Origin of the sequence: Klebsiella sp. GG_Kp175 (genome assembly GCF_040062325.1) — a bacterium.
GTDB classification, from domain to species: domain Bacteria; phylum Pseudomonadota; class Gammaproteobacteria; order Enterobacterales; family Enterobacteriaceae; genus Klebsiella; species Klebsiella quasipneumoniae.
In genome coordinates, this window is sequence record NZ_JBEAFX010000001.1 from 279485 (window position 1) to 507411 (window position 227927).

Sequence of the window (227927 nt, forward strand, 5' to 3'; positions counted from 1 at the left end):
AACCTCTGACGCTTTCGCCGCTTTGATCAGGATTTGTTGCTGATCCGGCGTCAGCTTGTCCCAGGTTTTACTGGAGATAACGAGGAAATCAGGGATGGAGGCATGCTCATCTTCAGAGAATACTTTCGCGATTTCGATATGGCGCGTCTGCACCCAGGAGGGAACGTTATTCTCCGCGCCGTCCACCACCCCCTGCTGCATGGCGGTATAAACTTCACCAAAGGAGATGGGGGTTGGGGAACCGCCCATTAATTCGACCATTTTTAACGTTGTCGGACTGGCCTGAACGCGGATCTTCAGTCCTTTTAAATCTTCCGGCCTGGTGATGGGCTTTTTTGCATAAAAACTTCGCGTCCCGGCGACATAAGCGGAAAGGGCAAAAAATCCTTTCTCTTTCGTCGAGTTCATTATTTCTTTACCCACCTCGCCGAAGACCACGTTATTGAAGTGGTTCTGGTCGTTAAACAAGAATGGTAAATTATATATGGCGTAAATATTATCGAAAGATTCCAGATCGCTGGCGGAACCTTTGGTCATATCCAGCGCGCCATTTTGTAATAACTCCATGGTCTCGCGAGCGCTGCCCATCTGACTACTGGGGTAAATGCGAATCTTCATCTTACCGTCAGAAAGCTGGTTTACCTCTTTGGACATCTCCTCAAACGCCTGATGCACCACATGGCTGCGCTCAAGGTTATGCGCCAGTTTTAATGTTATTTTTTCAGCCGCGACGGCACCTGCAGAGAGTAGGGCCAGTAAAGCTATACCTACCAGAGAACGAGAAAAAGGATATTTTTTCATGAGTTGGCTCCATGCACTTGGGGTAATGGGTCAATATCTTAAGCATCATGCTTTATTTCTGTATGACATATTATCTTTGTTGTCGTACATCTTAAGCTGCCTGACTCACACTTTCTGGCAATGAGGTAATGAAATAACCGATCTTATTGAAGGATTGATATTTGGTTTGTATTAATTAATGCAAATTAATTTGAGAGTGGAATATTTAATAACAATGGAACGGATGTAATGAGGTATATATGGCGGAGGAATCGAGTGATTCCCATTCCCGCCATATTGCTGCCGGGAATGGGATAACGATATTTATTCGCTGAGGAATAGTTCGAGAAGAGAATTTAAAAACAGCTTTCCATGCTCGGTAATCTGCCAGTTCTGCGCGTCTTCCTGCAGATAGCCGTGGGCTATCGCCGCGTCCAGCTGCGGACGGATCGCCGCTTCATCAAGACCGGTATAACGGCGGAATTCCGCGCGCGGCGCGGCCTCCAGCAGGCGAAAACGGTTCATAAAGAACTCAAACGGTTTATCCGCCTCTTCCACATCATGCTGGCGTTCGAGGTAGCGGCCTTCCATATAGCCGCGCGGGTGGCGGGTTTTGGCGGTACGCAGGATGCGCCCGTCCGGGAAGGTTATCTTGCCGTGCGCGCCGCAGCCGATGCCGAGATAGTCGCCAAAGCGCCAGTAGTTGAGATTGTGCTGACACTGATAGCCCGCTTTGGCGTAAGCGGAAGTCTCGTACTGCTGGTAGCCGGCGGCGCTCAGCAGCTGATGTCCCTGCTCAAAAATATCCCATAGCGCGTCGTCATCCGGCAGCACCGGCGGCCGGGAACCGAACAAGGTGTTCGGCTCAATGGTCAGCTGGTACCACGAGAGATGCGGCGGGTTGAGAGCAATGGCCTGACGCAGATCGTCCAGCGCCTCCTCCAGCGACTGGTCCGGCAAACCGTGCATCAGGTCGAGATTGAAACTGCGCAAGCCCAGGCCGCTGGCGAGGCGTGCCGCGCGTTTGGCCTCTTCCGGGCCGTGGATCCGCCCCAGCCGCTGCAGCTTTGGTTCGCTAAAGCTTTGTACGCCGATAGAGATGCGATTCACCCCGGCGCGCTGGTAATCAACGAAGCGATCGGCCTCCACGGTGCCCGGGTTGGCTTCCATGGTGATTTCCGCCCCGGCGGCCAGCGGCAGGCAGGCGCGGACGCCATCGAGCAGGGTTTGCATGGCCGGGCCTGACAGCAGGCTCGGCGTACCGCCGCCGATAAAAATGGTGCCTATTTCCCGTCCCTGGGCATACTGCACATCGGCCCGCAGATCGTTCAGCAGATGCTGGACGTAGTCATCGTGCGGCACCTCGCCTTTCAGTGCATGCGAATTAAAGTCGCAGTACGGGCATTTCTGCACGCACCAGGGAATATGAATATAGAGACTCAGCGGTGGCAAATTAGCCATTACGTAATGCATCCAGTAACAGTTTAAGCGCCTGCCCGCGATGGGAAATGGCGCTCTTTTCTTCACGGCTCAGTTCGGCCGCGGTTTTTCCCTCTGACGGGACGAAGAAAATCGGATCGTAGCCGAAGCCGCCATGACCTGCGGCTTCCCGGGCGATCACCCCAGGCCAGCTGCCGTGGCACACCAGCGGCGTGGGATCTTCGGCATGGCGTAGATAGACCAGTACGCAGTGGAACTGCGCCTGGCGCTGGTCGTCCGGCACGTCCTGCAGGGCGTCGAGCAGTTTCTCAAGATTCTGCTGGTCGCTGGCGTCGACGCCGGCATAGCGGGCGGAGTAGATGCCCGGCGCGCCGCCAAGGGCATCGACGGCCAGACCGGAATCGTCGGCGATAGCCGGCAGGCCGGTGATTTGCGCCGCATGACGCGCTTTCAGAATCGCGTTTTCAATGAAGGTCAGGCCGGTCTCTTCCGCAGACTCGACGCCGAGCTCGGTCTGAGCGACGATATCGAGACCAAAATCTTCCAGCAGCGAGGCCAGTTCGCGCACTTTACCGGCGTTGCCGGTAGCGAGGACGACTTTTTGCATGATGAATCCTGTTTATTCAGTTAGCGCCGCGACCGCAGTCGGGATCTGTTGTGGGGCGATGATTTTAACTTGCTTATGGCGGCCCAGCTCGCCTTTTTCAATCAGTACCTGGCTTTTGGCGACGCGGAACTGTTTGGCGAGAAATTTCACCAGATGGGCATTGGCCTGGCCATCAACGGGCGGGGCGGTAATGGCGACTTTGAGCTCGTCGCCATGTACGCCCACGATGCTGTCGCGGCTGGCCTTCGGCTGAATATACAGCCTCAGCGCCAGCCCGTCAGCGCAGCGTTCAACGGCACTCATAGCGCCATCCACAGCCCCGGCAGCAGTACGTTACCGGTAGCCTGCAGCACCTCGGCGACCCCCATATTGATCACGTACAGCAGCAGCACCAGCACCATCGGCGAGAAATCGATACCGCCCATCGACGGCAGCAGGTTGCGGATTGGACGCAGCAGCGGGTCCGCCAGCTGCATCAGCACATACTCCACCGGGCTGCGTCCCTGGCTGACCCAGCTCATGATCGCCATCAGCAGCAGCACCCAGAAGATCAGCGAGCCGATGGTTTTCAGCAGAATAAGCAGGGCGGAGATCCAGATGATCGGCTGGAAGGTGATCACCATAAACAGGACGATCGCTTTGATGACGCAGAGGATGAATGCCACCAGCAGCGAGGCGCTGTCAATCGGCCCCATTGCCGGGATGATCCGGCGCAGCGGCCCGACAATCGGCTGCGTGGCCTTTACCACAAACTGCGAAAACGGGTTGTAAAAGTCGCAGCGCGCCCACTGCATCCAGACGCGTAACAACACGACCATTGTATAAAGCTCAATGACCGTTGAAAGCAGGAAAGTCAACGTCTTCATGGCGTTCCTCAGATTCCTTATTATTTGCTGTAGTCGCGCGCACCAAAAATGGCCGTGCCGATGCGCACCATCGTGCTTCCCGCCGCGATAGCGGCTTCCATATCGTCCGACATTCCCAGAGACAACGTATCGACCGTGGGGTACCGCGTTTTTAACCGCGCAAATGCTACCGCCATTTGCTGGGCGACGGCAAACTGCCTTACATATTCTGACTCAGGCGCGGGGATCGCCATCAGGCCGCGCAGCTCCAGATGAGGTAACTCAGCGATCTCCGCGGCTAAGGCATCGAGCGCTTCCAGCGGGATGCCGGATTTACTCTGCTCATCGCTGATGTTGATTTGAATCAGCACCTTCAGCGGCGGCAAATGCGCCGGGCGCTGCTCGTTCAGGCGGGTGGCGATTTTCAACCGATCGACGGTGTGGCACCAGTCAAAATGTTCGGCCACCAGCCGGCTTTTGTTGGACTGCAAGGGACCAATAAAGTGCCACTGCAGTCCACTGACGCCTGCCTGCTGGAAATGGTTAATCTTCTCCACGCCCTCCTGGACGTAGTTTTCACCAAATGCCCGCTGGCCTGCCGCGATGGCTTCTTCGATCGCGCTCGCAGGTTTCGTTTTACTCACTGCAAGCAATGTCACTTCTTCTGGCGCACGCCCGCAACGGGCGGCGGCACCGGAGATTTTGTCCCGGACCTGTGCCAGGTTATGCGCAATATCGTTCATATTCCGAGGATGAGTTATGAAGCTGGAAGAAATCGTAGCCCTTAGTGTAAAGCATAATGTCTCCGATCTACACCTGTGCAATTCCGCCGCACCGCGCTGGCGGCGGCAGGGTAAGCTGGAGCCCGCGCCCTTTCCCGCACCGGATATTGCGGATTTACTCAACGACTGGCTCGATGCCGCACAGTTACAGCACTGGCAGGAGCACGGCCAGATAGACTTTGCGCTGACTCTGGCCTGTGGTTCACGGTTACGCGCGAGCGCTTTCGCCCATACGCGCGGAATATCGCTGGTGCTGCGCCTGCTGCCCAGCCAGTGTCCGCGCCTGGAGGCGCTGGGCGCGCCGCCTGCGCTAAGCGAGCTACTGGCGGAAGAGAGTGGCTTGCTGCTGGTCACCGGGGCGACGGGCAGCGGCAAGTCGACCACCCTGGCGGCGATGGTCGGCCATCTCAACCAGCATCTTGATGGCCATATTCTGACGCTGGAGGATCCGGTGGAGTTTATTCATCACAGCGAGCGGTGCCTGATTCAGCAGCGGGAGATTGGCCGGCACTGTCCTTCGTTCTCCGCGGCGCTTCGCGTGGCGCTGCGTCAGGATCCGGATGTGATCCTGCTCGGCGAGCTACGCGACAGCGAAACCATTCGTCTGGCGTTAACTGCGGCGGAGACCGGGCATCTGGTGATGGCGACATTACACACCCGCGGCGCGGCGCCGGCGGTGGAGAGATTGATCGATGTCTTTCCGGCAGAGGAGAAAGATCAGGTTCGTAGTCAGCTGGCCGGAAGCCTGTGCGCGGTGCTGGCGCAAAAATTATTACCCGCACGTCATGGCGGCAGAGTTGCGCTATACGAGCTTCTGGTTAATACGCCGGCAGTGGCGAATTTGATCCGCGAAGGAAAAGTGCACCAGCTGCCCGGTGTAATGCAGACCGGGATGCAGGCCGGAATGTTGACATTTACCCAGAGTTTTCAGCAACGTGTGGCCGCAGGCGAGCTGTAAGGGGAGTGTGAAGCGAGTTGGGTGGTTGAAATGGTGTGTTAACTAAATGTTTAAAAGCTGTTTCTGGATATTATTTGATAATACAAATAATCTTTGTGAATAAATTCAAATAAGATATTCAGTTGAGATATGTCGGCAGTGAATACGCATTTCCAGGAAAAAAGTTTGATTACCTTTTGACAGCTTTGAGTCATTCAATTTATGCTGTTTACGGGAATAGGATGATTCTCATGGAATAACGTTTCAATTTGTAAATTGCCAATGCTATTTATAAATTCACGGCTGATTGTATATTTTTTTATTCATTTAACCACCATGACGGTGGATAGTTGCTAAGGAGAGTTTTAAGTGATTAATTTAAATGGAAATTCATCATCTTCTCGTCAGGTAACCTTTATTACCCACCCGTCTATTCAAAGCAAAGCCTTTGCCAGCTATCTGAGCGAAACCCTGATGGCACCGGTGGTTTTACAAAATATTAATAAACCGCTGGCGCAGCGTCTGGCAAAAGATTCTGTAATATTATTTGATATTGCAGTGTCAAATAAGAAATTAAACGGGGTGTGGCGGGATATTATTCGCTTGCAGGCAGATAATCCTCGTTTGTTGATTATTAATAGCGCACAAAAGTATGAGTTATACGAAATGGCGCAGTGGCCGGCTTTATATGGCGTGTTCCGCCATGACGATGATGAATCGCGCTTAATTGAGGGCGTCAAGGCCGTGCTGAACGGCGAACAGACGGCTGAATTGAGCGTGATGCACCCGGCGATGTACGCTGCGGACCATGCATCGGCGCCGGTTGAGAACTCGCCGCTGACCGAACGAGAATGCGAGATCCTCAACGAACTGCGCTGCGGCGCGACCAACCTCGATATTGCCCGCGCGCTGTTTATCAGTGAGAACACGGTGCGGACGCACCTGTATAACGTGTTCCGTAAGCTGAGCGTTAAGAATCGCACCCAGGCGGTGAGCTGGGCTAACGAACATCTGCGCCACTAGGCGGGGGGAGCTGCGCCGTCTGCTGTTCGCCGGCGGCGCAGAAGAGCAGGGCTTAAAAGCTCTGCTCGAAGTAGCTTTCCAGAATGACCACCGCAGAGGCCGAATCGACGCTGCCTTTATTCAGCGCCCGATAGCCGCCATGTTCGAACAGGCCCGCCCGGGCCTCAACCGTACTCAGACGTTCATCGTGGAGAAGGATCGCGACGCCAAAGCGGCCATGAATTTTATTGGCGAAATTACGCGCGCGCGCGGTCAGCGGTTGCTCAGTGCCGTCCATATTCAGCGGCAGGCCGACGATTACCGCCTCCGGCTGCCACTCCTTAAGCAATTTTTCGATGATATTCCAGTCCGGTTTACCGTCCTGCGCCTTCAGCGCCGGCAGTGGCCGGGCGGTTGCGGTGATCCGTTGCCCTACCGCCACACCGATGCTTTTGGTCCCGAAATCAAAGCCGAGAAAGGTACCGCTCATTATGCATGCCCCGCGACGCCTGGCATCGTCACGATGTCGATGCCAATCAGTTTAGCCGCCTCGCGCCAGCGATCGGCGATGGGCGTACGGAAGAGAATATTCTGGTCAGCCGGGGCGGTAAGCCAGGCATTATCTAGAATCTCCTGCTCCAGCTGCCCTTTCTCCCACGAAGAGTAGCCCAGGGCAACCAGCACGTTGCCCGGTTGCCGGTCGGTGCCTAAGGTTTCGAGGACATCCCGCGAGGTGGTGATCACCGTGTTATCCGAGATACGGATGCTTGAGGAAAAGTCAGAGGGCGGGGTATGTAAAATAAAGCCGCGGTCTTCCGCCAGCGGGCCGCCCAGCATCACCGGTTTATCCAGGCGGATCTCCGGATTACGCGGCTCCGGGACAATTTTGAGCTTATCAAGGATCCCTTCCACCTGCAGATTTTCCAGCGGCTTATTGATAATAATGCCCATGGCACCCTCGTCGTTATACTCGCAGATATAGACCACGGAGCGGCGGAAAATGGGGTCCTGAAGCGCAGGCATGGCAATCAGAAAGTGATGCTGTAAATTCATTGTCAGAGGTTCTGTTCCTGGTTCAAAAAGCAACACCCAGTATGCGGGCAAAGTAGAATGGTGTCGATGCACTTTATCTGGCAGGCGCCCGAGCGGCGCCTGGCTGGAAGGGTTTCGCCAGCGCGGCGATCCGCGCTCGCTGTGCCCTGAGCGGATGTTCGTCCGCCGTAGTGCTTATCGGGCGAGACGTCTTTCGATAGCGTCCATCAGCATGCCGGTGATCGAAATATCCGGGAAGGCGGCCTCGATCTCACGGACGCAGGTGGGGCTGGTGACGTTAATTTCCGTCAGACGGTCGCCAATGATATCCAGGCCAACGAAAATCAGGCCTTTAGCCTTCAGCGTCGGGCCGACGCGGCGGGCGATATCCCAGTCGCTTTCGGTTAGCGGGCGGGCTTCGCCGCGGCCGCCGGCAGCCAGATTGCCACGAGTCTCGCCGCCCTGCGGAATGCGCGCCAGGCAGTAAGGTACCGGCTCGCCATCCACCACCAGCACGCGCTTGTCGCCATCTTTAATGGCCGGCAGATAGTTCTGCGCCATGCAGTAGCGGCTGCCCAGCTCGGTCAGCGTCTCGGCGATCACGCCGAGGTTCGGATCGCCGGCTTTGACGCGGAAAATAGAGGCGCCGCCCATGCCGTCGAGCGGCTTCATGATGATATCGCCGTGTTTTTCCCAGAAGGCTTTAAGCTGGGCTTTATTACGGGTGACCAGCGTTTCCGGGGTCAGTTCGGAGAACCAGGCGGTGAACAGCTTCTCGTTACAGTCGCGCAGGCTCTGCGGCTTGTTGACGATAAGCGTGCCTTTCTCTTCCGCTCGCTCCAGAATATAGGTCGCATAAATAAATTCGGTATCGAACGGTGGATCCTTACGCATCAGAATGACGTCAAGATCCGCCAGCGGCAGATCCTGCTCGCCGGTAAAGTCATACCATTTGTCGTAGTTCTGTTCGACGCTCAGTGTGCGCGTCCGGGCGCGGGCCTCGCCGTTGATCAAATAAAGGTCGTTCATCTCCATGTAATGGAGTTCATAGCCGCGACGCTGCGCCTCCAGCAACATAGCGAAGCTGGTGTCTTTCTTGATGTTGATGGTTGCGATGGGATCCATCACGATGCCGAGCTTGATCATGGTTCTTCTCCGTTAACGCCTCAACCTAAGTCGCCAAAACGCACCTGCAGGGCAGTAATGGCGGTGAGCGCAGTAGTCTCTGTACGCAGAACGCGCGGTCCCAACAGGATATCAGTAAACTGGTATTTCGCGGTCATTGCTATCTCTTCAGCCGACAGCCCGCCTTCCGGGCCAATCAGCAGACGGACGCGTTCAACCGGCAGCGGCAGCGTGTTAATGCTGGCGCTGGCGCGCGGGTGCAGGTTGAGCTTCAGCCCGCTGTCCTGCTCGGCGCACCACTCCTCCAGCTGCATCGCCGGACGAATTTCCGGTACCACGTTACGACCGCTCTGTTCGCAGGCGGCAATAGCGATTTTCTGCCACTGCTGGATCTTTTTCTGCAAACGTTCGGCGTCCAGTTTAACGCCGCAGCGCTCGGAAAACAGTGGCGTTATGAGGCTTACCCCGAGTTCGATCGATTTCTGGATGGTGAATTCCATTTTTTCGCCGCGGGACATCACCTGGCCTAAATGGATATGCAGCGGCGATTCCCGATCGTCGGGTTCGCCACTGAGGACTTCAACCGTGACGCTTTTCTTACCGGCCTCGGTGATGACGGCGTCAAACACTTGGTTACTGCCGTCGAATAGCTGAAGGTGCTGACCGGCGGTCATGCGCAGAACGCGCCCGACGTGGTTGGCCGCGTCATCGCTCAGCGCGATCAGGCTGCCGACAATGAGGGGTTCTGGATGATGGATGCGAGGAATGCGCATGCTTGATATTCCGTTCTTTGCGCAGATGCCAGCTTCCCGCCATTAGACGGGAAGCACAGGGCTGCAAATTAACAATTGCCGCTAGTGTAGGTTAGCTCTTTTGCGCCTGGCAAGCCTGCTGGACATAAGGATTATGGTTGCCCTGCACTTTCGCGATGCGCTCATCACGTTCACACTCCCAGGCGGTGACCGGATACTGTTTGTTCCAGGCGGTAAACAGCTGAGTTTGCTGGCGGGAAAGATTTAACTGGTAGCGGTCGCGCATATAGAAGTAGGTGCGGGCGATGGCGCCGCGGGCGCGGGCAGGGGGCTCAGCGATTTTATCTTTAAAATCGACCTTCATGGTGCACTGGCCGTACTGGCCTTCACCGCCGTTCCACTGGCTGTACATAAAGTTGCCGCGATCGCCATTCACTTCTCCCACCGCCGGCTGCAGATTGTGCATGTCGCTTTCCATCTTGCGGTACTCCGGATCTTTGGCGCAGTTTTTACGACCACCCTCCTGCCAGCACTGGCGCTGATGGCCGAACTGCCACGCCGGCACCACGTGTTCCCATTCAACCCGGCTGGCGCGGTTCTCATTTTTACGCACTTTATAGCCACAAGATTCCAGATCGATAACGCCTTTTTTACCCTGCCAGGCAATTTTACAGCCGCAGTAAAAGTCGCCGGGAACGTCGGCGTTTACTTTGACGCCAGCGGCCTTGGCCTGGGAAAAACTGGTAATTTCTGCGGCCGCAAGCGGGCCACTCACTGCCGTGCTCAATACTGCAACGGCTAAAACATGCATACGGGACATCGTTCACTCCGTGTCAAAACGAGCCCGCAACGTAGCGAATGAGGGTGCCGGATGCAATCAGTCAGATCAGAAAGTTTCTAATTAATTCCAATGGTTATTCTTCAGCCACCAGCAGATCGCCGCAGCGCACGCAGCGGTAAGTGGCTTCGCCGCGCACCACCCGGTTATGGCGACGGACGGTGAGCTGATGCTGCTGGCAGCGGCAGCGGTAGGGGAAGGTATTCTGGCGGACCGAATCGAGTTCAAAGCGATGGGTGCGACGTGCGGGAACGCCCAGCACGCCCTCCATCATCCATTTCCACTCTTTACCGTGCGGGGCTACCCGGCCAAAGTGTTGCCACACCAGCAGGTGCGCCAGCTCATGGGGCACCACTTCATCGATAAACGCCTGCTGATTTTCCAGCAGCAGCACCGGATTTAAACGAATTTCGTTTTTCTCCAGCCATGCGGTGCCGGCGGAGGTACCGCGCTGCTGGTAGACCAACGTCGGCTCTGCGTAGCGGCGTTCCAGCTTGAGGTTCGCTTTGGCGAGATGCTCCCGCAGGCTGCGCATCACGGCCTGCTGAATAGCGATGGGAATACGGGGTGTTTTCATAGCGCCAGAGGATAGTGCGGCGGAGGGGGGAGAGCAAGCGGAAGCTTCCTCCCGGAAAGGGAGGAAGCTCAGACGGATTAATCGCGGGCGCCGATCTCGCGCAGCGGACGACCCTGCATCAGGTTGCGTTCGATATGTTCCAGCGAGACGTTTTTGGTTTCCGGGATCAGCCACAGCGTCAGCAGAATAAACAGCACGTTCAGACCGCCGTAGACCCAGAAGGTGTTGGCGCTGCCCAGCGAATTGAGCATGGTCAGGAAGGTAGCGCCGACAATCATGTTGGCAATCCAGTTGGTCGCCGTTGAGCAGGTGATACCGAAGTCGCGGCCTTTCAGCGGCTGGATTTCGGAACACAGTACCCAAATCAGCGGGCCGGCGCTCATGGCGAAACCGACGATAAACATCAGCAGCATCAGGACGGCGATGTACTGGGCGGTTGAGGAGTGAATACCGATGTGCATCATGCTGCCCAGGACGCCCATTCCCGCTGCCATGACGATAAAGCCAAGGATCAGCGTCGGTTTACGGCCCCAGCGGTCGACCAGACCGATGGCGATAAAGGTGGCCAGCACGTTAGTCAGACCGACAATGACCGTCCCCCACATCTGCTCGGTGGTGTTGGCGTAGCCTGCCAGCTCAAAGATCTTCGGCGCGTAGTACATGATGACGTTCATCCCGGTGAACTGCTGCATTACCTGCAGCAGAATGCCGAGGAACACCGCGCGGCGGAAGTTGCTGTTGTCTTTAAACAGCGACCAGCCGGACTGTTTTACCTTCAGGCTTTCGCGGATTTCGTCGAGCTCGCGTTTCGCTTCGGCGCTGGTATCGCGCAGGCGCAGCAGCACGCGCTCGGCATCGACAAAGCGGCGTTTGGCGGCGAACCAGCGCGGGCTGTCCGGCAGGAAGATAACGCCGATCAGCAGCAATACCGCCGGAATAATGATCACGCCGAGCATCCAGCGCCATGCGCCGCTGTAGCTAAAGGCGGTGTCGGAGAGGTAAGCGCCAAGGATCCCGATGGTGATCATCAGCTGGTACATGGAAATCATACTGCCGCGAATTTTCTCCGGAGCGATTTCCGATAGATACAGCGGCGCGGTGTATGAGGCGACGCCTACCGCCAGGCCCAGCAGCACGCGGGAAACCAGCAGGATCTCGACGTTTGGCGCGGCGGCGGAGAACAGAGAGCCGGCGACAAAGAGGATGGCGCCGATCATCAGGCTCTTTTTACGGCCCAGTTTGAAGGAGAGCCAGCCGCTGCCGACCGCACCGACGGCGGCGCCGAACATCATGGAGCTGACCACCCACTCCTGAGTGTGGGCGGAAATCTGGAACTCATTGGCAATAAAGGGTAAGGCACCCGCAATAACACCGATATCAAGGCCAAACAGCAGGCCAGCCAGCGCGGCGAGGAAACAGACGAAGAACGTCATGGTCTTGTTTGAACGCCCTTGTTTTTTGTTGTCAGGCATAACGCCCTCCAGTTGAGTTATTGATTCTGTCGATGGTTAGCGTAGGACACTCGTCGGTAAAAAAACGTGATTATAATCACGGCTGTGTAATCGTTTCCACAAAGGTAAAGAAACGTAATTCATTAAATGCTTTTTAAATCAGCAATATAAACAAGGATAGTCGACAATTTGAAAAACGGTAATCAGAGTTAACCGAAACAATATGTAACATTGTGAAAAATACGCCGATGAGATGACGCACGCAGGCAGCAATCGACCATTACCATAATGTAATCGCTTTCATTGAGATGTTGCGCTACGTTGAAGCAAGGTACGGCAGGGAAGGTCAGGGAATAAAAAGGCCAGCGCGAGGCTGGCCTTAAAGAGAGGAAGCGGAGAGATTATTTCAGACCGGCCGCTTCGCGCAGCAGGGCCGCTTTGTCGGTTTTTTCCCAAGGGAAATGTTCGCGACCAAAGTGACCGTAGGCAGCGGTTTCTTTGTAGATCGGGTGCAGCAGATCCAGCATCTGAATCAGGCCGTACGGACGCAGGTCGAAGAACTCGCGCACCAGCAGGGTCAGCTGTTCAGAAGGCACTTTTTCAGTACCAAAGGTTTCCACCATGATGGACGTCGGCTCTGCAACGCCGATGGCGTAGGAAACCTGAATTTCGCAACGGTCAGCCAGGCCTGCGGCAACGATGTTTTTCGCTACATAGCGAGCCGCATAGGCTGCAGAACGGTCAACTTTAGACGGATCCTTACCGGAGAACGCGCCGCCGCCGTGACGAGCCATGCCGCCGTAGGTATCGACGATGATCTTACGACCGGTCAGACCGCAATCGCCCATCGGGCCGCCGATGACGAAACGGCCGGTCGGGTTGATGAAGAATTTGGTGGACGCGCTCAGCCATTCGGTCGGCAGAATCGGTTTGATGATCTCTTCCATCACCGCTTCCTGCAGCGATTTCTGGTCGATATCTTCGGCGTGCTGCGTGGACAGCACCACCGCGTCGATGCCGACGATTTTGCCGTCGTCATACTGGAAGGTCACCTGGCTTTTCGCATCCGGACGCAGCCACGGCAGGGTGCCGTTTTTACGTACTTCAGCCTGGCGCTGCACCAGACGGTGAGCGTAGGTCACCGGCGCCGGCATCAGCACGTCGGTTTCGTTGGTGGCGTAGCCAAACATCAGCCCCTGGTCGCCTGCGCCCTGTTCCAGCGGATCGGCACGGTCAACGCCCTGGTTGATGTCCGGAGACTGTTTACCAATGGCGCTCAGTACGGCACACGAGTTGGCGTCAAAGCCCATATCGGAATGCACGTAGCCAATTTCGCGGACGGTGTTGCGGGTGATCTCTTCGATGTCAACCCATGCGCTGGTGGTGATTTCGCCGCCTACCAGCACCATGCCAGTTTTGACATAGGTTTCACATGCGACACGCGCTTTCGGATCCTGCTCGAGGATCGCATCCAGCACGGCATCGGAGATTTGGTCAGCAATTTTGTCAGGATGCCCTTCTGATACGGACTCAGACGTAAAAAGGTGTTTTGCCATATTTTATTTCACCTGTGGACGATTCGGATAGCTCATACTGTTGTGTAATGTGGCTTTGGTGGATAATCAGCGCAAAGCCGCGCAGGTAGCGACACGAGCAGTCTGAGTGTTAATCAGTATAGACGGATTAACTTCTGGACGGCCATTTTAGGTCAAATCTTGAGCCTATTTCCAGCCTTTTTTGATGGCGGTCGCATTTATCGAAAAACTCGCCTGGCAAAATTTCCTGACAACCGCGCAAACGGGCACATTTTTATTTTGCTTTTTACCCCGCTTCTCGGTATAAAACGCCGCGCGCGGCTCATTAAAAAAGCGCACGGGGCATGGCCCTGTGGTGCCACTTCCAGCCGGGTTAAGCAGTCTGTATTTACAGAATCTCGCAACGGCATAGCGCTTGTTGCCCGGTATGTATAGCTTTGGCTTGTCGCCGACCCTGTCGCAGGGCGGTGTGGAGGTGATACCAGATAATGAACCAACGTTTTTCGCTTGTTTCGTCGCGTCGTTCTGTCGCGCGTCAGCACTCCGCAACCTGCATCTCTCTCATGCAAACCAGCCGATGTTCACCCCATCTCGGCGCTTCTCAGGATTCCAGGGCCGGTCGGCCGTCAGAAAACTGAACAAGGGCGCTCTTGCCAGGCAAGAGTTTTCTCGTGGTTTCTCCGGACTGTCATACTCTGTTCGGCTACGTGTTTTACGATGATATGAATAAGAAACCGGTCGCGCAGTCGCAAAACCAGCAGATAGTGCTGGGCTTTAGGACTGTTCATGGGTTGTTATCGCATCTTTGGACTGCGATAGTAGTTAACTGTCTTACACTTATTATTAAAAATTGAGGTTCGCTATGTCTGACGACATGTCTATGGTTTCGCCTTCGTCAGCAGGCGAACACGGTGTACTACGTTCCATGCAGGAGGTAGCGATGAGCTCCCAGGAAGCCAGCAAGATGCTGCGTACTTATAATATTGCCTGGTGGGGCAATAACTATTATGACGTCAACGAACTGGGCCACATCAGCGTTTGCCCGGATCCGGACGTCCCGGAAGCGCGCGTTGATCTCGCTGAATTAGTCAAAGCGCGCGAAGCGCAAGGGCAGCGCTTGCCGGCGCTGTTCTGCTTCCCGCAGATCCTGCAGCACCGCCTGCGCTCAATCAACGCCGCGTTCAAGCGCGCGCGCGAATCCTACGGCTATAACGGCGATTACTTCCTGGTCTACCCGATCAAGGTGAACCAGCATCGTCGCGTCATCGAATCGCTGATCCATTCCGGCGAGCCGCTGGGTCTGGAAGCCGGTTCGAAAGCGGAACTGATGGCCGTGCTGGCGCACGCCGGGATGACCCGCAGCGTCATCGTCTGTAACGGTTATAAAGACCGCGAATACATCCGTCTGGCGCTGGTGGGCGAGAAGATGGGCCACAAGGTCTATCTGGTCATCGAGAAGATGTCGGAAATTGCCATCGTGCTGGAAGAAGCCGAGCGCCTGAACGTGGTGCCGCGCCTTGGCGTGCGTGCGCGTCTGGCCTCGCAGGGGTCCGGTAAATGGCAGTCCTCCGGCGGTGAGAAGTCTAAGTTCGGTCTCGCGGCCACCCAGGTTCTGCAGCTGGTGGAGATCCTGCGTGCCGCAGGGCACCTCGACAGTCTGCAACTGCTGCACTTCCACCTCGGCTCGCAGATGGCCAACATTCGCGATATCGCCACCGGCGTGCGTGAATCGGCGCGTTTCTACGTCGAGTTGCATAAGCTGGGCGTTAATATCCAGTGCTTCGACGTTGGCGGTGGCCTGGGTGTGGATTACGAAGGAACCCGCTCGCAGTCCGACTGCTCGGTGAACTACGGCCTGAACGAATACGCTAACAATATTATCTGGGCCATCGGCGACGCCTGCGAAGAGAACGGCCTGCCGCACCCGACGGTCATCACCGAGTCCGGCCGCGCGGTGACCGCGCACCACACCGTGCTGGTTTCCAATATCATCGGCGTGGAGCGCAACGAATACACCGAGGCGACCCCGCCGGCGGAAGACGCCGCGCGTCCGCTGCAGAGCATGTGGGAAACCTGGCTGGAGATGCACGAAACCGGCAATCGCCGCTCGCTGCGCGAATGGCTGCACGACAGCCAGATGGACCTGCACGATATCCATATCGGCTACTCCTCCGGCACTTTCAACCTGCAGGAGCGCGCCTGGGCAGAACAGCTGTATCTGAACATGTGTCATGAAGTGCAGAAGCAACTCGACCCGAGCAACCGCGCTCATCGTCCGATTATCGATGAGCTGCAGGAGCGCATGGCGGATAAAATCTACGTCAACTTCTCGCTGTTCCAGTCGATGCCGGATGCGTGGGGGATCGATCAGCTGTTCCCGGTGATGCCGCTGGAAGGGCTGAACAAGTCGCCGGAACGCCGCGCGGTGCTGCTGGACATCACTTGCGACTCTGACGGCGCCATCGATCACTACGTGGACGGCGACGGGATCGCCACCACCATGCCGATGCCGGAATATGACCCGGAGAACCCGCCGATGCTGGGCTTCTTTATGGTCGGCGCCTATCAGGAAATCCTTGGCAACATGCACAACCTGTTCGGCGATACCGAGGCGGTGGACGTGTTTGTCTTCCCTGACGGCAGCGTTGAGGTTGAGCTGTCCGACGAGGGCGATACCGTGGCGGATATGCTGCAGTACGTGCAGCTGGATCCAAACACGCTGCTGACCCAGTTCCGCGATCAGGTGAAAAACACCGGCCTGGACGACGCGCTGCAGCAGCAATTCCTCGAAGAGTTCGAGGCGGGTCTGTACGGGTACACTTATCTGGAAGACGAGTAGCCGCTGATGCCCGGTGGCGCTGCGCTGACCGGGCCTGCGTATGTCGGCCGCATAAGGCGAAGCCGTCATCCGGCAGACGGCGATACTCACTTGAACCCGTATGCATTACCGGCGATAATTCACGCCAATAAGCGATTTATCTATCAAACCCTTCCTCGTCGGGCCTAACGACGCGGAGGGGTTTTTTTATACTTATTTTTTACGTTCCACGACTGTGAAAAGAGGTCATATCCATGAGCACTTTAGGTCATCAATACGATAACTCCCTGGTATCCAATGCCTTTGGCTTCCTGCGTTTACCAATGAATTTCATGCCTTACGACAGCGATGCTGACTGGGTCATCACCGGCGTACCGTTCGATATGGCGACCTCTGGGCGCGCGGGCGGCCGTCATGGCCCGGCGGCGATCCGTCAGGTGTCCACCAATCTCGCCTGGGAGCACAACCGTTTTCCGTGGAACTTCGACATGCGCGAACGCCTGAACGTGGTTGACTGCGGGGATCTGGTGTATGCCTTCGGCGACGCGCGCGAAATGAGCGAGAAGCTGCAGGCCCACGCCGAGAAGCTGCTGGCGGCCGGCAAGCGCATGCTCTCCTTTGGCGGCGACCACTTTGTTACGCTGCCGCTGCTGCGCGCCCACGCCAAACACTTCGGTAAAATGGCGCTGGTGCACTTCGATGCCCACACCGATACCTACGCCAACGGCTGCGAGTTCGACCACGGCACCATGTTCTACACCGCGCCGAACGAAGGGCTTATCGATCCCAACCACTCCGTACAGATCGGTATTCGCACCGAATTCGATAAAGATAACGGTTTCACCGTGCTTGATGCGGGCCAGGTTAACGACCGCAGCGTCGATGAAGTGATTGCCCAGGTGAAGCAGATCGTTGGCGATATGCCGGTGTACCTGACCTTTGATATCGACTGCCTGGATCCGGCGTTTGCGCCAGGAACCGGTACCCCGGTGATCGGCGGGCTGACTTCCGACCGCGCGATCAAGCTGGTGCGCGGCCTGAAGGATCTGAACATCGTCGGGATGGACGTGGTGGAAGTCGCCCCGGCCTACGATCAGTCCGAAATCACCGCCCTGGCGGCGGCGACTCTGGCGCTGGAGATGCTGTACATCCAGGCGGCGAAGAAGGGCGAATAAATCTGTTCCCGTCATATTTCAAGTTGCATAGGCGTGGGCAATAACTCGGCCCATCCCTGGGCCTCGTCCTTACAGGGCCAGCGCAAGCGCTGTTCAAAACGGCTAGCCGTTTTGTCCTGCAACTTATTTAGGGTATAGACGCGTTTACTGCTGCTGCGCGACGCATGCGCAGCAGCAGTGCGCCGCCGGCGCACAGCGTAATCAGCTGCGATGCCACCAGTACGGAAAAACCTGAACTGACCGATCCCACTGATTTCATTACCACTCCCATCAGCAGCGGAATAAACGCCGCGCAGATGTTGCCAATGCCGTTAATGATGCCATAGGCGCTGCCCACCGCTTCGCGCGGGGCGTGATGCTGAACCACCGCGGGGATCGCTGCCCCCTGTAATCCCCAGAACACGTTCGCCGCCAGCATAAACAGCGCCAGCATCGCCGGCTGTTCGCTGAGGATTAGCGCCAGCACGGAACCGGCGGTGAGTAGACCGCCAATAATAAACAACAGCGGCGCCTGCTCCGGGCGCATTTTGTCGAGGATCACGCCGCCAAGGAACTTTGAGCCCAGGCTTAACAGAAAGGGGACAGCCGCCAGCAGGCCGGTGGCCTGTAGCGAGAAATGATGCTCATCGCGCAGCCAGGCTGGCAGCCAGGCGCTACTCCCCCACAGATAGCTGAGGGTGGCAATTTCTACCAGCAGGATCCAGCCAAGCAGCGGCGTACGCCAGGCGAGGGCAAAAGTTTGGCTAAAGCCAGGCTTCGCGCGCTGTGCAGTCACTTTTGGCGCGGGGAGAAACCGCCAGATTAATCCGCCGCCGAGCAGCAGGTTAAGCAGCGCCAGCACGTAGAAGGAACCGATCCAGCCAACGTGCGCCATCAGCCAGGTGACCAGCGGGAAGCCTACCGCTAGCCCCAACGATACGCCAAGGGCGGTTACCGCATTCGGTTTGCCGATTTCATCGGCGGCGAAGTTGTCGTTGATAAAGCGCGTTTTCAGTGAAAACAGCGGTCCCTCCGCCACGCCAAGCACGATGCGCGCGATTAACATTCCCACCAGTGAACCGAGTAATGGGGAAATGGCGCACACCAGCGCCCATATAACGATGCTGATTAACAGCCCCTGACGATAATGCCATCTACTTTCTATAACTGGTGTTAATAATAATGCCGAAAACCCATAACCCAGAAGAAAGCATGTCATTAGCATGCCTTGTAACATTCTGTTTTCATTTAACTGGAAGTGGGCAGCGAATTCCGGGTTAAGGATCATCACCGAGATATTTACCCGATCGACGTAGGAAATAATTATTAACAAAAGTAATGCTATTACCCCTTGCCATCTTGCCGCCATTCGTTGTCTCCACGCTTAATTTAATGATTGCCAGTTATTATTTTTTAACGCCAGAAATAGTTACATGAGTAAAATGGTTCACCTGTGAAACTCATTGTTTTTAAACTAATAAATAAATTTTGTTTCATGGGTGAAACACCATGGTTTCCGCTGTCGCCCATTTTTAATGATCGATTTGAAAAGAAGTCAATAGTCGTATGTGAAATTTAAATCGGAATTTTTATTTATAATGGATCACCGCTTTAAATATCATCATTTCATCTGAATGCAGTTTTTCGTGATCAATTGCACACTTAGCTAATTTAAAAGCCATTCATTAACAAGTTCGTCACATTAACGCTTGACGAAACATTCGCCGCTTTTATATTGGTCGTATTAAATAAGAAACACAGTTTCATATATGAAACAACGGCCTGGAGGATTGTGATGAGCTGGATAGGCGTATGTGACGCGGAGCAAGTACAAGAAGATTTTCCATATAGCGGCAATATCGACGGTAAGGAGATCGGCATTTATCTGATTGATGGTGAATATTACGCGCTGGAAGACGTTTGTCCTCACGCCTATGCGCTCCTGAGCCAGGGCTTTGTCGAAGATGGCAAAGTGGAATGCCCGCTGCATGAGGCGGTATTCGACGTGAAAACCGGCCAGTGCCTGCATGGCCCCGGCGGTCGCAACCTTAATCGTTACCCGGTGCGGGTATATGACAATCAGATCCAGATTACCTTTATCGAGGAGAACGTGGCATGAGCGAATCCCTGGATTTCAACCCGGCGCTACCGGAAAGCCGCCAGTTTACGCCACCGGCGGAAGGTGGAAACGGCAATATCCATAAGCCCGGCGACTATCCCAATCTGATCTGGCAAACCCGCAGCCGGATGCCGGAAAACTGGGAACTGCAGCTTATCGCCACTCTGGAAACGCTGTTCGAGCAGGGCGCGGAAAGCCTCGGTGAGCTGGTGAACGGCCTCAATGGCGTCAGGATGCATGACCAGCAGGGCGAACCATGGAGCGAAAGCAGTTTCCAGGCATTCTTACAGGTCAACGGTTACTGAGGATACAGCGATGACGACAACGGTACAAAACTATCTTGATAAAGGGTTGCGCGGTTTGTGGTATCCGGTGCTGGCGAGCTGGGAAGTGCAGTCTGCGCCGGTAGGCATTACCCGTCTCGGCGAGCAGATCGTGGTCTGGCGGAATAAAGACGGTCAGGTGCAGGCCCTGGAAGACCGCTGCCCGCATCGCGGCGCGCGCCTGTCGATGGGCTGGAACTTAGGCGATCGTATCGCCTGCTGGTACCACGGCGTGGAAGTCGCCGGCAACGGCGAAGTGAAAGACGTCCCGGCGGTGGACCGCTGCCCGCTGGTCGGCCAGCAGTGCGTGCGCAGCTACAACGTGCAGGAAGCGCACGGGGCAATCTTCCTGTGGTTCGGCGTCACCGCCGACCAGCAGCCTGATGAACTGAGCTTCCCGGAGGAGCTGGCCGACCACAAAAAATACAGTCACTTCCTGTGCACCGCGGCGTGGAAATGCAACTACCAGTACGCGCTGGAAAACGTGATGGACCCGATGCACGGTACCTATCTGCACTCGTCATCGCACTCGATGGCGGAAGGCGATCGCAAAGCCGATATGGTGCTGCAGCCGACGAAAACCGGCTTTATCTTCGAGAAAAAAGGGCAGAGCGGCGTCAACTTTGACTGGGTTGAACTGGGCAACAGCGGCGCCTACTGGATGCGCCTGTCTATTCCGTACAAAAAGCGTTTCGGGCCGGGCGGCCACTTCTGGATCGTCGGCATGGTGGTTCCGGAAGATAACGACAACTGCCGCGTTTTCTTCTGGCGCATCCGCGGCGTACAGGGCTGGCAGCGCGATCTGTGGCGCTTTATGTACCGCAACCGTCTGGAAAAACTGCACTGGGAAGTACTGGAGCAGGATCGCGTGGTGCTGGAGAGCCTGGCGCCGAACGCCCGCGATCATGAATACCTTTATCAACATGACGTCGGTTTGTCCCGCCTGCGCCGCATGATGCAGAAAGCGGCGAAAGAGCAGTTAGCGCTCCGCGAAGCGCAGCAGGGTGCCGCCTGATGAACGGCCTGCTAAACGGTAAACGTATTGTCGTCACCGGCGCGGCGCGCGGCCTGGGCTACCACTTTGCCGAAGCCTGCGCCGCGCAGGGCGCGACGGTGGTGATGTGCGACATCCTGCAGGGGGAGCTGGCGGAAAGCGCTCATCGCCTGCAGCAGAAGGGCTATCAGATCGAATCCCACGCCATCGATCTTGCCAGTCAAGCGTCGATCGAGCAGGTCTTCAGCGCCATCGGTGCGCAGGGGCCTGTCGATGGCTTAGTCAATAACGCGGCGATGGCCACCGGCGTCGGCGGTAAAAATATGATCGATTACGATCCGGACCTGTGGGATCGGGTGATGACGGTCAATGTCAAAGGCACCTGGCTGGTGACCCGCGAGGCGGTACCGCTGCTGCGCGAAGGGTCGGCGATCGTCAACGTCGCTTCGGATACCGCGCTGTGGGGCGCGCCGCGGCTGATGGCCTATGTCGCCAGTAAGGGCGCGGTGATTGCGATGACCCGTTCCATGGCCCGCGAACTGGGTGAAAAGCGGATCCGTATCAACGCCATCGCGCCGGGACTGACCCGCGTTGAGGCCACGGAATACGTTCCCGCCGAGCGTCATCAGCTGTATGAGAACGGCCGCGCGCTCAGCGGCGCGCAGCAGCCGGAAGATGTCACCGGCAGCGTGGTCTGGCTGCTGAGCGATCTTTCGCGCTTTATCACCGGCCAGCTGATCCCGGTCAACGGCGGTTTTGTCTTTAACTAACAAGTGAGGCGGTATGGCGAACGATCAGGAAGTGAAGTACCTGGTACCGGGTCTGGAGCGCGGTTTACAACTGCTGCTGGCGTTTGGCGAACAGCATCGCGATCTGACCTTTGCCGAGCTGCATCGGCTGGTGGATATGCCGAAAGCGACCGCCTATCGCGTGGTGCAGACGCTGGAATATATGGGCTTTCTCGAGCGTAACGCCCGCACCAATACCTTTTCGCTGGGCATGAACGTACTGCGTCTGGGCTTTGAATATATCGCCTCCCTGGATGTCGCTCAGGTGGGTCAGCCGGTCATCGAGCAACTGCGCGATATCAGCCAGTGCAGCAGCCATCTGGCGATCCGCGACGGCCGCGACATTATCTACATCGCCCGCGTCAGCGCCGCCGGTTCGCGTATCAACCAGGTCAGCGTCGGAACGCGGCTACCGGTGCACTGCACCTCGCTTGGTCGCATGCTGCTGACCGATGTTTCTCGCAGCGAGTTTGAACAATTGTTCCCGGATGAACGGCTGCCGGGCAATACGCCGGGCCAGTTGCATGACCGCGAAGCGCTGTGGCAGATGGTGCAGCAGGATAAAGCTCGCGGCTACGTGATTGGCGAATCGTTCTACCGCCACGGCATCTCATCGATTGTCTATCCGGTCTTTGACCGCAGCGGCCGGGTGGCGGCGGTCGTCAGCATTCTGGTGCCGTCGGACGAGATCCCGCAAAGCGATCGCGAGCGGTTGCAGAACGACGTCAGTATGGCGGCGGACAAAATTTCCGGCTTCCTCGGATATTTGTCACAGGCAAGTTAAATCAACAACTTAACAGCAGGCGCTTGATTGCGTCGGGCATGTCTTACGCCCAAATTCGGGCGACTGAACGGTAAAGAGGCGACGAATAATGAGTATTACCGGAATTGAAAAGCTGGAATTTGGCGTAGACGACCTGAACCACTGCGCCAAATTTATGCGCGATTTTGGCCTGACCGCCGACGCCAGCGGCCGCGCGTTTGCCACCCTTAGCGGCGCGCGCGTCGAACTTAACCCAACCGATGCCGCTGACTTACCGCCAGCTTTTGAGGCGGGCAACACCCTGCGTCGCATGACCTGGGGCGTGGCGGATCGGGCGACGCTGGATGCGCTGCGCCCGAAGCTGGAACGTCAGCCCGGTTTCCGTGAAATCGATGGCGCGCTGGAGTGTCGTGACCCTAACGGTATGACGCTGCGGGTGCAGGTTAGCCAGCAAACAGCGGTGGAACTGAACGTCGAGCCGATTAACCAGTGGGGCGATGTGCGTCGCATCGACACTCCGAGCCCGGTATACGACCGCGCGCAGCCCATTAATGTCGGCCACGTCGTATTCTTTGTTGAAGAGCTGGCGGCGGTGGAAAGTTTCTATCGCGAAGTACTCGGCTTCCAGGTGTCAGACCGTTACATCAATCGCGCGGTGTTCCTGCGCTGCGGCGTGCGCGGCGGCCACCATAACCTCTTCTTATTGCAGTTGCCCAACCGCAAGCGCGGGCTAAACCACGTCGCGTTTACCGTACGGGATATTCATGAAGTGATCGGCGGCGGCATTGCGATGAATAAAAACGCGTGGAGCACTTTTATCGGTCCAGGTCGCCATCCGGTCTCCTCGGCCTACTTCTGGTATGTCAACAGCCCGACCGGCGGCGCTTTTGAGTACTACACCAACGATGATTATCTGACGGAAAACTGGCAGCCGCGCGAGCTGGAGCATTCACTCGTGTCCTTTACCGAATGGGCGGTGGAAGGCGGTATCGATCACGATACCCGTCGCCAGCAGAAAAAACCGGAGGCGGTATGACGGCGCGGATTGTCATTATCGGCGGCGGCCAGGCTGGCGGCTGGGCGGCGAAAACGCTGCGTGATGAAGGGTTTAGCGGCGAGATTTGCGTGGTTGCCGAAGAGCAATGGGATTTTTACGAGCGCCCGCCGTTGTCGAAGGCGGCGTTGCTGGAGGCCGAACCGGCGCTGCCGCGGTTATTTAGCGCCGAGGCGCAGCAGGCGCTGAACCTACGCTGGTATCGCCCGCTGCGTGCGGAATCGATCGATCGGCAAAATAAAACCCTGGCGCTGAGCAACGGTGAAACGCTGGCATATGACCAACTGTTGATCGCCACCGGCGGCCGGGCGCGACTGCCGTCCGAGGGCTGGGCGCAGCATCCGCAGGTTTATACCCTGCGCCACTGGCAGGACGCGCAGCGTCTGAAGCAGCGGCTGGCATCGGCAACGCGGCTGGCGATCGTTGGCGGCGGCTGGATTGGCCTCGAAATCGCCGCCTCGGCGCGCAAAAGCGACGTGGCCGTAACCCTTTACGAGCAGCAGCCGGCGCTGTGCATGCGCTCGGTCAGTATGGAGGTCTCGCAGGCGCTGGCGCAACTACATCGCCAGCAGGGCGTTGAGATTCGCGGCGGCTGCGGCGCGCTGGAGCTGGAAGAGGATAACGGCCTGCCGACTCTGCACTGCGACGGCCAGCGGGAAACCTTCGATGCGGTAGTGGTGGGGATCGGCGTCGATCTGAATCTCGAACTGGCGCGCGATGCCGGGCTCACTGTCGATCGCGGGATTGTCGTTAATGCCCAGGGGCGCAGTAACGATCCGGCGATTTTCGCCGCTGGCGATGTCGCTCAGCACCATCAGTACGGCCTGTGCATTCAGTCGTGGGCCTTTGCGCAAAATCAGGCCATCGCAACGGCGAAAGCGATGCTCGATCCGCAGGCCAGCGGCTACGACGAGGCGCCCTGGCTGTGGTCGGATCAATACGATCGCAATATCCAGATCCTCGGGATCCCGCAGACGGGCAGCCGCACCATTGTGCGTGACGAGCCGCAGGGCGCGATCTACTTCTCCCTGAATGCCGATGGACGCTTAACTCAGTTGGTGGCCTTCAATAATGCACGTATCGTGAAGCTGGCGAAGCGCTGGATGGCGGCGGGAAGGGATCTCTCTAACGTCCCGCTCGCTGACCCGACTTTCTCGCTGATGTCATTGCGATAAGTAACGCGAACCCTTAAGGGGGAGAAATGACCACATTAGAGACCAACGCCGCGCCTGCAGAGGCGAGCGGCGAGGGCGTCCGCACGCCTGAAAAAGCAGTTCGTTGGGCCATTCCGCTGTCCCTGCTGGCCTGCGTGCTGCTGGCTTTTTTCGACAAAATCAGTATCGCCGCGCTGTTTTCCGATAGTCACTTCCAGCAGGCGATGGGCATCGATTTCGACACCACCCGGCTGGGCATTCTGATGAGCGCCTTTTTGCTGAGTTACGGCTTCTCGTCAGTGTTATTAAGCGGCCTTGGCGACCGGATTGCGCCGCTGCGTCTGCTGACTGGAATGATGGTGGTGTGGTGCATCCTGATGGTGATCATGGGTTTCACCCACAACTACGCGCTGATGGTGATGCTACGCGTCCTGTTGGGCATCGCCGAAGGGCCGCTGTTCCCGCTGGCGTTTGCCGTGGTGCGCCACACCTTCCCGCAGCGGCTACAGGCCCGCGCCACCATGCTGTGGCTGCTCGGCACGCCGGTTGGCGCAGCGTTGGGATTCCCGCTGTCAATTTGGCTACTTAATACTTTCGGCTGGCAGAGCACATTTTTCGTGATGGCGATGCTGACGGTACCGGTGCTGATTTTTGTGCGCATCGGGCTGCGCGGCGTGCAACTGGAGGCGAGAGCGAGCAGCGATAAAACCTCGCAGGAAGCGCGCCGCAGCGCGCGTCGCGAGCTCTTTGTGAGTCCGCATTTTTGGATGATCTGCATCTTCAACATCGCCTTTCTCGCCTATCTGTGGGGGATCAACGGCTGGCTACCGGGCTACCTGATTAAAGGTAAAGGCATTCATCTGGAACACGCCGGCTGGCTGTCGTCGATGCCGTTTATCGCCATGTTGCTAGGCGAAATTATCGGCGCCTGGCTGTCCGACCGCGTCGATAGGCGCGCCGCCGCCTGCTTTATTTCCCTGGCAGGCGCGGGTATTGGCCTGGCGGCAGTGATGCATTTCACCACGCCGCTGCCGGTAATCGCGGCGATGAGCTTTAGCACCTTTATGTGGGGCACCGGCGCGCCGAACATTTTCGCCCTACTGGCTAAAGCGACCCATCCACGGGTCAGCGCCACGGCGGGGGGGATTTTCAACGGGCTGGGAAACTTTGCCGGGGCGCTATCGCCGGCGGTGATGGGCGCGCTTATCGCCTTCACCCATAGCATGGATTCCGGGCTGATTTTTCTGGCAGTGATGGCGGCGGTGGGCTGCGCCCTGTTACTGCCGCTGCTGAGACGTTACTGAGGATAAAACGATGACTGATTCAACCGTAACTGCAAAACAGAGTTTGAAACCTGACCATTTGACGATGGAAGAGTGGGTGGAGTCGCGTATCGCGCGCTTCGAAGGCCGTAAATACGACTGGAATGCGCTGAAATTCCAGGCCGATTTCGACCCCAAATATCGCCGCGCGCAGATGCGCTACATCGGCACCGGCGCCACCGGCGTCGCCAGCGATACCAACACCGTTCCGGCGGAGCACTTCACCTTTTCCACCATGGTGTTGCCGTCCAAATGTGAAGGCCCGCTGCATCTGCATGATGACGTAGAAGAGGTGTTCTTCATGCTCAAAGGGCAGATCACCCTGATGATTCAGGATGGCGACAACTATACCGAAACGGTACTGCGCGAACGAGATCTGATCTCGGTGCCGCCTGGAATTTACCGCGGTTTGTTTAACCACGGCGAAGAGGAGGCGCTGATGTGCGTGATGCTGGGCACGCCGAAACCGCATGTTCCGACTTATCCGGAAGATCATCCGTTGTCAAAAGTGAAGCGTAACTAAGGAGCGATGATGACGGGTTTTCGTGAACAAGGATGCGGGGTACCGCTGACGCTGCTGCACGGCATCAGTTCCGGCGCAGCCTCCTGGCATAAACAAATGGCGCTGCCCGGCTACCGCGTCCTGGCCTGGGATATGCCCGGTTATGGCGAAAGCCCGATGCTGGCGGCGGCGCCGGCGGATGCTGGCGATTACGCTGACGCGCTGGCGTTGATGCTGGACCGTGCCGGGGTAGAACAAACCGTACTGGTCGGCCATTCGCTGGGCGCGTTGGTGGCGGCTGCCTTCGCCGCGAAATATCCGCAGCGGGTGCTTTATCTGGTGCTGGCCGACGTCGCGCAGGGCTACGGTCAGGCGGAGGTCGCACAGCGGGAAAACGTCTGGCTAGGGCGTCAGCAGCAGATAGCGCAAGGCGGCGAGGCGATGGCCCAGGGGCGAGCGGCAAAACTTCTGCGCCCTGGCGCGCGCGAAGCTGATGTGGCGACGGTGGCGGCGGGGATGCGCAGGCTACGCCGCGACGGTTATCTCGCCGCGGCCTGGATGCTGGCTCATGACGACATTCACCGTTGGCTCGCCGACTATCGCGGTCGTCTCTCCGTGTGGTGCGGCGAGCAGGATGCCATTACCCAACCGGAGTTAGTGCAGGGAGTGGCGCTGCGTTACGGCGCTCCTTACATCGCCATCCCGCAGGCTGGGCATGCCAGCTATCTCGATAACGAAATCTTTTTTAATCAACAGCTTTTACGCATAGGGGAAGAGGTGCGCGATGAATGCACAAATTGAAGGACGCGTCGCGGTAGTCACCGGCGGTTCGTCAGGAATCGGCTTTGAAACGCTGCGCCTGTTGCTGGGCGAAGGGGCGAAGGTCGCCTTTTGCGGCCGCAACCCGGATCGTCTGGCCAGCGCCTATGCAGCACTGCAAAACGAATATCCAGAAGGCGAGGTGTTCTCCTGGCGCTGTGACGTACTGAACGAAGCGGAAGTTGAGGCGTTCGCCGTCGCGGTCGCCGCGCGTTTCGGCGGCGTCGATATGCTGATTAATAACGCCGGCCAGGGCTATGTCGCCCACTTCGCCGATACGCCACGCGAGGCCTGGCTGCACGAAGCCGAACTGAAACTGTTCGGCGTGATTAACCCGGTAAAGGCCTTTCAGTCGCTGCTTGAGGCGTCGGATATCGCCTCGATTACCTGTGTGAACTCGCTGCTGGCGTTACAGCCGGAAGAGCACATGATCGCCACCTCTGCCGCCCGCGCCGCGCTGCTCAATATGACGCTGACTCTGTCGAAAGAGCTGGTGGATAAAGGCATTCGAGTGAATTCCATTCTGCTGGGGATGGTGGAGTCCGGGCAGTGGCAGCGCCGTTTTGAGAGCCGAAGCGATAAGAGCCAGAGTTGGCAGCAGTGGACCGCCGATATCGCCCGTAAGCGGGGGATCCCGATGGCGCGTCTCGGTAAGCCGCAGGAGCCAGCACAAGCGCTGCTATTCCTCGCTTCGCCGCTGGCCTCCTTTACCACCGGCGCGGCGCTGGACGTTTCCGGCGGTTTCTGTCGCCATCTGTAAGGAAAGATGATGAAAAAGGTCATGTTAATTGGCTATGGCGCGATGGCCCAGGCGGTGATTGAACGCCTGCCGCCGCAGGTGAGGGTGGAGTGGATCGTGGCGCGTGAATCGCATCACGCAGCGATCTGCCTGCAGTTTGGTCAAACGGTGACGCCGCTTACCGATCCGCTGCAATGCGGTGGGACGCCGGATCTGGTGCTGGAATGCGCCAGTCAGCAGGCGGTCGCGCAGTACGGCGAAGCGGTGCTGGCGCGCGGCTGGCATCTGGCGGTGATCTCGACCGGTGCGTTGGCGGACAGCGAACTGGAACAGCGTTTACGCCAGGCGGGTGGCAAGCTGACGCTGCTGGCTGGCGCGGTGGCCGGAATAGATGGCCTGGCGGCGGCGAAAGAGGGGGGGCTTGAACGAGTGACCTATCGGTCGCGTAAAAGCCCGGCCAGTTGGCGCGGTAGCTATGCTGAACAGCTTATCGACCTCAGCGCGGTCAATGAAGCGCAGATTTTCTTTGAGGGCAGCGCCCGCGAGGCGACCCGGTTATTCCCTGCGAATGCCAACGTGGCGGCAACCATCGCGCTGGGCGGTATCGGCCTTGACGCGACCCGGGTACAGCTGATGGTCGATCCGGCTACGCAACGCAACACCCATACGCTACACGCCGAAGGATTGTTCGGCGAGTTTCACCTGGAGCTGAGCGGCCTGCCGCTCGCCAGCAATCCGAAAACATCGACCCTCGCGGCACTGAGCGCGGTACGCGCCTGCCGTGAACTGGCATAACGCAGAGAGGCTGAGATGGACGAATTAGACATTTTTATCGGCGGCCAGTGGCGTCGCGGCGGCGGCAATTTGATGCACAGCCAGTTTCCGGCGGATGGCGCTATTAACGCGGCGCTGCATGCGGCAAGCCTCGATGATCTGCAGGAGGCGATCGACTGTGCCGACCGCGCCTGGCGGGAGCCAACGTGGCGGGCGATGCTGCCGCATCAGCGGGCGAAGATCCTGCATAAGGTCGCGGAACTGATAGAGGTGCAACTTGATGAGTTAAGCCAAAAGCAGAGCCGCGATAACGGTAAGCCGCTGGCTGAGGCGCGGGGACTGGTGATGAGCGCGGCGGGGACGGCGCGCTATTTTGCCGCCGCCTGTGAACTGCTGGAAGGCGAGCTGCCGACGCCGCGGCAGGCGGATCTATTGACCCTGAGCCGCTATGAGCCGCTGGGCGTGGTGGCGGCGATCACCCCGTGGAACTCGCCGATCGCCAGCGAAATGCAGAAGGTGGCCCCGGCGATCGCCGCCGGAAATGCGGTGATCCTCAAACCGGCGGAAGCCACGCCGCTGATGGCGCTGGAGCTGGCGAAGATCTTTGAGCAGGCCGGTTTACCCGCCGGACTGCTGAGCGTGCTGCCGGGTAAAGGATCGATTATCGGCGATGCGCTGGCCCGCCATCCTAAGGTGCGCAAAATTTCCTTTACCGGCGGCACCACCACCGGACGTCACCTGGCGCATGTGGCGGCGGAAAAACTGATCCCGGCGTCGCTGGAGCTGGGCGGCAAATCACCGACCATCGTGCTGGAAGATGCCGATATCGAACAGGCGGCGCGGGGCATCTGCTACGGCATTTTCAGCTCCGGCGGCCAGGCCTGTATTGCCGGCTCGCGGCTGTTTGTTCATGACAGAGTGTACCCGCAATTAATGGCCCGCCTGCTGGAGTTAACCCAAGGGCTGCGGGTTGGTCACCCGTTCAACGCTGGCACCCACGTCGGGCCGCTGATCAACGATAAACACCGCCAGAGCGTGCAGGAGTACGTCGAGCTGGCGAAACGCGAGGGCGGCAGGGTGCTATGCGGCGGCGAGATCCCGGCGGATCCGACGCTGGCGGCAGGCAGCTATTTCCTGCCGACCATCATTGAAGGGCTGAACAATCAGGCCCGCGTTTGCCAGGAAGAGATCTTCGGGCCGGTACTGGTGGCGATGCGTTTTCGCGATGAAGCGGCGTTAATCCGTGAGGCCAATGATTCGGTCTTTGGGCTGGCGGCGGGGATCTGGACGCGCGATACCGGCCGCGCGCTGCGTCTGAGCGAGCAGCTGGAAGCCGGTACGGTGTGGATCAACACCTACAAAGTTTTCTCCATTTCGACCCCGTTTGGGGGCTTTAAAGAGAGCGGTCTGGGCCGCGAAAAAGGGATCCAGGGGCTGAAGGCCTGGATGCAGCAAAAGAGCATTTATCTGGCGACGGGTAATAGCGTCAACCACTGGTGCGACTGAGAAAGGGTGAGCAATGAGCGAAATGATAACCGTCGGCGATGCCATCGCCAGAACGCTGGAGCAGTATCACGTTGAAGCCATTTATGGCGTCATTTCTATCCATAACCTGCCGATCGCCGATGCCGTCGGCCAGCGGGAAAAAATTCGCTTTATTCCGGCGCGAGGTGAAGCGGGCTCGGTGATCATGGCTGACGCCCACGGCCGTTTTTCCGGGCTCGGCGTGGCGCTGACCAGTACCGGCGCGGGGGCGGGCAATGCGGTCGGCGCGCTGGTTGAGGCGATGAACGCCGGTACGCCGCTGCTGCACCTGACCGGACAGGTCGAAAAAGCCTGGCTGGACGCCGACACCGGTTTTATTCACGAAACCCGCGATCAGTTGACCTTTCTGAAAGCCAGTTCGAAGCGCGCTTACCGCATTAGCAACGCCAACCAGGCGGTGGCTATCCTGCATAAGGCGATTCAGGAGGCGCAGACGCCGCCGTGCGGCCCGGTCTCGGTGGAGATCCCAATCGACATTCAGAGCGCCAAAATTCCGCCTTCACTGCTGACCGCGCCGCTGAAACGCGCTCCGGCGGTTGAGCCGGAACCGGCGATGGTCGATGCGCTGTGGGCACAGCTTAAGCAGGCGAAGCGGCCCTTGCTGTGGCTTGGCGGCGGCGCGTTAGAGAGCGGCGAGGCGGTGAAGACGCTGGCGGATGCCGGGGTGACGGTGATTTCCAGTACCCACGGCCGCGGCATTCTGTCGGACAGCCATCGCGCCAGCCTGCGCGCGTTTCATAATTCTCCCTCGGTAGAAGCGCTGATTTCACAATGTGATTTCACACTTGTGGCCGGTTCCCGGCTGCGCAGCAACGAAACGCGCTCGTGGACGCTGGAACTGCCCACGCCGAGGGTGCAGATTGATATCGACCCGGCGGCGGCCAGCCGTAACTACCTGATGGACAACACGCTGGTGGCGGACTGCCGCGCTTTATTAGACGCGCTGGCGAAGCGGGTGCAGGGCCGGATATGGGGCGATGCGCGTTGGGATAGCCAACTTAAAGAGGCGGTAGAGGCGGCGGAGCAGGGGCTGCGCGACCAGTGCGGCGCTTACGCTAAATTGAATGACGCGATTGCGCAGGCGCTGCCCGATGACGGCATTCTGGTGCGCGATATTACCGTTTCCGGCAGCCTGTGGGGCAGCCGTCTGTTCCGCGCTCACGGTCCGCTGATGAATATCCATTCTCTGGCCGGAGCCATCGGTATGGGGCTGCCGATGGCGGTGGGCACCGCGATTGCCAATCCGCAACGGAAAGTGGTCGGCCTGGTCGGCGACGGCGGCCTGAGCCTCAACCTTGGCGAACTGGCGACCCTGGCGCAGGAGAAGGCCAACGTGACGCTGTTGATTATGAACGATGGCGGCTACGGCGTGATGCGTGGTATTCAGGATAAGTACTTTGGCGGTCGCCAGTATTACAACGAGCTGCACACGCCAGACTTTACCCTGCTGGCGCAGGCGATGGGTCTGCAGGCGTGGAGCGTGGATCGGGCTGAGGATTTTCAGGCGGTGATGACCGAGGCGCTGGCGATGCCGGGGCCATCGGTGGTGGAAGTGAAGATGGGCCAGATTGGCGCGCTGCGCTTTGCCGGCCCGCCGCAGAAGACGCTGTATTAATGATAACCCAGTGACCCCAACCCTCTCCCTTCCGGGGAGAGGGTACCGTACGGCACAGGGGGTTAATCAAGGCGCCGGACGGTTGCTCCTGCGCGCCGGGAGAGGGCCGACCCGCAGGAGAGGGTTCATGACGTGCTTAAAACACGTTAAACGGATATTCGACGTAGAACCGCACTTCATTGCCGCTGACGTTATAGTCGCTGGCGTTGCTGGAAACCCGCAGTACCGAATACCGGAGTCTGAATTTCAAATCTTTCGCCGCCCCGTTTTGCACCTGGTATTGAACCTGATTGAACCATTCGTGTTCTTTGCCGTTGCTGGTCTCTGACGTTTTAATGTTATCCCCGCGCACGTAGGCGGTGGTCCAGGTCAGCCCCGGTAGCCCCAGCCCGGCAAAATCCAGTCCGTACGATGCCTGCCAGGAACGTTCATCTTCCCCGTTAAAATCAGACCAGTAGGAGTTGGCCAGCCAGATGGTGTTCCCGCCATCGCCGACGCCGCCCTGGTTCTGGTAGCCGCCATAGTGGTAGCCGGTGCTGCCGCTGCTTTGCTGGTAAGCGACTTTAAAGGTATGAATATCCCAGATATAGCTGGCGGCCAGACTCCAGATGTTGTTACTGCGTCCGGTGTCATTGGCATCGGCATATTCTTGATCCAGACGTGAGTGATAGCCGTTGAAATCGAGAATCAGCTGCTGGCTGGCGGCGAACGGCTGCTTAAAGTTGAGGCCAAGATACTGTTTGTTCAGCACATCTTCGACATGCGACGCGTACAGCGCGCCGCTGAGCTGGTCGTTGAACCGGTAGCTTGCCCCGCCGAAGGTGAGGCTTTTCAGACCGCTGTTGTGGCTGTCGTCGCTTTTACGCTGCTGATCGGTCAGGTAGCCGGCGTTAATGTCCAGACCGTCGATTTCGCGTGAGGTCAGCATGGTGCCGGTATAGCTCTCGTAGAGCAGGCGCGAGTCGTCGGCGTAGACGATGGGCAGCATTGGGCGCTGGCTGCCGTAGCTGAGCACGGTATTCGAAAAGCGCATTTTGCCGGTGGCGCCGAATTTCGCGAGGTCGGATTTTGCCCGGCCGTCGTCATCCTGGGCGAAAAAGTCGATGCCGCCCGCGCCGCTACGGCCGCGGCCGCCGTCGAGACGCACGGCGTACTGGGCGATGCCGTCCACGCCGAAGCCGACCGGCCCCTGGGTAAAGCCGGATGCGAAGGTGGCGATAATTCCCTGGCCCCATTCGGCTTTATCCGGCAGCCCATCGCGATAATCGCGTTTGATATAAGCGTTACGTAAAAAGAGATCCAGATGACTGTCGTCAATAAAGCCCTGGCTGGTCGATTGTTGGCTGGCGAAAGCCGGTGCGGCGGCAATAATGCCAAGTGCGATGAATGGTAATTCTTTTTTCACTGAGGGCACTTCTCTGTCTGTCGATATATTCAAGGGAATCACTGCAATCGCGATATTCTCCTGAAATAATGTCGAAAGCAATCATTGTGTGAGCAATGGTATCGGCAGGAAACAAGCGGTGTGGCGCGCGCTGGCTGCGTTTGGCGAAGAGGGGTGGACTATTTAATATTTGGTCGAACCCGGTTCTGAAAGGCGGATTGCGTACGCCGTTTTTCATTTGCCAAATAATATATTGCTGAGTAACAGCATATAAAATAATTGGCTGCGACGAGGTGCAATCATAATTAACGGTTTGTGCGCTTAAATTATCAATTGATGCGGCTAAATATTTTTACTGGTAGATAAAAAAGGGAGGCAGACATGCCTCCCGCTGGCGGTTATTTAATCCCGTCGGCCTTCATGCGATCGCGAATATGCTGCGCGCGGGCTTCCGATGCCGGGTGATCGTCAAACATGGAGCTCTGACGGCCGGCTTCCAGCTTGGCCAGTTTTTCGAAGCTGGTGGCCAGTCCCGATGGATTGATGCCGCGCTTACGCAGCAGATCGTAAGAGTAGTCGTCCGCTTCCGATTCCTGGCGCTGGGAGAACTGCGAGTTCACCAGTTTTTCACCCAGATCGCCGAGCTGCGACTGGGACAGGCTGCCGACGATGCCGCCCGCGGAGGCCGCCGCCGCGCGCACAGCGTTGGTGCCCAGGGCAACCTGCATCCCTTTCTTCACGTGGCCCAGCGCGACGTGGCCCATTTCGTGGCCGATCACCGCCTCGACTTCATTATCGTTCATCAGATCCATCAGCCCGCTGTAGACGCGGATGCAGCCGTTGGCCATGGCGAAGGCGTTGACATCCTTGGTCTCATAGACCTTGTAGTTCACGGGCTGACCATTGATGTTATCGCCCAGCGCAGCCGCGATTTTGTTCAGCCGCTGGCTGTATTCACTGCTGGCCGGGGCGATTTTCGCTTTGGCGTCCATCTCTTTACAGGCCTGGTCGCTTAAGGTTTTCACCTGCGCGTCGCTGAGGGAGTATGCCTGGAAGGCTTCGGCCCCTGAGCTGAGCAGACCGTTGGAGTCCATGTTCTGACATCCGGTGAGCGTTGCTGCGATCCCAAGAGCAAGTACGGTTGAGCGAATTTTCATTTTTTTATCTTCCACAATCTTATGGTTGTTTATCCGACAATACGGCGACGGCAGGGAACCGTATTCTGCGTAAATTATAAAGAGTATCGCAGGATACGGGCGAGCGGATTCCGGCGTAGCACAACCTGTTCCAGAGATTTCTTAAAGGGCAAAAGGATGCTCCATGTACATGACTTGTCGCTTGGGTTACATTGTTCACACTTTTTTCCGGCGTAGCCCAAAACGCGCTCTCGTCAAGTCGTTAAGGGCATGGCCTTCAACAGTCCGAACTGGAGTCAAAATGTCCTCACGTAAAGAGCTTGCTAACGCTATTCGTGCGCTGAGCATGGACGCTGTACAGAAAGCCAAATCCGGCCACCCGGGTGCCCCGATGGGTATGGCTGACATTGCCGAAGTGCTGTGGCGTGATTTCCTGAACCATAACCCGAACAATCCGGCCTGGGCTGACCGTGACCGTTTTGTACTGTCCAATGGCCATGGTTCGATGCTGATTTACAGCCTGCTGCACCTCACTGGCTACGATCTGCCGATTGAAGAGCTGAAAAACTTCCGCCAGCTGCACTCTAAAACGCCGGGCCACCCGGAAGTCGGCTACACCGCGGGCGTGGAAACCACTACCGGTCCGCTGGGCCAGGGTATCGCTAACGCGGTCGGGATGGCTATCGCCGAGAAAACTCTGGCGGCGCAGTTCAACCGTCCGGGGCACGACATCGTCGACCACTACACCTACGCTTTCATGGGCGATGGCTGCATGATGGAAGGCATTTCTCACGAAGTGTGCTCCCTGGCCGGTACCCTGAAGCTGGGCAAACTGGTGGCCTTCTATGATGACAACGGCATCTCCATCGACGGCCACGTTGAAGGCTGGTTCACCGACGATACCGCCAAACGCTTTGAAGCCTACGGCTGGCACGTGGTGCGCGGCGTTGACGGTCACGACGCTGACGCCATCAAACGCGCGGTAGAAGAAGCGCGCGCGGTTACCGACAAACCGTCCCTGCTGATGTGCAAAACCATCATCGGTTTCGGTTCGCCGAACAAAGCCGGTACCCACGACTCCCACGGCGCGCCGCTGGGCGACGCCGAAATCGCCCTGACCCGCGAAGCGCTGGGCTGGAAACACGCGCCGTTTGACATCCCGTCTGACATCTATGCGCAGTGGGATGCCAAAGAAGCTGGCCAGGCGAAAGAAGCGGCCTGGAATGAGAAGTTCGCTGCCTACGCCAAAGCTTTCCCGCAGGAAGCCGCCGAATTCACCCGTCGTATGAAAGGCGAGATGCCGTCTGACTTCGACGCGAAAGCCAACGAGTTCATCGCGAAGCTGCAGGCCAACCCGGCGAAAATCGCCAGCCGTAAAGCCTCTCAGAACGCCATCGAAGCGTTCGGTCCGCTGCTGCCGGAATTCCTCGGCGGCTCCGCTGACCTGGCGCCGTCCAACCTGACCCTGTGGTCTGGTTCTAAGCCGATCAACGAAGATACTGCCGGTAACTACATTCACTACGGCGTGCGTGAGTTCGGTATGACCGCTATCGCCAACGGTATCGCGCTGCACGGCGGTTTCCTGCCGTACACCTCCACCTTCCTGATGTTCGTGGAATATGCGCGTAACGCGGTACGTATGGCGGCGCTGATGAAGCAGCGTCAGGTGATGGTCTACACCCATGACTCCATCGGTCTGGGCGAAGATGGCCCGACTCACCAGCCGGTAGAGCAGGTGGCTTCCCTGCGTGTGACCCCGAACATGTCCACCTGGCGTCCGTGTGACCAGGTGGAATCCGCGATTGCGTGGAAATATGGCGTTGAGCGTCAGGACGGCCCGACCGCGCTGATCCTGTCCCGTCAGAACCTGGCGCAGCAGGAGCGTACCGCAGAGCAGCTGGCGAACGTGGCCCGCGGCGGTTACGTGCTGAAAGATTGCGCCGGCCAGCCGGAGCTGATCTTCATCGCCACCGGTTCTGAAGTTGAGCTGGCGGTTGCCGCGTGGGACAAACTGACCGCCGAAGGCGTGAAGGCGCGCGTGGTCTCCATGCCGTCCACCGACGCGTTCGACAAGCAGGATGCGGCTTATCGTGAATCCGTACTGCCGAAAGCCGTGACCGCGCGCGTTGCCGTGGAAGCGGGTATCGCTGACTACTGGTTCAAATATGTTGGCCTGAACGGCGCTATCGTTGGCATGACCACCTTCGGTGAGTCTGCGCCGGCTGAGCAGCTGTTCGAAGAGTTCGGCTTCACCGTCGACAATGTGGTCGCTAAAGCGAAAGCGCTGCTGTAATCGCTGGTACGGTGCGGGCTAATGCCCTCACCCCAACCCTCTCCCACAGGAGAGGGGGCAAGCACCAAAAACGGTAACCCAAGGGTTACCGTTTTTGCTTTTACCTCGTCACCCGGCTTTTTTGTATCTGCTATTCCTGAACCATGTAATACGGTTGTAAATTATTCCAGCAAAAATGTGATGTGAGTCATATAGCTGGTTTATTGCGCTGGACAAACATTCCTTTTATTCCTCGTTTGGCTTATTCTAGCTGAAGCGTTTCAGTCGTTTAAATGTTCGACAATTAATCAATCAGTCGCAGTTTGCAGCTGGTAAGGTTTCCCTCAGAGCGTAGCTGGATTACTCTGTCAGCCACCTCATCACAGGGACAGCCTTGCAGGAGATCTATGACCATTCGCATCGCGATTAATGGCTTCGGTCGTATTGGACGCAATGTGGTTCGTGCGCTATATGAATCCGGGCGCCGTGCGGAAATCACCGTGGTGGCAATCAATGAGCTGGCGGATGCTGCGGGCATCGCGCATTTGTTGAAATATGACACCAGCCATGGCCGTTTCGCCTGGGATGTTCGTCAGGAGCGCGAGCAGCTGTTTGTTGGCGATGATGCCATCCGTCTGCTGCACGAGCCGACCATTGCGGCGCTGCCCTGGCGCGAGCTGGCGGTAGACGTGGTGCTCGACTGCACCGGCGTTTACGGAAGCCGTGAGCACGGTGAGGCGCACCTGCAGGCGGGGGCGAAGAAAGTGCTCTTCTCCCATCCCGGCGGCAACGACCTCGACGCGACGGTGGTGTATGGCGTCAATCAGGATGAACTCCGCGCCGAGCACCGTATTGTCTCCAACGCCTCCTGTACCACCAACTGCATTATTCCGATCATTAAACTGTTAGATGATGCCTATGGCATCGAGTCCGGCACCGTCACCACCATTCACTCGGCGATGCATGACCAGCAGGTGATTGACGCCTATCATCCGGATCTCCGGCGTACCCGCGCGGCCAGCCAGTCGATCATTCCGGTGGATACCAAACTGGCGGCAGGGATAACCCGTATTTTCCCGCAGTTTAACGACCGTTTTGAAGCGATTGCCGTGCGGGTGCCGACGATAAACGTGACGGCAATTGACCTGAGCGTGACGGTTAAAAAACCGGTAAAAGCATGTGAAGTCAACCAGTTGCTGCAAAAAGCAGCACAAGGTGCATTTCATGGTATAGTTGACTATACGGAATTACCGTTGGTCTCGACAGATTTTAACCACGATCCGCACAGTGCTATTGTTGATGGCACGCAAACCCGGGTCAGTGGCGCGCATCTGATCAAAACGCTGGTCTGGTGCGATAACGAATGGGGCTTTGCTAACCGAATGCTCGACACGACGTTAGCGATGGCGGCTATTGGTTTCAGGTTCGACGCGTAAACGTCGACAAAACTTTATGAATCAACGAGAGGATTCACCATGTCTGTAATTAAGATGACCGATCTGGATCTGGCTGGTAAACGCGTTTTTATCCGTGCGGATCTGAACGTACCAGTTAAAGACGGGAAAGTAACCAGCGACGCGCGTATCCGTGCATCTCTGCCGACCATCGAACTGGCGCTGAAGCAGGGCGCGAAAGTGATGGTAACCTCCCACCTGGGTCGTCCGACCGAAGGCGAGTACAACGAAGAATTCTCTCTGCTGCCGGTTGTTAATTACCTGAAAGACAAACTGTCCAACCCGGTACGTCTGGTTAAAGACTACCTGGACGGCATTGAAGTGGCTGCCGGCGAGCTGGTGGTGCTGGAAAACGTTCGCTTTAACAAAGGCGAGAAAAAAGACGACGAAGCGCTGTCTAAAAAATACGCCGCGCTGTGCGACGTGTTCGTGATGGACGCCTTCGGTACCGCGCACCGCGCGCAGGCTTCCACCCACGGTATCGGCAAATTTGCTGACGTGGCGTGCGCAGGCCCGCTGCTGGCCGCTGAACTGGATGCGCTGGGTAAAGCGCTGAAAGAGCCGGCTCGTCCGATGGTCGCTATCGTCGGTGGTTCTAAAGTATCCACTAAGCTGACCGTGCTGGATTCCCTGTCTAAAATCGCTGACCAGCTGATCGTCGGCGGCGGTATCGCTAACACCTTCGTTGCCGCCCAGGGCCACAACGTCGGCAAATCCCTGTACGAAGCGGACCTGGTTGATGAAGCCAAGCGCCTGCTGAGCACCTGCGATATCCCGGTTCCGACTGACGTTCGCGTCGCGACCGAGTTCTCCGAAACCGCAACGGCGACTCTGAAATCTGTTAACGACATCAAAGATGATGAGCAGATTCTGGACCTTGGCGACGTTTCCGCACAGAAACTGGCTGAAATTCTGAAGAACGCCAAAACCATTCTGTGGAACGGCCCGGTTGGCGTATTCGAATTCCCGAACTTCCGTAAAGGGACTGAAATCGTGGCTAACGCTATCGCGGACAGCGAAGGTTTCTCCATCGCCGGCGGCGGTGACACCCTGGCAGCGATCGACCTGTTCGGTATCGCTGACAAAATTTCCTACATCTCCACTGGCGGCGGCGCGTTCCTTGAATTCGTCGAAGGCAAAGTCCTGCCGGCAGTAGCGATGCTCGAAGAGCGCGCTAAGCAGTAATTCAGTTCAGGCGGGGAAACCCGCCTGTTTTTCAGCGCGCTTAAGGGCTCGCGAACCTTCTTCAACGGTCGAAGATACAGATACAGGACTAAGTAACATGTCTAAAATTTTTGATTTCGTAAAACCGGGCGTCATCACTGGCGACGACGTTCAGAAAGTGTTCCAGGTAGCGAAAGAAAACAACTTTGCACTGCCGGCGGTAAACTGCGTAGGGACTGACTCCATCAACGCCGTTCTGGAAGCTGCTGCGAAAGTACGCTCTCCGGTTATCGTTCAGTTCTCTAACGGCGGCGCAGCGTTCATCGCAGGTAAAGGCGTGAAAACTGACGTTCCTCAGGGTGCTGCTATCCTCGGCGCTATCTCTGGCGCGCACCACGTGCACCAGATGGCTGAGCACTACGGCGTGCCGGTTATCCTGCACACTGACCACTGCGCGAAGAAACTGCTGCCGTGGATCGACGGCCTGCTGGAGGCGGGTGAAAAACACTTCGCCGCTACCGGCAAACCGCTGTTCTCTTCTCACATGATCGACCTGTCTGAAGAGTCCCTGCACGAAAACATCGAAATCTGCTCTAAATACCTGGCGCGCATGGCCAAAATGGACATGACCCTGGAAATCGAACTGGGTTGCACCGGTGGCGAAGAAGACGGCGTGGACAACAGCCACATGGACGCTTCCGCCCTGTACACCCAGCCGGAAGACGTGGATTACGCGTACACCGAGCTGAGCAAAATCAGCCCGCGCTTCACCATCGCCGCTTCCTTCGGTAACGTACACGGCGTGTACAAACCGGGTAACGTCGTTCTGACCCCGACTATCCTGCGCGATTCTCAGGAATATGTTTCCAAGAAACACAACCTGCCGCACAACAGCCTGAACTTCGTCTTCCACGGCGGTTCCGGTTCTTCCGCTCAGGAAATCAAAGACTCCGTCAGCTACGGCGTAGTGAAAATGAACATCGATACCGACACTCAGTGGGCAACCTGGGACGGTATCCTGCAGTACTACAAAGCGAACGAAGCTTACCTGCAGGGCCAGCTGGGCAACCCGAAAGGCGAAGACCAGCCGAACAAGAAATACTACGACCCGCGCGTATGGCTGCGTGCTGCACAGACTTCCATGGTGACTCGTCTGGAGCAGGCATTTAAAGAGCTGAACGCGATCGACGTTCTGTAAGAAAAATCTGTTTCTTACCCCGAAGCCCGCAGCAATGCGGGCTTTTTTATTATCTTAACAACAGGATAGCTCAGCAGAAAACTGTGATCCATTTGGCAAAACGTGCACTTATTGTTTACCCTATAACCTGACTGCCCTGTCGCAGGCTGAGTTATTTACTTCCCCCTGGGGGATTCATAAGGAATGTTAAATGGAAGATTTGAACGTTGTCGATAGCATCAACCACGCCGGGACGTGGCTGGCACGCAACCAGGAGCTGCTGCTGAGCTATGCCGTCAACATCGTCGCGGCTATCGCTATCCTGATCGTCGGGATGATCGTGGCGCGCGTCGTCTCTAATACCGTCAACCGCCTGATGCTGGCGCGTAAAATTGACGCCACCGTTGCCGATTTCCTCTCCGCGCTGGTGCGCTATGCGGTTATCGCCTTTACGCTGATTGCCGCCCTGGGACGCGTGGGCGTGCAGACCGCCTCGGTCATTGCGGTGCTGGGCGCCGCGGGTTTAGCCGTCGGTCTGGCGCTGCAGGGATCACTGTCTAACCTCGCGGCTGGCGTACTGCTGGTGATGTTCCGCCCTTTCCGCGCCGGCGAGTATGTCGACCTTGGTGGTGTAGCGGGTACGGTGCTTAACGTACAGATTTTCTCCACTACCCTGCGTACCGCCGACGGTAAAGTGGTGGTGGTGCCGAACGGCAAAATCATCGCCGGCAACATCATTAACTTCTCCCGTGAACCGGCGCGCCGCAATGAGTTTATTATCGGCGTCTCTTACGATGCCGATATCGACAAGGTGAAGCAGCTCCTGACCTCGATTATCGAATCTGACGATCGTATTCTGCGCGATCGGGAAATGACGGTTCGCCTGAACGAACTCGGCGCCTCGTCGGTGAACTTTGTGGTGCGCGTCTGGAGCAAAAGCAGCGATCTGCAAAACGTCTACTGGGATATCCTCGAGCGCATCAAGCGTGAATTTGACGCCAACGGCATCAGCTTCCCTTATCCGCAGATGGATGTTCATGTGGTGCGTCTGCCGGAAAAAGCCGAGTAAACCGCCACTCAGTGACTCAGGCCGGCGATGCCGGCCTTTTTAAATGGCTCATCATTAGCTTTGCTTATTAATGATTAATACTTTCAATTTCCGCTAATAATTTATTCGCGTTATAGTCAGCGCCACTCTCGAACACAGCGGAAAAATCCTCATGTTTACCTATTACTTTCAGGGCCTTGCCCTGGGAGCGGCAATGATTTTGCCGCTTGGCCCCCAAAATGCTTTCGTGATGAACCAGGGGATCCGTCGTCAGTATCACCTGATGATTGCCTTGCTGTGCGCCGTCAGCGACTTGCTGCTGATCTGCGCCGGCATTTTTGGCGGCAGCGCGCTGCTGATGCAGTCCCCTTGGCTACTGGCGCTCGTGACCTGGGGCGGCGTGGCCTTTTTACTGTGGTACGGCTTTGGCGCATTGAAAACAGCGTTCAGCCAGAATCTTGAGCTCGCCAGCGCCGAGGTGATGCAGCAGGGGCGCTGGAAAATCATTATCACTATGCTGGCGGTCACCTGGCTGAATCCGCACGTTTATCTGGATACCTTTGTGGTGTTGGGCAGCCTGGGAGGCCAGCTGGCGATGGAGCCGAAGCGCTGGTTTGCGCTGGGAACCATTAGCGCCTCTTTCCTGTGGTTCTTTGGTCTGGCGCTGTTGGCCGCATGGCTGGCGCCGCGGCTGCGTACCGCCAGAGCCCAGCGGATCATCAACATTGTGGTCGGCGCCGTCATGTGGTTTATTGCGTTTCAGCTGGCAAAAGAGGGCGTCGGCCATATCCAGGCGTTGCTCAACTAAGCGTTGTCCGATGGACTTTCCCGCTGTACGCGCTAAGCTTGCTGGCATGCGTCCCGTAAGGGCGATTTAAGTAACATGGAGAAACGACAGTGAAGTTAAAAGTCTTAGCCCTGGCGGCAACACTCGGATTTAGCACGATGGCGGCACAGGCCAGCGAATTGCCGGACGGTCCGCATATTGTGACTTCAGGCACAGCAAGCGTTGCTGCGGTTCCGGATATCGCCACCCTGGCGATCGAAGTGAACGTGGCGGCAAAAGATGCCGCATCGGCAAAAAAACAGGCTGACGATCGCGTTGCGCAATACCTCTCTTTCCTCGAAAAGAGCGGCATTGCGAAAAAAGACATCAACTCGGCGAATCTGCGCACCCAACCTGATTACGACTATCAGAACGGGAAAAGCATTCTGAAAGGCTACCGCGCGGTGCGCACTGTCGAAGTGACCTTGCGCCAGCTGGATAAACTCAACGGTCTGCTGGACGGCGCCCTGAAAGCCGGTCTGAACGAAATTCGCTCCGTCTCGCTGGGCGTTGCGCAACCGGACGCCTACAAAGATAAAGCGCGTAAAGCGGCGATCGACGACGCCGTGCATCAGGCGCAGGAGCTGGCCGCAGGTTTCCACAGCAAGCTGGGTCCGGTGTACAGCGTGCGCTACCACGTCTCTAATTATCAGCCGAGCCCGATGGTTCGCATGATGAAGGCCGCTGACGCTGCGCCGGTTTCCGCCCAGGAAACCTACGAGCAGGCCACCATCCAGTTTGACGACCAGGTCGACGTCGTGTTTGAACTGCAGCCGGCGCAGGCCGCGGCCCCGGCCACGCCGGCGAAACCGGCTGAAGCGCCGAAACCGGCCCAGTAAGCGATAGAAACAAAAAAGCCACTTCAGCGAAGTGGCTTTTTTTATGCCCGCGGCTTAATCCTGACGCAGCACCTTGTGGCCGTAATCGATGAGCGCATCGGTCACCCGGCGCATCATGCGGCTTTCCGGGGCAAAGCGGTGCCAGTAAAGCATACGGCGCTGAAACAGGCCGGGAGTGAGGTCGATAAGCTCGCCGCTGTTGAGCTCTTTTTCGATCTGCAGATGGGGGATCATGCAGCAGGTGGTGCCCTGGCGCGCCAGCTGGACGAAGGCTTCCGACGAGTTGACGATATGGCAGGGGACGCTACCCGGCGGCAGGTCGAAGTTTTGCTGCAGAAATGCCTGATGCATATCATCCAGATGATCGAAAGCGACGACCGGCGCTTTCAGCAGCGCCGAGCGCGTTACGCCGTTGGGGAAATAGCGTTGCGCAAACTCTTTTGAGGCGACAAACAGGTAATCGAGCGCGCCGAGCTGATCCACCAGGCAGCTTGGCAGCGCCTGCGGCTGGATACTTACCGCGCCGACCACTTCGCCACGGCGCAGGCGTTCCTGGGTGCGGGTTTCATCTTCCACCTGCAGGTTGAGACGAATAGGGGAGTCCGACAGCACATTAGCCAGCGCCGGCAGCAGCCAGGTCGCCAGACTGTCGGCGTTCACCGCCAGCGACAGCAGCAGCGGCGTGGAGCCAGTCTGCTCGTCGCCCAGCCACTCCTCTTCGAGCAGTTCAACCTGGCGCAATAGCGCCAGCAATTTTTGCCCTTGCTCGGTTGGGCGCGGCGGCACGGTACGTACCAGCAGCGGCTGGCCGAACATATTTTCCAGTTGCTTAATACGCTGTGAGACGGCGGACTGGGTAATACATAGCTTCTGCGCGGCGCGCTCAAATCCTCGTTCTCTAATCACCGCGTCCAGCGCTTGTAGTGTCCTGTAGTCCGGTCGTTTCATTATTCTGGCGTGCCCCCATAACTAATCGTTATCTCGCACTATGACATAAATTTTTATTTGATACAGACGAAATTGGTCTGCTCTGTTGTGTGATCTGCATCGCAGGGACATTTCCACTGTCGATGTTCTATAATGCGCCACAGGCATTCACATCTCGGACCATAATTATGACGCAGGATGAACTGAAAAAAGCGGTAGGTTGGGCGGCGCTGCAATACGTACAGCCAGGGACCATTGTGGGCGTAGGCACCGGCTCGACGGCGGCTCATTTTATTGACGCGCTGGGCACCATGAAGGGGCAAATCGAAGGGGCGGTTTCCAGCTCCGATGCCTCCACCGAGAAGCTGAAAAGCCTCGGGATCACCGTCTTCGATCTCAACAGCGTCGATCGCCTGGGGATCTACGTTGACGGCGCGGATGAGATCAACGGTCACATGCAGATGATCAAAGGCGGCGGCGCGGCGCTGACCCGTGAGAAGATCATCGCCTCGGTAGCGGATAAATTTATCTGCATCGCCGATGCCTCCAAGCAGGTCGATATTCTGGGTAAATTCCCGCTGCCGGTTGAGGTCATTCCGATGGCGCGCAGCGCCGTGGCGCGCCAGCTGGTCAAGTTGGGCGGCCGTCCGGAATACCGTCAGGGCGTGGTGACCGATAACGGCAACGTGATCCTTGACGTGCACGGCCTGGAAATTCTCGATGCTATCGCGCTGGAAAACGCGATTAACGGCATTCCTGGCGTCGTGACCGTGGGGCTGTTCGCCAACCGCGGCGCCGACGTGGCGCTGATCGGCACCGCTGACGGTGTGAAAACCATCGTAAAATAGTCTGTCCGCAGGGAGCCAACCGGCTCCCTCGCAAATATTTTTTCACCTGGCGCAATTTAGTGACTTCTGTCACATTTGTGCAACCATTCTGATTAACGCGCTACCGTTCATTATCTTTCTGGTGTTTTGTCCTGCCATTTCCTTCTGAATGACATTTCTTCAGGACAGCGACGCAAACGTTCATATTGCCGCGATAGTTTTTTTTGATATGTTGCTGAGACGAACTTTCGTTCAGCACGACATCAGTTAAGACAAAACAGGACGGGGAAATGGCTAAGGTATCACTGGAAAAAGACAAGATTAAATTTCTGCTGGTTGAAGGTGTGCATCAAAAGGCAATCGATAGCCTTCGCGCGGCAGGTTACACCAACATTGAATTTCATAAAGGCGCGCTGGATTCCGAACAGCTGAAAGCGTCGATCCGTGATGCCCATTTCATCGGCCTGCGTTCCCGTACCCACCTGACTGAAGAGATTTTCGCCGCGGCGGAAAAACTGGTTGCCGTCGGCTGCTTCTGCATCGGTACCAACCAGGTCGATCTGGACGCCGCCGCGAAACGCGGTATTCCGGTGTTTAACGCGCCATTCTCCAATACCCGTTCGGTGGCCGAGCTGGTGATCGGTGAGCTGCTGCTGCTGCTGCGCGGCGTGCCGGAAGCCAACGCCAAGGCGCATCGCGGCGTATGGAATAAGCTGGCGGTGGGGAGCTTTGAAGCGCGCGGCAAGAAACTGGGGATTATCGGTTACGGCCACATCGGCACCCAGCTCGGCATTCTGGCGGAATCGCTGGGGATGCATGTCTTCTTCTATGATATTGAAAACAAACTGCCGCTGGGCAACGCCACTCAGGTACAGCATCTCTCCGACCTGCTGAACATGAGTGATGTGGTTAGCCTGCACGTGCCGGAAAACGCCTCCACCAAAAATATGATGGGCGCGGAAGAGCTGGCGCTGATGAAGCCGGGCGCGCTGCTGATCAACGCCTCCCGTGGTACCGTGGTGGATATTCCGGCGCTATGCGATGCGCTGGCGAGTAAGCATCTGGCCGGGGCGGCGATCGACGTCTTTCCGACCGAACCCGCAACCAACAGCGACCCCTTCACTTCGCCGCTGTGCGAGTTTGATAACGTGATCCTGACGCCGCATATCGGTGGCTCCACTCAGGAAGCGCAGGAGAACATCGGTCTGGAAGTGGCCGGCAAGCTGGCGAAGTACTCTGACAATGGGTCTACCCTGTCGGCGGTCAACTTCCCGGAAGTTTCTCTGCCGCTGCACGGTGGACGCCGTCTGCTGCACATCCATGAGAACCGGCCGGGCGTCCTGACCGCCATCAACCAGATCTTCGCCGCGCAGAGCATCAATATTGCCGCCCAGTATCTGCAAACGTCGCCGCAGATGGGTTACGTGGTTATTGATATCGAAGCGGAAGAAGATGTTGCCCAGCAGGCGCTGCAGGCGATGAAAGCGATCCCGGGGACTATCCGCGCCCGTCTGCTGTTCTAACCATTTTTGCCTCTCGGGCAGGTCGCGTGCCTGCCCGTTTTTTTGTTAACACCTTCCAGGCAGAAATTCTTCTCCCCACGTACCTACCAACACCAGGTTTTGCCCGGGGTGATCACCGCCGGCAGCGGGATATCCCACTCTTCGCTCGGCAGGGTGTCCACCTGCTGGCAGTCGTGCGCGTAGCCCACCGGCTGCAGGCGATACTGCTGCCAGTTTTGCAGCGTCCGGTCGTAAAAACCGCCACCCATCCCCAGCCGTTGTCCGCCGGCATCGAAGGCCACCAGCGGGGTGACCAGCACATCGAGATCAGCGAGCGGCAGCACGTCGCGCACGTCGAGCTTCGGTTCACGGATCTTCAGGCGATTCACTATCAGTTCGCTCTGCGGATGGTAATGTAAAAACAACAGGTTACCGGGGCTAAACGGATGCAGCACCGGGAGATACACCCGCTTGCCGGCCCGCCAGAGCTGGTCAATCAGCGGTTGGGTGTCCAGCTCGCCGTCAAAGGAGAGAAACAGCGCCACGGTGTGGGCGAGAACCACCGGCGGCCAGGCCATCATTCGCTCTGCGGCCTGCAGGGCAAACTGCCGCTGTTGCTCAGGGCTGAGCGCGCGTCGACGCTCGCGGATCTGCTGGCGAATATGCTGGCGGGAAAGCAGGGTATCGGGCTGTAGGGTCATGCAGGTCTCATGGCGAGCAGGCGAAACAATAGAAAGCAGTGTAATACAGTGCGGCGTCAGCCGAAAACAGGTGTGGGGAAATAATGCGAAGTGAGGAAGGGAATCTCCGAGATGCCGCCGCAGGCTGTAACCCTTGAACCCTTGGTTCAAGGTGAATGTGTCGTCACGGTTTTAAGGCTTCTCGGACGGACCGAGCATGCTCACCAACCGTGGAGCGCCACATTCTTGTGGTATGAAATATCGGCTCAGGGGACTGGCCCGCTTGCAAACATCTCAGAGAAATTTTGTTCCTGGAGTTACTCTAACACAGTTAACTGCAAAGTGTTATTCAAACTTCGACCCTGGTCTTTCGCTTATGCGACCTTGCTCAAGCAATGCTTGCTCGATGGTCTGCTGAAGCATGCGAATGCGCTGCTCCATGCTGGAAGCGTAGTCGCGGGTCTTCGCTTTTTCCTGAGTCAACTCATAGCTGATGTTCAACGCGGCGATGAAGACCAGCTGCTCAGTATTTGTGACTCTAGTGCGTTCTTTTAAATCTTGCAACCGCTGATTAAGGTCTTCAGCTGCCTGATTCAGGGCATCCCTTTGTTCAGGCGGGCAATTCACTCGCAGTGAACGGCCGAAAATTTGGAGATCTACGGGTTGTGCAGACATGCCACCTTCCTGCTGATTGACTGCGCTGCCTTCACACCCTGACCCGGGTCTGCGAAGGGGCGACACTATAGCTACCCTGGTGCGAAGATACAAGCCCTATTCTGGTTCACCAGGGTCCAAAGTGGTAGCATACCATGAATATTCCTCCCAACGATGACGAATGCGCATGTCTATACAGAACGAAATGCCTGGTTACAACGATGTAGACCAGTTACTGAACCAACAAGGGGTAGGGCTTACCCCGGCCGAGATGCACGGTTTGATCAGCGGATTGCTGTGCGGCGGCAACACGGACAGCAGCTGGCAGCCGCTGGTGCACGACCTGACCAACGAAGGTCTCGCCTTCGGCCATGAGCTGGCCCAGGCGCTGCGTAACATGCATTCCGCCATCAGCGACTCACTGGATGACGACGGCTTCCTCTTTCAACTGTATCTGCCGGAAGGCGATGCGGTGAGCGTCTTTGATCGCGCCGACGCTCTCGCCGGCTGGGTCAACCACTTCCTTCTTGGCCTTGGCGTGAGCCAGCCGAAGCTGGATAAAGTGAAAGACGAAACCGGGGAAGCGATTGACGATCTGCGTAATATTGCCCAGCTAGGCTACGATGAAGACGAAGATCAGGAAGAGCTGGAGATGTCTCTGGAGGAGATTATCGAGTATGTCCGCGTTGCCGCACTGCTGTGCCACGACACCTTTGCGCGTCAGCAGCCAACCGCACCGGAAGTCCGCAAACCGACATTACACTAACTAAAATTCGTTCAGGGGGCGTCATGACTCAGCAGGAATTTCTCTCGCGTCGCCAGGCGCTGTTGGCGCAGATGCAGCCAGGCAGCGCGGCGCTGATTTTCGCCGCACCGGAAGCGGTGCGCAGTGCAGATTCGGAATATCCCTACCGGCAGAACAGCGATTTTTGGTACTTCACCGGCTTCAACGAACCGGAAGCGCTGCTGGTGTTGATTAAAAGCGATGAAACCCACAACCATAGCGTGCTGTTCAACCGGGTTCGCGATCTGACCGCTGAGATCTGGTTCGGTCGCCGTCTGGGCCAGGAGGCTGCGCCGGCGAAGCTTGGCGTTGACCGGGCGCTGGCGTTCAGCGAAATCAACCAGCAGCTGTATCAGCTGCTCAACGGTCTGGACGCTATCTATTTCGCCCAGGGCGAATATGCCTATGCCGATCAGATTGTGTTCAACGCCCTCGAAAAACTACGCAAAGGCTCGCGCCAGAACCTGCAGGCGCCGAACTCGGTCATCGACTGGCGGCCCATTGTGCATGAGATGCGCCTGTTCAAATCGGCGGAAGAGCTGGCCGTGATGCGCCGCGCCGGTGAAATTAGCGCTCTGGCCCATACCCGGGCGATGGAAAAATGCCGCCCAGGCATGTTCGAGTATCAGCTGGAGGGCGAAATTCTTCATGAATTCAATCGCCACGGCGCGCGTTTCCCCTCCTATAACACCATCGTTGGCGGCGGCGAAAACGGCTGCATTCTGCACTACACCGAAAATGAATCTGAACTGCGCGACGGCGATCTGGTGTTGATTGACGCCGGCTGCGAGTATCGCGGCTACGCCGGCGACATTACCCGCACCTTCCCGGTGAACGGCAAATTCAGCCAGCCGCAGCGCGAAATCTACGATATCGTGCTGGAATCGCTGGAGACCGCGCTGGAACTCTACCGCCCGGGCACCTCAATCTGCCAGGTGAATCAGGAAGTGGTGCGCATCATGATCACCGGCCTGGTGCGGCTCGGGATCCTCAAAGGCGAGGTTGACGAGCTGATCGCCAACAACGCCCACCGCCCGTACTTTATGCACGGTCTGAGCCACTGGCTGGGGCTGGATGTGCACGATGTCGGTAATTACGACACCGACCGTTCGCGCGTCCTGGAACCGGGAATGGTGCTGACCGTCGAGCCGGGGCTGTATATCGCCGCCGACGCCGACGTACCGGCGCAGTATCGCGGCATCGGCATTCGTATTGAAGATGACATCGTGATTACTGAAGACGGCAACGAAAATCTCACCGCCGGCGTGGTGAAGAAGGCAGATGAGATCGAGGCGCTGATGGCGGCGGCGCGCCAGTCATGAGCGTGCTGATTGTCGGCGGCGGGATGACCGGCGCGACGCTCGCCCTGGCCATCTCCCGTATGACCGGCGGCGCGCTGCCGGTCCATCTGATTGAGGCGCAGGATCCCCAGTCGGCTCGCCATCCCGGCTTCGACGACCGGGCGATCGCCCTGGCCGCCGGCACCTGCCAGCAACTGGCGCGCATCGGCGTCTGGCAACGTCTCGCCGAGCGGGCGACGCCTATCCAGCGGGTACACGTCAGCGACCGCGGCCATGCTGGTTTTGTGAATCTGGCGGCGGCGGATTATAGCCTGTCGGCGCTGGGTCAGGTGGTTGAACTCCACGATGTCGGCCAGCGACTGTTTAGCCTGCTGCGCGAGGCACCGGGCGTGACGCTACATTGCCCGGCGAAAGTGGAAGCGGTCAGCCGTCGCCAGGAGAGCGTCAGCCTTACCCTTGAGGGGGGCGAAACGATCAGCGGTAAGCTGCTGGTGGCGGCGGACGGTTCGCGTTCGTCGCTGAGCGCCCGCTGCGGCATCAGCTGGCAACAGCAGCCCTATGAGCAACTGGCGATTATCGCCAACGTGAGCACCGCGCTGCCCCACGAAGGCCGCGCGTTCGAACGTTTTACCGAGCATGGCCCGCTGGCGATGCTGCCGATGTCGCAAGGGCGCTGCTCGCTGGTGTGGTGTCATCCGCAGTCGCGCCGCGATGAGGTGCTGAGCTGGTCTGACGAACGTTTTTGTCAGGAGCTGCAGCAGGCGTTCGGCTGGCGGCTGGGGCGCATTACTCACGCCGGGAAGCGCGGCGTCTATCCGCTGGCTCTCACCACCGCCAGCCGCGCGGTGTCGCACCGCCTGGCGCTGGTCGGCAACGCGGCGCAGACGCTGCACCCGATTGCCGGGCAGGGCTTTAATCTCGGCCTGCGCGATGTGATGAGCCTGGCGGAGTTGCTCGCTGACGCCCATCTCAGCGGCGAAGATGTCGGCCATTATCCGCTGCTGTGTCGCTATCAGGCGCGCAGGGCAGGGGATAAAGCCGCCACCATCGGCGTGACCGATGGGCTGGTGCATCTGTTTGCCAACCGTTGGGCGCCGCTGGTGGCGGGGCGCAATGTCGGTCTGATGGCCATGGAATTATTTACCCCGGCGCGCGATGCGCTGGCGCAGCGTACCCTCGGTTGGGTTCCCCGTTAAGGAGTAGAACGTGCAAAGTGTTGATGTTGCCATTGTTGGCGGTGGAATGGTGGGGCTGGCGGTAGCCTGCGGTTTACAGGGCAGCGGCCTGCGCGTCGCGGTGCTGGAGAAAGCGGAGCCGCAGCCGCTGGCCGCCGATGCGCCGCCGGCGCTGCGCGTGTCGGCAATTAACGCCGCCAGCGAAAAGCTACTGACCCGCATCGGCGTCTGGTCAGAGATCGTCGCCCAGCGCGCCAGCTGCTATCACGGCATGGAAGTGTGGGACAAAGACAGCTTCGGCCGCATTAGCTTTGATGACCAGAGCATGGGCTTCAGCCATCTGGGCCACATTATTGAAAACGCTGTGGTGCATTATGCGCTGTGGCAGAAGGCGCAGCGTTGCGCTGACGTTACCCTGCTGGCGCCTGCGCAACTGCAGCAGGTGGCGTGGGGCGAGAATGAAGCCTTTCTCAGCCTGCAGGACGGCAGCATGCTCACCGCGCGGCTGGTGATCGGCGCCGATGGTGCCAATTCATGGCTGCGCAATAAAGCCGATATTCCGCTGACCTTCTGGGATTACCATCATCATGCGCTGGTAGCGACCATCCGTACCGCTGAGCCGCATCAGGCGGTGGCCCGCCAGGCGTTCCATGGCGATGGGATCCTCGCCTTCCTGCCGCTCTGCGATCCGCATCTGTGCTCGATCGTCTGGTCGCTGTCGCCGGCGGAGGCGCAGCGGATGCAGGAGGCTGATGAAGCCACTTTTAATCAGGCGTTGAATATCGCCTTCGATAATGGCCTTGGCCTCTGCCAGCTGGAAAGCGCACGTGAAGTCTTCCCGCTGACCGGCCGCTATGCCCGCCAGTTCGCCGCCCACCGCCTGGCGCTGGTCGGCGATGCCGCGCATACCATCCACCCGCTGGCCGGGCAGGGCGTCAATCTCGGCTTTATGGATGCCGCCGAGCTTATTGACGAACTGAAGCGCCTGCACGCCCAGGGCAAGGATATCGGCCAGCATCTTTATCTGCGCCGCTACGAGCGTAGCCGCAAGCACAGCGCCGCGCTGATGCTGGCGGGCATGCAGGGCTTCCGCGACATGTTTTCCGGTAGCCATCCGGCGAAGAAATTCCTCCGCGACATGGGGCTGAAACTGGCCGATACGCTGCCGGGCGTGAAACCGCAGCTGATTCGCCAGGCGATGGGCCTCAACGATCTGCCTGCCTGGTTACGTTAACCGCGTCACACTTCTTTCACCCGGCCTGCGCGCCGGGTTTTTCCCCTCATTTGAAATATTCTAATTTCACCTCTTTTTTCGCATTAGATTTATTAATGCGTCCTTTTTTTTGTTAAAGAAATTAGGACGATAAAATCGCACAAAACACCATCATTCCCTAATCAGTGCCGCCTTAATGTTAATTTTATGTGGCATAAATCGCTTTTTTCCAGTCAATAACTCTGTAGGCTTTTCGGCGGATTTTAGTCATAAGCTAATGTGATGCCCTGAATGAGCTTATGGTTTAGTGCCGGGTTCGGTGGTAAGTTCAGGCAAAAGAGAACGTTTGCGTCGGCGTTCGTCAGCGATGCCGACACCCGATTTCGTGGCGAAAAATCGCCGACAATCTTGTGGCTGGTTCCGTTTTTATTCGATGAGGAAAAGATGGCTCAACAGACTCCGTTGTATGAACAACACACGCTGTGCGGCGCGCGCATGGTGGATTTCCATGGCTGGATGATGCCGCTGCATTACGGATCCCAGATTGATGAGCACCATGCGGTGCGAGGCGACGCAGGCATGTTCGATGTGTCGCATATGACCATCGTTGATTTCCATGGCAGCCGGACCAGAGAGTTCTTGCGCTATTTGCTGGCCAACGACGTGGCGAAGCTCACCACCCCAGGCAAAGCGCTCTACACCGGCATGCTGACCGCCTCCGCCGGCGTCATCGACGACCTGATTGTCTATTTCCTCTCTGAAGATTATTTCCGCCTCGTTGTTAACTCCGCCACCCGCGAAAAAGACCTCGCCTGGATTTCCGAACAAGCTGAACCCTACGGCCTCGAAATCATCGTCCGCGACGATCTGTCGCTGATCGCGGTCCAGGGTCCGCAGGCGAAAGCGAAGGCGGCGACGCTGTTTACCGACGCGCAGCGTCAGGCCGTGGAAGGTATGAAGCCGTTCTTCGGCGTGCAGGCCGGCGAGCTGTTTATCGCCACCACAGGCTATACCGGCGAAGCGGGCTATGAAATCGCCATGCCGAACGAGCAGGCGGCGGATTTCTGGCGCGGTCTGCTGGACGCTGGCGTTAAGCCATGCGGTCTCGGCGCGCGCGATACCCTGCGCCTGGAGGCCGGAATGAACCTGTATGGCCAGGAGATGGACGAAGGCGTCTCTCCGCTGGCGGCGAATATGGGCTGGACTATCGCCTGGGAACCGGCGGATCGTAACTTTATCGGTCGCGAAGCGCTGGAGATGCAGCGTGAAAAGGGCACCGAACAGCTGGTTGGCCTGGTGATGACTGAGAAAGGCGTCCTGCGCGGCGGCCTGCCGGTGCGTTTTACCGATAGCGACGGTAACCAAAAAGAAGGCATTATCACCAGCGGCACCTTCTCGCCGACGCTGGGCTACAGCATCGCGCTGGCTCGCGTGCCGGCCGGGATTGGCGACACCGCGGTGGTGCAAATTCGTAACCGTGAAATGCCGGTAAAAGTGACTAAACCTGGTTTTGTACGCAATGGCAAAGCCATTGTGTGATTTCCCTTTTTTGGAGATGAATTGATGAGCAACGTACCAGCAGAACTGAAATACAGCAAAGAACACGAATGGCTGCGTAAAGAAGCGGACGGCACCTATACCGTCGGGATCACCGAGCATGCGCAGGAGCTGCTGGGCGATATGGTATTCGTTGATCTGCCGGAAGTGGGCGCCACCGTCGAAGCGGGTGCCGATTGCGCGGTTGCCGAATCCGTGAAAGCGGCTTCCGATATTTATGCCCCGATTAGCGGTGAAATCGTTGCCGTTAACGAAGAGCTGAACGACTCGCCGGAACTGGTCAACAGCGACCCGTACACCGACGGCTGGATCTTCAAGATCAAAGCCAGCGACGAAGCGCAGGTTGCCGCGCTGCTGGATGCCGCCGCGTATGAAGCTCTTTTAGAAGACGAATAAATACGCGTCATCCTTCACGCTGCAGGGGCGTTGGCTTCCTGCCGCGCGAATGATTTTGCGTATTCCGGCCCGGTAAGCATCAGCGCTTGCCGGGCAAACCAGTCAGACAATCACGATTCACCGCACGTTTCAGGAACCATCGCTCATGACTCAGACTTTAAGTCAGCTTGAAAACCGCGACGCCTTTATTGAACGTCACATTGGCCCGGACGCTCAGCAGCAGCAAGAGATGCTGAAGACCGTCGGCGCGGATTCGCTTAACGCCCTGATCGGCCAGATTGTGCCGCAGGATATCCAGCTGGCGACCCCACCGCAGGTGGGCGACGCGACAACCGAATTCGCCGCGCTGGCAGAGCTGAAGGCGATCGCCGGTCGCAACAAGCGCTTCAAGTCTTACATCGGCATGGGCTACACCGCCGTGCAGCTGCCGCCGGTTATTCAGCGCAACATGCTGGAAAATCCGGGCTGGTATACCGCCTATACCCCTTACCAGCCGGAAGTCTCCCAGGGCCGCCTGGAATCGCTACTCAACTTCCAGCAGGTCACTCTCGATCTCACCGGGCTGGATATCGCTTCCGCTTCGCTGCTCGATGAAGCGACCGCCGCCGCCGAAGCGATGGCGATGGCCAAACGCGTCAGCAAACTGAAAAACGCCAACCGCTTCTTCGTTGCCGCCGATGTCCATCCGCAAACCCTGGACGTGGTGCGCACCCGTGCGGAAACCTTCGGCTTCGACGTGATCGTCGATGACGCCGACAAAGTGCTCGATCACCAGGATGTCTTCGGTGTGCTGCTGCAGCAGGTGGGCACCACCGGCGAAATCCACGATTACAGCAAACTAATCGCCGAGCTGAAAGCGCGCAAAGTGATAGTCAGCGTCGCCGCCGACTTTATGGCGCTGGTGCTGCTGACGGCGCCGGGCAAGCAGGGCGCGGATATCGTCTTCGGCTCCGCCCAACGCTTCGGCGTGCCGATGGGCTACGGCGGCCCGCACGCGGCCTTCTTCGCAGCGAAAGATGAATTCAAACGCTCCATGCCGGGCCGGATTATCGGCGTATCGAAAGATGCGGCGGGTAACACCGCGCTGCGCATGGCGATGCAGACTCGCGAACAGCACATCCGCCGCGAGAAAGCGAACTCCAACATTTGTACCTCGCAGGTGCTGCTGGCCAACATCGCCAGCTTGTACGCGGTTTTCCACGGCCCGGCGGGTCTGAAACGTATCGCAGGCCGCATTCATCGCCTGACCGACATTCTGGCCGACGGCCTGCAGAAGAAAGGGCTGAAGCTGCGCCATGCGCACTACTTCGACACCCTGTGCGTGGAAGTGGCGGATAAAGCCGCGGTGCTGGCGCGTGCCGAAGCCCTGCAGATTAACCTGCGCAGCGATATTCACGGCGCGGTGGGCATAACGCTCGACGAAGCAACCACCCGCGAAGACGTGCTCAACCTGTTCCGCGCCATCGTCGGCGACGATCATGGTCTGGACATTGATACCCTGGATAAAGACGTGGCGCTGGACAGCCGTTCCATCCCGGCGGCGATGCTGCGCGACGATGCGATCCTCACCCATCCGGTGTTCAACCGCTACCACAGCGAGACCGAGATGATGCGCTACATGCACGCCCTGGAGCGTAAAGATCTGGCGCTGAACCAGGCGATGATCCCGCTGGGTTCCTGCACCATGAAGCTGAACGCCGCGGCGGAGATGATCCCGATCACCTGGCCGGAATTCGCTGAGCTGCACCCGTTCTGCCCGGTCGAGCAGGCGGAAGGGTATCACCAGATGATCGCCCAGCTCTCCGACTGGCTGGTGAAACTGACCGGCTATGACGCCGTCTGCATGCAGCCGAACTCCGGCGCGCAGGGCGAATATGCTGGCCTGCTGGCGATTCGCCACTATCACGAGAGCCGCAACGAAGGCCATCGCGATATCTGCCTGATCCCAAGCTCCGCGCACGGCACCAACCCGGCTTCCGCGCAGATGGCGGGTATGCAGGTGGTGGTGGTTGCGTGCGACAAAAACGGCAATATCGATCTCGCTGACCTGCGTGAAAAAGCAGAGCAGGCGGGGGCGAATCTCTCCTGCATCATGGTCACCTATCCGTCGACCCACGGCGTATATGAAGAGACCATTCGCGAAGTGTGCGAGATCGTGCACCAGTTCGGCGGCCAGGTTTACCTTGACGGCGCTAACATGAACGCCCAGGTCGGGATCACCTCTCCGGGCTATATCGGCGCCGACGTTTCGCACCTCAACCTGCATAAAACGTTCTGCATTCCGCACGGCGGCGGCGGCCCGGGTATGGGCCCAATCGGCGTGAAAGCGCACCTGGCGCCGTTCGTGCCGGGTCACAGCGTGGTGCAGATTGAAGGGATGCTGACCCGTCAGGGCGCGGTTTCCGCCGCGCCGTTCGGCAGCGCGTCCATCCTGCCGATCAGCTGGATGTATATTCGCATGATGGGCGCGGAAGGGCTGAAGCAGGCGAGCCAGAACGCGATCCTTAACGCCAACTACATCGCTACCCGTCTGAAAGACGCCTACCCGGTGCTCTACACCGGTCGCGATGGTCGCGTGGCGCACGAATGTATTCTCGATATTCGTCCGCTGAAAGAAGAGACCGGCATTAGCGAACTGGATATCGCCAAGCGTCTGATCGACTTTGGCTTCCATGCGCCAACCATGTCCTTCCCGGTAGCGGGTACGCTGATGGTTGAGCCGACGGAATCGGAAAGCAAAGTGGAGCTGGACCGCTTTATCGACGCGATGCTGGCGATCCGCGCTGAAATCGACCGCGTCAAAGCCGGTGAATGGCCGCTGGAAGACAACCCGCTGGTGAACGCACCGCACACCCAGTGCGAGCTGGTGGGCGAGTGGAACCATCCGTACAGCCGCGAGCTGGCGGTATTCCCGGCTGGGTTGCACAACAAGTACTGGCCGACGGTGAAACGTCTGGATGATGTCTACGGCGACCGCAACCTGTTCTGCTCCTGCGTACCGATGAGCGAATACCAGTAAGTTTGCGTTTTAGCTAAACTTTTAAAGGCGCTGCGGCGCCTTTATTTTTTTGGAGGGAAGGTATGGGAATAGCTCTTATTAGCGGCTCGAGCCGCGGCATAGGCCGGGCGACGGCGCTGCTGCTGGCGCAGGAAGGGTATACCGTGGCGGTCAATTACCATCACAACATTAACGCCGCCACCGAGGTGGTGAATACCATTGTGGCGTCTGGCGGCAAAGCCACGGCGCTGCGGGCGGACATCAGCGATGAAGCGCAGGTGATGGCGATGTTTGAGGCGATTGACCGCATGGGCGAGCCGCTGACGGCGCTGGTCAACAACGCCGGGATCCTCTTTACCCAGTGTACGGTGGAGAGCCTGAGCGCCGAGCGCATTAACCGCGTGCTGGCGACCAACGTCACCGGCTATTTCCTCTGCTGCCGCGAGGCGGTCAAGCGCATGGCGCATCGGCATGGCGGTAAGGGCGGGGCGATAGTTAACGTGTCGTCGGCGGCGTCGCGCCTTGGCGCGCCGGGGGAGTACGTTGACTATGCCGCGTCGAAAGGGGCGGTAGATACCCTGACCACCGGGCTGGCGCTGGAGGTGGCGGCGCAGGGGATCCGGGTCAACGGCGTCCGTCCGGGGCTGATTTATACCGAAATGCACGCCTCCGGCGGTGAACCGGGGCGCGTGGATCGAGTGAAAGGTTCGCTACCGATGCGGCGCGGCGGCCAGCCGGAAGAGGTCGCTCAGGCCATTGCCTGGCTGCTGAGCGACAAAGCGTCGTATGTAACGGGTAGCTTCCTTGAACTGGCGGGCGGGAAATAACCCGTAGATGTCTATTGCCCGGCGGCGCTGCGCTTGCCGGCCCTACGGGGTCAAAGCCGAATGGTAGGCCGGGTGGCGGATACGCCTTACCCGGCATAAAAACCGCTAAAGCCCGACGGTCTACCAGGGGGCCGGCCACAGCCTCAGTACCCGTAGCCCGGCTAAGCGCAGCGCGAGCCGGGTAACGCGGCGGCCTACCAGGAGGCCAGCCACAGCCGCAGGCGCATTCCCCAACTGCTGGTCCAGCCGGTGGTAACCGACTTTACCTCGCCTTGAGAAATGACCACCAGCGTTGGTGTTACCTGGATATCCCACTGCCGCGCCAGCTGGCCGCTTGGATCATTCACCGTCGGCAGCGCCAGTTTCTTCCTGGTCAGCCACTTCTCCAGCGTGACGTTATCTCCGGAACGCAGGGCTACCGTCAGCACATTGCCGCCGTCAGCGGCAAGCGATGCCACCGACGGCGTGGTGTAGTGACAAACTCCGCACCAGGTCGCCCAGACGTACAGCAGCAGCGGCTTTTGCTGGCTCATGGCATGCAGATCCAGCGTTTTACCGTCGAGGGTTTGCAGCGATGTGGCGCTGACGTTTTGCGGCAGCGCGGGCTGGCGAAAATAATCCACCGCCAGGCCCACCGCCGCGCCAATCAGCAGCCACACCGCCAGCTCGCGCAGCCAGCGCCTGATTTTACTGGCCACGGGCTTTCGCCAGCTGCTCTTTCACCAGCCCCTCCAGCTCATCAGCAGGGATCGCCCCGGCCACCATCTGATCGCCGATGATGGTCGCCGGGGTGCCCTGAATATTCAGCACCTGCGACAAAATCAGGTTCATCTTCAGCGAATCCATGGTCTTGTCATCGATATTTACACTATCGGTGGCGGTTTTCTTCTGCGCCGCGGCGATGCTGGCGTCATCGTGATAGCCTTTTTTCGCCATCAGCCGCTGATGCAGTGCCCAGAACTTATCGGGCTGCTGGCGCCAGGTCGATAGCGCCGCTTTGGCGGCATTGACCGAACTTTGCCCCTTGAACGGCAGCAGCTTAACGATCAGCTGAATGTCCGGGTTATCGTGGACGATTTTTTCCAGCAGCGGATCAAACTGTTTGCAGTAAGGGCAGTTGTAATCGGTAAACGAGACGATCGTCAGTTTTGGCGCTTTCGCGCCGGTGCGCGGGCTGTTCGGATCGTTAAACAGCAGCTGCGCCAGCTGGTCATTAGCGTTTGCTTGTGGTTCTTCCGCCGGGGCGGCGAAGCTGAAGGCGGATATGCACAGCAGCAATAAGGCGTTGATAGCTCTCATGTTATTTTCCTTGGGCGACGGACAGGGTGGCGAGAAGGTGTTCGCGATCTAACAGCGCAGGCAGGATCTCTCCCTGCGGCAATCCCGGTCCGTAAATCTGGTTAAACGGCACCGCGGCGCTGCCGCGAGTGGTTAAAAACTGACTAATCGTGGCGGAGGGTCGGCTCCAGTCGCCGCGCAGGGCGACCACGTCCGGCGCTAACAGCGCCTGCTGGACGTCATCGCGCAGCAGCACGTTGTATTTATTGGCTTTACAGGTCACGCACCAGTCGGCGGTGACATCAATAAACACCCGCTTATGTTCCGCCAGGGCGCTGGCGATAGCCTGCTCGCTGAGCGGCTGCCAGTTAACCCGGTCGCGGCGCGGGCCCTCGCCGTCAGATCGGGAGACTAAGGCGACGGCGCCCGCCACCACGATGGCCAGGGCGCCCGCGCGCAGCGCCGTCCGCCAGCGGTAGCGCCAGGCGGTGGCCAGCAGCAGGGCGATGGCCAGAATTACCAGCAGGGTAAGCACCGGCGTAAGGCCGATGTGGATCGTCAGCAGGCTGACCAGCCATAGCGCTGAACCAAGCATCATTAGCCCCAGCAGTACGCGCAGATGATTCATCCAGCGGCCGGGACGTGGCAGTCGTTGCGCCAGCCCCGGCCAGGCAACGATCAGCAGCCACGGCAGGCTCATGCCGATCCCCATGGCGAAGAAAATGCCCCACAGCAGCGGCAGAGGCGCCACCAGCGCCACCGACACGGCGGTGCCAAGGAACGACGCGGTGCAGGGGGTCGCCAGCAGGGTGGCGAAGGCGCCCTGCCAGAAATGGCCCATTAAGCCGTTGCCGCCGCGGGTGGCGAGGAAGGTACTGGCGCTGGAGGAGAGGCGGATTTCGAACAGCCCCAGCAGACTGGCGCTGAACAGGATCATCACCAGCGCCATGGCGCCGATAAACCACGGGCTCTGGAACTGGATCCCCCAGCCGAGCGCCTGATTACCCAGGCGTAGCGCGGTCATCATCAGCGCCAGCGCCAGGAACGAGACGACGATCCCGCACGCCCAGGCGAGGAACTGTCGGCGTACCGCGCCGCGTTCGCGATGTTCGGTTTGCACCAGCGAGCCGAGCTTCATGGCCAGCACTGGCAGCACGCAAGGCATCACATTGAGGATAAGCCCCCCGGCCAACGCCATCAGCAGCACCCAGCCTAACGTCAGCTCCGGCGCGGCGCTGCCGGCGCTGATGGCGATCTGGCTTTCCTGCGCCTGGCCGCTATCCGCCAGCACCAGCGACAAGGTTTTACCGCGCAGATCCGGCGCCGCTTCGCCCCAGCTATCGGTGACCGGTATGGTGGCGGTCAGCGTATCGCCGCGGCTGGTAAAGCTCGGCTTGCCGAAATCGACATCCTCCATGCTGTCGATAAACAGCGCTGGCTGCTGCCAGCCGGCATCGCGGCGAGCGGTCACCGTCAGTTTGCCGCTGACGTAGCTGGCGGTCAGCTGCGAAGTCAGACCATCGCCCAGCGGCAGCGTGCCCATCGCGCGGGTGAAATCGTAGCCAAAACCCTCCCCTGGCGGGGCCGTCATATCCAGCGAAAAGGGATAGTCAGTAAGAATGCAGACATTGCTGCAGGTGGATAACGTCAGTACGCCGCTGAGCGTCGGTGGTATCTTCCCGCGCAGCGTCATCGGGAAGCTGACGTCACCGTGATAGCCCTGAGTGGAAATGCCCGCGACGTCGAAGCGCTGCGGCGTCGGCCAGCGCCAGTCAACCTCCAGCGGCGTGTGCCAGGCGATAGCCGGCGCGATGCCGCCTTCCCCCGGCGAGCGCCAGTAGGTTTTCCAGCCCTTTTCCAGCGCCACGTCTAAAAGCAGGCGGGTATCGCCATTGCTCTCGGTTTGCGCCCGCAGGCGGACGCTGGCGTGTTGATTGTCGGCGGCGCGTAGCCAGCCGCTGTCGGCGGCCTGACTGACGGGCAGCCATAGCCAAAGCAGGCAGACCAGTAGTCGCCTGAATAACATAGACATAAATTTGCTCCATAAATGATGAATTAACCTGAACTGTCAGGAAAATCAGTCACTCACGGAAGACGCATAATCGCAGATGCACCCGCAATCGGGGCGGGGAGATAACGCGGGGAGGCCACTGGCGCTCGATACGCGGCGGGATCGCCGCCAGCACCGCCAGCAGCAGGGTGATAGCCAACAGCGCCCCTTCAAACAGCATCGGCGGGACGGCCATCAGCGACTTGGCGCTGAGTTCGCACGGCGTGACCGGCGCGTCGGCTTTATCCTGGGTTTGCTGTAGTGACGGGCTGTCGGCGGTGAGGTTCATGACCAGCGCGTGCATCCCGGCCATTCGCTGGGCGGTGCAGACCAGCACCACCAGACAGGCCAGGAGGACAAAAAGAATGGCTTTGCGTTGTCGCTTAATCATGAGCGCCTCAAATATTCACGAGGCCTATCTTATCGGGCGAACGCGTTTTGGCAATGGTAAAGCTGTAAAGAAGTGTCTGGCAGATAAGCGATTTGCCCTCTCCCGGCCGGGAGAGGGCGGTCAATTACAGATTCTCGCCGTTGCTGGCGATGACTTCTTTGTACCAGTTAAAGCTCTTCTTGCGCGAGCGGGACATGTCGCCGGTGCCGTCGTCGTGTTTGTTGACGTAGATGAAGCCGTAGCGTTTGCTGTACTGCCCGGTAGTGAAGGAGACGCAGTCGATGCAGCCCCATGGGGTATAGCCCATCAGATCGACGCCGTCATAAGTGACCGCTTTGATCATCTCTTCGATATGGGCGCGCAGATAGTCGATGCGGTAGTCATCGTTGATGCTGCCGTCGGCTTCGACTTTATCGTAGGCGCCAAAGCCGTTCTCGACGATAAACAGCGGCTTCTGGTAGCGCTCATACAGTTCACACAGGGAATAGCGCAGACCGACCGGGTCAATCTGCCAGCCCCAGTCGGAGGCTTTGACGTGCGGGTTCGGCACGCTGCCTTCGAAGCCGGAAATGGCGTCGCCGGTGCCGCCTTCGGCTTTCACCGCGTTGGTCATGTAGTAGCTGAAGCCGAGGTAAGCGCAAGTGCCTTCGCGCAGGATCTGCGCATCGCCATCTTCCATCTTGATGTTGAAGCCGCGGCGCTCCCACTCATTCAGCACATAGCTCGGGTAGTAACCGCGCAGTTGGACGTCGGTAAAGACGTAGCGCTCGCGCATCGACTCCTGGGCAAACATGACATCTTCCGGTTTGCAGGAGTAAGGGTAGAGGGCGACCATCGCCAGCATGCAGCCGACCTGCATGTCCGGGTTGATGCGCCGCGCCGCTTTCACCGCCAGCGCGCTGGCGACGAACTGATGGTGCAGCACCTGGTACATGGTCTCTTCCGGATTGTCATGCTCGGTATAGACCACCCCGGAGCAGCAGTAGCCGAACAGCGGCGCGCGCCAGTTGCGCTGGTTGTTGATCTCGTTGAAGGTCATCCAGTATTTCACTTTGTGCTTATAGCGCTCGAAAACCACTTCGGCAAAGCGCACAAAGAAATCGACCACTTTGCGGTTGGTCCAGCCGCCGTACTGCTGCACCAGGTGCAGGGGCATCTCGAAGTGGGAGAGGGTGATCACCGGCTCGATGTTGTATTTCAGCAGCTCGTCGAACATGTCGTCGTAGAACTTCAGTCCCTCTTCATTCGGCTGGGTTTCGTCACCCTGCGGGAAGATGCGGGTCCAGGCGATGGAGGTGCGGAAGCATTTGAAGCCCATCTCGGCGAACAGTTTGATGTCTTCTTTGTAGCGGCCGTAGAAATCGACCGCTTGGTGGTTGGGGTAATATTTGCCGGCTTCCACCTGGTGGGTGATTTCACGCGGCACGCCGTGCGCCCCGCCGGTCAGCACGTCGCAGATGCTGGGGCCTTTGCCGCCCTGATCCCAGCCGCCTTCAACCTGATGCGCGGCAACCGCGCCGCCCCATAAAAAATCTTTCGGAAGGGTTAATTTTTTCATCCTGGCTAATCTCTCTAATAACTATTGCGCTCGAGTCTAGCAAAGTGAAATTGAATGTCACGATATAACAAATTTCTCCAAAGGTAATATGTTACATCAAAAAAACAGGCTGTTATTTTTAGCTGATTTTGCGCGCTAATTTACGCCCGAGCGATTCGAGAATATAGATCACTGGAATTTGCGTGGTAATATCGTAGACGCCGCCAATGCGGGTCTGCGGGACGTGCCAGGAGAGATTGAAATCGGCCAGTTTGGCCAGCCGCGAATGCTCGTGACTGGTAATCGACATCACCTTGCAATGATGCAGGCTGAACTGGCTGGCGAAACGCAGGATCTCTTCTGTTTCGCCGGAGACGGAAAGCACGATCGCCAGCGCGTTGCGGGCCATATCGTTGGTCACCGGAAAATAGGGGTCGTCAATATGGTTGCTAAATTTCCCGACGTTGGAGAAGAAACGGGCGCCGTATTTCGCCAGCGCGCCCGAGGTGCCCGCGCCGACAAAAATAATACGTTCTGAGGCGAGAATAATATCGACGGCCTGGTCTAGTAACCCATCGAACTCGTCATTATTAACGCTTTTAAAAAAGCTCATGATTTCACTGGCGCCGATATTTGCCTGTTGAGGCTCGTTCTGCTCAAGATATAATTTAAAACGTACGCGAAATTCAGAGTAGCCCTCGCACTGCAGTTTGCGGCAGAAGCGCAACACGGTGGTGGTGGAGACGCCGGCGGCTTCGGCCAGTTCGCGGATGGTCATGTACATCACTTTGTCGCGATTCTTTATGACGTAGTGGTAGACCATCATCTCAAGATTATTGAGACTGGCGACAGCGGCGTGGGAGAACATACTCACAGGGCGAACTCACAATTCATAATGACCAGGACGGAATTATATCATGCAGGCCAATGACATTACCTTTTTTCAGCGTTTTCAGAACGACATCCTCGCCGGGCGCAAAACCATTACTATTCGCGATGCGGCGGAGTCGCACTTTAAGGTCGGCGATGTGCTGCGCGTTGGGCGCTATGAAGACGACGGCTATTTTTGCACCATCGCCGTGACCGCGACCTCGACAGTGACCCTCGATACGCTGACTGAACAGCATGCTCAACAGGAGAATATGACCCTGGGGCAGCTGCGGCAGGTCATCAGCGACATCTATCCTGGCGAGAGCCAGTTTTATGTCATTGAATTCAAAACGCTTTAAGGTAAGCAGGAACAGCTGTGAGTTGAAATAAAAATTTAACCTTTTGATTTTAATGTATTTACAAATATACATCTTTTTATTTTAGCTAACAGGTGTTCACTGGAATCATTCTCAGTTACCCTAAGTGAGCAATGAAAGCGTTCTTGTTTTCAGGAGTCCAATATGGTGCGCAAACCATTAATCACTCAGGGATATTCTCTGGCAGAGGAAGTTGCCAACAGCATCAGCCACGGGATCGGGCTGGTGTTCGGTATCGTCGGGCTCGTGCTATTGCTGGTGCAGGCGGTGGACACCAACGCCAGCGCGACGGCGATCACCAGCTACAGCCTGTACGGCGGCAGCATGATTATGCTGTTCCTCGCCTCCACGCTCTATCACGCGATCCCGCATCAGCGGGCGAAACAGTGGCTGAAGAAATTCGACCACTGCGCTATCTACTTGTTAATCGCCGGGACCTATACGCCGTTTTTGCTGGTGGGGCTGAACTCGCCGCTGGCGAAGGGGCTGATGATCGTCATCTGGAGCCTGGCGCTGCTGGGGATCCTGTTTAAGCTGACCATCGCGCACCGCTTTAAAATTCTGTCGCTGGTGACCTATCTGACCATGGGCTGGCTGTCGCTTATTGTGGTCTATCAGCTGGCGGTGAAGCTGGCGGTGGGTGGCGTAACGCTGCTGGCGGTTGGCGGGGTGGTGTACTCACTGGGGGTCATCTTCTACGTCTGCAAACGTATTCCCTATAACCACGCTATCTGGCACGGCTTCGTGCTCGGCGGCAGCGTGTGTCACTTCCTGGCGATTTATCTTTACATCGGCCAGTCCTGATAAACATCCCACGGTGGCGCTGCGCTTACCGTGGCTACGATACTCTGCGGCCGGGTAGCCCGGCTAAGGCGAAAGCGCCGCAAGCCGGGAGTCATAACGCTTAATTACACGTCTTCCAGCGAATAGGGCAGCGGTTCGATGCGTAGGCTTCCGGCATCGTCGCGCACGCGGAAGATGCTGTCCGGCTCCATATCGTTATTCATCACCACCTGCACCAGCAACTGGCCATCATCCAGCTGAACCGCCGCAAGCACCGTACCGGTGCGGCGCCAGTTGTCGCCCATCTTCAGCTCCAGGTCTTCCCCGGCTTCCGGCACCCGGCTGGCGGTACCTGACAGCGTCCACAGCGCGCGCTTATTGGCGCCGCGGAATTTCGCCCGCGCCACCATCTCCTGACCGGTGTAGCAGCCTTTTTTGAAGCTGATGCCGCCCAGCGCCTGCAGGTTGGTGGCCTGCGGAATGAACTGCCCGCTGTTGGCGCTGTCGATAACCGGCAGACCGGCTTCAATATTCAGCGCCAGCCACTGCTGGCTGTTGTTGAGCTGCGCTTCGCCGCGCAACGCGTCGGTGACGCGGTTGGCGGTGTCGACATCGGTCACCAGCAGGAAGCGCTCGCCCGGGTGTTCAAACCACAGCAGGCTGGTGGCGCCTTCGCTGACCGCCGGAGTGGCGGCGTCGGGCAGAGCGGCGAACAGCGGCGCCAGCGCGGCGCGCGCCTGGAAGCCGGCCACCCCCAGCAGAACCAGATCGTCGTTGGCGGCGATGGTGACTTTGGAGAAGACGGCATATTTTTTCAGCTCGGTCAGCTGCGCGTCGCGCAGGCTGCGGCGTTCAATCCACGCGAAGCCGCCGTCGCGACGGAATACGCGCAGGTTGCTCCACATCTTGCCTTTGGCGTCACAGTGGGCGGCAAGCAGATGCTGAGCATCGGTGAGACTGCTCACATCGGCGGTAATCTGCCCCTGCAGGTATTTTTCGCTGTCTGGCCCGCTAATCGTCGCCAGCGCCCAGTCATCCAGGGTCATCAGCGTTAACGGCAGACGAGCGGAAGAGGAAGGCTGACGCGGAGGAAAAGGTGTAAAAGCCATAGTCATATCCTGAATCGCTTAACGCAGTGTGTGTGACCAATGGTAAAAGAGCTATAGTGCATTGCAAGTGCTTTCAACAGGCCATTTGTGCGCTGACGTTTGGTGAAGGCCCGGCGTGGGAAAACAATAAGCCCATCATTATTTTATGGTTTTTATGGAAGGATGCTCGCATTCAGCGATATTCCTGTAAAGTTACGGCAGAAAACGGGTTAAACTAACCAATATTTTGCTGCTGGAAGGTCAACATGGACATTAACAATAAAGCACGTATCCACTGGGCATGCCGCCGCGGGATGCGCGAACTCGACATCTCCATCATGCCGTTCTTTGAGTATGAGTACGATACCCTCAGCGACGCTGACAAACAGCTGTTCATTCGCCTGCTGGAAAATGACGATCCGGATCTATTCAACTGGCTGATGAACCATGGCAAACCGGCCGATGCGGAGCTGCAGCGGATGGTAACCTTAATTCAGACACGGAATCGGGAACGTGGTCCTGTGGCAATCTGATCTCCGTATCTCCTGGCGCGCGCAGTGGTTTTCTCTGCTGCTCCACGGCGTTGTGGCGGCGCTGGTGCTGCTGGTTCCCTGGCCGTTAAGCTACACCCCGATCTGGCTGCTGCTGCTGTCGCTGGTGGTCTTTGACTGTGTGCGCAGCCAGCGACGGATCCATGCCCGTCGCGGGGAGATAAAACTGCTCACCGATTCCCGGCTGCGCTGGCAAAACGCCGACTGGGAGATCCTCGGGACGCCGTGGGTCATCAACAGCGGAATGCTGCTGCGTTTGCGCCATGTCGATACCCGACGCGGTCAGCATCTGTGGCTGGCGGCGGACAGCATGGATGCCGGAGAGTGGCGGGACCTGCGCCGGCTGGTGCTGCAAAAACCGGCGCAGGAGTAAGCGGCGTCAGGAGAAGTGTTCGGCCATTTCGCCGAGGATCTGCTCGCACCAGCTCTGGATGCGCTCGTCGCTCAGGTCGTACTGGTTGGTTTCATCCAGCGCCAGGCCAACGAACAGTTGGCCATCCGCGATCACCGGTTTCGGGCTGGTGAACTCATAGCCTTCGGTTGGCCAGTAGCCGACAAACTTCACGCCTTTGGTCGCCAGCTTGTCATGCAGCATGCCCAGCGCGTCAAGGAACCATTCGCCGTAGCCCAACTGATCGCCCATGCCGTAGAGCGCGACGATTTTGCCCTCCAGGTCCAGGGTGTCCAGCTGGTCCCAGACCGCTTCCCAGTCTTCCTGAATTTCGCCGAAATCCCAGGTCGGGATGCCGAGGATCAGTACGTCGTACTGGCTCATCAGCGCGGGGGAGTCATCTTTCAGATTGTGCAGCGTCACCAGCTCGGGGCCGATGATATCGCGGATTTTCTCCGCGGCCATTTCGGTATAGCAGGTACTGGAGCCGTAAAACAGACCTATATTCATCGCGTAAACATCTCGATTCTTGCCGTGAATGGCGGGCAGTGTACCAGAAAGGCGTCCTCTTAAGGCATAATGAGAGCGTTTAACGAACAAAGAGGCCGATGTGAAACAGGATCTGGCACTAATCGAACAGTTTCTCGATGCCCTTTGGCTGGAGCGCAACCTGGCGGAGAATACGCTCAGCGCCTATCGTCGTGATTTGACGATGCTCGTGGAGTGGCTGCACCATCGCGGTCTGTCGCTGGCAAGCGTCGGCAGCGACGACCTGCAGGCGCTGCTGGCCGAGCGGCAGTCCGGCGGCTATAAAGCCACCAGCACCGCGCGCCTGCTGAGCGCTGTGCGTCGCTTCTTCCAGCATCTGTACCGGGAAAAAATTCGCCCGGACGACCCCAGCGCGCTGCTGGCCTCGCCAAAGCTGCCGCAGCGGCTGCCGAAGGATCTCAGTGAGGCGCAGGTTGAGCGTCTGCTGCAGGCCCCGCTGGTGGAGCAGCCGCTGGAATTGCGCGATAAAGCGATGCTGGAGGTGCTGTATGCCACCGGCCTGCGCGTTTCGGAGCTGGTGGGGCTGACGATGAGCGACATCAGCCTGCGACAGGGCGTGCTGCGGGTGGTGGGGAAAGGCAACAAAGAGCGGCTGGTGCCGCTGGGGGAAGAGGCGGTACTGTGGGTGGAAAATTACCTCGAGTATGGTCGCCCCTGGCTGCTGAACGGCGTGGCGTCGGATGTCTTATTTCCCAGTCAGCGCGCCCAGCAGATGACGCGCCAGACCTTCTGGCACCGGATTAAACACTATGCCGTGCTGGCGGGGATCGACAGCGAAAAGCTCTCCCCGCACGTGTTGCGCCATGCGTTCGCCACGCATTTGCTCAATCATGGCGCCGACCTGCGTGTGGTGCAGATGCTGTTAGGACACAGCGATCTCTCCACCACGCAGATTTACACCCACGTGGCGACCGAGCGTCTGCGACAACTTCATCAACAGCACCACCCGCGGGCGTGAGTGCTGAATAAAAGGACTGAGTATGAAAAAAGGTTTATTGATGTTCACCCTGCTGGCGGCTTCCCTTTCCGGGGCGGCGCATGCCGATAGCGCGGCAATTAAACAGTCGCTGGCGAAGCTGGGTGTACAGAGCACCGATATTCAACCGTCGCCGGTTTCCGGGATGAGCACGGTGCTGACCGACAGCGGCGTGCTGTATGTCACCGACGATGGCAAGCACATCATCCAGGGGCCGATGTACGACGTGAGCGGCGCGCAGCCGGTCAACGTCACTAACCAGCTGCTGCTGGGGAAGCTGAACGCGCTGAGCAACGAAATGATTGTCTACAAAGCGCCGAAGGAGCAACACGTCATTACCGTCTTCACCGACATCACCTGCGGTTATTGCCACAAGCTGCATGAGCAGATGAGCGACTACAACGCGCTGGGGATCACCGTGCGCTACCTGGCCTTCCCGCGCCAGGGACTGCAGAGCCAGGCGGAGCAGGACATGAAGGCCATCTGGTGCGCGAAAGATCGCAACCAAGCGCTGGATGACGCCATGAACGGCAAGGGCGTGCAGCCGGCGAGCTGCAGCGTGGATATCGCCAAACATTACACCCTCGGCGTGCAAATGGGCGTCAACGGCACCCCGGCGATGGTCCTCAGCAACGGCATGGTGCTGCCGGGCTATCAGGGGCCGAAAGAGCTGAAGGCGTTCCTCGACGAGCATAAAAAACAGACAAGCGGTAACTGATTCGCGTGAAACAACAGATACAACTACGCCGCCGCGAGGCGGTTGACGGCGTCGATTTACCCGCCGATCTGCCGCCGCTGCTGCAGCGGCTGTATGCCAGCCGCGGGGTGCGCAGCGCCCAGGAGCTGGAGCGCAGCGTCAAAGGCATGCTCCCCTGGACACAGCTCACCGGCGTTGAAAAAGCGGTCGGGATGCTGCACGACGCATTCCAGAAAGGGCTGCACATTGTCGTGGTCGGCGATTTTGACGCCGACGGCGCCACCAGCACCGCGCTCAGCGTGCTGGCCCTGCGCGCGCTGGGCTACGGCAACGTCTCCTACCTGGTGCCGAACCGTTTTGAAGACGGCTACGGCTTAAGCCCGGAAGTGGTCGATCAGGCTCACGCCCGCGGCGCGCAGATGATCATGACCGTCGACAATGGGATCTCGTCCCATGCCGGCGTCGATCATGCCCATGCCCTGGGGATCCCGGTGCTGGTGACCGATCACCACCTGCCGGGGGAGACGCTGCCGGCGGCGGAGGCCATCGTTAACCCTAACCTGCGCGATTGCGACTTCCCATCGAAATCGCTAGCCGGGGTGGGGGTGGCGTTCTATCTGATGCTGGCGCTGCGCACCTTTCTGCGTGATAACGGCTGGTTCAACGCCCGCGGCATCGCCGCGCCGAACCTTGCCGAGCTGCTGGATTTGGTGGCGCTTGGCACCGTTGCCGACGTCGTGCCGCTGGATGCTAACAACCGTATTCTCACCTGGCAGGGGTTAAGCCGCATTCGCGCCGGCAAGTGCCGGCCCGGCATTAAGGCGCTGCTGGAGATTGCCAACCGCGATCCGCAAAAGCTGGCGGCCAGCGACCTCGGTTTCGCCCTCGGGCCGCGCCTGAACGCGGCGGGACGGCTGGACGACATGTCGGTCGGCGTCGCGCTGCTGCTGTGCGATAACATCGGCGAAGCGCGCGTGTTAGCCAACGAGCTTGACGCGCTCAACCAGACGCGCAAAGAGATCGAGCAGGGGATGCAGGCGGAAGCGTTAACCCTGTGTCAACAGCTGGAACGCAGTAGCGACACCCTGCCCGGCGGGCTGGCGATGTACCATCCGCAGTGGCACCAGGGGGTGGTCGGCATCCTCGCCTCGCGAATTAAGGAACGTTTCCACCGGCCGGTGATCGCCTTTGCGCCCACCGGCGACGGCACGCTGAAAGGCTCCGGCCGCTCCATTCAGGGGCTGCATATGCGCGATGCGCTGGAGCGCCTTGATACGCTCTATCCGGGGCTGATCCTGAAGTTCGGCGGCCACGCGATGGCGGCAGGATTATCGCTGGAAGAGGCGCGCTTTGAGGAGTTTCAGCAGCGCTTCGGCGAGCTGGTGACCGAGTGGCTGGATCCCGCGCTGTTGCAGGGCGAGGTGGTCTCCGACGGCCCGCTGACGGCGGCGGAGATGAGCATGGAAGTAGCGCAGATGCTGCGCGACGCCGGGCCGTGGGGACAGATGTTCCCGGAACCACTCTTTGACGGCCGTTTCCGTCTGCTGCAGCAGCGGCTGGTGGGCGAGCGTCACCTGAAGGTGATGGTCGAGCCAGTTGACGGCGGCCCCCTGCTGGACGGTATCGCCTTCAACGTGGATACTTCCATCTGGCCCGACAACGGCGTGCGCGAAGTCCAGTTAGCCTACAAGCTCGACATCAATGAGTTCCGCGGCAACCGCAGCCTGCAGCTGATCATCGATCACCTCTGGCCAAATTGACAACAGTGTATGAATAAGGGCGCGAATCCGGTAGAATTCCGCTCTTATCACCGCATTTTGACAAATCCATTAAAAGAAACCGACCATGTTTGAAATAAATCCGGTAAAAAACCGCATTCAGGACCTCACGGAGCGCTCCGACGTTCTTAGGGGGTATCTTTGACTACGATGCCAAGAAAGAGCGTCTCGAAGAAGTAAACGCCGAGCTGGAACAGCCGGACGTCTGGAACGAACCTGAACGCGCTCAGGCGCTGGGTAAAGAGCGTTCTTCCCTGGAAGCCATCGTAGATACCCTGGATCAGATGTCCCATGGGCTGGAAGACGTTGCCGGCCTGCTGGATCTGGCCGTGGAAGCGGACGACGAAGAGACCTTCAACGAAGCCGTCGCCGAGCTGGATACGCTGGAAGAGAAGCTGGCGCAGCTTGAGTTCCGCCGCATGTTCTCCGGCGAATACGACAGCGCCGATTGCTACCTTGATATTCAGGCCGGTTCCGGCGGCACCGAAGCCCAGGACTGGGCCAGCATGCTGATGCGCATGTACCTGCGCTGGGCGGAAGCGCGCGGCTTTAAGACCGAAATCATCGAAGAATCCGAAGGTGAAGTCGCAGGGATTAAATCCGTGACCATCAAGATCATTGGTGATTACGCCTACGGCTGGCTGCGTACCGAAACCGGCGTTCATCGTCTGGTGCGTAAGAGCCCGTTCGATTCCGGCGGCCGCCGTCATACCTCCTTCAGCTCCGCGTTCGTTTACCCGGAAGTCGAAGACGATATCGATATCGAAATTAACCCGGCTGACCTGCGCATTGACGTATACCGCGCCTCCGGCGCCGGTGGGCAGCACGTTAACCGTACAGAATCCGCGGTGCGTATTACCCACATCCCGACCGGGTTGGTAACGCAGTGCCAGAACGACCGTTCGCAGCACAAAAACAAAGACCAGGCCATGAAGCAGATGAAAGCGAAGCTTTATGAGCTGGAGATGCAGAAGAAAAATGCCGAGAAGCAGGCGATGGAAGACAACAAGTCCGATATCGGCTGGGGCAGCCAGATCCGCTCTTACGTGTTGGATGACTCGCGTATTAAAGATCTGCGTACCGGGGTGGAAACCCGCAACACTCAGGCGGTGCTCGACGGCAGCCTGGACCAATTTATCGAAGCAAGTTTGAAAGCAGGGTTATGAGGAACCAACATGTCTGAACAACAAGCACAGGGCGCTGACGCGGCAATTGACCTTAATAATGAACTGAAAACCCGTCGCGAGAAGCTGGCTGCGCTGCGTGAGCAGGGCGTCGCTTTCCCGAACGATTTCCGTCGTGACCATACCTCTGACCAACTGCACGCTGACTTCGATGGCAAAGAAAACGAAGAGCTGGAAGCGCTGAACGTTGAAGTGGCCGTGGCTGGCCGCATGATGACCCGTCGTATCATGGGTAAAGCGTCCTTCGTCACCCTGCAGGACGTTGGCGGCCGCATCCAGCTGTACGTGGCGCGTGACGATCTGGCGGAAGGCGTTTACAACGACCAGTTCAAAAAATGGGACCTCGGCGACATCATTGCCGCCCGCGGTAAGCTGTTCAAGACCAAAACCGGTGAGTTGTCTATCCACTGCACCGAGCTGCGTCTGCTGACCAAAGCCCTGCGCCCGTTACCGGACAAGTTCCATGGCCTGCAGGATCAGGAAGCGCGCTATCGTCAGCGTTACCTCGACCTGATCTCCAACGATGAATCGCGCAAGACCTTCAAAGTGCGTTCGCAGATCCTGGCGGGCATCCGTCAGTTCATGGTTGGCCGCGGCTTTATGGAAGTGGAAACCCCGATGATGCAGGTGATCCCGGGCGGCGCTTCCGCGCGTCCGTTCATCACCCATCATAACGCGCTGGATCTGGACATGTACCTGCGTATCGCGCCGGAACTGTACCTCAAGCGTCTGGTGGTGGGCGGCTTCGAACGCGTCTTCGAGATCAACCGTAACTTCCGTAACGAAGGGATCTCCGTTCGTCATAACCCAGAGTTCACCATGATGGAACTCTACATGGCTTATGCGGATTACAAAGATCTGATTGAGCTGACCGAATCCCTGTTCCGCACCCTGGCGCAGGACATCCTCGGCAACACTGAAGTGCCTTACGGCGACCAGGTGTTCGACTTCGGCAAGCCGTTTGAAAAACTGACCATGCGCGAAGCGATCAAGAAATACCGTCCGGAAACCGAGATGGCGGATCTGGATAACTTCGATTCCGCGAAAGCGATCGCTGAGTCTATCGGCATCAAAGTGGAGAAGAGCTGGGGTCTGGGCCGTATCGTGACCGAGATCTTCGAAGAAGTGGCGGAAGCGCACCTGATCCAGCCAACCTTCATCACCGAATACCCGGCGGAAGTTTCTCCGCTGGCGCGCCGTAACGACGTCAACCCGGAAATCACCGACCGCTTTGAATTCTTCATTGGCGGCCGTGAGATCGGTAACGGCTTTAGCGAACTGAACGACGCCGAAGACCAGGCGCAGCGCTTCCAGGATCAGGTTGATGCGAAAGCCGCAGGCGACGACGAAGCAATGTTCTACGATGAAGACTACGTGACCGCGCTGGAGCACGGCCTGCCGCCGACCGCCGGTCTGGGTATTGGTATCGACCGCATGGTGATGCTGTTCACTAACAGCCACACCATCCGCGACGTGATCCTCTTCCCGGCAATGCGTCCGCAGAAATAATCGCGTCTTGTGCATTGCAAAAAACCCGGCTTGCCGGGTTTTTTTATGTCTGACGTGAGGTCTGAAGGCTGGCGTAACCCGACTCAGCGCAGGCCGGGGGCTCCCGGATGGCGGCGTAAACGCCTTATCCGGGCTACGCAACAGCGCAGAACCGTAGGCCTGTGCCAGCGTAGCGCCGCCAGGCAACGATGACCGTTATGGCGCCGCTTTTTACGCCGGGTGGTGGCGGCAGCGAGACGAGTCAGCTTACCCGCGCAGACGCGCAACAAAGTCGGTCAGCGCCTGGCGGGCGTCCCGATTTTCCGCTTCCAGCACCATCCACGGGCTAAACGCCCAGGGCGTGGCGGCCAGCGCGCTTAACATCGTTGCCAGGTCAACCCACTGATAATCCATGACTTCATCGTCATTAGGCTGTACTTCGCTCACCACGCGCGCGGCATACACCGGACATACTTCGTTCTCAACGATACCGTTTGGGGCGACCGCCCGGTAGCGGAAGGCCGGGTGAACCGGCGCGATGTCGGCGATCTCCACGCCGAGTTCGAAGCGGCAGCGGCGCGTGACGGCCTGCTCGAAGGTCTCGCCCTGCTGGGGGTGTCCGCAGACCGAGTTGGTCCATACCCCGGGCCAGGCTTTTTTGCCCAACGAACGACGAGTGACCAGCAACTGACCCTGCTGGTTAAACAGCCAGCAGGAAAACGCGAGATGTAAAGGGGTATCAAGCGTATGGGCGGCATACTTCTCCAGCATACCGGCAGGCTGATCCTGCTCATCCAGTAAAATGACGTGTTCCCCGGCCATGACGACTCCTGAAAATAAATAAAGACCCGGCACAAACCCGCCGGGTCATGTACTCAGGCCACTAGGTTAGCCCATAAATGGCAGAAAGGCATTACCAAAACAAGCCCTGGAGGCGGCTCTGTGAGCGGCCACCCGCATGTTGGGGAAGACCACCATGACGTGCGGCACCAACAGCAATCACTGTTCGTCGCGGGCCGTACCCGATGGCCAGGGGATATTGGTTTCGCCATCAGGGATGACGCCCTGCGCCGCGGACTGGTATGATATTCGCCCTGATTGCGAGGTAAGTGGTTGTGTTAAGTGCAGGATGCCTGATGATGAAACGCGTTTATATGACACTGATGCTGGTGGTAAGCCTGGCGCTGGCTGGCTGCTCCAGCACCTCCGATTCCGGTACGACCTACACCGTTAAACGCGGCGATACCCTGTATGGCATCTCCCGCACCACCGGCACCAGCGTTCGCGATCTGGCCCGCCTGAATAACATCTCCCCGCCTTACACCATTGAGGTGGGGCAGAAGCTGAAGCTTAACGGCAGCAGTTCAACGAAGACAACGAAGAAAAAATCTTCCTCTACGCGCACCGCGGCGGTCACGCCTTCGTCCGCAGTACCTCAGTCCTCCTGGCCGCCGGTGGGACAGCGCTGCTGGCGCTGGCCGACCAGCGGCAAAGTGGTCCTGCCTTATTCCACCGCCGATGGCGGCAATAAAGGCATTGATATCGCCGGAACCCGCGGCCAGCCGGTGTATGCCGCCGGGGCGGGCAAGGTAGTCTACGTCGGCAATCAGCTGCGCGGCTATGGCAATCTGATCATGATTAAGCACAGCGAGGATTACATCACCGCCTATGCCCACAACGATAAACTAATGGTGAATAATGGCCAGAGCGTGAAGGCCGGCCAGCAAATTGCCACCATGGGCAGTACGGATGCCGACTCAGTGCGGCTGCATTTCCAGATCCGCTACCGGGCGACGGCCATCGATCCGCTGCGCTACCTGCCGCCGCAGGGAAGTAAACCTAAGTGCTAAAAGGTTATTTTATCGCCAGTCAGCATCCGGCAGGCTTGTCACAGGGTGCGTAAGGGCTATAATGCTTCTCGCACCTCTTCGCGGGCGTAGTTCAATGGTAGAACGAGAGCTTCCCAAGCTCTATACGAGGGTTCGATTCCCTTCGCCCGCTCCAAACTCAACTCTCCTGAAGTCTACCAAACTCAATTTTCCCTTGATAAATCAGCAGTTATAGCATTCTATTAGTCTATTGAACTCAATTGTACTCCCCCAGGGTCAAGCTCAATGTGGGGGTATGGATGGGGGTATAATTGTACCCCCTGCTGAGAGGTACCCCCAATGAAGCTGACTGCTCGTCAGGTTGAAACTGCGAAACCCAAAGAGAAGCCCTACAAACTGGCCGATGGTGGTGGGCTTTACCTGCTGGTTAATCCCAACGGTAAAAGATACTGGCGTCTCAAATACCGTTCGTTAGGTAAAGAGAAGCTGCTCGCTATTGGCGTTTACCCCGATGTTTCTTTAGCTGAAGCCAGAAGCAAGCGAGAGGATGCTAAAAGGACATTAGCGGCTGGCAACGATCCTTCTCTTGAACGGAAAATTGAAAAACTTAGTCGTCAACAAGACGCAGAAAACTCTTTTGAGGCTATCACGCGGGAGTGGTATCAGCGTCGCTATGACCGCTGGTCTGTCTCCTACCGCGAAGAGATGCTGAGAACCTTCGAAAAGGATGTGTTCCCTTATATCGGTCACCGGCCAATCAAAGATATCAAGCCGATGGAGTTGCTTGCAGTTCTTTCAAAGATAGAAGCAAGAGGGGCAACTGAGAAGGTCCGTAAGGTTCGCCAGCGCTGTGGAGAGGTTTGGAAGTATGCTGTTGTGACTGGCAGGGCCGAGTACAATCCAGCACCTGATCTAGCCAGCGCCGTGAGTCCTCATGAGAAAGAGCACTATGCTTTTTTAACCCAGGATGAATTGCCTGAGTTTCTTCGGACTCTGAACACCTATGCCGGTAGTGTGCTTGTAAAGATTGCGATGCAATTGCTCATTTTAACGGGAGTAAGGCCAGGGGAATTGAGGCAAGCGGAGTGGCAGGAGTTTGATTTTGAGCGGAAGGTTTGGAACGTGCCAGCAGAGCGCATGAAAATGCGCCGCCCTCATCTGGTTCCGTTATCAAGCCAGGCAATTGACCTGCTTAATCAGCTTAAACCCATAACGGGAACAGGAGCGTTGCTGTTCCCGGGACGTAATAACCCAAAGAAACCGATGAGTGATATGGCTTTGACTGTGTTGGTAAGGCGCATCGGCTATGCAGGTCGCGTTACAGGGCATGGATTCCGCCACACTATGAGTACTATTTTGCATGAGCAGGGATTTAATTCAGCTTGGATCGAGCTACAGTTGGCTCACGTCGATAAGAACTCAATTCGTGGGACCTATAACCATGCTCAGTATCTAGAAGGGAGGATGGAGATGATGCAGTGGTATGCAGATTATATTGGCAAGTAAAAATCAATCATAGCTTTTGAGACTATAGTTAAATTAGTTAGTTATTAGTAGGTAGCGCGAATTCTTTAGCTTAGCTCCTCCGTTTTGGAGGAGTTGAACACCAGTAATTTTTTTGTACTGATTTTCATTTCTGCTTACTTCTGAAACGTTACATTTGCGTTTAACTGTCTATATATTGCCGCTTACGCACATTCCCCTCTAATTACCAAGGTTATGTTTCAGGTGCCAATGCCCCCCATTCATCATAAATGGGGGCATCCGTAAACCATTCACCTTCCAGGAGCAGATCCGCCTTGCAGAAGAGTTGGTTGCAGCCCATCAGCGTGTCACCAGTATTGTCGTAACGAACAGCAATGCCCCCTCAATCATCGAGCTATACGAAAGCAAAGGCTTCAAGTTAAGTCCCTTCACGCTTTACGATCTATCTCCAGCGAAGGCAACGGTCGTGAGTTTATTTCTGACATCGTGGGAATTCGAGTTTGATGGATATAGGTTAAGAGACCATATAATTTGGCCTCTTAACAGAAGGTTATACTTTATTAAACCGTTGCATCTACCTCTAATACTCTTAAAGCCTTTAGGTAATTAACATCTACTGACTCCGGCCTTTTCACCATCTCAATAATTAAATGGTATGGAATTGGAAATCTCGGAATCTCTTTTCTATCCACTCTTTCAATATCCTTTAAGACCTTTGATAAATTAGTGTCTTCAACAGTTAATAGATATTTCTTAACAGATTCTATAATCGTGTCCGTCATAAACCTATTAGAATTTCTTTCATGCTTTAATATAGTAGCGTAAACATCATGTTTCTCGATAGGGAGTGTAACCACCTCGGGTATTTCATAATAATCGGAGTAATTTAAGTTAATTCTGTAGCGTTGAGCGACTTGAAGTTTAAAGTATTCATATATTACTCTATGAAGCTTGATTGGTTTTGCGACCCCCTCTTTAGCAAAAACTTCCAAATATTCTGCCAGAATAAAGCTGGAGTGAGTGAAAACTTTTTGATTATAGAACTTCAGATTATCCTGAACATAATTTTCATAGTAATCACCAGGGTAGGCTTCTAGCAAAAAAACAGTCCTTTCCTCGTCAGTAAAGTTAGTAGAATATGATTCACCTAAATTGTCTGAAAAATAATGTAAAAAATGTGAGTAGGTTACTGATTCATACTGCGGAGGGGTTAATATTAAACCAAAAAGATCAGCGATTTCTTCATAGGTCTCAATGGAATTATAGTTTTTTTTCTTATTGTGACTATCGTAGAAATATTCCGAATAGAACTCTCTGCGAGTTGGCGATGTTGAAAGGCAGTCAATATACTCCGCAGGAAAGTTTCTATCATGATACTCTAAATTAAGATTGGCAATTATGTAATGAATTCTCTTTTTAGCCCACATATCCATAAATGGAGATGTAAACATATTACTGATTAAATTTAAAACGGTATTGGCATATAGCTTTGATTTATTTTTTTGATCGTAAAAAAACAAAGCCATAATCCCTTCAGCTATATTCTGATTGAAACTTATTGCATTAAAAAAGCCAACTGATAATTTAATATTTGGTAAGAAATGGGAGTACGCATTCTGTGAAACTATGTCATGGTACTTAGATATCCCTTCATCGTTCACATAATTATATATCTCAAGTATTTCATCGAAGCTATAATTCTCCGCAAATGAATTTATTGAGTCAATTCGTTTGTCGTCCCACTCCTTAATGTCCTGGGTAACTGCACCCCGAGAGAGAAATAATTCAGGCGTCACATCTTGAATTTCCTCAAGGGTAGATAACTTCGAAAACAGTCCCACATCTGTAACGTCAATAATTTCCGATTCATTAACAAATGAAGACTCTGAAATAACATGCCCAATGTTATCAAAGAATGAGAAAGGTTTACCATTATTCCCAGTATTTGGTTGAGACCATGTAGGATAGAATGAATTAATTTCGCCGTTTCGATATAGAACAGCGATCCTCATGCAATTCAACGGTTCGTCTATTTTATAATAACAAATTAACTCACCATCACGGCTTTCATGTTTGCTGATGTTCAACAAAGCATCATTCAGTAAATCAAGAATCTCGCTCTCACCAACTGTCTTTGGAAATAGTGTTTTCCAGAGAAATCCTGATTTATAATTATTCTCAGGAAATAATGTCATCTTTGCTGCTTTAGAGGTGAAAACTGACTCTGGTAATTTTAACAAAATAGTTCCATTTTGAAGTTCTCGCTCGTAGTACCATTCGTCATTGGTTTTGTTATTATAGAGTAAAATATTTTTCAGACCGGGAGTTTTACTTAAATAAGACTGCCATCCTGAATAGGTGTGTAATCCTCCAGAGATTACTTTTTTAGCAATACGCCCATTATCAGTTTCAAACACCTTATCCGTGACTTCGCCGTGGAGGACATGTTCAAGAGCATTTTTGGACAGTGTAAGTTTAAGATTTTCGTTTATTTGATATGTGTGAAGTACCATTGTTTAAACTAATCCATTGTAAGAGAATTGAATAAAAGGATACTTTAACTTACCTCCTCCTCTAAAGCATTACAAAAAATGAGGAGTTGTCTTTAAGTGATCACAACAAAAAATCAAAATTCTCCGCATTTCAAATGTAACGATTCATAAACTGCCCACACGTACAACAACTGTAGGCATTTTTATGCCAAAAATCGCAGTCAAAACCTCAAGTTGCTCTGGGTACGGTAAGTTCCCTTCCTGCCCGCCAACTGAAGCCGTGGACTTTGTTACGGTCAACGGCTTCGGTGTATTCGCCCAGGGCAATGCCTACACCTCTCATTCTGACGGGAAAACCTCTTATGAAGGCACGGAGTTATCTACAGGCCCATGGATCACTATCAACGGTATGCCTGTTGTCTGTGAGGGAGATCCTGTGTCTTGTGATTCAACGGCTTCCAGTGGTGACCAACTGGTGATGTGATCAACTAAAACTGGCCACCACTTTAGAGTTTTTCCAGTATCGGCTTTCCGATTCGTTTGTGGGTAACCCTCCGTTATAGTCATGCGGCCTTAGTGCGCTGTAATACCCGACGATAATGCGGTGGCCGAATCGTTCTTCAGTTCTGTGAAAAAAGAGCGGATCAAAAAGCGCATCTATAAAACTCGGGATCTGGCCCGAGCCGATATCTTCGATTACTTTAAAGTGTTCTACAACGGGCCCAGCGCCACAATCATCTCGGCGGCGTCAGTCCGGAGGCCTTTGAACAGGCCTCGTCGTGAGGACAGGATATGTCTACAGCCATGGGGTCAGTCCATACTTACAGGAAGCCTTTGTGAAACCGAAATTGTGATTTTGACAATTGAAGTGTGCTGGAATTGCTTGTAAGTTACTTTATATAAAGAGGAAAAAGGGGCTTATTACTTCCACTATATAATAAATCTACCCACTTTTTCTGAATCGTTAGATTTACCCCTAGAGAAATTCCCCGGCGACACGGAGTAAATATGAACAAAAGTTGCGTAGTTTTTGTACATGGGTTCACAGGAGGCGCAGGTACTTGGAAGAATAGCAAGGGGGAGAGTTTTTCGGACTTGTTAAGGGCTGATCGTGAAATCGATCAGTCTTATGATTTTTATGAGTTTGATTACTATACAAAGATTGCCAGTTTAGTTGATTCTGCACTGGTAGTTAGGCTGCTCAGTTTGGTTGGTTTGGGCTCGGGGAAAGTCAAGAAAAACCAACCTATCAGACGAATTAGTGAACTGCTAAGTACCTATGTTAGGACCAACCTAAGTAGCTATGATAGTGTCATATTTATTGCTCACAGCATGGGGGGGTTGATTGTTAAAGACTATATCTTAAACCATGAAAAAGGAGACACACCGGAGCCAATTGGTTATCTATCTCTCGCAGTCCCTCACAAAGGATCCATTGGTGGCTATTTGCTGGGTTCATTCAATCTTAATGCCAAAGAGCTTCAGCCATTAAATGCTTATAGCGACACACTAAACAATGCGTGGATAGATGCAAAAGAGAGCCTCCCCAAAGCTCAGTACTATATTGCACTACATGACGAATGCGTCGACGAGGTTAGTGCTTTGCCGTTTACTGTAAAAAGATCAGATAAATTTGTGGTTGATCATGACCATATATCCATTTGTAAGCCATCTGACGTTAATGATATGGTTTGTGCTCAGGCAGCCAACTTCTTAAAAAGCCGAGCTTATGATTTTACAATGTCCGAGTTAGCGACAACAGTATACAAACCGGAGTCAAACTCATACGAGAAAGAGATATTTGTTATTAAAATGATCTTATCGGACGTAGGTGAAAAGGGGATTGATGATGCTAAAGGATCATTTTTTCACGCAGAGATAATAACTAAAGCAGCAGATAAAAATGACCGGATAACTCTCCAAGACCTACAGACGAAGGTTCTTTCTCTATATCAACAATCCTACAACGCGCATTCTAGCAAGCTCGAAGCAAATGAAGTCTTTGCTAAAGTCCATGACTTACTATTGGAGCAAGACTCTAAGGTTCTGGTTAGTGGCGTGAACTACATTAACTTTATGCACAAGAAGGGACTACTGCATCAGTTGGCAAACAAACTTAATACTCAAGTTACTTGGTCTGACAAAATTGGAATCCAAGATATCTTGGCAAAAATGTAGAGGTCATCATGTCTTCGATAATTGATTATCGCGAAGAGTTTTTTGTGCGTCTTTATCGGTGCTGGTTGATCGTTAGCATTTTAGGATTCAACCAAAAAGGTAAGAATATTCTATCTATCAAAAAAGCGGCTTTTTTCGATTTTTTGGTAAGAAATCCAAAATTATTTCATGAATTTCTCGTGAAATTTGACCGACTTTCAAATGAACCTCCTTGCTCAGAAATTCTGTACTCAAGCAATATTGACTATGGTGCATTCCAGGAATATCAAGAATTTTTGAAAAGCGTTTTAGTGTTAGAAAGCGAAGGCTATTTAGAAATTACACGCGCAGGAGATGATTTCTTTATCGCATCGACTAATAAAAAGTTTGCCGAAGCAATGACCCCTCCACCAACGTGGCAAATTAACATAGGTTTACTCAAGCCGCTGGTGAGTAAGTCTCTCAGTGTGCTTTATAAAGGAGTTCTTAGCAAATGAACACGGAAAATAGCCCTTACATTTTTGTGAAGAAAATTGTTATCCACGGAGTGGATACCTCGTATGAGGCAACATTTGAAAATGGTATAAATCTGATTTGGGGGGACATGGACTGTGGTAAATCCAGTATTCTGAATCTGATTGATTACTGCTTAGGAGGAAGTAATGATACCCTCACGTATGGTGAGATTTTGGCTAAAGGTAGAACTGCATACTTAGAGGTAGACCTTAACGGTAATGTAATTACCTTCGAGCGGCCTATTTTAGACTCATTAGCTCCAGTGAAGGCATATCGAGTTCCTTATTCATTGATCCTAACGACATATCCCATGCTCTTATCTGCCGATTCGCAAAAATCACTTCCCGACGGCTGGATTTCTGATTTTATTTTGGATGCTCTAGGGATTCCTAAAGTTAGCATCAAAGAGTCTCGTTACCGTGATGAGGCGAACTCTGATCGACTCAGTTTCCGTGACTTGATGAAATTAATGTACCTAAAACAAACAAAAGTTGGCGCTGATAGTTTATTGAATTACGGTAATCCTATAGTATTTAATAAAAACATTGAAGTTCAGAAGTTTGTTTACAATATTCACGACGACAAGTTGGCCTCCCTGAATAAAGAGTTGCAGATGGAGACACAAGCACTACACCTCCTGCAAGCTTCTGAAACTGCTATCTCAAAATTCTTATGTGATGTAAACATCACCACTAAAGCTCAGAACGATAGTGATGATCTTATCACTTCAAAAGAGCTTGCACTTAGCGAACTGGAAGAAAACGCGGAAAAATTAAAGGCAGACTATGAGTTCTCTAGCGCTGTTTCTCTTGAGATGGCGCGCGAAATCGTGCAAATGAGATCAAGCGTTTCTCATTTGAAGTCAGAGCGTCTAGAACTTGAGAAACAACATAATAATTTTTCTAAACTAAAGAATACATACCAGAGCGATCTAGAGTCTCTAAATATATCTAAACTTACAAGAGTCTCTATATCTAATCGCAACATTATAGATACAACGCTCCCTTGCCCACTGTGCTCTAGTGAAATTAGCTTAGCAGCCCCCCAACTCACTGATAGCGACTTAGAGGCAGAGATTAAATCTATTAAGAATAGACTCGCTGGAGTGCTCGTAGCACTAGAAAATATTTGGGCTAAAAAAATAAATCTTCTTGAACAAGAAACTGATATATCGAAGAAGCTAAGTTCGTTAACTGTTGATTTTGATAAATTTAATATAGAGAACATATCTGCTCTTTTATCCTCTATCGAAGCGCTTGAGCGTGCAAAGGTCGAGATTAAGGTCAGCATCGCTTCAGCTAAAAGAGACTTGGCTATCAATAACAAATATTCTGATATATCAAAGGGAATTCAAGATAAAAATTCAGTTATTTTTGCGCTAAAACGCAATATAAAATCGGTAGAGGACGGGCTTACGGGACTTGATGATGTAGTATCTAGCTTGAGCGGTATATTTAGAAAATACATTTCAAATAGTGGGCTTCAAAACGTCCATGACGTATATGTAAATAAAAAATTCATCCCTCACTTTCGCGATATAAGTTACTACAACACAACTTCTGGCGGCGTAAGAACCATCATGTCCATCGGAGGATTCGTATCTAGAATGGAGTATTTACTCTCTACCGCCGGAAATCTCCCTACTTTTCTTATGGTAGATACACCAGGTCAAAATATTGGACGAAGGGGAAGAAAGGATGATGACTCAGCCCTTTCAGATCCTGTCCTCTACAACAATATATTTAAACAATTCCTTGGGCTGGTGAACAAAGCTCGAGCAGAAAATAGACTATTTCAGATCATTGTTGTTGACAATGATTTGCCGCCGGTTCTAGAGGAAGGAGGGGATTATCACTTGGTGAAAAGATTCAGCAAGAATGGTGGAGAGTTTGAAAAGGGATTGATTAATGATTACGAGTAGTGGCGCAAAGTAATTCATGTTTAATCAATTTCTGGAGCTCTTTAGTAAGATAAATGCTACCTATTAGCATTACGGAATCAACGGTGTAACCAAACATGCACGCAACAACTTTGCTCCAGATTCCCGGTGTTGGGACGTTAATTCTGCTCTTCGCTCATAGCACACCTTGAGCCGTCCATAGTTGTCCGCTTCGTGCCAGAAGCAGAAGCGGACTATTTTTAGGTCGTCATTCAATCTTCTATTGAGGTCATTTCTTCAGAGAGTCATTGTCTTAGAATTAGTATTTTAAATGGATATAGGTTATCTGAACGGTATACTAAATCGTATCCCCGCTCAGCCTGAAGTTTGTACTGAGCAAACGTAACAATAAGGCTTCCTGCTGCTACATCATCTGCAATCAAAACACTGCGTCAGCTTGTTGACAATGGCCAATTGAATACCGCGAACAAGTGTAAGAACTCCCAGCAACTCTGCTTCATAGTCCTCTTTTGTTAGCCCCTTAAATCCCTGATATTTCATCCACTCAGCATCATTACGATACACCATAAAACTATCAATTTCGTGTGAATGAAATGTTCGAATGATGCATCTTGACGATATTATCTGCATAAAACTTCCTGTTAAATGATTCATCTGCGCCGGTCTCTGCGACCATAAGAGTTACCGCCTGACGCTACGCCCGACGGCTACTTCTGACTATGTCCGATGCGTTGCCGCTTTCATACACAACTCGAAAAATGTCAGTTTGATGTTAACCCCTCATTGGAATAGAACACAAACGCCAGCTTATTCCCGTCCGGATCGCGTACATAAGCACTGTGAAAACCTGCTCCGTAATGCGGCCTATGTCCCGGCGCGCCTTCATTTGTCCCGCCGAGGCTGAGAGCGAGCGCATGCAATTGCGCTATATGTTCAAATGAGTGGGCATTCAGCGCGACCATCGTGCCATTTCCTGTTCCAGCACGCTGCTGATCAAAAGGCATACCAATGCATAACCCGGTCGTATGGTTATCGCTGAACGTGCCCCAGGATGCCCCCTCTTCATTCCTGCCTGCCTTTGGATGTCCAAGCAATTCCATCAACGGATCGTAGAAACTAATAGCACGCTGTAGATCGTTAGTACCCAGCATCACGTAAGAAAACATAATACCCTCCTCGTCCAGATTATCTTTTACATGTTTGCGCCAGGCCTTGAGATTTGGTGCGTCACTGAAGCTGACGGAAACCTGGCTGATGACAGTGATACCAGCCCGGAGCATTACTGCTGTGGCTGGCTGTTCGTGTGAGGCTCTGGTCAATATCACGTCCTGTGTTATTAGTATCTGTTGATAAACTCAACCAACATTAAACGGATATTATTTAATCATTAGTTATGCATGGTTATTTCGGCTAGGTCACAAGCCGTTACCGGGAATTGTCGACGCTGAATAATTACTCTCAGGTTACTCATAAAATAAAGCTAATCTTTACATAGGGGGCACTGCGTTCTCCCTCGCCATGATAAACAGTATCAATGTTGTTACCGTCTGGATTGAGAACAAAAGCGTTGACCATTTCACGGTTGCAGGCTTGAAATGCGAGATGGTGCCGTCCCACCACTTTACTGATGTGCATGGCTGCATGTCGGAACTGATGTGATTCTTCGAAATGAACAGCCGATATTGGCATTGGAATATCGAGGTTTTTCAAAATAGTGAACGAAATACCAATGAAAAACTGAGCTTCAGGTTTGAATTATCAATCACCCATATCTGGATAGTCCACAAAGGAATGTAAGAGAAAAGAAGGCTAAACTTACTCGTCTACTCAGGTAACAAGAGCGCTTTGTTAGCAGTACGCTCAACGCTGTAAATTCCAGAATGGCATTTTTTACAATGCTTGTTACCGACGTAATCTTCACTACAAAGAACGCAGAACCAGCGAGTAGGCGGGCTGGTCGAGGTATCGATCGCATAAGTGATCTGCCGCAATTTTTTAATACGGGCAGCTTCCTTCTCCATTGGGTCCACCCAGGCGCACTTCATCAGTTTATGGTGAGATATCGAGTGCTGAATATGCTCAAACCAAGGGCCTTCTTTCTCATCCCCTTTATGTAATATTAGCCTGCAGCCACAGCTGGCGCATGTCCAGTGCTCGTTGGTATTGGAGGCTTCAGTGGCTTCCTTAGCAGTGACATACTTGTTGTATATGTTGTTTGCCAGAAAGCATTTCAGTATGCGCATCCCGTCACCTCCGCAGTCTGGTCTGCTGTACTGGAGTGCGCCCGGCTGTAATCACCGGTACGGCAATTCAGGCAGTACCGTTCGCCGTGGTAATCACTGTCGCACTCCGAACAGTGCCATTCGGCCTTACGTACTATCGGGAGGACATCCGGGACGTAACGGCGCAGCATGCGTATCCGCCGTGCTTCTTTCGGCTCAGGGCATACGTACGGGCAATGGTGACGACCGTTCTCGGTCAGGTCTTCCCGTGTATGCTCAAACCACGGGCGGTTAGTACCCCATTCAGGATGGAATAACAGAGCGCTGCCGCAGAGGTGGCAGGTGTAGCGGTCATAAGGGTGAAGCTGTGCAGTGGTTGCGCCCGTTAGACGCTGATTGCCGTCAAGGCCGATAAAAGATTTGGCGTAAATCGTCATAGTAATGGGTCCTTTGCCATACGACAGGCAGAGCTAAGCCGTCCCGGGGAGGGCAGCAGTGCAGGTCATACGACTGGTGGCGTTAAATCAGGTGGGAGATGTGATTGCGTTCGATAGATTACTGGCGGGACTGATCAATGCGTTCCTGTAGCCAGGCTTCCACTTCGCTTTCAAGCCAGCGGGAGCTTCTGCCCAGCTTAATTGGCTTTGGGAATTCACCGTCTTTAATCAGTTTGTAGAACCATTTGTCCGTTAAGCCGGTGAGTTGTGTGATAAACGCCATATCGACAAATTTGTCGGTAAGAAGGCTGGCAGGTGTGGTCATCGTTTTTCTCCTTGAGTGAATGGGAGAAGGAGCCTGGTACGGTGAACGCAGACTCCTTCAAACGATGTGGCACCGGCGTAATTTTTAACTGGCTTTTCGCCGCCTGCCTGCTGTCCGTGGCGCAGGAATATTACTCAACTGGCAGATAACCCCCAGGGTTTTCTGTGCCTGCTTGCTGAGGTAGCTCAGGATGTACTGCATACCTCTGCGGCCCCTGGCATCGTCATAAGAGGTCACCCATTCTCCTCTCACGCGATAATGCTCTTTAGGCTCACAACGATGTGTGTGTCCTTCTCCCCACGTCACATACTTCCAGGTGTCCCTGAGTGCTTCAAAGACGGTCCAGACCTGGCGATGCTTCTGACCGTTGAGGTAAAACGCGGCGTGGATGTGGTAACCATGCTGTTCAGTTTGTTCCAGTACCCATGCGTAACCCACCAACCCGTTGATATCCCCGCAGCGTTGAATCAGTAATGTGATATCCGCTACTGTCGAATGAATATCTCCCTCACTATGCGAATCGCTGTCCTGAAGGTAAGAGAAGTCCACCCGTAGCATCAACAGCTTGGAATAACGCTCAAATAACTGGTCCTGATGGCGTCGTAGCTTTCGGCTCAGGGCTGTGTGCTGAACGTAGCTAAGATTGATATCGGTCGTGTCGTGGTAGCTCATGTCTGATTCTCCATGTGAGTGTAATCGTCATGGGAATGGACACAGGCGTCAGTTTTGAAATGGGTGCAGGAGAGCGGTAAGTATCGCGGTACCATGCTGATTGCCGTGCTCGGGCATCGCTCATGGGGGGGGAGGGTTACGAAAGTGCTTCTCTATAAAATATCATTTTATTCCTTAATTAAATGATTTCGGCCTCGTGATTCATGCACTTCAAGGCAGGGGCATTTGCTCATCTCATGGCGTTAACCTTGTTGGCACCTTCGCCACTCTTGACCAGATGATTTTTAAAAATCTTACCATTTAAAGGCTCTCCCTCAGGACCTAACTCAGCGGCATAAAGGAGCCGTATTTAAGCCACTTTCCGCTATATTGCTGTAACAAATAGGCCAGAAAGAGACGGAGCAGGTGATTTGCAGAGAATTTAGGGCAACAAACCCAGTGATAATGGTATCTACAAGTGAGGTTAATAATTAAAAAACGACGATATACATCATAAAAGACGACGATTTATTGTATTAAAATCGAGTGGTTTCATACTAAAAAACAAACATGATAAACGTCAGAATTCGTACAGTTTAAGTGTGAGAATTGTGTGATCGGACGAGTGACAATTTCGATGTTGCAGCGAGTTGGGAGGAGCGAGGGATGGCAGGCCTGAAGGATGACTTTAGAGTGTTTGACTTACGCCGGGAAGACCTGGCCTATGAGAGTCCTAACCAAAGGTGGGGGGAAATCAGCCATCAATATTTCTTTGTTGGGTTTGAGCGCCTGGAGGAGGATGAAAGGCCTGGTAAGGATGAAAAGTTCAAAGCTCGCTTCAGGATGTTCGATATGCTGGACAAACTTTATCTGAACCAGGCGACCAGCGATGGGCAAGAGTTTAGAAGACCGAAGACGAAGTTTCGTGATTCTCAGCCAATCCACAGCGAACAGTTAGAGAAAAAGTGGAAGGATGCGCTTGTAAAAGCGATATCTGATAAAGAGAAGGCATTATCTTATCTCAGCGAGAACTATCGGAAGGTTGTAAGAAAGCATCCTCAGGTTGAAATGTTGACTCTGTGTTTTTATTTACCTCTTGATAAAGGTGAGAAGATGCTGAACATACGGAGGAAAAAAGATGACTCTCGTTTCAGACTACAACTCGCTGAACTTGAACGACGCTTTACCTTGATGAGGAAAAGGATAATTGCGGATCCGCTTTATAAAGCCGCCTGTGGTTATTCGCGAGTGATACTGATAAATGCTAGATTTGAGCCTTTCTATCTGGTGAATTTCTTTTTCAAAAAACATCCAGACAGTCGGATAGACAGCTTAGTCTCATTAGACATTTACAGGAAATGGGTACAATCGGGTAAGAAAGAAAACAAATCTGGTGAGCAGGTTGGATATTATTGCTTTAAGGATGCATCCCGACCACATGTTCCAGAAGACAGTGGGCTATTTATTCGCAGGCCAGACCGAGTAATCGATGTCGGCCAAATTTCAGACCCGATCTTGTTCGTTTTATCAGAAGAAAGAAAATTCGAAAACAACCGCAAAGATTATCTGGCTTTCTTTCGCCTTCAGGCCCAAATCTATAATGTTATTCCAGGTGCACGAACCCTGACATGTTCTGACGATTTTACCTACATCAATGCAGCCGAGAAGAAACGCAGAAAAGCCAAAAAAGAAGACCTGAAGAAGAAATCCAAAACAGCATTACCTATCACTGAAACTTCAGCTATACCCGGAAATGATATCCATGATAAAAAGGGCTCTCCCGAGTTGGCTTACCTGTTCGACGAAATAAATGATGAGTTGCCTTCAAACTTTGAAGAGCATATCTTCGGGATTTTAAAAGAGGATAAGCCGTAACAATCCTTTGAGTGGTAGCGGATCGACGTCAGAAAATGAGCCAGTGGCTATGGTTTCTCAGGCAAATGCGGCACATAGTTGAAAATTCAACCAGCCACCAGGTGTCATTTCAGTCATGTTACTGGATAGTTCAACGTCTGCTATGAGCGAGGAGCGGACGTTCGCTTTTGGCTAACTTAATCTACATGCCGGAGGACCTCTAAAGGAGAATGGTTCCTTTTGCAGGGATACTTATAAGTGCAGCACGAATTTCAATTAGAGCGAACATCTCATGAGCGGCCGATACCATACCAAATGCTTCCAGAGAAATTCGTCCTATTCTGAAATCATCACCTACTGACGAGCCTGAAGGGTAAACAGGATAATGTTGCTGATAAGGCTGTAATCACCTACGGGGAATTTTTTTACACAACATCAGAGGAATTCCATTTTGTATAATCAGATAACTCCCGTCATTCTGTTGGCGGAACTGATAGACATAATCCACATTTTCGCTGGTGACTGAAAAGGGGAGCAGATGACCGAATTTATCATTAATATTCCCCTCCCGGAAAGAGGCTTTATTGCCGGTGAAGCGGACATGATAGTCCTGACCATCCCTCTGGTAGATAATACCGGTAACTGATTTGACCGGCGTACGAACTCCGGTAGGAGAGAGATAGTCTCCGGTAATTTGCACACTGCCTTTTTCACGGTAAAGGTATAGCGTGACTGTTGCATGAAGGCTGTCCTTATCAACATAACTTTCAAATGCAGACACACAATGTATAACTTGACGGTCTGCTTTTTTTTTCATAATCACGGCTGAACCGGTCGAGACGACAAGTAAAACTAGTGCAGTAATAAATATGGTTATTTTAATATTCTGAGATATCCGGATCTGCATATCCTTTGTGCCTTATCTTGTGTGTTGCAGGAGAGATAAAATATTCCATGCTTATAGTTTGACGCAGTAATGTATCTCAGTGGGAATACTCTGCAGTCCGATGTGAGAGTTGGCCATGTATTTAGAATGCGTTCAGTTTCAGACGAGGTCAGGGCTCTTCTTTCATTAAGGTAAATATTACATTCTGAACGCGTCTGAAAATAAACGTAGTCATCTGAAAAGTCGTCATAAAAGGTATTGCCAAACTTGTCAAACCCCAATGCTAATATCGCTGCGGCCAGTATAAAGAAGATACATGCCGCGGGGATGAGGAGCCTGAATAGCAAATGACCTACAGGACGTCCGCCTGAGACGGAATCCTCTTTTTCCATACCTGTCGCCTGCCGACTTTCAACCAGAGGGTCGGACTCGCAATCAGTTACCGGTATGCTCTCATTAAATCTGAAACCTTTTCTGGGTACAGTAATAATAAATTCATCGGCACTTTCAGAGACAGTCCGCAGGGCCTTACGGGCCAGTAGTATATTCTGGTATAGCGTATTAGGCGAGACCTCTTTCCAGCCATCTCCCCAGCCTGCTTTATACAGTTCTGCCTGACTGATTATTTGACCTGGTGCGTTTAACAGCATCTCAAGACAGCGGGCGCACGGCACGTTCAGTGTTTCCTTGATGTCATGGCGGGTCTGACTGACTAGTTCGTTCCGTCCGCTGTGGAAAGCAAGCCTGCCATCTATGTCAAAAATTTTATTCACAACACCTGCCTGCTTTACATTTATCTCGCCTCCATCATAGTCCAACCCTGCCATAGCTGCCATAGCTGCCATAGCTGCCATAGCTGCCATAGATGCCATCAAGACCTCAATTAATCTCAACTTCAAATAAAAAATTCATTTTTTTTCGTTTAAATTCAAAGGGATGGTTTTTTTTATTCTTAAGTTAACACTTAACTGTCTTAATTGAACTGTTGATGTCTGTACGCGACAGCCACAGGTGGTAGCATCCAGTCAGACAGAAAATCCTGGCCGGGCAGAAAAACAAGTCTCGCGGCACAGTGGCACAGCAATAGTGAAGGGATGGAGGAAAATTCTGCAAATAAAGAATAATAAGAATTAAAAACTTCATTGATGTAGGCATCTATTGAAGTGGGTGGAGTGATTAAAAAAATGAATTTTATAGAGAAAAATCTCTCCAGTGTGTGTTTTTTTAGTATTTAAAACCAACATTATGATTGCGTGTGGTTGATTCAATTTATGATATTGATATGTTTGATATTAAATTTCACATGAAAGTAATATGTTGCAAAGGTTATTAAGTGCTTCTACTCCCGTTCTACGGGATGCGAGACTGGAATGAAGGAGATACTTATTTATGCGAAAATTTGGATATCTTCTGGGAGATGACAGTAATGGCGTGCTGGTTTTGCAGAAAAACAGGGTGCTGATTCCACTTGATTCCAGAAAGATGAATCAGAAAAATATTTATCTTCGTCAGACGATGTTTAGGTTACTTGAGTTTTTGCTTGAGAAAGGAAATTCAGGTTTGCTTCGCGATGAGGTTATTATGAGGGCTGTATGGGAAGGCTATGGCTTGAAATCCTCCGCCCCACGTTTATGGCAGGTAATGAGTGAATTGAGAAAAAAGCTAAACGTACTCGGTGCTGATAATGATTTTATTATGCGAGTGGAGGGAAGAGGCTATATGGTCAATGCCGCAGATTATGAACCCATATATATACGCGCATCGTATGAACGGTTTAATCATTTTTTTCTGGGTAGGTCAACGAACACTGAATTTATAAAGTCGGTGAAGTAACTCGTCTTACATTCAGAAATACAGAAATACAGAAATACAGAAATACAGAAATACAGAAATACAGAAATACAGTCGTCATGGACTGTGGCGGGATGCTTTTCGTCAAAAACATGAAATCATGAAAATCACTAATTAAGGATAATTGCTATGAAAAAAACACTGATGAGCACTTCACTCATTGCCGCTCTGGCTATCTCCGCGTTTTCTGTTAACGCGGCTTCAACCGGCACAATCACCTTTAATGGCGAGCTGACCGACTCCACTTGCGATGTTGACGTCAACGGTCAGGGTGCGGACGCCACTGTTGTACTGCCAACTGTGAGCGTTAACCAGCTGACTGCCAGCGGTGAAACCACCGGTCGCACGTCATTCAACATGAACCTGACCAACTGCGTCGTGGGCACTGATGGCGGACACACCAAAGTGGCTGCATTCTTCCAGCCGGGCACCACCGTTGACCTGAGCACTGGTCGTCTTCTCAACGTCAGCGGCACCGCAACTAACGTTGACCTCGAATTGCTGGACGCCACGGGCAACTACTCCGCTATCAACGTCGGTAATACCGACCAGATAAACAACACTGAGTACGTCAATATCCAGGCTGATGGCTCCGCGTTGTTGCCTTACGCCGTTCAGTATTACGCCAACGCGCAAACCACTCCGGGTACGGTGGTCAGCAGCGTTGTTTATAACCTGCAGTACAAATAATAGGCGGGTCAGGGGTGCGTCCCCTGACTTCCCGGAGAATTGAAGATGTCCCTGAACAGACAAACCTATTTTAAGGCGCTGCTGGTGTCACTCACTGTACTGTTTTCTGCACACGCCACTGCCAGCGTTACCGTCAGTGGTACGCGAATAATCTACAACAGTGCGGAAAAAGAAATCAGCGTCAAATTGAAGAACAACGGAAAAAAACCGGTTCTCGTTCAGAGCTGGATTGACAACGGGGATGAAAATGCCACCCCCGAACGTATTGATGTTCCGTTCACGCTGACTCCGCCAATTAACCGTGTCAACGGAGAAAAAGGCCAGACATTGCGTATCGGTTATACAGGAACCAGATCTCTTCCGAATGATCGGGAGTCCGTTTACTGGCTAAACGTAATGGAAATTCCGGCCGTAAACGAGAAGGAGGCTAACCGACTGCAGATTGCCCTGCGCACGCGTATCAAGTTCTTTTATCGTCCGGTTGCCTTGGCGAGTCGGGAAAAAGCGTCAGAGGCGGCGGAGAAGGTCGTATGGTCAGGCAGTAAAGGTACCCTGCAGGCCCGGAATGACTCTCCCTACTATGTGTCCCTCGCTTCGGTTACCGTCAGCGCACAGGGTAAAACCCACTCTGTCGACGGGAAGATGATCCCCCCAAAGGGCCAGATTTCGTTTTCCGACAGCAGGCTACCGGCTCTTACTCAGGGTGCAGTCATCCGCTATGAGTATATCAACGACTGGGGGGCAGTCAGACAGAAAGAAAGCCGTCATGGAAATTGAAACGGTTAGCCCATTAATAACAGGAAAGTGAAATATGAGCCGCATCTTTTGTTATTCTTTATTGTACATATCCGTCATGGCTACTCTTTCGAACTGTGCATTTGCCGGTGTCGTGGAGAACACTTCAGAAGACCGCGTGCGTCAGGAGTCGTTTCGTTTTGACCCCATTTTCCTGGATGCCAGCGGCGGTCAGCGGGTCGATCTATCTCGCTTCGAGCACGGCAGCACCATGCTGCCCGGCACATGGAGCACAGATATCGTGGTCAATGACGAACTGGTCGCCAGTGGAAAACTGACGTTTACCGAACAGCCTGACCACCAGGTGACCGTCTGTATCACCGGTGAAGTTCTGAAAAAGATCAATCTCAATTATAGCTCCCTGCCTGACAGCCTGAATCAGGCCTTGCGCAGGGGAGACCCCTGCTACGACCTGGTAACGCTCATACCCGGGACCACGCTGAACTATGATTCGGCAGACCAGAAGCTGGAGTACTCCATTCCTCAGGCCATGATGCGCAACACCCCGCGAGGATACGTCAGCCCGGCTCTCTGGGATGCTGGAATACCGGCGGCGCTGATGAGCTACAATGCCAGCACCTACACCACCCGCTCTCACGGGCGGGATTACAGTTCCTCATATGTCGGACTGAACGGGGGTGTCAATCTGGGGCCATGGCAGTACCGGCACAGCGGCAATTACAGTTGGCAGGAGAACGTCGGGAGCGACTACCAGTCACTGGAGAACTATGTCCAGCGGGACCTGACGTCAATCATGGGCCGCGTGCGCTTCGGGGAGACGACTACCGGCGGGCAGCTGTTTGACACCCTGTCATTTCGCGGCATTGAAGTGCTGAGCGACGACCGGATGCAGCCCCAGTCTCGGCGCGGTTATGCGCCTGATATTCGAGGAATCGCGCGGACCAACGCGAGGATCAGTGTCCATCAGAGTGGCCGACTTATCTATGAGACCACGGTTTCTCCGGGGGCCTTTGTTATCGATGATCTTTACCCCAGTGGTTACGGTGGCAACCTGGACGTTACAGTCACGGAGGCCGACGGCTCAGTTCAGCGTTTCCAGATGCCTTATGCATCGGTGACGCAACTGCTTCGACCAGGGGCGCACCGTTACGATGTACTGGTCGGAAAGCTTAATGACCCGTCAGTCTCTTTTGACCCGACAATTTATCAGGCCACCTACCAGCGCGGTCTGACTAATATATTCACCGGCTACGGTGGCGTTCAAGGCAGCGGTTCGGACTACTACGCGCTGATGCTGGGCACCGCAGTAAGCACCCCGCTGGGGGCTTTCGCTGCGGACGTGACCCAGGCGCGCGCACATCTGAAGCAAAGTTCGGTAGGGGCTTCCAGCGGGCAGAGCTACCAACTGAGCTACAGCAAATATATTCCAGACACTGACAGTAACCTGACCATCGCAGCCTACCGTTTCTCGACGGCGGGATATTACGATTATCGCACGGCGATGCAGGCGATTGATGAGGAAAGACAGCACCGGAGCATCAGAAACATCTGGCGTCCGAAGAACCGGTTCAATATCACTCTTAACCAGGGGCTAGGAGACAGTATGGGCCAGTTGTACCTGACGGGTTATACCCAGGACTATTGGAACAAGAGTCACTCGGATCTGCAGTACCAGGCTGGGTACAGCAACTATATCGGTCGAGTGAGCTTCAACCTCAGTGCCAGCCGCGTGCGTAGCATGAACGGGCACATGGAAACGAACATGCTGTTCAATATGTCAGTACCGTTGGGTAGCTACGACAGCGGTAACGTACCGACGCTCAATGCGGGGATGACGCGGAACAGTAACGGCATAGTAGGTCAACAGGCGGGCATATCCGGGACATATGGGGATGATCACCAGTTCAACTACGGTGTGACCGGGAGCTACTATAACAAAAATGTGGGCAGCAGTGTGGTGCTGAATAGCGGCTGGCGTTCGCCTTACAGCCACCTGTCTGGCAGTTATGGAACCGGAAAGGGCTACCAAAACCTGAGCCTGGGCGCGAGCGGGACGGTGATTGCCTGGCAGAACGGGGTAGTGGCTACCCCATACACGGGAGACACGTTTGCAGTTGTGGAAGCTCCGGGGGCAAAAGGGGCGAAGGTCGGCGGGTATCCGGGTATCCGGGTAGACGGCTTCGGCCATGCGGCCATCCCGTATCTGAACCCCTATGAGATGAATGAGATAAACCTAGATCCGAAGGGGACATCGCAGGGTCTGGAATTCAGCAATACTTCAGATCGGGTCGTGCCTCTATTTGGTGCGGTGAGTCGGATAAGTTTTAGTACGCGGGAAGGTATTCCGCTGCTCATCAACCTGCGCGATGTACAGGGTAACCCACTGCCGTTTGGCGCGGACCTGCTTGACTCGTCAGCTTCAGTGGTAGGGAGTGTAGGTCAGATGGGGCAGGCGTATGTACGGGTAGAGAACCGTGAGGATACGCTGACGGTGAAGTGGGGAGACGGTCCCGGACAGCAGTGCAAGTTCAGTTACCGGACCAGAGAAAGCGACACAACCTCGTTCAGCAAGCTGGACGCTACATGCAGATAAGCAGAGAGGAGAGAACGTTAATGAGAATCAAACCAATGAAAAGCCTTCTGGTCCTGTTCCTTTTCTGGGCGGGACACAGTCAGGCTGCAAGTATTACTTGTAGAGGAGATAATGCCGAGACACCAAAAGTCCAAGTATTTACTCTTAACGATGTTGTTTCTGTGGGGGAAGATCTTCCTGTCGGAACGACGGTCTATAAGGCAATCGTGAACTCAGGGCAGGCTGGTGTGGAGTGCATATCTTTTGATCAGAGTGCAGAAGGCATCGAATTTTCTATACCAAGCCGCCTTGAATTTATTAGCAACCCTACCAGTGTAATCCCAGGCATTACCGAACCGTATGGAGCAGAGATTTACGAGACCAATATTCCTGGTATTGGTGTATCATTAACGTATCTTGCTGCTGGTAGTAGATTACCTTTCGTAGGGGCTGAATTATCACACAAAATAGATGTTTTGAATGCGTGGTCGCGGAAGTCCAATGCTCCAGCATATCGCCTACAATTAGTAAAAACGGGGCCTATATCACCTGGCCTAGTTAATGCGATAAACTTTCCGCAGATAAAAAGAACTATTCTCCAACCCAATGCACCGACAGATTTTAATTTTCTTGGGTTTCCAATGTCTGAGTCAATAATGACATTTAACGGGTCAATCCAAATTGTAAAAAGTACCTGCCAGACAGAAGTGACCGATAAGGTTGTGGATCTAGGAAGCCATGATGTGAATGATTTAACAAGTGAACGTGGTCTCCTTACAACGCCATGGAGGGATGCCAGTCTACGTTTGATAGGTTGTCAGTTCTCTCCTGGATATTACTCGCATGATGGTTATGAAATTAGTACAGGCCCTGGTAATGTCCCACAGGGCTCGCCTGAATTTAGAAATACGGTCAGGTTATCTCTTAAAGCAATGACTTCTGTTTTTAGACCAACTCAGGGGATTATAGAGTTGACTCCGGGTTCAGACAGTGCAACAGGTGTAGGAATTCAAATTGGACTCAAAGACAGTACGTCTAGTACCGGGTATAGAGTATATAATTTTAATAGTATTGAAAAGGTCTTTAGGCCTTCATCAGATGCACAAAGCCTAGATATACCTCTGATTGCAAGATATGTATCTACGAGTGATGTAATAACCCCTGGGAAAGCAAATGGCGCTGTAGTTTACACTCTGAATTATTACTGATTATTTATTACGTAGGAGACGTATAGTGATTGTGTCCGGATGTTTCCAGGGGATGTATTAGAGCGTGGTAACGACAGGGTGGCTGAAATTGTTATCCTGTTACTGGTTGCTTATTCTAACGTGAAAAATACTGTGTGTAGGGAAGGGTTGCGATGAATCCTTTCATAACAAACGTTTTTCTTTTATTCATTGCCGCTTTTGATCTTTGGTGCGCTCTCTTATAAAAGTCAGGCTAAAATTATGCAGAGAATCTTATATCACAACAATATTAATTGATTGTAGTGAATATGCATTTCTCTATGTTCACGGGCATCTATATTTCATGCCTGCCAGTCTTCCCACTGGCACAACTGACTACGCCGTTACATGAACATGAGGGTATTTAAGGGGGTAATATGAATACTCAAGATTCAAAAGATGAGATTCTAAATGTGGTGAGTTGCACTGTTGTTATTCTAACTAGGAATTATTATCTTTTTCATGGCTTAAAATCGCTAATTGATGTGCTTGCGCCAGAATTTTTAAATAGATCATCAGTATTGTTTGATGTGATTAATGTAAAGGATCTGAGTACAGCGATGACGAAGGACTATCTTCCAGGAGGGAAATGTATTCTTATTTCAGATTATGATGTTCGTTTTTGTATTGACGAATATCACAATATCATGCTGGACGTTCTAAAAAAAATCTCAGGAATAATCATAATGTCTGAGGATATTACAGTTCATGGCGGGGGAGCATTTATTCTTGCGAGGAAAATAAAGCTAGAAGATATGAGGAGGGATTTGTTTGGTATTATTCAGTTAACCACGACTGGACGAGTCCGACCACCTGTAAACATCCTAGCTTATTTAAATGATCGAGAAGTGAAGATTTTTAATCTTATTATTAGGGGGGTCGAGCTTAAACATATAGCGTTAGAACTGAATATACACATAAAGACTTTATATGCTCACCGTAGGAAATTATATATTAAAGCGGGTGTAAATAGCCTGCAACAGCTGCATGCGCGTATTCCAGTATTTTCAGCAGGGGTATAAAGTATGTTTGTTGAGGAAAATTGATTTATTGACAGTACGGGGCTGAATATGAAGACGATTCCACAGAGATTTCATACCGATTGTAATGGTGTCCTGATTGAACAGCAGATGTATCGATCGCTGAAATCTAATGATTTTTATCTGGTAATGCAGCCAATTGTCAGACTCGATGCGTGGGACGAATGTCTGGAAGGTGAATGTCTGGTTCGTTGGCAGCATCCACTGCTGGGGGCCATTTCACCAGACATTTTTATCCCCATTGCAGAAAAAAACGGCCTTATTACAGACCTGGGCCACTGGATTATAGAGAACGCATGCCGTGAGTTGTCCAACTTCATTGCCCGTGGTGCAGACCGTGATTTCAGGATGCATGTAAATGTGTCATCACTGCAACTGCAGCAGGCCTGTTTTGCAGAGGATGTTCTTGGCGTGATGAAAAGATATGACCTGCGGGGGCATAACATGTGTATCGAATTAACCGAAGGGGTTTTACTGAAAGATACTCAGACTGCGCACAGACATGTGAGTATTCTGCAGGCTGAAGGGGTGATGATATCTCTGGACGATTTCGGGACGGGTTATTCTGGTCTCTCTTGTCTGCATTCCCTGCCATTCGACCAGATTAAACTCGACCGCCAGTTTATCCACAATCTTTTGGTTAACGAGCGCAATGAATCTATTGTTGCCTGCGTCATCACCTTAGCCCGAAGCCTGGATGTGACTCTTGTTGCAGAAGGTATTGAAGATCAGGCAACTGCAGAAAAATTACGAGAAATGGGCTGCGTACTGGCCCAGGGATATCATTATGGGCGTCCTCAACCTTTTAGCGACTGGAAAATAATGGCTGAGTCGTCAAAAACCGTATAAACCTGAGTTGCAGTATGATTTGGTTAATAGCATGCAACTGATTGGAAACTGCTGATGGGTGCTTGCCACAAAATACTGTTTTACCGAATTCCTGAGACAAACATTTACGGCGGTATTGTTAACGAGTCGCTGGAAATATCCCTCTGAGAGAGAACGGCTTAATTGAGTTGCGCTAATAACTGATATTGTGCTGTATCGTCAGGATGCTCGAGTTTCGTTTCCTTGGGTGGGGGGAATACTCTGCGCATAAACATAATTCAGTTACTAAAATAGGTCTGTCTATCCACGAGAGATTGCCGATCTGATAGCCAGTATACAGGCAATTGTGACGAAAACTGAATCATCAACAGCCGCAGGGCAGCAAGATAAGCAGGACACAACGAAAAAAACGCTACCAGCCTGCTTACCTTATAAATCCATTCAGCCCGCGTGACTTACTCCACGTTGATAAACATATTGTGATACCAGCAATGGCCGTTTTTGGCACAGGACTGCTGTTGCAGCCTTGGCAACCTTAGACTTCAATCGATTCAGAGATCTCTAACGCATCATCGACTTCAATGCCCAGATAACGGACTGTGCTTTCCAGTTTCTTATGGCCTAACAGAAGTTGGATCACCCTGAGATTCTTAGTTTTCTTGTAAATCAGGTAAGGTTTTGTTCTTCTCAAGGAATGTGTACTGTAAAGCGAATCTTCGAGACCAAGTTTTGCTACCCACCCATGAAAAATTCGGTTGTATTGCCGGGTTGATATGTGTTGGTTAGTACCGACCCGAGATCGGAACAAATAGTCTTTACTGCGTAAATTGCCAAGCTTTATCAATGCAGAAACAGCTTCTCTTGTCCCTTTGGTTATCTCAAATTGGACAGGGCTGCCGGTTTTCTGTTGTAGAACCGTAGCTCTGCTTGAAACAGAGCTACCATATGCAACATCAGATACTTTGAGTTTGACCAGATCACAGCCTCGAAGCTTACTGTCCAGGGCCATGTTGAACAGAGCTAAATCGCGCGTTTTACCTTCCAGTTCAAGTCGGATTCGGATACCCCAGATATGAGATATCTGAAGTGGTCTTTTTTGGCCTATGATACGGTCTTTGTTCCACGGTGACGTGTTCATACTCAAATCTCCTGCAATGTGGGGGTTTTGAGTATGGTTGTCCTTATGAGCGAGGAGCGGAAGCTCACTTTAGGGCAATCTAATTCACATGTCAGAGGATTTATAAAAAGAGAATAGTGCAGATTTTAGGGATACTTACACTTGCTATGGCATACTTTTTGGGACCCCATCAGTTTAGGGATCTGAATCGCCACAGCTTTGGTAGGCACCTGCTTTATGGTCACGTGCACCCGAAGATCCTGCGGGTACGCATGGGTCACGAAAAGTACGAGTCTACAGAAGTTAATTTACGGTTTTTTGCGCTCGATGTGGCTGCCAGCTACCAAGTCCAGTTTACACTGGATACAACTAACGCGCTGTAGCAACTGCGTGGTGGAAGCTGATTAAAGGAGATAATGATGTTCGATGTTGACGATACTGCACCCGATACTCCCGACCCCCGTGAACTCAGTCAGGATGTGCAGGCGCTGATCAACAATGGTCTGGATTTTCTGGATAAAGCCCGTGAAGAGTTGGAGGCCTCGAAGCCGAAGTTCTCCGTCGTCAGTTTCTGGACTGCGGTCGAGATTTTACTGAAAGTTCCGCTGGCGCACGAACACTGGTCGTTGGTCTGCAGCCCGAAAAAGCCAATAAAAAAGCAGGCTTACCTAGCCGGTGATTTTCAGTCGGTGACCTACGAAGAAACCCGTGAAAGGCTTAAGGACGTACTTGAAAGACCCCTAGACCGAGAAACGGACAGTGCTTTTGATAAGGTCAGAAAGCACCGCAACCGCGTAGTTCATTTCTACCACCCCACTTTCACCGAGGCTGAACAACGTCAAATACTCAAAGAACAAGCTGACGCCTGGTTTGCCCTGAACCGGTTATTAAGGGATGAATGGAAAGTTATCTTCGGTGTCAAACATAATTGGAAGCTGGCTTTCGGTGAAACTCGTCTGATTAGGGGAAACGAATTTTATGCCGAGGTGCGGTTTAAACAGGTTAAGCCTGAACTCGAGCAGCTCTCTGAAAAGAATATTCAAATCGGTAACTGCAATGAGTGCCATCAGCATGCGACGGTAACAGGGACTGAAACGACCGGTAATGAAAACCGTAAGCTTGAAGTTACGCGGTGTAAGGTTTGCACCAGTGCTGTAAGGCAAATTACCCTGGTTTGTCCAGACTGCGAAATACCTCAATTGCTACCTGAGGGAGATGGTGATTTTGAATGCGAACACTGCGACTACACTTCGGATAGGTATAAACTGCTGGATGAGAAGTTGTTCCACAGTGTGGATGAACAGCTACTCTCCGTATTTCCTGCTGGATGTACCAATTGCATGACTCCTGAAAGCGTATGTAAATTTGGAGACGGCTATCTTTGCACTCAGTGTTTCATCTATTACACCGAGCTTCATGTATGTGGTTGTTGCGGTCACCTGAGCGATAGCGTTCCTGAACTGAGCCATATCCGAGGATGTGAATTTTGTGATGGTGACCAACGTTATTTTGATGACTGAATTACCATACATAATCTAGGCTCTTCAGGGATGGGTTGGACTGTCCGCTCCTGGCACAAAGCAGACCCACATAGCTATTTCACTAGCCTTCATCCAGTGTTCGCTTAAACCGATTGTCAGAGCTGAGATCTAAAATTTAGTCAGTTATATATCATCTTACTGAATACCTTTACCTTTCTCTTCAACAGGCCATCTCCACCGGATGGCCTTTTTCATTCAGAGGCCAGCATGAAACATCTCTCGGGCTACGCCCTTATCCGCCGTCACCTGCGGCGCTATCCACGCTCACTACGACAGCATTTGCTGAAAGAACTCAATCAGCTCGTCACGTACGAACCAGTGATTGGCATTATGGGTAAAACCGGCGTCGGCAAATCCTCAATGTGCAACGCGCTGTTCCGTAGCGAAGTCTGTTCCGTTAATGCAGTGGAATCCTGTACCCGTCAGCCACAGCGTGTCCGGCTGCGTTTTGGTCAGCATTATCTGACGCTCGTTGATTTACCAGGCGTGGGTGAGAGTGTTACCCGCGATGGCGAATACCGCGAGCTGTACCGGGAACTGATGCCACAACTCGACATGGTGCTGTGGGTTCTCAAGGCCGATGATCGCGCATTTGCAGTGGAAGAGCAGTTCTATCAGGATGTTTTCGCAAGGTACTGCGGGGCGTTACCGCCTGTGCTGTGGGTGCTCAATCAGGTGGATAAAATTGAACCTGCCGAGCAGTGGAACTGGTCGTCGGCCCAGCCCTCGGCGTTACAGGCGGAGCGTATTGCACAGAAACAGCAGGCGGTGGCCCGGCTGTTAGGTATCGCTGAGCAGGATATTCTGCCGGTTTCGGTCCGGGGACGCTATCGTCTGTCGCGTCTGGTGGAGGCCATGATTACCCTGCTCCCAAAGCAGACCCGCAGCCCGCTGGTACCGCACCTTCAAACCGGCTATCGCACACAAGTCGTTATCAGCAGCTCCCGCACCGGCTTTGGCGAGGCGGTCGTGGAGGTGATTGACCGCATCATTGATTTGGCCCCGCTGCCGCAAGTTGCCCGCTCGGCCCTTCAGGCCGTGACGCATACCGTGGCCCGCGCCGCCCGCACGATCTGGTCCTACTTCTTCGGTTGACTTTCTCCGTACATCCCACATTTCGATAAGTTTTTTGGTTCATACACGATCGAAATTCTCGATCGACCCGATCGGATATCTTCATTATCCAGGCGAAAAAACCGCTTATAAAATCCCCTGGCAGACATTCACTGAGTAAGCGCGACAGCGCACCTGTCGCATCACAAGGAGCAAATATGAACATGTTCTCTGCTGCCGCCGCCGTAATCACATTACTGGCAGGCCTCGTCTCATCTGCGGTAAGCGCAGAAAATGACGCCATCAAAGTCGATATCCAGAAAAGTGGCTGGGAGTGCAATGACTGTGTCTACGTCACTGTGACTGCCCGCACGGAGCGGATTCAGATAAAAAATATCGATGTAAACCGGGGCAAATGCCCGCAGCTGAAGCAGGGCGTGACCACCATTCAGGGTCAGAAGATGGAGGGGTGGTGGCCCAATAAAGACCCGTTCACGCCCCGTACGATGCAGTTTGCTGACAGTCTGACCTGGCGATTTGGCAACACGCTCTGGCAGAAGGGTATTACCTGCAATGTTATTGAAGCCCGGATATTCACTGACCTGGGCGTATTCACTTACAGCTGAAACCATGATGAAAATAAAACAAACGACCCAAAAGATTGTCTCGTTGCTGATACTGGCCTGCCTCGCAATGAGCGCCGATGTGTCTGCGGCACCCGCCGGGAATGAGTCCCGACTGATTACAGATGAGGCCGGATATCTGGTCTGCCATCGGTGTGGCCCGGAACACAAGGACAGCTATCTAATGGCGGAGTATCCTGCGGGCTCGCGGGAGAAATCCGTGAATTATCACCTGGTCCGGGATATGAGTCGCTACACCTTTCTGATGTCTTCGGATGCCCCGGCGACTGCGGCGAATCAGACGCCGGATTTCTGGTACATCGATAAGCAATCATCCACCCCGGCGCTGAACAGCATTGTCTTTGACGACGATAATTCGGCACTGTCATCCGCAGAGCACATCACCGTGACAGAGGCTGACGGCCAGACCCGGCTCAACGTTATTTGGGCGAACGGGAAGCGGAACATCTTCATTCTCGATAATCCTTAAACCCCATCAGATCAGCATCACACCCGACGCCCTGCTCATTCGAGTGGGGCGTTTTCTTTTGTGCCTTCAGATAAGGAAACAACCATGAAATTAGCCAGCCGTTTTGGTGCGGTGAACCTCGTTCGCCGTGACCGCCCGCTCACCCACGAGGAGCTGGCGCACTATGTGCCGAGCGTGTTCAGTGAAGACAAGCATGAATCCCGCTCAGCACGTTATTCATATATTCCGACCATCACCCTGCTTGAAAACCTGCAGCGTGAAGGGTTCCAGCCCTTCTTTGCCTGTCAGACCCGCGTGCGGGACCCCAGCAAACGTGAACACACCAAACACATGCTGCGCCTGCGCCGTGAAGGGCAAATCACCGGTAAGCAGGTGCCGGAAATTATCCTGCTGAATAGTCATGATGGGTCCAGTTCCTATCAGATGCTGCCGGGACTGTTTCGTGCTGTTTGTCAGAATGGGCTGATATGCGGGGAGAGTTTTGGAGAAGTACGTGTGCCGCATAAAGGCAACGTGGTGGAGAAAGTCATTGAAGGGGCTTATGAAGTGCTGGAGATATTTGACCGGGTGGAGGAGAAGCGCGATGCCATGCATTCACTTCTGCTACCGCCACCTGCTCAGCAGGCGATGGCGAAAGCGGCACTGACTTACCGTTTTGGGGAAGAGCATCAGCCGGTCACGGAGTCACAAATTCTTGCGCCACGCCGCTTGCAGGATGAGAGCAATGACCTGTGGACCACGTATCAGCGCATTCAGGAAAACCTGATTAAAGGCGGTCTGTCCGGTAGAACGACCAAAGGCAAACGGGCCCATACCCGCGCAGTGAAAGGCATCGATGGGGATGTGAAGCTCAATCGTGCCCTTTGGGTCATGGCTGAAAACATGCTGGAGCTCGCATCATGACCGCGCAGAAACAAAAGGGCCAGAGCCTGCTTCCGGCCGGACCTTTTACCCGCCAGCAGGCGGAGTACGTCAACGCGGCATACCAAAACATCTTCATCGAGGATGACCAGGGAAGCCATTTTCGGCTGGTCCTGCGCGATGCGGATGGCCGGATGGTTTGGCGAGCCTGGAACTTTGAACCGAAGGCCGGGACCGGGCTTAATGCGTACATCCGGGACTACGGCATCCTGCAGGGCCCTCTCAGCCGCCTGCCTTATTAACCACATTGCCACGCTTTCATTTTTCCCCTGACCCGCCAGCCTGAACCGCTGGCTTTTTTATTACCGGAGAAACCCATGAATGACACCACAACTGAACTCACCATTTCCGTCGCTGTTGTTGCCGATGAGTTACGCATCGGCTTCTGGCCGCAGCACTTTGGCTCCATCCCGCAGTGGATAACCCTTGAACCTCGCATTTTCGCCTGGATGGACCGGCTGTGTGTCGATTATCACGGCGGTATCTGGCGCTTTTCGACGCTCAGTAATGGAGGTGCTTTTATGGCTCCAGAGTCAGAGAGCGATGAGAAGTGGTCATTGTTCAACAACATGAACGGCAATGGCGCAGAGCTTACCAGTGAAGCTGCAGGGATAGTCGCGTGCCTGATGGCATACAGCCACCATGCCTGTCGTACCGAATGTGACGCGATGACTGAGCATTATTATCGCTTACGTGACTACGCGCTGAACCATCCGGAATGCAGCGCCATTATGCATCTCATTGACTGAGGCATACCGAACATGAATACCGCAATATCCCCACCGTTATCGCAGCCTGAACTCTTTCCGGTGTCGGTCATGGCTCAGCATGGTTGCCTGCTCCCCGCGACATCCGGATTGACACCCTATGCCCAACGGACCATTCGCCGGGCTATCAACCTGCTGGATAAATATCTGCGCCAGCCCGGCATATCTTTTACCTCAAGTACTGCTGCCCGTGACTGGCTTCGGTTACAGCTGGCAGGACAAGAACGGGAAGTGTTTATGGTGCTCTATCTTGATAATCAGCATCGTTTACTGGAGAGCGAAACGCTGTTTGCCGGTTCAGTTAACCATGTCCAGGTCCATCCCCGCGAAGTAGTGAAGTCAGCGCTTCGCTTAAATGCTGCAGCTGCCGTGCTGGCGCATAACCATCCATCCGGTGATCCCGAGCCCAGCCAATGCGATCGCAATATTACGGGCAGGCTTAAAGATGCCCTGGCACTGGTTGATGTGAACACGCTCGATCATCTGGTCATCGGCTCAGAGGGCATTGTGTCGTTCGCGGAGCGAGGCTGGATATGAAAATCATCAGTAAACGCCAGGCAATGACCCTGTACCGGCAACATCCTGGCTCCCGGCTGTTTCGCTTCAGTACAGGAAAATATAAATGGTCAGGCAGTATCTGCCATTATGCTGGCCGCGAGGTGGAAGATATACGCGGCGTTCTGGCCGTATTTGCTGAACGCCGTCAGGACCGCAATGGTCCCTATGTCATTCTTCGAAGTGTCACTCTCAATTAATCTTTCCCTTTAATCAGGAACAATAATGAACAATCACTCAGAATCTGGTGACAAGCCGGAGAATCCAGCCTGCCAGCAGTGGGGGCTAAAGAGTACGATCACACCCTGTTTTGGAGCTCGTCTGGTGCAGGAAGGCAACCGGGTGTATTTTCTCGCTGACCGGGCCGGATTCAACGGTGCTTTCAGCGACGATGACGCGCTGCACCTGGATCAGGTCTTTCCGTTGATACTCAAACAACTGGAGCTGATGCTCACCAGCGGAGAACTCTCTTCCCGGCATCAGCACTGCGTCACGCTATATCACAACGGACTAACGTGCGAAGCCGATACTCTTGGTAGTTGCGGCTACATATATATCGCCATTTATCCCACTCAACGTTAATTACCTTCACGAGAGAAAACATGAAACCTCAACCTGCAACAACTTCGCGGGCGGTAAAGCCCTGTCTGTCGCCCGTGGCAGTGTGGCAAATGTTACTGACACGCCTGATTGGACAGCACTATGGCCTGACACTGAACGACACGCCGTTCAGTGATGAAACCGTAATTCAGGAACACATTGATGCCGGTATCACGCTGACTGATGCCGTGAATATTCTGGTGGAAAAGTACGAACTGGTTCGTATTGATCGCAGAGGGTTTAGCTGGCAAGAACAAACGTCATATCTCACGATTATTGATATCATGAGGGCCCGCTGCGTTCTGGGTTTATTAAATCATAATTAGTCTGATGCTAATGGTGTCGCTGCTTTCGCAGTATGCTTGCCATTTGCTATCATCTCGCTTCCTGCTGATTTATCGACAAAGGTAATTACTTGAATTCAAAGTCTCTGTGCTTTGGGGGTATCTTTGGGGGTGTAAGTTAAGATATAACTTGAAAATTCTATATTTTTCAGGTTCTTGTTGGGTTTGTTCTACTCCCTTCGCCCGCTCCAAACTCAACTCTCCTGAAGTCTATTAAACTCAATTTCCCCTTGATAAATAAGCGGTTATAGCTTTCTGTTAGTCTATTGAACTCCGACGGAGGACTCCACTTTGGTTGCCGGATCGGCGTTTTGCGCTGCTGGCGCTGGAGTCGTAGCGTTTAGTGATATTTTCGCACTTATCCTGTTTCCGCAGGATGAGTGATTTTACGCAACCGGCTCGCGCTGACGACGACCGATACCGCAGAGGCCGCGGCGGCGCTCCACAGCGCAACATGAGTTGCCCTTTCATCTGCTGCCAGCAGAACGGCTACGGCGGCGGCTCCCAGGCACTGCCCGAAAGTGCGCATAATGGATAAAACACCGGACGCATAACTCGCGTGCTCACGAATAACGTTTGAGAGCATTTCCCGGTTATTGGGACTCTGAAAGCAGCCAAAGCCTATTCCGCACACCAGACTTCGCAGGCAGATATCCCACATTGAAGGGCTGGCGGGTAACGTCGCCAGCAGGATCAAACCGACGACAAATATCACCAGCCCCAGAGTGGATATCGCCGGGGCTGATATCGTGTCCGCCCAACGGCCTGCATGCGGCGCAATCACCACGATCCCTAACGGCCACGGCGTAAACAGCAGGGCAGACACTACCGGACTGTAGCCGTATTCGCTCTGAAACAGGAAGGGTAGCGCAATAAAGGTGATCCCCTGGCTGACAAAAGCAATCATCGACGTGAAAGCCGCGAGGGTAAAACGTTCATTTTTAAACATGGTCGGCGGCAGTAAGGGATGACCCGTGCGGCGGATTTGCCAGATAAAAGCCATGCCGCTCAGCGCAGCGAGGGCCATCCAGCTAAGGCTGCCGAATTGATAAGTGGCGTTCTGTAGGCTGTTCGCCGCCATGATCGTCGAACCCAACAGCAGCGCCGACAATATGGCGCCCAGGGTGTCGAAGGGCGCCTGTATACGGATCGCATCCCGCGGCAGCGCTCTGACCGCCAGCAGTAAGGCGAGGGTGCCGGGAAGAACGTTTATCGCAAACAGCCATTGCCAGCTCAGGGTGTGAAGGATCGTACCACCCAATACCGGGCCGATAGCGGAGCTGGAGGCAATGAGCAGGGCATGGAACCCCAGAATGCGGCCAAGTAATCGTCCGGGAAATACGGACCTGAGTATTGCGGGGGCAATACTCAGCGTTGCCGCGCCGCCGATCCCCTGAAGCACGCGCATACCGATAAGCACTTCGGGCTTATTCGCCAGCGCGCAACCCAGTGATGTCAGGGTAAAGGTCGTCAGGCCCGCCAGAAATACGGGGCGATAACCCAGACGGGCCGCAAGCGCCGCGAATATCGCCAGCGTCATCGCAGCCGCCAGCAGATACCCGTTGGCGAACCAGACGGCAATACCGGCAGGTACTTGCATCTCCTGAGCCATTGAGGGCAGGGCAATGTTGATCATGGTGCCATCAAACACGCCCATTAAGGTGGTGGTCATTATTGCGGCCATCACCCGTGCGCGCGCCGGCCCAGGCAGTCCTTCGTCGCCGGGTTGGCTGGAAAAGAGCGTCATCATTTGTCCTCTGAGAAGAGTGTATGGATGACAAAACTATAAAGATGGCTTTTACTGGGCGGAAGGCGCACTATTTTCACTTTATTGTTGCATCAAACGCCTTATCTTAATGTGCTGGGAGAAAGGGTAATGTCTGATCCCGATTTTAATTTGCTGGTAGCTCTCGACATATTGCTGAGTGAAGCGAGTGTCGCAGGTGCGGCACGTCGTCTGAACCTCAGCACCTCGGCCATGAGCCGAACATTAAGCAGATTACGCGATGTCACAGGAGACCCGATTCTGGTGCGCGCCGGGCGTAACATGGTACTGACCCCGTGGGCCGAAGCGACCCGGGATAGCGCCAGGCGTGCAGTGCACGAGGCCAGGGCAGTATTGCAGCCCTCAACGGAAACGTTCTGCGCGCGAAGTCTGGCGCGTCTTTTTACCATCAGGGCAAACGATGGTTTTGTGGTGGCGTTTGGGCCTGCGCTCATCGCAGCGGTTGCCGACGCCGCGCCTGACGTCTGTATACGCTTCGCGCCTAAGCCGGAAAAAACGTCGCGCTATCTTCGGGAAGGGCTGGTTGATCTGGAGATTGGCGTTCAGAGTAATATGGGGCCAGAAATACGGCTGCAACGACTGTTTGAGGATCGGTTTGTTGGCGTCGTGCGTAAAGGGCACCCGCTGGCTAAGCAGGCAGAAATAGGCGTGGGTGATTATGTCGCCTGGGGCCATGTGGTAGCGTCACCCGAGGGCGCGTTGCACGGATCCGTTGACGATGCGCTGGCCGAACTGGGGACAAAACGTAAAATTGCGAGCGTCGTACCGGGATTTCCGACAGCACTGTCCGTGGCGCTGGAATCGGATCTTATCGCCATGATACCCGCACTCTATTTACTCAATCAGCAGGTAACGGACCAGGTACACGTTTTCGAGCTGCCGTTCAAAAGCCGTCGTATTACGGTATCGCAGATGTGGCACCCAAGGATGGAACGCGACCCCGGTCACCGCTGGCTGAGAAAGCAAATTCTTGCGATATGCGGTGGGGGGAGGTCAGTCATGGCCTGACCAAATAGACATGTCCGCGCTACAGTCTCGCCACAGCGATCGCTGCTTTCAAAGGATGAGACTCATGACGGCATACGGAACGGAAATTTTCTCAATGAGCGATCTGAACAGATTCACGATCGAAGTCTCCATACTTCGATAGACCGTTTATGTTCTTTCCGTGAGACCTAATCGAAAGCCCTCGTGGTACCTTTAAATTAACAATTAACGACGAATAAAGGACAGCTTCCCTGTCCTTTATTCTTTTTTATTCAGTTTTGCTCTCGCGCGATCGCAATACCTCACCGACCACAGGAGCAGCGGTAAACGCATTTGGCCATCCCGCGTAGAACGCCGCCTGGGCAACCACTTCTCCGGCCTCTTCAGCCGAAAGCCCATTATCCATGGCTCTGTTTAGGTGGTAGCCAATCTGCGCGCTCTGTCCGGCGGCGATTAACGCGCTGACCGTCACCAGGCTTCTGTCGCGGGGCGTTAGCGCGGGCCGTTGCCAGAGGTCGAGAAACAGCGGGTCGGCGGTAAATTTAACCAGGCCAGGTGAAATGGGGCCGACATTTTTTTCGACGGTGTCTGCACGCTGTTTCTCTACCTGTTCATTGAGGGGCAGCAGCGTCGGCGAGGCGGCGGGGAGGGACTCTGCCGTCACGCCCCTGGCTTCAAAGATGGCTTTAGCGACGCTGACGGCTGACATCGCATTGGGCCAGCCAGCGTAGAAGGCGAGGTGAGTAATGATCTCTGACACTTCCGCTGGCGTCACGCCGCTATCGAGCGCGACGGCAATATAGTGCTTCAGCTCTTCTGGCTGGTTGCGGGCAATCAGCATCGCCATGGTCACGATGCTACGGTCGCGGGCGGACAGGGCGTCACGTTGCCAGAGGTCGTTGCTGATGGCCTCGCGGCCGAAGCGCGCCAGCGCCGGCGACACCGCTTGAATATCAGCGTCCGTAAGGGTAGAAGGGGTAATTTTCATCATAGCTTCATCTCTTTGTTCGTTGGCATAAGCAAAATCAGACAGCACAAGCGACAAGGCTGCCGCGGCAATCACGTTTTTCATATTTGCTCCTTTCCGATCCACTGGGCGGATCGTTATCGCGTCCACACCTGAGGATGGTCTTTGGCTTGCGGTGTGTTTTGCGCCATCACGCCTGTGAGGAAGTGCGGCTGATAGGCTTCTTCCAGATAGCGGATTTCTTCCGGGCTCAGTTGAAGGGCTACAGCGTTGACCGCGCCGTCAACATGATGCTTTTGCGTGGCGCCGACCACCGGGGCGGTGACTTTAGTCAGCAGCCAGGCCAGCGAAATTTCGGTCATGGAGACCTGATGCCGTTCGGCAAGTTCGGCGACGCGGGCAATAATGCTCCGATCCTGCTCTACCGTGCGGTCGTATTTGCCCCGGGCATAATCATCTTCCACCGCTCGCCGCGTGTGGCCTTCTAAGCGGGCGAGACGGCCGCTGGCCAGCGCGCTATAGGGAGTCATAGCGATATTATCTTCCGCGCACAGCCCGAACAGCTCTCGTTCGTCTTCACGCATAATCAGGTTGTAGTGGCTCTGCACAGAAACAAAGGACGTGAGCCCTTCGCGTTCGGCAAGGGCGTTCGCCTTCGCCAACTGCCAGGCATAACAATTGGAAATGCCAATCGCGCGCACCTTGCCGGCGGCGACAGCGGCATGCAGCGCCTCCAGCACGTCGATAACCGGGGTGTTGTAATCCCAAATGTGGTAAATGTAGAGGTCGATGTAGTCCATCCCGAGGTTTCGCAGACTCTGGTCAAGCGAGCGGGTGATCGCCTGTTTTCCGCTGATCCCCCCGGCAATCTGGGCAGCGGTTCGTGGCAGAAACTTGGTGGCCAGCACCACATCCTCGCGTTTTGCCATCTCCCGCAGCGCCCGGCCAACGTACCGTTCGCTGGAGCCGTTCTGATAGGCGATGGCGGTATCGTAAAAATTGATGCCCTGTTCCAGCGCGTAGCGGATGATCTCCCTGCTGGCTGTTTCGTCCAGCGTCCAGCGATGCTGGCCCGTTGACGGATCGCCAAACCCCATACATCCCATGCAGATGCGGGAGACCAGTAAGTCACTCTTCCCGAGCCGGGTATACTGCATCTTTATTTTCTCCCTTTGGGTTATTCCACCAGAGTTTTAAGCCGTGCGATCAGTCTGGCCGCGTGTTCCCGGGCACGCGTTTTTTGCTGAGCGATTTTGTCGGCATCCCGGTCGGCGTAGCTAATGCCGCAGGTATAAACCGGCGCCAGCAGCTCAAGATTGCACAGCCTGGCCGTGGTCTCGAAGGGAAGGAGATACTCCTCAATGGCATGGCCAAAGAAACCGTCAGCGGTATAGAGCGTCTGTGGCGCTCCCGTGGTGAAGGAGAGGATCAGCTTTTTACCACCCAGTTTCGCCGTTGAGCCATGGGCGAAGCCGTGGACAAAGACCTCGTCCAGCCACTGTTTCATTAACCCGGGCAGCCCATACCAGCTAAAGGGAAACTGCCAGACAATCACATCCGCCTGCAGCAGGCTTTCCTGCTCTGCGGCGATGTTGAATTTGCCGTCCGGATAGAGCCAGTCCAGACGACGGATTTCCGCATCAGGCAGGGCGGTCGCCAGCTCATCGAGGATGGTGGCGTTGGCGATGGAATGGTTAAGATCCGGATGCCCGGAAACGATAAGGATATGAGGCTTTCTCATCGTTACTCCTGAGGTTTAAATTCGGCAGAGAAGAGGTTTTCCCAGTTAATAAACGAGCCGAGTGGAATACACTCGAAGGTTAATAAACCCGCCTTCGCCAGCGGAAATTCGGCCATGATGTTATTCGCCTCTTCCACGGTGTCGCACTCTAGGAAAATAGCGACGCCGGGTCGGTCCTGACGGAAATAGATGTCGCGGATAAAGCCAGATTTATACAGCCCCCAGGCATGGAGGGCTTCCGCGGTAAGGTGCGGCGCATAGTGTTCCAGCGTTGCGCCGGGCGCGGGGATATCCAGACATAAAATTCGCATCGTTGTCTCCGGAAAGTCGTTATCAGCGGGAAGAGACAAAAGTATACGAGCCACAGGGAGTGAAGATTAGGCGGTCATTGACTTAAGAATATTTAGCCTGTACTTAATAATCAGGCGAGACTGTCGCAAGGAGATGCTATGAATAACGCCCTTTATAATCAAATACGCATCTTTCAGAGCATTGCGCGCGAAGGCAATATCTCGGCCGCGGCGAGGAAATTAGAAATCACGCCGCCGTCTGTTAGCAATGCCCTCAAGTTGCTGGAGGAGCATATCGGTCATCCGCTTTTTGTGCGTACCACCCGGCGAATCGAGCTGACGGAAACTGGCCAACAGTTGCTGGAGCAAACCGCTGCGGCGGTCGAGGTTCTGGAAACATCGCTGGAGAGCCTCCGCGATCAGAATCGGGAACCCTCCGGGGCGGTGAGAATTACGCTCTCGCGCTTTGCCTACCTGCTTATTCTTAAACCGGCGATGGCGGCTTTCTGTCAGCAATACCCGGGGATCCAGCTGGAAATATCGGTCTATGACGGTACCGTCAATATCATTGAAGAACGATTCGACCTTGGGATCCGCTTTGGCGATATTCTCGAAGGCGGGGTGGTCGCCCGCCCGTTAATGAAACCGTTTCGCGAAGGGTTATATGCCTCCTCAGCCTATCTGGCCGAATATGGCGTGCCTGAGTCGCCCGCCGATCTCAGCCATCACCGGCTGATTGGCTATCGCTTTATTACCAACCACCGTATCCTGCCGCTGATCCTCAATGACCACGGCGAGCAACTCACCGTGGAGATGCCGGGGCAGTTAATCAGCAATGATATTGACGTCATGGCAGACGGTATCCGCCATGGACTGGGGATTGGCCGCTTGTTTGAACCTATCTGGCGGCTACAGCCCGATCGTGAACAGTTTCTACCGGTGATGGAGGACTACTGGAAAACCTATCCGCCGGTTTATCTCTATTACCCGAAAAACGCGGGTAAAACGAAAAGGGTGAAAGCCCTGATTGATTTTCTGATAGCGCATACTGCGGCATAAAGGCTATTTTGCGTGCGAAATGTCTGAAGACACCGGCCCTGTCTTTCCCTCTGCCTTAACCCTATACTCCCTGCGGATAAAGCAGTTTTTTATCGCGGTGTAACGGCTTATCCCATCGTCAACGCGATGGGCGGGGAATTTCAATAAGGGAGAGGCAGCAATGGGCAGACGCTTAATGGTCTGTGTGTTCGCGCTGGTGGCGTTTTCAGCCACTGCAGCGCATGGCCATCACGGCCAGTCGGTAATATCGAGCGCCGACGGCGGCAACGGTTCGGACGGCGGCAGTAGCGATAACTCCTCAGGCAGGGCAGGGTGCCCGGGCGGCACCGATCCCGATAAGCACGGCCATTTTTACCTGCCCGGCACCCGCGAACCCTGCAATCCTGGCCCTCAGGATGCAGAGAAAGTCGGGTCTTCCCGCTAGCGTTCAGCTCAGATCGTGCAGCGCTTTGTCCAGCGGCGGGGAAAGCTGAATATCCCGAAATGCAACCGCCAGTCCGCCGCGCTCCGGTGAGCAGCACATGACGCCGGCTTTTACCGGGCCTGGCGGAAAGTAGCCAAGACGCAGCAGCGGCCAGCGCTCGCCGTCGGTCGAATACTGCAGCCTTAACGCATCGCCTTTGCGGGTCAGCCGTAGCCAGAAAGTGCGCGGGTCGCCGGGGAAAAGCCCGGTGGCCCAGTCGGAGTGGGTTAACGTCAGCACGCTGCCGATGGCCGGGGCATCGTCATTAAACTCAATCCCCGCCTTCAGCCAGGTCTGCTCGTCCGCCATCATCATCAGCCCGGCCTGGTCGTAAAGCGTGGTGAAATCCGCACAGATTTTTGCCTGCAGGGTAAAATCGCCCTCCACCTCAGCGGCATAAAGATGGCCGGAGAAGCGTTCGAAGCCATACCAGGTATGGCGCCAGAAGTCGGTATGCTTATCGGTGACCACCGTCAGGCCGTCGGCATCGCGGTGCCACTCGGCAGGTTCATTAATCCAGTGAAAGGATGGCTGCATTTTTCCTCCGGAACAGGCTTATAACAGCGACTGCAGCGCGGGCGACGCCATGCTGGCCTCAAAGGGAATAATCTCCGTATGGGCGAGGCCCAGCTGCTGGAAGGGATCCTGGCCCAGACGCGATTCCAGAATTTCCCGGCTGTCGCATTTCGCCAGAATCACCCCGCCGGTACGAGGAATACGGCGGCCGGAGGCGAGAAAGAGGCCGTCAGCATAGCATTTTTTGAGCCATTCGACGTGGGCGGGGATCGCGTTGTCAATCTCTTCGAGCGGTTTTATATACGTTAAAACAACCACATAAATCGTACTCATCCTGAAAACCCTGTCAATCCGATGGGATCTTCAGCCTGACACATTTCAATGATGGATAAAAGAAAGCGCGGCATTTTTGCGTGCTATTGAGCAGGAGGCGCGTGCTGCAACTGCAGGGAGATTTATCGCAGCTGTGAAAAAAACATATATGTATTTTCGAATGTATATTGATCTTTAATCGTGGTCCCGTATGCTGTCCGTCACGCTTGAGGAGAAACCATGTCTTTATTACCCCTGCAACTGTTCAAAAACCTCGCCGATGAAACCCGGCTGGGGATCGTGCTGTTGCTCAAGGCGCGGGGAGAGCTGTGCGTGTGCGATCTCTGTACGGCGCTCGCCCAGTCCCAGCCCAAGATCTCCCGCCATCTGGCAATGCTGCGGGAGAGTGGGCTGCTGCGGGATCGAAAACAGGGTAAGTGGGTCCATTATCGCCTCTCTCCGCAGATGCCGGCCTGGGCGGCGCAGGTGATTGAGCAGGCCTGGCTAAGTCAGCAGGACGATGTGCGGCTGATGATCAGCAGACTGACCGACGGGCCAGGTTGTCGGTAAAAAAATTTATCTTATCATATATGATTTTTCGAATGTGATTGGTGGAGGAACGATGTTGCTGGCAGGTGCGATTTTTGTCCTGACCCTGGTGCTGGTGATCTGGCAGCCGCGGGGGGTAGGGATCGGCTGGAGCGCGGCCTTTGGCGCGGCGCTGGCGCTGGTCACCGGTGGCGTACAGATAGCCGATATCCCGGTGGTGTGGCATATCGTCTGGAATGCCACCGCCACGTTTATCGCCGTGATCATTATCAGCCTGCTGCTCGACGAGTCCGGCTTTTTTGAATGGGCCGCGCTACACGTTTCCCGCTGGGGAAGAGGGCGGGGTCGTCTGCTGTTTACCTGGATTATCCTGCTCGGCGCGGCGGTGGCGGCGCTGTTTGCCAACGACGGCGCGGCGCTGATCCTCACGCCCATCGTAATTGCCATGCTGCGGGCGCTGGGGTTCAGTAAGGGAACGATGCTGGCCTTTGTCATGGCAGCCGGGTTTATTGCCGATACCGCCAGCCTGCCGCTGGTGGTGTCGAATTTAGTGAATATCGTGTCGGCAGATTTCTTTGCCATTGGCTTCAGGGAGTACGCTTCGGTGATGGTGCCGGTCGATCTCGCGGCAATCCTCTCCACCCTGGCGATGCTGCACCTGTTCTTTCGCAAGGATATCCCACCCGCCTGGGATATGGCGTTACTGAAAGCGCCGGCCACGGCGATAAAAGATCCGGCGACGTTCCGTACCGGCTGGGGCGTGCTGCTGATGTTGCTGGTCGGCTTTTTCGTTCTTGACCCGCTGGGGATCCCGGTCAGCGCCATCGCGGCGCCGGGAGCGGGGATCCTGTTTGCTGTCGCGAAGCGCGGGCGAGTGATTAACACCGGCAAGGTGCTGCGCGGCGCCCCATGGCAGATTGTGATCTTCTCGCTGGGGATGTATCTGGTGGTGTATGGCCTGCGAAACGCCGGATTAACGGATTATCTGACCACGGTGCTAAACATGCTGGCGGAGCGCGGGCTGTGGGCCGCGACGCTGGGCACCGGTATCCTGTCGGCCTTCCTCTCTTCGATCATGAATAATATGCCCAGCGTGCTGGTCGGCGCCCTGTCGATTGATGGCAGCGCGGCAACAGGGACGATCAAAGAGGCCATGATATATGCCAACGTCATCGGCTGCGATCTGGGGCCGAAAATCACGCCGATTGGTAGCCTGGCCACGCTGCTCTGGCTGCATGTGCTGACGCAGAAGCACATCACCATCGGTTGGGGTTATTATTTCCGCTGCGGCATCACCATGACCCTACCGGTGCTGCTTGTGACGCTGGCCGCGCTGGCGCTGCGTCTCTCCTTCAATCAGCCATGAGAACGTGCTATGAGCATCACCATTTACCATAACCCTGAATGCGGCACCTCGCGTAATACCCTGGCGCTGATCCGCAACAGCGGCGCTGAGCCCACCATTATCTATTATCTGGAGACGCCGCCGTCGCGCGATGAGCTGCGTCAGCTGATCGCCGCGATGGCGATCCCGGTGCGGGCGCTGCTGCGGCAAAACGTCGAACCCTACGATGCGCTGGGCCTGGCGGAAGACCGGTTTACAGATGACCAGTTAATCGACTTTATGCTCCAGCATCCGATCCTGATTAACCGTCCGATCGTGGTGACGCCGCGGGGCACCCGACTCTGTCGCCCGTCAGAGGTGGTGCTGGAGATCCTGCCGGCGCCGCAAAAAGGCGCCTTCGTGAAGGAAGACGGTGAGCGGGTCATTGATCGGGCGGGGCAGCGTGTGAAATAGCGCGCAAAATGGCGCCGGCTATAGCAGCCGGCAAGCCTTGTAAATCCTGCCGCACGGTTGGCTCTCCGGGGGTAGCACCTGGATGGCTTAACAATATTCTCCCTTAGCGCTATTTCTGCCTCCTCCGGCCCGTTTCCCTTACTTTTCCTGTCGTTATATGCCCTGCCCGTACCGACGGTTTTTGTCCTTTGTTAATCAATCAACTTACTGTTTTTAATAAATAAAATTATGTATTCTGCACAATGGCATAATGTCAACGCCGTTTACGTTTTTGCGAACATTAAATCTATAAAACTAGATGTTTGTCGACTTTTCATCTAAAAAGGAACGGTAAGGGGCTGGACAAAACCACTGCATGGTTATCAAATGGTTAAAAATGCTCGTATCTGATGTTAAGACAAACAAATTATAAATCGTCAGCCCGCTTTATACGGTTAACTTGCGCTGCGGCGCACCTTTTCTGGAGAATTTATGCATTCCTCTGTTAATAAAAACGAAAGCCGTAACTTTTTCGGCCATCCTTATCCGCTGGGCTCCCTGTTCTTCACTGAAATGTGGGAGCGTTTCTCGTTTTACGGGATCCGTCCCTTACTGATCCTGTTTATGGCGGCGACGGTTTACGACGGCGGGATGGGGCTGGCGCGGGAGAACGCCTCGGCGATCGTCGGGATTTTTGCCGGCAGTATGTATCTGGCCGCGCTGCCGGGCGGCTGGCTGGCGGATAACTGGCTAGGCCAGCAGCGCGCCGTCTGGTACGGCTCGATTCTTATCGCCCTCGGGCACCTGTCGATCGCCCTGTCGGCATGGCTGGGCAACGACCTGTTCTTTATCGGCCTGATGTTTATCGTCCTCGGTTCCGGGTTGTTTAAAACCTGTATCTCGGTGATGGTCGGTACCCTGTATAAAAAAGGCGACGCGCGCCGCGACGGTGGTTTCTCGCTGTTCTACATGGGGATCAACATCGGCTCGTTTATCGCGCCGTTAATCTCCGGCTGGCTGATTAAATCCCATGGCTGGCACTGGGGCTTCGGCATCGGGGGGATCGGGATGCTGGTGGCGTTGATCATTTTCCGTGTCTTTGCCGTACCGTCGATGAAGCGCTATGACGCGGAGGTTGGCCTCGATTCCACCTGGAACAGCCCGGTGGCGAAAAAGAATGGCGTTGGGGCGTGGCTGCTGGCGCTGGCCCTGGGAGTGGCGGTGCTGGTCACGCTCATTAGCCTGGGCACGATCGTGATTAACCCGGTGGCGGTGGCCAGCGTGCTGGTCTATGTGATTGCCGCCTCCGTGGCGCTCTATTTCATCTGGCTGTTCGTCTTCGCCGGCCTGAGCCGTAAAGAGCGGGCGCGCCTGCTGGTATGCTTTATTTTGCTGGTCTCGGCGGCCTTTTTCTGGTCCGCGTTTGAACAGAAACCGACCTCCTTCAACCTGTTTGCTAACGACTACACTAACCGGATGATCGGCGATTTTGAGATCCCCGCGGTCTGGTTCCAGTCGATTAACGCCTTGTTTATCATTCTGCTTGCGCCGGTCTTCAGCTGGGCGTGGCCAGCGCTGGCGCGCAAAAACGTCCGTCCGGGCAGTATGACCAAATTCGTCATTGGCATCCTGTGCGCGGCGGCGGGCTTTGGCCTGATGATGCTGGCGGCGCAGAACGTCCTGAACAACGGCGGGGCCGGTGTGTCGCCGCTGTGGCTGGTGGGCAGCATCCTGATGCTGACGCTCGGCGAACTGTGCCTGAGCCCGATTGGTCTGGCGACCATGACCCTGCTGGCGCCGGAGAGAATGCGCGGCCAGATGATGGGGCTGTGGTTCTGCGCCAGCGCGCTGGGTAACCTGGCGGCGGGGCTGATTGGCGGTCATGTGAAGGCCGATCAGCTGTCGCTGCTGCCGGACCTCTTTGCCCGCTGCTCTATCGCGCTGCTGATCTGCGCCGCCGTACTGGCCGTGCTGATTGTCCCGGTCCGCCGGATGCTGGAGAACAGTCAGTCCAGCGCCGCGCAAAAATCCGTCAGCAACGCCTGACGCGATCCCCAGGCCGGTCCCCCGGGACCGGCTTGTTTTTTGTCCAATCCCCGCCTCAGCTGTGCAAAATCCCCTTTTCTGAATGCGCGATGTCCCATAACGTGAGCGTGTTCTTTGAAATCACGTCGCTTTCCGGTCCATAGTGTAGTCAGGTTTACTATGTGGTTAATATAAGGACACACCTATGCCAGCAGTCATTGATAAAGCATTGGATTTCATTGGTGGTATGAATACGTCTGAGCCAGTACCACAGTCTATGGATGAAAGTACCGCGAAGGGAATTCTCAAATATTTGAAAGAACTGGGCGTGCCAGTCAGCCCGGCTGATGTCGCTGAGCGCGGTCAGCAGCAGGGCTGGAGCGCCGGGTTTACCGACAAAGTGGCGGAGTGGGCTGAACGGGTCGCCGCCGGCGAACGGCTGGTGATTAAGCATCCGGAATTCTTTTCCACCTACATGCGCGAAGAGCTGCGCGCCCTGGTGTAATCGCCGCGCATCAATCCCGCGTCTTCTGTTTAATGCCTTCCCATCCGGGAAGGCATTCTTGCTGATGACAAACCTGTTTGGTTATTGTGCCCGCCTTTCTGCCGGGTGGCAGCTTCGCCTTACCCGGCCTACGAAAGGCAGCAATATCAAACCGTTATGCGGTTGGCTGTAGGCCCGCGCAAGCGCAGCGCCGCCGGGCAACCCCTGAAGATTGCCCTTTGGCTGCAGTTTGAATGCCTTCCCCTCCGGGAAGGCATTTTTGTTACTGGCCGCGGTAGCCGCCGCCCAGGGCTTTGATCAGGGTAATGTCGGTGCTCAGCCGCTGGGCCTCAATGTCCAGCAGCAACAACTGCTGGGCAAGAACCGCCCGTCGGGCCTCTTCGGCGGCGTAGCGGCTGAGCAGGCCGCGCTGATAATGGGCGCGAGCGCTGTCGGTGGTGGTCTGCGCCGCGGTGACCTTCAGCTGCTGCAGCGCACGCTGCTGATTCAGGTCGTTAAGCTGGCTGGAGCTGATGGCGACATCGCGAACCGCGTCCAGCACCGCCTGGTTGTACTGTTTGATCAGAATATTGCTGGCGGTGCGCACCGACTGCAGATTGGCGTTCAGACGACCGCCGTCGAAGATCGGCAGATAGAGCCCGGGCAGCAGGTTGATTTGCTGGAAAGAGGACTTAAACAGATCCCCGACGCTCAGGGCGTTATAGCCCCAGAACGCTTTGATATCAAAATGGGGATAGAAGGCCGCTTTCGCCGCGTCGACCTGGCTCAGGGAGGCGGTCACGTACCCGCGCAGCGCCTGCAGGTCCGGGCGGCGGGCCAGCAGCTCGAAAGAGAGCGACGGCGGCAGCGTCTCCTGGAGCGCAGGCAGCGCTACCGGATGGATCGCCGGCATGCTTTGCGCATCGGCGCCGATCAGCGCCCGCAGGGTTTCACGATACTGGGTCAGCATCCCCTCGGCGCTAATGATCTGCTGGCGGGCGGCGAGCTGTTCGGCCTGGGCGTTGGCCACATCCACGCTATCCTCCACACCGCGTTGGGTCCGGTGCTCGTGGGCCGCCACCGAGAACTGGGCAATGCCCTCCAGCTCCTGCAGCAGCGCGATTTTCTGGAATGTCGCCTGCATGGCGAAATAGAGCTGCGCCACGCTGCTGGCGATGTCGAGCTCAATGCCGGCGGTCTCCGCCAGCCGGGCGTTTTTCTCGCCAATGGCGGCGGCGACCCGGGCGCGATCGGCTCCCCAGAGATCGATATTCAGCTGCGCCCCGACGCCAACGGTGTTCAGCGTATACCACGGACCGTTCTTATCCACCGGCAGGGAGTAGGAGTAGGGCCAGCTAAAGGATTTGTCGGTGATCCGCAGGCGGTTTTGCGCCGCGACGGCGGTGGCCTGCAGGCCCATCGCCGACTGGGCGAGTTCCACCGTAGACTGCGACTGGGAGATGCGCAGCCGGGCGGCCTGCATGGTCGGCGAATTCTGCAGCGCCCGGTTGATCAGCATATTGAGCTGAGGGTCATCGTAGGCCTCCCACCAGCGGGCTGCCGGCCAGTTGCTGTTCGCCAGGTGGATCACCTGCGCCAGCTGGGCCTGCTGCGGATTGACGATGGCGACCTGGGCAGGCTCGTCCTGAATCAGCGCGCAGCCGCTGAGCAGCGTCAGCGTCAGGGTAAGGAGAGTGTCGCGCAGCCGCGCGGAGAAAGGAAGGATCATCATGACGTTTTAGCCTGTTGCTCAGTCGCTATCGGTGTCGGGCCCCAGTCGGGCAGGGTGGCCAGCGCGGCGGCCAGCGCCGGGCCAAAGGGGTTAGTCAGGTCGGTGGCCAGCGGTTCGGCAGGGGCCGTTGCCTCCTGTTCGATACGTTCGGCGTAGCGCCGCAGCTGTTCGGCGCAGCGGGCCAGGGTCGGGTCTCCCGGCGCGGCGTTGAGCCGGTACCCTTCGGTGAGGCGGGCGATCTCCTCGGCCCGGGCGAGGGTGGCGCGCATCGGCCAGTTTTTCGCCTGGGGCCAGGGGTGGGCATACGTGCCCAGCGGTTCGGCGCGAACCCGATGGATAAGCGCTTCGCTGTCGGTGAAGGCGACAAACAGAGGGGCCAGCGGCACCGCATCGTGCGGGGCGGCGAGGCAGTCCGCCAGCCGGCGATAGAGTCCGGCGAGGCGCGATTTCAGCTGCGGCGCTTCGCTGTCCGGCCAGAGATATAAATGGACAATGGAGGAGACCAGCACCCCGAGCAGGATACCCAGCACCCGGTCCCGTAGCTCGGTGAGGTTAGTCAGCGGACCAAACCAGCTGAGGAAGGCCAGCGCAAAGGTGAAGCCAATCTGGATCCCGGCGTAGGCGATACGCTCCGAACCGGCGGCAATCCAGGCCGCCAGCGCCAGCACTGGCAGGGACATCGCCAGCAGCCCCGACAGCGAGTCGGTCCAGGGCTGGACAAAAACGATTAACAGCAGCGCCAGCAGAGTGGCGAACAGCGCGCCGCCGATGCGCAGCCACGTCTTTTGCATCGTGGCGCCCAGCCCGGGCTGGGCGACGATCACGCAGCTCAGCATAATGGTATGCAGTCCCTGCCAGTCGGCAGCGGTATAGAAGACATAGCAGATTAGCGTCGCCAGCAGGGTCTTGAGCGCAAAATGGAGATACGCCGGGTTGCGCCAGGCGTCCGGCGCCAGTAGGGGCGGCTTCTCCACCTCGCCCTGTGGCAGAGCAACGGGCTCACCCAGGGCCAGCCGCTGCAGAAGGGCTGCCATCTCCTGCAGAACGGTGCGATTGACGCCGCGGCCGCTGAGCGCCAGGGGAGGAATAGCGCCGTCAAACGGCCCCTCGCTGAGGGCACTCTTCAGCTGCAGCACCGCCTGCGACAGCCGCAGGCGATCGTCGCTATCGGCCTCGTCCGCTTGCAGCAGCGCCGCCAGCTGGTAGCAGCGCAGGGTGGCGGCCAGCCGCGAGCGCCAGGCCTGGGGATCGGCGGCGATCTCCGGCGTCGCCCGGCTGGCCTGGGCGAACAGCGACTGCAGCTGGTTGAACTGCGCGGCGGTCTCGCCGAAGGTCGGTGGCGCTTCAGCGTCCGGGTCTGCCAGCCGGCTGGCGACCGCCTGCAGCATCTCCGCCAGACGCGCCTTAAACTGGTTGCCGGGAAAGGCCTGCTGAAAACAGGCGTTGACCAGCAGGGTGACGAGGATCGCGGTGTTAATCGCCACCCACAGCCAGAGCAGCAGCCGCACCAGGATTTCACTCTGGCTGGTCATCGACGGGAAGGTTTGGGCGTAAATCACCGCCAGCGCCACCACGAAAAAGGCCAGTCCCAGCTTGCCCAGCACCCGCATTAGATAGATGGCGCAGAAAAAGAGCGCCACGGAGGCCGCCAGGCGGATCAGCGGGTAGTCATAGGTCCACTTGATGATCAGCAGCACGCCGCCGAGCGCCACGCTGACGGTGACAAAAAAGACCACGCTGACTAACTTAATCATCAACACGTTAGGCTGGCTGACGTAGAACACGACGATCAGCGCGACGGCCAGAAAGGGGATCTGCAGGGTCATGAACAGGGTGATGAGCACCGCACAGCTCAGCGTCAGGCGCAGCGTGTAGCTGGCGCGTCCCGGTGCGTCGCGCAGTTCCTGGCGTAAAAAATGGGCGAGAGGAAACATCGCGTCGCCCGGCTACGGCTGCAGCACGGCGCTGGCCGAGGCGCCCATGCGGAACAGTTCCGGATCGGGATCGCTGACGGCGATTTTCACCGGGAAGCGCTGCGAGACGTGGACCCAGTTAATGCTTTTCTGGATCAGCGGCAGGCCTTCGATGACGCTCCCGCCTTCGGGCAGGACGCCGGAGCCGACCGAATCCACCACCCCGTTAAAGGTCCGGTTGTGGTTGGTCATCACGGTGATGCGCGCCGCCACCCCAGGGTGCACGTTGTTCAGGTCGGTTTCGCGGAAGTTAGCGATCACATACCAGCGGTCGTCATCCAGCAGGGTGAAGACTGGCTTCAGCGCCGAAGCGTACTGGCCGACGGTGGTTTTCAGCGCCACCACCACGCCGTTGAACGGCGCGCGCACTTCGGTGAATTCCAGATGCAGTTCGGCGAGGGCGATTTGCGCCAGGATCCCGGCGCGTTGCGCCACCATGGCATCCACGCCGGTCACAGCCGCCGAGGCCTGTCTGGCCTGCAGCAGCGTGGCCTCCAGCTCCGCCCGCGCCGCTTTCTCGGCGGTGCGCGCCTGATCGAGATCTTCCTGCGAGGCAAACCCCTGCGGCAACAGCGGCTCAAGGCGGATGCGCGTGGAGGTGGTCTGCTTGACCAGCGCTCTGGCGCGCTCGACGGCGGCCGCCACCGACTGGGCGTTATACTCCTGCGCTTTGATGGTGCGCTGGGTCAGCATAATCTGCGCGTCGAGGGTCGTCAGCCGCGCTTTCGCGTCATCGAGCATCGCCTGATAGGGGCGGGGGTCGATGCGGAACAGCAGATCGCCTTTTTTCACCCGCTGGTTATCGCGAATGGGCATCTCCACGATGCGCCCGCTGACCTCGGGCACCACATCGATGGTATCGGCGTAGACATAGGCGTCATTGGTCTCTGGCGACGTTTGCAACTGCCAGATAACCAGGATCAGTGCCAGGATGGCGGCCAGGACCAGCGCCAGCAGAGGCCATTTCTTGCGTAACAGGGGAGTGCGGGAAGTAGTCATAAGCGATCAGTGAACAAAAAACAGAAACCACAGCAGTGTGGCGAACAGGAACATCAGCGCGACATAGCTGAAGACCAGGGGAGAAAAGCGAGGCTGCCAGCCTTTACGGGTAATCAGGATATGGCAGGGGATCAGTAAAAATGCCCCGCCCAACAAGCAGAAAAACCAGCCGGGGAATGCGGCGCCCAGTACCGGGATCGCTGGTGAGAGTGAGCAGCCGGTCAGCGGCAAGACGAGCAGTAGCCGCGCTGGGCGGGCTATGGTGGCAATATGATTCAATGGAACATCCCTGAGTGCTCTTACCAGTGTGTCATGAGTGTAATCGCCTCGTTGCGGGAATGAAAGTCAACCGTTCGTTGACTGCGGGATCCTTGCTCGCCGGGAGAGGGGGAGGATGCGCCAAATCGCTCTCCTCACGCCCATTACCGACTTGCGCATAGTCAGCCGTCAAGCGGAGGACTATGCTTAGCCTGAAAGTCATAAAACAAGACCGAGGCAATGTCATGGATAAGGAATTACTGGAAGCCGGCTACCGGGCCTACACCGGGGAGAAAATCGACGTCTACTTTAATACGGCGATCTGTCAGCATTCCGGGAACTGCGTGCGCGGCAGCGCGAAGCTGTTCAATCTCAAGCGTAAGCCGTGGATCATCCCGGATGAAGTAGATGTCGCGACGGTGGTGAAGGTGATCGATACCTGCCCGAGCGGCGCGCTGCAATATCGTCATAAATAAGCGAGGAGAAGATGGAAATACTGGAAGGGCACAACAAATTTTATGTTAACGACGCGCAGGGTAACCAGGTCGCGGAGATTGTTTTTGTTCCCACCGGCGAACACCTCAGCATTATCGAACATACCGATGTCGATCCCAGCCTGAAAGGCCAGGGGGTGGGGAAACAGCTGGTGGCGAAGGTGGTGGAAAAAATGCGCCAGGAGCAGCGGAAGATTATTCCTCTCTGCCCGTTTGCCAAACATGAATTCGATAACACCCGTGAATACGACGATATTCGCGCCTGACGTACCGGCACCGGTGTAAACCGGTGCGCTTTTCTCTCGCCAGCGAATCCACGCCTTTAGTCACTCATCGCTTCCCCTCATGCCTGTACAAATGCCGACCGTGAGTTTGCTGATGAACGAGGCGGCTGCCTGTGCGGAAAGCGAGGGGCCAGATGCGGGTGATATTCCACCAGCTTTTTCACCCCCGCCAGCCGCTGAGCGTAGAGCGTTTTCTGGCTCAATCCGAGACGTTGCGACTGCTCGCCTATCGTCTGCCCTTGCAGCAGGGCGAGGAGCGCTTTGAGCTCGGCATGACTTAAACCGGCGGCCCGTTTTCGGTGGATCAGGGCGGCTTCACTGGCAAGGCGTTCAAGCCGCGGCGCGTTCTTCAGCCGATGGATCAGTTGCGCGCAGGGGAGGTCGGCAGGAGCGGCATGGACGTTGCGCAAACGATCCGGATGGCTCACCTGATAAAGCAGCGTTCGCCACAGCCAGATGGCCGGGCTGCGGCTAAGCATCAGCATCGGCAACGGGCGTGATGCCTGGTCGAGCAGCCTGGCCGCCTGGCGCAGTGTGGTGAGCATCCACAGGGGATCGTCAGGAAGAAAGACCACGATCCGCTTCACCGCGGCCAGCTCCCGCAGAGAGACGCCCTCCACCGGCAGCACGACGGGCCGCTTCCCCGCGTTGTGCATCAGCTGGCTCAACCCACGGGCGGCCAGCGAGCAGGGAGAGAGGATGTACTCGGTCATCATTGATAGACAAAGGTAATGCCGATGATCGACTGCACGTTACCGGCGGTGACCTGGCCTGTGGTCCGGGCGTAGGTCGCCGTCAGGCCGAGATTGACCGGCGAGGTTCCGACGGTGCCCAGTGAGACAGTGCTGTTCGCCGGCACGGCGCTGCCGTTGCGGGTAAGCTGGACGCCTATCCCTTGCGCCGGCGAGGCGGAGGCGGTGTTAGTGAAGATCGCGTTAGCGCTGTCCGCGGTGGCGCCGGAGAGGTAATACCCCAGCTGTTGGCTCTGCGCGCAGTGCACGGTGAGCGGCACGGCCATGGAGCCCGGGTAGTCGGGGAGGGTGACGGTGACATCGCGGGCGGAGACATCGCAGCCGCCGGTGGGGACCACCACGTCGTTATTGGCGTAGATATTCCAGATGAACTGGAAGGAGTCGCTATTGTAGTTGTTAGTCTGATGCAGGATCAGCACCGCGATTAACGATCCTGCGGTGATCGCCACCCCGCCGGCGGTGCTGACCGGCGTCAGATACAGGACGGCCGGCCAGGGCTTATCGGTCCGGGAATCGTAAATCACCCGCGCCGTTTCCGTGGTGGTCGGGAAGGGGTAAGAGGTGCCGTTATATTTCACGGTGCCAGAGAAACTTGACAGCACACCGCCATAGGCGGATCCGCGCTGCAGGGTCACGTAGTCAGTGATCGTTTCCGGATAGTCGTTATGGCAAAAAATCTGCGTGGAGAGGTCGACCACCAGGTTTTGCCCGACGTTGACCGCCGGGGTCAGGTTAACGTAGACGTTGGCTGAGCCGCCGCCGATGGGGATCGTCGCGCCGGTGGCTGTTTTGCAGGCGAAGGACCAGGCGTTCATCGACCAGCCCAACAGCAGCAGGGTGGTGAATAAAGGGATAATTTTTTTCATCATGATGCTCTCCTGGCTCAGGCGTAGGTATAGGTCACGTTAATCACCGCCTGAATGGTGCCTTGCGTGGCGCCGCCGTTGACCGACAGGGCCCTGACCTGCAACGGGAAGCGGGCGGACTGGCTGGCCTCATCCACCTGTACCGACTGGCTGCTGCCATTGTTCAGCGTGGTGCCATCCTCGCTCTGCAATTCGAGTTGAATATTGCCCGCCGTCCCCTGGTTTTTGTAGTAGCCGGTGCTGTCCGCGGTCCCGCTGAAGGTGGCCTTCACCCGTGAGGTACCGACGGGGCAGTTGCTGAGATCCAGCGCCACGCTGTGCCAGGCCGATGCCGAGCCTGCGCCAATCAGGCTGAAGGTGTAGAGATCGCCCAGCTCGACGGTGGCATTGACGGTGGAGACCGTGCAGGGTCTGGCCACCACCTTCCCGTTGACGGTAAGGGTGACGTCGGCCGACCGCAGGGAAGGGCTCGCGGTTAACAGGCCGGCCAGTAGCCAGCCCACGTGGGTCCATTTCATTTCAGCCTCCACTTACTGAAATTCCAGGGTGAATGTTGCTGTCGCATTGACATGCCCGGGGGTGACGGGCACCTGCGTGGCCATCAAACGGGCGTAAAAGTTCAGGATGTTGGTCTGGCCCGGCGTCAGCGTGGTCCAGGCGATGGCTGACGACGGGGCATTGACAGGCAGCCGGGACTGCTGCTGGTCGAGAATGTCCACCCCCATTCCCGCCGCCGCCGAGGCGCCGGCGTCGAGTTTTAACAGGCTGGTATTGACGCTGTCCGCCACGCCGGTGAAACCGACCTTCACCGCGGTGACGGAAGTGCCGCAGGGCGATAGCACGATACTGAACGGCGCCGGCGGGGTCGTCGCCCCGACGGCGTAAAACTGCTTCGCGGCGTTGTCCTGCAAATCGACGGTGAAATCCTTCGACTCTCCGGCCACCGCGCAGGCGTTGTCGCGCACATAGCCGCTGATGGCGATCGTGCTGTCGGCAGCGAAGGCCAGCGGCGCGAACAGAGCGAGCAGGGCGCTCAGCAGAAACTGCGGTGTTCTCATCATCATCTCCTTAGCGACACGCGACGGACAGCTGGCTGAGCGACTGCTGCTGGCTCTCTGGCGGCAGACGATAATCGGCCACGCACTGGGCGTCCGGGGCATCGCCCCATTTCACCCGCACCTTGCCCGCCAGCGGCATCCCGCTCAGGTAGACCTGGCCGTTATCCGCGACGATGCTGCCGCTCTGGTTGCTGTCGCTGGTGGCGAGGGCGCCAAACGGCACCGGTTTGCCGCGATGGGTCAGCGTCATCAGAATCTTCATTCCCACCTGGGCGTTAAAGCTGGCGCGGACGATCGCCCCATGGGTAGGCACCACGCTGACCACTGCATCGTCAAGATCGACATTGTCGGCCAGGGTATTGGTGTCCAGCGCGACCCGGTTTTCGCGATACTCGGTGGCATACGGCAGGACGGCATACCCGCGCCAGTCGGTGCGCACCCCGGTCTGGTTTTCTACCTTCACGCCGCCGGCGCCGGGGGCTTTCACCAGCACTACGGTATCGTTCAGCGGCTGGCTCAGGGTGATGCCGTTGGCGTGCGCCAGCACGCCGCCGCTGACCCCGTAGTAGAGCTGTTTGAAACCATCGCTGCGGCTGTAGCCGACGTTGGCGTTGCCGTAGCCGCCGCGGTAGTTGAGCGCGGTATAGCCGGTGCTCCCGCTGTCGCCGTTGCCGCCGCCCGCATAGCCGGTCTGCACGCTATAGCTGAGGTTATTGTCTTCCAGCAGGGTGCCGTACAGGCCCGCCAGATTGGTCATGCGGCCATTGAGATCGTGCGACAGGCTGTAGCTGGCGCTGGCGTGCCGCCAGACCGAACGGCTATCGGAACGCAGCCAGTGGCTGAAGGGGATATTGACGTTGACCGCCAGCATCTGATCGCGCCCCTGCTGCCAGGCATTTTTCGTCAGGCTGTAGCTTAGCGACCAGTTGATATCGTCTACGGCGGCGTTGAGGCCGGCCTGCAGTTGCTCATCGGCATCGTCGGTGCCCCAGTAGGTCTGGTGGCTGCCGCTCAGATAGAGGGTGGCGGTGCGCCCCAGCTGTTGGGTCACGCTCAGCTGCACCTTACCGCGCTTGCTGTAAGCCAGATTGTAGTAGTCGGTAAATTTGGGTTTCACCTGGATAACCCCGTCCTGGGTTTCCACGCTGTAGCCGCTCATCCGGCGGTAGGTGGTATCGGCAAAGTTATAGTAGCCGCGGGTGGAGTAGCGGTAGCCCACCAGCTGCAGGTTGGTGCCGGTCTCATCCAGTGACTTGTTATAGAGAAAACGCACCGACTGTCCCTGATGCTCGCTGTCGTCAGGCAGGGTGGCGTTGGCCTGGGTGATATCCAGCGATAAGGCGCCGAAATAGCCCATGTTTTTCCCCACCCCGAGGTTAAAGGCGCGATAGCGGTCCGCCAGCTGGGTGCCGCCGTACAGGGTCCAGCCGGCCGGCAGGCCATGCATGGCCGTGCTCTGGAAAAAATCGGGCGTTTCCTGTTGGTTGTTGCCGCTGCGGTACTCCCCGGCGGTGAGGGCGAAGCGGGTATGGCCTTCGCGCTGCAGCACCGGCACCGTTGACCAGGGCACGCTGAAGACCTGGCGGGTGCCATCCGCTTCTTTAATGGTGACCTGCAGATCGCCGCCGTTGCCCGCGGCGTAGAGATCGTCGATGGTAAACGGCCCCGGCGGCACCGTGCTCTGGTAGATTTCGTAGCCGTTTTGTTTGACTGACACCTGCGCGGTGCCGCGGGCGATCCCGTGGATCACCGGCGCGAAGCCTTTCTGGCTGTCCGGCAGCATATTGTCATCCGAGGCCAGCTGCGCGCCGCGGAAGTTGATCCCGTCGAAGACATCGCCGTTGGTGTAGCTATCCCCGAGGGTAAGCCGCGATCGCAGGGAAATGATGTCCCGCTCAAGCCAGCTGTTGACGTGCTGCCAGCGGTTCTCATTGGATGACGCGCTGCCGCCGCTGCTGTAACTCCAGGTGCTGTTATCGCGCAGGCGCCAGGCGCCGAAATTCAGGCCGCTTTGCAGATTCAGATAGGCGTAACGGCTGTTGCCCCCGGTGGTGTTATGGACGTTGTTGCCGGTGAAGTTATAGTTAACCAGCCCGGCGGTGATGCCGTTATCCCATAGCTCCGGCGGGATATACCCGCGGGCGTGGCTGCCCATAAACGCCTGGGGTACGGTGAGATACAGGCGCTGTTGGCCGACATCGAAGCGGGTGGTGGCTTCGCTGATGAGCGTCGTTAGCGGCACGCAGGCCGTACTGTCCAGGGCCGCCATGCCCGTCACCCGTCCGGTATCCACCCCCATGCTCGCCAGCTGGCCGCGGGTCAGGCAGGGCGACAGGCCATGGCCCTGCGCATCGGCCTGGAAAGTGACGTCCCGGGTGGTCATATAGCCGTTATTGAGATAAATATCGACGCGATAGGTGCCCGGCGGGACCTCCTGGCCTTTTTCAAATCCCGACAGGTCTGCCACCGCCGCCGGATCGTCAGCTAAAAAGCGGGGGTTAAAATAGAGGTCCGCCTGCGCGGCGAACGGCTGTGAGCAGAGCCACAGCGTCAGCGCCGGCGTAATCAGGCGCCGGGCGCTTCGGCGACCCCCATGGTCCAGTCCATATTTTCGATGTGACATAATCCCTCCGGTCCGACGTTGCCCGGCTGTCAGTGCTTCTGGTCATGCGCAGCGTGGCCCGCGCGGCGGGGCACACCAGATTTAACGCAGTACGCCATTCATTTTCGGCGTCAGCGCGCCGTAATCGTTAATGGTGCGATAGGTGATGGTGTTGCCGGCATCCGCAGGCAGCTTGACGCTGGTTTTACCCATCGGCGGCACCAGGGCGTTTTCCAGAATGCGCGTTCCGGCGTTCAGTTCGGTCACCGTCAGGTAATAAGGGGTAGGATTCGTCAGCGTTAGCGACGATCCATTGCGGCTAAAGGTCAGCTTGTCCGCCGCCTGATCCGGGGGCAGGGTCAGTTTTGCCGGTCGGTAGTAGAGCTTGATGCGGCTGATAATCGCCAACTGGAGGATGTTGTCGCTGAGCTTCGATTTATCCATTGAGGGAATAGCCTTCACGTTCATCCAGAACAGGCTTTCCCGATCCTGCGGCAGCTGGTTATTGGTCGCATCGATAATGCGCAGGGTATTCTCTTTTTTGCCCTGCATGGCAAACAGCGGGGGAGTGATAACAAACCGGCCGTCTCGCTGCCCATCGGCATTTTCCACCCATGACTGAATAAGCCAGGTGCTGTTGTCGTCGTTATTGGTCACCGCCAGCTGGACCTGTTTCTGACCCGCCGGGTAGATGACCCGAGTCGCGCCCAGCGCGACGCCCGCGTGCGCGCTGGCGCTCAACGCGCCGGCGGCGAAAAGCACACATCCCGTCAGTATGCCGCGTATCGTCGTTGCTGTTTTTCTCACATTATCTCCTTGTCTGCTCACGGTGTTGTCCTGCTGGTCTGCGGGTTGATTACTGATAGGTTAATGAGAACCAGGCCTGGGCGTTGGCCGCGCCGCCGGTGACCTGGCGTCCGGTCGCCCGATATTTGGCGACGAAATTTAGCGTCGTCGGTCCGCGGTAGAGCGGCACCCAGCGATCCGGCGGACGATTGAGAGGCAGCTGCTGGCCGTGACTGTCGAACAGCGCGATGCCGATCCCGCTGGCGATCCCCGGGCCTTCACCCACCGACAGCACGTCGGGGTTTTTGCCGTCAGCCACGCCGTGAAATGCCACCCCGACATGCTGGCTGACTGCCGTACTGCAATCCTGTAAATGAATCGTGAAAGGGATCGGGTTGCTGTCTTCGCCCACGTCGTGAAATCGGTTACTGCTGATCTGTCCCAGATTGACCGTCATCTGCCGATCGCCGGCTTCGACGCGGCAGGAACTGGCCATGATCAGGCCCTGAAAGCGCATGCTGCCCCCCGGCAGCGTGACGTTCCACTGATTACCGGCCAGCGCCAGCGGAGGCAGCAGCAGTAGCAGACCCGATTTCATTCCCTGCATCGTTTCACCCCGGTTGCAAAATTAAGCGCGGGCCCTCCTGGCCCGGATGGCTTCCTTGCCTGATGTTTGCCTTACTCGTACTGCACTTTGAAGGTGGCGTCAGCGTTCGCGATACCGGCGGTCGCGGCGCCAGTGGCGTAGTAACGTGCCTGGAACGGAATGATGTTGGTGCCGTCATTCAGCGTGGTGGCTGCGCTGAAGGTGGCGCCGTCCAGCGCCAGCGGCGTGCCGGTGTTGTCGAGGATCTGCACGCCGACGTTGGTCGCGCTGCCGGCGGCAGAGTTTTGCAGCGCCAGAACGGTGGTATTGCTGCTGTCGATGGCCGTACCGGCGAAGGCGACGGACGCTTTGGTTGCTACCGTGGTGTCGCAATCATCCAGCTGAATGTTGAAACCAACGGACGAACTGGTGCTCCCCGCCGTGGCCAGCTTCGCGGAACGCACCTGGCCCAACTGGACGGTTTGATCGATAGAGCCGGCATCCACCGCACAGGCCGCGTTAACGACTTCCCCTTTAAAATGGACGGTCCCGCCGTTAACCGTGGTGGTATCGGCCAGGGCCGCCGCGGAGCTCAGAGACAGGGCTGACACAACAATCATTGCCAGTGTTTTGATTTTCATACTGTTTTCCTTTGAACGATGTCGAAATAACGAACCGGATTGGCAGCCGTTGTGCCTTCCAGGCATTTCAGATTTCAGCCGAGTGGTCTGGCTGCCGGCTCTGCACAGTTTTCGCCCAACCGATGAGACAATTGGGGCCATTTTGACTCGTTGAGATAAACGATCTGTTCGTTGTTTAATCTTGCCTGTTTTTTGGTATTAAAATCTGTTTAATGTGGTTTTATTGGTTATTTAATCTGGTGATGTTGGCGAGAGTGCGAAAGGAAGAGAGATACCGCTGGCGAAGGCGCGCCAATGCAACGGGAGGGCAGGGTGGGGAAAAGTGCGTAATTGACGCTTTAAAAATATATTAAAAACATGTAGTTAATAATTTTTCTGCAGAAATATGGCGTGGTGAGTTGCAAAATATGTCAAAACATTTTTATGATATAAACAGTTTGGCCCCAATTGACCTGTTCACGGTTTATTTTTTTAATTAAATTCAATCAGTTGTATCAACTCCCGATTCTGCAATGCTTTCTCCAATAAGATTATTTCTTTCCCATATTCCAGCGAAACGCGCCGCATTGCTGGCGGTGTAGCGTACCGTGTGTCGAATATTACGATGACCGAGGTAATCCTGGATCAAACGGGTATCTGTACCTCTTTCCGCCAGTTCGTAGCCGCAGGCGTGACGCAGCATATGGGGGTGGGTCTGCGTCACGGTACCCGCCTTTTCCCCGGCGGAGCGAATAATACGATACGCCTGCTGGCGTGAGAGCGGGGTCCCGCGACGGGAGATAAAAAGCGCGTCGGTTTTGGCCGCCGCTTTCCAGCCGGCGCGGACCTGACTCCAGCGCTCAATGGCCTCACGTTCATCAAAGCGCAGCGGGTGAATAGTTGAAAAACCGTTCTTCAACCGCCGCACATTGACCCGGCCTTCCCGTAGATCCAGATCGTGATAGTGCAGATCCAGCAGTTCGCTGATGCGCATCCCGTGGCGAAAGGCGAGAAGGATGAGGCAGTAGTCCCGCTCGCCGGTGGCGCCCTGACGCGCGGCCTGCATCATAGCCTGAACTTCTTTGGCGGTAAGAAAACGACGTCGGTTCACAATAATTACTCCTGAAAAAGAGGTGAGGGGTCGTCATGGCGAAACCATACGCCATGACGGAAAAGATCCGTAATGTAAGAACGGTACAAGGTGAAGGCGATTAACCACGTATAGATAGCATATTATATTTACAGCCAGTCAAAATATCGCCTGGCGATAATTCTTAATTTTAGAGATTTTAAGCAAGGTCACAATAGATCTGCTCGGGTTTTATAGCATGTGCATAAAATAAAAGGGATTTTTCACTCGGTAGATTTTAAAAAATAGCGGGATGGATTTTTAGCCAACAATAAAGAATCACGGCAAAACCGGAATTAATACAGGGTCAATTTAACGATGAGACCGCAGGATTAAATAAGAACTTGCGGGAACAGTAATCATAATTAACTGAGGGTTAATTTATTGCTATTTAATTTCCCCGCAACGCGGTACAACGCCATCCGTGGCGTCAGGCTTACTGAAGCAGCGACAGGCGCTGTTTGTCGCGCGTATTGTCCCAGATACCATAGAAGCGTCCCGCGTTGCTGGCGGTATACCAGACGGTATGGCGAATATTGCGGTGTCCGAGATAGTCCTGGATCAGACGGGTATCGATACCCATATTGGCCAGCGCAAAGCCACAGGAGTGGCGCAGCATGTGCGGGTGGATCTCCAGCGGCAATCCCGCCTGGTCGCCAGAGGAGGCGATAATTTGATAAAACTGCTGGCGGGAAAGGGGATTGCCTTTGCGGGAGAGAAACAGCCACTCGCTGGCGGCCTGCGGCCAGGTGTTGCGAATGGCCAGCCAGCGCTTTAGGGCGTGGATCTCTTTATTCAGCAAAGGGTGGGTGGTCGAAAACCCCTTTTTTAGCCGATGGATATAAACGCAGCGGGAAGCAAGGTCGATATCGGATATTCTCAGGCGACAGATCTCGCTGGCGCGCAGACCATGGATGAAGCACAGCAGCGTCAGGCAATAATTACGTGCGGCATAGGGACCGCTATCGGCGGCTTTAAGTAGTGACTCGATTTCATTCTGAGTCAGGAAGTTCCTTTTTTTAATCTCGGCGTTATTCGTCATAGTGTTCCCTTTTATGGCAGGCAAATATTACGCTTTCCAGGCCTGCGTCAGGTCATTGTTAAATGCGACTGCCTTTTTATTTTTAAACAGCGTGCTGATAACGTTTTTATTTGCTACGGGAGCATGCGGTATCATGGGCTATCGCCATCCCCAGCGATAAGACGCCGTATGCTGAAGGGTAAAGAAAGGGTTAGCTGGTTGAACTGGCGAATCTTTCCTGGAGGTTTCCACGTCCTGTACATCCCTGATCCTCTTGATGATGCCCGCTTGATGATGGAGGCACTGGCTTCCGGCCACGGCAAGGCGGCCATCAATGCCGTCATGATTTATTTCCCGGCAGTTGGGGCGGCACGGCGTCAGCCAGCCGGCCTCCCGTATCTCAGCGACGGGAATGGCATGAGTAATTTCTCAGACAGAATACAACCTTGAACCGTCTGGATAGCATTCACTGCAAAACTACAACAGAGATTAAACCATACTGCAAAAAGCCTGGGGATAATAGCCATTGTCTCTGTGAGGGCACTTTACGTCTTATTTAACGGGTTGAGCTTAATCTTAATGGTGCTGTGGGAGCGCGGGCGGTAATCGGCGGAAGCGGTGATATCAGGCGGTGGGTATAAGAGAGGCATAGGCTGCAGACTGGTGTGGGTAATATTCTGCTGCGAGCTAAGAATAAAGAGCAGGTAGGGGACAGACGCGACGGTCCGGTGTCGCAGGCGGTGTTAAAGGCTCCGGTGGCAGAAGTCCGCGATCTGATATCCACCGGAGCAGGCTGACTTACCATTTTTCGTCGCGGGCTTCCTGACGACCTTCGCGGCGGTTTTCCCGCTTATCGTGACGGCAGCTGGCGTTGCTTTGATTATTATTTCTGACGCACTCTTGCTTGGTTTCACGGCCCTGCTCGCGGCTATCCTGGCGGATATCGCGAGCGTCCTGGCGCTGGTCGCTGCGCCAGGTCGCCTGCGCCGAAAGCGAGGGCGTCAGCAGCGCGACGCACGCCAGGGCGAGTAAGCATCTTTTCATGGGGGTGGTCCTGTTAATGAATATATTAAATTAATAGCAGTTAATAAATATTCGTGCCTGATGCGCAGGATGATAAAGTACAAAAAGTGCCAGGATAGCGATAACTGATTTATTTTTATCTTTTTTAGGTGTGTAACGATTGCTCTAATATGTTATGCAGGGCGTCAACAGCAAAAACAAACGTCTGTGGTATGCTGAAAATATGAAAATGCTTTGTGCAAAGGTAGGGCAGAGGGTAGGTGTAGGAGCCCGCTGATGCTGATAATGCGGAGCCTTGTGACCTTAAGCATTGACGAGAAAAATCCGACAAATTATCCAGGCACTATTGTTCGCCGGGCATGAGATTGTCGTCTGGCGGTTGATCTCTTTTCACCATGGCTTACCGATGATGATACCGACTTCGCAACGCGACTGGCGCCTGCTGGCCGCCGGGAGCGGCGGCCTTCTTCTGCTGGCCGCCGGCATCACCTTGCACAGCCACTGGAGCGACTTCCTCCAGTGGTGCCTCGCCACGCAAATTACCTTGCATCGCTATCTGGTGATGTACCTTCTGCTGCTGAACAACCATCAGTACAGCGGCGGCGTCTGGTTGCTGGTGGGCGCTTTTCTCTACGGCGTGCTCCACGCTATCGGACCGGGCCACGGCAAGTTTATCGTCACCACTTACCTGAGCACCAATCAGGAGAGCCTGACCGCGGCGCGGGTGGTGCCTTTTCTCGGCAGCCTGCTGCAGGGCGTCAGCGCCATCCTGTTTGTCTTTATTCTCGCGGTGGGGCTGAATCTGTCCGCTGGCGATCTCAGCGCCAGCCGCTGGTACGTCGAGAAGATCAGCGCCCTGACCATCGCCGCCTTTGGGGTTTACGTTATCTGTCGTGCGCTGCAGAGCCTGCTGCCGGGTAAAAGGAGAATACGCGCCCTGAGGCCGGCGCATCAGCATGATGCCTCGTGCGGCTGCGGGCACCACGGCGTGGGACACGACCTGCAGGGCGCCGACTGGAAGACACGCCTGGGCGTGGTGCTGGCCATCGGCGCCCGGCCCTGCAGCGGAGCGATTATGATCCTGCTGTTCGCCAACGCGCTGGGGATCGTCAGCTGGGGCATCGCCGCAGTGATGACCATGGCGCTGGGCACCGCACTGTCGATCCTTGGTCTGTCGCTGGCGGTGCACTATGCCCGTCACCGTACTGTCACCCGGCTGACGGCGACCAGCCGTCCGCGGCCCTGGCTGGTGCCGCTGGTGAAGATCCTCGGCGGGCTGGCGCTGATCCTCTTTGCCGCGGGATTGTTTTTCACCGTGGTGCCGATCAGCGCTAACGGCGACTTTATCGCCGCCGGCTGTTAACGGCTCTCCAGCAGGCGCATCAATACCCGCAGCGCCTGATCCAGCTGCTGGCGCTCGCCATCGCTGAGCCCCGCCAGCAGCTGCCGTTCATTATCGACATGGGTCTCCACCGTTTCATCGATGCGTTCACGTCCGGCGGGCGTCAGGGCGACCAGCATACTGCGGGCGTCTTCCGGATTGGGCAGGCGGGTAATAAATCCGCGTTTCTCCAGCGCCTTCAGGCGATGAGTCATGGTGCCGGAGGTGATCATCAGCGTGGAGAAGAGCTGGGTAGGCGAAAGAATGAACGGCGCCCCGGCGCGGCGCAGCGTCGCCAGCATGTCAAACTCCCAGCGCACCAGCTCATGGCGTGTAAAAGCCACTTCCACCTGCGGCTCCAGCAGCATGGCGCATCGTTTCAGACGGCCAATTGGCCCCATTGGGCTGCAGTCGAGGTCTGGCCGCTCCCGCTGCCACTGGGCAAGGATCCGATCAACGGCGTCGATCGGCGGTGATTTGTCCATAAGTGCTCACTTGTCTTGATATCAAGATAATTGCGTGTACATACTTGCGGCACCAATTTAACTTGAAGTGAAGATAAAATCATGGCTTTTCTCTCGCGTAGTCTGATGCTCGACCTGCTGCTCACGGCGCTGGCGCCCGCTATCTGGGGGACGACCTACATCGTCACCTCCCAGTTTCTTCCCCCCGACCGGCCGTTTATCGCCGCCCTGCTGAGGGTTTTGCCGGCAGGCATCGCCCTGCTGATCTGGAGCCGCCGCTTTCCACAGCGCGGCGAATGGCTAAAGCTTATCGTTACCGGCATCTTAAATATCGGCGCATTTCAGGCGCTGCTGTTTATCGCCGCCTATCGCTTACCCGGCGGTCTGGCGGCAGTGATTGGCGCGATCCAGCCGCTGCTGGTGATGCTTCTCGCCTGGTGCGTAGACCGGCAGCGCTCGCCCTGGCTGGCGGTATTCTCAGCCCTCGCCGGCATACTCGGTATGGCCATGCTGCTGCTGTCGCCGCGCACCGTCCTCGACCCGCTGGGCATCGGCGCGGCGTTTCTCGGGGCGATCAGTATGGCGCTGGGCACCTGGCTCTCCCGCCGCTGGGCGCTCTCCCTGCCGATCGTCGCGTTAACCGGCTGGCAGCTGGCGATCGGCGGGGTGGTGCTGGCGCCCGTGGCGCTGATCGTTGATCCCCCTTTACATCAGGTGACAGCGCTGCAGGTGGCCGGCTATCTGTGGCTGTGCGTGGCGGGCGCGATGCTGGCCTATGGCCTGTGGTTCCGGGGGATTGGCCGCCTCTCGCCGGTGGCGGTATCGGCAATGAGCCTGCTGAGCCCGGTGACCGCCGTGGTGTTGGGGTGGATTTTCCTTGGCCAAAAGATCCAGGGGATGGCGCTGGTCGGGCTGATCGTGGTGCTGGCGAGCGTGTTGTCTATTCAGCGCGCGCTGGCGCGTCAGGCGGCGGGGGCAAAAACGAAAAAAGCCCCATAACGGGGCTCGACATTGCTGTGTGCGGGGTGGGCGGCGGGAGCCAGACCAGCCGCCCGCAGGCGGCCTGTCCGGCAGCTCCCTCTGCAACCATTCGCTTATTTAGAGAGCTCGGCGGTCATATGGACCTGGTTGCCGGTGTACGCTTCAGTGATGTGGTAGGAAGCGCCTTGTTCTTTCGCAATGGTCGCGATTTTCGCTTCTGCGCTGTCCAGGGTGTCTGCTGTTACGCTCACCGGATGAGCGAAGCTAGCGAAAGAGACCAGGGAGAGCATACCGGCAGCGGCGAGTAATTTTACGTTTTTCATGGTGTTTGTCCTTTTAACTTTTATGGTGGAAAGCGTGTTTGCTTTCGATGGGCTTATAATAAGTCTGCTAACTATAACGCGCGTGGCAAAAAGTGCGATTTAGATCACATTTTTATGGCGGTTTGATGACGGAGATATGAATGTTTCTCTATTTTTTAATTTAAAAACAATGGATTAGTGATTATTTTTTGATGGGAGTATCACGCGGACTGCCTGCGATCAGAATGTAGTAGGCGCCTCATTTACGCGGTTACCATTCATTGTATGAATTAGTTGGGCGGTTTTTAGCCGCCGTTGGGGCGGATTCGGACGATTCGCAATAGCCCTCTGGAGGCCATTTCGGCATGCTGAGACGGCCATTTCTCTCATGCCCTGGCGTTAGGCTTTCCGCGCTGTAAACATCCATCACCCCGTTTTGATCTATCAATAAGCATTTATTAATAGTTATCGATTATCTGTTATATAACTTAATGAAACGTGAACAAATGTATATTTGTCGGCGAATAAATAGCATTCTTTGACGCCGATAGCACCAGCGAACTTATATTTTTAAGTTCGTTACCTGACGCCTTAAATATTGCGGCTCCCGGTCAGTCGAAGATTCTATTAGCAGTGGCATAAATCAGCATCGCCTGATGTTTCTGGTTCTATGCGAATTCACAGTGTGCTCATTGATTCGTAATTCACTCTGACAAGGAAATGGCAATGAAAAAGGTTCTTCTCTCTGCAGCAATGGCAACCGCGTTTTTTGGCATGACTGCTGCCCATGCAGCTGATACCAATGTTGGCGGCGGCCAGGTTAATTTCTTCGGTAAAGTTACCGATGTATCCTGTACTGTTTCTGTTAACGGCCAGGGCAGCGATGCGAACGTTTACCTGTCTCCGGTAACTCTGACTGAAGTTAAAGCGGCAGCAGCGGATACTTACCTGAAACCGAAATCTTTCACCATTGACGTCTCTAACTGCCAGGCTGCTGACGGCACCAAACAGGATGACGTAAGCAAACTGGGCGTAAACTGGACCGGCGGTAACCTGCTGGCTGGCGCTACCAGCAAACAACAGGGCTACCTGGCGAACACCGAAGCTTCCGGTGCTCAGAACATCCAGCTGGTACTGTCTACTGACAACGCTACCGCGCTGACCAACAAAATCATCCCGGGTGACAGCACTCAGCCGAAAGCGAAAGGCGACGCTTCCGCTGTCGCTGATGGCGCGCGTTTCACCTACTACGTAGGCTACGCCACCAGCGCGCCGACCACTGTGACCACTGGTGTGGTTAACAGCTACGCGACTTACGAAATTACTTACCAGTAATTCCGTCAGAAAATAAAACTGCCCCGCGATGGGGCAGTTAATAACAATAATAAAGCGGCGATGACCGCCGCTTGTATTTTTATTCTGAGGTCAGCATGAAGCGTATTGCCCTTTTTTTCTGTTTCATTTTTAGTTTTGCGGCCCACGCCAACAATATTATTGTTAACGGTACCCGCTTTATTTATCCAGGAAATGAAAAAGAAATAACGGTACAGCTTTCAAATAACGCCGACCGTCCGGCGCTGGCGCAGGCCTGGCTGGATAACGGCGATGCCGATGCCACACCGGATACCATTACCACCCCGTTTATTATCACCCCGCCGATTTCGCGCGTTGACGCCAAGAGCGGCCAGACGCTGCGTATTAAGCTCGGCAGCAGCGCCGGTCTGGCGAAAGATAAAGAGACGCTGTGGTGGCTGAATCTGTTGGAAATACCGCCGGTGGTGGCCAATCAGAAAAATGAAGGCCAGAACGTGCTGCAGCTGGCGATCCGTTCGCGCTTTAAATTTATTTATCGTCCTGCCGGACTGGGCAACCGCGATGCGGCGGCCGAGAAGCTGACCCTGACCGCCAGCGGCAGTAGTCTCGCCATCAACAACCCGACGCCGTTCTACATTACCGTCAGCCGTATTTCCCGCGACGGCGGTAAAGCCCTGAACAGCAAAGCCGTGATGCTGGCGCCGCAGTCCAGCCAGACGGTGGCGCTTTCCTCAGCCGTCAACCGCGGCGAAACCCTGACCGTTAACAACATTAATGACTATGGCGCCGATGTCGCAGTGAAAGTGGCCGTTAAATAAGGGAAAAGCTAATGAAGCAGAGGTCATTCTGCCCGGGAAGATTAAGCACCGCGATCGCCATCGCGCTGTGCTGCTTTCCGCCATTTTCCAGCGGACAGGAAAACCCGGGAACGGTATATCAATTTAACGACGGCTTTATTGTCGGCAGTCGCGAAAAGGTCGACCTGTCACGCTTCTCGACCAGCGCGATTACCGAAGGCACTTACTCCCTTGACGTCTACACCAACGACGAATGGAAAGGGCGCTACGATCTGCGCATCGCGCGCGACAAAGACGGTAACCTTGGGGTCTGCTACACCAAAGCGATGCTGACGCAGTACGGCATCGCGGCGGAAAAGCTCAATCCGCAGCTGAGCGAACAGGAAGGCTACTGCGGTAGCCTCAAATCCTGGCGCAACGAAGACAACGTCAAAGACAACCTGGTCCAGTCCTCCCTGCGGTTGAACATTTCGGTGCCGCAGATCTATGAAGATCAACGCCTGAAAAACTATGTCAGCCCGGAGTTCTGGGACAAAGGCATTACCGCGCTTAATCTTGGCTGGATGGCCAACGCCTGGAACAGCCACACCTCTTCGGTCGGCGGGTCGGATAACAGCAGCGCCTACCTTGGCGTCAATGCCGGCCTGTCGTGGGACGGCTGGCTGCTGAAGCATATCGGTAACCTGAACTGGCAGCAGCAGCAGGGTAAAGCGCACTGGAACAGCAACCAGACCTATCTCCAGCGGCCGATCCCGCAGATCAACTCCATCGTCAGCGGTGGGCAGATCTTTACCAATGGTGAATTTTTCGACACCATCGGTCTGCGTGGGGTTAATCTTTCCACCGATGACAATATGTTCCCGGACGGCATGCGCTCCTATGCCCCGGAAATTCGCGGCGTGGCGCAGAGCAACGCCCTCGTCACCGTGCGCCAGGGCAGCAACATTATCTATCAGACCACCGTTCCGCCGGGGCCGTTTACGCTGCAGGATGTCTATCCATCCGGCTATGGCAGCGATCTTGAGGTTTCGGTAAAAGAGGCGGATGGCTCGGTGGAAGTGTTCAGCGTGCCTTACGCCTCCGTTGCTCAGCTGCTGCGTCCGGGCATGACCCGCTACGCGCTCTCCGCCGGTAAAGTGGACGACAGCGGGCTGCGCAATAAGCCGATGCTCTATCAGGCGACCTGGCAGCACGGGATCAATAACCTGCTGACCGGCTACACCGGGGTCACCGGCTTTGACGACTATCAGGCCTTCCTGGTGGGCACCGGGATGAACACCGGGATCGGCGCCCTCTCTTTTGACGTCACCCATTCTCGGCTGAAAAGCGATAGCCATGATGACTCGGGGCAGAGCTATCGCGCCACCTTTAACCGCATGTTCACCGATACCCAGACCAGCATCGTGCTGGCGGCGTATCGCTACTCGACGAAAGGTTATTACAACCTCAACGACGCGCTGTACGCCGTCGATCAGGAAAAAAACAGCCGCAGCAACTACACCCTGTGGCGGCAAAAAAACGGCATGACCTTCACGGTAAACCAGAACCTGCCTGACGGCTGGGGCGGGTTTTATCTCAGCGGTCGTATTTCCGATTACTGGAACCGCTCCGGGACCGAGAAGCAGTATCAGGTCAGCTATAACAATTCGTTTGGTCGTCTCTCCTGGTCGGCAAGCGCCCAGCGCGTCTATACCCCGGACAGCTCCGGCCATCGCCGCGACGATCGCATTTCACTCAACTTCAGCTACCCGCTGTGGTTTGGCGACAACCGCACCGCCAACCTGACGTCGAACACCTCGTTCAACAACTCGCGCTTTGCCAGCTCGCAGATTGGTATCAACGGTTCGCTGGACAGTGAAAACAACCTTAACTACGGCGTGTCGACCACCACCGCCACCGGCGGTCAGCATGATGTGGCGCTCAACGGCAGCTACCGTACGCCATGGACCACCCTCAACGGCAGCTACAGCCAGGGCGAAGGCTATCGTCAGAGCGGCATTGGCGCCAGCGGGACGATGATCGCCCACAGCGGCGGCGTGGTGCTCTCACCGGAAAGCGGCTCGACGATGGCGCTGATTGAAGCCAAAGACGCGGCCGGCGCTATGCTCCCGGGATCGCCGGGCACCCGCGTGGACAGCAATGGTTACGCCATCCTGCCGTATCTGCGCCCGTACCGAATTAACGCCGTCGAGATCGACCCGAAAGGCAGCCATGACGACGTGGCCTTCGATCGCACCGTGGCGCAGGTTGTGCCGTGGGAAGGCAGCGTGGTTAAGGTGGCGTTTGGCACCACGGTGCAGAACAACCTCACCCTGCAGGCGCGCCAGGCGAACCATGAGCCGCTGCCGTTTGCGGCGAGTATATTCTCCCCCGACGGCAAGGAGATCGGCGTCGTCGGTCAGGGCAGCATGATGTTTATCAGCGATGCGAACGCCAAACGCGCGATTGTGAAGTGGAGCGGCGGGCAGTGTTCGGTGGATCTGGGACAGCAAACAACAAAGGATAGCGTATGTCGCTGAGGAAATTACTGACGCTTTTTATCGTCTTAATGGCGCTGGGCACCACCTCGTCCTGGGCCGTCTGTACGCGCCTTTCTTCGCCAACGGTGATGCTGGACATGGTGGTGGGCAGGGTGGTGGTGCCCCCGGATCTGCCGGTGGGTTCGGTGATCCTCACCCGCGACTGGACGATGAGCGCCCCCGGCGGGGCGAGCTATCGCTGTACCTCCGGCACCAACCGCTTCGCGGCGAAGATCGTGTCGCCAGGGGCCACGGACCTGGGGAATAAAATTTATTCCACCAACGTGCCGGGAATTGGTATGCGTTTCAGCCGCGGCGGCGCGACGGTGAATATCGTCTATCCCGACGTCTATTCGTCCCGAGTGTATAACACCACCAACTATTCCCTTGAAGGATCACGTTTTACGCTGGAGATTATCAAAACCGCGGCAACCACCGGCAGCGGTACCCTGGCGGCGGGAAAATACACCTCCTACGACTGGGAGAGCGGCGGCAACCCGATCCTCGAAACCTATCTGAGCGCCAACGCGATCACCGTGGTCTCGCCCTCCTGTTCGGTATTGAGTGGGAAAAATATGAATGTTGATGTGGGTGCCATTAGACGTACTGACCTGAAAGGGGTTGGCACCACCGCGGGCGGGAAGGATTTTAATATTGAGCTGCAGTGCAGCGGCGGCCTGAGTGAAACGGGATATGCCAACATCAGCACCTCTTTCTCCGGCACCCTGGCTACCAGCACCACCGCCACCATGGGCGCCTTGCTGAATGAAAAGGCCGGCAGCGGGATGGCGAAAGGCGTCGGCATCCAGGTGCTGAAGGATGGATCCCCGCTGCAGTTTAATAAGAAATATACCGTTGGCCGCTTGAATAATCAGGAGACCCGCTACATCACCATACCGCTGCACGCGCGCTTTTATCAGTATGGCCCGACGACCAGCACCGGCGAGGTGGAGTCGCATATGATCTTTAACCTGACGTACGATTAATACGGGAGGGGGAATGAAGGGATTGCCGAAACATACTATCGCGTGGCTGCTGCTCTGCGGCAGCCTCGCCGCCCCCTCGGCGTGGGGTTTCGAGACCAATTACGACCGCGGACGGGTCGATTTTGCCGGGCGGGTGACGGATATCTCCTGCAGCGTCGCGCTCAATGGCGGCCAGCATGCCGGTAGCGGCAACGTCTGGCTGGCGCCGGTCAGCCTGGCGGAAGTGCACGATCGCGGGGCCGGCGCGTTTATGAAGCCGCAGCCTTTTACCCTGGCGCTGTCAAACTGCCAGCTACGTCATGACGGCGGCGCCGCTTCGCAGGACGAGGTGCGACGGGTCAGCGTTCGCTGGATCGACGGTTTTTTACTGACGGCGGTTGGCAATGAGAACGCGGGCTATCTGGCCAATACCTTGCCAGACGGCGCGCAGAATATTTATCTGGCGCTGTCGACCAATGATAATAATACGCTGGATAAGAGTAATAAAATTGTCCCTGCGGATCCGCAGCAAAATCAGGTGCATTTACAGGAAAACGCGGTCAGCGGCGGCCTGTTCACCTATTATGTGGGCTACGTTTCGCCGACCCCGAAAAGCGCCACCAGCGGGCCAATTACCAGCTGGGCAACGTGGGAATTAGTTTATAATTAAGTGACGTTAAAAAGCCGGGAATTCCCGGCTTTTTTTACATGGCAATATCATCGGCGACCAGTTGCTCAATGCTGACTTCCTGCCAGTAATGCCCCTGAATAGCAAACCACTCCATACCCTGCAGCCATTTTTTATGGGCTTCGCTTTCCACGCCTTCAATAATCACGTTGTGATGATTGCGGGATAAAAAGGTGACCAGCGCATCCATCAGTTGACGGCCGGACTCTTTGCGCATCAGATGCCAGAAAAAATCTTTATCAATTTTGACATAGTCAAAATGATAACCGCTGATGGCGTTAATCCCCGCGTAGCCAGAGCCGAAGTCGTCGAGCCACAGCGAGGTATCCTGCGGGCTTTGCCAGGCGGCCAGGGAATTATTCAGAAGTTTCTCGGCGTTTTCCGTCACTTCAAAATGGACGCAGGTCAGGGCGGCGATTTTCTCTTTTATTTCCTTCTGGCGCAGCAGAGTCAGGATATGGTCATCAACGTTAATGGTAGCGGAAATATGGTTACGTAAAAACCAGGCTTTATGCTTTTCAATCAGTGCCAGTTGCTCGAGAAAAATACGTTCACGAACTGCCGCGGTGGCATGGCGGAAAAAATATTCTGGCGAAACGGGAAGATTATCGAAGCGGCTTAAGCATTCAACCGCGACTAAGGTACCTTGTGGGGAAAACATTTTCTGAAAGACGTAGCGTACAGCGATATCATTACGAGATAAAATGTTGTCTTCGAATATTTTAGTGTTCATTATCCCTCTTCACGAGGTTAGTCAGACAATAAGCAGAGGATAGGTTAATTATAGGCTACCTGATGATTAATGGGAATGGCAGGAAATGTAAATCAACAACGAATAAGTACGCTTTATCCGCTATTGATTTACCTCTGCGTAATTTAACATTGATGGAGGGCGGCAATACGCTGGTTCATCGTGCGGGAATTATCAATGCCCAGCTTTTGCATGATATGGATTCGATGGCTGTGGACCGTTTTATGGGCAATGCCGAGCAGGGCGGCAATCCGCTTATTATTATTGTTGGCAATCAGCAGCTCGAGGATCTGGCACTCCCGCGGCGACAGTTGTTTGCGCAATCGTCGCGGCGGTTGTTCGCTGGCGCCCTTCGCCCGCTGGATAATAGAAGCAAACATAGATAGCGGCGATTTTTCACTAATAATCATGGCATTATCGACGGTTATTAACTCTCTGCACAGTCCGGCAATGTCGCTTTTTATCATCAGCACCGGCTGCTGGCAGCGTTGCAGGGAAAGGCGGAGCGCATTCAATAGATCAACGATTCTGATGGCAGAAATATCCTTATTGATTAAATTGAAAATAACCGTTTGGGCCTCAGGCAGCTGTTTCCCATGGATGACTTCGTCATAGCCAAAACGGGTGGCGTTTTCATGACTATCAATAAGGTAGTGATAGATTGAGTGACCAATGAGATTATCATTGGTGTACAGCAATATACTTTCCAAGGGTATCAGATTCTCTTTTTTCGCTTGGCTTCTAAGATCAGGTCCAGCAGAATTTTCTCTATTCTGCGCTGGTCGTCGAGATGGCGGAACTTAAACTGGCAGGATATCTGATAGTAGCTTTCGCTCTCTTCATTAGGGTCATCAAGGGTGATAATAATGACATTCTTTACCACCAGGTCGATGGTGATCTCGCCATATTCCGCCAGCATCAGTACGGCGTTTTTCAGCAATGCGTTATGACTGAGGAATTTCAGATTCGGCGTTTTGGTCATCAGTGCGCAACCGCCGTCTGAAATGTCCTTGATGTCGAAAAGATAGTTTTCGCCATTTTTATGGCGACCGCGGCAATAAAAATCATGCTCGTGGCGTAAACGAAAGCGGGGATCGCGGCGACGCTGCACCACCTGCAGGCATTCAGGCAAGGAAAAGGCGTAGCGGATACCTTTATCGACACCGCTATTGTCATGTTTTGTCAGGGCCGCATTAAACTCTATTTTCCCTGAATCGCTATGCAGGAGAAAGCGAATTTTATGCCCGGGCGGGATTTTGCGATGGGTCTGAATATGGAACTCGGCAAAGTCCACGCGCGTCAGTTGGGTTATGATACTGGTATTGTTAAAAAATATTTCAATTTCAGTACGTTTGCGCAACTCCTCTCTGAAAATAGCAATAATTTCATACTTACTGGTCTTTATCGTTCCCTCTGTCATGTGCATCCCTTGTAAATAGTTGTCGTGAGGCGTTTGATTTTTCTTATAGCAATAGCAACATTCTGATTGGGTTAATCAGATGTTTTTATGAGCGTTTGATGTTATTGACTATCTTTGCAGCCAGATTGATATGTATAAACTTGGAATTCGATATTGTGTTTCCTGTAATCAAGCGTTTCAAATTTTGGTCATGACAAAAACGACAACGGCCTCCAAGCTGGAGACCGGTCGAAGGATAAAAAACTTAAGTTTAATTAACGGGGATAATGAGAGAACGATCGTCGATCACGCCCCATTTGTAGGATCTATAGTGCCAGCAGTGATGAGGTTTTTCCAGGCAAATATTGAGGAGGGAAGTCGTTCCCTCCTTTCGGCCTGACGGGTCAGGGATGCTTGCGGGTGGCGATATTATCCAGGGTGCGCAGCGCATCCGCCGGCAAAATTAGCCCGGCGGCGGCAATATTTTCCGCCAGGTGCGTCCGGGATGAGGTGCCTGGGATCAGCAGAATATTGGGCGCGCGCTGGAGTAGCCAGGCGAGGGCGACCTGCATCGGCGTCGCCTCAAGCGAGGCCGCGACCTCGTTCAGCTCCTGCGCCTGCAGGGGAGTAAAACCGCCCAACGGGAAGAAGGGAACCCAGGCGATGTGCTGGGCGGCCAGCGCATCCACCAGCGCGTCGTCGGCGCGATGGGCAATGTTATAGAGGTTTTGCACGCAGACGATAGGCGTCATTTTCTGTGCATCCGCCACCTGCTTTGCCGTCACGTTGCTGAGGCCAATATGGCGGATCAATCCTCGCTCCTTCAGCTCCAGCAGGGTGGCGAGCGGCGCCTCCAGCGACCCTTCTACCGGGCCGTGGGGGCTCAGCATACTGCGCAGGTTCACCACCTCCAGCACGTCGAGCCCCAGGTGACGCAAATTGTCCTCGACGGCCTGGGCCAGTTCAGCGGGCGACATGGCCGGCAGCCAGTTGCCTTTCTCGTCACGACGGGCGCTGACCTTGGTGACAATGCACAGATCGTCGGGGTAGGGGCGGAGCGCTTTGCGGATCAGCTGATTGGTCACATGGGGGCCATAGAAATCCGAGGTATCGATATGGTTTACCCCGGCTTCGACGGCGGCCTGCAGCACGCGCACCGCTTCTTCTGGATCTTTCGGCGGGCCGAAAACGCCGGGGCCGGCCAGCTGCATGGCGCCGTAACCCAACCGATAGACCTGGCGATCGCCGAGCGTGCCGCGACCGGATAAGGTGACACTGGACATAGGAACTCTCCTCACGGTGGCTAAGCCGTAAGTGTAATGCGCTAACAAGGAAGGGAAGGGTGAGAATATTGTCAGAATGTGCGACAGCGGCTCAGGCAAGCCGCTGTCGCCGGAGACGGATTAGCCGAAGAACATCACGGAGACGCAGAGCAGGCCGACCACCAGAGTGATGGCGTTACCCACCGAGCGATACGGCTTCAGCGCCGGGATAAGCCAGGTTGACAGCGTGGGCATGATAAACAGGATCATGGCGATAAGCGGTCCGCTGATGGCGTAGATCATCGAGATCGCATTCGGGTTGATAAAGCACACCGCAAAGGTGAAGGCAGAGACCAGCATGATCGACATCGCGCGGTTGAAGGCGCGGCTCTTGCGCACGCCCATCAGGCCCAGCGAGCTTTTGACGATTTCGCTGGCGCCTTCAATGACCCCGAAGTAGGTGCCGAGAAAGGATTTCGACATGGCGACCACGGCGACAATAATGCCGGTCACCGCCAGCCAGCCCGGCGCGCCCGGCACCATCGACAGGGCGGAGAGGATGGTCACCCCCTGATCGCGGGCGGTCTCAATATAGGTCGCCGGGATGGCCAGCAGGCAGCTGAAGACGAAAAACAGCACGCTGGCGCAGATGATGGTATAGGCCACCTTCATGATTTTTTTGCATTTACCCATGGCCAGGTCGCCGTACTTCTCCTGCTGGTCGATAGCAAAAGTCGAGATGATCGGCGTATGGCTAAAAGCGAAAACCATCACGGGTATGGAGATCCAGACCTGGTGGAGCGTCTGCGAGCTGAACTGCATCTGGCTGGTGAGATGTTCCGGATGCCAGTCGCGGATTAAATAGAGGGAGAGAAACAGGAAGCAGGCGATAAGCGGGAAGACCAGAAAGCCCATCACCTTGATGGTGATTTGCCGGCCCATGAGAAAGATCAGGTTAAGGACCAGCACGACCCCCAGGCTCAGCAGCGCGCGTAGCGCAGGCGTCATCGGCGTGCGATGTGCCACCTGCTCGGCCAGCGAGTTGGTGATGGCCACGGCGTAGATCAGCACGACCACAAAGAAGGCGAGGAAATAGAGCCCGGTGATCAGGTTGCCAATTTTCTTACCATAGTAGTGATTTACTGCGCCGGTGATCCCGGTTCCCGGCGCGATATTGGCCGAGAGAATAAACTGGCTCAGCGCTTTGTGAGGCCAGTAGGTGAGCGGCCAGGCGACCAGCGCGGTGATGAAAAGGACAATGGCGCCAGCCGAACCCAGCTGGATCGGTAGAAATAGCGTCCCAGCGCCTACTGCAGTGCCATATAAGGCAAAACTCCATAGAGTTTCTTCTTTAGACCAAATTTTAGACATTATGCGACTTTATCAACCGTCAAACCAAAAAAAAGGAGTGCAATTTACCATATTTATGGTTCGTCTGTTGCGATAGTTTTTGGTGATAAAGTGGCAGCGGATCGCGAAGGATCCGCCGCGAGGCTAGCCGCGCGCCGCCTGGTGCGGGCGGCGGTGACGGATAACGCGCTCGCGCAGGGTGTCCCAGACCCAGTTAAACGCCATGGTGTAGGGCAGGAAGAAGAGCATGAAGCCGATCTCCAGCATAAACGCCTGCAGCAGCGATACCCCCAGCACGATGGCTACCATGGTGACGCCGATGATAACAAAGCCGGTCTCGAAGCCGATCGCGTGCAGCGCCCGCACTTTCAGCCGGCGAGGGACGCGGGAGACTGGCCACAGGCGATCGAAAGCCGCGTTATAAATGATGTTCCATACCATCGCCAGGGTGGCGAGCAGAATGCTCAGTCCGCCCATCTCCACCACCGAACGCTGCATCAGCCAGGCGGCGGTGGGGGCGAGGATCAGCGTCGCCAGCCCTTCGAAGGTGATGGCGTGGATAACGCGCTCGGTGAGCGTCTTGCGCTGATGTGGGGTCTGTTGCATGGCGAGCTACCTCCAGTTTTAGCCTGAACAGGAAATTACCCGGCAGTTTATGGAAAAATGTGATAAACAAAAGATAGAAACCATCGATAAAGTAGATACATCATGCGTTATTCACCGGAAGCGTTAACCGCCTTTGTCGAGGCCGTTGACAGCGGGTCGTTCTCCGCCGCCGCCCGTCGCCTGCGCAAAAGCCAGTCGACGATCAGTACCGCTATCGCCAACCTGGAGGCTGACCTCGGGGTGACCCTCTTCGATCGGGCAACGCGGCAGCCGACGCTGACGCCGCAGGGAGAGCAGGTGCTGAGCTATGTCAAAGCGATCCTCGCCGCCAGCGAGCGGCTGGATGAGCTGGCGGTATCGCTGTCCGGCGAGACGGAGCCGCGGCTGACCTTTGTGCTCTCGGACACCCTGCACCCGGACGTGCTGGAAGATCTGCTTGTGCAGTTTGACCGCCGCTTCCCTCATACCGAATTTGAATGCTTGATTGGCGAAGATGAGGACGTGATCGATCTCCTGCAAAAATCCCGCGCCCAGGTGGGACTGATTGAGGCGAGAGAGCGCTACCCGACCGATATCGGCAGCACCCGCCTGCCGCTGCAGACGGCGATGGGCATTTACGTGGCGCCTGACCATCCGCTGGCGGGGCAGGGCAAGGTTGTCTGGGATGAGCTGCGCAGCTGGCGCGAGCTGCGTTTGAGCACCTTTCTGGCCAGCGCGACGGAGCCTGCCGCCGGGCAGGTCTGGTCGGCGCCAAACTACCTGCTGCTGCTCAGCATGGCGGTGCAGGGCTTCGGCTGGTGCATTCTGCCCTGTGCGCTGGTGGCGGAGTTTGCGCCGCAGGGCGGACTGGTGGCGCTCGATATCCCCGGCTGGCCGCGGGCGATTTCGGTGGATCTGCTGTGGAATAAGAAAGCGCCGCCCGGGGCGGCCGGCAGCTGGCTGCGTCAGCATCTGCAGCGGCGTGAGCGTTAACGAATAGCTATTTCTTTGTGATTAGCTTCACTTTTTTTAAACAATTACAAAGTTTTTTGATAACAATTATCTAGTATATCGCTGTTTCTTTGCGCAAAAGCACGGGCAGGGGTAGAGGATGAAGGATGTCGTGATCGTCGGGGCGCTACGTACGCCGATTGGCTGCTTTCAGGGCGCGTTATCGCGCCATTCAGCCGTTGAGCTGGGCAGCGTGGTGGTGAAGGCGCTGGTGGAGAAGACGGGAATCGATCCGCAGAGCGTGGATGAGGTGATCCTCGGCCAGGTGCTGACCGCGGGAACCGGGCAAAACCCGGCCCGTCAGTCTGCTATTCGCGGCGGGTTGCCCAACACCGTATCGGCGATCACCATTAACGACGTCTGCGGTTCCGGCCTGAAAGCCCTGCACCTCGCCACCCAGGCGATCCAGTGCGGGGAGGCGGACGTGGTGATCGCCGGCGGCCAGGAGAACATGAGCCGCGCTCCGCATGTCCTCACCGACAGCCGCACCGGCGCCCAGCTGGGCAACAGCCAGCTGATTGACAGCCTGGTCCATGACGGCCTGTGGGACGCCTTCAACGATTATCATATGGGCGTCACGGCGGAGAACCTCGCCCGGGAATATGGCATCAGCCGCGAACTGCAGGACGCCTGGGCGCTCAGCTCGCAGCAGAAGGCGCGCAAGGCGATTGATTCCGGACGCTTTCGCGATGAGATTGTCCCGGTCGTTACCGAGCATAACGGCGCGGCGCGCACCGTGGATACCGATGAACAACCGCGGGTGGATACCAGCGCGGAAGGGCTGGCCAGCCTGCAGCCTACCTTCGATCGTCTCGGATCGGTAACCGCCGGCAACGCCTCCAGCATCAATGACGGCGCGGCGGCGGTGATGATGATGAGTGAGGCGAAAGCCGAGGCGCTGGGGCTGCCGATCCTTGCGCGGATCCGCGCCTTCGCCAGCGTCGGCGTCGATCCGGCGCTGATGGGCATCGCGCCGGTGCACGCCACTCGTCGCTGTCTTGAGCGGGCCGGCTGGCGGCTGGACGACGTCGATCTGATCGAAGCCAATGAGGCCTTTGCCGCTCAGGCTATCTCCGTTGGCCGGGTACTGGAGTGGGATGAGCGACGGGTCAACGTTAACGGCGGCGCGATCGCCCTTGGCCACCCCATCGGCGCCTCCGGCTGTCGGATTCTGGTGTCGCTGGTGCATGAAATGATCAAGCGCGATGCGCGTAAAGGGCTGGCGACGCTGTGCATCGGCGGCGGTCAGGGCGTGGCGCTGGCGGTAGAACGCGCGTAGCGCTGCATGTCGATTTCCATGGCCTCCTGCGGGAGGCCTTTTTTATGCGCCGCGCTTTGCCGACCCCTCTTTTTTCTCCCGTATTTCCCTCACCCACCGCCAATTTATTGAGCTCCGTCACGTCTTGTTGTGCCACCTTTTTTGAAACAAATAACTACGATCCTGGTCACTAAAACTAAGGTGCTTAAAAAATAAAATAACGTTTCATAAAAACGAAATGACATTTTATTTATTATAAGGGGTACCCTATGTTGAAACGATCTCTGGTTCTGGCCGCCCTCTGCGGTATGTCTTTTGCGGCAACCGCGGTCACGATAGATTTACGTCATGAATTTATTGATGGCGGCAAGAGCGATAAAAGCAATGCTGACCGCGTCTCGGTGTCCCACCGCTTCGCCAACGGGCTAGGCTTTACCGTAGAGGCCAAATGGCGTTCAGGCGGCGACAACGGTTCGCAACCCTATTCGGACGTGGTGGGCAACGGCCATGAAGACACCATCAGCTGGCGCTGGAAAGCGACATCGAACCTGTTCCTCACCCCCGGGTTTACCATAGAGAGCAACGACAGCCGCTCCATCTACAAGCCGCACCTGCACGTACAATACAGTTTCGACAATGGCTTCTATGTCGCCGCTCGCTATCGCTATGAGTACACCCGCTATCCGAATGATGCCGGCAAAGATGATGACAAGGTGAATCGCGGCGACGCGTGGGCCGGGTTTGCTCTCGGCGACTGGCGCACCGAGCTGAACTATGTCTATGCCCGCAGTTCGGAAGGGGTGAATCGTAACGACAACAAACCCTACTCGCAGGAATATAACGTGAAGGTGGCCTATAAGCTGGATAACAACTGGTCGCCGTATGGTGAAATCGGCAACGTCGGCGTGAATGACCGCAGCGATCGCCAGACCCGTTTCCGCGTCGGGGTGGCTTACTCATTCTGATTTCCATCAGGCCCTCATCGTCTGTTTTCCCCGGCGCCGTCAGCCGGGGTTTTTTATGGGCCAAAGCGGGGGAACAAAAAAAAGCCCTCCGCGAAGGAGGGCAAGGCCAGTTACAGAAAAACGTTCGCCGGGGCTCAGGCGCTCAGCATCGGCGGATGGTCAGGTAATTTCGCGATATAGATGGCCGGCTTGCCGTCTTTATCAGAGCTGAACAGAATGGCGCTGTCGTCCGGCGTAAACGAGGGGTGCGGGTGCGTCACCTGGCGGCTGTTGGCCACCGTCGCCCACGAGGTATCATGGCGCGCGACGCGGAAGTAGCGCTTCTCCGCCACGTTAAAGACGTACAGATAAGGATCGTTATCAATGGAGTAGCCGCCGGTATCTTTGACATCCACCGGCGTGCCTGATCCATCGCCCACCAGCAGCGTACCGTCGAAATTGCTCATCAGATGCGAGCAGGCGGGCATCGTCATCAGGGCCTCGTTGACGCCGCTCTCCGGATCAAAGCGATAGATCGTCCGCCCCTGCTGGCCTTTCAGATAGGAGACGTAGATCAGCGCTGAACCGTCCGGGACCCAGAATTCATGGGTGCAGCTTTCCCCCGGGGCATGCGCTTTGACTTTACGCACGTTGCTGCCATCTTCATTGACCAGCCACATGCGGGCGTCAACCAGATCGTGCGGCCCTTCATGGCAGAAGGCGACGGTATGGTCGTCGAAGGGACGATAGATCGGGTGTCCCAGCCAGATTTTTTCCTCATGGATCACCTGGCTCTCACCGCTGCACAGGTCGACGCGCAGCAGGCGGCAATGCGGTCCTTTGTGGAAGAAGTCATGGAAAATCTGCCAGTCGTTGAGCGGCGTCCAGTCGCTTTTCGCAATCTCAATGCCTACCAGTTTGCTGCAATCGCTGTTTGCCACCCAGGTGCCATAGCCGACCCACGCCTCGCTGACGCGGTAAACTTCACGCTCGGCGAGGGTGGTGAGGTTCACCTCCAGCAGGGTACGGTCATTTTTCACGTAATAGAGTGACTTATCGTCCGGGGAGAGGAAGCCGCCGAAGGTGTTATCCCCGGCGCCTTCCGTCAGCTGGACGGCTTCGGCGCTGGCGATATTCAGCAGATAGTAGTTCCAGTGGCCGTCAAACTCGCCGGCGAACAGTAAATGGCTGCCATCGTTAAAAAAGCACTTCTGATAGAAGTAGTTGCGATGACAGGTGACCTCCGGGGGGGTTAAGCGGGTGACTTCCGCCCCGGTATCCGGATCGCTGCTGACGTGGTAATTCAGTTTGACCCGCATGCCTTTAGCCATGTAGTGCTCCTTTCTTTCCTGCGATGCCGCTGGACCAGAGGCGTGTCGCTGAGTGATGTGTTTTAAAAGATGGGTGTCAATTTATCAAAACAACGTTTCATTATTTGTGATGTCCCACGCAGTTCAGTGTAATTCCCGCATCTTCTGCGGCCTGCTGGCTTCACTTTGGCCGCCTCTCCGGACAACCGGCTGAATCATCATCCTTTTAAAACCGCTTCCTGTCCGGTGCGGGTTGCCGGATCCGTTCGCGTTTTCTTTTTTTGTAATCTCCGTCATAAAAAAATGAAACAACGTTTTAAATATTATTGAAAATGACAGAGTGCGGGGCTAAGATGGCACCCATCAGTAAAACGGAACTTTGTTTTATTTTTATGATGGGCTCTGCCCGTGAGTTCGCCCCACGCTCAGTCGCGCCGCCGGCACGAGCCGGGCCGAGAGAACCTTGCCTGCATACTGCAGGCTCTGAACGACTAAGGAACACATTATGATTCTTGATGCATTCTCCCTGCAGGGAAAAGTGGCCGTCGTGAGCGGATGCGATACCGGTTTAGGTCAGGGGATGGCCCTCGGGCTGGCGGAAGCGGGCTGCGATATTGTCGGTATCAATATTGTCGAGCCGGTGGAAACCATCGAGCGGGTGACGGCGCTGGGACGCCGCTTTCTCAGCCTGACCGCCGACCTGCGCCAGATCGACGGTATCCCTCACCTGCTGGAGCGGGCGGTGGCGGAGTTTGGCCATATTGATATTCTGGTCAACAATGCCGGCCTGATCCGCCGCGAGGACGCGCTGGCGTTCAGCGAAAAGGACTGGGACGACGTCATGAACCTCAACATCAAGAGCGTATTTTTTATGTCCCAGGCGGCGGCGAAGCACTTTATCGCCCAGGGCAGCGGCGGGAAGATCATTAACATCGCCTCGATGCTGTCGTTCCAGGGCGGGATCCGTGTGCCGTCGTATACCGCGTCCAAAAGCGCGGTAATGGGCGTCACCCGCCTGCTGGCCAACGAGTGGGCTAAACACAATATCAATGTCAACGCCATCGCCCCGGGGTATATGGCGACCAATAACACCCAGCAGCTGCGCGCTGACGAGCAGCGCAGTAGCGAAATCCTCGACCGCATTCCCGCCGGGCGCTGGGGCCTGCCGGCCGACCTGATGGGGCCGGTGGTCTTCCTCGCTTCCCCAGCCTCCGATTATATCAATGGCTACACGGTGGCGGTGGACGGCGGCTGGCTGGCGCGCTAACCGACGGCGACGGCCGGCGCGGCACTCACCGCTCCGGCCGTCTGAGCAATTATTGTCCATACCGTAAAATGAGGATCGTCCATATTCCAGAGTGAAGAATTAATGTTACCGCCCTGTATGAACAGGGTTATTAACGATGCGAAACGAATTTTTTGTTACTTTGAAAGTTTAATGTCCATCACAAAACCTATCTTGCCAGCAAAATCGTCCATATCTTTGGCGTATCCAGCCTGACAAACTCCTCCGCCAGTCACGTACTTTCGTCCTATGTCTTTCTCTGTGTGGCAGGAATAAAAATGACTTCAATCAGTAACGACTCTGCATTAACGCCGCGGGCGCAACGTGACACCCGGCGGATGAACTGGTTTGTTTCTATCGCCGCGGCGGTGGCGGGGTTGCTCTTTGGCCTGGATATCGGCGTGATATCCGGGGCGCTGCCCTTTATTACCGACCACTTCACCTTATCCAGCCAGCTTCAGGAGTGGGTGGTCAGCAGCATGATGCTGGGGGCGGCGATAGGCGCGCTGTTTAACGGCTGGCTGTCGTTCCGCCTTGGCCGCAAATACAGCCTGATGGCGGGGGCCGTGCTCTTTGTCGCCGGCTCTATCGGCTCCGCTTTTGCCGCCAGCGTCGAAGTGCTGCTGGTGGCCCGCGTGGTGTTGGGGGTGGCCGTTGGGATCGCCTCTTACACCGCGCCGCTGTACCTCTCCGAAATGGCCAGCGAGAACGTGCGCGGCAAAATGATCAGTATGTATCAGCTGATGGTGACCCTCGGCATTGTGCTGGCGTTTCTTTCCGATACCGCCTTTAGCTACAGCGGTAACTGGCGCGCCATGCTGGGCGTGCTGGCGCTGCCGGCGGTGATCCTGATCGTTCTGGTCGTCTTTCTGCCGAACAGCCCGCGCTGGCTGGCGGAGAAAGGGCGCCATATCGAAGCGGAAGAGGTGCTGCGGATGCTGCGCGATACTTCGGAGAAGGCGCGCGATGAGCTTAACGAGATCCGCGAAAGCCTGAAGCTGAAGCAGGGCGGCTGGGCGTTGTTCAAGGTCAATCGTAACGTGCGCCGGGCGGTGTTCCTTGGCATGCTGCTGCAGGCGATGCAGCAGTTCACCGGCATGAACATCATCATGTACTACGCCCCGCGTATTTTCAAAATGGCGGGCTTTACCACTACCGAACAACAGATGATCGCCACCCTGGTGGTGGGCCTGACCTTTATGTTTGCCACCTTTATCGCGGTGTTCACGGTGGATAAAGCGGGCCGCAAGCCGGCGCTGAAAATCGGCTTCAGCGTGATGGCGCTGGGCACCCTGGTGCTCGGCTACTGCCTGATGCAGTTCGACAATGGCACCGCCTCCAGCGGCCTCTCCTGGCTTTCCGTGGGCATGACTATGATGTGTATTGCCGGGTATGCGATGAGCGCGGCGCCGGTGGTGTGGATCCTCTGCTCTGAGATCCAGCCGCTGAAATGCCGCGACTTCGGCATCACCTGCTCCACCACCACCAACTGGGTGTCGAACATGATCATCGGCGCCACCTTCCTGACGCTGCTTGACGCGATCGGCGCCGCCGGGACCTTCTGGCTCTACACGGTGCTCAACGTGGCCTTTATCGGCGTCACCTTCTGGCTGATCCCGGAGACCAAAAATGTCAGCCTTGAACACATTGAGCGCAACCTGATGGCGGGCGAGAAGCTGCGCAATATCGGTAACCGTTAATGTGAGGCGCGCGGCAACCACGGGCTGGCGACCTTGCGCGTCTCCCGATGGTTGTCGCCGTGAATGATATGCAGGGCGCTCAGGCGCCCGATGTCGTAGTGCGGCAGCTGCACCGTGGAGAGCGGCGGCAGAAACAGATCGCCAATGCCCACCATATTGTCGTATCCCACCACCGCCACGTCCTGTGGAATGCGTAACCCCTGGCCCAGCAGCGTCTGATAGACCATAAAGGCGATGCGATCGTTGCCGCAGATCACCGAGTCGAATCCGGGTTTACCCTCGCGGATATGCGCCAGCACCACCGCGGGAATATCGTGGTAATGCTCATCGCCCTGGGCCATATACGAGTGGGTCAGGCTCTCCGGTTCGATGCCCGCCTCCCGGCAGGCGCGCTCCAGCCCCTGGCGGCGGCGGATTGTCGCCAGCTGGCTGGCGGGTAAGTGCAGGCACAGCGGACAACGATAGCCGGCGGCAAGCAGGGCTTTTACCGCGTCGTACTGGCCCTGTTCATCGTCCGGGATATAGCTGGCCACCGGTTGGCTGAGGCTTTCGCAGTTAGCCAGCACGCAGGGCAGGGTCAGCAGTTTGTCCGGCAGCGGCACCTGACGCAGGCCCATGGTGGTAAAGATGATGCCGTCCGGACGGTGGGAGAGGAGCAGGTCGACCACTGCTTCCGGCCGATCGTCAGAAAACATATTGACCACAAAGCTGTTCCAGCCGTGGGCGCGGGCCGTTTCTTCGATCGACAGGGTGATTTCCACGGAAAAGGGCGTGGTGACGGTATCCAGCGCCAGCACGCCGATGGTGCTGGGGGTGGCCCGCGCCCCGCGGATCTTTTTCGCCGAGAGGTCGGGGACGTAGTTGGTTTCGGCGATGGCGGCCTGCACGCGGGCCAGCGTCTCCGGCTTCAGCCGCTCCGGGGTGTTCAGCGCCCGTGAGACGGTCATCAGAGATACATTCGCCAGTTTTGCTACATCTTTCAGGGATGCCATTTTTTCCTCCGCCATTGCTGCAGAGTACAGGCTATACAACTAAGTCGCTGATGTAAAAGCGTGAAACGATTTTCTGCTAACGCCGTCGTGAGCGATGTTGCGGTTGATTTTTGATCGCGATCGCATCTTTATTATGTTAACGTTAACTTTTGTGATTAACATCATATATCGCAGCGAATCCCTCTGCGCTTTGTTTTTTGTTAACGTTACCATAATTGCATTCCTCTAACACGAGAATGTCATGATGAAAGCGCATCACTCACACAGCTACCCGTTGCTCAGTGCCTTACTGTTTTTCTTTTTCGTGACCTGGTCGTCATCCGGCTCCTTGCTTTCCATCTGGCTGCACCAGGAGGTGGGGCTGAAGGCCGGCGATACCGGTATCATCTACGCCGTGCTGTCGGTTTCCGCGCTGTTTGCGCAAGTTTGCTATGGCTTTATCCAGGATAAGCTGGGGCTGCGCAAACATCTGCTCTGGTATATCACCGCGCTGCTGATCCTCTCCGGTCCGGCGTATCTGCTGTTCGGGCATCTGCTGAAAATTAACGTCCTGCTGGGCAGCATCTTCGGCGGGATCTACATCGGCTTGACCTTTAACGGCGGCATTGGCGTGCTGGAATCCTATACCGAGCGCGTGGCGCGCCAGAGCCAGTTTGAATTCGGCAGGGCGCGGATGTGGGGCTCGCTGGGCTGGGCGGTGGCCACCTTCTTCGCCGGTCTGCTGTTTAACATCAACCCGCAGCTTAACTTCCTCGTCGCCAGTTGCTCCGGACTGGTGTTTTTTATTCTGCTGGCCCGGCTGCGCGTCTCCTCGGCACCGCATGCGATGCAGGAGGCGGTTTCGGGCGGCAAGGTGACCCTGGAAGATGCGCTGCGCCTGCTGACGCTGCCGCGCTTCTGGGCGCTGGTCTTCTTCGTCATCGGCACCTGCATCTACGGCGTCTATGACCAGCAGTTCCCGGTCTATTTCTCATCGCAGTTCGCGACCCTGCAGGAAGGCAATGAGATGTATGGCTACCTTAACTCCTTCCAGGTGTTCCTCGAGGCGGCCGGCATGTTCTGCGCGCCGTGGCTGGTGAACCGCATCGGCGCCAAAAACGGTCTGATTTTCGCCGGCATGGTGATGGCGATGCGCATGGTGGCCTCCGGCCTGGTGGAGGGGCCGCTGCTGATCTCCATCACCAAACTGCTGCACGCGGTGGAGCTGCCGATACTGCTGGTGGCTATCTTTAAGTACAACAGCATCAACTTCGATAAACGCCTCTCCTCTACCCTCTATCTGGTGGGCTTCGCCTGCACCAGCTCGATTATCGCCAGCGTATTGTCGCCGCTGGCGGGCTACAGCTATGAAAAATATGGCTTCGCTCAGTCCTATCTGATCATGGGCCTGCTGGTGTTCTGCACCACCTTTATTTCCATCTTCTTGTTGCGCTCCGGCAAATCCTCCGCCGATCCGCTGGTGTCGCAACCTACCGCTATCTGAATCAAAAAGAGTGAAAATGATGACTTACACAATCTCCAGGGCTGAACAGGTACTCCAGACACAACGCCAGGCGCTCAATCTGCGCTGGTATCCGCACTATCACCTGGCGGCCCGCGCCGGGTGGATCAACGACCCAAACGGTCTGGTGTGGTTCGACGGCTGGTACCATGCTTTTTATCAACATCACCCGTACTCCACCCAGTGGGGGCCGATGCACTGGGGGCATGCGCGGAGCAAGGATCTGGTGCACTGGGAGCATCTGCCGGTGGCCCTGGCGCCGGAGGGGCCGGAGGATAAAGACGGCTGCTTCTCCGGCTCGGCGGTGGTCGATGGCGATACCCTGGCGCTGATTTACACCGGGCATAAATTCCACGGCGACCCTGGCGACGAAGCCAATCTGTATCAGGTACAGTGCCTGGCCACCAGCCGGGACGGGATCCACTTCGAGCGCCAGGGGATGGTGGTCGACACTCCGCCGGGCATGCACCATTTCCGCGACCCGAAGGTCTGGCGGGAGGGAGACAGCTGGTACATGATCGTCGGCGCGCGCGAAGGCGACACCGGTCAGGTACGGCTGTACCGTTCAGCCGATCTGCGCCAGTGGCAGGACGCGGGGGTGCTGGATGAAGCGGAAAGCACCATGGGCTATATGTGGGAGTGCCCGGACTTCTTCACCCTCAACGGCAAACGCGTCCTGATGTTTTCCCCGCAGGGGATGCAGGCCGAGGGGTTCCGCAACCGCAACCTGTTCCAGAGCGGCTATCTGATCGGCGAGTGGCAGCCGGGGCAGCGATTCGTCCGCCACGGCGAGTTCACGGAGATGGATCACGGCCACGATTTCTATGCGCCGCAAAGCTTCGCCACCCCCGATGGCCGGCGGATCGTGATAGGCTGGCTGGATATGTGGGAATCGCCGCTGCCGGAGCAGCAGGACGGCTGGGCGGGCATGCTCTCCCTGCCGCGCGAGCTGAGCCTGAGCGCGGATAACCGCCTGCAGATGCGCCCGGCGAAAGAAGTGGAGAGCCTGCGCGGCGCCTGGTTCCCGTGGCCGGTAAGCACCCTGAACAATCAGCAGACCACGATGGTCGACAACTGCGAGGCGATGGAGGTCAACCTGCGCTGGAACTGCGCCAGCAGCAGCGCCGAGCAGTATGGTCTGCGCTTTGGCGATGGCCTGCGCCTCTACGTGGATGCCCAACAGCAGCGTCTGGTGCTGGAGCGGCATTATCCGCAGTATGGCCTGTGCGGGACGCGCAGCGTACCGTTGACCGCCGGGGCGGATCTCAATCTGCGGATATTTTTCGATAGCTCTTCGGTGGAGGTTTTTGTCAATGACGGCGAGGCCTGCCTGAGCAGCCGTATCTATCCGCAGGCTCCCCGCCGTGAATTAGCGTTATTTGCCTGGAGCGGTTCGGCGGCATTAACCGAAGCCGGAGCCTGGCAGCTCGAATAATAAAAAGGCTGTTGTCGTTAATAACCCGTCTTTGACGATGGGCGGGTTATTATTGCCTGTATCGTCGTGCATTACCCATTAATAAAAAATTCAGTTCATTCCATAATAAAAGGGTTTACCGATGAATAAAATCTGGGTCGGGTGTTTTCTCACGTCTCTGTATCTGCCACAGGCGATGGCGCAGGCGCCGTTATCGCTGGAAGAGCGGCTGGCGCAAATGGAGCAGCGGCTGAAGGCGACGGAGGCGCGCGCCGCCAGCGCAGAGGCGGAGATTAAGACGCTGAAAGGCCAGCAGCAGGCCACGACGGTCGCCCGCGCGGCGCCGGCTACGCCGCGCCTGCAGCTGAACGACAATGGCGAATTAAAATTTTATGGCGACGTCGAATTTAATCTTGATGGCGCCAGCCGCACCGGTAGCCTGACGTCGGTCAAAACCAGCGCGAATAAAAGTTGGGCGCCCGGCGAGAAAGAACGCTGGGATATTAATGGCCGTATTCTGCTGGGTTTTGATGGCAGACGTAATGGCGACGACGGGAAATATGCCGGATTCAGCGTGCAGCCGCTGGCGGATATGGATGGCAAAATGAATCTCGACGATGCGGTATTTTTCTTTGGTCAGCAGGATGACTGGAAAATAAAAATAGGCCGCTTTGAAGCCTGGGATATGTTCCCCCTGAATCAGGATACCTTTATTGAATATTCAGGAAATACCGCCAACGACCTTTATTCCGACGGCTATGGCTATATTTACATGATGAAAGAGGGGCGCGGCCGCAGCAGCAGCGGCGGCAACCTCCTGTTCAGCAAAACCGTAGATAACTGGTATTTCGAGGTCAATACCCTGGTGGAGGACGGCAGTTCGCTGTTTGTCGATCAGAACTATCACGGTAATGCGCTGGAAAACCGCAAAAACGTGGTGTACGTGCGGCCGGTGGCGGTGTGGCAGTCCGGCGCCTGGTCGGCGGCGGCAGCGATTGAGAGCAACCTCGTCAACAACGCCTACGGCTATCAGAATCAGAGCGGGCGCTGGGTCGACCAGTCAAACCGCACCGGCTACGGGATGACCATGAGCTGGAACACCCTGAAAAGCGATCCGCACGATGGGGCGGTGGTCAATCTGAGTACTGCCCTGCTGGACGCGGCGGATGAAACCGACTTCAGCGCCGGAATCAATGCCCTGTGGCATCGCGTGGAGCTGGGCTATATCTACGCGCATAACAAAATCGATCAGTTCAACATGGCCGGGGTGAATGGCGAGTGCGATGGCGACTGCGCAATCCTCGCGCCGGGGCGCTATGACATCCATACCGTGCATACATCCTGGCAGTTGCCGAATATTATGGCGATGCCGAACTTCAATATTTACCTTGGCGCCTACGCCTCGTGGCTCGATTCCACGGCGGCGAAGAGCGGGAATCCCGACGAACGCTATGGCGCCCGGGTGCGCTTTAAATATTTCTTCTGATATTTCTTCTGACAGGATACTCAGGCAGGCTCTCCCGCGGCGGACGCCGCGGGAGAGTTCAGGTGGGCAGGTTAACGCATCGCGCGGCGCAGAATGCGGTCGGTCTGGCGCTGGAAGTCCTCGGCCGCTTCTTCCACCGACTTTTTACCGTAGTCGATGTACTGCAGGGTGGTGCCGAACTGGGCGACGATCTGTGGGTCGTCGAAGTACGGCGAGACCGGCAGGGTGGTGGGCAGGGATTGCGCCAGCTTCAGGCCGGACACCGCCGGATCGTCGGCTTTGATGATCCCGTCCTCGGTCAGGTAGGTGACCGCCGCTTTGCTCAGCGGCACGCCACGCTCCAGACCCAGAATATCCACCCCTTCTTTACTGTTCAGCAGGAAGTTAATCAATTTCGCCGCCGCCTGCGGGTTTTTCGTCGATTTGCCAATGGACAGCATCTGCGCAGGCTTGAAGAACAGTCCGGCATCGGTGGCGCCGGGGAGCATCGGGTATTCCCCCAGCACCAGCTTCGCCGGCGGCTTCAGATTGTCGGAATATTTATTGATGGTGGAGTTCCACATGTAGGTCCCGCCCCATTCACCCTGGATCCACGGCTTCATCTCGTACATGTTGCTCTTGCCGAACGAGGCATAGTAGCGGGTGTCCGGCATCACATGGCTGTCGATAAGCTTCTTATACATGCCGAAGAAGTCCGCCCACTGCGCTTTGCTGTAGGAGAATTTGCGGCCCTTCTCATCGATGGCCGGCTGGTTGTATTTTTGCACCATGTAAGAGTTGAGCAGGGCCAGCACGTCCTGGTGCTCAAGCACCACCGGGTAGTACTGTTTCCCGAGTTTGCTTTCGAAAGTTTTCCCCGCCGCCAGCAGTTCATCCCAGGTTTTCGGGAAGGGGATGCCCGCCTTTTTCCACGCTTCGTCGTTAAAGTAGAAAACGCGGGCGGTGACCGACACCGGGATGCCGTTGAGCTTGCCGTTGACCGTGGTGGACTGCAGCTCTTTGGCGTCAAACTGGCTGAGATCGATCTCGTCTTTCAGAGTATTGAGATCGTAAAAGCCATCGCCATTTTTCGAAAAGATCGGCAGCCAGTTCCAGTTGGTCTGCATCACGTCAGGCTCGGTGCCGCCGGCTATCTGGGTGGTCAGGCGCGAAAGATGGCCGTCCCAGCCGGTATATTCCGCTTTGACATTGATATCAGGATATTGCTGGTGAAAAGCCTCCAGCGCCTTGAGGGTCACCTGATGGCGGCCATTGCCCCCCCACCAGGACATGCGCAGGTCGACATCCTGCGCCAGCGAGGAGAAGGCGCTAAGGCCCAGGGTGGCGGAGAGGGTGGCGCTTATCAGCACGTTTTTCATTGTTATGCTCCAGGGTTCACAGAGAGAGGTTCTGTTCGGTTTTGGCGTCAAAGATGTGACACTTGTTAAGATCAAAGGTGAAATAGACTTTTCGATTCAGTCCCTTAGCAATCATCGGCTTCGCATCGTCCGACGGCACGCGAGCGGTCAGCTCGTAGCCCGCGACCTGCAGATAGACAAAGAACTCATGACCCATGTTTTCCACCCGCACCATCTCGCCCATGCAGCCGCCTTCGGCGAACGGTGCGTCGGAGAGCGACACGAATTCCGGGCGGACCCCGTAGAACACCTCCTGATGCTGATAGGCGCCGACTTTCTCCGCCAGACGGTCGTTCAACGGCAGGCGCTGGTCGCCAAGGGTCAGGCACAGGCGGCCGTCGTGCTCAACCAGCTGGCTGGGGCGAATATTCATCTCCGGCGCGCCGATAAAGCCGGCGACAAACATATTTTTCGGCTGGTGGTAAAGGTTGTCCGGGGTATCGACCTGCATAATGTGGCCGAGCTTCATCACGCAGATGCGGTCGCCCATGGTCATCGCTTCCGTCTGATCGTGGGTAACGTAGACGGTGGTCGCCGGTTTACCGGATTTCTTCAACTGCTTATGCAGATCGGAAATGCGAATGCGCATCGAGGCGCGCAGCTTGGCGTCCAGGTTGGAGAGCGGCTCGTCGAACAGGAAGACGTCCGGTTTTTTGACGATCGCCCGGCCCACCGCCACGCGCTGCGCCTGGCCGCCGGAGAGCTGGCGCGGCAGACGTTCCAGCAGCTCCTCCAGTTCGAGGATTTTCGCCGCTTCCTCCACCTGCCGATCAATCTGCGCCTTGGGCAGCTTGCTCAGCTTCAGGCCGAAGGCGAGGTTTTCCCGCACCGTCATATGCGGATAGAGAGCGTAGTTCTGGAACACCATCGCAATACCACGGGATTTAGGCGCCAGGTTGTTGACGATCTTGTCGCCGATCCGCACCTCGCCGCCGCTGATGGTCTCCAGACCCGCCAGCATGCGCAGGGTGGTCGATTTGGCGCAGCCGGAAGGGCCGACGATCACCATAAATTCGCCATCGGCAATCTTCAGGTCGATACCATGCACCGCTTTAAACCCGTTGGAGTAAACTTTTTCCAGTTTGTTGAAAATCACTTCAGCCATGATATTTCCCTCTTAACCTTTGATTCCGCTGCTGGTCACGCCCTGCACGAAGTAGCGTTGAGCCAGGAAGAAGACGATGATGGACGGCAGAATGGAGATGCTCGCCATTGCCAGAATTTCGTTCCACGGCGCGCCTTCCGTGACGTCGATAGACATTTTTAGCGCCAGCGCGATGGGATACTTATCGACGCTGTAGACGTAGATCAGCGGACCGATAAAGTCATTCATCGACCACATGAACTGGAACAGCGCCACCGAGATAATGGCCGGCTTGAGGATCGGCACCACCACATACCACAGCACCTGGATGGAGTTGCAGCCGTCGATCTGCGCCGCCTCTTCCATATCGCGCGGCACGCCGCGCAGAAACTGGATCAGCATAAAGACGAAGAATCCCTGGGTGGCGAAGGCCAGCGGCAAGTACAGCGGCAGATAGCTGTTCAGCATTCCCATTTCGCGGAACATCAGGTACTGCGGGATCAGCAGGACGGTGCTCGGCAGCAGCATGGTGGTGATGAGCGTCGCGAACCAGAACTTCTTCCACGGGATCTCAAAGCGCGCAAAGCCGTACGCCACGATGGTGGAGGAGATGATGGTTAACACCACCTTCGGGATCACATACTTAAAGGTGTTCAGCATATAGTGGCCGAAATGGTATTCGGTGCCGGTCTTCCAGCCGTTGATAAACCCGTCCCAGGTGGCGTGGGTCGGCCACAGCCCGAGGGTGGTGAAGATCTCATGGTTCGGCTTGAACGAGGCGGAGAACATCCACGCCAGCGGGTAGAGCATCAGCAGGCCGACGAATATCAGCACGACGTAGCGCACCACCCGGCTCACTTTTTCCCGGCGCAGCGTACGGGCGACCTCACGATCGGCGTCGCTCATCACCGGCGCCATCTGTTGAATATCAGCCATTTTTGCCTCCCTTATCGGCGGAGTAGAAGACCCAGTATTTCGATGACTTAAAGGCGATCGACGCAAAGACCGCCACGACGAGGAACAGCACCCACGCCAGCGCGGCGCCATAGCCCATGTCGAAGTACTTAAAGGCGGTATCGTAGATGTAGAGCGAGAACAGGTAGGTGTAATAGGTCGGGCCGCCGCCGGTTATCACGTACGGGCCGGTAAACTCCTGGAACGCCTGGGTAGTCTGCATAATAAAGTTGAAGAAAATCACCGGGGTGATCAGCGGCACGGTGACCTTCATAAACATCTGCCACTTCGAGGCGCCGTCGATCATTGCCGCCTCATACTGCGACTGCGGGACGTTCTGCAGGGCGGCGAGAAAGATGACCATCGCGGAGCCAAACTGCCAGACGCGCAGCAGGGTGACCGACATTAAAGCCAGCGAGGGTTCCCCCAGCCAGTTGACGGCATCGATGCCAAAGACGGCGAGAAAGCTGTTCAGCAGGCCGTCAATGGCGAACAGGGCGCGCCACAGCACGGCAATCGCCACCGAGCTGCCGAGGATCGACGGGATGTAGTAGGCGGTTCGGAAAAAGCCGATGCCGCGAAGTTTGAAATTGAGCACAAAGGCAATGCCGAGGGCGAAAGCCAGTTTTAAGGGGATGGTTAAAAAGACGTAGGCAAAGGTCACCCCCATCGATTTCCAGAACAGGCTATCCTCGGTCAACATATAGCGATAGTTTTCAATGCCGTTAAATACCGGCGGACTCATCAAGTCGTACTCAGTAAAACTGAGAAAGAAAGATGAAACAAAAGGAAAAGCAGTAAAGACAATCAGCCCGATGATATAGGGCGATATCCATGCCAATCCCAGCAGCTTGTTTTCATTCATACATACCTACCTGGCTTACGAGTTGTAATACGGATCGGGTGACGCGGCGCTGTCGGCCTTTTGCCGCGACCAACGCAAAAAGTCTGAACGTTTCCTCTGGTTAACATATCCTTGTTAATGAATGGCTTAAGTTTTATCTGGCCCAGCGTGGAGGGGCCGTCAGGTTCTTTTTCATGCTGATCTTTTTTTATAAAACACCGTTTTAATTTCATTTTATTGCGATTTATTTCCGCGTCATGCAGATCTGGATGGAAATGTGATCAAAGTCGAAACGATGTTTCAAAAAGGTGAGGTGGTAAGCACTTTAAGGATCTGAGGGAGCTTGAAAGCAAGGAATAATCAGTCTGAACTGAGCGGGAAATATTATTACCAGGATAATGATTGGGGCGGCATCTTTTTTAGCGCGTGCTGTGAAACCTGGATCGGGGGCGGCGATCGCCCCCGTCTTTCATCAGCGTGCGAGAAAATCTTCGCGGATCGGGGTAAAGGTGTCGAGCAGCGTGCCGGGCTGCAGACAGACGCAGCCGTGCATGATCCCCGGCTGCTTATACAGCGTATCGCCAGCGCTGACGACGCGCGTCTCCTCGCCGATAGTGAACTCGAACTCGCCCGAGAGCACATAGGTGAGCTGTTCGTGAGGATGGTTATGCAGCGGGCCGACGGCGCCGGCGGCAAAATTCACCTCTACGGCCATCATTTTGCCGTCGTGCGCCAGAATGCGGCGGGTTACGCCATTGCCGAGGTCTTCAAGGGTGGTGTCTTTATGGAAAATAAACATCGGGCGATCCTGTTGTTAAAATGAAACATTGTTTCAATTAACTTATCCCACTCTTCATGAAAAAGAAATACGCGGCCAGAGAAGTGGAAAGTTGATCACAAGTTTGTTTCACTGGCAGAAACGACATAAGGAGCAGAAGATGAAAACCATTGGCCTGTTAGGCGGCATGAGCTGGGAGTCAACGATCCCTTACTATCGCCTGATTAATGAAGGCGTGAAGGCGCGACTGGGCGGGCTGCACTCCGCCAGCCTGGTGCTGCACAGCGTCGATTTTCACGACATCGAAGCCTGTCAGTCCGCCGGCGACTGGGATCGCGCCGGGGCGATCCTTGCCGAAGCCGCGGTCGGGCTCCAGCAGGCGGGCGCCGAGGGCATTGTCCTGTGCACCAACACCATGCACAAGGTAGCGGATGCCATCGCCGCCCGCTGCCAGGTTCCCTTTCTGCATATCGCCGATGCCACCGGGCGGGCGATTGCCGCCAAAGGCCAGCGGCGGGTCGCGCTGCTGGGCACTCGCTATACCATGGAGCAGACCTTTTATCGCGGTCGTCTGCAGGAGCAGTTTGCCATCGAGACGCTGATCCCCGAGGCCGACGATCGGGCGCGGATCAATCAGATCATCTTCGACGAGCTCTGTCTCGGCACCTTCAGCGAGGCGTCGCGGGACTATTATCTGCAGACGATCGCCGCCCTGGCGGAGCAGGGAGCGGAAGGGGTTATTTTCGGCTGTACGGAGATAGGCCTGCTGGTGCCTGCCGAGCTCAGCCCGCTGCCGGTCTTTGACACCGCGGCGATCCATGCGGAAGACGCGGTCAACTTTATGCTCTCTGCATGACCGACGCCAGCGGCGCGAGGATCTGCGGCAGACTCTGCTGCAGGTGCGTCACGAAGGCATCGACCAGCGCCGAGCGCGGGCGATGGAGCGGGCGGATCAGGCTGACGGTAAACGGTACCTCAACGCTGAAGCGGCGCACCACCACGCCGCTATCGGCATAGTCCAGGGCGGTCAGCGGGTTAACCACCGAGATCCCGGCGCCGGCGCGCACCATGGCGCAGATCGAGGCCGCACTGTGGGTTTCGACCACCATCCGCCGTTTAACCTGATGCTCAAGGAACAGGGCGTCGAGCAGCTGGCGATAGCTGTCGGTGCGCGACAGGCTGATGTAGTTTTCGCCCTGAAAATCGGCGGGGGTCAGCGTCGTCTGCGCCGCCAGCGGATGGCCGGCAGGCAGCACGCAGACTTCATTCAGCGTCAGCAGCGGGGTGCGTTCGGTGCCCGCCGGGGTATGCAGGGTCTCCGTCAGGCCAAGGTCATGGCGCTGGGCGGAGAGCCACTCCTCCAGCAGCGGCGACTCCTGAGGGACGATCTGCAGGCTGACCTCCGGGTAGCGGGCGAGAAACGGCGGCAACAGCAGCGGCAGAAAGGACTGGGAAAACACCGGCAGGCAGGCGATCGACAGCTCGCCCTGGCGAAACTCGCGCAGGCTCTCGGCGGCGCTGACGATGCGGTCCAGGCCGTACCAGGAACGCTGAACCTCCTCAAACAGGCGCAGGCCCTGTACGGTTGGCTGCAGGCGACCGCGGGTCCGCTCAAACAGCTGAAGGCCGAGCACCTTCTCAAAGCGCGCCAGCTCGCGGCTGACGGTGGGTTGCGAGGTGTGCAGCATCCTCGCGGCTTCGGTCAGGTTGCCGGTGGTCATCACCGCGTGAAAGATTTCGATATGGCGCAAATTGACGGCTGGCATGCGGTCTCCCTGAGGCTCGGCTGTAACCATATCATTTTTGCATAGAGTCGCGATAAAACGATATTTTTTATTGGTCAGGCACTGTGGCGTAATCAGAAAAAACAGCGACCAACACACGCACTGCACCGGAGTTTTTATGCCACATTCTCTTTACGCCACTGATACCGATCTAACCGCGGACAACCTGCTGCGCCTGCCGGCGGAATTTGGCTGCCCGGTCTGGGTCTATGATGCGCAGATTATTCGCCGCCAGATTGCCCAGCTCAGCCAGTTTGACGTGGTGCGTTTTGCGCAAAAAGCCTGCTCTAACATCCATATTCTGCGTCTGATGCGTGAGCAGGGGGTGAAGGTGGACTCGGTGTCGCTGGGGGAGATCGAGCGTGCGCTGGCGGCAGGCTACGATCCGCAGCAGCATCCAGAGGATATTGTCTTCACCGCCGATCTGATCGACGACGCCACCCTCGATCGCGTCAAGGCGTTACAGATCCCGGTGAACGCCGGTTCGATCGACATGCTAAGCCAGCTGGGGGAGGTGTCGCCGGGCCATCGCGTCTGGCTGCGCGTCAACCCGGGCTTTGGCCACGGCCACAGCCAGAAAACCAATACCGGCGGTGAGAACAGCAAGCATGGCATCTGGTACAGCCATCTGCCGGCGGCGCTGGAAGTGATGCGTCGTTATCAGCTGCAGCTGGTGGGGATCCATATGCATATCGGCTCTGGCGTCGACTACGGTCACCTGGAGCAGGTGTGCGGCGCGATGGTGCGCCAGGTTGTCGACTTTGGCCAGGATCTGCAGGCCATCTCCGCCGGCGGCGGCCTGTCTATTCCTTACCGCGAGGGTGAAGAGGCCATCGACACCGCCCACTATTACGGCCTGTGGAACCGCGCCCGGGAGCAGATCGCCACCCATCTGGGGCACCCGGTGAAACTGGAGATTGAACCCGGACGCTTCCTGGTGGCCGAGTCCGGCGTGCTGGTGTCGCAGGTGCGCAGCGTGAAAGAGATGGGCAGCCGCCACTTCGTGCTGATTGACGCCGGCTTTAACGACCTGATGCGCCCGGCGATGTACGGCAGCTATCACCATATCACCGCTCTGGCGGCGGATGGCCGCGATCTCAGCGCCGCGCCGCAGGTGGAGACCGTGGTGGCCGGGCCGCTGTGCGAGTCCGGAGACGTCTTTACCCAGCAGGAAGGGGGTAAAGTCGAGACCCGTCTGCTGCCGGCGGTGGCCCCAGGGGATTATCTGGTGCTCCATGACACGGGCGCCTACGGGGCCTCGATGTCATCCAACTATAACAGCCGTCCGCTGCTGCCGGAGGTGCTGTTTGATGGCGGCAAGGCGCGGCTGATCCGTCGTCGCCAGTCCATCCAGGAGCTGCTGGCCTTAGAGCTTATTTAAAAAAAGGTCCCGTCGTTACCGACTCGCGCAACACCAGCGTGCCGGTGAACGGCGGGATCGTTTCGATCGGCTGCTGATTAGCAAGCTTGATCGCCTGATCGATAGCCGTGGTGATCATGTTGTCGATGGGCAGATAGACCGTCGACAGCCCCGGCTCCAGCCATTTCGCGCTTGGCGCATCGTCGAAGCCAAACAGCGACACATCCTGCGGAATACGCAGCCCCGCCTGATGCAGCGCCTTTGAGGCCCCCAGCGCCATATCATCGTTACAGGAAAACAGCGCGCTGAAGCGGGCTTTCTCGTCCAGCAGTTCCCGGCACAGCTCGTAGCCGCGGGTCATCGTCGAGTCCCCGTATTTCACCCGGCTCGGATCCCATTCAATACCATGTTTTATCAGCGCGTTGCGATAGCCCTGCAGGCGCGCCTGGCCGGTGGGGGTGTGCATCGGGACGGTGATGCAGGCGATATCGCGGTGGCCCTGGGTAATCAGATACTCCACGGCCTGGAAGGCGGCTTCCTGCTGTTCGAAAAACACGCAGCGTTCGCGGGCCTGCGCCACATCACGGTTAATCACCACCAGCGGCATGGCGATCGAGTTAATCAGCGACATGATCGCCTTCTCGCTCATATGCCGGGTATAGAGGATGATCGCATCGCACTGCCGGTCGGCGAGCATCTGCACCGCTTCCTCTTCGCGCTCCGGCGTATCATGGCCGTCGGTGACGATAAGCTGTTTTCCCCAGGCTTCTGTCTGGCGTGACGCCTGCTGCAGCAGACGGCCAAAGTAGAAGCCGTCAAAGGTGGAGACAACCAGCCCGATACTGTTGCTGGTCTGATTGGCCAGCGAGCGGGCAAGGAAATTCGGCCGGTAGCCCAGCTCTTCCATCGCTTTAAAGACCTGTTGGCGGGTGCTCTCTTTCACCTGACCTGTGCCGTTCAACACGCGGGAAACCGTCGCTTTCGAGACGCCTGCGCGAATTGAGACATCCAGCATTGTAGCCATTCATCGATTCCTGATTTCACGTGGTAAGGCGCAGTTTATCACAGACCGAAAAGGGACATATCGACGGGGCGGGGCGGAAAAACCATCGCGATCACGCTTTTAGCAGGAACTGACCAACCGGCGCTATCTGGTATGCCAATGGTTGTTTTTATCGATATTTGGGATACCACGAAGCGGGTTGCGAGCGCTGTCACAGAACAATTTTTGCCTGGCGACTATGTTTTGGTATGCCAAAAGTCTCTGGCTGTCTACCTGGCCGCAATAAGCCCTTTACTCTGAGGTACTCTTTTATGGCATTACAGGACAAACTGATCGACGCGCTGGGGCGTTTCGCGACGACATTCAACAGCTATCGCTACATTATGGCGATCAAATCGGCGTTTATTACCCTGATGCCGGTGATCATCGTCGGGGCCTTTTCGGTGCTGATCTCCAATATGGTGCTGGATCCGAAGAATGGGCTCGCCAGCTTTTCCTCACTCTCCTTTCTCGCGGCGCTGAAGCCGATCACCAGCGCGCTGAACTACGCCACGCTCAACTTCCTCAATATCGGCGCCGTGTTTCTGATCGGCATTGAGCTGGGGCGGATCAACGGCATCAAAAGCCTGTTTCCCGGCCTGCTGGCGGTGATCTGCTTTATCTGCGTCACGCCGACCACGGTGGAGATGATGGTCGATGGCCAGATGCACGTGGTGAAAGATGTCCTGCTGCGTCAGTTCTCCGATACCCGTAGTCTGTTCCTCGGAATGTTCATCGCCATTCTGTCGGTCGAGATTTACTGCTGGCTGGAGGGGCGCAAGGGGCTGAAGATCAAGATGCCGGATACCGTGCCGCCGAACGTTTCTGCCTCTTTTTCCGCGCTGATCCCGGCGATCATCACCACCACCGCGATCGCCACCTTTGGTTTTCTCTTCCACCAGCTGACGGGAATGTATCTCTACGATGCGGTCTACCAGGTGGTGCAGCAGCCGCTGGAGCGGGTGGTGCAGAGCCTGCCGGGGATCCTACTGCTGATGTTCGTCGCCCAGCTGTTCTGGGTGATCGGTATTCACGGCAACCAGATGATCAAGCCGATCCGCGAGCCGCTGCTGCTGGGGGCGATCACCGTCAATATGAGCGCCTTTGAGCAGGGGAAAGAGGTACCGAACATCATCACGATGCCCTTCTGGGATGTTTACATGAGCATCGGCGGCTCGGGGCTGACCATCGGCCTGCTGATTGCGGTGATGATCGCCACCAGGCGCAAAGAGATGAAAGAGATCGCCAAGCTGTCGATAGGCCCGGGGCTGTTCAATATTAACGAGCCGGTGATCTTCGGGATGCCGATCATGCTCAACCCGATCCTCGCCATCCCGTTTATCATCACCCCGCTGGTGACCGGCAGCATCGGCTATTTCGCCACCCTGACCGGCTTCGCCGGCAAGGCGGTGGTGATGGTGCCCTGGACCACGCCGCCGCTGATCAACGCCTGGCTGTCCACCGCCGGCTCGATGGGAGCGGTGGTGACCCAGCTTATCTGCATCGTCGTCGCGGTGCTTATCTATCTGCCTTTCGTCAAAATTGCCTCCCGCCGTGCCGATGCCGCACAGCGTCAGGCCGACAATCAACAGACCGCCAACCCTGTCTGAGGAGCCTATGACTACCGTACGGATGACCATTCCCGATGATTTTATCCTTGGCGCGGCGGCTTCCGCCTGGCAGACCGAGGGCTGGAGCGGGAAAAAACCGGGGCAGGACTCCTGGCCCGATCTCTGGTACAAAAACGACCGCCACGTCTGGCATAACGGCTATGGCCCAGCGGTGGCTACCGATTTTATTAACCGCTTTCAGGAAGACGTGCAGCTGATGAAGCTGGCCGGGCTGACCCACTACCGCACCTCGATCAACTGGTCGCGCTTTCTGATCGACTATGAAAACGTCACGGTGGATGAGGAGTATGCGGCCTATTACGACCAGCTGTTCGATGCGCTACTGGCCAACGGCATTACGCCGATGATCTGCCTTGAGCATTACGAATTACCGGGCTATCTGCTGGAAAAGTATGGCGGCTGGGGGTCGAAAAAAGTGGTTGAGCTGTTTGTGCGCTACGCGGAGCAGGTCTTTGCCCGCTACCACCTGAAGGTAACCCGCTGGTTTACCTTTAATGAGCCGATCGTGGTGCAGACCCGGGTCTATCTGGATGCCCTGCGCTGGCCCTATGAGCAGAACACCAGCACCTGGATGCAGTGGAACTACCATAAGGTGCTGGCGACCGCCTGCGTGGTGAAGCGATTTCGCGAACTCGGCTATCCCGGGACCGTTGGCTGCATCCTCAATCCGGAGGTGACCTACCCACGCTCCCGCGCCCCGCATGACCTGCGCGCGGCGGAGATCTACGATCTGTTCTACAACCGTATGTTTCTCGACCCGCTGGTGCACGGGGTCTGGCCGCCGGCGCTTCTCGCGCTGCTTGAGCAGCATCAGGTGACGTGGGAGGCCAGCGCGGAGGAGCTGGCGATTATCCGCGAGCACACCGTCGATGAGCTGGGGATTAACCTTTACTATCCGCACCGGGTCAAAGCCCCGTCGCGGGCCTGGCATCCGCATACCCCGTTCCATCCAGCCTGGTATTATGAGCCGTTTGAGCTGCCCGGCCGGCGGATGAACGCCTCCCGCGGCTGGGAAATCTACCCGCAAATCATCTTTGATATGGCGATGCGGATCAAAAATGACTATCGCAACATCCCGTGGTTCGTGGCCGAGAGCGGGATGGGGGTGGAAAACGAAGGCCAGTTCCGTAACCGCGAAGGCGTCATCGATGACAGCTACCGCATTCGTTTTATCAGCGAACATCTCTGGCACACCCTGCGCGCCCGCGAGGCAGGGGCCAACTGCCAGGGCTATATGCTGTGGGCGTTTACCGACAACGTGTCGCCGATGAACGCCTTTAAAAACCGCTACGGGCTAATCGAAATCGATCTGCAAAACCATCGCGCCCGGCGGCCCAAAGCTTCGGCGCACTGGTTTCGTCAGCTCGGCGAACGGCGTGAGCTGGTGCTGGATATCGACGATGAATACCGCTAGCCGGGAGCAATCTTTGCTAAGATAGCGGCGTATTTGACTCGCAGGCATGTAACGCACAGGTGATTTTGTGGAAAAAGCGATAATTCCGCCGGAAAAGAAGCCCTATCAGGAGATTGGTGATGACCTGCGCGCCCAGATTGCGCAGGGGCGCTACCCGGTCGGGTCGCGTTTGCCGCCGGAACGCCATATTGCCGAAACCTATGGCGTCAGCCGGACCATTGTGCGCGAAGCGCTGCTGATGCTGGAGCTGCAGGGGACGGTGGATATCCGTCAGGGATCCGGGGTGTACGTCATGCGTATCCCGCATGAAAACGACAGCGAAGAAGAGCAGTTGCTCAGCAGCGACGTCGGTCCGTTTGAAATTCTCCAGGCGCGCCAGCTGCTGGAGAGCAATATCGCCGCCTTTGCCGCGAAAATGGCCACCCGCGCCGATATCGACAATCTGAAGCGGATTATCGAGCAGGAGCAGCGGGCTATCGCCCTCAACGACACCGCCCAGGATAACGCCCGCCTGTTCCATCTGGTGCTGGCCGGGGCGACGCAGAACCAGATGCTGTTGGCGACGGTGGAGCGGATCTGGCTGCAGATGGACAGCAGCCCGCTGTGGCAGCAGTTCAATGTGCATATTGCCAGCCGCGCCTGGCGGCTGAAGTGGCTCGGCGACCGGCAGACGCTGCTCGCCGCGCTGCGGCGTCGCGATGTGATGGGCGCCTGGCAGGCGATGTGGCAGCATCTGGAAAACGTCAAAAACAGTCTGCTGGAGCTGTCCGATGAAGACGCCCCGGACTTTGACGGCTATCTGTTCGATTCGGTGCCGATTTTTCAGGGGAAGCTGGTATGACGATCCTGCCGCTGTACGCCGCGCCGCAATTCGCCCGGCAGGTGACCGACTGGCTGTGGCAGGCCTTTGGCGGCGAGGCGCTGCCGCGGGAATTTTTCGCCAGCATTGTGCAGCATAGCCAGACGGCGGAGGCGCTACCGCTGACCTTTATTGCCGTGGAAGGGGAGCAACTGCTCGGAACGATTGGCCTCTGGCGCTGCGATTTGATAAGCCGCCAGGATCTGTTTCCCTGGCTGGCGGCGCTGTACGTCGCGCCCGCCGCTCGCGGTCAGGGGCTGGCCGGACAGCTGCAGCGGCATGTGATCGATTATGCCCGCCGCGCGGGCTATCAGGAGCTTTATCTCTACTCCGCTTGCCGCGATTTTTATGAACGCTTCGGCTGGCGCTACATCGGCGAGGGGCTGGATTACCCGGCCACCGCCGTGCATCTCTATCGCTACGACTTATCGCCTTCCTGCGGGGCCACCACCGAATGACGGCGCACCAGCGTCGGGCTGAACAGGTGGGTGATCTCCGGCGCCGGGCGCTGCTCCGCCAGGGCTAAGGCCAATTCGGCCGCCTGGGTCGCCATTGTGACGATCGGGTAACGGACAGTGGTCAGCCGCGGGCGGACATAGCGCGAAATCAGGACATCGTCGAAGCCGATCAGCGAAATTTCCCGCGGGACGTCGATACCGTTGTCGTTGAGCACCCCCATCGCGCCGGCGGCCATCGAGTCGTTATAGCAGGCGACGGCGCTAAAGTGGCGGCCGCGGCCAAGCAGTTCGGTCATCGCCTGTTCGCCGCCGCTTTCATCCGGCTCGGCAAACGTGACCAGCCGGTCGTTGCACGGCAGGCCGCTCTCCTCCAGCGCCGCGTAGTACCCCTGCAGGCGATCTTCCGCATCAGAGATATCGTGGTTTGAGCACAGATAGCCGATACGCGTGTGCCCCTGCTGGATCAGATGACGGGTCGCCAGCCAGGCGCCGTAGCGATCGTCCAGCGCCACGCAGCGGGTTTCATATCCGGGCAGGATGCGGTTGATCAGCACCATGCCGGGGATCTGTTTCATCAGCCCGGCGAGTTCCTCATCGGGGATCATTTTGGCGTGCACCACCAGCGCCGCGCAGCGGTGGCGGATCAGCTGCTCTATCGCCTGGCGCTCCTTTTGCACGTTGTGGTAGCCATTGCCAATCAGCAAAAAATTGCCGGTGCGGTAGGCCACCTGTTCGACGGCTTTGACCATCGCGCCGAAGAAGGGGTCGGAGACATCGCCCACCACCAGGCCGACGGTTTCCGTGGACTGCTGGGCCAGCGCCCGGGCGTTCGCGTTGGGGTGATAGTTGAGGGTTTCCATCGCCGCGCCCACGGACTGACGCGAGGCTTCGCTGGCTTTGGGAGAGTTGTTGATGACGCGGGAGACGGTAGCGACGGAGACTCCTGCGAGTCGGGCTACATCCTTAATTGTCGCCATACCATGCCTTTTATAGGGTAAGCGTTTACATACCGCTATGTTACGGGAAAGAGCGGCAGATTCAAGGCGCGGCGGCGAAGGAATGGCGCAAATGTGATTCAGAGCGGGCTTATCGGTGACCTGTTTACATTGACGCTATCAGTAATTGAAACCGGCTCGGGGAAATACAAACCTTTGCTTACACTTTGCGATGCGCTGTTGCGAATGTTCGCTGGTTTGTCCGCAGACCAGGTTGATATTCTGGCTCTCCCAGAGGTATTGATAGGTGGAGTCAACGTCAAGTTGACCACTTTACTTACACCAGCCTGCGCAGATGCGCAGGTTTTTTTTTGCCCGTCGCCGGCGTTGTTACAGATAGCGAAAATCGTAATAACTGGTTGCACTTAGGCTCACTCACTTGCGTTTTCCCGCTGGCCCGAAGCGGGCGAAAAACGCGACAATCGAGATCCCAGAGGTATTGATAGGTGAGTTTCTCAGGTACGCTCTTCGTACTGGACGTCTTACACCAGCCTGCGCGGATGCGCAGGTTTTTTTTATTCTGAAAATCCCCCCGCCGCACTGCTTTCCCACGCCTTCTCGTGTAACCTGCTTTGACTCATCACCGGTCACATGGAGTTGTTATGCTATTGGGATTTTTCAGACTGCTGTTCAAGGGGTTATACCGGGTCAGACTGACCGGCGACACGCAGGCTTTGTACCAGCAAAAAGTCTTAATTACCCCGAACCACGTCTCGTTCCTCGACGGCATTCTGCTGGCGTTGTTTTTGCCGGTCCGACCGGTTTTTGCCGTCTATACCTCAATCAGCCAGCGCTGGTTTATGCGCGCGCTGACGCCGATTATCGATTTTGTGCCGCTGGATCCGACCAAGCCGATGTCGATCAAACATCTGGTGCGCCTGATCGAACAGGGGCGGCCGGTGGTCATCTTCCCGGAAGGGCGCATCTCGGTCAGCGGCTCGCTGATGAAAATTTATGACGGCGCCGCCTTTGTCGCCGCCAAATCGCAGGCGACCATCGTGCCGCTGCGCATTGAAGGCGCTGAACTGACGCCCTTCAGCCGGCTGAAGGGGCTGGTAAAGCGTCGCCTGTTCCCGCGGATTCAGCTGCACCTGCTGCCGCCAACCCATCTGCCGATGCCCGAGGCGCTGCGCGCCCGCGACCGGCGCAAAATCGCCGGGGAAATGCTGCATCAGATCATGATGGAGGCCCGGATGGCGGTGCGCCCGCGGGAAACCCTGTATGAGTCGCTGCTGGCGGCGCAGGACCGCTTCGGCGCGCGCAAACCCTGCGTGGAGGATATCAACTTCCAGCCGGATACCTATCGCAAGCTGCTGACCAAAACCCTGTTTGTCGCTCGCATTCTGGAAAAATACAGCCAGCAGGGCGAGAAGATCGGCCTGATGCTGCCCAACGCCGGCATCAGCGCGGCGGTGATTTTCGGCGCGATCGCCCGCGGGCGCATTCCGGCGATGATGAACTATACCGCCGGGGTGAAAGGGCTCAGCAGCGCCATTGCCGCCGCGGAACTCAAGACCATTTTTACCTCGCGCACCTTCCTCGATAAAGGCAAGCTCTGGCACCTGCCGGAGCAGCTGACCCAGGTGCGTTGGGTGTTCCTGGAAGATCTCAAAGGCGATATCACCCCCGCAGACAAACTGTGGATTTTCGGCCATCTGCTGGCGCCGCGTCTGGCGCAGGTTAAGCAGCAGCCGGAAGACGCGGCGATGATCCTCTTCACCTCCGGCTCGGAGGGCAATCCGAAAGGGGTGGTGCACAGCCATAAAAGCCTGCTGGCCAACGTCGAGCAGATCAAAACCATCGCCGACTTTACCGCTAACGACCGCTTTATGTCGGCGCTGCCGCTGTTCCACTCTTTTGGCCTCACCGTCGGCCTGCTGACGCCGCTGCTTACCGGCGCGGAGGTGTTTCTCTATCCCAGCCCGCTGCACTATCGCGTGGTGCCGGAGCTGGTCTACGATCGCAACTGCACGGTGCTGTTCGGCACCTCAACCTTCCTCGCCAACTATGCTCGCTTCGCTAACCCCTATGATTTCTATCGTCTCCGCTACGTGGTCGCCGGGGCGGAGAAGCTGCAGGAGAGCACCAAACAGCTGTGGCAGGATAAATTCGGCCTGCGTATTCTCGAAGGCTACGGTGTGACCGAGTGCGCCCCGGTGGTCTCGATCAACGTGCCCATGGCGGCGAAGGTCGGCACCGTGGGGCGGATTCTGCCGGGGATGGACGCCCGCCTGCTGGCGATGCCTGGCATTGAGCAGGGGGGACGACTGCAGCTGAAAGGGCCGAACATTATGAAAGGCTACCTGCGGGTGGAAAATCCCGGGGTGCTGGAAGCGCCGATGGCGGAAAATCAGCACGGCGAAAAGGAAGCGGGTTGGTATGACACCGGCGATATCGTGACTTTCGATGAGCAGGGCTATGTCCGCATCCAGGGCCGTGCGAAGCGCTTCGCCAAAATCGCTGGCGAAATGATCTCTCTTGAGATGGTGGAGCAGGTGGCCCTCGGCGCGTCGCCGGACAAAATGCACGCCACGGCGATTAAACAGGACGCCAGCAAAGGCGAGGCGCTGGTGCTGTTTACCACCGATAATGAACTGACTCGCGAAGCCCTGCTGCGCTACGCTCGCCAGCACGGCGTACCGGAGCTGGCGGTGCCGCGCGATATACGCTGGCTGAAACAGCTGCCGGTGCTCGGCAGCGGCAAGCCAGACTATGTCACCCTGAAAAATATGGTCGACGAGGCGGAAACAACCCATGAGTGAGTCAGTGCATACTAACCCGTCGCTGTATTCGAAAGGGATGATGGCGGTGATCTGCGCCCAGTTCCTGTCGGCCTTCGGCGACAATGCGCTTCTCTTCGCCACCCTGGCGCTGATGAAGCAGCTCTATTATCCGGAGTGGAGCCAGCCGGTCCTGCAGATGTTGTTTGTGGGCGCTTACATCCTTTTTGCCCCCTTTGTCGGCCAGTTCGCCGACAGCTTTGCTAAAGGCCGGGTAATGATGGTGGCCAACGGCCTGAAGCTGCTTGGCGCCGGCTGTATCTGCTTCGGCGTGAATCCGTTTATCGGCTATACGCTGGTGGGGATTGGCGCCGCCGCCTATTCGCCGGCCAAGTATGGCATTCTCGGCGAACTGACCACCGGCGATAAGTTAGTGAAGGCTAACGGACTGATGGAGTCCTCGACCATCGCGGCGATCCTGCTGGGCTCCATGGCCGGCGGGATCCTCGCCGACTGGCACGTGCTGGCGGCGCTGATCGTCTGCGCGCTGGTCTACGGTGGGGCGGTGGTGGCTAACCTGTGGATACCCAGGCTGCCGGCGGCGCGTCCGGGGCAGTCATGGCGTTTCAAGCCGATGACGCACAGCTTCTTCAGCGCCTGCCGCACGCTGTGGCGCAATGGCGAAACCCGCTTTTCGCTGATGGGCACCAGCCTGTTCTGGGGCGCTGGCGTGACCCTGCGCTTCCTGCTGGTGATCTGGGTGCCGGTGGCGCTGGGCATTACCAGCAACGCCATGCCCACCTATCTTAATGCGATGGTGGCGGTGGGGATTGTGCTGGGTGCCGGGGCGGCGGCGAAGCTGGTGACCCTGGAGACGGTGTCGCGCTGTATGCCGGCCGGGATTTTGATCGGTATCGCGGTGATAGCCTTTGCCGTGCAGCAGTCGCTGCTGCCGGCGTTCGGTCTGTTGCTGCTGCTCGGGGTGTTCGGCGGCTTCTTTATCGTGCCGTTGAATGCGCTGCTGCAGGAGCGCGGGAAACATTCGGTCGGGGCGGGTAACGCCATTGCGGTACAGAACCTGGGCGAAAACGTGGCGATGCTGCTGATGCTGGGGCTCTATTCCCTGGCGGTGAGCGTGGGCGTGCCGCCGGTCGCTGTGGGAATAGGCTTTGGCGCGGTGTTTGCTGTAGCCATCGCCGCGCTGTGGGTCTGGGGGCGGCGTAAATAACTTCTCGTCGCGGTTGACTTGAAATCGTCGCCCCTGCCAGGCGCGCGGCAGAGAGAAACTCCCGGGTTGCGGCTTGCGCCTGATCCGGGCTACCGCGGCTACTGAGGCGGCTACCCGCCCTGGGTAGCGTAGGCCCGGTAAGGCGTAGCCGCCACCGGGCAATAACGCGACGCCAGAAGCTGGCGTCGACAGGTCGTGCTACGGTGCCGGGTAGGTATAAACCTGATGCACCGCTTCAATCTCCGCTAATACCTCTTCGCTCAGCTCAAGCTGCAAACTTTCCACGTTGGCCTGCAGCTGCGCCATGGTCGTCGCCCCCAGCAGGGTGCTGGCGACAAACCGCTGCCGACGCACAAAGGCCAGCGCCATTTGCGCCGGATCGAGGCCGTGACGTCGGGCGATATCCACATAGGCCGCCACCGCTTTCTGCGACTGCTCGCCGCTGTAGCGCGTAAAGCGGCTGAACAGCGTATTGCGCGCCCCCGCCGGCTTCGCGCCGTTGAGGTACTTCCCGGTCAGGGTGCCGAAAGCCAGGCAGGAGTAGGCCAGCAGCTCCACGCCTTCGAACTGACTCACTTCCGCGAGGCCGACTTCAAAGCTGCGGTTCAGCAGGCTGTAAGGATTCTGAATCGTCACGATCCGCGGCAGGTCGTGCTTATCCGCCAGGTGCAGATAACGCATCACGCCGAAGGCGGTTTCATTCGATACGCCGATGTAGCGGATCTTGCCGGCGCGCTGGAACTCGGTCAGCGCTTCGAGGGTATCCAGCAGCGTCACTGCAGGGGCGGCGTCGGCCCAGGTGTAGCCCAGTTTGCCAAAGCAGTTGGTGGGGCGCTGCGGCCAGTGTACCTGGTACAGGTCGAGATAATCGGTCTGCAGACGCTTCAGGCTGGCGTGCAGCGCCTCGCGGATATTTTTCCGGTCCAGGACGTGGTTTGGTCGAATACTGCTGTCGTTATTACGCGCGGGCCCGCTGACCTTCGAGGCGAGCACCAGCTTTTCGCGATTGCCGCGTTTCGCCAGCCAGTTGCCGACGTAGGTTTCGGTCAGCCCTTGGGTCTCCGGGCGCGGCGGGACAGGGTACATTTCGGCGACATCGATCAGATTGATGCCGTTGGCGACCGCGTAATCGAGCTGCTGATGGGCATCAGCTTCGCTGTTTTGCTCGCCAAAGGTCATAGTTCCCAGCCCGAGGGTGCTGATTTCAAGTGAACTGTGTGGGATACGGTGATACTGCATAGCCAGCTTCCTTTTTATTTATAAGGTCAGGCATTCCCCGACAAAGGAGTATCAACATGGCAGAGGGTGAGAAAAAGAGGAAGTAAAAAATCAAAAAAGCCGGGTGACGAGGAGGGGCGGTGGGTGGAACCCGCGGTGTCCTGGTGTGTCCCGACTCTTCTCAGAAGGCTGGTTGTCGGTAAGCGCAGCGTCAACAGAGGCTGGGGCCGACGGGGAAAAATTAACGCTTAATGATTTGCGAAACGTCGTCACGATTGATCTGCATTTTATTACCCTGCTGATCTTCGTAGCTGATAAGACCGGTATCGTCATCCACGGTAGGTTTACCGTCGGTCAGGATCATGCGCCCATCTTTGGTCGCCATGACGTAATCGCTGCTGCAACCGGAAACCAAGAACGCCAGTCCTACGGCGGAAATCAATACTGCCCATTTTTTCATCGTCATCACCTCTTGAGTCGCTGCACCCCATACCCATCTATTAATAGCCTGATTTGTGAGACATAAAAAGCAGTAAAGTCTGAAAAAGGGTTGCAGCCTGTGACCAGGCTGCAATTTTGTGGTTTACAGCGGGTTTTTCTTATTGCGCAGCAGGTTAAGACTCTCAACGGCAATAGAGAAGAACATGGCGAAGTAGATGTATCCCTTCGGCACATGGACGTCGAAACTTTCCAGCATTAGGGTAAAGCCAACGAGGATCAGGAACGACAGCGCCAGCATTTTCACCGACGGATGACGGTCAACGAAATCGCCGATAGGTCGTGCGGCGAACATCATTACCCCCACCGCAATCACGACCGCCGCCATCATAATAAACAGATGGTCCGACAGACCGACGGCGGTGATCACCGAGTCGAGGCTAAAGATGATGTCCAGCAGCATGATCTGCACGATGGCGCCGAGGAAGGAGTGAACGTTAGTTTTCAGCCCCTCCTCTTCACCTTCGATAGACTCATGGATCTCTTTACTGGCTTTCCAGATAAGGAACAGTCCGCCTAACAGCAAGATCAGATCGCGAAACGAAATCTCCTGACCGAGGACGGTGAAGAGCGGGTTGGTCAGCTTAACGACCCAGGCGATAGAGGCCAGCAGCGCCAGGCGCATGACCATCGCCCCCATTAAACCGATCCGTCGCGCGTGAGCGCGCTGGGCGGTGGGGAGCTTGGCCACGACCAGAGAGAGAAAAATAATATTATCGATCCCGAGCACGATCTCCAGCAGCGTCAAGGTGCCCAGCGCCAGCCAGGCGTTAGGATCGGTTATCCATGCAAATAACATTGTTCAAAGTCCTGCAAAATAGAAAGCAGCAATTATATGCACGCCCCAACGCAGAACAAAAAATTAATCGTGTTGTAACAAGAAATGGCGGGCGAGCAGGGCGGCGGTGAAATTCTTTTTCAGGTAGAAACCGCGCGGCAGGGTGAGGATCGTCTCCCCGCGGGCGCCGATGGCTTCGGTCAACGCCTTGCTGTTGGCCGCTTTCGGTCTTAACTGCAGCACCTCGCCGTGGCGGGCGGTAATGCGCTCCACCTCACCGAGGACAATAAGATCCATCAGCTCTTCCCAGTCCATGCGCAGCTGGCGCTCCTCTTCTTCGTTCGGACTCCACAGCAGCGGTGCGCCGACGCGCCGCGCCGCCAGAGGAATGGTGCGCTCTCCTTCCACCGGGATCCACAGGACGCGCTGCAGCTTATGCCGCACATGGCTGCTCTCCCAGGTGACGCCGCTATTGCCGGTTAACGGAGCGACGCAGACAAAGGTGGTCTCCAGCGGACGACCCCGGCTGTCGATAGGGATCGTTTTGAGCTCCACCCCCAGCGCGGCGAAATCCTGTTCGGGTTTACTGCCCGCGCTGGCCCCCAGCCACAGCTCCAGCAGGATGCCCGTCCAGCCTTTATCACGCTTCAGATCGCGGGGAATGGGGATCCCGGCCAGCGCCGCCAGCTCGCCCAGCGTATAGCCGGCCAGCTGTCGGGCCTGGGCCAACAGCTGTTCCTGACTTTGCGGCGGAGAGGAGAGAGGAGCGATAGCGGGCATAGGGCGACACCTTTGGCTAAAAAATGAGCGCTAATTTTGCGCGTTGTGGATAGAGTTTACCGTTTTCTGAGTAACTATACCAATCCCATGATTTATATGCCTTTTTAAGGTCATTGCGCTGCGGGTGAAAACCATGAAAACAGGTTTTCCAGAACTGGTCACTGACAATAAACAGGATCTTACACCATGTTATCCACAGAAAAGTGGGATAACTGGGGAAAAGCCCCACTACTGGTTCGATTTACAGCCTTGACGTGCGACGAAAATCGAATTTTTAGAGAAAATCTGCCCGCGACCTGCGCGTAATCTGTGGATAAAATCGACATTGTTCGATCTTTCATCAGTCGGCGGATCGTATGTGTGATGATCGTCACGTTATGCTGTAATAAGTGAAAGGAATATATTCTAACTTAATGAATATGCTATCATTATTATAAGGTGTTAGCGGTGCGATGTTCAGATTACTCCGGGTTTTCCCGGGTTAATTCCGTACTTCTTCACAACTCTATCCACAGAAAAAGTGAATAAAATCGGCCGTCGGGCGCTTTCGCTGTTTATAACTCTGGCAATTACTGTGAGTTATTCAAATGTTATCCGTTCTCAGTGTGCGAACAGAGTGGTTTACCGTTTCCGACGAGTGTGAAACAATCATTCACATTGAAGCTTATCTTGAGGTAGTCCGGTGATTGATGACGATGGCTACCGCCCAAATGTCGGTATTGTAATCTGTAATCGTCAGGGCCAGGTCATGTGGGCCCGACGCTATGGTCAGCACTCGTGGCAGTTCCCGCAAGGGGGCATAAATCCAGGAGAATCCGCAGAGCAGGCGATGTATCGGGAATTGTTTGAAGAGGTCGGGTTAAGCCGTAAAGATGTGCGGATCCTGGCCTCAACCCGTAACTGGCTGCGTTACAAGTTGCCTAAACGTTTGGTGCGTTGGGACACAAAGCCGGTTTGTATCGGCCAGAAACAAAAGTGGTTTCTTTTGCAGTTGATCGGTAACGACGCGGACATCAATATGCAAACCAGCAGCACGCCTGAATTTGATGGCTGGCGCTGGGTGAGTTACTGGTACCCGGTTCGTCAGGTGGTGTCGTTCAAACGCGACGTCTACCGCCGGGTGATGAAAGAGTTCGCCAGCGTAACCATGTCGCTGGCGGAGAGCGCCCCTAAGCCGCAAAGCGCGCCTGCTTATCGACGTAAAAGAGGTTAAGCCACGCACATTATGCTCACTCGGTTGCGAGAAATAGTCGAGAAGGTCGCGAGTGCGCCGCGTTTAAACGAGGCGCTGGATATTCTGGTGACAGATGTCTGCCAGGCGATGGAGACGGAAGTCTGCTCGGTTTACCTGGCTGACAATGACCGACGCTGCTATTACCTGATGGCCACCCGCGGGTTAAAAAAACCTCGCGGGCGCACCGTTGCGCTGGCGTTCGATGAAGGCCTGGTGGGGCTGGTTGGCCGCCTGGCGGAGCCCATCAACCTCGCCGATGCGCAAAAACACCCCAGCTTCAAGTATATCCCCGCCGTCAAAGAGGACCGCTTCCGCGCCTTCCTTGGCGTGCCGATCATCCAGCGCCGCCAGCTGTTGGGCGTGCTGGTGGTCCAGCAGCGTGAGCTGCGCCAGTTTGATGAAAGCGAAGAGTCTTTCCTCGTCACCCTCGCCACCCAGATGGCGGCGATCCTCTCCCAGTCCCAGCTGAACGCCCTGTTTGGCCAGTATCGTCAGACGCGCATTCGCGCTCTGCCGGCCTCTTCCGGGGTTGCGATCGCCGAGGGCTGGATGGACGTCAGCCTGCCGCTGATGGAACAGGTGTATGAAGCCTCGACGCTGGATACCGCCTCGGAACGTGAACGCCTGACCGGCGCGCTGGAAGAAGCGGCCAACGAGTTTCGTCGCTACAGCAAACGCTACGCCGCCGGCGCGCAAAAAGAGACGGCGGCGATCTTCGATCTCTACTCGCACCTGCTCTCCGACGCCCGCCTGCGTCGCGAGCTCTTTGCCGAAGTCGACAAAGGCGCCGTCGCCGAGTGGGCGGTCAAAAAGATCATTGAGAAGTTCGCCGAACAGTTTGCCGCGCTGAGCGACGGCTATCTGAAAGAGCGGGCCGGCGACCTGCGCACGCTGGGTCAGCGTCTGCTGTTCCATCTCGACGACAGTATTCAGGGCCCCAACACCTGGCCGGCGCGCATTATCCTCGTGGCGGACGAGCTGTCGGCCACCACCCTCGCCGAAGTGCCGCAGGATCGCCTGGCCGGCGTGGTAGTGCGCGATGGCGCCGCCAACTCCCATGCCGCCATTATGGTGCGGGCCCTTGGCATCCCAACGGTGATGGGCGCCGATATTCAGCCCTCGCTGTTGCATGGCCATACGCTGATTGTCGATGGCTATCGCGGTGAGCTGCTGGTGGATCCTGAACCTGTTCTGTTACAGGAATATCAGCGCCTTATCAGTGAAGAGAACGAGCTCAGCCGCCTGGCGGAGGACGATCTCCAGCGTGCGTCGGAGTTGAAAAGCGGCGAGCGGGTAAAAGTCATGCTCAACGCCGGCTTAAGCCCGGAGCACGAAGAGAAGCTCGGCAGTTTTGTGGACGGCATTGGTCTGTACCGTACCGAAATTCCCTTTATGCTGCAGAGCGGCTTCCCCTCTGAAGAGGAGCAAGTCGCCCAGTATCAGGGCATGCTGCAGATGTTTAACAGCAAACCGGTGACCCTGCGTACCCTGGACATCGGCGCGGATAAACAGCTGCCGTACATGCCGATCAGTGAAGAGAACCCATGCCTCGGCTGGCGCGGGATCCGCATCACCCTCGATCAGCCGGAGATCTTTTTGATCCAGGTGCGGGCGATGCTGCGCGCCAACGCCGCCACCGGCAACCTCAGCATTTTGCTGCCGATGGTGACCAGTCTGGAAGAGGTCGATGAGGCCCGCCGACTGATCGACCGCGCCAGTCGGGAAGTGGAAGAGATGATCGGCTACGCCATCCCGCGTCCGCGTCTGGGGGTGATGCTGGAGGTGCCGTCGATGGTCTTTATGCTGCCGCAGCTGGCCAGCCGGATCGATTTTATCTCGGTAGGAACGAACGACCTGACCCAGTACCTGCTGGCCGTCGACCGTAACAATACCCGGGTCGCCAGCATGTATGACAGCCTGCATCCTGCGGTATTGCGGGCGCTGGCGATGATCGCTCATGACGCGGAGCGCTTTGGCATCGATCTGCGACTGTGCGGCGAGATGGCAGGCGACCCGATGTGCGTGACGATCCTTGTCGGTCTCGGTTATCGCCACCTGTCGATGAACGGCCGCTCGGTGGCGAGGGTGAAATATCTGCTGCGCCGCATCGATATCGAAGAGGCGCAGGAGCTGTCTCGTCGCAGCCTCGAAGCCCAGATGACCGCCGAGGTGCGCCATCAGGTGGCGGCCTTTATGGAGCGTCGCGGTCTCGGCGGCCTGATCCGCGGCGGGCGGTAGCGATAGCCCGGGTGAGGCGTAAGCCGTAACCCGGGAATCCTCTGTTCACACCATCCGGCAAAATACAGCACAGCCGGTGAAACGGCTTCTGTTAGCATCCGTATACATATCTTTTACACGCCGGCGCGGATCGCACTCCTGGCTTATGCTATGATTCGCCTCCTTCGGCGTGCCCGTTTTAATCGGGCATGGATCATCACCGCTGTCCACTTTCGGCGGAATAACAAGTCTTTATGGTGACAGATGAATAGTGGCTACCTGCATTTTCCGGAGTTCGATCCGGTCATTTTTTCTCTAGGCCCGGTCTCCCTCCACTGGTACGGTTTGATGTACCTGGTGGGCTTTGTCTTTGCGATGTGGCTGGCCACCCGTCGGGCCAATCGTCCGGGCAGCGGCTGGACGAAAAATGAAGTGGAAAACCTGCTTTACGCGGGCTTCCTCGGCGTCTTTCTGGGCGGCCGTATCGGTTACGTGCTGTTCTACAACCTGCCGGTATTTCTTGCCGATCCGTTGTATCTGTTCCGCGTCTGGGACGGCGGCATGTCGTTCCACGGCGGCCTGATCGGCGTGATCCTGGTGATGATTATCTTCGCCAGACGCACCAAACGCACCTTCTTCCAGGTCTCCGATTTTATCGCGCCGCTGATCCCGTTTGGCCTTGGCGCCGGGCGTCTGGGCAACTTTATCAACGGCGAGCTGTGGGGCCGCGTGGACCCGAGCTTCCATTACACGATGATTTTCCCGGGCTCCCGTGCCGAAGATCTGGCGCTGCTGCCGACCCATCCGGAATGGCAATCGCTGTTTGATACCTACGGCGCGCTGCCGCGCCACGCGTCGCAGCTGTACGAACTGGCTCTGGAAGGCGTGGTGCTGTTTCTGATCCTGAACCTGTTTATCCGTAAACCGCGCCCGACCGGTTCCGTTTCCGGCCTGTTCCTGATTGGCTACGGCCTGTTCCGCATTATCGTGGAATTCTTCCGCCAGCCCGACGCCCAGTTCACCGGCGGCTGGGTGCAGTACATCAGCATGGGGCAGATTCTTTCGATCCCGATGGTGCTTGCGGGTATCATCATGATGGTTTGGGCTTACCGCCACCGTCCGCAGCAACTGAATTCTTGAGGAACCATGAAACAGTATCTTGATTTGATGCAGAAAGTGCTCGCCGAGGGCACGCCAAAAAATGACCGCACCGGCACTGGCACGATCTCTATTTTCGGCCATCAGATGCGTTTTAACCTGCAGGAAGGCTTCCCGCTGGTGACCACCAAGCGCTGTCATTTACGCTCCATCATCCATGAACTGCTGTGGTTCCTGCAGGGCGACACCAACATCGCCTATCTGCACGACAACAACGTCACCATCTGGGACGAGTGGGCAGATGAAAATGGCGACCTGGGACCGGTCTACGGCAAACAGTGGCGTTCCTGGCCTGCGCCGGACGGTCGTCATATCGACCAGATCAGCACAGTGATGGACCAGCTGAAAAACGACCCGGACTCCCGCCGGATCATCGTCTCGGCGTGGAACGTCGGCGAGCTGGATAAAATGGCCCTGGCGCCGTGCCACGCCTTCTTCCAGTTCTACGTCGCTGACGGCAAGCTCTCCTGCCAGCTGTATCAGCGCTCCTGCGACGTATTCCTCGGCCTGCCGTTCAACATCGCCAGCTACGCGCTGCTGGTGCATATGGTGGCGCAGCAGTGCGATCTGCAGGTCGGCGATTTCGTCTGGACCGGTGGCGACACTCATCTGTACAGCAACCATCTCGAGCAGACCAATCTGCAGCTGAGCCGCGAACCGCGTCCGCTGCCGAAGCTGGTCATCAAACGCAAGCCGGCGTCGATATTCGACTACCGCTTTGAAGACTTCGAGATTGAAGGTTACGATCCGCACCCGGGAATCAAAGCGCCGGTGGCGATTTAACCCCCTCTGCAGATATGACCAACCGGCGTCTGATGGCGCCGGTTTTTTTATGCCGTTTTCACCACCTGAATAGGGGGGCTACCCTCGTTGCCATTACGATAGGAACGCTTCATCCCGCCCGCTGGCCGCAGGCGTTGGTGGGCGGGAAAGCTGGAAAGAGGCTCGCAAAAAAATGTTCTGCTGTTGGTCATGCAAACCTTTTTTGCGTGTCTGGCCGGGAAAGCCATTTTCCGTCGTCGCGCCAGGGCTAACCGCAGCGGCATACTCTGCGCCATGAACAGAGAACATGGTTATACCCTGATGGAAACCCTGGTGACGCTGACGTTAATGATGATCCTCAGCGTCGGCGGCCTGTACGGCTGGCAGCGCTGGCAGCAGCAGCAACGACTGTGGCAAACCGCCGTCCAGGTGCGGGATTTCCTGGTTTTCCTGCGCGATGACGCCAACGCCTACAACCGGGACCGCGTGCTTCGCGTCGGCCAGGATGAAGAGGGATGGTGCCTGAGTGCCCAGGGGGAGGGGCCGGCGTGCGCCTCCGGGTCGCCCTTAACGCTGCGCCCGCGCTGGCCGGGGATCTCGCTGGCAGGCGTCACCCCTGGCCTGGGATTCTATGGCCTGCGCAGCACCGCCTGGGCGGGGAATCTGCGTCTGCAGAGCGAGGCCGGCAGCTGGAGCATTGTGATTTCACACTGGGGGCGGATTCGTTTATGCCGCAGTGACAGCGCAGGAGGATGTCAGTGAGCCGCCGCGGATTTTCCCTCGCGGAGGCGCTTATCGCCATGGCGATAGGCTCGCTGCTGCTGATCGGCGCCTGCCGCTTTCTACCCGCTCTGCAGCGCCATATTCTGCGTCAGGGCGAACAGCTGGCCCTGGAGAATGAACTGTGGCAGCGGGTGCATGCCGTGGGGAAGCATCTGCAGCGCGCCGGATACTGCCGGGGAGTGTGCGGCGGAGCCGGGCTGGAGCTTGCCGCCGACGGCGAGTGCCTGATTGTGCGCTGGGACGCGAACAGCAATGGGACATGGGAAACCTCCCCCGCGGCAGCGGCGGAGAGCACCGGCTTTCGCCTGCGCGACGGCGCGCTGGAGACTCTGCGCGGAGCCAGCGACTGCCGCGGCAGCGGATGGGAGAAAATCACCAATCCGGCCGCTATCGTGGTGACGCGCTTTGCGGTGCAGCGTCGGCTGACCGAGGGCTTCGCGCCGGAGCTGAGCGTGACGCTGACAGCGCGCTCTGCCCGGCAGATGGGTCTGGCGGCCGAGGTGGAGCAGCGGGTGACGGGGTATAACCTGTGATCCGCCAGCGTGGAATGTCGTCGCTGTTGATGGTGCTCCTGTTGCTGACTCTCGGCAGCCTGCTCCTGGAGGGGCTTAACCTGCAGCAGCGGGCGCTGCTGGCGCAAACCACCAGCGAAACGCAGGCGATCCGCGATACGGCGGTGGCCCATTCGGCGCTACAGTGGGGAAAACAGCAGGCCTGGTCGGCGCAGGCGCCGCTGACCTGCCGCGAGCAGGCGCAGCAGGGCTGGCGCGCCTGTCTGCGCATCTTCGACGACGGTTCGCTGCTGCTCAGCAGCGCCAGCGGCGAGGTGCAGGTCTGGCAGTCCGGCGAGGTGCGCGGCGGGCAAGTGCATTTCTCCGCCCATGGCTGGAGCGATTTTTGCCCGCTCAGGGAGGTGAGCCTATGTCAAATGCCATGAAGCGCCAGCGGGGTTTTAGCCTGCCGGAGACCGTTCTGGCGATGGCGCTGATGGTGCTAACGGTCACCGCGCTGGGCGGCTATCAGCGCGGAATGGCGCAAGGGGTCCACCAGCTCAACCAGACGCGTCAGCTATGGCGCGACGCCTGGCGCTATAGTCAGCTCTCTGCGCCGTCTCCGCCGGCAGGCGGACAGGTAAGCCGTATGCAGACATCGGCGCAAAGATGTGTCAGCATCACGGTAACGATCAGTATGCCCGTTGCAAAGCGGGCGCAGATGACCCGGCTGCATTGCCCGGTCAGCCAGTAGTCAGGAGCAATTATGTTAAGGGTTTACCACTCAAACCGGCTGGATGTTCTCGAGGCGTTGATGGAGTTTATCGTCGAGCGCCAGCGGCTGGATGACCCTTTTCAGGCTGAAATGGTGCTGGTGCAGAGTACCGGTATGGCGCAGTGGCTGCAGATGACCCTGGCCTCGCGCTTCGGCATTGCCGCCAACATCGAGTTCCCGCTGCCGGCGAGCTTTATCTGGGATATGTTCGTGCGCGTCCTGAAGGATATCCCTGGCGAAAGCGCCTTCAGCAAGCAGAGCATGAGCTGGAAGCTGATGACTCTCCTGCCGCAGCACCTGGAAGAGGACGATTTTATCCTGCTGCGCCAGTATCTGAGCGATGACGGCGACAAGCGCAAGCTGTTTCAGCTGGCCGCCCGGGTAGCGGACCTCTATGACCAGTATCTGGTTTATCGCCCGGAATGGCTGATGCGCTGGGAGGCCGACCAGCGGGTTGACGGCCTCGGCGACGCCCAGCAGTGGCAGGCGCCGCTGTGGAAAGCGCTGGTGCGCTATACCGCCGAGCTGGGGCAGCCGCAGTGGCACCGCGCCAATCTCTATCAGCGCTTTATCAGCGCCCTGGAAAAGGCGGATGAACCGCCCGCCGGGCTGCCGTCGCGCGTCTTTATCTGTGGAATTTCCGCGCTGCCGCCGGTCTACCTACAGGCGCTGCAGGCGCTGGGTAAGCATGTCGATGTCTATGTGCTGTTCACCAACCCCTGCCGCTATTACTGGGGTGATATTAAAGATCCGGCATTCCTGGCGAAGCTGCTATCGCGTCAGCGGCGCCATCACCGCGAGGCGCGCGCGCTACCCCTGTTTCGCGACACCGAGCAGGCGCCGGGGTTGTTTAATGACGCCGGGGAGCAGGATGTCGGCAACCCGTTGCTCGCCTCCTGGGGCAAACTGGGGCGCGATTATATCTACCTGCTGGCGGGGCTGGAGCGCTATGAGGAGCTGGACGCCTTTGTCGATATCGTTCCCGATAACCTGTTGCATAATCTGCAGTCGGATATCCTCGAACTGCGCAACGCGGCGGTGGCCGGGCAGAGCGCGGAGGCTTTCGCCCACAGTCGCGACAAACGTCCGCTGGCGCAGGATGACCGCAGCCTGAGCATTCATGTCTGCCACAGTCCGCAGCGTGAAGTGGAGGTTCTGCACGATCGGCTGCTGGCGATGCTGGAGGCGGATCCGACGCTCACGCCGCGGGATATCATCGTCATGGTGGCGGATATCGACAGCTACAGCCCCTATATACAGGCGGTGTTTGGCGCCGCCAGCGGCGACCGCTGGCTGCCGTGGGCGATCTCCGATCGCCGCGCCCGCGAGTCGCACCCGGTGCTGCAGGCGTTTATCACTTTGCTCTCGCTGCCCGACAGCCGCTTCGCCAGCGAAGATGTGCTGGCGCTGCTGGACGTGCCGGTGCTGGCGGCGCGCTTTAACATCAATGAAGAGGGGCTGCGCTACCTGCGCCAGTGGGTCAACGAGTCCGGGGTCCGCTGGGGAATGGATGACGACAACGTCCGTGAGCTGGACCTGCCGGCGACCGGCCAGCACACCTGGCGGTTCGGCCTTACCCGCATGCTGCTGGGCTACGCGATGGACAGCCGGGAGGGCGAATGGCAGTCGGTGCTGCCCTATGACGAATCCAGCGGTTTGATCGCCGAGCTGGTAGGTAACCTCGCATCGCTGCTGATGCAGCTTAACCTGTGGCGACGCGGTCTCGCCCAACAGCGGCCGCTGGCGGAGTGGCTGCCGGTCTGTCGCGATCTGCTGAATGACTTTTTCCTGCCGGACAGTGAGACCGAAGCGGCGCTGGCGCTGATTGAGCAGCAGTGGCTGGCGGTGATTGATAGCGGTCTGGAGGCGCAGTATGGCGACCAGGTGCCGTTGACGCTGCTGCGCGATGAGCTGGCCCAGCGCCTCGATCAGCAACGGATCAGCCAGCGCTTTCTCGCCGGCCCGGTCAATATCTGCACCCTGATGCCGATGCGCTCTATTCCTTTCAAAGTGGTTTGCCTGCTGGGGATGAACGATGGGGTTTATCCGCGAACGCTGCCGCCGCTGGGTTTTGATTTAATGAGCCAGAAGCCGCAGCGCGGCGACCGCAGCCGGCGCGATGATGACCGCTACCTGTTCCTGGAGGCGCTGATGTCCGCCGAACAGACGCTGTATATCAGCTACATCGGCCGTTCTATCCAGGACAACAGCGAGCGCTTTCCCTCGGTGCTGGTGCAGGAGCTGGTGGATTACGTCGGCCAGAGCCACTGTCTCGCCGGCGATGAGGAGCTTGATTGCGACGCCAGCGAGGCGCGGGTTAAAGCCCACATCACCCATCTGCATACCCGCATGCCGTTCGACGTCGCCAATTTCCAGGATAACGAGAATAAGAGCTACGCCCGGGAATGGCTGGCTGCCGCCGGCCAGCAGGGTGAGGCGCATAGCGACTTCATTCAACCGCTTACCCCGCCGCCGATAGACAGCCTGCCGTTCGAGCAGCTCCTGCGCTTCTGGCAGCACCCGGTTCGCGCGTTCTTTCAGCAGCGTCTGCGGGTCAATTTCCGTGCGGAAGAGGATGATATTCCCGATGACGAGCCCTTCACCCTGGAAGGGCTGAGCCGTTATCAACTGAACCAGCAATTGCTTAATACCCTTATCGAGGAGCAGGACGTCTCGGCCATGTTCCGCCGCTTCCGCGCCGCCGGCGAGCTGCCGTATGGCGCCTTTGGCGAACTGGTGTGGGAGACGCAGCGACTGGAGATGCAGGCCCTGGCCGAGCGGGTGATGGCCGAGCGCCAGCAGGCGCAGAGCATGGAGATCGATCTCCAGTGCGGCGGCGTAAATCTGACCGGCTGGCTGCAGCAGGTGCAGCCGGACGGGCTGCTGCGCTGGCGGCCTTCGCTGCTGAGCGTCTCCCAGGGGATGCAACTTTGGCTGGAACACCTTGTCTACTGTGCCAGCGGCGGTACCGGCGAGAGCCGGCTGTTTGTGCGTAAAGAGGGAGAGTGGCGTTTTCCGCCGCTGGCGCCCGCCGAGGCGCAGGCGTACCTGAATGAGCTGGTGGATGGCTATTTGCTGGGGATGTCGCAGCCGCTGCTGCTGCTGCCGGAAAGCGGTGGCGCCTGGCTGAAAGCCTGTTATGACGCCGAAAAGGATGTCATTTTAATGGACGAAGAGACGCAGCAGAAAGCGCGGAGCAAATTCCTGCAGACCTACGAAGGTAACATGGTGGTCAGCGGGGAGGGGGCCGATATCTGGTATCAACGCCTGTGGCGTTCGCTGGAGCCGGCGCATTACGAAGAAATCATTGCCCAGACGCAGCGTTATCTGTTACCGCTATATCGTTACCATCAGTCCACACAAATTTAAATAGTATAAAAATTGCGCAGTGAATGGCGGTTCATTTATTATGCGCAACGTATCACGGACTGATGGACATAAAAGGCTGCACGCTGTGCAGCGCAAGTTTGTTAATGATGAGGTTCGTGAATGCCCCGCAGTTTATGGTTCAAGATTTTTGTTGTGCTGGCCGCCCTCTGGGCGCCGTTTAGTCAGGCCGACACCGGATGGCAGCCTGTTCAGGAGACGATCCGCAAAAGCGAAAAAGATACACGTCAGTATCAGGCGATCCGTCTTGATAACGACATGGTCGTGCTGCTGGTTTCCGATCCGCAGGCGGTGAAATCGCTGTCGGCGCTGGTGGTACCGGTGGGATCCCTGCAGGATCCGGCCGATCATCAGGGTCTGGCGCATTTTCTGGAACATATGACGCTGATGGGGTCACAAAAATATCCCCAGCCTGACAGTCTGGCAGAGTTTCTTAAACTGCACGGCGGCAGCCATAACGCCAGCACCGCGCCCTACCGCACCGCGTTCTATCTCGAAGTGGAGAATAATGCGCTGGACGGGGCCGTAGACCGCCTGGCGGATGCCATTGCCGCGCCGCTGCTGGATAAAAAATATGCCGACCGCGAACGTAACGCGGTCAACGCCGAGCTAACCATGGCCCGGACGCGAGACGGGATGCGCATGGCCCAGGTCAGCGCAGAAACCATTAACCCGGCTCACCCGGCGGCCCACTTCTCTGGCGGCAACCTCGAGACGCTCAGCGATAAGCCCGGCAGCCCGGTACTTGATGCGCTGCATACCTTCCGCGATAGCTGGTACTCCGCCAATCTGATGAAGGCGGTGATCTACAGCAACAAGCCGTTGCCGGAGCTGGCGCGCATGGCCGCTGACACCTTTGGCCGCGTGCCGAATCGTCAAATCAGCAGGCCGGAAATAAGCGTGCCGGTGGTAACCGATGCGCAAAAAGGCATCATTATTCACTATGTGCCGGCGATGCCGCGTAAAGTGCTGCGCGTCGAGTTTCGCATCGACAACAACAGCGATCGCTTCCGCAGCAAAACCGATGAGCTGGTCACTTACCTGATCGGCAACCGTAGCCCGGGGACGCTTTCCGACTGGCTGCAAAAGCAGGGACTGGCGGAAGGCATCCGCGCGGATTCTGACCCGGTGGTGAACGGCAACAGCGGCGTGCTGGCGATCTCTGCCACCCTCACCGATAAAGGCCTGGCGCACCGCGACGAAGTGACGGCGGCCATATTCAGCTACCTCGACCTTCTGCGTACCCAGGGCGTCGACAAACGTTACTTTGACGAGCTGGCGCATGTGCTGGCGCTGGATTTCCGCTATCCGTCGATCAACCGTGATATGGATTACGTGGAATGGCTGGCGGATACCATGATCCGGGTGCCGGTCGAGCATGCGCTGGACGTGGTCAACATTGCCGATCGGTACGACCCGCAGGCGATTAAAGACCGGCTGGCGATGATGACCCCGCAGAACGCGCGCATCTGGTATATCAGCCCGCAGGAACCGCATAACAAGACCGCCTATTTTGTTGATGCGCCGTATCAGGTGGATAAGATTAGCGAGCAGACCTTCGCTGACTGGCAGCAAAAAGCGCAGGCCATCAAGCTGCAGCTGCCGGTGCTCAACCCCTATATTCCGGATGATTTCACCCTCATCAAAAGCGATAAAGCCTGGCCGCACCCGCAGCTGATCCTCGATGAACCGACGTTGCGGGTGGTTTATGCCCCGAGCCAGTATTTCGCCAGCGAACCGAAGGCGGATATCTCCCTGGTGCTGCGTAATCCCCAGGCGATGGACAGCGCTCGCCGGCAGGTGATGTTTGCCCTCAATGATTATCTCGCCGGCATCGCCCTCGATCAGCTTAGTAACCAGGCGGCGGTCGGCGGCATTTCGTTCTCCACCGGCGCCAATAATGGGTTAATGGTCAATGCCAACGGCTACACCCAGCACCTGCCGGCGCTGTTCAGCGACCTGCTGCAGGGATACTTCAGCTATACGCCGACCGAGGAGCAGCTGGAGCAGGCCAAATCGTGGTATGCGCAAATGATGGATTCCGCTGAGAAGGGCAAAGCCTACGATCAGGCGATAATGCCGATCCAGATGGTCTCCCAGGTACCGTATTTCCAGCGCGAAGTACGCCGGGCGTTGCTGCCTTCCATCACTTTGCAGGAGGTGCTCGACTACCGCGCCAACCTGAAAACCAAGGGGCGCCCTGAACTGATGGTGATCGGCAATATGTCCGCCGATGCCGCCACGACGCTGGCTCGCCAGATCCAGCAGCAGCTGGGCGCTGACGGCAACGAATGGTGTCGCAATAAAGATGTGGTGGTGAACCGGCAGCAGCTGGCGATCTTCAACAAAGCGGGCAACAGCACCGACTCTGCGCTGGCCGCGGTGTTCGCGCCGCCCAACGTGGATGAGTTCAGCAGCACCGCCGCCAGCACCCTGCTGGGACAGATTATTCAGCCGTGGTTCTATAACCAGCTGCGTACCGAAGAGCAGCTCGGCTACGCGGTCTTTGCCTTCCCGATGAACGTGGGACGTCAGTGGGGCATGGGCTTCCTGCTGCAAAGTAGCGATAAGCAGCCGGCTTTCCTCTGGCAGCGGTTCCAGGCCTTCTTCCCCACCGCGGAGGCGAAGCTGCGGGCGATGAAGCCGGAAGAGTTTGCCCAGATCCAGCAGGCGGTGATAAGCCAGATGCTGCAGGCGCCGCAGACGCTGGGCGAAGAGGCATCGAAACTGAGCAAAGATTTCGATCGCGGTAATATGCGTTTTGATTCACGTGATAAAGTAGTGGCTCAGATTAAACTGCTGACGCCGCAAAAACTTGCTGACTTCTTCCATCAGACGGTGGTGGAGCCGCAGGGCATGACGATATTGTCCCAGATTTCCGGTAGCCAGAATGGCAAAGCGGACTATGCCCAGCCGGCAGGCGGAAAAGTGTGGGAAAACGTCAGCGCATTGCAGCAATCCTTACCCCTGATGCGAGAGAATGAATGACCGACACCGCTGAGTCTTTGGATCCCCTGCGCTTGCCCTTGAGGGGCGAGCGCCTGATAGAAGCCTCTGCGGGCACCGGAAAAACCTTTACCATCGCCGCGCTGTATCTGCGGCTGCTGCTGGGGCTGGGCGGCGAGGCCGCCTATCCCCGCGCCATCAGCGTTGAAGAACTGCTGGTGGTGACCTTTACCGAGGCGGCGACCGAAGAGCTGCGCGGGCGTATCCGCAGCAACATCCACGAGCTGCGCATCGCCTGTATGCGCGGTGAATCCGATAACCCGCTCTACAGCGCGCTGCTGGCGGAGATCGTCGATAAAGACGACGCCGTAAAGACATTGCTGCTGGCTGAACGGCAGATGGACGAGGCGGCGGTGTTCACCATCCACGGTTTTTGCCAGCGGATGCTGAGCCTTAACGCCTTCGAATCGGGCATGCTGTTCGAGCAGCAGCTGATAGAGGATGAATCCCGCCTGCGCTATCAGGCCTGCGCCGACTTCTGGCGCCGTCACTGTTATCCGCTGACCCGCGATATCGCGGCGGTGATCCACGATGTCTGGAAAGGGCCGCGCGATCTGCTGAAGTCCCTTGACCGCTGGCTGCAGGGCGAAGCGCCGCAGCTTAAGTCGCCGCCAGCCGCCGACGAGACGCTGGCCGAACGCCATCAGCAAATCATCGACCGCATTGACTCGCTCAAGCAGCAGTGGCGCGAGCAGGTGGGCGAGATCGAAGGCGTGCTTGAAGATTCGGGTCTTGACCGGCGGAAGTTCAATCGCGGCAACCAGGGCAAATGGCTTGAGAAAGTGACCGCCTGGGCGCAGGAAGAGACGTTGAGCTATCAGTTACCCGACGCGCTGGAAAAATTTGCCCAGTCGTTTCTGCTTGAGCGTACCAAAGCCGGTGGCGAACAGCCCGTACATCCTCTGTTTAGCGCCGTAGAATCGCTGCTGGCCTCGTCGCTGACGCTCACCGATCTGGTGCTGGCGAGAGCGATGGTCGAGATCCGCGATGCGGTCGCGCGCGAAAAGCGCCGCCGCGGCGAGCTGGGGTTTGACGATATGCTCAGCCGGCTTGACGAGGCGCTGCGCGGCGACAGCGGCGAGGCGCTGGCTAGCGCCATTCGCCAGCGTTTTCCGGTGGCGATGATCGACGAATTTCAGGATACCGACCCCCAACAGTACCGGATTTTCCGCCGTATCTGGCGCCAGCAGCCGGAGACGGCGCTGCTGCTGATCGGCGATCCGAAGCAGGCCATCTACGCCTTTCGCGGCGCCGATATCTTTACCTATATGAAAGCGCGCGGCGACGTTGCCGCGCACTATACGCTAGACACCAACTGGCGCTCCTCGCCGGGCATGGTGGGCAGCGTCAACCGGCTGTTCAGCCTCAGCGATAACCCCTTCATGTTTCGCGAGATCCCGTTCCTGCCGGTGAAGGCGGCGGCGAAGAACCAGGGGCTGCGCTTTACCGTTGACGCGGCGGACGTACCGGCGATGAACGTCTGGTTGATGCCCGGCGACACCGTGGGCGCCGGCGATTATCAGACGTTTATGGCGCAGCTCTGCGCCACGCAGATCCGCGACTGGCTAAGCGCTGGTCAGCAGGGGCGCGCGCTGCTGTGGCGTGGGGAAACCTCGCGCCCGGTGCAGGCTTCGGATATTACCGTGCTGGTGCGCAACCGGCTGGAGGCGGCGCAGGTGCGTGAAGCGCTGCAGGCGCTGGGCATCCCTTCGGTCTACCTCTCCAACCGCGACAGCGTTTTTGAGACGCTGGAGGCCCAGGAGCTGCTCTGGCTGCTGCAGGCGGTGTTGTCCCCGGAGCGGGAAAATACCCTGCGCAGCGCGCTGGCGACCTCGATGTTTGGCCTGACCGCGCTGGATATTGAAAATCTCAATCAAGATGAGCAGGCGTGGGACGCGCTGGTGGAGGAGTTCAGTGAATACCGCCAGATCTGGCGTCAGCGCGGGGTGATGCCGATGCTGCGGGCGCTGATGACGGCCCGGCATATCGCCGAGAACCTGCTGGCGACCCGGGGCGGCGAGCGGCGCTTAACCGACATATTGCACATCAGCGAACTGCTGCAGGAGGCGGCCAGCCAGCTGGAAAGCGAGCATGCCCTGGTGCGCTGGCTGACGCAGCATATCGCCGAGCCGGACAGCAACGCTGCCAGCCAGCAGATGCGTCTGGAAAGCGATAAGCACCTGGTGCAAATCGTCACTATTCATAAGTCAAAAGGGCTGGAATATCCCCTGGTCTGGCTGCCGTTTATCGCCCGGTTTCGCAAACAGGACCAGGCGTTCTATCACGATCGCGAGACGTTCGCGGCGGTGCTGGATCTGGGCCAGGATGAGGCCAGCCTCGAACTGGCGGAGGCGGAACGGCTGGCGGAAGATCTGCGCCTGCTGTACGTCGCCTTGACCCGCGCGGTCTGGCACTGCAGCCTCGGCGTAGCGCCCCTCAGCAGCCGAAAGTCCGGCAACAGCGATTTTCATCTAAGCGCCCTGGGGCGGCTGCTGCAGGCGGGCGAAGCCATGGATGCCGCCGGGCTGGCCGCGCGCTTAGCGGACTTCTGCCATGGCGATATTGCATTGCAGAGGCCGGGCGAGCTGGATCTGACCCCGTGGCAGGCGCCGGCGGCGAGCATCCCCCCGCTATCGGCGCGCGAGCTGCAGCGCCGCATCGCCGATGACTGGCGGGTAACCAGCTATTCCGGTCTGCAGCAGCATGGCTTCAGCAGCGGGCAGGATCTGCTGCCACGTCTGGATATCGATGCCGTCGGCGTCGGCGAGGTGGTGGAAGAGCCGCAGCTGACCCCGCACCAGTTCCCGCGCGGCGCTGCGCCGGGGACCTTCCTGCACAGTCTGTTTGAGGAACTGGACTTTACCCAGCCGGTGCCGGACGGATGGATGGCGGAGAAACTGCAGCTGAGCGGATTTGACGCACAGTGGGCGCCGGTGCTGACCGACTGGCTGGGGGGCGTGCTGAAGACCCGCCTGCCGGGGCCGGATATCGCGCTCAATCAGCTTGCGGCGCGGGATAAACAGGTGGAAATGGCATTTTACCTGCCCATCGCGCAGCTGCTGACGGCGGAGCGCCTTGATGCGCTTATCCGCCAGTACGATCCCCTTTCCGCCGACACGCCGCCGCTGGATTTCCGCCAGGTGCGCGGCATGCTGAAGGGTTTTATCGATCTGGTCTTCCGCCACGAAGGCCGCTATTACCTGCTGGATTACAAATCCAACTGGCTGGGGGAAGATCGCGAGGCCTATACCCGGCCGGCGATGGAGCAGGCGATGCGGGCCCACCGCTACGATCTGCAGTATCAGCTGTACAGCCTGGCGCTGCACCGCTATCTGCGCCACCGGCTGGCCGATTACGACTATGACCGCCACTTCGGCGGCGTGATTTATCTCTTCCTGCGCGGCATGGACGGTCAGGAGGGGGGGCAGGGGATCTTCACTACCCGGCCGGTGCGACCGCTGATTGACGGTCTGGATCAGCTTTTTGCCGGAGAAACTCAGGAGGAGGCCTCATGACTTTTGATCAACTACTGCTGGCGGCGGTGGAGCAGCGTCTGCTGCGGCCGCTGGACGTCCAGTTTGCCCTGATGGTGGCGCAAAACGACCCGCCGGCGGTCAAGCTGGCGGCGGCCTTGCTGAGCCGTGATGCCGGAGAGGGGCACGTGTGCCTGCCGCTCTCGCGGCTGAGCGGCGACGAGGCGCTGAGCGGGAAAGCGGGGGAGATCCGCGATCGGCTGCTGGCCGACGCCGGCGCGCCGGAGGACTGGCCCGCGCTGCTGCTCGCTTCGTCGGCGGTGAGCTGCGGCGATGCCCCGGCGCCGATGATTTTATGCGGCGACCGGCTCTATCTGAACCGGATGTGGCGCAACGAACTGACCGTCGCCCGCTTCTTCAACGAAGCCAACCGGGTGCTGGAGATGGATGAGGCCCGGCTGGCGGCAACCCTCAATGCCCTGTTCCCTGCCACCGGCGAAACCGACTGGCAAAAAGTGGCCGCGGCGGTGGCGCTGACCCGCCGCATCTCGGTGATCTCCGGCGGTCCCGGGACCGGGAAGACCACCACCGTGGCCAAACTTCTGGCGGCGCTGATCCAGATTGAAGATAGTCCGCGCTGTCGTATTCGTCTGGCGGCGCCGACGGGGAAAGCGGCGGCGCGCCTGACCGAATCACTGGGCGCGGCGCTGAGAAAACTGCCGCTGACCGACGCGCAGAAAGCGTTGATTCCCACCGAGGCCAGCACGCTGCATCGTCTGCTGGGCGCCCAGCCAGGCAGCCAGCGCATGCGCTATCACGCCGGCAACCCGCTGCATCTCGACGTGCTGGTGGTGGATGAAGCCTCGATGATCGACCTGCCGATGATGTCGCGGCTCATCGACGCGCTGCCGGCTCACGGGCGGGTGATCTTCCTCGGCGATCGTGACCAGCTGGCCTCCGTAGAAGCGGGGGCGGTGCTGGGCGATATCTGCGCCTGGGCGAGCTCGGGCTACACCGCCGCGCGGGCGCAGGAGCTGACCCGGCTGACCGGTTCGCCGGTACCAGCGGGCGAGGGGGCTATCGCTGGCGCGCTGAGAGACAGCTTGTGCCTGCTGCAAAAGAGCTATCGCTTCGGCAGTCACTCCGGCATCGGGAGCCTGGCGCGGGCGGTGAACGCTGGCGCGCGCGCGGAGATGAAGGCCACGCTGCGCCAGCCGTTTGACGATATCGCGCTTCATCCCCTCAGTACGACCGAAGAGTACGAAGCCATGCTCGGCGCGGCCCAGCAGGGCTATGAGCGCTACCTGCAGCTGCGCCGCGAGCGGGCGGAACCGCAGGCCATGCTGGCCGCCTTCAGCGAGTTTCAGCTGCTGTGCGCGCTGCGGGAAGGGCCGTACGGCGTGAGCGGCGTCAATGAGCGGCTGGAGCAGCGGCTCAACCGCCAGCGGGCGATCGCCCTGCCGCGCCACTCCCGCTGGTATGACGGCCGGCCGATTATGATCGCGCGCAACGACAGCGCGCTGGGGCTGTTTAACGGCGATATCGGCATCGCCCTGGAGCGCAACGGCGAGCTGCGGGTATGGTTCCTGATGCCCGACGGCGCCATCAAGTCGGTGCAGCCGAGCCGCCTTCCGGAGCATGACACCGCCTGGGCGATGACCGTGCATAAATCGCAGGGCTCCGAGTTCGACCATGCGGCGCTGATCCTGCCGGCGCGCAGCGTTCCTCTGGTGACACGCGAACTGGTCTATACCGCGATCACCCGCGCAAAACGGCGATTGTCGCTCTATGCCGACGAGCAGGTGCTCTCCCAGGCCATTGTGACCCGCACCGAGCGGCGCAGCGGCCTGGCGGAGATTTTCGCCGGGTGTGAAGCCCCCTGAGACGCCGGGTCCGGGCGATGGAAAATGCTGCAGCCGTTGCCCGGGCTGGCGGAAAAATCAGTAACTGAAGAACAGAGGGATAAGCCAGAGCGCCGAGATCGAGTTCATGGCGAAAAAGCGGACTGCTGCGCCGCCGGCCAGCGGTGGGGTGGAACAGCGGGCACAAAAAATCACCAGCGAGGAGATGAGAAGATTCATGCCGGACGTCAGGGCCAGCAGAAATAATATCGCCACGGCGGCGCCAAGCGCGGCATAGCCATTCTGATGATGACGCTGGTTGTCCCAGAGCAACAAAATCAACAGCAACCACGGATAGAGGGCGACCGCGGCGGTAATGAGGTTGATATGTCTGATCAGCCAGTTCGGTTGGGTTTCCATTCGTTAAGCGATCCTTGCAGGGCGGGTGGTGGCCGTGGCGCCAGTCGATATCCTGTCGACAGCCAGTAGCATATCGGTGAGCCAGCGAGAAAGATATGGTCTGCGTGGAAACCAGGAATTTAGCCCGCGTGCCGCACGTCAGATCGGCGCGAAGAGGGGGATACCGGCCTCGGGGATAACGCGATGAGCGTCGCGCTATCCCGGGCCGTTAGAAAGGGGGGAGAAGGAGCTAAGCGAGGTCGGCCATCAGCACCTTCGACCGGCGCTGATAGTTATACATTTGCTTTTTACTCTCCGGCAGCAGGTCGATATCCACCGGCGTGAAGCCGCGCTCCTGGAACCAGTGGATGCTGCGGGTGGTTAACACGAACAGCTTGCTCAGGCCCATCTGTCTGGCCTGGGCGGCAATACGCTCCAGCAGCACCTCTCCCCGCGACGAGCTCCGGTAATCCGGATGCACCGCCACGCAGGCCATTTCGCCGATCTTCTCTTCCGGGAAAGGATAGAGGGCGGCGCAGGCGATGGTGGTGTTATCGCGCTGAATAATGGTGAACTTGTCGATCTCCATCTCCAGCTGTTCGCGGGAGCGGCGCACCAGGATGCCCTGCTGCTCCAGCGGGCTTATCAGCTCAAGAATACCGCCGATATCGTTGATGGTCGCCCGACGGATCTGCTCCGCGCTCTCCATGACGATCTGGGTGCCGATGCCGTCGCGTGAGAACAGCTCCTGCAGCAGCGCGCCATTTTCCTGATAGCTGATCAGGTGGCAGCGCCGCACGCCGCTGCGGCAGGCCTTCACCGCCCCGCGCAGGAAGCGTACGGTGCCAGAGTTATAATCTTCGTCCGCTTCCAGCTCTTCGACGCGGGCCTGCGCTTCATTGGGGAACAGTTCAGAGACAATTTCCCCGGCCTGGTTGTAAACCCCTTGCGACGAACAGAAGCCGATCATTTTCTCCGCCTTCAGCTTGATGGCCAGCTGGGTGGCGATCTCCTCCGAAGTCAGGTTAAAGCTCTCGCCGGTGACCGACACCGCGACCGGCCCCATCAGGACAATGGCGCCGCTGTCGAGCTGGCGATGAATCGCCTCTTCGTCAATGCGGCGAATGCGCCCGCTGTGGCAATAATCGACGCCGTCATCGACGCCCAGCGGCTGGGCGATGATAAAGTTGCCGCTGACGACATTGATATGGGCCCCCTGCAGCGGGGTGTTGTTGAGGCTCATCGACAGGCGGGCGGTGATCTCCAGCTGCAGCATCCCCGCCGCCTGCTTAACCAGCTCCAGCGTTTTGGCGTCAGTCACTCGCGTCTGCTTGTGATAGACCGGCTCGTGGTGGTGCTCGGCGAGATTAGCGTCAATCTGCGGGCGGGCGCCATAGACCACCACCAGGCGAATGCCCAGGCTATGCAGTAGTCCTATGTCATTGACAATATTTGAGAAATTTTCATGCTCAATGGCTTCACCGCCCAGCATGATGACAAACGTTTTTCCCCGATGGGCATTTATATAGGGAACAGAATGGCGGAATCCTTCTACCAGTTCAGTGCGACGTTCCTTCACCATGACAAACCCTCAATGCATGATTATTCGTAATTATTGTATTTTTATTCTGTTTTGCCGTTAAACGCAAGCCCCAATTTGAGGCTAAGCCACGAAAAACATGTGACCCGGCGCAGGGTGTCAATGAATGTTTACCCTTTTATAGATGACAGGTTATATGCCTTTCGTTAAAGTTTCTGGTCAATCTGTTTGTTTTGGGTATAAATGCGTTTTTATTGCTTGGGAGTGGCATGTCGGGAAACAACTCTGGATTAAGCCGTCGCCGTCTGCTGCAGGGCGCGGGCGCCATGTGGTTAATGAGCGTGAGCCCCGTTGGGCTGGCCGCCGCCGCGCGGGTGGTCGCTGTTCGCGTCTGGCCAGCATCGACCTACACGCGCGTCACGGTGGAATCGAATCATGTGCTGAAATACCGGCAGTTTGCCCTCAGTAATCCGGAACGGGTGGTGGTGGATCTGGAAGGGGTTAATCTCAACTCGGTGCTGAAAGGCATGGGGGGGCAGATCCGCGATGACGATCCCTTTATTAAGTCCGCCCGCGTGGGCCAGTTTGATCCGCAAACCGTGCGCATGGTCTTCGAGCTCAAGCAGAACGTTAAGCCGCAGCTGTTTGCCCTCGCGCCGGTAGCTGGCTTTAAAGAGCGTCTGGTGATGGATCTCTACCCCGCCAACGCCACCGATGTTCAGGATCCGCTACTGGCGCTGCTCGAGGATTACAACAAAGGCGATCTGGAGCGACAGGTGCCGCCGGCGCAAAGCGGGCCGCAGCCGGGCAAAGCCGGGCGCGACCGGCCGATTGTCATCATGCTCGATCCCGGCCACGGCGGCGAAGACTCCGGCGCCGTGGGCAAGTATCGCACCCGCGAGAAAGACGTGGTGCTGCAAATTGCCCGCCGCCTGCGGGCGCTAATCGACAAAGAAGGCAATATGAAGGCCTATATGACCCGCAACGAAGACGTGTTTATCCCGTTGAAGGTGCGTGTCGCCAAGGCGCAGAAGCAGCGCGCCGACCTGTTCGTTTCGATTCACGCCGACGCCTTTACCAGCCGCCAGCCCAGCGGCTCCTCGGTGTTTGCGCTCTCCACCAAGGGGGCCACCAGTACCGCGGCAAAATATCTCGCCCAGACGCAGAACGCCTCGGATCTGATCGGTGGGGTCAGCAAGAGCGGCGATCGCTATGTCGACCACACCATGTTCGATATGGTGCAGTCCCTCACCATCGCCGACAGCCTCAAATTTGGTAAGGCAGTGCTGGAGAAAATGGGCAATATCAATAACCTGCACAAGAACCGGGTAGAGCAGGCGGGCTTTGCGGTGCTGAAGGCGCCGGATATCCCCTCCATTCTGGTGGAGACGGCGTTTATCAGTAACGTGGAAGAGGAGCGGAAGCTGAAAACGGCCAAATTCCAGCAGCAGGTAGCCGAGTCGATCCTCGCCGGGATTAAAGCCTACTTCGCCGACGGCGCGACGCTGGCCCGCCGCGGATAACCACACAGGAAAGGGACATGGCCTTACTGAAAAGCGCCCATGGCGGCAATATCCGCGAGGCCGCCGCCCTGCTGGGCATTGCGCCCGGCGAACTGCTGGACTTTAGCGCCAACATCAATCCGCTGGGAATGCCCGCCTCGCTCAGGCAGGCGATCGTCGACAATCCCGGCTGCGCCGAGCGCTACCCTGACGTTGAGTATCAACAGCTGCATCAGGCGCTGGCGGCACACCATCGGCTGCCGGCGGCGCATATCCTCGCCGGCAACGGCGAAACTGAATCGATCTTCACCCTTGTCCACGGCCTTAAGCCGCGGCGGGCGATGATCGTCATTCCCGGATTCGCAGAGTACCGGCGCGCGCTGCAGACTGTGGACTGCGAGGTGGTGGAGTATGCCCTGCAGGAGCGCGATGGCTGGCAGCTGACCGACGGGATCCTCAATGCTCTCACGCCGGCGCTGGACTGCCTGTTTCTCTGCACCCCGAACAACCCCACTGGTCTGCTGCCGGAGCGTGGCCTGCTGGAAGCCATTGCGCAACGCTGTCGGGCGCTGAATATCAGCCTGATCCTCGATGAAGCCTTCCTCGACTTTATTCCCGATCAGCCGGGGTTTATTCCCCTGTTGGCGCAGTATCCGCACGTCTGGGTTCTGCGCTCGCTGACCAAATTTTATGCTATTCCGGGGCTGCGTCTAGGCTACCTGCTCAACGCTGACGCCCGGGCGGTGGCCCGGCTGCGCGAGCGACAAATGCCGTGGTCAATCAATGCCTATGCCGCTCTGGCAGGGGAGATCATTCTTCAGGACCGGGCGTATCAGCGGGCCACCTGGCAGTGGCTGCAGGAGGAGGGAGCGCGTTTCTACGCGCAGCTTCAGGAGATGGCCGGGCTGACCGTGTGGCCCGGGCGCGCGAACTACCTGTTCTTGCGCTGTGACAGACCCGATCTTGACCTGCAATACGCCCTGCTGCGCCAGCACGTGTTGATCCGCAGCTGCGCCAACTACCCGGGGCTGGATAGCCGCTATTTCCGGGTGGCGATCCGCAGCGCCGGCGAAAACGACCAGCTGCTGGCGGCGCTGCGCCGGGCGCTGGCCTGAGCCCTACTGCAGGGTGACGCCCCCCGGCACCATCGCCAGCAGATGCTGTTGCGGCCAGTGGGCGGCGATGCCGCGCTCTGCCAGCCGCCATTGCAAAAAATCCACGTCATGACGACGGCGGTCCAGCAGCAGGCCGACGACGCTGCCGCTGTGCGCCACGTTGAGGCCATACAATCCTGCGCTTTCCACCAGCTCCAGCAGCGCGTCAAACCCCGGCTTGGGCAACAGCCGCTGGCTGGCGATGGCGCTAATAGTGGCCGCTTCGCCCAGCAGCTGCGGGCTGCCATGCTGGCAGGCCTGCTGCACTTTCTCCCACGCCAGCTGCAGCCGGGAGGCGTTAGCCAGCAGACCCGCCTCGCGCGGCAGCTGATGGTAGTCGGTGGTACGCAGCGTCAGCGGGCTCTCCAGCACTAACAGGTCGAGCGCCGGTGGCGCAGGGCAGGCGATTTGGGTAGCGGCGGTATTATGATCGAACAGCGTCAGTTGGTGGAACAGGGTGCTGTCGGTGGGCTCCAGCGCGACGCACAGACGCGCCAGCGTCGGCTCATCCAGCGCGTGGCCCAGATGCTGGGCGGTGGCCACCGCGGTGGCGGCGATATCGGCGGTGCTGCTGGCCATCCCTTTGGCTACCGGGATCGTCGAGTGCAGGGTGATGCGGATCTGCTGACTCAGCGCCGCCGGGTAGCCCCAGTGGGCCAGCAGCTGGTCGACCATCGCCCGCGACAGCGGCCGCTCATCGTTGCGCGGTTTGCCGGTCTCGACCTCGACGGTGCTGTACCAGTCCACCGGGCAGGAGATCAGCTTCTCGCTGCCGAGGATCCAGCCCTGGATAAGTTCTCCGCACGAGGCGGGACATTGTGCAACGGCCACGTTTTCACCTTTCCGCTTACCTTCGCCAGGGCGCATAGTGGCACGGCGACCCGCCGGTTACCATGATTCTCCGCAAAGGGGAGAGGCGTCGTTTAGGCTGGTACCGCCAGCTCGCGCGCCTGCGGCAGCGCCAGGCGCATCACATCGCGGGCGATCATCAGCTCTTCATTGGTATTGATCACCGCCACTTTGACCATCGCATTTTCGGCCTGAATAAAGGTGGCGTTGTGCTGGTTTTTCTCTTCATCGACCGAGAGCCCGAGGAAATTCAGGTTATGGCAGATGGCGCTCCTGGCTCGGGCGGAGTTTTCGCCGATGCCGCCGGTAAAGATCAGCGCGTCCAGGCCGCCCATCTGCATAATATAGCTGCCGATAGTGGCGCGAATGCGCTCAGCAAACAGCGAGAGCGCCAGGGCTGCCTGACGATTACCGCTGTCCGCCGCCTGCTCGACATCGCGATAATCGTGCGAGACGCCGGAAACGCCCAACAGTCCGGACTCGTTATTCAGCAGCTGATTCAGCTGCTCCGGCGTTTTACCCTCATGCAGCGCCAGCCACGGTAGAATCGACGGATCGATATCGCCGCTGCGGGTGCCCATCATTACCCCGGACTGCGGCGTAAAGCCCATTGAAGTGTTAACCGAACGCCCGCCTTTGATTGCGCAAACGCTGCTGCCGTTGCCGAGATGACAGCACACTACGCGCAGAGCGCTCAATGGTACGCCCAGCTTTTCCGCCAGCGTCGCGCTGACGTACTTATGGCTGGTGCCGTGGAAGCCGTAACGGCGAATGCCCAGCTCGCTGTAGTAGCGCCACGGCAGCGGATAGATAAAGGCGCGCTCATCCAGCGTCTGGTGAAAAGCGGTATCAAACACCGCCACCGACGGCGCGTCGGGCAGCAGCTGGCGGAACACTTTGATGCCTAAGGCATTTACCGGGTTATGCAGCGGGGCCAGCTCTGCCAGGCGCTCGATTTCCGCTAAGGTTTCATCGGTGACCGGCGTCGAATCCTTAAAGCGCTCCCCGCCGTGCGCCACGCGGTGGCCGACGCCATCGATATCCTGCAAGCTCTGGATAATCCGATGGTTGAGGAGCTTTTCAAGCAGCAGGGTGACGGCTTCACGGTGATCGGCGATCGGCGCCGTCTCCTGCCATTTCTGCTCCGGCGTTTTGAGAGTCACCTGGGCGTTTGCCATGCCGATACGTTCGATTAATCCCTGGCAGAGCATGTCGCCCTGCGGCATCTCCAGCAGCTGGAATTTTAACGATGAACTGCCGGCGTTAATGGCCATGATTTTGTAAGACATCATAAAGGTTCCTTCGAATTCAGAAAATCCAGCACGGCATCAAGACCCAGGTTATTCAGCGCGCTGGTAACAAAAATCTGCCGGGCGCCAGCCTGCTTAAGCCACTCTCCGATAAGCGAGATACGCTGCGGGTCAGCGAGGTCAGCTTTGGTGACCAGGCCGATGGTCGGGCGATTCATCGGGACGGTAAACCCCGGAGAAAACGGCGACCACTGGGCATCGGCATTCAGCACCAGCGCGATAACGTCGGCCTCGCAGGCGCTGGTTAACAGGGCGCTATAAAGGCAGCGGTTCTCCAGATATTCGCCCGGCGTGTCGATGGCCATTGGCGACCACTCAATAGCCTGGGTTTTCTTGTAATGGAGCGCTTCACCTCGCAGACCCTGGGTGAGCGAGGTTTTCCCACACTGGCTGGGACCGATAAGCATCAGACGTTTCATCGCGTTACGTCCGGGTGATAGTGCAGGTTGTAAACTGCATCATTTCACCCAGCGTGCGCGTCACCTGCTTGAGGGCATACTCGACGGCGGAAACGTCGCCGGTCAGCACCACGGCGCCGGTAAAGCGGTCAAGAAAACCAATTTCTACTGCGCCGGATTTAGTGGCGATATCGCAGGCGATAATCGACGCCTCGCTGGGCGTAATGGTGAGGATGCCAATGGCGGATACCGCATCCTGCAGACCCAGCTTCTTAAAGAGATCTTTCCCCGGATTGGCAATCAGGTGCGCGAGGGTAACCTGTTTCCCGGGAACGTATTCCTGAATCATGCGATCCGTTGTTGGCTGTCTTTCCATCATCCCTCCACCATCTGTCGCCACATGGCTTCATGCGGGCGCGGGATCACCGAGCGGTAAACCAGCAGCCCTTTTTCGCCCGCGCTTTCGCTGGCAACCGTCACGGCGTTGTTGACGTCAGAAACGTCGCCCGCCACCACCATGTAGCATTTACCCCCGATGCCGAAGGCCATATGCACCCGCACCAGGGTGACGTTTGAGCCTTTTACCGCCCGGTCAGCGGCGCTGATGCAGGCCGCCACGCTCCAGGTTTCGACGATACCTATCGCCTGACGCTTATCGACGTTATTCAGGCCGCTGATGGCCGGAAGTACGCTGGGATGAATATTCGCCAGCACCAGGCTGTCGACGAGCATCTCACCGGCCTGCGACGTACCGGTTTCAATGGCCTGTTGGACAGCGCCGATATCGCCGCCAAGCATCAGTAAAAACTTCCCCGGACAGATGGTCTTGCTGACCAGCAGATTAACGTTGGCGCTTTTCAGCATCGCATCGCCGAGTTCCATCCCTTTGGCAATGCTGGTGAGTTCTAAAATTCCTATAGCCTGAGACATGGTTAACCTCTTACAACCGTGATGGCCTGTTCGCTGATGGCCGCAATAACGCCGTCAATACTGGCGTGAATCGGCGCGCCTAATGCGCCTGCCGGAACATCGGCAATGCATTGCCCGCGCGTAACGCGCTCCCCAACCGCAACGTTGGGCACCGCACCGGCGCCGATATGCTGGCGCAACTGCAATGTCACTTCTTCTACTGACGGTTCCTCTTCAACCAGCGGTGCTTCCTGGTACCAGGGGCTTAATCCCAGTTTGGCGATCAGTCGCTTCACCGGCACCAGGCGATATTTTGCCATTTCGTCAGCGGGATAGAGCGGCCCTTCGTAGCGCTGGTTTTGCGCGCGCAGCTCGCGTTTTAGCATGCGGTTGATGCGCATCGGCGAGATCCCGACCGGACAGGCCACGCTTTCGCAGACGTTGCATTCCGAGCAGGTAAGGGCGCTAAGCAGCAGCTGCGGCGTGGCGGCCTGATGAAAGTTCACCGCCCGCACCAGCAGGTGCGGAGAGAGTTCGTGGCCGATCAGGTGTCGTGGGCAGAGATCGGTGCATAGCCGGCACTGCTCGCAGACGGTGCGCGCCACGGAAAGCACCGTGCGCTCGTCCTGCATTCTCCGCTGAATAAGCGGATGGCTTTTCGGCAGCACCAGCAGGCCGCCGGTGGTTTTGGTCACCGGGTTATCGAGAGAGGTGATCAGGCCGCCCATCATCGGACCGCCGTTAATAAAACCGGGGTCGTCGACCGTCGCGCCGCCCGCCAGTGCCAACACTTCGCGCAGCGGCATGCCAATAGGGACGGTGATGGTGAGTGGCTTCGCGACCGCGCCGTTTACGGTCAGCGTACGGCGAGTGACCGGAAACTGCTGTTCAACCGCCCGGGCAATATTCAGTACCGTTTGTACGTTATTGACCACCACGCCGACGCTGGCAGGCAGCGCGGCGGGCGCGACCCGGCGACCGGTTGCCAGCCAGATGGTCAGCACTTCATCGCCCGCGGGATAGACATCCGGCAGAATATGCAGACGGATACCGGCAGGCAGCAGCGGGGTAAGGGCGTCGATAGCCCGGCGGTATTTTTCTTTCAGGGCAATGACCCCTTCGCGCGCGCCGGTTGCCGTCATCGCGTACTGCACGCCGCGCACAAGGCGCGCAGCCTGCTGCCACATCAGCTGTTGGTCGACCTTGAGCATCGGTTCGCACTCGGCGGCGTTGACCAGAAAAATCTCTACCTGCGCCTGTAGCTTAACGTGGGCGGGAAACCCCGCGCCGCCCGCGCCGACGACGCCTGCTGCGCGCACGCGCTCGCGGATTTCATCGGCGCTATGGGAGATTTCAACGCTGTTGATGGCGGCGCTCATAGCAGTTCCTCCAGCAGTTCCCTGATTTCTTCAGCGCAGGCTGGACGCGGGTTGGTGCGTAGCGTGACGTCCGCCAGCGCGGCCTGCACCATTGCCGGAATACGCGCGGAAAAGTCGGATCTTCCTTCTTTAAGCGCAACGGCCAGTGAAGGCAGCGCACAGCTCTGCTTGAGTCGTTCGATCTGCTGAATCAGCGCATTGATCGCTGTGACGTCGTTGGCCTCTGCCGGGCAAAAGCCGCAGGCTTTGGCCAGCCGCGCATAGCGTTTGCCAGCGCGGGGAACAGCGGCGTTAAAGCGGATAACCGTGGTTAACAGCAGCGCGTTTGCCAGGCCATGCGGCAGATGAAACTGCCCGCCAAGCTGGTGGGCAATAGCGTGATTAAGCCCCAGTCCCGCCTGGCTGAAGGCCATCCCGGCGAGGGTTGAGGCGTTATGCATTTTCCCGCGCGTCGCCACGCAGTCGCCTTTTTCTACCGCCGTGGGCAGATACTGGAACACCAGTTTGGCGGCTTTTTCCGCCAGCGCGTCGGTAAAGTCGCTGGCGTGCGGCGAAACCCACGCCTCCAGTGCATGGGTCAGCACGTCCATACCGGTGTTGGCCGTAATCTGCGGCGGTACGCTGACCACCAGCTCCGGGTCCAGGATCGCCATATCCGGATACAGCGCATTGTTGAACAGTGGATACTTAATGCCTTTATCCGGGTCGCTAATTACGCAGGCGCTGGTCACTTCCGAGCCGGTGCCGCTGGTGGTTGGTATGGCCACGCAGGTTTCGATGTTGATGCCGCTCTGCTGGCTGAACCAGACGATAGCTTTCGCCGCGTCCATTGCCGAACCGCCGCCGAAGCCGATGACCACCTGCGGACGCAGGGCCTGCATTTGCGCAATCCCCTGCACCACGGTATGGATAGTAGGGTCCGGCGTTATCTCGCTAAAGACGCTGATGCGGTTATCTGCGGGCAACGCGTTACGCAGGGTATCCAGCAGCGGCGAGCGCGCCAGAAAGCCATCGCAGATTATCCAGATGTGCTTATTGGTAAAGCGCTTGAGCACCGCCAGACTGCCATGACCGCTGTACAACCGCGTTTGTAGTGAGAAAGTATTCATCGCGACCTCGGTTAGCGGATGGAAAAGCCGTTGGTCAGCACGCAGCGCCGGGAGCGGGCAAAGGTGCGCGCCGAGGTTGTCCCTTCACCGGTTGGCGTGGCAATGGTAAAGGTGGTAAAACCTTCGCCGCCGACGCCGATCCCGGCATAAGAGGGGCCGTTCTTGACGAAAATCGAGGTTTGCAGGGTGCGGGCCGCAAGGTTCAGGCGCGATACGTTCTGCGAGTGCATAATCGCGGTATGATGCAGACCCTCTTCAACCTTCAGCGCCAGCGCCAGCGCGCTATCGAAATCGCGGACTTTCACTACCGGCAGCATCGGCATCAGCTGTTCGCTGGTGACCCACGGGTCATCGGCGTTGACGATAGCAATCAGCAGACGCGGCGCTTTCGCCGGCACGGCGATCCCGGCCGCTTCCAGCATGGCCGACGGGCTTTTGCCGACCAGTTTTTTGTTCGCCTGGCCTTCAGGCAGGCAGGCGGCGCGGAGCTTGTCGGTATCGGCTGGACTGAGCAGCAGTGCGCCGAAGGTTTGCATTTGCTGCACCAGGCGTTCCGCCACGCTCTCCACCACAATCAGGCTCTTCTCGGCGATGCAGGGCAGGTTGTAATCGAACGAAGCGCCGTTGATGATATCTTCCGCCGCTTTTACCAGATCCGCCGTTTCATCAACGATACAGGGCGGGTTGCCCGCGCCAGCGCCAATGACTTTCTTACCGCTCTTCATGCCCATCGCCACAATGCCCGGGCCGCCGGTAATGGCCAGAACCGCAATGCGCGGATGGGCCATCATCTGCTGGGTCGCTTCAAAGGTTGGTTCCGCTACGGTGACCACCAGATTGCGGATGCCGCAGCAGCGGAAAACAATCTCTTCAATCAGGCTGATGAGCTTGAGAGAGACCTTTTTCGCTCCCGGATGCGGGCTGAAGTAGACGCTGTTGCCCGCCGCCAGCATGCTGATGCTGTTGTTGATGATGGTTTCCGTCGGGTTGGTGCTCGGCGCGACGGAGCCGATAACGCCAAACGGCGAATATTCAAAGAGCACCATGCCGCCGTCGCCGGTCAGCGCGGTGGTGGTGAGGTCTTCTACGCCCGGGGTATTGTCGAGCGCGGCCTTGTTTTTCAGGAATTTATCTTCTTTGTTGCCCATCCCCGTTTCATTGGCGCTCTCTTCCGCCAGCGTCGCCAGCAGCGGCGTCAGCTCCTGACGTATTGCGCTGATAATGGCGCTGCGGGTTTTTAGCGGGCACTGCTGATAACGTAAGAACGCCTGGTGCGCGGCGTCGATAGCCTCGCTGACGGACTGAAAAATCCCTTTGCCCTGAGGCTGGACCGGCGTTTGCGCTGGCGTGGTTAATTGCTCGCTAAGAATGGTGCGAATCAGGGTTTCGAGTTCAGAAGTATTCATTGATGTGTTCCCACGTTAATAGCCGCGATGGCGGTCTGTGCTATGTCCATGTCCTGCTCAACGCTGCCGCCGCTGATGCCAAGACCCCCAATTAATAAGCCGTCGCGCCACAGGGCGTAACCGCCGCCAAAGGTGACCACTTTTCCCTGTAAATGCGTTTCCAGACCGTAAAGCGCCGCGCCCGGCTGAACGACATCGCTCAGCTCATGGGTCGCCGTTTTCATCGCCACCGCGGTCCAGGCCTTTTTCGGCGCCAGTTCGCTGCTGACCAGCAGGGCGTCCGGCATCCGCCAGGTGACGGTTTCCGTACCGTGGGCATCAACGATGCTAATCACCACCGGCACCTGAAGCTGCTGCGCGCGCTCAACCGCGGCGCGGGTGAGCTGGTGCAGATCGTGGAATGAGAGTGCCACGGGCGTCGTCTCCTTGCTGTGGCTCGGCTGGCTGGCGGCCAGATAGCGCCTGCTAACCTCACGAATAATATTGTTCTGGTGCGCATCGCTATCTTCCGCGCGGGCCAGGGCGTACAGGCAATCTGATAAGCGGTTGATGTAGCGCATCAGCACCTGGCGTACGTTGACTTCCGCCGCCAGCTCAACCAGACGGCGTTCGGCGCGGCGGGCCAGCGTGCGGGCAAAATGCAGGCGGCTCGCGGCTTCGCAGCGGCCGGGTAAAATAAAGCTATGCAGCGGTTCGACGCGGGCCATGGCCCGATCGATGGCGGCTTCCAGGGCGGAAATCTCTTCGCTGCTGATGTAGCGCTGTTTGGGCGACGGCTGCTCGCTGTCGCTGGCCAGCTCTGCGCTAAACCAGAATATTTGCTGCTGGATGGCTTCGAGCAGGGCGCGGTGATTTTCATCCGCGGCGGCGCAGGCGCACAGGCTCAGCGCGGCGTTCAGTTCGTCCAGCGTGCCGTAGGCTTCAACCCGCGGGTGCGTTTTGCTCACCCGCTGGCCGGTAAAGAGTGAGGTGGTGCCAGCGTCGCCCGTTCGGGTATAAATCGCCATATTCGCTCCTTAACGTGAAAGCGTATCGACAATGCCGACAACGGCGAGGTCGATGGCCTCGTTTGGCCCGGAAAAAACGTGCCTGGCGCTGGAGCCGCCGCTGAGCAAGACCAGCTCGCCGATCCCCGCGCCGACGGAATCGACGGCGACTTCATCGCCGGAGGTGGGGGAGGCGGGGAGTTCGCCATCGGCGCTGACCCGCCGCACCAGCAGCAGCTTTTTGCCGATCAGGGAAGGCGATTTTTGCGTGGAGACAACCGCGCCCGTGACTCGTGCCAGATGCATGATTTACTCCTGCTTAATGAATTGAATATGCCGCGCCTGTGCCGCTTCGCGCGCCAGCGCGGTCACGATGCATTTGCGGTGGATAACCAGACGCTCCTGGCCCAGCTGCGCGACGTCGCGATAGCTCAGCACTGAACCTGCATGCAGGATCAGCGGCCGTCCGCGCTCGTCGGTGAATATCACCGGCAGGCGCGCCAGTTTTTTGAGCGGGATAACCGGCAGCAGCTGGCTGTGCAGGGTGAGCTGCACGCGGATGCCGAAAGCCAGCGCCTCGTGAATTTTCCGCGCCGCGGCATCGTCGGTTTCCGCATCCGCAAGCTGAGCCAGCAGCGGCAGGTCAACGAGCAGGATGCGCAGCGAGGCGTGCTGACAGAACAGCGCTGGACAGTCGGCATCACGGAGCTGCGCAACGCTCAGCGTCGCCGTGCTATGGGCGCGACGCTGCAGCCTGGAGACGATTTCCTCCACAATGCGCTGCAAAACTGCGCCGTTCATCGCGGGCCTACCAGCCGGGCAAAGGCCTGCGGGTTATCTGCACCGGCGGCGTTGGCTTCATCGGTATCAATGTGCATTTCGAGGCGCATGTCCGGTGACACGCGAACCGCCACGTTGTCGAAAATCAGCCCGCGCTCGTCGCCTTCAATGGCCACGGAGACCCTGTCGCCATGGGAAACCCGCAGGATAAGCGCATCGAGCGGCGACATATGGATATGCCGCTGCGCGACGATAACCCCGGAAGGTAGCTCCAGTTCGCCAAAAGGGCTGACCAGGCGAATGCCCGGCGTCCCCTTCAGATTGCCGGACATTCTCAGCGGCGCCGCAATTCCCAGGGTTCTGGCATCGGTACGCGAGATTTCCACCTGGCTTACCGAGCGCAGCGGGCCGAGCAGGCGCACATTTTTAAGCTGCCCCTTCGGCCCTACCAGGGTGACGGTTTGCTCCGCAGCGTACTGTCCCGGCTGCAGCAGCGCTTTTTTCTCGCTGATGGGATGACCGGGAAACAGGCGTTCATAATCCGACGCCGACAGGTGGATATGACGATTTGAAACCCCCAGCGGAATGGGCCGCAGACGCATCTCGTCGAGGACTTTACTGACCGTTGATTCGAGAAGCTGTTTATCCATTACGCTTCACCTCGCTTGCCGGGATGAATGCAAAGGGTGCGCGGCTCGCCCTTCTGGCGTGGACATTTTGGATCCAGGCACAGGTTGCAGCTCACCACGCCTTGTTGCTGGAGGGGCTCTTCTGCTGGCGCTTCAGAAACGACATTAGCCGTCTCTGACTCTTCAGGCTCAGGTTCCATGACGGAGGGTGGGGGAGCCTCTGCTGGCAGGATCCCATCTCCGGGTCTGGCGATGACTTTATGAGCCACCAGACCGTCTCGCTGTTCGGCAAACTGTACACCGGTGGTGATGGCCGCCTGTACTGAGGCCACATCACCGGTAATTTTAATGGCCATCCAGCCTGAACCATTGGTCTTTTCGAGGGCGACCAGCGTGATAGAAGCGGATTTCGCCATGATATCGGCGCAGCTAATAGCCAGTGCCAGACCACAAACTTCAAGTAATCCCAGTGATTGCTTCACGCGGTGCTCCTTATTCGCCAACAATCAGGCTGATTTCGGTAAAATGGCCTCAACGTCGCTGTGCGGACGCGGGATCACGTGGCAGGATTTCACTTCACCCACCACGCTTGCCGCCGCGCTGCCCGCATCCACCGCCGCTTTGACCGCGCCGACATCGCCGCGAACCATGACGGTCACCAGACCCGAGCCAATTTTTTCGTAGCCGACCAGCTGCACGTTGGCCGATTTCACCATGGCGTCGGCAGCTTCAATGGCGCCTACTAACCCTTTTGTTTCAACCAGTCCCAGTGCGTTATTCATACTGCAGTTCTCCTGTTGCTTAGCTATTCAGATCCCGGAAAGGGATCCCTTTGACCAGCCGTGCCGCGTTATTACCGGTATTGCGATGGGCCTGACTGTCCTGATGATGCATCAGCGTAAAAAGCGGCGCCGATGCGGGTAAATTCTTGTAGTGCACGACCAGCGTATGGCGATCGCAGGCGATGCCCACCAGCAGCGGCGAGCTGCGCGCCGCCTGCCAGGCGCTGTCCACGACATCCCCGGCCGGGTGATGCTGGAGCATGAAAGGAATGCCTTCCTCTTCAATGCCCAGCAGCACTTCGCGCCACAAGCCGTCGCAGCCGTCGATGGCGGTAATGACGATGGCCGGGGCGGTGTGATTACTGTCCATGTGCAAACTCCTTATGCCAGGAGAGAATCAGCCCGGTAGCTACCGCGTTTCTTGGGCCTTCGCTGCCGCGAATATTTCCTCGCCCGGCCACCAGCCGGTAGTGCGCCAGCGCATCGGTGACCAGCTGAGGGATCTCAAAATCGAGGGACGAGCCGCCCACCAGCACCACGAAGGGGATATCGCGAATGTTGCCGGTCGGGCTGACCTGGCGCAGCGCGCGCAGGGCGTTGGTGACAAAGACGCGCTCTTTGGCGCTGCGGCGAATGGCGCGCACTTTTTCCAGCGCTAAGTCGCCGGGAAGCGGCACCAGTTCGTCCGGTTTCACCACGCAGACGCGGGCGAATACGGCGGGGGGCAGCGGCGTGGAGAAGAACTGCACGCTGCCGTCTTCGTGGCGCAAATGGAACAGGCTTTCGACCTTAGCCAGCGGGTATTTCTTGATCTCTTCCGCCAGGTAGCGATCCTCCAGCCCCAGCTCGCGGGCAATGATCATGGTGACCATATCGCCAGCTCCGGCGAGGTGAGCGGCGATGATTTCGCCTTTGGGGTTGATGATGGAGGCATCGGTGGAGCCTGCGCCGAGGTCGAGGATCGCCAGCGGACGCGTGGTGCCGGGGGTGGTCAGCGCGCCGAGAATGGCGGCTTCGGCCTCTGCGCCGCCGATCTGCACGTCGATATTGAGCTTCTGCTCGATCTCGCGGGCAATCATCGCCATCTGCAAACGGTCAGATTTCACCATGGAGGCGATGCCCACGGCCTGCTCCAGCGAGAACTCCCCGGCAAGACCGCCGGTGACGCTCACCGGAACCGAGGTGTCAACGGCCAGCAGATCCTGAATAAAAATCTCGCTGCTGGGCTTGTTGGTCAGCTCGGCCATGGTCTGGCGCACGTGTTCCAGCATGCCGCCGATATTGGTCCCCGACTCGCCGGTGACGTTATCGAGTTTGCCGCAGCCGTCGACCGCTTTCATGATGGCTTCGGCGCCGGCGGCGACATCCACGCGCACGCTCCGGCCCTGGGCCAGCAGCTCAATGTTACCGGCGGGTATCGCGCGCGCTTTGACGTCACCGGATGGCGTTTTGACCACCACGGCGGAACGGTTGCCAATCAGCGCTCGCGCCATCGGGACGATGTTTTTCGTCTCCTCGGCGTTGAGGTGGAATACGGTGGCGATGCCGTAGGGGTTAGAGAGCGTTTCGATGACCTTCCCCGGGACGGCGACCTCAATTGCCGCCAGCATCCCCAGCGGAATGCGGTCGATGTACAGCACTTCGTCAACGATCGGCAGCGGTTTTTCCAGCCGGTTGCTGACCAGCACGCCATCGTCACGTTGCAAAATGACGCCGGTAATCTGATATCCGGCGCGCAGGGAAGCGTTAATCACGCTGGCGATATCGGCAAAGTCAAACGCCGACGACACCACCAGGATATAGGGCGCGTCCGCCGGGCGGGTTAACAGCTCCTGCGGCGTAATGGTGATGCCCACGCCAAGCCCCGCGCCGCCGGGCGTTTTCGGGTTATGGCCGATCATGGTTGATTCGGTGATGATGGTTTCGGTAATGGTTTCCATCGCCACATCGCCAATCACCGGCGTCGCTTCGTTAATGCGGATGAGCGAAATATCGCTGACACTGATCCCCGCGCGCTTTGCGACCAGCGCGAGGGCCTCCTGAATGCCGAACACGTTACGCAACGTGCCTTTGATCCCGGTGGTTTCCGCCAGCGCGCTGTGCGTAATCGTCAGCGCGCCAGCCTCATTCAGGGTCGCCAGGGCGACTTCCGTCGATGAGTTGCCGATATCAATGCCAGCTATATATCGCATCACATGCCCCTGTAATTAATCGTCGCCCTTGAGTTTTTTACGCTCGACGTACAGCGTTGCCGCTTCGCGAACGAAAGCGGCGCAGATCTTCGCCTGGTAGCGGCTTTCGAGATCGTCGGCGATCGTCAGCAGCTCCTCTTTCGTCGAGCGATAGGGGCGGAGGGCGTTGTAGATTTCAAGAATGCGATCGTCCGGTACCGCGGTCAGTTCGGCGGCGCGTTCGAAGTTCATCGCCAACCGGTCGCGGCCCGCGTCCCTGGCGATAGAAGCCTGTAAGCGCAGCGTTTCCGGGGTAATACGCATATCCTGAGCGGTAACGTTGTTGCTCAGCACGTTTTCCAGCGTAAAGTCGTCCAGCGTTTTATTGGTGGCGGTTTTCACCCATTCCGGGTGCTTATTCGCCAGCGGGTAGTCGCTGACCTTTGCGCTACGGGGCGCGCCGCCAGCCGCCGGAGCCGCCGCTGGCGCCTCGCCCTGCAGGCTGTTCATACGGCTTAATACGTCGCGCACCATCGATTCAATTGCGTCGGTATTCATGGAGTTATCCTTTATCAAAGCGCCACGCGCAGTTCCTGCGGTTTTTTGCCCGTCACCACGTACTTGGTCTCTTTAATGTGCAAAATGGCCGATTTCGCCTGGTATTTTGGCCGCGCCATCTGGTCGTTCAGCGTCGGGACCGGCTGCGGCGATTCGCGTTTCGCATAGCGGGCGGCGTTTTTACCAATCTGGCGGTAGGTTTCCAGGGTCAGCAGCGGCGCCTGGGGGAACAGCTCCAGGTTAGAGAGCGGCGGCAGCCCCTGCTGGTGAATCACCGTGGTGCCTTTTGACTGGATGCCGATAGAGATGCCGGAACCGCTCAGGCGGTTGCCTTCAACGGCGACGAAGGCCACGTCGGAGGATTTAAAGCAGCGAATCACGCGCGCCTTAATGCCTTCTTCTTCAATACCGGCAATCACTTCGCGCAAAATGCTCTTATGCGGTATGCCGACGATATTGACGGTCTGCGCCAGGCCGAAAGCCGGGCCGACGGCGATAATCACTTCGTCCTGCTGCGTGCCCTGACGCGCTTCGCCCACTTCCGTCAGGAAGCCGTCGGCAGCAGGCGCGGTTGCCTGCGGCGCAGTCGAGGCCGCCGGCGCATGAAACGAGACCGGTTTATCGCTGCCCTTCATTTCGCTAAGCACTTCTTCAATTATCTGGCGCAGCAATTTTTCATTAATTTCCATTTCTCACCCCTTAATCAATCTCGTTGGGATCAAGAGCGCCAGGGATGTTTTTAATCTCTTCCCAGCGTTCGCCCTGCAGGCGATAGCCCGTTGCCGGACCGGCATAATCGTTAACGTCGTTGACGGCTGATAGCACCTGTCCGTCGCCGACGATAATGGCGGAGGTATGCAGATAGTCCCCGGTCAGCTTGGCTTTCTGGATGTTGAGCATGTCCTGGGCCACGTCGGTGAACCCGCCCTGCGCCAGCGCTTTCACCACTTCCAGTCCGTTGCGGTTTTTATTGATGATCTCCTGGGCGAACTTGATGTCTTCGACGATGTTGCGCTCCGGCATATCTTTCGAACCGTGGGCGTAGGTCGCGGCTTCCACTTCTTCATCGGTAATCGGCGGCAGCCCCATTCCGGCAAACACGGCCTGCAGCGCGCGGGCGGCTTTGTTACGGATGGCGATAACATCTTCTTCGCGAACCGGACGCAGACCGCCGTCGACCTTCAGGTCGCGCTGGATAACGTTGTAGTCGTCAAAGTCTTCGGCATCTTCGTTGGAACCGGCGAACATGTTGTCGTAGTTCGGCACCGCGGAATAACCGGAGGAGATGAAGTCGGTTCCCGGCAGGAACTGCATCAGCAGGCGCGCGGTACGACGCATATCGGAGTGGGTGAAGGTCTGGTCGTTACTGGAGGCGCACTCCAGATCCAGCGACGAACAGATCAGGTTTTCCGCCAGCACAGCGCGAATGCCTGACGGCACCGCAGACGGTACGCCGATGCAGCTTACCGAGCCGTTTTGCAACCCCTGAACGCCGGCGGCTTTGGTGATGTAGATGCAGCGCGCTTCCAGATAAAGCATGGATTTGCCTTCGGCGTAGCCCATCTGCACTTCGGAGCCGGAGCCGGAGGTGAAGCGCATTTTCAGGCCGCGAGAGGCGTAGGAGGAGGCGAGGAAGCCCTTCGACCACGGGGTGTCGTCGCCGTCGGTAAAGACCGGTTCGGTACCGTAGACGGAGATGGTTTCGGCGTAGCAGGTGTGGCCCAGCATGCCGAGCTTGAGCTCGGTGGCTTCTTCCAGCGAGCACTGAGTCAGTACGCCCGGGCGGCCTACCTGCGAGCCGACCAGCAGCGCGATGGCGTTAAACGGCGCATAGCGCGCGACTGCAACGGTGGTTTCCTGTTCGTCAAATCCGCGCCATGCGCCTTCGGCGGCGTCGGCGGCAATCTGTACCGGGTTATCTTTGACGTTGGTGACGTGCGCCTGCTGAGACGGGGTACGGCGTGCGCGCATTTTCTGCATCGCCATCATCATCTCAACCACGTTCATATGCGAAACCACTTCGACAATTTTCGCCGGCGTCATCGCGGTGGTCAGCGGGACGATTTCGCTACGCTTGACGTTCGGATCGCAGAGCATATTGGCCAGTTTGACCGAATCCATCGCCATCACTTCTTCGGCGCGATTCAGGTTGATACCGTAGCGGGCGATAAAGTGGTCGATCAGGTCAAAATCGCTCACCGGTTTCCCGTCCAGCTCGGTCACCGCGCCGTTAACGATTTTTATCGACGGTTTCGGATCGTTCGGGCTTTCCATCGCGATAAAGCCTTCTTCGATCCACTCCTTAACGAAGCCGTCCTGATTCACAGGGCGTTTCGCCAGCGCTTCAAATCTTTTCGATCTCATGAATCAGCCTCGCGGGTATCAGATGTAGGAGGGGCGATCGTTTTTCGGTTCAGCACCGAGGGTCGCAAGGACGGTTTTACCGATTTCGCGCGCGGAGGTGACTGCCTGGCGGACCGCGCCGGAGTCGCCGGAAATCACCAGGATGGCTTCGTTACTGAAGCTGGTGCCGTGCGCCGGAGAGCTATACGCCACGACTTCTACGTTGGCTGACTTCAGGGCGGTATCGGCCATCAGCACGCCAACGGAGGCCGGTGCGCCGACGATAATGCCGCAGGCGCGGCCAATCGGCGCGCCGAAGGCTTTTTCCAGGGCGTAGCTGGCGCGGGCGGTGTACTGCAGCTCGATATGTCCGGCTTCATTGCCGTAAACATCGCCAAAGGTGCGGTCGAGCTCTTTCAGGGCGACTTCGATACCGCGCTTAACGTCGGAAACGTCGTTGCCGCCTAAAATAATCAGCGAACCGTGGCCCGCGCCGCCTTTGGTATCACGCGGAAGCTCAATGCTGACCACTTCGGTGTTGGTGGCTTTCACCGCTTCGTCCGCCGCCATAATGTGCGGACCTGCGCCGGTGCGGGCGCCGAGAATGCCGATGGAGCGATAGCGCTTCTCAAGCTTCATCGCATCCAGCAGGGCGGTATCGACGTTCGCGATAACCAGGCCCAGGGTGTCGCCAATGGCGGTCCCGACAAATTCCGTTAAACTGCAGCTTTTTTCTGCCATAGCTGTCTCTCGTATTGGATGGTTTTCAGTAGGGATGGCCTGCTGTTCCGGCGTTGCCACACGGGCAATCACCTGAGCCATGATCTGTTCAACCAGCTCATTGCTGCTCATTGGCTAATTCCCTTCGGTAAGATTTTTTCTACATCGGTGTGAGGGCGTGGGATGACGTGTACGGCTTTCACTTCTCCCACGTTACGTGCGGCGGCGGCACCGGCATCGGTGGCCGCTTTCACCGCGCCAACGTCGCCGCGCACGATGACGGTGACCAGCCCGGAGCCAATCTTTTCATAGCCCACTAACATCACATTGGCTGACTTAACCATTGCATCAGCGGCCTCTATGGCTGCGGTTAAGCCTTTGGTTTCTACCATTCCTAGTGCTTCTTGTTGCATAAAGACCTCGCATGGAGTGTTCCGATAGTGGGGACTATAAGAAGATGCGAGGAAAAAGAATGGCTGACTTCAATGTGATGGTGAAAAAATAGTGGGTATTGGATAATATAAAATTGTCTTTTATTTATTTAAGTGTTTGATGTTAATTAATATTTTTATTTGTGTTGATGTGATTATCTTGTTTTGTATATTCCATATTTACAAATTTGTTCATGACGATTTCAATTTTATCTGCTATGCGCGAGAAACTGATTTGTGATGTTTGTTGGAAAACGATGAGCTGGTTTTAGCAATATTTTTGCATGCCATGGTGGTGGCATAATGGCGAAAGCCGCGCGTGAGCAATGCAATTCTGCGTTATTTAATGACAATAATTTGTTATTGATGCCCGAATTTTCCGGAGGCTGCCGTCAGCAGGTTGCCAACAATTTGCGGACGGGAGTTCATATAGTGGTGCCCGTTGTACTCTACTGCCAGCAGGATGTTGGCTGGTCAGGACACGAACTCTGCTAAGAAGGTGTCATAATGAATGATTCGTTAAAAGCGCAATGTACCGCCGAGTTTTTGGGCACCGGGCTATTTTTGTTTTTCGGCATCGGCTGCCTGAGCGCGTTAAAGGTGGCGGGAGCCAGCCTCGGACTGTGGGAGATATGCATTATCTGGGGGCTGGGGATCTCGCTTGCCGTGTATCTGACTTCGGGGATCTCCGGCGGCCATCTCAACCCGGCGGTGACCGTCGCGTTATGGCTGTTTGCCTGCTTTCCCGGACGCAAAGTTTTCCCCTATATCGTTTCACAGGT

At 56.9% G+C, this 227927-nt stretch carries 223 protein-coding genes, 1 tRNA gene, 1 other RNA gene and 5 pseudogenes (2 of these 230 running past the window's edge); 122 read left to right on the forward strand and 108 right to left on the reverse strand.

Going from position 1 to position 227927, the window contains the following annotated elements:
- The 6 genes from ABLU73_RS01440 to ABLU73_RS01465 all read right to left on the reverse strand — a co-directional run.
- On the reverse strand, nt 1-801 hold the 5' portion of the coding sequence (locus ABLU73_RS01440; RefSeq protein ID WP_004205187.1) for a TRAP transporter substrate-binding protein. 186 nt of this gene lie to the left of the window's left edge; only the first 801 of its 987 coding nucleotides appear in the window; the start codon lies at nt 799-801; its stop codon lies beyond the left edge, outside the window.
- A gap of 303 nt (nt 802-1104) precedes the next feature.
- Nucleotides 1105-2241: a radical SAM family heme chaperone HemW gene (gene hemW / locus ABLU73_RS01445; RefSeq protein ID WP_062914444.1), complete on the reverse strand. Its 1137-nt coding sequence runs from the start codon at nt 2239-2241 to the stop codon at nt 1105-1107.
- Entirely contained in the window at nt 2234-2827 is a 594-nt protein-coding gene (locus ABLU73_RS01450) for an XTP/dITP diphosphatase (protein ID WP_004205185.1), read from the reverse strand. Before ABLU73_RS01450 ends, hemW begins: the two co-directional genes overlap by 8 nt.
- A gap of 12 nt (nt 2828-2839) precedes the next feature.
- On the reverse strand, nt 2840-3130 hold the full coding sequence (gene yggU / locus ABLU73_RS01455; protein WP_264923589.1) for a DUF167 family protein YggU: 291 nt from the start codon (nt 3128-3130) through the stop codon (nt 2840-2842).
- A complete protein-coding gene (locus ABLU73_RS01460; protein ID WP_004205182.1) occupies nt 3127-3693 on the reverse strand; it encodes a YggT family protein in 567 nt (188 codons plus the stop codon). The genes yggU and ABLU73_RS01460 overlap by 4 nt, the downstream gene beginning before the upstream one ends.
- A 20-nt stretch (nt 3694-3713) precedes the next feature.
- A complete protein-coding gene (locus ABLU73_RS01465) occupies nt 3714-4415 on the reverse strand; it encodes a YggS family pyridoxal phosphate-dependent enzyme (RefSeq protein WP_004205181.1) in 702 nt (233 codons plus the stop codon).
- A 16-nt stretch (nt 4416-4431) separates the two neighbouring features.
- Between ABLU73_RS01465 and ABLU73_RS01470 the strand changes: the two genes are divergently transcribed.
- Together ABLU73_RS01470 and ABLU73_RS01475 are read left to right on the forward strand one after the other, a co-directional pair.
- The gene (locus ABLU73_RS01470) at nt 4432-5412 is read left to right on the forward strand and encodes a type IV pilus twitching motility protein PilT (protein ID WP_032456617.1); all 981 of its coding nucleotides are present in this window, start codon (nt 4432-4434) and stop codon (nt 5410-5412) included.
- Nucleotides 5413-5760: 348 nt separating this feature from the next.
- The gene (locus ABLU73_RS01475) at nt 5761-6414 is read left to right on the forward strand and encodes a LuxR family transcriptional regulator (protein WP_004205179.1); all 654 of its coding nucleotides are present in this window, start codon (nt 5761-5763) and stop codon (nt 6412-6414) included.
- Nucleotides 6415-6466: 52 nt separating this feature from the next.
- Here ABLU73_RS01475 and ruvX read toward each other — a convergent pair whose 3' ends face one another.
- The 8 genes from ruvX to metK form a co-directional block, all read right to left on the reverse strand.
- Nucleotides 6467-6883, reverse strand: coding sequence for a Holliday junction resolvase RuvX (ruvX, locus tag ABLU73_RS01480; RefSeq protein ID WP_004205178.1), 417 nt, complete (start codon nt 6881-6883; stop codon nt 6467-6469).
- Nucleotides 6883-7446 (reverse strand): YqgE/AlgH family protein, encoded by a 564-nt coding sequence (locus tag ABLU73_RS01485; protein WP_101993844.1) that lies wholly within the window; start codon nt 7444-7446, stop codon nt 6883-6885. Before ABLU73_RS01485 ends, ruvX begins: the two co-directional genes overlap by 1 nt.
- A gap of 174 nt (nt 7447-7620) precedes the next feature.
- Nucleotides 7621-8571 (reverse strand): glutathione synthase, encoded by a 951-nt coding sequence (gene gshB / locus ABLU73_RS01490; RefSeq protein WP_004205176.1) that lies wholly within the window; start codon nt 8569-8571, stop codon nt 7621-7623.
- A 20-nt stretch (nt 8572-8591) separates the two neighbouring features.
- Entirely contained in the window at nt 8592-9323 is a 732-nt protein-coding gene (gene rsmE / locus ABLU73_RS01495) for a 16S rRNA (uracil(1498)-N(3))-methyltransferase (RefSeq protein WP_032456614.1), read from the reverse strand.
- A 91-nt stretch (nt 9324-9414) separates the two neighbouring features.
- Nucleotides 9415-10122: a deoxyribonuclease I gene (gene endA / locus ABLU73_RS01500; protein ID WP_004205174.1), complete on the reverse strand. Its 708-nt coding sequence runs from the start codon at nt 10120-10122 to the stop codon at nt 9415-9417.
- A gap of 94 nt (nt 10123-10216) precedes the next feature.
- Nucleotides 10217-10717: a SprT family zinc-dependent metalloprotease gene (locus tag ABLU73_RS01505; RefSeq protein ID WP_004205173.1), complete on the reverse strand. Its 501-nt coding sequence runs from the start codon at nt 10715-10717 to the stop codon at nt 10217-10219.
- 77 nt (nt 10718-10794) lie between these two features.
- Entirely contained in the window at nt 10795-12189 is a 1395-nt protein-coding gene (locus ABLU73_RS01510; RefSeq protein ID WP_004205171.1) for a sugar porter family MFS transporter, read from the reverse strand.
- A 380-nt stretch (nt 12190-12569) separates the two neighbouring features.
- Nucleotides 12570-13724, reverse strand: a complete 1155-nt coding sequence (gene metK, locus ABLU73_RS01515; RefSeq protein WP_004205170.1) for a methionine adenosyltransferase — start codon at nt 13722-13724, stop codon at nt 12570-12572.
- Between the two features lie 701 nt (nt 13725-14425).
- Here metK and yqgB point away from each other — a divergent pair.
- The 3 genes from yqgB (at nt 14426) to speB (ending at nt 17696) form a co-directional block, all read left to right on the forward strand.
- Nucleotides 14426-14557 (forward strand): acid stress response protein YqgB, encoded by a 132-nt coding sequence (gene yqgB, locus ABLU73_RS01520; protein ID WP_002916578.1) that lies wholly within the window; start codon nt 14426-14428, stop codon nt 14555-14557.
- Between the two features lie 8 nt (nt 14558-14565).
- Nucleotides 14566-16542, forward strand: coding sequence for a biosynthetic arginine decarboxylase (speA, locus tag ABLU73_RS01525; RefSeq protein WP_004205167.1), 1977 nt, complete (start codon nt 14566-14568; stop codon nt 16540-16542).
- A gap of 233 nt (nt 16543-16775) precedes the next feature.
- Nucleotides 16776-17696 (forward strand): agmatinase, encoded by a 921-nt coding sequence (speB, locus tag ABLU73_RS01530; RefSeq protein ID WP_049116095.1) that lies wholly within the window; start codon nt 16776-16778, stop codon nt 17694-17696.
- A 127-nt stretch (nt 17697-17823) separates the two neighbouring features.
- On the opposite strand, the gene ABLU73_RS01535 is transcribed toward speB, so the two are convergent.
- Nucleotides 17824-19044 (reverse strand): MFS transporter, encoded by a 1221-nt coding sequence (locus tag ABLU73_RS01535; protein WP_048295587.1) that lies wholly within the window; start codon nt 19042-19044, stop codon nt 17824-17826.
- A gap of 426 nt (nt 19045-19470) precedes the next feature.
- Between ABLU73_RS01535 and ABLU73_RS01540 the strand changes: the two genes are divergently transcribed.
- The 14 genes from ABLU73_RS01540 to ABLU73_RS01605 all read left to right on the forward strand — a co-directional run bounded on the left by ABLU73_RS01540 (nt 19471) and on the right by ABLU73_RS01605 (nt 32186).
- Nucleotides 19471-19794 (forward strand): non-heme iron oxygenase ferredoxin subunit, encoded by a 324-nt coding sequence (locus tag ABLU73_RS01540; RefSeq protein WP_004151769.1) that lies wholly within the window; start codon nt 19471-19473, stop codon nt 19792-19794.
- Nucleotides 19791-20099, forward strand: a complete 309-nt coding sequence (locus ABLU73_RS01545; RefSeq protein WP_348850022.1) for a recombinase-like helix-turn-helix domain-containing protein — start codon at nt 19791-19793, stop codon at nt 20097-20099. The genes ABLU73_RS01540 and ABLU73_RS01545 overlap by 4 nt, the downstream gene beginning before the upstream one ends.
- Nucleotides 20100-20109: 10 nt before the next feature.
- Entirely contained in the window at nt 20110-21132 is a 1023-nt protein-coding gene (locus ABLU73_RS01550; protein ID WP_004205160.1) for an aromatic ring-hydroxylating dioxygenase subunit alpha, read from the forward strand.
- Nucleotides 21132-21881, forward strand: coding sequence for an SDR family oxidoreductase (locus ABLU73_RS01555; protein ID WP_057212961.1), 750 nt, complete (start codon nt 21132-21134; stop codon nt 21879-21881). The genes ABLU73_RS01550 and ABLU73_RS01555 overlap by 1 nt, the downstream gene beginning before the upstream one ends.
- A gap of 13 nt (nt 21882-21894) precedes the next feature.
- Nucleotides 21895-22683 (forward strand): IclR family transcriptional regulator, encoded by a 789-nt coding sequence (locus tag ABLU73_RS01560; protein ID WP_004205158.1) that lies wholly within the window; start codon nt 21895-21897, stop codon nt 22681-22683.
- A gap of 88 nt (nt 22684-22771) precedes the next feature.
- A complete protein-coding gene (locus ABLU73_RS01565; RefSeq protein WP_064178210.1) occupies nt 22772-23698 on the forward strand; it encodes a VOC family protein in 927 nt (308 codons plus the stop codon).
- Complete coding sequence (locus ABLU73_RS01570) at nt 23695-24891, forward strand: FAD-dependent oxidoreductase (RefSeq protein ID WP_348850023.1); 1197 nt, start codon at nt 23695-23697, stop codon at nt 24889-24891. The genes ABLU73_RS01565 and ABLU73_RS01570 overlap by 4 nt, the downstream gene beginning before the upstream one ends.
- Before the next feature lie 26 nt (nt 24892-24917).
- Nucleotides 24918-26174: an MFS transporter gene (locus ABLU73_RS01575; protein WP_004205154.1), complete on the forward strand. Its 1257-nt coding sequence runs from the start codon at nt 24918-24920 to the stop codon at nt 26172-26174.
- A 10-nt stretch (nt 26175-26184) separates the two neighbouring features.
- The gene (locus ABLU73_RS01580; RefSeq protein ID WP_025999198.1) at nt 26185-26715 is read left to right on the forward strand and encodes a cupin domain-containing protein; all 531 of its coding nucleotides are present in this window, start codon (nt 26185-26187) and stop codon (nt 26713-26715) included.
- Between the two features lie 9 nt (nt 26716-26724).
- Complete coding sequence (locus tag ABLU73_RS01585) at nt 26725-27495, forward strand: alpha/beta hydrolase (RefSeq protein WP_017899776.1); 771 nt, start codon at nt 26725-26727, stop codon at nt 27493-27495.
- Nucleotides 27479-28273, forward strand: coding sequence for an SDR family oxidoreductase (locus ABLU73_RS01590; protein ID WP_004205151.1), 795 nt, complete (start codon nt 27479-27481; stop codon nt 28271-28273). Before ABLU73_RS01585 ends, ABLU73_RS01590 begins: the two co-directional genes overlap by 17 nt.
- A gap of 9 nt (nt 28274-28282) precedes the next feature.
- Nucleotides 28283-29047, forward strand: a complete 765-nt coding sequence (locus ABLU73_RS01595; RefSeq protein WP_264923608.1) for an aspartate dehydrogenase — start codon at nt 28283-28285, stop codon at nt 29045-29047.
- 15 nt (nt 29048-29062) lie between these two features.
- The gene (locus tag ABLU73_RS01600; RefSeq protein WP_053809962.1) at nt 29063-30532 is read left to right on the forward strand and encodes an aldehyde dehydrogenase; all 1470 of its coding nucleotides are present in this window, start codon (nt 29063-29065) and stop codon (nt 30530-30532) included.
- A gap of 13 nt (nt 30533-30545) precedes the next feature.
- Entirely contained in the window at nt 30546-32186 is a 1641-nt protein-coding gene (locus tag ABLU73_RS01605; RefSeq protein WP_348850024.1) for a thiamine pyrophosphate-binding protein, read from the forward strand.
- A 136-nt stretch (nt 32187-32322) separates the two neighbouring features.
- Here the strand turns inward: ABLU73_RS01605 and ABLU73_RS01610 are convergent, their stop codons facing one another.
- Together ABLU73_RS01610 and ABLU73_RS01615 are read right to left on the reverse strand one after the other, a co-directional pair.
- The gene (locus ABLU73_RS01610) at nt 32323-33591 is read right to left on the reverse strand and encodes an OprD family outer membrane porin (RefSeq protein ID WP_004205146.1); all 1269 of its coding nucleotides are present in this window, start codon (nt 33589-33591) and stop codon (nt 32323-32325) included.
- A 377-nt stretch (nt 33592-33968) separates the two neighbouring features.
- The gene (locus ABLU73_RS01615; RefSeq protein ID WP_017899781.1) at nt 33969-34727 is read right to left on the reverse strand and encodes a M48 family metallopeptidase; all 759 of its coding nucleotides are present in this window, start codon (nt 34725-34727) and stop codon (nt 33969-33971) included.
- Between the two features lie 280 nt (nt 34728-35007).
- On the opposite strand from ABLU73_RS01615, the gene tkt reads away from it, so the two are divergent.
- The 7 genes from tkt to ABLU73_RS01650 all read left to right on the forward strand — a co-directional run bounded on the left by tkt (nt 35008) and on the right by ABLU73_RS01650 (nt 43486).
- Nucleotides 35008-36999 carry a transketolase gene (tkt, locus tag ABLU73_RS01620; protein WP_017899782.1) on the forward strand — a complete coding sequence of 664 codons (1992 nt, stop codon included), beginning with the start codon at nt 35008-35010 and terminating at the stop codon, nt 36997-36999.
- A gap of 386 nt (nt 37000-37385) precedes the next feature.
- Nucleotides 37386-38414, forward strand: coding sequence for an erythrose-4-phosphate dehydrogenase (gene epd / locus ABLU73_RS01625; protein ID WP_004205289.1), 1029 nt, complete (start codon nt 37386-37388; stop codon nt 38412-38414).
- A 39-nt stretch (nt 38415-38453) separates the two neighbouring features.
- Nucleotides 38454-39617 carry a phosphoglycerate kinase gene (pgk, locus tag ABLU73_RS01630; protein WP_264923595.1) on the forward strand — a complete coding sequence of 388 codons (1164 nt, stop codon included), beginning with the start codon at nt 38454-38456 and terminating at the stop codon, nt 39615-39617.
- A gap of 97 nt (nt 39618-39714) precedes the next feature.
- Nucleotides 39715-40794 (forward strand): class II fructose-bisphosphate aldolase, encoded by a 1080-nt coding sequence (gene fbaA / locus ABLU73_RS01635; protein ID WP_264923596.1) that lies wholly within the window; start codon nt 39715-39717, stop codon nt 40792-40794.
- Between the two features lie 190 nt (nt 40795-40984).
- Nucleotides 40985-41842, forward strand: a complete 858-nt coding sequence (locus ABLU73_RS01640) for a small-conductance mechanosensitive channel MscS (RefSeq protein WP_017899785.1) — start codon at nt 40985-40987, stop codon at nt 41840-41842.
- A gap of 151 nt (nt 41843-41993) precedes the next feature.
- Complete coding sequence (argO, locus tag ABLU73_RS01645) at nt 41994-42629, forward strand: arginine exporter ArgO (RefSeq protein WP_004205294.1); 636 nt, start codon at nt 41994-41996, stop codon at nt 42627-42629.
- A gap of 89 nt (nt 42630-42718) precedes the next feature.
- Entirely contained in the window at nt 42719-43486 is a 768-nt protein-coding gene (locus ABLU73_RS01650) for an oxidative stress defense protein (RefSeq protein ID WP_004205295.1), read from the forward strand.
- A 54-nt stretch (nt 43487-43540) separates the two neighbouring features.
- On the opposite strand, the gene argP is transcribed toward ABLU73_RS01650, so the two are convergent.
- On the reverse strand, nt 43541-44434 hold the full coding sequence (gene argP / locus ABLU73_RS01655) for a DNA-binding transcriptional regulator ArgP (RefSeq protein WP_002916497.1): 894 nt from the start codon (nt 44432-44434) through the stop codon (nt 43541-43543).
- Nucleotides 44435-44601: 167 nt separating this feature from the next.
- On the opposite strand from argP, the gene rpiA reads away from it, so the two are divergent.
- Both rpiA and serA read left to right on the forward strand, forming a co-directional pair.
- Nucleotides 44602-45261 (forward strand): ribose-5-phosphate isomerase RpiA, encoded by a 660-nt coding sequence (rpiA, locus tag ABLU73_RS01660; protein WP_002916495.1) that lies wholly within the window; start codon nt 44602-44604, stop codon nt 45259-45261.
- A 269-nt stretch (nt 45262-45530) separates the two neighbouring features.
- On the forward strand, nt 45531-46763 hold the full coding sequence (gene serA / locus ABLU73_RS01665; RefSeq protein ID WP_043520934.1) for a phosphoglycerate dehydrogenase: 1233 nt from the start codon (nt 45531-45533) through the stop codon (nt 46761-46763).
- Nucleotides 46764-46846: 83 nt separating this feature from the next.
- Here the strand turns inward: serA and ABLU73_RS01670 are convergent, their stop codons facing one another.
- The 3 genes from ABLU73_RS01670 to zapA form a co-directional block, all read right to left on the reverse strand.
- The gene (locus ABLU73_RS01670; protein WP_004205297.1) at nt 46847-47443 is read right to left on the reverse strand and encodes a 5-formyltetrahydrofolate cyclo-ligase; all 597 of its coding nucleotides are present in this window, start codon (nt 47441-47443) and stop codon (nt 46847-46849) included.
- Between the two features lie 99 nt (nt 47444-47542).
- Nucleotides 47543-47726, reverse strand: a non-coding RNA gene (gene ssrS / locus ABLU73_RS01675) — 6S RNA.
- Between the two features lie 41 nt (nt 47727-47767).
- On the reverse strand, nt 47768-48097 hold the full coding sequence (gene zapA, locus ABLU73_RS01680) for a cell division protein ZapA (RefSeq protein WP_004205298.1): 330 nt from the start codon (nt 48095-48097) through the stop codon (nt 47768-47770).
- Nucleotides 48098-48263: 166 nt separating this feature from the next.
- On the opposite strand from zapA, the gene ABLU73_RS01685 reads away from it, so the two are divergent.
- The 8 genes from ABLU73_RS01685 (at nt 48264) to ABLU73_RS01720 (ending at nt 58327) form a co-directional block, all read left to right on the forward strand.
- A complete protein-coding gene (locus tag ABLU73_RS01685) occupies nt 48264-48842 on the forward strand; it encodes a YecA family protein (RefSeq protein ID WP_002916486.1) in 579 nt (192 codons plus the stop codon).
- Between the two features lie 23 nt (nt 48843-48865).
- Nucleotides 48866-50182: a Xaa-Pro aminopeptidase gene (pepP, locus tag ABLU73_RS01690; protein WP_049116103.1), complete on the forward strand. Its 1317-nt coding sequence runs from the start codon at nt 48866-48868 to the stop codon at nt 50180-50182.
- Nucleotides 50179-51357: a 2-octaprenyl-6-methoxyphenyl hydroxylase gene (gene ubiH / locus ABLU73_RS01695; RefSeq protein WP_264923597.1), complete on the forward strand. Its 1179-nt coding sequence runs from the start codon at nt 50179-50181 to the stop codon at nt 51355-51357. Before pepP ends, ubiH begins: the two co-directional genes overlap by 4 nt.
- Before the next feature lie 10 nt (nt 51358-51367).
- Nucleotides 51368-52570: an FAD-dependent 2-octaprenylphenol hydroxylase gene (gene ubiI / locus ABLU73_RS01700; RefSeq protein ID WP_004205302.1), complete on the forward strand. Its 1203-nt coding sequence runs from the start codon at nt 51368-51370 to the stop codon at nt 52568-52570.
- A 423-nt stretch (nt 52571-52993) separates the two neighbouring features.
- A complete protein-coding gene (gene gcvT, locus ABLU73_RS01705; RefSeq protein ID WP_004205303.1) occupies nt 52994-54088 on the forward strand; it encodes a glycine cleavage system aminomethyltransferase GcvT in 1095 nt (364 codons plus the stop codon).
- A 24-nt stretch (nt 54089-54112) separates the two neighbouring features.
- Complete coding sequence (gene gcvH, locus ABLU73_RS01710) at nt 54113-54502, forward strand: glycine cleavage system protein GcvH (protein WP_002916479.1); 390 nt, start codon at nt 54113-54115, stop codon at nt 54500-54502.
- 145 nt (nt 54503-54647) lie between these two features.
- The gene (gcvP, locus tag ABLU73_RS01715; RefSeq protein WP_264923598.1) at nt 54648-57521 is read left to right on the forward strand and encodes an aminomethyl-transferring glycine dehydrogenase; all 2874 of its coding nucleotides are present in this window, start codon (nt 54648-54650) and stop codon (nt 57519-57521) included.
- Between the two features lie 62 nt (nt 57522-57583).
- Nucleotides 57584-58327, forward strand: a complete 744-nt coding sequence (locus ABLU73_RS01720) for an SDR family oxidoreductase (RefSeq protein ID WP_048325677.1) — start codon at nt 57584-57586, stop codon at nt 58325-58327.
- Nucleotides 58328-58521: 194 nt separating this feature from the next.
- Here the strand turns inward: ABLU73_RS01720 and ABLU73_RS01725 are convergent, their stop codons facing one another.
- From ABLU73_RS01725 to ABLU73_RS01750, 6 genes are all read right to left on the reverse strand, one after another.
- Nucleotides 58522-59025: a protein disulfide oxidoreductase gene (locus ABLU73_RS01725; RefSeq protein WP_080847483.1), complete on the reverse strand. Its 504-nt coding sequence runs from the start codon at nt 59023-59025 to the stop codon at nt 58522-58524.
- Nucleotides 59015-59626 carry a DsbA family protein gene (locus tag ABLU73_RS01730; RefSeq protein ID WP_080838257.1) on the reverse strand — a complete coding sequence of 204 codons (612 nt, stop codon included), beginning with the start codon at nt 59624-59626 and terminating at the stop codon, nt 59015-59017. Before ABLU73_RS01730 ends, ABLU73_RS01725 begins: the two co-directional genes overlap by 11 nt.
- A 1-nt stretch (nt 59627) precedes the next feature.
- Nucleotides 59628-61637: a protein-disulfide reductase DsbD domain-containing protein gene (locus ABLU73_RS01735; protein WP_348850027.1), complete on the reverse strand. Its 2010-nt coding sequence runs from the start codon at nt 61635-61637 to the stop codon at nt 59628-59630.
- Nucleotides 61638-61686: 49 nt separating this feature from the next.
- Nucleotides 61687-62046: a hypothetical protein gene (locus tag ABLU73_RS01740; protein ID WP_017899797.1), complete on the reverse strand. Its 360-nt coding sequence runs from the start codon at nt 62044-62046 to the stop codon at nt 61687-61689.
- A 124-nt stretch (nt 62047-62170) separates the two neighbouring features.
- On the reverse strand, nt 62171-63604 hold the full coding sequence (gene bglA / locus ABLU73_RS01745; protein ID WP_004205314.1) for a 6-phospho-beta-glucosidase BglA: 1434 nt from the start codon (nt 63602-63604) through the stop codon (nt 62171-62173).
- A gap of 118 nt (nt 63605-63722) precedes the next feature.
- Entirely contained in the window at nt 63723-64451 is a 729-nt protein-coding gene (locus ABLU73_RS01750) for a MurR/RpiR family transcriptional regulator (protein WP_004205316.1), read from the reverse strand.
- Between the two features lie 49 nt (nt 64452-64500).
- Here ABLU73_RS01750 and yqfB point away from each other — a divergent pair, with 49 nt between their 5' ends.
- Together yqfB and ABLU73_RS01760 are read left to right on the forward strand one after the other, a co-directional pair.
- Nucleotides 64501-64812 (forward strand): N(4)-acetylcytidine aminohydrolase, encoded by a 312-nt coding sequence (yqfB, locus tag ABLU73_RS01755; RefSeq protein WP_004205318.1) that lies wholly within the window; start codon nt 64501-64503, stop codon nt 64810-64812.
- A gap of 162 nt (nt 64813-64974) precedes the next feature.
- Entirely contained in the window at nt 64975-65634 is a 660-nt protein-coding gene (locus tag ABLU73_RS01760) for a hemolysin III family protein (protein WP_004205319.1), read from the forward strand.
- 104 nt (nt 65635-65738) lie between these two features.
- On the opposite strand, the gene ygfZ is transcribed toward ABLU73_RS01760, so the two are convergent.
- Nucleotides 65739-66722, reverse strand: coding sequence for a tRNA-modifying protein YgfZ (ygfZ, locus tag ABLU73_RS01765; RefSeq protein WP_049116109.1), 984 nt, complete (start codon nt 66720-66722; stop codon nt 65739-65741).
- A gap of 245 nt (nt 66723-66967) precedes the next feature.
- Here ygfZ and sdhE point away from each other — a divergent pair, with 245 nt between their 5' ends.
- Together sdhE and ABLU73_RS01775 are read left to right on the forward strand one after the other, a co-directional pair.
- Entirely contained in the window at nt 66968-67234 is a 267-nt protein-coding gene (sdhE, locus tag ABLU73_RS01770) for an FAD assembly factor SdhE (RefSeq protein ID WP_002916312.1), read from the forward strand.
- Nucleotides 67215-67625, forward strand: a complete 411-nt coding sequence (locus ABLU73_RS01775) for a protein YgfX (RefSeq protein WP_004205323.1) — start codon at nt 67215-67217, stop codon at nt 67623-67625. Before sdhE ends, ABLU73_RS01775 begins: the two co-directional genes overlap by 20 nt.
- A gap of 6 nt (nt 67626-67631) precedes the next feature.
- Here ABLU73_RS01775 and fldB read toward each other — a convergent pair whose 3' ends face one another.
- A complete protein-coding gene (gene fldB, locus ABLU73_RS01780; RefSeq protein ID WP_004205324.1) occupies nt 67632-68153 on the reverse strand; it encodes a flavodoxin FldB in 522 nt (173 codons plus the stop codon).
- A gap of 100 nt (nt 68154-68253) precedes the next feature.
- On the opposite strand from fldB, the gene xerD reads away from it, so the two are divergent.
- The 5 genes from xerD (at nt 68254) to lysS (ending at nt 74336) form a co-directional block, all read left to right on the forward strand.
- Nucleotides 68254-69150 (forward strand): site-specific tyrosine recombinase XerD, encoded by an 897-nt coding sequence (gene xerD / locus ABLU73_RS01785; protein ID WP_004144729.1) that lies wholly within the window; start codon nt 68254-68256, stop codon nt 69148-69150.
- Between the two features lie 22 nt (nt 69151-69172).
- A complete protein-coding gene (dsbC, locus tag ABLU73_RS01790; RefSeq protein ID WP_004205326.1) occupies nt 69173-69886 on the forward strand; it encodes a bifunctional protein-disulfide isomerase/oxidoreductase DsbC in 714 nt (237 codons plus the stop codon).
- Between the two features lie 5 nt (nt 69887-69891).
- Nucleotides 69892-71625 (forward strand): single-stranded-DNA-specific exonuclease RecJ, encoded by a 1734-nt coding sequence (recJ, locus tag ABLU73_RS01795; RefSeq protein WP_017899799.1) that lies wholly within the window; start codon nt 69892-69894, stop codon nt 71623-71625.
- Nucleotides 71626-71710: 85 nt separating this feature from the next.
- Nucleotides 71711-72809, forward strand: a protein-coding gene (gene prfB / locus ABLU73_RS01800; protein WP_264923600.1) for a peptide chain release factor 2 whose coding sequence is annotated in 2 segments (ribosomal slippage) — nt 71711-71785 and nt 71787-72809 — 1098 coding nt in all. Because the reading frame shifts where the segments join, the coding sequence is not laid out codon by codon here.
- Between the two features lie 9 nt (nt 72810-72818).
- Nucleotides 72819-74336, forward strand: coding sequence for a lysine--tRNA ligase (lysS, locus tag ABLU73_RS01805; protein WP_002916299.1), 1518 nt, complete (start codon nt 72819-72821; stop codon nt 74334-74336).
- Between the two features lie 246 nt (nt 74337-74582).
- Here lysS and idi read toward each other — a convergent pair whose 3' ends face one another.
- Complete coding sequence (gene idi / locus ABLU73_RS01810; protein WP_004205328.1) at nt 74583-75137, reverse strand: isopentenyl-diphosphate Delta-isomerase; 555 nt, start codon at nt 75135-75137, stop codon at nt 74583-74585.
- 314 nt (nt 75138-75451) lie between these two features.
- Between idi and actS the strand changes: the two genes are divergently transcribed.
- From actS to ABLU73_RS01825, 3 genes are all read left to right on the forward strand, one after another.
- The gene (gene actS, locus ABLU73_RS01815) at nt 75452-76165 is read left to right on the forward strand and encodes an amidase activator ActS (protein ID WP_017899801.1); all 714 of its coding nucleotides are present in this window, start codon (nt 75452-75454) and stop codon (nt 76163-76165) included.
- A gap of 80 nt (nt 76166-76245) precedes the next feature.
- Nucleotides 76246-76319: transfer RNA gene (locus tag ABLU73_RS01820), tRNA-Gly, on the forward strand.
- 164 nt (nt 76320-76483) lie between these two features.
- Nucleotides 76484-77650, forward strand: a complete 1167-nt coding sequence (locus ABLU73_RS01825; protein ID WP_001546991.1) for an integrase arm-type DNA-binding domain-containing protein — start codon at nt 76484-76486, stop codon at nt 77648-77650.
- A gap of 539 nt (nt 77651-78189) precedes the next feature.
- Here the strand turns inward: ABLU73_RS01825 and ABLU73_RS01830 are convergent.
- Nucleotides 78190-80142, reverse strand: a complete 1953-nt coding sequence (locus tag ABLU73_RS01830; RefSeq protein WP_094917375.1) for a hypothetical protein — start codon at nt 80140-80142, stop codon at nt 78190-78192.
- 574 nt (nt 80143-80716) lie between these two features.
- Here ABLU73_RS01830 and ABLU73_RS01835 point away from each other — a divergent pair.
- The 4 genes and pseudogenes from ABLU73_RS01835 to ABLU73_RS01850 all read left to right on the forward strand — a co-directional run.
- Nucleotides 80717-80904 (forward strand): annotated as a pseudogene (locus ABLU73_RS01835) (IS3 family transposase); the annotation flags it as partial.
- A gap of 225 nt (nt 80905-81129) precedes the next feature.
- Nucleotides 81130-82299, forward strand: a complete 1170-nt coding sequence (locus tag ABLU73_RS01840; protein ID WP_348850028.1) for an ABC-three component system protein — start codon at nt 81130-81132, stop codon at nt 82297-82299.
- An 8-nt stretch (nt 82300-82307) separates the two neighbouring features.
- A complete protein-coding gene (locus ABLU73_RS01845; protein WP_001546987.1) occupies nt 82308-82775 on the forward strand; it encodes a hypothetical protein in 468 nt (155 codons plus the stop codon).
- Nucleotides 82772-84715, forward strand: a complete 1944-nt coding sequence (locus ABLU73_RS01850) for an AAA family ATPase (RefSeq protein ID WP_001546986.1) — start codon at nt 82772-82774, stop codon at nt 84713-84715. Before ABLU73_RS01845 ends, ABLU73_RS01850 begins: the two co-directional genes overlap by 4 nt.
- A gap of 740 nt (nt 84716-85455) precedes the next feature.
- Here ABLU73_RS01850 and ABLU73_RS01855 read toward each other — a convergent pair.
- The 6 genes and pseudogenes from ABLU73_RS01855 to ABLU73_RS01880 form a co-directional block, all read right to left on the reverse strand.
- The gene (locus ABLU73_RS01855) at nt 85456-85860 is read right to left on the reverse strand and encodes a VOC family protein (RefSeq protein WP_059312528.1); all 405 of its coding nucleotides are present in this window, start codon (nt 85858-85860) and stop codon (nt 85456-85458) included.
- Between the two features lie 301 nt (nt 85861-86161).
- Nucleotides 86162-86317, reverse strand: a pseudogene (locus ABLU73_RS01860) (VOC family protein); the annotation flags it as partial.
- A gap of 200 nt (nt 86318-86517) precedes the next feature.
- Nucleotides 86518-86937, reverse strand: coding sequence for a putative zinc ribbon protein (locus ABLU73_RS01865; RefSeq protein WP_348850029.1), 420 nt, complete (start codon nt 86935-86937; stop codon nt 86518-86520).
- Nucleotides 86925-87353 carry a putative zinc ribbon protein gene (locus ABLU73_RS01870; RefSeq protein ID WP_100051019.1) on the reverse strand — a complete coding sequence of 143 codons (429 nt, stop codon included), beginning with the start codon at nt 87351-87353 and terminating at the stop codon, nt 86925-86927. Before ABLU73_RS01870 ends, ABLU73_RS01865 begins: the two co-directional genes overlap by 13 nt.
- 118 nt (nt 87354-87471) lie before the next feature.
- On the reverse strand, nt 87472-87678 hold the full coding sequence (locus ABLU73_RS01875; RefSeq protein ID WP_348850030.1) for an AlpA family transcriptional regulator: 207 nt from the start codon (nt 87676-87678) through the stop codon (nt 87472-87474).
- An 84-nt stretch (nt 87679-87762) separates the two neighbouring features.
- The gene (locus tag ABLU73_RS01880; protein ID WP_348850031.1) at nt 87763-88350 is read right to left on the reverse strand and encodes a hypothetical protein; all 588 of its coding nucleotides are present in this window, start codon (nt 88348-88350) and stop codon (nt 87763-87765) included.
- Nucleotides 88351-88995: 645 nt separating this feature from the next.
- Here ABLU73_RS01880 and ABLU73_RS01885 point away from each other — a divergent pair.
- Nucleotides 88996-90204, forward strand: coding sequence for a hypothetical protein (locus ABLU73_RS01885; RefSeq protein WP_348850032.1), 1209 nt, complete (start codon nt 88996-88998; stop codon nt 90202-90204).
- 385 nt (nt 90205-90589) lie between these two features.
- On the opposite strand, the gene ABLU73_RS01890 is transcribed toward ABLU73_RS01885, so the two are convergent.
- Nucleotides 90590-91000 (reverse strand): hypothetical protein, encoded by a 411-nt coding sequence (locus tag ABLU73_RS01890; RefSeq protein ID WP_348850033.1) that lies wholly within the window; start codon nt 90998-91000, stop codon nt 90590-90592.
- Between the two features lie 56 nt (nt 91001-91056).
- Complete coding sequence (locus ABLU73_RS01895) at nt 91057-91941, reverse strand: winged helix-turn-helix domain-containing protein (protein ID WP_348850034.1); 885 nt, start codon at nt 91939-91941, stop codon at nt 91057-91059.
- A 517-nt stretch (nt 91942-92458) separates the two neighbouring features.
- Here ABLU73_RS01895 and ABLU73_RS01900 point away from each other — a divergent pair.
- The 7 genes from ABLU73_RS01900 to ABLU73_RS01930 all read left to right on the forward strand — a co-directional run bounded on the left by ABLU73_RS01900 (nt 92459) and on the right by ABLU73_RS01930 (nt 100053).
- A complete protein-coding gene (locus ABLU73_RS01900; RefSeq protein WP_348850035.1) occupies nt 92459-92902 on the forward strand; it encodes a helix-turn-helix domain-containing protein in 444 nt (147 codons plus the stop codon).
- Between the two features lie 147 nt (nt 92903-93049).
- Nucleotides 93050-93610: a fimbrial protein gene (locus ABLU73_RS01905; RefSeq protein ID WP_348850036.1), complete on the forward strand. Its 561-nt coding sequence runs from the start codon at nt 93050-93052 to the stop codon at nt 93608-93610.
- Nucleotides 93611-93655: 45 nt separating this feature from the next.
- On the forward strand, nt 93656-94387 hold the full coding sequence (locus ABLU73_RS01910) for a fimbria/pilus periplasmic chaperone (protein ID WP_348850038.1): 732 nt from the start codon (nt 93656-93658) through the stop codon (nt 94385-94387).
- Nucleotides 94388-94421: 34 nt separating this feature from the next.
- Nucleotides 94422-96959, forward strand: coding sequence for a fimbria/pilus outer membrane usher protein (locus ABLU73_RS01915; RefSeq protein WP_348850040.1), 2538 nt, complete (start codon nt 94422-94424; stop codon nt 96957-96959).
- Nucleotides 96960-96979: 20 nt separating this feature from the next.
- On the forward strand, nt 96980-98146 hold the full coding sequence (locus ABLU73_RS01920; protein ID WP_348850041.1) for a fimbrial protein: 1167 nt from the start codon (nt 96980-96982) through the stop codon (nt 98144-98146).
- A gap of 395 nt (nt 98147-98541) precedes the next feature.
- On the forward strand, nt 98542-99186 hold the full coding sequence (locus tag ABLU73_RS01925; protein ID WP_348850042.1) for a LuxR C-terminal-related transcriptional regulator: 645 nt from the start codon (nt 98542-98544) through the stop codon (nt 99184-99186).
- A gap of 48 nt (nt 99187-99234) precedes the next feature.
- The gene (locus ABLU73_RS01930; RefSeq protein ID WP_348850044.1) at nt 99235-100053 is read left to right on the forward strand and encodes an EAL domain-containing protein; all 819 of its coding nucleotides are present in this window, start codon (nt 99235-99237) and stop codon (nt 100051-100053) included.
- A gap of 514 nt (nt 100054-100567) precedes the next feature.
- Here the strand turns inward: ABLU73_RS01930 and ABLU73_RS01935 are convergent.
- On the reverse strand, nt 100568-101170 hold the full coding sequence (locus ABLU73_RS01935) for a site-specific integrase (RefSeq protein WP_001305361.1): 603 nt from the start codon (nt 101168-101170) through the stop codon (nt 100568-100570).
- 398 nt (nt 101171-101568) lie between these two features.
- On the opposite strand from ABLU73_RS01935, the gene ABLU73_RS01940 reads away from it, so the two are divergent.
- The 11 genes from ABLU73_RS01940 to ABLU73_RS01990 all read left to right on the forward strand — a co-directional run bounded on the left by ABLU73_RS01940 (nt 101569) and on the right by ABLU73_RS01990 (nt 108025).
- The gene (locus ABLU73_RS01940) at nt 101569-102669 is read left to right on the forward strand and encodes a hsdR (protein WP_348850060.1); all 1101 of its coding nucleotides are present in this window, start codon (nt 101569-101571) and stop codon (nt 102667-102669) included.
- A gap of 228 nt (nt 102670-102897) precedes the next feature.
- A complete protein-coding gene (locus tag ABLU73_RS01945) occupies nt 102898-103785 on the forward strand; it encodes a GTPase (RefSeq protein ID WP_348850045.1) in 888 nt (295 codons plus the stop codon).
- A 176-nt stretch (nt 103786-103961) separates the two neighbouring features.
- On the forward strand, nt 103962-104369 hold the full coding sequence (locus ABLU73_RS01950) for a hypothetical protein (protein ID WP_048294088.1): 408 nt from the start codon (nt 103962-103964) through the stop codon (nt 104367-104369).
- 4 nt (nt 104370-104373) lie between these two features.
- Complete coding sequence (locus ABLU73_RS01955) at nt 104374-104856, forward strand: hypothetical protein (protein ID WP_228136721.1); 483 nt, start codon at nt 104374-104376, stop codon at nt 104854-104856.
- Between the two features lie 84 nt (nt 104857-104940).
- A complete protein-coding gene (locus tag ABLU73_RS01960) occupies nt 104941-105759 on the forward strand; it encodes a DUF932 domain-containing protein (protein ID WP_348850046.1) in 819 nt (272 codons plus the stop codon).
- Nucleotides 105756-106019 (forward strand): DUF905 domain-containing protein, encoded by a 264-nt coding sequence (locus tag ABLU73_RS01965; protein ID WP_048294091.1) that lies wholly within the window; start codon nt 105756-105758, stop codon nt 106017-106019. Before ABLU73_RS01960 ends, ABLU73_RS01965 begins: the two co-directional genes overlap by 4 nt.
- A 75-nt stretch (nt 106020-106094) precedes the next feature.
- Nucleotides 106095-106526: an antirestriction protein gene (locus tag ABLU73_RS01970; RefSeq protein WP_048294092.1), complete on the forward strand. Its 432-nt coding sequence runs from the start codon at nt 106095-106097 to the stop codon at nt 106524-106526.
- Nucleotides 106527-106538: 12 nt separating this feature from the next.
- Nucleotides 106539-107081 (forward strand): DNA repair protein RadC, encoded by a 543-nt coding sequence (radC, locus tag ABLU73_RS01975; RefSeq protein ID WP_048294093.1) that lies wholly within the window; start codon nt 106539-106541, stop codon nt 107079-107081.
- Nucleotides 107078-107299 carry a DUF987 domain-containing protein gene (locus tag ABLU73_RS01980; protein ID WP_012543032.1) on the forward strand — a complete coding sequence of 74 codons (222 nt, stop codon included), beginning with the start codon at nt 107078-107080 and terminating at the stop codon, nt 107297-107299. Before radC ends, ABLU73_RS01980 begins: the two co-directional genes overlap by 4 nt.
- Nucleotides 107300-107324: 25 nt before the next feature.
- Entirely contained in the window at nt 107325-107681 is a 357-nt protein-coding gene (locus ABLU73_RS01985) for a type IV toxin-antitoxin system YeeU family antitoxin (RefSeq protein ID WP_094917351.1), read from the forward strand.
- A 20-nt stretch (nt 107682-107701) separates the two neighbouring features.
- Entirely contained in the window at nt 107702-108025 is a 324-nt protein-coding gene (locus ABLU73_RS01990) for a TA system toxin CbtA family protein (protein WP_348850047.1), read from the forward strand.
- Between the two features lie 376 nt (nt 108026-108401).
- Here the strand turns inward: ABLU73_RS01990 and ABLU73_RS01995 are convergent, their stop codons facing one another.
- On the reverse strand, nt 108402-109790 hold the full coding sequence (locus tag ABLU73_RS01995) for an MFS transporter (RefSeq protein ID WP_264923609.1): 1389 nt from the start codon (nt 109788-109790) through the stop codon (nt 108402-108404).
- Nucleotides 109791-109919: 129 nt separating this feature from the next.
- Between ABLU73_RS01995 and ABLU73_RS02000 the strand changes: the two genes are divergently transcribed.
- On the forward strand, nt 109920-110837 hold the full coding sequence (locus ABLU73_RS02000) for a LysR family transcriptional regulator (RefSeq protein WP_264923605.1): 918 nt from the start codon (nt 109920-109922) through the stop codon (nt 110835-110837).
- 247 nt (nt 110838-111084) lie between these two features.
- Here the strand turns inward: ABLU73_RS02000 and ABLU73_RS02005 are convergent, their stop codons facing one another.
- Genes ABLU73_RS02005 through ABLU73_RS02020 form a run of 4 tightly spaced genes read right to left on the reverse strand, consistent with a single transcriptional unit; the run spans nt 111085 to nt 113835 of the window.
- Nucleotides 111085-111888, reverse strand: coding sequence for a carboxymuconolactone decarboxylase family protein (locus ABLU73_RS02005; RefSeq protein WP_048295568.1), 804 nt, complete (start codon nt 111886-111888; stop codon nt 111085-111087).
- Between the two features lie 32 nt (nt 111889-111920).
- Nucleotides 111921-112940, reverse strand: coding sequence for an aldo/keto reductase (locus ABLU73_RS02010; RefSeq protein ID WP_348850048.1), 1020 nt, complete (start codon nt 112938-112940; stop codon nt 111921-111923).
- A gap of 20 nt (nt 112941-112960) precedes the next feature.
- Entirely contained in the window at nt 112961-113524 is a 564-nt protein-coding gene (locus ABLU73_RS02015; protein ID WP_048295566.1) for an NAD(P)H-dependent oxidoreductase, read from the reverse strand.
- 2 nt (nt 113525-113526) lie between these two features.
- Nucleotides 113527-113835 carry a hypothetical protein gene (locus ABLU73_RS02020; RefSeq protein ID WP_017899806.1) on the reverse strand — a complete coding sequence of 103 codons (309 nt, stop codon included), beginning with the start codon at nt 113833-113835 and terminating at the stop codon, nt 113527-113529.
- Between the two features lie 138 nt (nt 113836-113973).
- Here ABLU73_RS02020 and ABLU73_RS02025 point away from each other — a divergent pair, with 138 nt between their 5' ends.
- Nucleotides 113974-114873 carry a LysR family transcriptional regulator gene (locus ABLU73_RS02025; RefSeq protein ID WP_004205338.1) on the forward strand — a complete coding sequence of 300 codons (900 nt, stop codon included), beginning with the start codon at nt 113974-113976 and terminating at the stop codon, nt 114871-114873.
- 160 nt (nt 114874-115033) lie between these two features.
- Nucleotides 115034-115297: a hypothetical protein gene (locus ABLU73_RS02030; protein ID WP_004205339.1), complete on the forward strand. Its 264-nt coding sequence runs from the start codon at nt 115034-115036 to the stop codon at nt 115295-115297.
- Nucleotides 115298-115300: 3 nt separating this feature from the next.
- Here the strand turns inward: ABLU73_RS02030 and ABLU73_RS02035 are convergent, their stop codons facing one another.
- Nucleotides 115301-115873 (reverse strand): DUF1349 domain-containing protein, encoded by a 573-nt coding sequence (locus ABLU73_RS02035; RefSeq protein WP_004205340.1) that lies wholly within the window; start codon nt 115871-115873, stop codon nt 115301-115303.
- 18 nt (nt 115874-115891) lie between these two features.
- Nucleotides 115892-116185: a YciI family protein gene (locus tag ABLU73_RS02040; protein ID WP_004205341.1), complete on the reverse strand. Its 294-nt coding sequence runs from the start codon at nt 116183-116185 to the stop codon at nt 115892-115894.
- Between the two features lie 219 nt (nt 116186-116404).
- Between ABLU73_RS02040 and ABLU73_RS02045 the strand changes: the two genes are divergently transcribed.
- From ABLU73_RS02045 to ABLU73_RS02065, 5 genes are all read left to right on the forward strand, one after another.
- The gene (locus ABLU73_RS02045) at nt 116405-116734 is read left to right on the forward strand and encodes a metalloregulator ArsR/SmtB family transcription factor (RefSeq protein WP_004205342.1); all 330 of its coding nucleotides are present in this window, start codon (nt 116405-116407) and stop codon (nt 116732-116734) included.
- A gap of 52 nt (nt 116735-116786) precedes the next feature.
- Nucleotides 116787-118079, forward strand: a complete 1293-nt coding sequence (locus ABLU73_RS02050) for an arsenic transporter (RefSeq protein WP_264923607.1) — start codon at nt 116787-116789, stop codon at nt 118077-118079.
- A gap of 9 nt (nt 118080-118088) precedes the next feature.
- Entirely contained in the window at nt 118089-118511 is a 423-nt protein-coding gene (gene arsC / locus ABLU73_RS02055) for a glutaredoxin-dependent arsenate reductase (protein WP_043520910.1), read from the forward strand.
- Nucleotides 118512-118982: 471 nt separating this feature from the next.
- The gene (locus ABLU73_RS02060) at nt 118983-120536 is read left to right on the forward strand and encodes a peptide MFS transporter (RefSeq protein ID WP_264924804.1); all 1554 of its coding nucleotides are present in this window, start codon (nt 118983-118985) and stop codon (nt 120534-120536) included.
- Nucleotides 120537-120720: 184 nt separating this feature from the next.
- Nucleotides 120721-121020 carry a DUF1889 family protein gene (locus ABLU73_RS02065; protein ID WP_094311413.1) on the forward strand — a complete coding sequence of 100 codons (300 nt, stop codon included), beginning with the start codon at nt 120721-120723 and terminating at the stop codon, nt 121018-121020.
- Nucleotides 121021-121282: 262 nt separating this feature from the next.
- Here ABLU73_RS02065 and ABLU73_RS02070 read toward each other — a convergent pair whose 3' ends face one another.
- From ABLU73_RS02070 to ABLU73_RS02085, 4 genes are read right to left on the reverse strand one after another with little or no spacing between them, the layout of a single operon-like run.
- Entirely contained in the window at nt 121283-122731 is a 1449-nt protein-coding gene (locus ABLU73_RS02070) for an MdtP family multidrug efflux transporter outer membrane subunit (protein ID WP_048325651.1), read from the reverse strand.
- Nucleotides 122728-124665, reverse strand: coding sequence for a multidrug efflux transporter permease subunit MdtO (mdtO, locus tag ABLU73_RS02075; RefSeq protein ID WP_264924803.1), 1938 nt, complete (start codon nt 124663-124665; stop codon nt 122728-122730). Before mdtO ends, ABLU73_RS02070 begins: the two co-directional genes overlap by 4 nt.
- Nucleotides 124666-124677: 12 nt before the next feature.
- Complete coding sequence (mdtN, locus tag ABLU73_RS02080; RefSeq protein ID WP_264924802.1) at nt 124678-125703, reverse strand: multidrug transporter subunit MdtN; 1026 nt, start codon at nt 125701-125703, stop codon at nt 124678-124680.
- Nucleotides 125704-125709: 6 nt separating this feature from the next.
- Nucleotides 125710-125982: a YtcA family lipoprotein gene (locus ABLU73_RS02085; protein WP_004205353.1), complete on the reverse strand. Its 273-nt coding sequence runs from the start codon at nt 125980-125982 to the stop codon at nt 125710-125712.
- 224 nt (nt 125983-126206) lie between these two features.
- Here ABLU73_RS02085 and yjdI point away from each other — a divergent pair, with 224 nt between their 5' ends.
- The gene (gene yjdI / locus ABLU73_RS02090; protein WP_004205354.1) at nt 126207-126437 is read left to right on the forward strand and encodes a 4Fe-4S mono-cluster protein YjdI; all 231 of its coding nucleotides are present in this window, start codon (nt 126207-126209) and stop codon (nt 126435-126437) included.
- Nucleotides 126438-126448: 11 nt separating this feature from the next.
- Complete coding sequence (locus ABLU73_RS02095) at nt 126449-126721, forward strand: GNAT family N-acetyltransferase (RefSeq protein WP_002916201.1); 273 nt, start codon at nt 126449-126451, stop codon at nt 126719-126721.
- Nucleotides 126722-126801: 80 nt separating this feature from the next.
- On the opposite strand, the pseudogene ABLU73_RS02100 reads toward ABLU73_RS02095, so the two are convergent.
- From ABLU73_RS02100 to fimB, 10 genes and pseudogenes are all read right to left on the reverse strand, one after another.
- A pseudogene (locus tag ABLU73_RS02100) lies at nt 126802-127455 on the reverse strand (fimbrial protein); the annotation flags it as partial.
- Nucleotides 127452-128357: a fimbrial protein gene (locus ABLU73_RS02105; protein ID WP_004205356.1), complete on the reverse strand. Its 906-nt coding sequence runs from the start codon at nt 128355-128357 to the stop codon at nt 127452-127454. The gene ABLU73_RS02105 and the pseudogene ABLU73_RS02100, both read right to left, overlap by 4 nt.
- A gap of 17 nt (nt 128358-128374) precedes the next feature.
- Nucleotides 128375-128860 carry a fimbrial protein gene (locus ABLU73_RS02110; protein ID WP_072500825.1) on the reverse strand — a complete coding sequence of 162 codons (486 nt, stop codon included), beginning with the start codon at nt 128858-128860 and terminating at the stop codon, nt 128375-128377.
- A 27-nt stretch (nt 128861-128887) separates the two neighbouring features.
- Nucleotides 128888-129415: a fimbrial protein gene (locus tag ABLU73_RS02115; RefSeq protein ID WP_348850061.1), complete on the reverse strand. Its 528-nt coding sequence runs from the start codon at nt 129413-129415 to the stop codon at nt 128888-128890.
- A gap of 10 nt (nt 129416-129425) precedes the next feature.
- Nucleotides 129426-132038, reverse strand: a complete 2613-nt coding sequence (locus tag ABLU73_RS02120; RefSeq protein WP_004205359.1) for a fimbrial biogenesis usher protein — start codon at nt 132036-132038, stop codon at nt 129426-129428.
- An 81-nt stretch (nt 132039-132119) separates the two neighbouring features.
- On the reverse strand, nt 132120-132824 hold the full coding sequence (locus ABLU73_RS02125) for a fimbria/pilus periplasmic chaperone (RefSeq protein WP_264924801.1): 705 nt from the start codon (nt 132822-132824) through the stop codon (nt 132120-132122).
- Nucleotides 132825-132873: 49 nt separating this feature from the next.
- Complete coding sequence (locus ABLU73_RS02130) at nt 132874-133410, reverse strand: fimbrial protein (RefSeq protein ID WP_004205362.1); 537 nt, start codon at nt 133408-133410, stop codon at nt 132874-132876.
- Between the two features lie 71 nt (nt 133411-133481).
- Nucleotides 133482-134030, reverse strand: coding sequence for a type 1 fimbrial major subunit FimA (fimA, locus tag ABLU73_RS02135; RefSeq protein WP_004205364.1), 549 nt, complete (start codon nt 134028-134030; stop codon nt 133482-133484).
- Between the two features lie 481 nt (nt 134031-134511).
- Nucleotides 134512-135120 (reverse strand): type 1 fimbria switch DNA invertase FimE, encoded by a 609-nt coding sequence (fimE, locus tag ABLU73_RS02140; protein WP_004205365.1) that lies wholly within the window; start codon nt 135118-135120, stop codon nt 134512-134514.
- Nucleotides 135121-135574: 454 nt separating this feature from the next.
- Nucleotides 135575-136180 (reverse strand): type 1 fimbria switch DNA invertase FimB, encoded by a 606-nt coding sequence (gene fimB / locus ABLU73_RS02145; protein WP_004205366.1) that lies wholly within the window; start codon nt 136178-136180, stop codon nt 135575-135577.
- 168 nt (nt 136181-136348) lie between these two features.
- On the opposite strand from fimB, the gene ABLU73_RS02150 reads away from it, so the two are divergent.
- On the forward strand, nt 136349-136609 hold the full coding sequence (locus ABLU73_RS02150; RefSeq protein ID WP_017899261.1) for a hypothetical protein: 261 nt from the start codon (nt 136349-136351) through the stop codon (nt 136607-136609).
- 348 nt (nt 136610-136957) lie between these two features.
- Here the strand turns inward: ABLU73_RS02150 and ABLU73_RS02155 are convergent, their stop codons facing one another.
- Nucleotides 136958-137203 (reverse strand): hypothetical protein, encoded by a 246-nt coding sequence (locus tag ABLU73_RS02155; RefSeq protein WP_043520897.1) that lies wholly within the window; start codon nt 137201-137203, stop codon nt 136958-136960.
- Between the two features lie 385 nt (nt 137204-137588).
- Between ABLU73_RS02155 and ABLU73_RS02160 the strand changes: the two genes are divergently transcribed.
- Complete coding sequence (locus tag ABLU73_RS02160; protein WP_194417972.1) at nt 137589-138545, forward strand: nickel/cobalt transporter; 957 nt, start codon at nt 137589-137591, stop codon at nt 138543-138545.
- Here the strand turns inward: ABLU73_RS02160 and ABLU73_RS02165 are convergent.
- Entirely contained in the window at nt 138542-139048 is a 507-nt protein-coding gene (locus tag ABLU73_RS02165) for a MarR family transcriptional regulator (protein ID WP_108450863.1), read from the reverse strand. The genes ABLU73_RS02160 and ABLU73_RS02165 overlap by 4 nt on opposite strands.
- Nucleotides 139049-139129: 81 nt before the next feature.
- Here ABLU73_RS02165 and ABLU73_RS02170 point away from each other — a divergent pair, with 81 nt between their 5' ends.
- Nucleotides 139130-140026 carry an EamA family transporter gene (locus ABLU73_RS02170; RefSeq protein ID WP_004205382.1) on the forward strand — a complete coding sequence of 299 codons (897 nt, stop codon included), beginning with the start codon at nt 139130-139132 and terminating at the stop codon, nt 140024-140026.
- A gap of 95 nt (nt 140027-140121) precedes the next feature.
- Here the strand turns inward: ABLU73_RS02170 and ABLU73_RS02175 are convergent, their stop codons facing one another.
- Nucleotides 140122-140331 (reverse strand): DUF1471 domain-containing protein, encoded by a 210-nt coding sequence (locus tag ABLU73_RS02175; protein WP_002916131.1) that lies wholly within the window; start codon nt 140329-140331, stop codon nt 140122-140124.
- A 705-nt stretch (nt 140332-141036) separates the two neighbouring features.
- Between ABLU73_RS02175 and mrkA the strand changes: the two genes are divergently transcribed.
- The 5 genes from mrkA to mrkF all read left to right on the forward strand — a co-directional run bounded on the left by mrkA (nt 141037) and on the right by mrkF (nt 146575).
- Nucleotides 141037-141645 carry a type 3 fimbria major subunit MrkA gene (gene mrkA, locus ABLU73_RS02180; protein WP_000756959.1) on the forward strand — a complete coding sequence of 203 codons (609 nt, stop codon included), beginning with the start codon at nt 141037-141039 and terminating at the stop codon, nt 141643-141645.
- Between the two features lie 95 nt (nt 141646-141740).
- Entirely contained in the window at nt 141741-142442 is a 702-nt protein-coding gene (gene mrkB, locus ABLU73_RS02185) for a type 3 fimbria chaperone MrkB (RefSeq protein ID WP_223107181.1), read from the forward strand.
- A gap of 11 nt (nt 142443-142453) precedes the next feature.
- Nucleotides 142454-144940 carry a type 3 fimbria usher protein MrkC gene (gene mrkC / locus ABLU73_RS02190; RefSeq protein ID WP_004205384.1) on the forward strand — a complete coding sequence of 829 codons (2487 nt, stop codon included), beginning with the start codon at nt 142454-142456 and terminating at the stop codon, nt 144938-144940.
- The gene (gene mrkD, locus ABLU73_RS02195; RefSeq protein WP_004205385.1) at nt 144931-145926 is read left to right on the forward strand and encodes a type 3 fimbria adhesin subunit MrkD; all 996 of its coding nucleotides are present in this window, start codon (nt 144931-144933) and stop codon (nt 145924-145926) included. Before mrkC ends, mrkD begins: the two co-directional genes overlap by 10 nt.
- Before the next feature lie 13 nt (nt 145927-145939).
- Nucleotides 145940-146575: a type 3 fimbria minor subunit MrkF gene (gene mrkF / locus ABLU73_RS02200; RefSeq protein WP_023319092.1), complete on the forward strand. Its 636-nt coding sequence runs from the start codon at nt 145940-145942 to the stop codon at nt 146573-146575.
- A gap of 34 nt (nt 146576-146609) precedes the next feature.
- Here mrkF and mkrJ read toward each other — a convergent pair whose 3' ends face one another.
- The 6 genes from mkrJ to ABLU73_RS02230 form a co-directional block, all read right to left on the reverse strand.
- The gene (gene mkrJ / locus ABLU73_RS02205; protein ID WP_264923765.1) at nt 146610-147326 is read right to left on the reverse strand and encodes a phosphodiesterase MrkJ; all 717 of its coding nucleotides are present in this window, start codon (nt 147324-147326) and stop codon (nt 146610-146612) included.
- A 143-nt stretch (nt 147327-147469) separates the two neighbouring features.
- Nucleotides 147470-148042 carry a LuxR C-terminal-related transcriptional regulator gene (locus ABLU73_RS02210; RefSeq protein WP_004205389.1) on the reverse strand — a complete coding sequence of 191 codons (573 nt, stop codon included), beginning with the start codon at nt 148040-148042 and terminating at the stop codon, nt 147470-147472.
- Nucleotides 148043-148059: 17 nt separating this feature from the next.
- On the reverse strand, nt 148060-148764 hold the full coding sequence (gene mrkH, locus ABLU73_RS02215) for a transcriptional activator MrkH (RefSeq protein ID WP_004205390.1): 705 nt from the start codon (nt 148762-148764) through the stop codon (nt 148060-148062).
- 383 nt (nt 148765-149147) lie between these two features.
- Nucleotides 149148-150026, reverse strand: coding sequence for an aldo/keto reductase family oxidoreductase (locus ABLU73_RS02220; RefSeq protein WP_264923761.1), 879 nt, complete (start codon nt 150024-150026; stop codon nt 149148-149150).
- A gap of 120 nt (nt 150027-150146) precedes the next feature.
- Nucleotides 150147-151376, reverse strand: coding sequence for an amino acid permease (locus ABLU73_RS02225; protein WP_264923759.1), 1230 nt, complete (start codon nt 151374-151376; stop codon nt 150147-150149).
- Nucleotides 151377-151499: 123 nt separating this feature from the next.
- Nucleotides 151500-151961: a multidrug/biocide efflux PACE transporter gene (locus ABLU73_RS02230; protein ID WP_348850049.1), complete on the reverse strand. Its 462-nt coding sequence runs from the start codon at nt 151959-151961 to the stop codon at nt 151500-151502.
- Between the two features lie 102 nt (nt 151962-152063).
- Between ABLU73_RS02230 and ABLU73_RS02235 the strand changes: the two genes are divergently transcribed.
- From ABLU73_RS02235 to ompK26, 3 genes are all read left to right on the forward strand, one after another.
- Nucleotides 152064-152933, forward strand: a complete 870-nt coding sequence (locus ABLU73_RS02235) for a LysR family transcriptional regulator (protein WP_004205395.1) — start codon at nt 152064-152066, stop codon at nt 152931-152933.
- A gap of 118 nt (nt 152934-153051) precedes the next feature.
- Nucleotides 153052-154230, forward strand: a complete 1179-nt coding sequence (locus ABLU73_RS02240) for an acetyl-CoA C-acetyltransferase (protein WP_165707946.1) — start codon at nt 153052-153054, stop codon at nt 154228-154230.
- A 248-nt stretch (nt 154231-154478) separates the two neighbouring features.
- Nucleotides 154479-155174, forward strand: a complete 696-nt coding sequence (gene ompK26, locus ABLU73_RS02245; protein ID WP_004205398.1) for a KdgM family porin OmpK26 — start codon at nt 154479-154481, stop codon at nt 155172-155174.
- 134 nt (nt 155175-155308) lie between these two features.
- Here ompK26 and ABLU73_RS02250 read toward each other — a convergent pair whose 3' ends face one another.
- Nucleotides 155309-156484, reverse strand: a complete 1176-nt coding sequence (locus ABLU73_RS02250; RefSeq protein WP_135715957.1) for an oligogalacturonate lyase family protein — start codon at nt 156482-156484, stop codon at nt 155309-155311.
- A 484-nt stretch (nt 156485-156968) separates the two neighbouring features.
- Here ABLU73_RS02250 and kduD point away from each other — a divergent pair, with 484 nt between their 5' ends.
- On the forward strand, nt 156969-157730 hold the full coding sequence (gene kduD / locus ABLU73_RS02255; protein WP_004205401.1) for a 2-dehydro-3-deoxy-D-gluconate 5-dehydrogenase KduD: 762 nt from the start codon (nt 156969-156971) through the stop codon (nt 157728-157730).
- Nucleotides 157731-158026: 296 nt separating this feature from the next.
- Complete coding sequence (locus ABLU73_RS02260) at nt 158027-159448, forward strand: sugar porter family MFS transporter (protein ID WP_032456582.1); 1422 nt, start codon at nt 158027-158029, stop codon at nt 159446-159448.
- On the opposite strand, the gene ABLU73_RS02265 is transcribed toward ABLU73_RS02260, so the two are convergent.
- On the reverse strand, nt 159445-160440 hold the full coding sequence (locus ABLU73_RS02265; protein WP_064150848.1) for a LacI family DNA-binding transcriptional regulator: 996 nt from the start codon (nt 160438-160440) through the stop codon (nt 159445-159447). The genes ABLU73_RS02260 and ABLU73_RS02265 overlap by 4 nt on opposite strands.
- A 94-nt stretch (nt 160441-160534) precedes the next feature.
- Between ABLU73_RS02265 and ABLU73_RS02270 the strand changes: the two genes are divergently transcribed.
- From ABLU73_RS02270 to ABLU73_RS02285, 4 genes are all read left to right on the forward strand, one after another.
- A complete protein-coding gene (locus ABLU73_RS02270) occupies nt 160535-160669 on the forward strand; it encodes a hypothetical protein (protein WP_017899252.1) in 135 nt (44 codons plus the stop codon).
- Between the two features lie 12 nt (nt 160670-160681).
- Complete coding sequence (locus ABLU73_RS02275) at nt 160682-161923, forward strand: MFS transporter (protein ID WP_012540640.1); 1242 nt, start codon at nt 160682-160684, stop codon at nt 161921-161923.
- A 19-nt stretch (nt 161924-161942) separates the two neighbouring features.
- Nucleotides 161943-163376, forward strand: coding sequence for a glycoside hydrolase family 32 protein (locus ABLU73_RS02280; RefSeq protein WP_032456581.1), 1434 nt, complete (start codon nt 161943-161945; stop codon nt 163374-163376).
- Nucleotides 163377-163497: 121 nt separating this feature from the next.
- Nucleotides 163498-164841 carry a carbohydrate porin gene (locus ABLU73_RS02285; RefSeq protein ID WP_004205410.1) on the forward strand — a complete coding sequence of 448 codons (1344 nt, stop codon included), beginning with the start codon at nt 163498-163500 and terminating at the stop codon, nt 164839-164841.
- A gap of 71 nt (nt 164842-164912) precedes the next feature.
- Here ABLU73_RS02285 and ABLU73_RS02290 read toward each other — a convergent pair whose 3' ends face one another.
- From ABLU73_RS02290 to ABLU73_RS02310, 5 genes are all read right to left on the reverse strand, one after another.
- A complete protein-coding gene (locus ABLU73_RS02290; RefSeq protein ID WP_004205415.1) occupies nt 164913-166199 on the reverse strand; it encodes an ABC transporter substrate-binding protein in 1287 nt (428 codons plus the stop codon).
- 16 nt (nt 166200-166215) lie between these two features.
- Complete coding sequence (locus ABLU73_RS02295; protein WP_017899248.1) at nt 166216-167343, reverse strand: ABC transporter ATP-binding protein; 1128 nt, start codon at nt 167341-167343, stop codon at nt 166216-166218.
- 12 nt (nt 167344-167355) lie between these two features.
- Complete coding sequence (locus ABLU73_RS02300) at nt 167356-168258, reverse strand: carbohydrate ABC transporter permease (protein WP_004205418.1); 903 nt, start codon at nt 168256-168258, stop codon at nt 167356-167358.
- A complete protein-coding gene (locus ABLU73_RS02305) occupies nt 168251-169141 on the reverse strand; it encodes a sugar ABC transporter permease (RefSeq protein ID WP_004205419.1) in 891 nt (296 codons plus the stop codon). Before ABLU73_RS02305 ends, ABLU73_RS02300 begins: the two co-directional genes overlap by 8 nt.
- 451 nt (nt 169142-169592) lie before the next feature.
- A complete protein-coding gene (locus tag ABLU73_RS02310; RefSeq protein WP_060656725.1) occupies nt 169593-169919 on the reverse strand; it encodes a cupin domain-containing protein in 327 nt (108 codons plus the stop codon).
- A gap of 139 nt (nt 169920-170058) precedes the next feature.
- On the opposite strand from ABLU73_RS02310, the gene ABLU73_RS02315 reads away from it, so the two are divergent.
- Complete coding sequence (locus ABLU73_RS02315) at nt 170059-170754, forward strand: aspartate/glutamate racemase (RefSeq protein WP_062914414.1); 696 nt, start codon at nt 170059-170061, stop codon at nt 170752-170754.
- On the opposite strand, the gene ABLU73_RS02320 is transcribed toward ABLU73_RS02315, so the two are convergent.
- Nucleotides 170738-171664, reverse strand: a complete 927-nt coding sequence (locus ABLU73_RS02320) for a LysR family transcriptional regulator (RefSeq protein WP_053810907.1) — start codon at nt 171662-171664, stop codon at nt 170738-170740. The two genes, ABLU73_RS02315 and ABLU73_RS02320, sit on opposite strands and share 17 nt — an antisense overlap.
- Before the next feature lie 136 nt (nt 171665-171800).
- On the opposite strand from ABLU73_RS02320, the gene lysA reads away from it, so the two are divergent.
- On the forward strand, nt 171801-173063 hold the full coding sequence (gene lysA, locus ABLU73_RS02325) for a diaminopimelate decarboxylase (protein ID WP_264923747.1): 1263 nt from the start codon (nt 171801-171803) through the stop codon (nt 173061-173063).
- On the opposite strand, the gene ABLU73_RS02330 is transcribed toward lysA, so the two are convergent.
- Nucleotides 173056-174057: a LacI family DNA-binding transcriptional regulator gene (locus ABLU73_RS02330; protein ID WP_004229436.1), complete on the reverse strand. Its 1002-nt coding sequence runs from the start codon at nt 174055-174057 to the stop codon at nt 173056-173058. The two genes, lysA and ABLU73_RS02330, sit on opposite strands and share 8 nt — an antisense overlap.
- Before the next feature lie 299 nt (nt 174058-174356).
- Here ABLU73_RS02330 and ABLU73_RS02335 point away from each other — a divergent pair, with 299 nt between their 5' ends.
- The 4 genes from ABLU73_RS02335 to ABLU73_RS02350 all read left to right on the forward strand — a co-directional run bounded on the left by ABLU73_RS02335 (nt 174357) and on the right by ABLU73_RS02350 (nt 178446).
- A complete protein-coding gene (locus ABLU73_RS02335) occupies nt 174357-175694 on the forward strand; it encodes a PTS transporter subunit EIIC (protein WP_004205429.1) in 1338 nt (445 codons plus the stop codon).
- A 7-nt stretch (nt 175695-175701) separates the two neighbouring features.
- The gene (locus tag ABLU73_RS02340; RefSeq protein WP_049004102.1) at nt 175702-177129 is read left to right on the forward strand and encodes a glycoside hydrolase family 1 protein; all 1428 of its coding nucleotides are present in this window, start codon (nt 175702-175704) and stop codon (nt 177127-177129) included.
- 67 nt (nt 177130-177196) lie between these two features.
- Nucleotides 177197-177970: a GntR family transcriptional regulator gene (locus ABLU73_RS02345; protein WP_004205433.1), complete on the forward strand. Its 774-nt coding sequence runs from the start codon at nt 177197-177199 to the stop codon at nt 177968-177970.
- On the forward strand, nt 177967-178446 hold the full coding sequence (locus tag ABLU73_RS02350; protein WP_043520882.1) for a GNAT family N-acetyltransferase: 480 nt from the start codon (nt 177967-177969) through the stop codon (nt 178444-178446). Before ABLU73_RS02345 ends, ABLU73_RS02350 begins: the two co-directional genes overlap by 4 nt.
- Here the strand turns inward: ABLU73_RS02350 and galR are convergent.
- The gene (gene galR, locus ABLU73_RS02355) at nt 178407-179423 is read right to left on the reverse strand and encodes an HTH-type transcriptional regulator GalR (RefSeq protein WP_002915981.1); all 1017 of its coding nucleotides are present in this window, start codon (nt 179421-179423) and stop codon (nt 178407-178409) included. The two genes, ABLU73_RS02350 and galR, sit on opposite strands and share 40 nt — an antisense overlap.
- 93 nt (nt 179424-179516) lie before the next feature.
- On the opposite strand from galR, the pseudogene ABLU73_RS02360 reads away from it, so the two are divergent.
- The 3 genes and pseudogenes from ABLU73_RS02360 to lplT all read left to right on the forward strand — a co-directional run bounded on the left by ABLU73_RS02360 (nt 179517) and on the right by lplT (nt 183389).
- Nucleotides 179517-179781: pseudogene (locus ABLU73_RS02360) on the forward strand (hypothetical protein).
- Between the two features lie 262 nt (nt 179782-180043).
- Entirely contained in the window at nt 180044-182203 is a 2160-nt protein-coding gene (gene aas / locus ABLU73_RS02365) for a bifunctional acyl-ACP--phospholipid O-acyltransferase/long-chain-fatty-acid--ACP ligase (protein ID WP_264923743.1), read from the forward strand.
- The gene (lplT, locus tag ABLU73_RS02370; RefSeq protein ID WP_023319080.1) at nt 182196-183389 is read left to right on the forward strand and encodes a lysophospholipid transporter LplT; all 1194 of its coding nucleotides are present in this window, start codon (nt 182196-182198) and stop codon (nt 183387-183389) included. Before aas ends, lplT begins: the two co-directional genes overlap by 8 nt.
- A gap of 198 nt (nt 183390-183587) precedes the next feature.
- On the opposite strand, the gene ABLU73_RS02375 is transcribed toward lplT, so the two are convergent.
- From ABLU73_RS02375 to ABLU73_RS02395, 5 genes and pseudogenes are all read right to left on the reverse strand, one after another.
- Entirely contained in the window at nt 183588-184628 is a 1041-nt protein-coding gene (locus ABLU73_RS02375) for an NADP(H)-dependent aldo-keto reductase (RefSeq protein WP_017899237.1), read from the reverse strand.
- A 220-nt stretch (nt 184629-184848) separates the two neighbouring features.
- Entirely contained in the window at nt 184849-185067 is a 219-nt protein-coding gene (locus ABLU73_RS02380) for a YgdI/YgdR family lipoprotein (RefSeq protein WP_264923740.1), read from the reverse strand.
- Between the two features lie 123 nt (nt 185068-185190).
- Entirely contained in the window at nt 185191-185904 is a 714-nt protein-coding gene (locus ABLU73_RS02385) for a TerC family protein (RefSeq protein WP_004205441.1), read from the reverse strand.
- Nucleotides 185905-185967: 63 nt separating this feature from the next.
- The gene (gene mutH / locus ABLU73_RS02390; RefSeq protein ID WP_023319078.1) at nt 185968-186663 is read right to left on the reverse strand and encodes a DNA mismatch repair endonuclease MutH; all 696 of its coding nucleotides are present in this window, start codon (nt 186661-186663) and stop codon (nt 185968-185970) included.
- Between the two features lie 88 nt (nt 186664-186751).
- Nucleotides 186752-186892 (reverse strand): annotated as a pseudogene (locus ABLU73_RS02395) (hypothetical protein); the annotation flags it as partial.
- Nucleotides 186893-187345: 453 nt separating this feature from the next.
- Here ABLU73_RS02395 and rppH point away from each other — a divergent pair.
- The 12 genes from rppH to recD all read left to right on the forward strand — a co-directional run bounded on the left by rppH (nt 187346) and on the right by recD (nt 205832).
- Nucleotides 187346-187876, forward strand: coding sequence for an RNA pyrophosphohydrolase (rppH, locus tag ABLU73_RS02400; RefSeq protein ID WP_004205443.1), 531 nt, complete (start codon nt 187346-187348; stop codon nt 187874-187876).
- Nucleotides 187877-187888: 12 nt separating this feature from the next.
- Nucleotides 187889-190135, forward strand: coding sequence for a phosphoenolpyruvate--protein phosphotransferase (ptsP, locus tag ABLU73_RS02405; RefSeq protein ID WP_004205444.1), 2247 nt, complete (start codon nt 187889-187891; stop codon nt 190133-190135).
- 243 nt (nt 190136-190378) lie between these two features.
- Nucleotides 190379-191254, forward strand: a complete 876-nt coding sequence (gene lgt, locus ABLU73_RS02410) for a prolipoprotein diacylglyceryl transferase (protein WP_004205445.1) — start codon at nt 190379-190381, stop codon at nt 191252-191254.
- Between the two features lie 6 nt (nt 191255-191260).
- Nucleotides 191261-192055, forward strand: a complete 795-nt coding sequence (gene thyA, locus ABLU73_RS02415) for a thymidylate synthase (RefSeq protein ID WP_023319077.1) — start codon at nt 191261-191263, stop codon at nt 192053-192055.
- A 189-nt stretch (nt 192056-192244) separates the two neighbouring features.
- Nucleotides 192245-192796 (forward strand): prepilin peptidase-dependent protein, encoded by a 552-nt coding sequence (locus tag ABLU73_RS02420; protein ID WP_004205447.1) that lies wholly within the window; start codon nt 192245-192247, stop codon nt 192794-192796.
- Complete coding sequence (locus tag ABLU73_RS02425; RefSeq protein ID WP_072140377.1) at nt 192793-193350, forward strand: prepilin peptidase-dependent protein; 558 nt, start codon at nt 192793-192795, stop codon at nt 193348-193350. Before ABLU73_RS02420 ends, ABLU73_RS02425 begins: the two co-directional genes overlap by 4 nt.
- Entirely contained in the window at nt 193347-193754 is a 408-nt protein-coding gene (locus tag ABLU73_RS02430) for a DUF2509 family protein (RefSeq protein ID WP_135683223.1), read from the forward strand. The genes ABLU73_RS02425 and ABLU73_RS02430 overlap by 4 nt, the downstream gene beginning before the upstream one ends.
- On the forward strand, nt 193739-194062 hold the full coding sequence (locus ABLU73_RS02435) for a prepilin-type N-terminal cleavage/methylation domain-containing protein (protein WP_023319073.1): 324 nt from the start codon (nt 193739-193741) through the stop codon (nt 194060-194062). Before ABLU73_RS02430 ends, ABLU73_RS02435 begins: the two co-directional genes overlap by 16 nt.
- A gap of 12 nt (nt 194063-194074) precedes the next feature.
- Nucleotides 194075-197452 carry an exodeoxyribonuclease V subunit gamma gene (recC, locus tag ABLU73_RS02440; protein ID WP_064178225.1) on the forward strand — a complete coding sequence of 1126 codons (3378 nt, stop codon included), beginning with the start codon at nt 194075-194077 and terminating at the stop codon, nt 197450-197452.
- A gap of 120 nt (nt 197453-197572) precedes the next feature.
- The gene (gene ptrA / locus ABLU73_RS02445; protein ID WP_264923732.1) at nt 197573-200458 is read left to right on the forward strand and encodes a pitrilysin; all 2886 of its coding nucleotides are present in this window, start codon (nt 197573-197575) and stop codon (nt 200456-200458) included.
- A complete protein-coding gene (gene recB / locus ABLU73_RS02450; RefSeq protein ID WP_348850052.1) occupies nt 200455-203991 on the forward strand; it encodes an exodeoxyribonuclease V subunit beta in 3537 nt (1178 codons plus the stop codon). Before ptrA ends, recB begins: the two co-directional genes overlap by 4 nt.
- Complete coding sequence (recD, locus tag ABLU73_RS02455; RefSeq protein WP_064187443.1) at nt 203988-205832, forward strand: exodeoxyribonuclease V subunit alpha; 1845 nt, start codon at nt 203988-203990, stop codon at nt 205830-205832. The genes recB and recD overlap by 4 nt, the downstream gene beginning before the upstream one ends.
- A 57-nt stretch (nt 205833-205889) precedes the next feature.
- Here the strand turns inward: recD and ABLU73_RS02460 are convergent, their stop codons facing one another.
- Together ABLU73_RS02460 and argA are read right to left on the reverse strand one after the other, a co-directional pair.
- The gene (locus ABLU73_RS02460) at nt 205890-206210 is read right to left on the reverse strand and encodes a hypothetical protein (RefSeq protein WP_053809986.1); all 321 of its coding nucleotides are present in this window, start codon (nt 206208-206210) and stop codon (nt 205890-205892) included.
- Nucleotides 206211-206439: 229 nt separating this feature from the next.
- On the reverse strand, nt 206440-207771 hold the full coding sequence (argA, locus tag ABLU73_RS02465) for an amino-acid N-acetyltransferase (RefSeq protein WP_004149616.1): 1332 nt from the start codon (nt 207769-207771) through the stop codon (nt 206440-206442).
- Nucleotides 207772-207998: 227 nt separating this feature from the next.
- On the opposite strand from argA, the gene amiC reads away from it, so the two are divergent.
- Complete coding sequence (amiC, locus tag ABLU73_RS02470) at nt 207999-209252, forward strand: N-acetylmuramoyl-L-alanine amidase AmiC (protein WP_017899228.1); 1254 nt, start codon at nt 207999-208001, stop codon at nt 209250-209252.
- Between the two features lie 17 nt (nt 209253-209269).
- The gene (gene cobD, locus ABLU73_RS02475; protein WP_043520857.1) at nt 209270-210346 is read left to right on the forward strand and encodes a threonine-phosphate decarboxylase CobD; all 1077 of its coding nucleotides are present in this window, start codon (nt 209270-209272) and stop codon (nt 210344-210346) included.
- 3 nt (nt 210347-210349) lie between these two features.
- Here the strand turns inward: cobD and ABLU73_RS02480 are convergent, their stop codons facing one another.
- The 21 genes from ABLU73_RS02480 to pduA form a co-directional block, all read right to left on the reverse strand.
- A complete protein-coding gene (locus ABLU73_RS02480; protein ID WP_135683225.1) occupies nt 210350-211216 on the reverse strand; it encodes an L-threonine kinase in 867 nt (288 codons plus the stop codon).
- A gap of 92 nt (nt 211217-211308) precedes the next feature.
- The gene (locus tag ABLU73_RS02485; protein WP_004205466.1) at nt 211309-212523 is read right to left on the reverse strand and encodes an acetate/propionate family kinase; all 1215 of its coding nucleotides are present in this window, start codon (nt 212521-212523) and stop codon (nt 211309-211311) included.
- Nucleotides 212523-212963 (reverse strand): propanediol utilization protein PduV, encoded by a 441-nt coding sequence (pduV, locus tag ABLU73_RS02490; protein ID WP_065878777.1) that lies wholly within the window; start codon nt 212961-212963, stop codon nt 212523-212525. Before pduV ends, ABLU73_RS02485 begins: the two co-directional genes overlap by 1 nt.
- A 4-nt stretch (nt 212964-212967) precedes the next feature.
- Nucleotides 212968-213318 carry a propanediol utilization microcompartment protein PduU gene (gene pduU, locus ABLU73_RS02495; protein WP_004205469.1) on the reverse strand — a complete coding sequence of 117 codons (351 nt, stop codon included), beginning with the start codon at nt 213316-213318 and terminating at the stop codon, nt 212968-212970.
- The gene (pduT, locus tag ABLU73_RS02500; RefSeq protein ID WP_049115775.1) at nt 213318-213872 is read right to left on the reverse strand and encodes a propanediol utilization microcompartment protein PduT; all 555 of its coding nucleotides are present in this window, start codon (nt 213870-213872) and stop codon (nt 213318-213320) included. The genes pduU and pduT overlap by 1 nt, the downstream gene beginning before the upstream one ends.
- Nucleotides 213873-213874: 2 nt before the next feature.
- Nucleotides 213875-215230 carry a cobalamin reductase PduS gene (pduS, locus tag ABLU73_RS02505; protein WP_049093310.1) on the reverse strand — a complete coding sequence of 452 codons (1356 nt, stop codon included), beginning with the start codon at nt 215228-215230 and terminating at the stop codon, nt 213875-213877.
- Nucleotides 215227-216339, reverse strand: coding sequence for a 1-propanol dehydrogenase PduQ (gene pduQ / locus ABLU73_RS02510; protein WP_049093311.1), 1113 nt, complete (start codon nt 216337-216339; stop codon nt 215227-215229). The genes pduS and pduQ overlap by 4 nt, the downstream gene beginning before the upstream one ends.
- 11 nt (nt 216340-216350) lie before the next feature.
- Nucleotides 216351-217745 carry a CoA-acylating propionaldehyde dehydrogenase PduP gene (gene pduP, locus ABLU73_RS02515; protein WP_004205473.1) on the reverse strand — a complete coding sequence of 465 codons (1395 nt, stop codon included), beginning with the start codon at nt 217743-217745 and terminating at the stop codon, nt 216351-216353.
- Nucleotides 217742-218752, reverse strand: coding sequence for a two-domain cob(I)yrinic acid a,c-diamide adenosyltransferase PduO (gene pduO / locus ABLU73_RS02520; protein WP_048295513.1), 1011 nt, complete (start codon nt 218750-218752; stop codon nt 217742-217744). The genes pduP and pduO overlap by 4 nt, the downstream gene beginning before the upstream one ends.
- A gap of 9 nt (nt 218753-218761) precedes the next feature.
- Nucleotides 218762-219037: a propanediol utilization microcompartment protein PduN gene (gene pduN, locus ABLU73_RS02525; protein ID WP_000549823.1), complete on the reverse strand. Its 276-nt coding sequence runs from the start codon at nt 219035-219037 to the stop codon at nt 218762-218764.
- Between the two features lie 3 nt (nt 219038-219040).
- A complete protein-coding gene (gene pduM / locus ABLU73_RS02530) occupies nt 219041-219532 on the reverse strand; it encodes a microcompartment protein PduM (RefSeq protein WP_264923721.1) in 492 nt (163 codons plus the stop codon).
- Nucleotides 219529-220161 (reverse strand): phosphate propanoyltransferase, encoded by a 633-nt coding sequence (locus ABLU73_RS02535; RefSeq protein WP_043520836.1) that lies wholly within the window; start codon nt 220159-220161, stop codon nt 219529-219531. The genes pduM and ABLU73_RS02535 overlap by 4 nt, the downstream gene beginning before the upstream one ends.
- Entirely contained in the window at nt 220161-220643 is a 483-nt protein-coding gene (locus ABLU73_RS02540) for a BMC domain-containing protein (protein WP_114505796.1), read from the reverse strand. Before ABLU73_RS02540 ends, ABLU73_RS02535 begins: the two co-directional genes overlap by 1 nt.
- 3 nt (nt 220644-220646) lie before the next feature.
- On the reverse strand, nt 220647-220922 hold the full coding sequence (gene pduJ, locus ABLU73_RS02545) for a propanediol utilization microcompartment protein PduJ (RefSeq protein WP_001057755.1): 276 nt from the start codon (nt 220920-220922) through the stop codon (nt 220647-220649).
- Nucleotides 220923-220941: 19 nt separating this feature from the next.
- Entirely contained in the window at nt 220942-221292 is a 351-nt protein-coding gene (gene pduH / locus ABLU73_RS02550) for a propanediol dehydratase reactivase beta subunit PduH (protein ID WP_023319057.1), read from the reverse strand.
- Nucleotides 221282-223114: a propanediol dehydratase reactivase alpha subunit PduG gene (pduG, locus tag ABLU73_RS02555; protein ID WP_135730588.1), complete on the reverse strand. Its 1833-nt coding sequence runs from the start codon at nt 223112-223114 to the stop codon at nt 221282-221284. The genes pduH and pduG overlap by 11 nt, the downstream gene beginning before the upstream one ends.
- Nucleotides 223115-223129: 15 nt before the next feature.
- Nucleotides 223130-223651: a propanediol dehydratase small subunit PduE gene (pduE, locus tag ABLU73_RS02560; RefSeq protein WP_043520826.1), complete on the reverse strand. Its 522-nt coding sequence runs from the start codon at nt 223649-223651 to the stop codon at nt 223130-223132.
- A gap of 14 nt (nt 223652-223665) precedes the next feature.
- Entirely contained in the window at nt 223666-224340 is a 675-nt protein-coding gene (pduD, locus tag ABLU73_RS02565) for a propanediol dehydratase medium subunit PduD (protein ID WP_264923718.1), read from the reverse strand.
- A gap of 10 nt (nt 224341-224350) precedes the next feature.
- On the reverse strand, nt 224351-226015 hold the full coding sequence (gene pduC / locus ABLU73_RS02570; RefSeq protein ID WP_004105132.1) for a propanediol dehydratase large subunit PduC: 1665 nt from the start codon (nt 226013-226015) through the stop codon (nt 224351-224353).
- Between the two features lie 18 nt (nt 226016-226033).
- A complete protein-coding gene (gene pduB, locus ABLU73_RS02575; protein ID WP_004205485.1) occupies nt 226034-226846 on the reverse strand; it encodes a propanediol utilization microcompartment protein PduB in 813 nt (270 codons plus the stop codon).
- Nucleotides 226843-227127: a propanediol utilization microcompartment protein PduA gene (gene pduA / locus ABLU73_RS02580; protein ID WP_001183618.1), complete on the reverse strand. Its 285-nt coding sequence runs from the start codon at nt 227125-227127 to the stop codon at nt 226843-226845. The genes pduB and pduA overlap by 4 nt, the downstream gene beginning before the upstream one ends.
- A 525-nt stretch (nt 227128-227652) precedes the next feature.
- On the opposite strand from pduA, the gene pduF reads away from it, so the two are divergent.
- Nucleotides 227653-227927, forward strand: partial view of a propanediol diffusion facilitator PduF gene (pduF, locus tag ABLU73_RS02585; protein ID WP_004105118.1) — the start only. 526 nt of this gene lie beyond the right edge of the window; the window shows 275 of its 801 coding nt (coding positions 1-275); the start codon lies at nt 227653-227655; the stop codon falls past the right edge of the window.

Coding starts and splice junctions, on each gene's coding strand:
- hemW (WP_062914444.1), bottom strand. CDS start 2,241: ATGGCTAATTTGCCACCGCTGAGTCTCTATATTCATATTCCCTGGTGC.
- ABLU73_RS01450 (WP_004205185.1), bottom strand. CDS start 2,827: ATGCAAAAAGTCGTCCTCGCTACCGGCAACGCCGGTAAAGTGCGCGAA.
- yggU (WP_264923589.1), bottom strand. CDS start 3,130: ATGAGTGCCGTTGAACGCTGCGCTGACGGGCTGGCGCTGAGGCTGTAT.
- ABLU73_RS01460 (WP_004205182.1), bottom strand. CDS start 3,693: ATGAAGACGTTGACTTTCCTGCTTTCAACGGTCATTGAGCTTTATACA.
- ABLU73_RS01465 (WP_004205181.1), bottom strand. CDS start 4,415: ATGAACGATATTGCGCATAACCTGGCACAGGTCCGGGACAAAATCTCC.
- ABLU73_RS01470 (WP_032456617.1), top strand. CDS start 4,432: ATGAAGCTGGAAGAAATCGTAGCCCTTAGTGTAAAGCATAATGTCTCC.
- ruvX (WP_004205178.1), bottom strand. CDS start 6,883: ATGAGCGGTACCTTTCTCGGCTTTGATTTCGGGACCAAAAGCATCGGT.
- ABLU73_RS01485 (WP_101993844.1), bottom strand. CDS start 7,446: ATGAATTTACAGCATCACTTTCTGATTGCCATGCCTGCGCTTCAGGAC.
- gshB (WP_004205176.1), bottom strand. CDS start 8,571: ATGATCAAGCTCGGCATCGTGATGGATCCCATCGCAACCATCAACATC.
- rsmE (WP_032456614.1), bottom strand. CDS start 9,323: ATGCGCATTCCTCGCATCCATCATCCAGAACCCCTCATTGTCGGCAGC.
- endA (WP_004205174.1), bottom strand. CDS start 10,122: ATGTCCCGTATGCATGTTTTAGCCGTTGCAGTATTGAGCACGGCAGTG.
- ABLU73_RS01505 (WP_004205173.1), bottom strand. CDS start 10,717: ATGAAAACACCCCGTATTCCCATCGCTATTCAGCAGGCCGTGATGCGC.
- ABLU73_RS01510 (WP_004205171.1), bottom strand. CDS start 12,189: ATGCCTGACAACAAAAAACAAGGGCGTTCAAACAAGACCATGACGTTC.
- metK (WP_004205170.1), bottom strand. CDS start 13,724: ATGGCAAAACACCTTTTTACGTCTGAGTCCGTATCAGAAGGGCATCCT.
- yqgB (WP_002916578.1), top strand. CDS start 14,426: ATGAATAAGAAACCGGTCGCGCAGTCGCAAAACCAGCAGATAGTGCTG.
- speA (WP_004205167.1), top strand. CDS start 14,566: ATGTCTGACGACATGTCTATGGTTTCGCCTTCGTCAGCAGGCGAACAC.
- speB (WP_049116095.1), top strand. CDS start 16,776: ATGAGCACTTTAGGTCATCAATACGATAACTCCCTGGTATCCAATGCC.
- ABLU73_RS01535 (WP_048295587.1), bottom strand. CDS start 19,044: ATGGCGGCAAGATGGCAAGGGGTAATAGCATTACTTTTGTTAATAATT.
- ABLU73_RS01540 (WP_004151769.1), top strand. CDS start 19,471: ATGAGCTGGATAGGCGTATGTGACGCGGAGCAAGTACAAGAAGATTTT.
- ABLU73_RS01545 (WP_348850022.1), top strand. CDS start 19,791: ATGAGCGAATCCCTGGATTTCAACCCGGCGCTACCGGAAAGCCGCCAG.
- ABLU73_RS01550 (WP_004205160.1), top strand. CDS start 20,110: ATGACGACAACGGTACAAAACTATCTTGATAAAGGGTTGCGCGGTTTG.
- ABLU73_RS01555 (WP_057212961.1), top strand. CDS start 21,132: ATGAACGGCCTGCTAAACGGTAAACGTATTGTCGTCACCGGCGCGGCG.
- ABLU73_RS01560 (WP_004205158.1), top strand. CDS start 21,895: ATGGCGAACGATCAGGAAGTGAAGTACCTGGTACCGGGTCTGGAGCGC.
- ABLU73_RS01565 (WP_064178210.1), top strand. CDS start 22,772: ATGAGTATTACCGGAATTGAAAAGCTGGAATTTGGCGTAGACGACCTG.
- ABLU73_RS01570 (WP_348850023.1), top strand. CDS start 23,695: ATGACGGCGCGGATTGTCATTATCGGCGGCGGCCAGGCTGGCGGCTGG.
- ABLU73_RS01575 (WP_004205154.1), top strand. CDS start 24,918: ATGACCACATTAGAGACCAACGCCGCGCCTGCAGAGGCGAGCGGCGAG.
- ABLU73_RS01580 (WP_025999198.1), top strand. CDS start 26,185: ATGACTGATTCAACCGTAACTGCAAAACAGAGTTTGAAACCTGACCAT.
- ABLU73_RS01585 (WP_017899776.1), top strand. CDS start 26,725: ATGACGGGTTTTCGTGAACAAGGATGCGGGGTACCGCTGACGCTGCTG.
- ABLU73_RS01590 (WP_004205151.1), top strand. CDS start 27,479: ATGAATGCACAAATTGAAGGACGCGTCGCGGTAGTCACCGGCGGTTCG.
- ABLU73_RS01595 (WP_264923608.1), top strand. CDS start 28,283: ATGAAAAAGGTCATGTTAATTGGCTATGGCGCGATGGCCCAGGCGGTG.
- ABLU73_RS01600 (WP_053809962.1), top strand. CDS start 29,063: ATGGACGAATTAGACATTTTTATCGGCGGCCAGTGGCGTCGCGGCGGC.
- ABLU73_RS01605 (WP_348850024.1), top strand. CDS start 30,546: ATGAGCGAAATGATAACCGTCGGCGATGCCATCGCCAGAACGCTGGAG.
- ABLU73_RS01615 (WP_017899781.1), bottom strand. CDS start 34,727: ATGAAAATTCGCTCAACCGTACTTGCTCTTGGGATCGCAGCAACGCTC.
- tkt (WP_017899782.1), top strand. CDS start 35,008: ATGTCCTCACGTAAAGAGCTTGCTAACGCTATTCGTGCGCTGAGCATG.
- epd (WP_004205289.1), top strand. CDS start 37,386: ATGACCATTCGCATCGCGATTAATGGCTTCGGTCGTATTGGACGCAAT.
- pgk (WP_264923595.1), top strand. CDS start 38,454: ATGTCTGTAATTAAGATGACCGATCTGGATCTGGCTGGTAAACGCGTT.
- fbaA (WP_264923596.1), top strand. CDS start 39,715: ATGTCTAAAATTTTTGATTTCGTAAAACCGGGCGTCATCACTGGCGAC.
- ABLU73_RS01640 (WP_017899785.1), top strand. CDS start 40,985: ATGGAAGATTTGAACGTTGTCGATAGCATCAACCACGCCGGGACGTGG.
- argO (WP_004205294.1), top strand. CDS start 41,994: ATGTTTACCTATTACTTTCAGGGCCTTGCCCTGGGAGCGGCAATGATT.
- argP (WP_002916497.1), bottom strand. CDS start 44,434: ATGAAACGACCGGACTACAGGACACTACAAGCGCTGGACGCGGTGATT.
- rpiA (WP_002916495.1), top strand. CDS start 44,602: ATGACGCAGGATGAACTGAAAAAAGCGGTAGGTTGGGCGGCGCTGCAA.
- serA (WP_043520934.1), top strand. CDS start 45,531: ATGGCTAAGGTATCACTGGAAAAAGACAAGATTAAATTTCTGCTGGTT.
- ABLU73_RS01670 (WP_004205297.1), bottom strand. CDS start 47,443: ATGACCCTACAGCCCGATACCCTGCTTTCCCGCCAGCATATTCGCCAG.
- zapA (WP_004205298.1), bottom strand. CDS start 48,097: ATGTCTGCACAACCCGTAGATCTCCAAATTTTCGGCCGTTCACTGCGA.
- ABLU73_RS01685 (WP_002916486.1), top strand. CDS start 48,264: ATGTCTATACAGAACGAAATGCCTGGTTACAACGATGTAGACCAGTTA.
- pepP (WP_049116103.1), top strand. CDS start 48,866: ATGACTCAGCAGGAATTTCTCTCGCGTCGCCAGGCGCTGTTGGCGCAG.
- ubiH (WP_264923597.1), top strand. CDS start 50,179: ATGAGCGTGCTGATTGTCGGCGGCGGGATGACCGGCGCGACGCTCGCC.
- gcvT (WP_004205303.1), top strand. CDS start 52,994: ATGGCTCAACAGACTCCGTTGTATGAACAACACACGCTGTGCGGCGCG.
- gcvH (WP_002916479.1), top strand. CDS start 54,113: ATGAGCAACGTACCAGCAGAACTGAAATACAGCAAAGAACACGAATGG.
- gcvP (WP_264923598.1), top strand. CDS start 54,648: ATGACTCAGACTTTAAGTCAGCTTGAAAACCGCGACGCCTTTATTGAA.
- ABLU73_RS01720 (WP_048325677.1), top strand. CDS start 57,584: ATGGGAATAGCTCTTATTAGCGGCTCGAGCCGCGGCATAGGCCGGGCG.
- ABLU73_RS01730 (WP_080838257.1), bottom strand. CDS start 59,626: ATGAGAGCTATCAACGCCTTATTGCTGCTGTGCATATCCGCCTTCAGC.
- ABLU73_RS01735 (WP_348850027.1), bottom strand. CDS start 61,637: ATGTCTATGTTATTCAGGCGACTACTGGTCTGCCTGCTTTGGCTATGG.
- ABLU73_RS01740 (WP_017899797.1), bottom strand. CDS start 62,046: ATGATTAAGCGACAACGCAAAGCCATTCTTTTTGTCCTCCTGGCCTGT.
- bglA (WP_004205314.1), bottom strand. CDS start 63,604: ATGAAAAAATTAACCCTTCCGAAAGATTTTTTATGGGGCGGCGCGGTT.
- ABLU73_RS01750 (WP_004205316.1), bottom strand. CDS start 64,451: ATGTTCTCCCACGCCGCTGTCGCCAGTCTCAATAATCTTGAGATGATG.
- yqfB (WP_004205318.1), top strand. CDS start 64,501: ATGCAGGCCAATGACATTACCTTTTTTCAGCGTTTTCAGAACGACATC.
- ABLU73_RS01760 (WP_004205319.1), top strand. CDS start 64,975: ATGGTGCGCAAACCATTAATCACTCAGGGATATTCTCTGGCAGAGGAA.
- ygfZ (WP_049116109.1), bottom strand. CDS start 66,722: ATGGCTTTTACACCTTTTCCTCCGCGTCAGCCTTCCTCTTCCGCTCGT.
- sdhE (WP_002916312.1), top strand. CDS start 66,968: ATGGACATTAACAATAAAGCACGTATCCACTGGGCATGCCGCCGCGGG.
- fldB (WP_004205324.1), bottom strand. CDS start 68,153: ATGAATATAGGTCTGTTTTACGGCTCCAGTACCTGCTATACCGAAATG.
- dsbC (WP_004205326.1), top strand. CDS start 69,173: ATGAAAAAAGGTTTATTGATGTTCACCCTGCTGGCGGCTTCCCTTTCC.
- lysS (WP_002916299.1), top strand. CDS start 72,819: ATGTCTGAACAACAAGCACAGGGCGCTGACGCGGCAATTGACCTTAAT.
- idi (WP_004205328.1), bottom strand. CDS start 75,137: ATGGCCGGGGAACACGTCATTTTACTGGATGAGCAGGATCAGCCTGCC.
- actS (WP_017899801.1), top strand. CDS start 75,452: ATGATGAAACGCGTTTATATGACACTGATGCTGGTGGTAAGCCTGGCG.
- ABLU73_RS01825 (WP_001546991.1), top strand. CDS start 76,484: ATGAAGCTGACTGCTCGTCAGGTTGAAACTGCGAAACCCAAAGAGAAG.
- ABLU73_RS01830 (WP_094917375.1), bottom strand. CDS start 80,142: ATGGTACTTCACACATATCAAATAAACGAAAATCTTAAACTTACACTG.
- ABLU73_RS01840 (WP_348850028.1), top strand. CDS start 81,130: ATGAACAAAAGTTGCGTAGTTTTTGTACATGGGTTCACAGGAGGCGCA.
- ABLU73_RS01845 (WP_001546987.1), top strand. CDS start 82,308: ATGTCTTCGATAATTGATTATCGCGAAGAGTTTTTTGTGCGTCTTTAT.
- ABLU73_RS01850 (WP_001546986.1), top strand. CDS start 82,772: ATGAACACGGAAAATAGCCCTTACATTTTTGTGAAGAAAATTGTTATC.
- ABLU73_RS01855 (WP_059312528.1), bottom strand. CDS start 85,860: ATGTTTTCTTACGTGATGCTGGGTACTAACGATCTACAGCGTGCTATT.
- ABLU73_RS01865 (WP_348850029.1), bottom strand. CDS start 86,937: ATGCGCATACTGAAATGCTTTCTGGCAAACAACATATACAACAAGTAT.
- ABLU73_RS01870 (WP_100051019.1), bottom strand. CDS start 87,353: ATGACGATTTACGCCAAATCTTTTATCGGCCTTGACGGCAATCAGCGT.
- ABLU73_RS01875 (WP_348850030.1), bottom strand. CDS start 87,678: ATGACCACACCTGCCAGCCTTCTTACCGACAAATTTGTCGATATGGCG.
- ABLU73_RS01880 (WP_348850031.1), bottom strand. CDS start 88,350: ATGAGCTACCACGACACGACCGATATCAATCTTAGCTACGTTCAGCAC.
- ABLU73_RS01885 (WP_348850032.1), top strand. CDS start 88,996: ATGGCAGGCCTGAAGGATGACTTTAGAGTGTTTGACTTACGCCGGGAA.
- ABLU73_RS01890 (WP_348850033.1), bottom strand. CDS start 91,000: ATGAAAAAAAAAGCAGACCGTCAAGTTATACATTGTGTGTCTGCATTT.
- ABLU73_RS01895 (WP_348850034.1), bottom strand. CDS start 91,941: ATGGCATCTATGGCAGCTATGGCAGCTATGGCAGCTATGGCAGCTATG.
- ABLU73_RS01900 (WP_348850035.1), top strand. CDS start 92,459: ATGCGAAAATTTGGATATCTTCTGGGAGATGACAGTAATGGCGTGCTG.
- ABLU73_RS01905 (WP_348850036.1), top strand. CDS start 93,050: ATGAAAAAAACACTGATGAGCACTTCACTCATTGCCGCTCTGGCTATC.
- ABLU73_RS01910 (WP_348850038.1), top strand. CDS start 93,656: ATGTCCCTGAACAGACAAACCTATTTTAAGGCGCTGCTGGTGTCACTC.
- ABLU73_RS01915 (WP_348850040.1), top strand. CDS start 94,422: ATGAGCCGCATCTTTTGTTATTCTTTATTGTACATATCCGTCATGGCT.
- ABLU73_RS01920 (WP_348850041.1), top strand. CDS start 96,980: ATGAGAATCAAACCAATGAAAAGCCTTCTGGTCCTGTTCCTTTTCTGG.
- ABLU73_RS01925 (WP_348850042.1), top strand. CDS start 98,542: ATGAATACTCAAGATTCAAAAGATGAGATTCTAAATGTGGTGAGTTGC.
- ABLU73_RS01930 (WP_348850044.1), top strand. CDS start 99,235: ATGAAGACGATTCCACAGAGATTTCATACCGATTGTAATGGTGTCCTG.
- ABLU73_RS01935 (WP_001305361.1), bottom strand. CDS start 101,170: ATGAACACGTCACCGTGGAACAAAGACCGTATCATAGGCCAAAAAAGA.
- ABLU73_RS01940 (WP_348850060.1), top strand. CDS start 101,569: ATGTTCGATGTTGACGATACTGCACCCGATACTCCCGACCCCCGTGAA.
- ABLU73_RS01945 (WP_348850045.1), top strand. CDS start 102,898: ATGAAACATCTCTCGGGCTACGCCCTTATCCGCCGTCACCTGCGGCGC.
- ABLU73_RS01950 (WP_048294088.1), top strand. CDS start 103,962: ATGAACATGTTCTCTGCTGCCGCCGCCGTAATCACATTACTGGCAGGC.
- ABLU73_RS01955 (WP_228136721.1), top strand. CDS start 104,374: ATGATGAAAATAAAACAAACGACCCAAAAGATTGTCTCGTTGCTGATA.
- ABLU73_RS01960 (WP_348850046.1), top strand. CDS start 104,941: ATGAAATTAGCCAGCCGTTTTGGTGCGGTGAACCTCGTTCGCCGTGAC.
- ABLU73_RS01965 (WP_048294091.1), top strand. CDS start 105,756: ATGACCGCGCAGAAACAAAAGGGCCAGAGCCTGCTTCCGGCCGGACCT.
- ABLU73_RS01970 (WP_048294092.1), top strand. CDS start 106,095: ATGAATGACACCACAACTGAACTCACCATTTCCGTCGCTGTTGTTGCC.
- radC (WP_048294093.1), top strand. CDS start 106,539: ATGAATACCGCAATATCCCCACCGTTATCGCAGCCTGAACTCTTTCCG.
- ABLU73_RS01980 (WP_012543032.1), top strand. CDS start 107,078: ATGAAAATCATCAGTAAACGCCAGGCAATGACCCTGTACCGGCAACAT.
- ABLU73_RS01985 (WP_094917351.1), top strand. CDS start 107,325: ATGAACAATCACTCAGAATCTGGTGACAAGCCGGAGAATCCAGCCTGC.
- ABLU73_RS01990 (WP_348850047.1), top strand. CDS start 107,702: ATGAAACCTCAACCTGCAACAACTTCGCGGGCGGTAAAGCCCTGTCTG.
- ABLU73_RS01995 (WP_264923609.1), bottom strand. CDS start 109,790: ATGACGCTCTTTTCCAGCCAACCCGGCGACGAAGGACTGCCTGGGCCG.
- ABLU73_RS02000 (WP_264923605.1), top strand. CDS start 109,920: ATGTCTGATCCCGATTTTAATTTGCTGGTAGCTCTCGACATATTGCTG.
- ABLU73_RS02005 (WP_048295568.1), bottom strand. CDS start 111,888: ATGAAAAACGTGATTGCCGCGGCAGCCTTGTCGCTTGTGCTGTCTGAT.
- ABLU73_RS02010 (WP_348850048.1), bottom strand. CDS start 112,940: ATGCAGTATACCCGGCTCGGGAAGAGTGACTTACTGGTCTCCCGCATC.
- ABLU73_RS02015 (WP_048295566.1), bottom strand. CDS start 113,524: ATGAGAAAGCCTCATATCCTTATCGTTTCCGGGCATCCGGATCTTAAC.
- ABLU73_RS02020 (WP_017899806.1), bottom strand. CDS start 113,835: ATGCGAATTTTATGTCTGGATATCCCCGCGCCCGGCGCAACGCTGGAA.
- ABLU73_RS02025 (WP_004205338.1), top strand. CDS start 113,974: ATGAATAACGCCCTTTATAATCAAATACGCATCTTTCAGAGCATTGCG.
- ABLU73_RS02030 (WP_004205339.1), top strand. CDS start 115,034: ATGGGCAGACGCTTAATGGTCTGTGTGTTCGCGCTGGTGGCGTTTTCA.
- ABLU73_RS02035 (WP_004205340.1), bottom strand. CDS start 115,873: ATGCAGCCATCCTTTCACTGGATTAATGAACCTGCCGAGTGGCACCGC.
- ABLU73_RS02040 (WP_004205341.1), bottom strand. CDS start 116,185: ATGAGTACGATTTATGTGGTTGTTTTAACGTATATAAAACCGCTCGAA.
- ABLU73_RS02045 (WP_004205342.1), top strand. CDS start 116,405: ATGTCTTTATTACCCCTGCAACTGTTCAAAAACCTCGCCGATGAAACC.
- ABLU73_RS02050 (WP_264923607.1), top strand. CDS start 116,787: ATGTTGCTGGCAGGTGCGATTTTTGTCCTGACCCTGGTGCTGGTGATC.
- arsC (WP_043520910.1), top strand. CDS start 118,089: ATGAGCATCACCATTTACCATAACCCTGAATGCGGCACCTCGCGTAAT.
- ABLU73_RS02060 (WP_264924804.1), top strand. CDS start 118,983: ATGCATTCCTCTGTTAATAAAAACGAAAGCCGTAACTTTTTCGGCCAT.
- ABLU73_RS02065 (WP_094311413.1), top strand. CDS start 120,721: ATGCCAGCAGTCATTGATAAAGCATTGGATTTCATTGGTGGTATGAAT.
- ABLU73_RS02070 (WP_048325651.1), bottom strand. CDS start 122,731: ATGATGATCCTTCCTTTCTCCGCGCGGCTGCGCGACACTCTCCTTACC.
- mdtO (WP_264924803.1), bottom strand. CDS start 124,665: ATGTTTCCTCTCGCCCATTTTTTACGCCAGGAACTGCGCGACGCACCG.
- mdtN (WP_264924802.1), bottom strand. CDS start 125,703: ATGACTACTTCCCGCACTCCCCTGTTACGCAAGAAATGGCCTCTGCTG.
- yjdI (WP_004205354.1), top strand. CDS start 126,207: ATGGATAAGGAATTACTGGAAGCCGGCTACCGGGCCTACACCGGGGAG.
- ABLU73_RS02095 (WP_002916201.1), top strand. CDS start 126,449: ATGGAAATACTGGAAGGGCACAACAAATTTTATGTTAACGACGCGCAG.
- ABLU73_RS02105 (WP_004205356.1), bottom strand. CDS start 128,357: ATGAAAAAAATTATCCCTTTATTCACCACCCTGCTGCTGTTGGGCTGG.
- ABLU73_RS02115 (WP_348850061.1), bottom strand. CDS start 129,415: ATGAGAACACCGCAGTTTCTGCTGAGCGCCCTGCTCGCTCTGTTCGCG.
- ABLU73_RS02120 (WP_004205359.1), bottom strand. CDS start 132,038: ATGTCACATCGAAAATATGGACTGGACCATGGGGGTCGCCGAAGCGCC.
- ABLU73_RS02130 (WP_004205362.1), bottom strand. CDS start 133,410: ATGCAGGGAATGAAATCGGGTCTGCTACTGCTGCTGCCTCCGCTGGCG.
- fimA (WP_004205364.1), bottom strand. CDS start 134,030: ATGAAAATCAAAACACTGGCAATGATTGTTGTGTCAGCCCTGTCTCTG.
- fimB (WP_004205366.1), bottom strand. CDS start 136,180: ATGACGAATAACGCCGAGATTAAAAAAAGGAACTTCCTGACTCAGAAT.
- ABLU73_RS02150 (WP_017899261.1), top strand. CDS start 136,349: ATGCTGAAGGGTAAAGAAAGGGTTAGCTGGTTGAACTGGCGAATCTTT.
- ABLU73_RS02155 (WP_043520897.1), bottom strand. CDS start 137,203: ATGAAAAGATGCTTACTCGCCCTGGCGTGCGTCGCGCTGCTGACGCCC.
- ABLU73_RS02160 (WP_194417972.1), top strand. CDS start 137,589: ATGATGATACCGACTTCGCAACGCGACTGGCGCCTGCTGGCCGCCGGG.
- ABLU73_RS02165 (WP_108450863.1), bottom strand. CDS start 139,048: ATGGACAAATCACCGCCGATCGACGCCGTTGATCGGATCCTTGCCCAG.
- ABLU73_RS02170 (WP_004205382.1), top strand. CDS start 139,130: ATGGCTTTTCTCTCGCGTAGTCTGATGCTCGACCTGCTGCTCACGGCG.
- ABLU73_RS02175 (WP_002916131.1), bottom strand. CDS start 140,331: ATGAAAAACGTAAAATTACTCGCCGCTGCCGGTATGCTCTCCCTGGTC.
- mrkA (WP_000756959.1), top strand. CDS start 141,037: ATGAAAAAGGTTCTTCTCTCTGCAGCAATGGCAACCGCGTTTTTTGGC.
- mrkB (WP_223107181.1), top strand. CDS start 141,741: ATGAAGCGTATTGCCCTTTTTTTCTGTTTCATTTTTAGTTTTGCGGCC.
- mrkC (WP_004205384.1), top strand. CDS start 142,454: ATGAAGCAGAGGTCATTCTGCCCGGGAAGATTAAGCACCGCGATCGCC.
- mrkD (WP_004205385.1), top strand. CDS start 144,931: ATGTCGCTGAGGAAATTACTGACGCTTTTTATCGTCTTAATGGCGCTG.
- mrkF (WP_023319092.1), top strand. CDS start 145,940: ATGAAGGGATTGCCGAAACATACTATCGCGTGGCTGCTGCTCTGCGGC.
- mkrJ (WP_264923765.1), bottom strand. CDS start 147,326: ATGAACACTAAAATATTCGAAGACAACATTTTATCTCGTAATGATATC.
- mrkH (WP_004205390.1), bottom strand. CDS start 148,764: ATGACAGAGGGAACGATAAAGACCAGTAAGTATGAAATTATTGCTATT.
- ABLU73_RS02220 (WP_264923761.1), bottom strand. CDS start 150,026: ATGTCCAGTGTCACCTTATCCGGTCGCGGCACGCTCGGCGATCGCCAG.
- ABLU73_RS02225 (WP_264923759.1), bottom strand. CDS start 151,376: ATGTCTAAAATTTGGTCTAAAGAAGAAACTCTATGGAGTTTTGCCTTA.
- ABLU73_RS02230 (WP_348850049.1), bottom strand. CDS start 151,961: ATGCAACAGACCCCACATCAGCGCAAGACGCTCACCGAGCGCGTTATC.
- ABLU73_RS02235 (WP_004205395.1), top strand. CDS start 152,064: ATGCGTTATTCACCGGAAGCGTTAACCGCCTTTGTCGAGGCCGTTGAC.
- ABLU73_RS02240 (WP_165707946.1), top strand. CDS start 153,052: ATGAAGGATGTCGTGATCGTCGGGGCGCTACGTACGCCGATTGGCTGC.
- ompK26 (WP_004205398.1), top strand. CDS start 154,479: ATGTTGAAACGATCTCTGGTTCTGGCCGCCCTCTGCGGTATGTCTTTT.
- ABLU73_RS02250 (WP_135715957.1), bottom strand. CDS start 156,484: ATGGCTAAAGGCATGCGGGTCAAACTGAATTACCACGTCAGCAGCGAT.
- kduD (WP_004205401.1), top strand. CDS start 156,969: ATGATTCTTGATGCATTCTCCCTGCAGGGAAAAGTGGCCGTCGTGAGC.
- ABLU73_RS02260 (WP_032456582.1), top strand. CDS start 158,027: ATGACTTCAATCAGTAACGACTCTGCATTAACGCCGCGGGCGCAACGT.
- ABLU73_RS02265 (WP_064150848.1), bottom strand. CDS start 160,440: ATGGCATCCCTGAAAGATGTAGCAAAACTGGCGAATGTATCTCTGATG.
- ABLU73_RS02270 (WP_017899252.1), top strand. CDS start 160,535: ATGTTGCGGTTGATTTTTGATCGCGATCGCATCTTTATTATGTTAACG.
- ABLU73_RS02275 (WP_012540640.1), top strand. CDS start 160,682: ATGATGAAAGCGCATCACTCACACAGCTACCCGTTGCTCAGTGCCTTA.
- ABLU73_RS02280 (WP_032456581.1), top strand. CDS start 161,943: ATGACTTACACAATCTCCAGGGCTGAACAGGTACTCCAGACACAACGC.
- ABLU73_RS02285 (WP_004205410.1), top strand. CDS start 163,498: ATGAATAAAATCTGGGTCGGGTGTTTTCTCACGTCTCTGTATCTGCCA.
- ABLU73_RS02290 (WP_004205415.1), bottom strand. CDS start 166,199: ATGAAAAACGTGCTGATAAGCGCCACCCTCTCCGCCACCCTGGGCCTT.
- ABLU73_RS02295 (WP_017899248.1), bottom strand. CDS start 167,343: ATGGCTGAAGTGATTTTCAACAAACTGGAAAAAGTTTACTCCAACGGG.
- ABLU73_RS02300 (WP_004205418.1), bottom strand. CDS start 168,258: ATGGCTGATATTCAACAGATGGCGCCGGTGATGAGCGACGCCGATCGT.
- ABLU73_RS02305 (WP_004205419.1), bottom strand. CDS start 169,141: ATGAATGAAAACAAGCTGCTGGGATTGGCATGGATATCGCCCTATATC.
- ABLU73_RS02310 (WP_060656725.1), bottom strand. CDS start 169,919: ATGTTTATTTTCCATAAAGACACCACCCTTGAAGACCTCGGCAATGGC.
- ABLU73_RS02315 (WP_062914414.1), top strand. CDS start 170,059: ATGAAAACCATTGGCCTGTTAGGCGGCATGAGCTGGGAGTCAACGATC.
- ABLU73_RS02320 (WP_053810907.1), bottom strand. CDS start 171,664: ATGCCAGCCGTCAATTTGCGCCATATCGAAATCTTTCACGCGGTGATG.
- lysA (WP_264923747.1), top strand. CDS start 171,801: ATGCCACATTCTCTTTACGCCACTGATACCGATCTAACCGCGGACAAC.
- ABLU73_RS02330 (WP_004229436.1), bottom strand. CDS start 174,057: ATGCTGGATGTCTCAATTCGCGCAGGCGTCTCGAAAGCGACGGTTTCC.
- ABLU73_RS02335 (WP_004205429.1), top strand. CDS start 174,357: ATGGCATTACAGGACAAACTGATCGACGCGCTGGGGCGTTTCGCGACG.
- ABLU73_RS02340 (WP_049004102.1), top strand. CDS start 175,702: ATGACTACCGTACGGATGACCATTCCCGATGATTTTATCCTTGGCGCG.
- ABLU73_RS02350 (WP_043520882.1), top strand. CDS start 177,967: ATGACGATCCTGCCGCTGTACGCCGCGCCGCAATTCGCCCGGCAGGTG.
- galR (WP_002915981.1), bottom strand. CDS start 179,423: ATGGCGACAATTAAGGATGTAGCCCGACTCGCAGGAGTCTCCGTCGCT.
- aas (WP_264923743.1), top strand. CDS start 180,044: ATGCTATTGGGATTTTTCAGACTGCTGTTCAAGGGGTTATACCGGGTC.
- lplT (WP_023319080.1), top strand. CDS start 182,196: ATGAGTGAGTCAGTGCATACTAACCCGTCGCTGTATTCGAAAGGGATG.
- ABLU73_RS02375 (WP_017899237.1), bottom strand. CDS start 184,628: ATGCAGTATCACCGTATCCCACACAGTTCACTTGAAATCAGCACCCTC.
- ABLU73_RS02380 (WP_264923740.1), bottom strand. CDS start 185,067: ATGAAAAAATGGGCAGTATTGATTTCCGCCGTAGGACTGGCGTTCTTG.
- ABLU73_RS02385 (WP_004205441.1), bottom strand. CDS start 185,904: ATGTTATTTGCATGGATAACCGATCCTAACGCCTGGCTGGCGCTGGGC.
- mutH (WP_023319078.1), bottom strand. CDS start 186,663: ATGCCCGCTATCGCTCCTCTCTCCTCTCCGCCGCAAAGTCAGGAACAG.
- ptsP (WP_004205444.1), top strand. CDS start 187,889: ATGCTCACTCGGTTGCGAGAAATAGTCGAGAAGGTCGCGAGTGCGCCG.
- lgt (WP_004205445.1), top strand. CDS start 190,379: ATGAATAGTGGCTACCTGCATTTTCCGGAGTTCGATCCGGTCATTTTT.
- thyA (WP_023319077.1), top strand. CDS start 191,261: ATGAAACAGTATCTTGATTTGATGCAGAAAGTGCTCGCCGAGGGCACG.
- ABLU73_RS02420 (WP_004205447.1), top strand. CDS start 192,245: ATGCAAACCTTTTTTGCGTGTCTGGCCGGGAAAGCCATTTTCCGTCGT.
- ABLU73_RS02435 (WP_023319073.1), top strand. CDS start 193,739: ATGTCAAATGCCATGAAGCGCCAGCGGGGTTTTAGCCTGCCGGAGACC.
- recC (WP_064178225.1), top strand. CDS start 194,075: ATGTTAAGGGTTTACCACTCAAACCGGCTGGATGTTCTCGAGGCGTTG.
- ptrA (WP_264923732.1), top strand. CDS start 197,573: ATGCCCCGCAGTTTATGGTTCAAGATTTTTGTTGTGCTGGCCGCCCTC.
- recB (WP_348850052.1), top strand. CDS start 200,455: ATGACCGACACCGCTGAGTCTTTGGATCCCCTGCGCTTGCCCTTGAGG.
- recD (WP_064187443.1), top strand. CDS start 203,988: ATGACTTTTGATCAACTACTGCTGGCGGCGGTGGAGCAGCGTCTGCTG.
- ABLU73_RS02460 (WP_053809986.1), bottom strand. CDS start 206,210: ATGGAAACCCAACCGAACTGGCTGATCAGACATATCAACCTCATTACC.
- argA (WP_004149616.1), bottom strand. CDS start 207,771: ATGGTGAAGGAACGTCGCACTGAACTGGTAGAAGGATTCCGCCATTCT.
- amiC (WP_017899228.1), top strand. CDS start 207,999: ATGTCGGGAAACAACTCTGGATTAAGCCGTCGCCGTCTGCTGCAGGGC.
- cobD (WP_043520857.1), top strand. CDS start 209,270: ATGGCCTTACTGAAAAGCGCCCATGGCGGCAATATCCGCGAGGCCGCC.
- ABLU73_RS02485 (WP_004205466.1), bottom strand. CDS start 212,523: ATGTCTTACAAAATCATGGCCATTAACGCCGGCAGTTCATCGTTAAAA.
- pduV (WP_065878777.1), bottom strand. CDS start 212,963: ATGAAACGTCTGATGCTTATCGGTCCCAGCCAGTGTGGGAAAACCTCG.
- pduU (WP_004205469.1), bottom strand. CDS start 213,318: ATGGAAAGACAGCCAACAACGGATCGCATGATTCAGGAATACGTTCCC.
- pduT (WP_049115775.1), bottom strand. CDS start 213,872: ATGTCTCAGGCTATAGGAATTTTAGAACTCACCAGCATTGCCAAAGGG.
- pduS (WP_049093310.1), bottom strand. CDS start 215,230: ATGAGCGCCGCCATCAACAGCGTTGAAATCTCCCATAGCGCCGATGAA.
- pduQ (WP_049093311.1), bottom strand. CDS start 216,339: ATGAATACTTTCTCACTACAAACGCGGTTGTACAGCGGTCATGGCAGT.
- pduP (WP_004205473.1), bottom strand. CDS start 217,745: ATGAATACTTCTGAACTCGAAACCCTGATTCGCACCATTCTTAGCGAG.
- pduO (WP_048295513.1), bottom strand. CDS start 218,752: ATGGCGATTTATACCCGAACGGGCGACGCTGGCACCACCTCACTCTTT.
- pduN (WP_000549823.1), bottom strand. CDS start 219,037: ATGCATCTGGCACGAGTCACGGGCGCGGTTGTCTCCACGCAAAAATCG.
- pduM (WP_264923721.1), bottom strand. CDS start 219,532: ATGAACGGCGCAGTTTTGCAGCGCATTGTGGAGGAAATCGTCTCCAGG.
- ABLU73_RS02535 (WP_043520836.1), bottom strand. CDS start 220,161: ATGGATAAACAGCTTCTCGAATCAACGGTCAGTAAAGTCCTCGACGAG.
- pduJ (WP_001057755.1), bottom strand. CDS start 220,922: ATGAATAACGCACTGGGACTGGTTGAAACAAAAGGGTTAGTAGGCGCC.
- pduH (WP_023319057.1), bottom strand. CDS start 221,292: ATGGACAGTAATCACACCGCCCCGGCCATCGTCATTACCGCCATCGAC.
- pduG (WP_135730588.1), bottom strand. CDS start 223,114: ATGCGATATATAGCTGGCATTGATATCGGCAACTCATCGACGGAAGTC.
- pduE (WP_043520826.1), bottom strand. CDS start 223,651: ATGAATACCGACGCAATTGAATCGATGGTGCGCGACGTATTAAGCCGT.
- pduD (WP_264923718.1), bottom strand. CDS start 224,340: ATGGAAATTAATGAAAAATTGCTGCGCCAGATAATTGAAGAAGTGCTT.
- pduC (WP_004105132.1), bottom strand. CDS start 226,015: ATGAGATCGAAAAGATTTGAAGCGCTGGCGAAACGCCCTGTGAATCAG.
- pduB (WP_004205485.1), bottom strand. CDS start 226,846: ATGAGCAGCAATGAGCTGGTTGAACAGATCATGGCTCAGGTGATTGCC.
- pduA (WP_001183618.1), bottom strand. CDS start 227,127: ATGCAACAAGAAGCACTAGGAATGGTAGAAACCAAAGGCTTAACCGCA.